This window comes from Chryseobacterium sp. SIMBA_038, from assembly GCF_046535115.1.
Taxonomy (GTDB): Bacteria; Bacteroidota; Bacteroidia; order Flavobacteriales; family Weeksellaceae; genus Chryseobacterium.
This window is the reverse complement of the sequence record NZ_JAWRXH010000005.1, coordinates 115,343-284,114: the sequence shown is the minus strand read 5'-3', so window position 1 is coordinate 284,114 and position 168,772 is coordinate 115,343. Positions and strand designations below refer to the sequence as shown.

Annotated in this window: 142 protein-coding genes, 5 tRNA genes, 1 pseudogene and 1 riboswitch (1 of these 149 only partly in view); of the genes and pseudogenes, 67 read left to right on the top strand and 81 right to left on the bottom strand. The window is 34.2% G+C overall.

What is annotated here, in order from left to right:
* The 7 genes from SB689_RS16310 (at position 1) to SB689_RS16280 (ending at position 8,825) form a co-directional block, all read left to right on the top strand.
* Positions 1-71: transfer RNA gene (locus SB689_RS16310), tRNA-Gly, on the top strand.
* A 43-nt stretch (positions 72-114) separates the two neighbouring features.
* Positions 115-186 (top strand) — tRNA-Thr (locus SB689_RS16305).
* A 551-nt stretch (positions 187-737) separates the two neighbouring features.
* The gene (locus SB689_RS16300) at positions 738-1,418 is read left to right on the top strand and encodes a response regulator transcription factor (protein ID WP_410693166.1); all 681 of its coding nucleotides are present in this window, start codon (positions 738-740) and stop codon (positions 1,416-1,418) included.
* Positions 1,419-2,783, top strand: coding sequence for an ATP-binding protein (locus SB689_RS16295; RefSeq protein ID WP_410693165.1), 1,365 nt, complete (start codon positions 1,419-1,421; stop codon positions 2,781-2,783).
* A gap of 274 nt (positions 2,784-3,057) precedes the next feature.
* Positions 3,058-4,299 carry a TolC family protein gene (locus SB689_RS16290; RefSeq protein ID WP_410693164.1) on the top strand — a complete coding sequence of 414 codons (1,242 nt, stop codon included), beginning with the start codon at positions 3,058-3,060 and terminating at the stop codon, positions 4,297-4,299.
* 1 nt (position 4,300) lies between these two features.
* On the top strand, positions 4,301-5,386 hold the full coding sequence (locus SB689_RS16285; RefSeq protein WP_410693162.1) for an efflux RND transporter periplasmic adaptor subunit: 1,086 nt from the start codon (positions 4,301-4,303) through the stop codon (positions 5,384-5,386).
* A 340-nt stretch (positions 5,387-5,726) separates the two neighbouring features.
* Positions 5,727-8,825, top strand: a complete 3,099-nt coding sequence (locus SB689_RS16280) for an efflux RND transporter permease subunit (RefSeq protein WP_410693160.1) — start codon at positions 5,727-5,729, stop codon at positions 8,823-8,825.
* Positions 8,826-8,909: 84 nt separating this feature from the next.
* Here the strand turns inward: SB689_RS16280 and SB689_RS16275 are convergent, their stop codons facing one another.
* Positions 8,910-10,412, bottom strand: coding sequence for a DUF4394 domain-containing protein (locus tag SB689_RS16275; protein WP_410693159.1), 1,503 nt, complete (start codon positions 10,410-10,412; stop codon positions 8,910-8,912).
* 331 nt (positions 10,413-10,743) lie between these two features.
* Between SB689_RS16275 and tuf the strand changes: the two genes are divergently transcribed.
* The 25 genes from tuf to SB689_RS16150 all read left to right on the top strand — a co-directional run bounded on the left by tuf (position 10,744) and on the right by SB689_RS16150 (position 40,639).
* Complete coding sequence (gene tuf / locus SB689_RS16270) at positions 10,744-11,955, top strand: elongation factor Tu (RefSeq protein WP_410693158.1); 1,212 nt, start codon at positions 10,744-10,746, stop codon at positions 11,953-11,955.
* A 54-nt stretch (positions 11,956-12,009) separates the two neighbouring features.
* Positions 12,010-12,080, top strand: a tRNA-Trp gene (locus SB689_RS16265).
* A gap of 12 nt (positions 12,081-12,092) precedes the next feature.
* Positions 12,093-12,299: a preprotein translocase subunit SecE gene (secE, locus tag SB689_RS16260; protein ID WP_072412212.1), complete on the top strand. Its 207-nt coding sequence runs from the start codon at positions 12,093-12,095 to the stop codon at positions 12,297-12,299.
* A gap of 17 nt (positions 12,300-12,316) precedes the next feature.
* Positions 12,317-12,859, top strand: coding sequence for a transcription termination/antitermination protein NusG (gene nusG, locus SB689_RS16255; protein WP_066754960.1), 543 nt, complete (start codon positions 12,317-12,319; stop codon positions 12,857-12,859).
* 592 nt (positions 12,860-13,451) lie between these two features.
* Complete coding sequence (locus SB689_RS16250) at positions 13,452-14,120, top strand: hypothetical protein (protein ID WP_410693156.1); 669 nt, start codon at positions 13,452-13,454, stop codon at positions 14,118-14,120.
* A gap of 278 nt (positions 14,121-14,398) precedes the next feature.
* Positions 14,399-14,842 (top strand): 50S ribosomal protein L11, encoded by a 444-nt coding sequence (rplK, locus tag SB689_RS16245; protein ID WP_034760648.1) that lies wholly within the window; start codon positions 14,399-14,401, stop codon positions 14,840-14,842.
* Positions 14,843-14,853: 11 nt separating this feature from the next.
* Entirely contained in the window at positions 14,854-15,546 is a 693-nt protein-coding gene (gene rplA, locus SB689_RS16240) for a 50S ribosomal protein L1 (RefSeq protein ID WP_073291433.1), read from the top strand.
* Between the two features lie 17 nt (positions 15,547-15,563).
* A complete protein-coding gene (gene rplJ, locus SB689_RS16235) occupies positions 15,564-16,160 on the top strand; it encodes a 50S ribosomal protein L10 (RefSeq protein WP_410693154.1) in 597 nt (198 codons plus the stop codon).
* 47 nt (positions 16,161-16,207) lie between these two features.
* Positions 16,208-16,573, top strand: coding sequence for a 50S ribosomal protein L7/L12 (gene rplL / locus SB689_RS16230; RefSeq protein WP_066754968.1), 366 nt, complete (start codon positions 16,208-16,210; stop codon positions 16,571-16,573).
* Between the two features lie 278 nt (positions 16,574-16,851).
* Positions 16,852-17,409 (top strand): hypothetical protein, encoded by a 558-nt coding sequence (locus tag SB689_RS16225; RefSeq protein ID WP_410693153.1) that lies wholly within the window; start codon positions 16,852-16,854, stop codon positions 17,407-17,409.
* A gap of 112 nt (positions 17,410-17,521) precedes the next feature.
* Entirely contained in the window at positions 17,522-19,045 is a 1,524-nt protein-coding gene (locus SB689_RS16220; protein ID WP_410693151.1) for a beta strand repeat-containing protein, read from the top strand.
* 37 nt (positions 19,046-19,082) lie between these two features.
* Positions 19,083-21,677 carry a T9SS type A sorting domain-containing protein gene (locus tag SB689_RS16215; RefSeq protein ID WP_410693149.1) on the top strand — a complete coding sequence of 865 codons (2,595 nt, stop codon included), beginning with the start codon at positions 19,083-19,085 and terminating at the stop codon, positions 21,675-21,677.
* 163 nt (positions 21,678-21,840) lie between these two features.
* Positions 21,841-24,474 carry a T9SS type A sorting domain-containing protein gene (locus SB689_RS16210; RefSeq protein WP_410693147.1) on the top strand — a complete coding sequence of 878 codons (2,634 nt, stop codon included), beginning with the start codon at positions 21,841-21,843 and terminating at the stop codon, positions 24,472-24,474.
* A 465-nt stretch (positions 24,475-24,939) separates the two neighbouring features.
* Entirely contained in the window at positions 24,940-28,761 is a 3,822-nt protein-coding gene (gene rpoB, locus SB689_RS16205; RefSeq protein ID WP_410693145.1) for a DNA-directed RNA polymerase subunit beta, read from the top strand.
* Positions 28,762-28,843: 82 nt separating this feature from the next.
* On the top strand, positions 28,844-33,109 hold the full coding sequence (rpoC, locus tag SB689_RS16200; RefSeq protein WP_123980849.1) for a DNA-directed RNA polymerase subunit beta': 4,266 nt from the start codon (positions 28,844-28,846) through the stop codon (positions 33,107-33,109).
* Between the two features lie 86 nt (positions 33,110-33,195).
* Positions 33,196-33,504, top strand: a complete 309-nt coding sequence (locus tag SB689_RS16195; protein ID WP_054511586.1) for a DUF3467 domain-containing protein — start codon at positions 33,196-33,198, stop codon at positions 33,502-33,504.
* Positions 33,505-33,706: 202 nt separating this feature from the next.
* Entirely contained in the window at positions 33,707-34,363 is a 657-nt protein-coding gene (locus SB689_RS16190; protein ID WP_410693143.1) for a Crp/Fnr family transcriptional regulator, read from the top strand.
* 121 nt (positions 34,364-34,484) lie between these two features.
* The gene (locus SB689_RS16185; protein ID WP_410693141.1) at positions 34,485-35,327 is read left to right on the top strand and encodes a DUF5777 family beta-barrel protein; all 843 of its coding nucleotides are present in this window, start codon (positions 34,485-34,487) and stop codon (positions 35,325-35,327) included.
* Between the two features lies 1 nt (position 35,328).
* Positions 35,329-35,679 (top strand): c-type cytochrome, encoded by a 351-nt coding sequence (locus SB689_RS16180; RefSeq protein ID WP_410693139.1) that lies wholly within the window; start codon positions 35,329-35,331, stop codon positions 35,677-35,679.
* A gap of 12 nt (positions 35,680-35,691) precedes the next feature.
* Positions 35,692-36,237, top strand: coding sequence for a YceI family protein (locus SB689_RS16175; protein WP_410693137.1), 546 nt, complete (start codon positions 35,692-35,694; stop codon positions 36,235-36,237).
* The gene (locus tag SB689_RS16170) at positions 36,234-36,761 is read left to right on the top strand and encodes an ankyrin repeat domain-containing protein (protein ID WP_410693135.1); all 528 of its coding nucleotides are present in this window, start codon (positions 36,234-36,236) and stop codon (positions 36,759-36,761) included. Before SB689_RS16175 ends, SB689_RS16170 begins: the two co-directional genes overlap by 4 nt.
* Positions 36,762-36,764: 3 nt before the next feature.
* On the top strand, positions 36,765-37,511 hold the full coding sequence (locus SB689_RS16165; protein WP_410693134.1) for a T9SS type A sorting domain-containing protein: 747 nt from the start codon (positions 36,765-36,767) through the stop codon (positions 37,509-37,511).
* 269 nt (positions 37,512-37,780) lie between these two features.
* Positions 37,781-38,635 carry a helix-turn-helix domain-containing protein gene (locus SB689_RS16160; RefSeq protein ID WP_410693133.1) on the top strand — a complete coding sequence of 285 codons (855 nt, stop codon included), beginning with the start codon at positions 37,781-37,783 and terminating at the stop codon, positions 38,633-38,635.
* Between the two features lie 102 nt (positions 38,636-38,737).
* Entirely contained in the window at positions 38,738-39,244 is a 507-nt protein-coding gene (locus tag SB689_RS16155; protein ID WP_410693132.1) for a hypothetical protein, read from the top strand.
* A 111-nt stretch (positions 39,245-39,355) separates the two neighbouring features.
* Entirely contained in the window at positions 39,356-40,639 is a 1,284-nt protein-coding gene (locus SB689_RS16150; protein WP_410693131.1) for an ectonucleotide pyrophosphatase/phosphodiesterase, read from the top strand.
* Positions 40,640-40,931: 292 nt separating this feature from the next.
* Here the strand turns inward: SB689_RS16150 and SB689_RS16145 are convergent, their stop codons facing one another.
* Entirely contained in the window at positions 40,932-41,810 is an 879-nt protein-coding gene (locus SB689_RS16145) for an NAD(P)H-binding protein (RefSeq protein ID WP_410693130.1), read from the bottom strand.
* Positions 41,811-41,892: 82 nt separating this feature from the next.
* Here SB689_RS16145 and SB689_RS16140 point away from each other — a divergent pair, with 82 nt between their 5' ends.
* Entirely contained in the window at positions 41,893-42,261 is a 369-nt protein-coding gene (locus tag SB689_RS16140) for a winged helix-turn-helix transcriptional regulator (protein ID WP_410693128.1), read from the top strand.
* A gap of 158 nt (positions 42,262-42,419) precedes the next feature.
* Here SB689_RS16140 and SB689_RS16135 read toward each other — a convergent pair whose 3' ends face one another.
* Both SB689_RS16135 and SB689_RS16130 read right to left on the bottom strand, forming a co-directional pair.
* Positions 42,420-43,472, bottom strand: a complete 1,053-nt coding sequence (locus SB689_RS16135) for an NAD(P)-dependent alcohol dehydrogenase (RefSeq protein WP_410693127.1) — start codon at positions 43,470-43,472, stop codon at positions 42,420-42,422.
* 24 nt (positions 43,473-43,496) lie between these two features.
* A complete protein-coding gene (locus SB689_RS16130; RefSeq protein ID WP_410693125.1) occupies positions 43,497-43,901 on the bottom strand; it encodes a cupin domain-containing protein in 405 nt (134 codons plus the stop codon).
* 131 nt (positions 43,902-44,032) lie between these two features.
* Between SB689_RS16130 and SB689_RS16125 the strand changes: the two genes are divergently transcribed.
* Together SB689_RS16125 and SB689_RS16120 are read left to right on the top strand one after the other, a co-directional pair.
* Positions 44,033-44,935 carry a helix-turn-helix domain-containing protein gene (locus SB689_RS16125; RefSeq protein WP_410693123.1) on the top strand — a complete coding sequence of 301 codons (903 nt, stop codon included), beginning with the start codon at positions 44,033-44,035 and terminating at the stop codon, positions 44,933-44,935.
* 172 nt (positions 44,936-45,107) lie between these two features.
* On the top strand, positions 45,108-46,448 hold the full coding sequence (locus tag SB689_RS16120) for a carboxylesterase family protein (RefSeq protein WP_410693122.1): 1,341 nt from the start codon (positions 45,108-45,110) through the stop codon (positions 46,446-46,448).
* Between the two features lie 105 nt (positions 46,449-46,553).
* On the opposite strand, the gene SB689_RS16115 is transcribed toward SB689_RS16120, so the two are convergent.
* From SB689_RS16115 to lpxK, 6 genes are all read right to left on the bottom strand, one after another.
* A complete protein-coding gene (locus tag SB689_RS16115; RefSeq protein WP_410693121.1) occupies positions 46,554-48,026 on the bottom strand; it encodes an alpha-amylase in 1,473 nt (490 codons plus the stop codon).
* A 42-nt stretch (positions 48,027-48,068) separates the two neighbouring features.
* On the bottom strand, positions 48,069-49,166 hold the full coding sequence (gene dinB / locus SB689_RS16110; RefSeq protein WP_410693170.1) for a DNA polymerase IV: 1,098 nt from the start codon (positions 49,164-49,166) through the stop codon (positions 48,069-48,071).
* 42 nt (positions 49,167-49,208) lie between these two features.
* Entirely contained in the window at positions 49,209-49,664 is a 456-nt protein-coding gene (locus SB689_RS16105; RefSeq protein ID WP_410693120.1) for a GNAT family N-acetyltransferase, read from the bottom strand.
* Positions 49,665-49,667: 3 nt separating this feature from the next.
* Complete coding sequence (locus tag SB689_RS16100; protein WP_410693118.1) at positions 49,668-50,186, bottom strand: TlpA family protein disulfide reductase; 519 nt, start codon at positions 50,184-50,186, stop codon at positions 49,668-49,670.
* A 94-nt stretch (positions 50,187-50,280) separates the two neighbouring features.
* Complete coding sequence (locus tag SB689_RS16095) at positions 50,281-51,096, bottom strand: purine-nucleoside phosphorylase (protein WP_410693117.1); 816 nt, start codon at positions 51,094-51,096, stop codon at positions 50,281-50,283.
* A complete protein-coding gene (lpxK, locus tag SB689_RS16090) occupies positions 51,083-52,105 on the bottom strand; it encodes a tetraacyldisaccharide 4'-kinase (protein ID WP_410693116.1) in 1,023 nt (340 codons plus the stop codon). The genes SB689_RS16095 and lpxK overlap by 14 nt, the downstream gene beginning before the upstream one ends.
* Positions 52,106-52,236: 131 nt before the next feature.
* Between lpxK and truA the strand changes: the two genes are divergently transcribed.
* The 5 genes from truA (at position 52,237) to SB689_RS16065 (ending at position 57,206) form a co-directional block, all read left to right on the top strand.
* Complete coding sequence (gene truA / locus SB689_RS16085; protein ID WP_410693115.1) at positions 52,237-52,971, top strand: tRNA pseudouridine(38-40) synthase TruA; 735 nt, start codon at positions 52,237-52,239, stop codon at positions 52,969-52,971.
* 21 nt (positions 52,972-52,992) lie between these two features.
* Complete coding sequence (locus tag SB689_RS16080; RefSeq protein WP_410693114.1) at positions 52,993-53,331, top strand: hypothetical protein; 339 nt, start codon at positions 52,993-52,995, stop codon at positions 53,329-53,331.
* A 66-nt stretch (positions 53,332-53,397) separates the two neighbouring features.
* A complete protein-coding gene (locus tag SB689_RS16075) occupies positions 53,398-53,985 on the top strand; it encodes a Crp/Fnr family transcriptional regulator (RefSeq protein WP_123980799.1) in 588 nt (195 codons plus the stop codon).
* Positions 53,986-54,070: 85 nt separating this feature from the next.
* Positions 54,071-54,841 carry an alpha/beta hydrolase gene (locus tag SB689_RS16070; protein ID WP_410693112.1) on the top strand — a complete coding sequence of 257 codons (771 nt, stop codon included), beginning with the start codon at positions 54,071-54,073 and terminating at the stop codon, positions 54,839-54,841.
* A 604-nt stretch (positions 54,842-55,445) separates the two neighbouring features.
* Positions 55,446-57,206 carry an ABC transporter ATP-binding protein gene (locus SB689_RS16065; RefSeq protein ID WP_410693111.1) on the top strand — a complete coding sequence of 587 codons (1,761 nt, stop codon included), beginning with the start codon at positions 55,446-55,448 and terminating at the stop codon, positions 57,204-57,206.
* 87 nt (positions 57,207-57,293) lie between these two features.
* On the opposite strand, the gene SB689_RS16060 is transcribed toward SB689_RS16065, so the two are convergent.
* From SB689_RS16060 to SB689_RS15905, 32 genes and pseudogenes are all read right to left on the bottom strand, one after another.
* Entirely contained in the window at positions 57,294-57,632 is a 339-nt protein-coding gene (locus SB689_RS16060) for a hypothetical protein (RefSeq protein ID WP_410693110.1), read from the bottom strand.
* Between the two features lie 649 nt (positions 57,633-58,281).
* Positions 58,282-59,580 carry an MFS transporter gene (locus tag SB689_RS16055; RefSeq protein WP_410693109.1) on the bottom strand — a complete coding sequence of 433 codons (1,299 nt, stop codon included), beginning with the start codon at positions 59,578-59,580 and terminating at the stop codon, positions 58,282-58,284.
* 21 nt (positions 59,581-59,601) lie between these two features.
* Entirely contained in the window at positions 59,602-61,017 is a 1,416-nt protein-coding gene (locus SB689_RS16050) for a porin (RefSeq protein ID WP_410693107.1), read from the bottom strand.
* Between the two features lie 102 nt (positions 61,018-61,119).
* A complete protein-coding gene (locus tag SB689_RS16045; RefSeq protein WP_410693105.1) occupies positions 61,120-62,388 on the bottom strand; it encodes a histidine kinase dimerization/phospho-acceptor domain-containing protein in 1,269 nt (422 codons plus the stop codon).
* Positions 62,389-62,513: 125 nt separating this feature from the next.
* On the bottom strand, positions 62,514-63,191 hold the full coding sequence (locus SB689_RS16040) for a response regulator transcription factor (protein WP_410693104.1): 678 nt from the start codon (positions 63,189-63,191) through the stop codon (positions 62,514-62,516).
* Positions 63,192-63,494: 303 nt separating this feature from the next.
* Positions 63,495-64,247 (bottom strand): DUF3575 domain-containing protein, encoded by a 753-nt coding sequence (locus SB689_RS16035; RefSeq protein ID WP_410693102.1) that lies wholly within the window; start codon positions 64,245-64,247, stop codon positions 63,495-63,497.
* Positions 64,248-64,504: 257 nt separating this feature from the next.
* Positions 64,505-65,503 (bottom strand): T9SS type A sorting domain-containing protein, encoded by a 999-nt coding sequence (locus SB689_RS16030; protein WP_410693100.1) that lies wholly within the window; start codon positions 65,501-65,503, stop codon positions 64,505-64,507.
* 145 nt (positions 65,504-65,648) lie between these two features.
* Positions 65,649-66,299, bottom strand: a complete 651-nt coding sequence (gene ribB / locus SB689_RS16025) for a 3,4-dihydroxy-2-butanone-4-phosphate synthase (protein ID WP_410693099.1) — start codon at positions 66,297-66,299, stop codon at positions 65,649-65,651.
* Between the two features lie 89 nt (positions 66,300-66,388).
* A riboswitch (FMN riboswitch) is annotated at positions 66,389-66,514 on the bottom strand.
* 129 nt (positions 66,515-66,643) lie between these two features.
* Positions 66,644-67,084, bottom strand: a complete 441-nt coding sequence (locus SB689_RS16020; RefSeq protein ID WP_410693098.1) for a DUF1801 domain-containing protein — start codon at positions 67,082-67,084, stop codon at positions 66,644-66,646.
* Positions 67,085-67,086: 2 nt separating this feature from the next.
* Positions 67,087-67,842, bottom strand: coding sequence for an SMI1/KNR4 family protein (locus SB689_RS16015; RefSeq protein ID WP_410693097.1), 756 nt, complete (start codon positions 67,840-67,842; stop codon positions 67,087-67,089).
* A gap of 67 nt (positions 67,843-67,909) precedes the next feature.
* Positions 67,910-68,404, bottom strand: a pseudogene (locus SB689_RS16010) (DUF4272 domain-containing protein); the annotation flags it as partial.
* 256 nt (positions 68,405-68,660) lie between these two features.
* Positions 68,661-69,107 carry a GNAT family N-acetyltransferase gene (locus tag SB689_RS16005; protein WP_410693096.1) on the bottom strand — a complete coding sequence of 149 codons (447 nt, stop codon included), beginning with the start codon at positions 69,105-69,107 and terminating at the stop codon, positions 68,661-68,663.
* 112 nt (positions 69,108-69,219) lie between these two features.
* A complete protein-coding gene (arr, locus tag SB689_RS16000; RefSeq protein WP_410693095.1) occupies positions 69,220-69,624 on the bottom strand; it encodes an NAD(+)--rifampin ADP-ribosyltransferase in 405 nt (134 codons plus the stop codon).
* A 2-nt stretch (positions 69,625-69,626) separates the two neighbouring features.
* Entirely contained in the window at positions 69,627-70,217 is a 591-nt protein-coding gene (locus SB689_RS15995; protein WP_410693094.1) for a hypothetical protein, read from the bottom strand.
* Positions 70,218-70,417: 200 nt separating this feature from the next.
* Positions 70,418-71,119, bottom strand: a complete 702-nt coding sequence (locus tag SB689_RS15990; RefSeq protein WP_410693092.1) for a hypothetical protein — start codon at positions 71,117-71,119, stop codon at positions 70,418-70,420.
* 39 nt (positions 71,120-71,158) lie between these two features.
* Entirely contained in the window at positions 71,159-71,710 is a 552-nt protein-coding gene (locus tag SB689_RS15985; RefSeq protein WP_410693091.1) for a bifunctional (p)ppGpp synthetase/guanosine-3',5'-bis(diphosphate) 3'-pyrophosphohydrolase, read from the bottom strand.
* A 52-nt stretch (positions 71,711-71,762) separates the two neighbouring features.
* Positions 71,763-72,110: a hypothetical protein gene (locus tag SB689_RS15980; protein WP_410693089.1), complete on the bottom strand. Its 348-nt coding sequence runs from the start codon at positions 72,108-72,110 to the stop codon at positions 71,763-71,765.
* A 20-nt stretch (positions 72,111-72,130) separates the two neighbouring features.
* A complete protein-coding gene (locus SB689_RS15975) occupies positions 72,131-72,979 on the bottom strand; it encodes a metallophosphoesterase family protein (RefSeq protein ID WP_410693087.1) in 849 nt (282 codons plus the stop codon).
* A 233-nt stretch (positions 72,980-73,212) separates the two neighbouring features.
* Positions 73,213-73,749: a hypothetical protein gene (locus SB689_RS15970; RefSeq protein WP_410693085.1), complete on the bottom strand. Its 537-nt coding sequence runs from the start codon at positions 73,747-73,749 to the stop codon at positions 73,213-73,215.
* A gap of 390 nt (positions 73,750-74,139) precedes the next feature.
* Positions 74,140-74,658, bottom strand: coding sequence for a hypothetical protein (locus tag SB689_RS15965; RefSeq protein WP_410693084.1), 519 nt, complete (start codon positions 74,656-74,658; stop codon positions 74,140-74,142).
* 39 nt (positions 74,659-74,697) lie between these two features.
* On the bottom strand, positions 74,698-75,195 hold the full coding sequence (locus SB689_RS15960) for a hypothetical protein (protein WP_410693082.1): 498 nt from the start codon (positions 75,193-75,195) through the stop codon (positions 74,698-74,700).
* A gap of 65 nt (positions 75,196-75,260) precedes the next feature.
* Complete coding sequence (locus SB689_RS15955; RefSeq protein WP_410693081.1) at positions 75,261-75,995, bottom strand: hypothetical protein; 735 nt, start codon at positions 75,993-75,995, stop codon at positions 75,261-75,263.
* Positions 75,996-76,072: 77 nt separating this feature from the next.
* On the bottom strand, positions 76,073-77,689 hold the full coding sequence (locus SB689_RS15950; RefSeq protein WP_410693080.1) for an ankyrin repeat domain-containing protein: 1,617 nt from the start codon (positions 77,687-77,689) through the stop codon (positions 76,073-76,075).
* Between the two features lie 38 nt (positions 77,690-77,727).
* Positions 77,728-78,186 carry a hypothetical protein gene (locus SB689_RS15945; RefSeq protein WP_410693079.1) on the bottom strand — a complete coding sequence of 153 codons (459 nt, stop codon included), beginning with the start codon at positions 78,184-78,186 and terminating at the stop codon, positions 77,728-77,730.
* Between the two features lie 48 nt (positions 78,187-78,234).
* The gene (locus SB689_RS15940; RefSeq protein WP_410693078.1) at positions 78,235-78,936 is read right to left on the bottom strand and encodes a TauD/TfdA family dioxygenase; all 702 of its coding nucleotides are present in this window, start codon (positions 78,934-78,936) and stop codon (positions 78,235-78,237) included.
* On the bottom strand, positions 78,920-79,243 hold the full coding sequence (locus tag SB689_RS15935) for a hypothetical protein (RefSeq protein ID WP_410693077.1): 324 nt from the start codon (positions 79,241-79,243) through the stop codon (positions 78,920-78,922). Before SB689_RS15935 ends, SB689_RS15940 begins: the two co-directional genes overlap by 17 nt.
* Positions 79,244-79,568: 325 nt before the next feature.
* The gene (locus SB689_RS15930; RefSeq protein ID WP_410693076.1) at positions 79,569-81,164 is read right to left on the bottom strand and encodes an HD domain-containing protein; all 1,596 of its coding nucleotides are present in this window, start codon (positions 81,162-81,164) and stop codon (positions 79,569-79,571) included.
* 88 nt (positions 81,165-81,252) lie between these two features.
* Positions 81,253-82,878 (bottom strand): chaperonin GroEL, encoded by a 1,626-nt coding sequence (gene groL / locus SB689_RS15925; RefSeq protein WP_072410754.1) that lies wholly within the window; start codon positions 82,876-82,878, stop codon positions 81,253-81,255.
* Positions 82,879-82,933: 55 nt separating this feature from the next.
* Positions 82,934-83,293, bottom strand: a complete 360-nt coding sequence (locus tag SB689_RS15920; RefSeq protein WP_410693075.1) for a four helix bundle protein — start codon at positions 83,291-83,293, stop codon at positions 82,934-82,936.
* A gap of 34 nt (positions 83,294-83,327) precedes the next feature.
* Positions 83,328-83,606 (bottom strand): co-chaperone GroES, encoded by a 279-nt coding sequence (gene groES, locus SB689_RS15915; protein WP_066755045.1) that lies wholly within the window; start codon positions 83,604-83,606, stop codon positions 83,328-83,330.
* A 153-nt stretch (positions 83,607-83,759) separates the two neighbouring features.
* Positions 83,760-86,138: a M1 family metallopeptidase gene (locus SB689_RS15910; RefSeq protein ID WP_410693073.1), complete on the bottom strand. Its 2,379-nt coding sequence runs from the start codon at positions 86,136-86,138 to the stop codon at positions 83,760-83,762.
* A gap of 67 nt (positions 86,139-86,205) precedes the next feature.
* Entirely contained in the window at positions 86,206-86,784 is a 579-nt protein-coding gene (locus SB689_RS15905) for a HupE/UreJ family protein (protein ID WP_410693072.1), read from the bottom strand.
* Positions 86,785-86,904: 120 nt separating this feature from the next.
* Between SB689_RS15905 and SB689_RS15900 the strand changes: the two genes are divergently transcribed.
* Positions 86,905-90,132, top strand: coding sequence for a S8/S53 family peptidase (locus SB689_RS15900; protein WP_410693070.1), 3,228 nt, complete (start codon positions 86,905-86,907; stop codon positions 90,130-90,132).
* A 148-nt stretch (positions 90,133-90,280) separates the two neighbouring features.
* A complete protein-coding gene (locus SB689_RS15895; RefSeq protein ID WP_410693068.1) occupies positions 90,281-90,739 on the top strand; it encodes a DUF6702 family protein in 459 nt (152 codons plus the stop codon).
* A gap of 588 nt (positions 90,740-91,327) precedes the next feature.
* On the opposite strand, the gene SB689_RS15890 is transcribed toward SB689_RS15895, so the two are convergent.
* The 3 genes from SB689_RS15890 to radA form a co-directional block, all read right to left on the bottom strand.
* Positions 91,328-91,927, bottom strand: coding sequence for an ACP phosphodiesterase (locus SB689_RS15890; protein ID WP_410693067.1), 600 nt, complete (start codon positions 91,925-91,927; stop codon positions 91,328-91,330).
* A gap of 84 nt (positions 91,928-92,011) precedes the next feature.
* The gene (locus SB689_RS15885) at positions 92,012-93,559 is read right to left on the bottom strand and encodes a zinc-dependent metalloprotease (protein WP_410693066.1); all 1,548 of its coding nucleotides are present in this window, start codon (positions 93,557-93,559) and stop codon (positions 92,012-92,014) included.
* An 86-nt stretch (positions 93,560-93,645) separates the two neighbouring features.
* Positions 93,646-94,995 carry a DNA repair protein RadA gene (radA, locus tag SB689_RS15880; RefSeq protein ID WP_066755071.1) on the bottom strand — a complete coding sequence of 450 codons (1,350 nt, stop codon included), beginning with the start codon at positions 94,993-94,995 and terminating at the stop codon, positions 93,646-93,648.
* Positions 94,996-95,056: 61 nt separating this feature from the next.
* On the opposite strand from radA, the gene SB689_RS15875 reads away from it, so the two are divergent.
* The gene (locus tag SB689_RS15875; protein WP_410693064.1) at positions 95,057-95,464 is read left to right on the top strand and encodes a hypothetical protein; all 408 of its coding nucleotides are present in this window, start codon (positions 95,057-95,059) and stop codon (positions 95,462-95,464) included.
* 68 nt (positions 95,465-95,532) lie between these two features.
* Positions 95,533-96,105 (top strand): YceI family protein, encoded by a 573-nt coding sequence (locus tag SB689_RS15870; protein ID WP_410693063.1) that lies wholly within the window; start codon positions 95,533-95,535, stop codon positions 96,103-96,105.
* Positions 96,106-96,244: 139 nt separating this feature from the next.
* Here SB689_RS15870 and SB689_RS15865 read toward each other — a convergent pair whose 3' ends face one another.
* The 6 genes from SB689_RS15865 to SB689_RS15840 form a co-directional block, all read right to left on the bottom strand.
* A complete protein-coding gene (locus SB689_RS15865) occupies positions 96,245-97,939 on the bottom strand; it encodes a bifunctional alpha/beta hydrolase/class I SAM-dependent methyltransferase (RefSeq protein ID WP_410693062.1) in 1,695 nt (564 codons plus the stop codon).
* Between the two features lie 2 nt (positions 97,940-97,941).
* Positions 97,942-99,312 (bottom strand): phosphatase PAP2 family protein, encoded by a 1,371-nt coding sequence (locus tag SB689_RS15860; RefSeq protein WP_410693061.1) that lies wholly within the window; start codon positions 99,310-99,312, stop codon positions 97,942-97,944.
* Positions 99,219-99,977, bottom strand: coding sequence for an SDR family NAD(P)-dependent oxidoreductase (locus SB689_RS15855; RefSeq protein WP_410693059.1), 759 nt, complete (start codon positions 99,975-99,977; stop codon positions 99,219-99,221). The genes SB689_RS15860 and SB689_RS15855 overlap by 94 nt, the downstream gene beginning before the upstream one ends.
* Before the next feature lie 77 nt (positions 99,978-100,054).
* Positions 100,055-101,092 carry a patatin-like phospholipase family protein gene (locus SB689_RS15850; RefSeq protein WP_410693058.1) on the bottom strand — a complete coding sequence of 346 codons (1,038 nt, stop codon included), beginning with the start codon at positions 101,090-101,092 and terminating at the stop codon, positions 100,055-100,057.
* A gap of 3 nt (positions 101,093-101,095) precedes the next feature.
* Positions 101,096-101,899 carry a phosphatidate cytidylyltransferase gene (locus SB689_RS15845; RefSeq protein WP_410693057.1) on the bottom strand — a complete coding sequence of 268 codons (804 nt, stop codon included), beginning with the start codon at positions 101,897-101,899 and terminating at the stop codon, positions 101,096-101,098.
* Complete coding sequence (locus SB689_RS15840) at positions 101,889-102,491, bottom strand: CDP-alcohol phosphatidyltransferase family protein (protein WP_410693056.1); 603 nt, start codon at positions 102,489-102,491, stop codon at positions 101,889-101,891. The genes SB689_RS15845 and SB689_RS15840 overlap by 11 nt, the downstream gene beginning before the upstream one ends.
* 152 nt (positions 102,492-102,643) lie before the next feature.
* On the opposite strand from SB689_RS15840, the gene SB689_RS15835 reads away from it, so the two are divergent.
* Together SB689_RS15835 and yidC are read left to right on the top strand one after the other, a co-directional pair.
* Positions 102,644-104,251, top strand: a complete 1,608-nt coding sequence (locus SB689_RS15835) for a CTP synthase (RefSeq protein WP_410693055.1) — start codon at positions 102,644-102,646, stop codon at positions 104,249-104,251.
* Positions 104,252-104,485: 234 nt separating this feature from the next.
* On the top strand, positions 104,486-106,282 hold the full coding sequence (gene yidC / locus SB689_RS15830) for a membrane protein insertase YidC (protein ID WP_410693054.1): 1,797 nt from the start codon (positions 104,486-104,488) through the stop codon (positions 106,280-106,282).
* 116 nt (positions 106,283-106,398) lie between these two features.
* On the opposite strand, the gene SB689_RS15825 is transcribed toward yidC, so the two are convergent.
* Positions 106,399-106,983, bottom strand: coding sequence for a ribonuclease HII (locus SB689_RS15825; protein ID WP_410693053.1), 585 nt, complete (start codon positions 106,981-106,983; stop codon positions 106,399-106,401).
* Positions 106,984-107,139: 156 nt separating this feature from the next.
* On the opposite strand from SB689_RS15825, the gene SB689_RS15820 reads away from it, so the two are divergent.
* From SB689_RS15820 to argS, 3 genes are all read left to right on the top strand, one after another.
* Complete coding sequence (locus SB689_RS15820) at positions 107,140-110,151, top strand: SusC/RagA family TonB-linked outer membrane protein (RefSeq protein WP_410693052.1); 3,012 nt, start codon at positions 107,140-107,142, stop codon at positions 110,149-110,151.
* Positions 110,152-110,154: 3 nt separating this feature from the next.
* Positions 110,155-111,585, top strand: a complete 1,431-nt coding sequence (locus SB689_RS15815) for a SusD/RagB family nutrient-binding outer membrane lipoprotein (protein ID WP_410693051.1) — start codon at positions 110,155-110,157, stop codon at positions 111,583-111,585.
* Positions 111,586-111,960: 375 nt separating this feature from the next.
* Positions 111,961-113,721, top strand: coding sequence for an arginine--tRNA ligase (argS, locus tag SB689_RS15810; RefSeq protein WP_410693050.1), 1,761 nt, complete (start codon positions 111,961-111,963; stop codon positions 113,719-113,721).
* A gap of 55 nt (positions 113,722-113,776) precedes the next feature.
* Here argS and SB689_RS15805 read toward each other — a convergent pair whose 3' ends face one another.
* The 7 genes from SB689_RS15805 to ccoN form a co-directional block, all read right to left on the bottom strand.
* Positions 113,777-115,381, bottom strand: a complete 1,605-nt coding sequence (locus tag SB689_RS15805; protein ID WP_410693049.1) for a discoidin domain-containing protein — start codon at positions 115,379-115,381, stop codon at positions 113,777-113,779.
* Between the two features lie 298 nt (positions 115,382-115,679).
* Positions 115,680-117,266 (bottom strand): discoidin domain-containing protein, encoded by a 1,587-nt coding sequence (locus SB689_RS15800; RefSeq protein WP_410693048.1) that lies wholly within the window; start codon positions 117,264-117,266, stop codon positions 115,680-115,682.
* Between the two features lie 312 nt (positions 117,267-117,578).
* Positions 117,579-118,508 (bottom strand): YihY/virulence factor BrkB family protein, encoded by a 930-nt coding sequence (locus SB689_RS15795; protein WP_410693047.1) that lies wholly within the window; start codon positions 118,506-118,508, stop codon positions 117,579-117,581.
* A gap of 40 nt (positions 118,509-118,548) precedes the next feature.
* Positions 118,549-120,873, bottom strand: a complete 2,325-nt coding sequence (locus tag SB689_RS15790) for a BamA/TamA family outer membrane protein (RefSeq protein ID WP_410693046.1) — start codon at positions 120,871-120,873, stop codon at positions 118,549-118,551.
* A 43-nt stretch (positions 120,874-120,916) separates the two neighbouring features.
* Entirely contained in the window at positions 120,917-125,950 is a 5,034-nt protein-coding gene (locus tag SB689_RS15785; RefSeq protein WP_410693045.1) for a translocation/assembly module TamB domain-containing protein, read from the bottom strand.
* 290 nt (positions 125,951-126,240) lie between these two features.
* Complete coding sequence (locus SB689_RS15780; RefSeq protein WP_410693044.1) at positions 126,241-127,128, bottom strand: cbb3-type cytochrome c oxidase N-terminal domain-containing protein; 888 nt, start codon at positions 127,126-127,128, stop codon at positions 126,241-126,243.
* An 18-nt stretch (positions 127,129-127,146) separates the two neighbouring features.
* Positions 127,147-129,426, bottom strand: a complete 2,280-nt coding sequence (ccoN, locus tag SB689_RS15775) for a cytochrome-c oxidase, cbb3-type subunit I (protein WP_410693043.1) — start codon at positions 129,424-129,426, stop codon at positions 127,147-127,149.
* Between the two features lie 195 nt (positions 129,427-129,621).
* Between ccoN and SB689_RS15770 the strand changes: the two genes are divergently transcribed.
* A complete protein-coding gene (locus SB689_RS15770; protein WP_410693042.1) occupies positions 129,622-129,915 on the top strand; it encodes a helix-turn-helix domain-containing protein in 294 nt (97 codons plus the stop codon).
* A gap of 327 nt (positions 129,916-130,242) precedes the next feature.
* Here the strand turns inward: SB689_RS15770 and SB689_RS15765 are convergent, their stop codons facing one another.
* Together SB689_RS15765 and SB689_RS15760 are read right to left on the bottom strand one after the other, a co-directional pair.
* Entirely contained in the window at positions 130,243-130,485 is a 243-nt protein-coding gene (locus SB689_RS15765) for a hypothetical protein (RefSeq protein WP_410693041.1), read from the bottom strand.
* 39 nt (positions 130,486-130,524) lie between these two features.
* Positions 130,525-131,586: an alkaline phosphatase family protein gene (locus SB689_RS15760; protein WP_410693040.1), complete on the bottom strand. Its 1,062-nt coding sequence runs from the start codon at positions 131,584-131,586 to the stop codon at positions 130,525-130,527.
* Positions 131,587-131,772: 186 nt separating this feature from the next.
* Between SB689_RS15760 and SB689_RS15755 the strand changes: the two genes are divergently transcribed.
* Positions 131,773-133,197, top strand: a complete 1,425-nt coding sequence (locus SB689_RS15755) for an amino acid permease (protein ID WP_410693039.1) — start codon at positions 131,773-131,775, stop codon at positions 133,195-133,197.
* Positions 133,198-133,301: 104 nt separating this feature from the next.
* On the opposite strand, the gene SB689_RS15750 is transcribed toward SB689_RS15755, so the two are convergent.
* Together SB689_RS15750 and SB689_RS15745 are read right to left on the bottom strand one after the other, a co-directional pair.
* Positions 133,302-133,372: transfer RNA gene (locus SB689_RS15750), tRNA-Gln, on the bottom strand.
* Between the two features lie 164 nt (positions 133,373-133,536).
* A tRNA-Gln gene (locus tag SB689_RS15745) sits at positions 133,537-133,607 on the bottom strand.
* 98 nt (positions 133,608-133,705) lie between these two features.
* Here SB689_RS15745 and SB689_RS15740 point away from each other — a divergent pair.
* The 5 genes from SB689_RS15740 (at position 133,706) to SB689_RS15720 (ending at position 137,664) form a co-directional block, all read left to right on the top strand.
* Positions 133,706-134,728, top strand: a complete 1,023-nt coding sequence (locus tag SB689_RS15740; RefSeq protein ID WP_410693169.1) for an AMP-binding protein — start codon at positions 133,706-133,708, stop codon at positions 134,726-134,728.
* A 39-nt stretch (positions 134,729-134,767) separates the two neighbouring features.
* Positions 134,768-135,160 carry an alternative ribosome rescue aminoacyl-tRNA hydrolase ArfB gene (gene arfB, locus SB689_RS15735; protein ID WP_410693038.1) on the top strand — a complete coding sequence of 131 codons (393 nt, stop codon included), beginning with the start codon at positions 134,768-134,770 and terminating at the stop codon, positions 135,158-135,160.
* A 344-nt stretch (positions 135,161-135,504) separates the two neighbouring features.
* Complete coding sequence (locus SB689_RS15730) at positions 135,505-135,885, top strand: GreA/GreB family elongation factor (protein WP_410693037.1); 381 nt, start codon at positions 135,505-135,507, stop codon at positions 135,883-135,885.
* A gap of 121 nt (positions 135,886-136,006) precedes the next feature.
* Complete coding sequence (locus SB689_RS15725) at positions 136,007-136,663, top strand: hypothetical protein (protein ID WP_410693036.1); 657 nt, start codon at positions 136,007-136,009, stop codon at positions 136,661-136,663.
* A 26-nt stretch (positions 136,664-136,689) separates the two neighbouring features.
* On the top strand, positions 136,690-137,664 hold the full coding sequence (locus SB689_RS15720; RefSeq protein WP_410693035.1) for a deoxyhypusine synthase family protein: 975 nt from the start codon (positions 136,690-136,692) through the stop codon (positions 137,662-137,664).
* Between the two features lie 377 nt (positions 137,665-138,041).
* On the opposite strand, the gene SB689_RS15715 is transcribed toward SB689_RS15720, so the two are convergent.
* Entirely contained in the window at positions 138,042-138,188 is a 147-nt protein-coding gene (locus SB689_RS15715; protein ID WP_410693034.1) for a hypothetical protein, read from the bottom strand.
* Positions 138,189-138,387: 199 nt separating this feature from the next.
* Between SB689_RS15715 and SB689_RS15710 the strand changes: the two genes are divergently transcribed.
* On the top strand, positions 138,388-138,684 hold the full coding sequence (locus SB689_RS15710) for an MGMT family protein (protein ID WP_410693033.1): 297 nt from the start codon (positions 138,388-138,390) through the stop codon (positions 138,682-138,684).
* Positions 138,685-138,734: 50 nt separating this feature from the next.
* On the opposite strand, the gene SB689_RS15705 is transcribed toward SB689_RS15710, so the two are convergent.
* The 5 genes from SB689_RS15705 to htpG all read right to left on the bottom strand — a co-directional run bounded on the left by SB689_RS15705 (position 138,735) and on the right by htpG (position 143,579).
* Positions 138,735-139,526 carry a hypothetical protein gene (locus SB689_RS15705; RefSeq protein WP_410693032.1) on the bottom strand — a complete coding sequence of 264 codons (792 nt, stop codon included), beginning with the start codon at positions 139,524-139,526 and terminating at the stop codon, positions 138,735-138,737.
* 2 nt (positions 139,527-139,528) lie between these two features.
* A complete protein-coding gene (locus SB689_RS15700; RefSeq protein WP_410693031.1) occupies positions 139,529-139,891 on the bottom strand; it encodes a hypothetical protein in 363 nt (120 codons plus the stop codon).
* Positions 139,892-139,903: 12 nt separating this feature from the next.
* Positions 139,904-140,458 carry a LemA family protein gene (locus tag SB689_RS15695; RefSeq protein ID WP_410693030.1) on the bottom strand — a complete coding sequence of 185 codons (555 nt, stop codon included), beginning with the start codon at positions 140,456-140,458 and terminating at the stop codon, positions 139,904-139,906.
* Between the two features lie 12 nt (positions 140,459-140,470).
* Positions 140,471-141,550: a hypothetical protein gene (locus tag SB689_RS15690; RefSeq protein WP_410693029.1), complete on the bottom strand. Its 1,080-nt coding sequence runs from the start codon at positions 141,548-141,550 to the stop codon at positions 140,471-140,473.
* 136 nt (positions 141,551-141,686) lie between these two features.
* Complete coding sequence (htpG, locus tag SB689_RS15685) at positions 141,687-143,579, bottom strand: molecular chaperone HtpG (protein WP_410693028.1); 1,893 nt, start codon at positions 143,577-143,579, stop codon at positions 141,687-141,689.
* 237 nt (positions 143,580-143,816) lie between these two features.
* On the opposite strand from htpG, the gene SB689_RS15680 reads away from it, so the two are divergent.
* Positions 143,817-146,711 carry a prolyl oligopeptidase family serine peptidase gene (locus tag SB689_RS15680; protein WP_410693027.1) on the top strand — a complete coding sequence of 965 codons (2,895 nt, stop codon included), beginning with the start codon at positions 143,817-143,819 and terminating at the stop codon, positions 146,709-146,711.
* Between the two features lie 65 nt (positions 146,712-146,776).
* On the opposite strand, the gene recA is transcribed toward SB689_RS15680, so the two are convergent.
* The 8 genes from recA to SB689_RS15640 all read right to left on the bottom strand — a co-directional run bounded on the left by recA (position 146,777) and on the right by SB689_RS15640 (position 155,690).
* On the bottom strand, positions 146,777-147,784 hold the full coding sequence (recA, locus tag SB689_RS15675) for a recombinase RecA (protein ID WP_410693026.1): 1,008 nt from the start codon (positions 147,782-147,784) through the stop codon (positions 146,777-146,779).
* A 479-nt stretch (positions 147,785-148,263) separates the two neighbouring features.
* Positions 148,264-149,460: an oxygenase MpaB family protein gene (locus tag SB689_RS15670; protein ID WP_410693025.1), complete on the bottom strand. Its 1,197-nt coding sequence runs from the start codon at positions 149,458-149,460 to the stop codon at positions 148,264-148,266.
* Between the two features lie 126 nt (positions 149,461-149,586).
* The gene (locus SB689_RS15665; RefSeq protein WP_410693024.1) at positions 149,587-150,363 is read right to left on the bottom strand and encodes a LuxR C-terminal-related transcriptional regulator; all 777 of its coding nucleotides are present in this window, start codon (positions 150,361-150,363) and stop codon (positions 149,587-149,589) included.
* Between the two features lie 319 nt (positions 150,364-150,682).
* Entirely contained in the window at positions 150,683-151,153 is a 471-nt protein-coding gene (locus SB689_RS15660; RefSeq protein WP_410693023.1) for a hypothetical protein, read from the bottom strand.
* A 93-nt stretch (positions 151,154-151,246) separates the two neighbouring features.
* Positions 151,247-152,251: a type I glyceraldehyde-3-phosphate dehydrogenase gene (gene gap / locus SB689_RS15655; protein WP_072410691.1), complete on the bottom strand. Its 1,005-nt coding sequence runs from the start codon at positions 152,249-152,251 to the stop codon at positions 151,247-151,249.
* 26 nt (positions 152,252-152,277) lie between these two features.
* The gene (gene pfkA / locus SB689_RS15650; protein WP_410693022.1) at positions 152,278-153,264 is read right to left on the bottom strand and encodes a 6-phosphofructokinase; all 987 of its coding nucleotides are present in this window, start codon (positions 153,262-153,264) and stop codon (positions 152,278-152,280) included.
* 306 nt (positions 153,265-153,570) lie between these two features.
* Positions 153,571-154,329 (bottom strand): TIGR03915 family putative DNA repair protein, encoded by a 759-nt coding sequence (locus SB689_RS15645; RefSeq protein WP_410693021.1) that lies wholly within the window; start codon positions 154,327-154,329, stop codon positions 153,571-153,573.
* A 101-nt stretch (positions 154,330-154,430) separates the two neighbouring features.
* A complete protein-coding gene (locus SB689_RS15640; RefSeq protein WP_410693020.1) occupies positions 154,431-155,690 on the bottom strand; it encodes a putative DNA modification/repair radical SAM protein in 1,260 nt (419 codons plus the stop codon).
* A 335-nt stretch (positions 155,691-156,025) separates the two neighbouring features.
* Here SB689_RS15640 and SB689_RS15635 point away from each other — a divergent pair, with 335 nt between their 5' ends.
* From SB689_RS15635 to SB689_RS15605, 7 genes are all read left to right on the top strand, one after another.
* Positions 156,026-157,354, top strand: coding sequence for a hydroxymethylglutaryl-CoA reductase, degradative (locus SB689_RS15635; RefSeq protein ID WP_410693019.1), 1,329 nt, complete (start codon positions 156,026-156,028; stop codon positions 157,352-157,354).
* Positions 157,355-157,520: 166 nt separating this feature from the next.
* The gene (locus tag SB689_RS15630; RefSeq protein WP_410693018.1) at positions 157,521-158,591 is read left to right on the top strand and encodes a hypothetical protein; all 1,071 of its coding nucleotides are present in this window, start codon (positions 157,521-157,523) and stop codon (positions 158,589-158,591) included.
* Positions 158,592-158,593: 2 nt separating this feature from the next.
* Positions 158,594-158,980, top strand: coding sequence for a DUF423 domain-containing protein (locus tag SB689_RS15625; RefSeq protein WP_410693017.1), 387 nt, complete (start codon positions 158,594-158,596; stop codon positions 158,978-158,980).
* 55 nt (positions 158,981-159,035) lie between these two features.
* Positions 159,036-159,725: a hypothetical protein gene (locus SB689_RS15620; RefSeq protein ID WP_410693016.1), complete on the top strand. Its 690-nt coding sequence runs from the start codon at positions 159,036-159,038 to the stop codon at positions 159,723-159,725.
* Between the two features lie 65 nt (positions 159,726-159,790).
* Complete coding sequence (locus tag SB689_RS15615) at positions 159,791-161,068, top strand: chloride channel protein (RefSeq protein ID WP_410693015.1); 1,278 nt, start codon at positions 159,791-159,793, stop codon at positions 161,066-161,068.
* Between the two features lie 131 nt (positions 161,069-161,199).
* Positions 161,200-162,390, top strand: coding sequence for an ADP-forming succinate--CoA ligase subunit beta (sucC, locus tag SB689_RS15610; protein ID WP_410693014.1), 1,191 nt, complete (start codon positions 161,200-161,202; stop codon positions 162,388-162,390).
* A 78-nt stretch (positions 162,391-162,468) separates the two neighbouring features.
* Entirely contained in the window at positions 162,469-162,966 is a 498-nt protein-coding gene (locus SB689_RS15605) for a hypothetical protein (RefSeq protein ID WP_410693013.1), read from the top strand.
* 52 nt (positions 162,967-163,018) lie between these two features.
* Here SB689_RS15605 and SB689_RS15600 read toward each other — a convergent pair whose 3' ends face one another.
* Entirely contained in the window at positions 163,019-163,900 is an 882-nt protein-coding gene (locus SB689_RS15600) for a mechanosensitive ion channel family protein (RefSeq protein WP_410693012.1), read from the bottom strand.
* A gap of 99 nt (positions 163,901-163,999) precedes the next feature.
* Between SB689_RS15600 and SB689_RS15595 the strand changes: the two genes are divergently transcribed.
* The gene (locus tag SB689_RS15595; RefSeq protein ID WP_410693011.1) at positions 164,000-164,635 is read left to right on the top strand and encodes a peroxiredoxin; all 636 of its coding nucleotides are present in this window, start codon (positions 164,000-164,002) and stop codon (positions 164,633-164,635) included.
* Positions 164,636-164,741: 106 nt separating this feature from the next.
* On the opposite strand, the gene SB689_RS15590 is transcribed toward SB689_RS15595, so the two are convergent.
* The 3 genes from SB689_RS15590 to SB689_RS15580 form a co-directional block, all read right to left on the bottom strand.
* The gene (locus SB689_RS15590) at positions 164,742-165,332 is read right to left on the bottom strand and encodes a hypothetical protein (protein ID WP_410693010.1); all 591 of its coding nucleotides are present in this window, start codon (positions 165,330-165,332) and stop codon (positions 164,742-164,744) included.
* A 162-nt stretch (positions 165,333-165,494) separates the two neighbouring features.
* Entirely contained in the window at positions 165,495-166,010 is a 516-nt protein-coding gene (locus SB689_RS15585) for a hypothetical protein (protein ID WP_410693009.1), read from the bottom strand.
* A 94-nt stretch (positions 166,011-166,104) separates the two neighbouring features.
* Positions 166,105-168,291, bottom strand: coding sequence for a TonB-dependent siderophore receptor (locus tag SB689_RS15580; protein WP_410693008.1), 2,187 nt, complete (start codon positions 168,289-168,291; stop codon positions 166,105-166,107).
* Between the two features lie 189 nt (positions 168,292-168,480).
* Between SB689_RS15580 and SB689_RS15575 the strand changes: the two genes are divergently transcribed.
* Positions 168,481-168,772 carry the start of a Gfo/Idh/MocA family oxidoreductase gene (locus tag SB689_RS15575; protein WP_410693007.1) on the top strand. 764 nt of this gene lie beyond the right edge of the window, so the window shows 292 of its 1,056 coding nt (coding positions 1-292); the start codon lies at positions 168,481-168,483; its stop codon lies off the right edge, out of view.

Genomic DNA, 168,772 nt, shown 5'->3' with positions numbered 1-168,772 from the left:
GAAAGTAGCTCAGTTGGTAGAGCGTCAGCCTTCCAAGCTGAATGTCGCGAGTTCGACCCTCGTCTTTCGCTCAAAAAAAATCACTCTATCTTTAGCGTGATTTTTTTGTTTAAGGCCGACTTAGCTCAGCGGTAGAGTGCTTCCTTGGTAAGGAAGAGGTCACGGGTTCAAGTCCCGTAGTTGGCTCTCGTTACATCCCGAATTCACTTCGGGATTTTTTTTGCTTAAAACTTTTCTATATCAAATAATGATTTTGAGAAAAAAAATCTAATTAAAGCATAAACTTCGCCATTCTGAAAGCATCTCTCTACAGTTTAACTTTTAAATTCCACTTAAAAAAATCAAAACGATTTTAATCTTAATTAAACTTAACTCCTTCAATATTCTTAATGGTTCAAATTATAATGAATCTATTTACACATGAAGTTCTATCAATAGGAATGGGCTTTAGCCCATTTAATAAATTAAAATCTTCCAATTTGGTTTTAACCAAAACTTATAAAAATATTTCCCTATTAAATTAGATCCATTTTACTTTGCTGAGTGAAACGCCCTTGCGAACGAAACATCAACAGTATTAAATTAAAAAAAAAAACTTAGCGAACCTTGCGTCAAAAAAATATTGAAGCTTTCAATCCAAATGCCCAACCTTAAAATTTAATTAAAGATCCCTCTACCCATTTCAATTCCTTCACAATCATAAAAATTTTCGTTAAATTCGTGTAAAATATATATTGATGAATATTCTTTTATTGGAAGACGACCTTATTCTCTCTGCAGAACTTTGTAAGTTTTTAGAATCAAACAATTTTACGTGTGATAAAATTTACGATGGCGAAACTTTTCTCCGTCAGATCAAAAACAATACATATGATCTGTATCTGTTGGATATTAATGTTCCGAAGATAAACGGACTGGATGTTTGTCAAACCATCCGTTCTTTCGATAAAAACACCCCGATTATCATCATTTCTGCTTACGGAGATCTTTCCGATAAAAAAGATGCGTTTACGAGGCTTGCAGATGATTATTTAGTAAAGCCTTTTCAGTTTGAGGAACTGCTTCTTCGTATGAATTCTTTATTGAGAAGAAAAACACCTTCAGATAATATAGATCAGGATATTATTAGAATAGATGATTTAATTATCAATAAAACCGAACAGAAAGTTTTCCGCGCCGGAAATGAAATTGCTCTTACTTTAAAAGAATTTCAATTATTAGCTTATCTGGCAGAAGCGCAGGGAAGAACAGTTTCTAAGCAACAGATCACAGAAAATGTTTGGGAACATAATTTCAATACAAATACAAACACGGTCGAGGTTTATATTAATTTTTTAAGAAAGAAAATTGATAAAGATTTTAAAGTTAAATTAATTCATACACGTTCCGGATTCGGATATTATCTAAGTTCACTGTAAATGTCTTTAAAAAGAAAGATCGCCCTCAATCTCAGCATTGCTTTTTCATTACTTTTTGGTATTGTGATGGTGGTTATTTATATGTCTTTTAATGATTTCAGGAGAGATGAATTTAAGGAAAGATTTAGGCAGAGATTAGAGTTTACTTCGCATTTTATTTCGAAGTCTAAAGATTTTGAAGAGGAAGCGCCTGTCTTTTTTAATGAAAACTCGGATAATATTCTTTTAAATGAAACAATTCTGATCTTTAACGGCAAAAAGGAACTAATTTACAGTACAATAAAAGACCGGAATGTAACTTGGGACAATGCCTTACTGAAAGAATTAGATCAAAGAAAAACCATTTACACCGAAAAAACGCAGCCTGAAATATATGCAGCGTTGAAAAGTATTAATGGTGAAAACTATTATATTCTTACAAGTGCTTTCGATACCAACGGAAAATCAAAACTAGAATATCTGAAATACCTTTTGATCGCGGCCTATGTGATGAGTACGTTGCTCATCGGCTTTTTTAGTTATTATTTTATGGGACAGTTTCTTCGCCCTTTGGAAGACCTCAATAAAGAGATTTCGGAGGTTACGGCACATAAATTAACGACACAGATTCCCGTTCAGCCTTCAAATGACGAAATAAGTATTCTTGCGAAGTCTTTTAATACGATGATTGCAAGGTTGGATGATGTTTTTCAGTCTCAGAGAGATTTTACGGCAAGTGCTTCGCATGAAATCAGAACACCGATTACAAGAATGGCTTTTCAGTTGGAAAATTTAATTAAACTACAACAGCATTCTCCCGAAACGCTGTCTTCTTTAAAACAGATTCAGAAAGATGTTTACCAGCTGTCGGATCTTACAAATTCATTGTTGATTTTAACTAAATTCGATAAAGAAAACATTCAGACTTTGTATGAAGAAGTAAGGATTGATGAAGTTATATTTGAATCCTATGAAGCGGTAGAAAAAAGCTATCCCAACCTTAAAATGGATTTTTTAATTTCTGAAAACACTTCCGAAAATGCACTTCTTACTATTCCCGGAATTCAATCTTTATTAGATATTGTATTCATCAATTTATTTAAAAATGCAGCAGTCTATTCCGACAATATGGAAGTGGATGTTTTAATAACTGAAACCAATACTGATCTTACGGTTGATGTAGTTTCGTCAGGAAATATTATCGAGGAACATGATCGTCCAAAATTATTTGAAGCTTTTATGAGAGGAAATAATTCTCAAAATATTTCCGGTTCCGGTCTCGGACTTCGTATCGTAAAAAGAATTGTTGAATACCACGGCGCCGAAATTCTTTATTCAGCACCTTCTGAAAAGACAAATCAATTCAGTGTAATCTTTAAAAAATAGTTTTTATTTAAATACTAAAAAAATGTTAGTATTAGCGATGTCATCCTGAGCCTGTCGAAGGATCTTATTTTAACATTTACTAATAACTACGTTTTTAATTTAGATGAAATAATTTTTAGTCTAAATCTTTCAAAAACAAAGAATATTTTCCATCAATTCTTTAATAATTCATTGTAAAAATCACTTCTTAAAACCAAATTTAATTTTTTTTTAAGGCTCCTTTAAGGTCGTTTTAATCGAGCAAGGGCATTTTTGTGGTATGAAAACAGAGAGAATGAACAAAATTGCAGGGCTGTTTGTGGTCATTTCTTCCCTAATGACGGCACAACAGCAAATGTCTCTTCTGGATTGTGAAAATGCTTTTCAGACGAATAATCTTCAGCTGCTAGCCGAACAATATAACATCAACATGGCCGACGCAGATATTTTGCAGGCCAAGATCTGGGAACTTCCACAACTAAGCGGATACATCAATGCTTACAATCCTGAAGATAAAAGAGCCTTTAATGTAAGCAAGGCAAAAGGCGCAGAAGTAACCCAGTTGATCTACATGGGCGGTAAAAAGAAAAACGAAATTGCTTTTGCAAAATCTAATAAAGAACTTGCTCAACTTCAGTTTTCTCAATTGTTGGTCGAGTTGAAAACGCAACTTCATACAACCTACTACAATCTCTACTATGAACAATTAAAATTAGACAACACCAATAAGCAATTAGTATACATGAATGATTTGCTGAGTGCTTACAAAGTACAGTCGGCAAAAGGAAATGTATCGCTAAAAGATGAGGTGAGATTGCAGAGCATCGTTATTCAGTTAAATAATGATAAGATCGGGATCAATAAAAATATTCTTGAATTTGAACAAAATCTAAAAGTCTTAACCGGAGTTACAGAAGATATCGAACCACAACTTTCGGAATCGGAAGCTAAAGAAGTTCTAGCTGCCCAACCATTCGGGGATGAGGTGGAATTAAAGAGAAAAGCGGTAGAAAACAATGCAGATTATCTATATAATTTAAAACTGATCGATAATAGCAAACTCTATTCTCAATGGCAAAAATCCTTGAATGTACCTGATTTAAATGTCGGAGCGCAGTGGGATCAAAACAGCGGAACTTTTAGAAATGAAGTCAATCTGATGGTGGGAATTCCTTTGCCTTTGTGGAAAAGCAATCAGGGGAACATAGAAAAAGCAAATTATGCGATCAAACAAAATCAGAAAAATGCAGAATATCAGAAATTAAATCTTGAAACTAAAGTTCAGTCTGCGTACAAAACCTGGAAAGGTCAATATGACCAATTGGCAGAAATCAAAACAACCGATCTCAATAATCTCGAGCTTGTCTACAACGGAATGCTAAAAAACTTCCGAAACGGAAATGTAAGTCTCATAGAATTTACAGATTTCATGGAAAGCTACAGACAGACCGCACTTCAGATCTACGATATGAAAAACGAGATCATACAATCCGCAGAACAATTGAATCAACTAGTACAAACGAAAATCTTCTATTAAAATGAAAAAATATATAATTGCTGTATTTGTGGCTTTGTCACTGTTATCTTGTTCTAAAAAAGAGGAAGAAAAAGCGCCACAGGCCAAAAAAGGATTTGAACTGAGCAACACCATGCTGAAATCTATTTCTTTAGCAAAAGTTGAGAAAAAATACATAGAAGATAATTACAGTTTTTACGGAAAAATATCTGCTGACAAAAATAGCTACATTGATGTTTACCCTTTGGTAGGCGGAAATGTCATGAGCGTAAATGTTGAATTGGGAGATTATGTGAGAAAAGGACAGGTGTTGGCAACCATCAGAAGTACAGAATTGGCAGATGTTCAAAAAGATGTCAGCGATGCAAAAACAGATTTGGTTGTTGCTCAAAATAACCTTCGCGTTGCAAAAGAAATGTATGAAGGAAAGCTGACGACAGAAAGAGAAGTTCTGGAAGCAAAAAGTCAGCTTCAAAAAGCGCAGGATCAAATGCAAAGATCAAACGCAGTGAGTACGGTTTATAATGTTAAAAAAGGAAATCTTTACAGTGTAACTGCGCCAATTAGCGGATATATTGTTCAAAAAAACATCAATAAAGATATGCAGTTGAGAAGCGACAGAAGCGAAAATATTTTTGATGTTGCCAATACAACCAATGTGTGGGCAATCATGAATGTTAATGAATCTGATATTGATAAAATTAACCTCGGTATGCCGGCTCAGGTTTCTACATTATCTTACCCCGATAAAATTTTTGACGGAAAAATCGATAAAATATTCAAAATTATAGATCCTCAAACCAATACAATGCAGGCAAGAGTTGTTCTGGATAACGCCAACGGATTATTGATCCCGGAAAGTAAAGCAACCATAAAAATTTCAAGTTCAGAAAACAATATGGCGCTTACAGTTCCTTCCAAAGCGGTAATTTTTGATGATAACAGAAGTTTTGTGGTGATCTATAAATCGAGAACAGATTTAAAAGTGAAAGAAGTAAAAGTTTTAAAACAGGTTGGCGACGTTACCTACATTTCCGAGGGCTTGTCCGAGGGTGAAGAAGTAATCACCAATAATCAATTATTGATTTACCGCTCTTTGAATAATTAAAATTTATTTTGAGTTTTAATTTGAAACATTAAGAATTATAATTATGTAGAGTTAAGAAGTTAAGTTTAGTTAAGAAAAACATCTAAAGATATTTTTAAACATTGAATCTTATCCAATTCGCTTGCGAATTACTTAATAACCCTTAACTCCTTAAATTATCCTTAATGGTTCAATAAATAGATATTAAAAATAAGATAATACGTCTTTGCTGAGTGAAACGTCCTTGCGAACGGAAATATGCAGAACAATTTAAAAAAAACTTTGCGAACCTTGCGTTAAAAATAAAAAAGAAGAACCAAAATTTCTTTCAACGACTTTTTTAGGTCACAATAAATCTATCATGAATAAATTCATAAAAAATATAATTGCTTTTTCATTAAAAAATAAAGCATTTACCTTTATTTGGGTTGCTATTTTAGCGATTGCGGGATTTATAAGTTTCAAAAATATGCCGATTGAAGCTTTCCCAGACGTTACCAACACCCAAATTGTAATCATCACCCAATGGAATGGCCGAAGTGCAGAAGAGGTAGAACGCTTCGTCACAACGCCTATCGAGTTGGCGATGAGCCCGGTTCAGAAAAAGACAAGTGTGAGAAGTACAACGATGTTTGGACTTTCCATTGTAAAGATTCTGTTTGATGATGGGGTGGATGACATGTTTGCCAGAAATCAGGTCAATAACCAATTAAGAAATGTCAGCCTTCCTGATGAGGTAGACCCAGAAGTTCAGCCACCCTACGGGCCAACCGGAGAGATTTTCCGATATACATTGGAGAGTAAAACGAAAGATTCCCGAGAATTATTAACCTTACAAAACTGGGTGATCGACCGTGCGTTGAGAGGCGTTCCCGGAGTTGCGGATATCAATGTTTTTGGAGGTCAGGATAAAGTTTTTGAATTAAGTATTGACCCGAGAGCGTTAGATAAGTACAATCTGACACCGTCTCAGGTTTATGATGCGGTTACCAAAAGCAATTTAAATGTCGGAGGTGATGTTATCGAAAAAAACGGACAGGCTTATGTTGTAAGAGGAATCGGATTGGTAAAATCTGTTGCCGATATTGGAAATATTACCATCCAAAATGACAGCGGAAACCCTGTTTTGGTTAAAAACGTTGCCGAAGTTCATGAAAGTTCAATGCCTAGAGTAGGGCAGGCAGGATTAAACAACCACGAAGATACCGTTGAAGGAATTGTCGTGATGAGAAAAGGCGAAAATCCGCGTGAAGTTTTGGTTGGAGTTAAAGCTAAAATTAAAGAATTAAACGAAAAGATTCTTCCAAAAGATGTCAAAATGGTCACTTTCTACGACCGTGATAACTTGATGGATTTTACCACGGAAACCGTAATGCACAACTTACTGGAAGGGATTGTACTGGTAACAGTAATCGTTTTAATTTTCATGGCAGATTGGAGAACTACTTTAATTGTTTCCATCATCATTCCTTTATCCTTATTATTTGCATTTTTATGTTTAAAACTGGCGGGAATGAGTGCCAACTTACTTTCCCTGGGAGCTGTTGACTTTGGAATCATCATTGACGGAGCCGTCGTCATGGTGGAAGGAATCTTTGTCATGCTCGATCATAAAGCAAAAAAATACGGTCCTGAAAAGTTCAATAAAATGGCAAAAGCTGGCTGGATCAAGCAAACCGGAACTGGCTTAGGAAAGGCGATTTTCTTTTCAAAATTAATTATTATCACTTCATTAATTCCCATCTTCTCATTCCAGAAAGTGGAAGGTAAAATGTTCTCACCGCTGGCCTTTACATTAGGTTTTGCATTAATTGGAGCTTTGATTTTTACACTGACTTTAGTTCCTGTGCTTTCACATATTCTATTAAATAAAAATGTTAGAGAAAAAAATAACCCTTTCGTTAATTTCTGGGACAGAATTGTTTTAAAAGGTTTCAGTTTTACATTTAAATATAAAAAAATGAGTTTAATTGTTGCTATTTCATTTTTGGCGGTGACTTTATTCTCAGGAAAATTTTTAGGGACAGAATTTTTACCTCAGTTAAATGAAGGTTCATTGTGGATCACTGCAGAAATGCCGATGAGTTCATCATTAAAAGAATCATTAAAAACAGCCGATCTTTTAAAGAAAGACATTATGAGCTTCCCGGAAGTGACGGATGTTCTGGCACAGACGGGTAGAAGTAACGACGGAACAGACCCCAACGGATTTGGTTTTGTACAATTTGCCGTCAACTTAAAACCTAAAGAAGAATGGAAACGAAACATCAGTTATGAAGAATTAATTGAAGGAATCGATAAAAAATTGAGAAATTATCAGGGAATCACTTTTAATTATTCTCAACCCATTTCTGACAACGTTGCAGAAGCAGTTGCCGGTTTTAAAGCCGAAAATGGAATTAAAATTTACGGAGATAATTTGCAGACATTGGATAGATTGGCCGACGAGGTCTTAAAGCAAATTAAAGATGTTGACGGCGTAAAAGATCCCGGAATTATTAAAAATATCGGTCAGCCCGAAGTAAGTGTTGTGCTGGATAGAGATAAAATGGCCGCTTACGGAGTAATGCCCGCCGACGCACAAGCTGTCCTGGAAATGGCTTTCGGCGGAAAAACGGCATCAGAAATGTTTGATGGCGAAAGAAAATTCCCAATCAGACTTCGTTATTCTCAGGAATACAGAAAAGATGAAAATGACATCGCTGCATTGATGGTTCCTACACAGGACGGCGCAAAAATTCCTTTAAAAGAGATCAGTAATATTGTTAAAGATAATGGAGCTGCATTTATTTACAGAGACGATATCAAACGTTACATCGGAGTGAAATTCTCGATTCGTGACCGAGATTTAGGAAGTACAATTGCCGATGCTCAGAAAAAAGTAGCTAATATTGAACTTCCGGACGGATATTCTGTAGGCTGGACAGGTCAATTTGAAAATCAACAAAGAGCTTCACACAGACTGGCGCAAGTAGTTCCTGTAAGCATTGTGATGATTTTCTTCCTTTTATTTATCCTTTTTGGAAACATGAAAGATTCTCTTTTGGTATTGGCGAATGTTCCTTTTGCATTGATTGGAGGAATTATTGCGCTTCACGTCACAAGAATGAATTTCGGAATCTCAGCCGGAGTTGGAATGATTGCTCTTTTGGGAATCTGTATTCAAAATGGGGTTATTTTGATTACGGAATTCCATCAGAACGTCAAGAACGGATTAAATTTAGATACAGCCATATTTAGTGGAGTAAAATCCAGAACAAGACCTGTAATTATGACTGCATTAATGGCTTCGATCGGACTTTTACCTGCTGCATTGTCTACAGGAATTGGTTCAGAATCTCAAAAACCTTTAGCCATCGTAATTATTGGAGGATTAATAACCGCAACAGTACTTACATTATTGATATTCCCGATTATTTTCTGGATTTTTAACAGAACGAAAAAATCGGAACAGATTTAATTTTTCTATCATTATATATATTAATTGAAGCGCGGAAAACTTTGTTTTCCGCGCTTCTTAGTATCAAAATAATTTGTTATGAATTTAAAATCCTAGCCCAACTGCAAAAGCTTTTACAGCATTTGGGTAATCAGAAACTGAAGTTGCAGCTCCTGTTGTTGTATTCACCGAATAGATTTTTGTTGATGAACCTACTGAAGCCATTAAATAAACTTTCTGACTCATACTTCCGATATCGAAACCGTTAGCACTCGTAATATTGATTCCTAAAGCTCCCGTTTCAACTAAAGTTCCGTTGTTTGGAGGGTTTTGTTGATATAATTTATCAGTATTATGATCAATAACAAATAGGGTAGTCGCAGTGGCTCCTGCAAAATTATTAGTGTAAGCAGCTGCGCCTATCATTGCTCCGACAGGATTAATTGCCGTGTCTACTGCTGTAATTCCACCGGTAACTGGATCTAAACGAAGATTTTGCCCTGTGTTGCTTACTACTCGTATCTTATCTACTAATGGATTAAAATCAAATCCAAAGTCTGTTCCTGAAAGTAAAGTAGCAAAAGGAGAACTTCCAACTGCTGTTGCGGCGCCTGTTCCTAAATTAATAGTGTAAATTCTGCTTGAGCTTCCTAATGCATATAATTGTCCGTTCAGAGGACGGAAATCAATTCCTAAAATATTTTCTCCACTTTGTAATCCAGCCACCGCTTTTGAAACCGGCATTGGACTGTTAGGATTAAATATTTGAAGATTATTAGTATTGTCAATAGCATAGGCCACTGCTTCTGTCGGAATCGCAAGGTCAATGATAGGTTGTTGTAACATTCCTATATTGGTGGTCTTACCGTTATTTAAATCTAATAAATGAAGATTGTTATTTAAAGCTAATAAAGCAACGCTGTTATCATATTTAATATCGAAAGCAGCCTGTCCTGTAAATGTAGTTCCCAAACTTCCCACTTCTACCAATGTTCCGTTGTTGGGAGGATCTTGTTTAAATAATTTCCCTGAAGTAACATCAATATCATATAAAACAGTAGAAGAAGCACCGGCTTTACTGTTGGTATAGGCAACTCCCGTAATTGATGGAGAGCCAGATCCGCTAATATTGGTATCTGAAGCTGCAAGTGCTCCTGTTTCCGGATGCAGACGCAGATTCTGTCCTGTACTGCTTACCAAACGGATACGGTCAACGGTCGGGTTAAAATCAATAGAAGCAATAGGCCCTGAAATTGCAGGACTAAATGCTGTTGAGCTCACCACTCTTGCTGATGCGTTAGAAGTATTAATAATGTATAATTTACTTGCGTTTGATAATGCATACAATTCGCCTGTTGCAGGTCTGAAATCTATACTTAACAATTTTTCTCCGGAAACAATTCCCGCCACAGCTGTTTTGGAAGTGAACATTTTAGGATTGTTAGAATTAAAAGCGACAAGTTCATTCGTACCTGTTAATCCGTAAACCATGACATCCGGTCCTTTTACATTTTCTTCGGCCATCATCATATTATCATCGGAATCGTCGCATGAAAATATTGTCGTGACAGTAAATAGAGCCAGACAAAGGTGTAATAGTTTTTTCATAATATTAATTTTTATGGGTTTAATATTATCTACGAGAAAAGGTTTAATATGGTTTTTTTACGATAAAATTTTAACGTTATGATTTTTTAACTTCTCATAAATTATTCAGAATTAGCCAGATACTTCAGATTTCTTAGAAATCGGTTGTTAGGATTTTTTCAATCGAGAAATTTGTGTAAATTTGCAGTCTCAATACATAGAAATATAGGGTTTGTAATTCTTTGAATTTGAATGTTTAAATTTTTTTAAATAAAAAGGTTTTGATATTTAAAAATTCATTATATTTGCACACCGAAAATTTGAATAAACAATAAATAAATAATTTTACATCATGGCAAAGGAAACGTTTAATCGTAACAAACCACACTTGAACATTGGTACTATTGGTCACGTTGACCATGGTAAAACTACACTTACTGCAGCAATTTCTGCTGTATTAGCGAGCAAAGGTCTTGCTGAGAAAAAAGATTTCTCTGCTATTGACTCTGCTCCAGAAGAAAAAGAAAGAGGTATTACTATCAATACGGCTCACATCGAGTACGAAACTGAAAATAGACATTACGCTCACGTTGACTGTCCAGGTCACGCGGATTATGTAAAGAACATGGTAACTGGTGCTGCTCAGATGGACGGTGCAATCGTAGTATGTGCTGCAACTGACGGACCAATGCCTCAAACTAGAGAGCACATCTTGCTTTGTCGTCAGGTAAATGTACCTAGAATCGTTGTTTTCATGAACAAAGTTGACATGGTAGATGATCCAGAATTGTTAGAGCTTGTTGAAATGGAACTTAGAGACTTATTGTCTACTTACGATTTCGACGGAGATAACTCTCCAGTAATTCAAGGTTCTGCACTAGGAGCACTTACTGCAGCTACTGCTACTCCTGTTAACACAGAAGACAAGTGGTTCAAAAGTGTTGAAGAATTAATGAATGCTGTTGATACTTGGATCGAGCAACCACCAAGAGATACTGATAAGCCATTCTTGATGCCAATTGAAGACGTATTCTCTATTACAGGTAGAGGTACTGTTGCAACTGGTAGAATCGAAGCTGGTATTATCAATACAGGTGATCCTGTTGATATCATCGGTATGGGTGAAGAAAAATTAACTTCTACTATTACAGGAGTTGAAATGTTCAGAAAAATCCTTGACAGAGGTGAAGCTGGAGATAACGTAGGTCTATTGTTGAGAGGTATTGAAAAAACTGACATCAAGAGAGGTATGGTAATCGCTAAGAAAGATTCTGTTAAACCACACAAAAAATTCAAAGCTTCTGTTTATATCCTTTCTAAGGAAGAAGGTGGACGTCACACTCCATTCCACAACAAGTACCGTCCTCAGTTCTACGTAAGAACTACTGACGTTACAGGTGAGATCTTCTTACCAGAAGGAGTAGAAATGGTAATGCCTGGTGATAACTTAGAGATCACTGTAGAATTGTTACAGCCAATCGCTCTTAACGTAGGTCTTAGATTTGCGATCAGAGAAGGAGGTAGAACAGTTGGTTCAGGTCAGGTTACTGAAATCTTAGACTAATCATCTTAAAATAAATAAAGCTTCCGAAAGGAAACTCTCGGAAGCTTTTTATCTACGGGCATCGTCCAATGGTAGGATACCGGTCTCCAAAACCGTTGATCAGGGTTCGAATCCTTGTGCCCGTGCAAATATAAATTATGAGTTCATTTATCGATTTTTTAAAAGGTTCTTATATCGAATTCAGACATAAAGTTGAATGGCCAAAATGGTCTGACTTGCAGTCGTCTACAATTGTCGTAACTATTGCAACAGTAATCTTGGCATTATTTACCTTTGGGGTTGACGAATTGTTTTCTAAATCAATTAGCAACATAATTGGAATGCTAATTAACGTGTTCAACTAAAAAAGTATTTTCCCATAATGAGCGAATTGAAATGGTATGTGCTGAAAGCAATCAGCGGACAGGAAAATAAAGTGAAAAACTATATTGAGACAGAAATCAAACGTTTAGGCTTTGAGCAGTACGTTACTCAAGTGGTTATTCCTATGGAAAAGGTTATTCAAATTAGAAACGGAAAAAAAGTTCCTAAAGAGAAACCTTACTATCCTGGGTACTTGATGGTTGAAGCTGATCTAATGGGTGAAATTCCTCATGCTATTAAGAACATTCCCGGAGTTATTTCTTTCTTAAGTTTAACGAAAGGAGGAGATCCTGTTCCAATGAGAAAATCTGAGGTAAACAGAATGTTAGGCAGAATGGATGAGCTTTCAGAATTCGCCAGTGATGTTGAAATTCCTTATATTGTAGGTGAAAACGTTAAAGTAATTGACGGACCTTTCAACGGATTCAATGGAACAGTTGAGAAAATTCTTGAAGATAAAAAGAAAATTGAAGTTTCTGTATTGATCTTCGGAAGAAAAACTCCGATGGAGTTAAGCTTTATGCAAGTAGAAAAAGTATAATTAAATAGTACTTTTTATATTATAAATTAAATACCACCTCTTGGTGGTATTTTTTTGTTTTATGCAATCCTTAATCAATTTCTACTTAATAATTAAATAATTATACTTAAGAAAATTATTAATCTCTATCCTTAATTTAAGAATTATTATTAACTTTTTAAATATCTCGTTACTTTTTATAATTTTCTATTATTTTTCTATTATTTATTTGCTTTTCACTAATATGAGAATTTAATTGTGTTTTAATTTCATTTTAAGGTGATTTATGTTATTAAATTTACTACTCAATTTTTTTGTTTGTTAGCCTTTAAATAGATTTTAGCAATGTTTACTTTGATTAAATATTTAGCATTTCTACTTTTGATTCTTTAAAATAAATCATAAGACGATGAAAAAAAAATTATCAATTATTTTGTTATGCATAAGTGGTTTTTATTATGCTTAGGTAGGTATTAATACTACAAATCCTCAAGGTATATTTCATATTGACGGAAGTAAGGATAACCCAATAACTGGTGCTCCCAGTGTTGTTCAACAATCAAACGACTTTTCAGTTCTGGCATCGTCAGGTTTAGGTACAGGTACAATAACTGTGGGAATTGGCACTACAAATCCTACGCAAAGTCTGGATATTGCCAATGGTAACTTAAGAATTAGAAATATAAATAATTCTGTAGGAATTTCCAGTGACAGATTATTAGTAGCAGACCCAAATGGCTTAATAAAAGTAGCAGGAGGAGATTCTTTTTCAGCATCAGACAGTGGAAATAGAATGTTAAACGCTGTAGGAGGAACCGACATAAATGCTGCAAATGATTGGAATGACAATGAATTTACAACATTGAAATTAGATGAATTATATGATCCTCAAAGTGCATACGATTCTACAACCGGAGTATATACTGTTCCAAAAGATGGACTCTACTTTTTATACGGTGTTTGCGGATTTACTACACCTGGAACCGGATCTGGGACTTTTGACGGAACTTCGGGCGATGCTTTTACGGCTTTGTATGTAGATACAGGACGAGTGGCAACAACAAGTACGGTAATTCATAGAGGTAATAAAAATCCTTCTATAACCATGCCTCCAAATAGTAATTTATATTTTTTAACAAGTAACGCCACGATTTGGTTAAAGGTTGGCCAAAAAGTTTCACTACAGTTTTTAACATATGGAACTAATAATATGGTGGGAAATCTTGGTGATCTAAAAATTAGTAAGGGAAGTTCCCGATTAATCATTAATAAACTTCTTTAATATATAATCAAGTTTTTCTATTTTGTGTTCCCTTCTATACTACTATATCAGTTAGGAGGGTTTTTGGTTTATTGGATCGTGTTTTATTTGACTTAATTATTAGCAAGTGTAATTTTTTTAAATAATCTTACTAAAAATCAAGTCATTCCGTTTGCTATTTCAAAAATATTTCATAATTTTGCAGTCCGAAAAGTAGGTTTACTTTATGTGAGTGCGGTAACCTACTGAATAATAAATGCTTCCAAACTCATTAATTATTCAAATTAAAAATAAGAAAAATGGCTAAAAAAGTCTTTAAAATGGTAAAACTTCAGGTGAAAGGTGGCGCTGCCAACCCTTCTCCACCAGTAGGTCCAGCATTGGGTTCTGCAGGTGTGAACATCATGGAGTTTTGTAAGCAGTTTAACGGAAGAACTCAAGATAAGCCAGGACAAGTTTTACCTGTAGTAATTACAGTATACGAAGACAAATCTTTTGAATTCGTAATTAAAACTCCTCCTGCAGCAATCCAGTTAATGGATGCGGCTAAGATCAAGGGTGGTTCTGGAGAACCAAACAGAAACAAAGTAGGTGCTGTATCTTGGGCTCAGGTTCAAAAAATTGCTGAAGATAAAATGGCAGATCTTAACTGCTTTACAATGGATTCAGCTCTTTCTATGGTTGCAGGTACTGCTAGATCTATGGGATTAAGAGTAACAGGAACTAAACCAACTAACGCTTAAAACTTAAAGAAATGGCAAAATTAACGAAGAAGCAAAAGGAAGCTTTAAGCAAAGTAGAAAAAGGAAGAATCTATAACCTTGAAGAAGGTTCAGCTCTTGTAAAAGAAGTGAACACTGCAAAGTTTGATGCTTCTGTAGATATCGCTGTAAGATTGGGTGTAGATCCAAGAAAAGCAAACCAAATGGTAAGAGGTGTTGTATCTCTTCCTCACGGAACTGGTAAAGATGTTAAAGTATTAGCTCTTGTAACTCCGGATAAAGAAGCTGAAGCTAAAGCGGCTGGTGCTGATTATGTGGGTCTTGACGAGTACTTACAAAAAATAAAAGATGGTTGGACGGATGTTGACGTTATCGTTACTATGCCAGCTGTTATGGGTAAATTAGGACCTTTAGGTAGAGTATTAGGACCAAGAGGTTTGATGCCTAACCCTAAATCAGGTACTGTAACTATGGAAATTGGTAAAGCAGTAACTGAAGTGAAAGCTGGTAAAATTGATTTCAAAGTAGATAAATATGGTATTATCCACGCTGGTATTGGTAAAGTATCTTTTGATGCTGACAAGATCAGAGAAAATGCTCAGGAATTAATTTCTACATTGATCAAAATGAAACCAACTGCTGCTAAAGGTGTATATGTAAAAAGCATTTATTTGTCTTCTACAATGAGCCCAGGTATTGCAATTGATACTAAATCTGTTAACTAATATAAATCCTTAAGACAATGACAAAAGACCAAAAAGTTGTAGCAATACAAGAGATCAAAGACTTGCTTCAGGATGCAAAAGTAGTATACGTAGCAGATCTAGACGGATTGAACGCTGCTAAGTCTTCAGAATTCAGAAGACAGGCTTTCAAACAAAATATCAAAGTAAAAGTTGTAAAAAATACACTTTTACAAAAAGCAATGGAGCAGATTGAAGGAGTAGATTACTCTGAAATGTTCCAGACTTTTAAAGGAAACTCTGCATTAATGGTTTCTGAGACTGCAAACGGTCCAGCGAAATTAATCCAAGGGTTCAGAAAGAAAGAAGAGAAGCCAGCTTTAAAATCTGCTTTTGTTCAGGAAACTTTCTACGTTGGAGACGAAAACTTAAATGCACTTGCTAACATCAAGTCTAGAGAAGAAATGATCGGTGAAATCATCGGATTACTTCAATCTCCAATTCAAAGAGTTGTTTCTGCTCTTCAAAACAAACCTGAAACTGTAGAAGCTAAAGCTGAAGAAGCTGCTGCACCTGCTGTGGAAGAAACTCCTGCTGAGGCGGCTCCAGAAGCTCCTGCTGCAGAAAGCACGGAAGAAACTCCAAGTGCTGAATAATTAGACTCAAAAAATTAAATAAAATAATCAACAAAAACATTACAACAATGTCAGATTTAAAAAATTTAGCTGAAACGCTAGTAAACTTAACAGTAAAAGACGTAAATGAATTAGCTACTATCCTTAAGGATGAGTACGGAATTGAACCAGCTGCTGCTGCTGTAGTAGTTGCTGCAGGTGGTGGAGAAGCTGCTGAAGAAAAAACTGAATTCGACGTAATTCTTAAAGCTGCTGGTGCTTCTAAATTAGCTATCGTTAAATTGGTAAAAGATTTAACTGGTGCTGGTCTTAAAGAAGCTAAAGATATCGTAGATGGAGCTCCTGCTGCAATCAAAACTGGTATCTCTAAAGACGAAGCTGAAGCTCTTAAGAAGCAATTAGAAGAAGCTGGTGCTGAAGTAGAATTGAAATAATTCAATTTACACTGAAAATAATAAGCCTGGGCAATTTGCTCAGGCTTTTTTTGTGCATTTTATTCTTTTAAAAATTATGTGGCATGTATGTAAGTAATCAAATATTGTTATTTGATGAATATTTATAATTAATTATAATTATTTATTTAATAAAAATTTAAGCTATGTTATAAATAATATAAGTTAAATTAATTGTTTTTATAATTATTTTACTAATAAAACATTGTTTAAGTTGAAAAAATACTATATTTGCATACGAAAAAAACACACGCACTAATTTGAAAAGAAACTACTTTCTTTTCCAAAGTTATTTCACTATTCTCCTTAATTGTGGGATTATTGTACTAACTGTTGGGAATCTTAAAGCTGGATCATTGTTAACGGTAATCGAACCGTGTAACGAGATCTCCGGCATCCCTCAGCAAGAATCTTTTGCTCGTGATATTTCTGTTAATAAAAATGTTTTAAATGGAAATATACTCTTTAATCACTTTAATAATAGTGTTGAGAAGATAAATGCTTCTATTGTTTATCAAGAAAAAAATAAACTTTCTGATAATTTTTTTGAAAAAATATTCACTTCTTACCATTGTAAGGACTCAAATAAAGACCTGCTGAAAATGTCTTATTCGGAATGTGATAATAATGACGTTTTAGAATATGTATTTTCATCTCAAAATCAACTGAAAGAAAGAATAAATTTAACTTATAATGTAGACTTTAAAATTTTTAAGATATCCAAAAATGGGATTGGGTATACTTTACTACTAAAGATTCCGGATAAAATATTTTCTGAAAGTTCTTCTACAAGACTTTCTTCCGGACTCTCCGTTTAATCAGACTTTTAACGATATCAAATATTGGTTTTTCTCTTTTAAATAAGGGGAAAGGTTATCGATCTGCTATTTTTTAAAGAAAACATACAAAAAACAACAAATATCATTACAAATGAAAAACAGATTATTCGTTATTTCGATGTTATCCTTTACAGGATTTCTGGCGACTGCGCAAGTTGGCATTAATACTAGTCAGGCTCAGGCAACACTAGATGTTGTGGGATCTCCTGCCAATTCAAAATTTTTAGATGGAATTATTGCTCCAAGATTAACTGGGAATCAATTAAGGGCAAAAAATTATACCTCTCTTCAAAGCGGAGCAATGGTGTATGTTACTGTTGCAGATAGTGGACCGACTGGTCAAACCATTAATGTAACAGCTGCTGGATATTACTATTTCGACGGAACAAAATGGGTAAGAACGTCAGAAGGAACCAATGTAGGTACTTTAACAGGTTTTTCATCCGGAAATTTGTCTCCATTGTTTACTACAACTGTATCAAACCCTTCTACGAATCCTTCATTGGCATTTAATCTTACTAATGCTCCTGCGAATTCTATTTTTGGAAATAATACAGGTTCAGCGGCAGCTCCGGCTTATTTTTCTGCTTCATCGTTAGCTTTAGCAGGAGATGTTACGGGAACTTTAGGTGCTACAACAGTCGTAAAAATCAACGGATCTCCGCTGGGAACTACATCAACTGCTACTACAGGACAGGTTTTAACTTTCAATGGTACAAATTGGGTTCCTGCTACTCAGACACAGTCAAATGACTGGAAAGTTTTAGGAAATGCAGGTACAACAGCTACTTCAGCTGCTTTGGGAGCTACAATTGCATCGGGTAATTTCTTAGGAACAACGGATGTTCAGAATTTAGTTTTTGCTACAGGTAATAATGTGAAAGGTATTTTGGATACTAACGGAACATTAAATGGTGGGAATTCAAATACTTCTGCTCCATATGCTTCTTTCTCTTGGGGATCAAATAATACATTTTCTAATACCTCTTCATCAAACATAGCTTTAGGTAGAGGAAATACGGTTGCTGCTCAGGCTGCTAATTTTCCTGGAGTAGCAATCGGTGCTTCAAACTCTGCTTTAAATGGTGCGAAAGTAATAGGAAATTCCAATTTTGCTACAGATTCAAATACCGTTGTTTTAGGAAATAACAATGGAACATCAAGTGCTAATGTAAGCGGAATTAACGTAGGAAATTCTAACGTAAACTCCGGTGGTTTTGCCTTTGGTACAGGAAATAGCGTAACATCAAATAACTATACTTTCGGTAATGCCAACACGGCAAGTGGTGCGGCAGGAGCTATTGGATTTGGATTTGGTGCGAATGCTGTTATTCCAAATCAGACAGTTTATGCAAATACAACTCATACTTTTTCTGGTTCAGGAGTAATCGGTACAGCAATTACTGATGTGGGAGTTAACATGACGCCGAGTGCTACTAATATTGCTGATTTGGAAGTAAGTAAAGGTGTTTTATTAAAAGGAATAACTCCGCCAGTAGCAGCTGATTGCAACGCAAGTAACGAAGGTACAATTGTATATGGGAAATCAGGAACTACCGGAAACTTTTATGGTTGCAAACAGACTGGGGGCGCTTTTGCTTGGCAGACATTATAAAAACAAACACAATAATTAACAAAAACAAACAAGAAAAATGACAAAAAAATTATTCGGGAGAATTACGGCGTTCTTAATGACGCTTGTAGTATCTGTAATGGCTTTTGGTCAGGGTTACACGCCTATACGAGGGATGGGTGTAGAAGCAAAACCTGTGAACGGAAGCGGAATTTGTTTAGCATGCTACAATGGAAGCATGAATCCTGTTATCGATTCTAATCTTGATAACAGTGTAAGTATGGGTAGCTTTGCTACTTTGGTAAGTGGAAACGGTATTTCGGTAAAAAACACAAACACAACATATCCGGCAGGTTATATTACCGGTTTTAATGTAGATTTAGGAACAAGCGTTATCACGGCAAGTTTTCTAAGCGGAATTAGAATCAGCACTTACAAAGCTGGGGTTCTTCAGGAAACTTCAACAAATACAACGTTGCTTTCTGTTCCTGCATTTGGAGGGAGTAAAACAAGAATTTTCTTACACTTTAAATCTTCAAAAGAGTTTGATGAAGTAAGATTATATCAAGTAAACGCACTTTCTGTATTCGGTGCATTGAATGTGTACTATGCTTTTGCTTTTGATCCTGCTAAAGTTCCGACCGATAATAATGGAATTTGTGATGACATCATTGCAGGAAGCGGTGTAGACGGAAATGTATCTGGAAGCAGCAGTTTCTTAGCTCCACTTTCTTATGTGAACAACAGAGAGAAAATTGGTGACGGAGACAAAAATTCTTACGGATCAATTGTTTTACCTGCAGGATTATTAGGATCTTATTCTGTTGGAGTTTTAGATAAAAATCAGGTATATCCGGCTGGTAATAAAGCAGGATTTGTAATCGAGCCTGATGATCAGGGAAAACTTTTAAGCGCAGAATTCTTAAAAAACATAACTGTTGAAACTTATTTATTCGGGCAATTGCAAGATTCTAAAAACCTTAGTGATGGAGGGGGACTTATTAACATTAAAGTATTAAGATTTGGTTCCAATAAACAAAAAATATCTCTTACTGCTACAAAACCTTTTAACGAGGTTAGACTTAAAATAACACAAACTGTCGGAGTAAACTTTGGAGCTTTAAAAGTATATTATGCTTTTGAAGAACCTCAGGGATGCGACTGTAACGAAAATATTCAGACTTCCGGAACGTCAAGACTAGGAGATATTGTTCCCGGTGCTTCTTGGACGGGCGCTTCCGGAACTCTTTTCGGATTAACAAATATTACAAACACAGGAAATGTTGTAGATACAAATACTTCAAATTTTGCGACTGTAAATTTCTCACCGATCAATCTTTTGATTCCAACGGTAAGACTTACTGTAAAAAGTAACACTGGAGATTATCCTGCAGGAACTTTTGGTGGTTTTACGTTGACAAAAAGTGCTAATTTATTTACAATTAATGCTTTAGATTATATTACAATTACTTTCTATAAAGGAACAACTGTTACAGAATCCAGAACTTCTGGAGGATTGTTCAGCGGACAGTTTTTCACTTCTGCAACCAATCAGTTTTATGTAGGATTTACTTCTACAAAAGCGTTTGACAGAATGAAAATCGAGATTAATCCGGGAATCGGAGTTACTCTAGCTCAACAATATTATATTCACAATGCATTTGTTCAGTTGGATGATGATCAGGACGGAGTTCCAAACTGTAACGACAAATGTCCGAACGGTGATGACAGTATTGACAACAACGGAAACGGTATTCCTGACTGTGCAGAAGGATGTTCTGTATTAAATGACAAATCTCCGGTTCTTGATTCAGATGGCGACGGTATTCCTGATGCTTGTGATGGTGATGCTGATAACGACGGTATTCCAGATGCTTTGGAAGATCTTAACCACAATGGGAAATTTGAAGACGATGATGTAGATGGCGATAAATTAGTGATTGCGAATTTAGGTGACGGAATTTCAAGTTATTTAGATTTAGATTCTGATAATGATGGAATTTTAGATTTATTCGAATCAGGTATTCCAACTTCTGTAATCAATCAAATCGATGCAGATCATAATGGAGTTATCGATGCTGGTGTTGCAACAGGAAGCAATGGTATTGCAGATCTTTTAGAAACTTCACCAGATTCAGGAGTAATGAAATATCCTCTAATGAACACAGACGGAGATGACAAACCTGATTTTGTAGATTTAAAATCAAACAATGCAGACTACGATCTTTATGTTATCGGAAAAGATAATTTGGATGATCTTGGTGCTGGATTTATTTCTAAAATAAATGATGCAGACTTCGATGGTATTCAGGCAGTTGTGGATAATGATTTAATTAAAAAAGGATCTCCAAATTCTCCACTTTCTCCTTACGCATCTTTTGCAAAAACCGGAGCTAAAATGTCAGCAAAAGCTACAACAGATATTTCTGCTGTCGTGAATGATATTAAAGTATATCCAAACCCAGTAAGATCTGGTGAAAATGTTTACATCAAATCTTCAGGTGCTAAAGAAGACGGAACATACACAATGTTCTCGGCTCAAGGGCAATTAATCAAATCGGGCAAATTCTCTGGAGATGCCGAAATCAATACATCTTCACTACCTACGGGTATGTATATCATTAAAGTAGAAACTAAATCAGTTGTGAAATCTTACAAGGTTATTGTGAAATAATTTTTAAAAAGTTTCTACACAAAGGCCACCCGAAAGGGTGGTTTTTTCAAATAACACCACTTAATTTCAAATTAAAACATAAATAGATATTATTCAAAATAATCGTATCAGAACTCCTTATAGTAACGATTAGTATAAAATTTAACACAAAAAATTAAAAAAAATGAAGAAAATTATCTCACTTATGGCAATGTTGCTGTTTGTCTGCAATGCATTTGCTCAGAACTACAAACCTATCCGAGGAATGGGGATTAGAGCCTATCTTGCACAAAACGGACAGTGTGTTGCGGCATCTAATCCAACCAATATTTATTCTGTAATAGATTCAGATACGGATAATGGGGCAAGCTTAGGTACTTTATTAAATAACACATCCAGTAATGGTATTTCCATTATTAATAACAATACTACGTATCCGGCAGGATCGGTTACGGGGTTTAATGTAGATATGGCGAACAGTGCTATTACTTCTACAGTACTGAATGCTCTTAGTATTGCAACTTACAAAAATGGTGTTCTTCAGGAAACATCTGCGGCGGGTTCTCTGTTGTCAGTTCCTGCATATGGCGGAAGAAAAGCCAGATCATTCTTACATTTTAAAACAACTAAAGCTTTTAATGAAGTAAGATTATTAAGATCAGGAAGCAGTACTTCTTGTAACGCATTGAATGTGTATTATGCATTTACATGTGATTCAAATAATATCAAATTAGAAAACAATGGTGTTTGTGATGATATTATTGGCGGCGGATCTTTTGTAGATTCTGATACCAATATCTCATGCAGCAGCAATATGACTTCTCCTTTATCTGTTGTAACGGATAGAGATAAGATCAGTGACGGAAGTAAAAGTTCTTTCGGAACAATTACTTTGCCTTCTGGTTTTATGGGGAATTTCAGTATTGGAGTTTTCGATAAAAGCCAATATTATCCTGCGGGAAATAAAGCCGGTTTTGTAATTGCTCCAGCAAACGCAAATTCAGTTCTAACAGAAAGAATGCTTGATAATCTTGTGATAGAAACTTACATGTTTGGTCAGTTACAGGATTCTCAATCTTATAATGACGGTGTTGGAGGTATGACTGTTTCTTCATTAAGTCTTAGTGGAAATAAACAAAAACTTTCAATCATTACAACGAAACCTTTCAATGAAGTAAGATTAAAGATTTCTCAAAATTCAGGTTGCTCTTCTATGGGAGCTTTAAAAGTGTATTATGCTTTTGAAGAACCTCAAAGTTGTGACTGTACTCAATATCTTCAATGTAACAGAACGGCTCCGTACAAAGGAAGCTTGCTTTGTGGAAATCTTCCAAATGGAGGATTGTATTGTGGAAAACGTGAGCCTTGGACAGGAACTTGGAGTACTTCAACTTCTTATTTAGGAGTTTACAATCCTGAAAATATAGTAGATTCTAATGCATCAAATTATGCTACTTTCTCAGTTCCTTCCAATAAAAATAATATCACAGGAAATTTTGCAGTAGAATCTGTTGGAACAACGTATCCGGCAGGAACATTTGCAGGTTTTACGATCTCTAAGAATATTTCTACGGATTGGAGTTCTCTTGGAGTAATTTCTGTTCAGTTATACAACGGAAATACTTTGGTTGAGCAAAAAAGTACGGTAAATAATGATTTAAAATTAATTACTGTTTCAGGAGGAAAAACAATTGTAGGATTTAAATCTACAAAACCATTCAACAGAATAAGACTTTCAATTAAGCATACAGCAAAAATCTGTCAGTGTATTAATTACTACATCTATAATGTATTTGTTGAATTGGATTCTGACGGAGACGGTGTTCCGGATTGTAGAGACATTTGCCCTGGTGGAGATGATAACATCGATACAGACGGTGACGGTATTCCGGATGCTTGTGATACAAAAAGCTGTGTTGCCGACAACGATAAGAGTTCTACAATAGATACAGATGGCGACGGTATTCAAGATGCATGTGACGGAGATTCTGATAACGATGGTATTCCTGATGCTTTGGAAGATCTTAATCACACCGGAAGATTCGAAGATGATGATGTAGATGGAGACGTTATCGTGATTCCTGTATTGGGAGACGGTATTTCAAGTTATTTGGATCTTGATTCTGATAATGATGGAATTTTAGACTTATTCGAATCAGGTATTCCAACTTCTGTAATCAATCAGATTGATGTTGATCATAATGGAGTTATTGATGCTGGTGTTGCGGTTGGAACTAATGGTATTGCCGATATTTTAGAAACTTCACCGGATTCAGGAGTGATGAAATATCCTTTAATGAACACAGACGGAGATGATAAACCGGATTTTGTTGATTTAAAATCTAACGGAATTGAATATGACCTTTACGCAATCAGCAAAAGTGTTTTTGATGACCTTGGAGCAGGATTTATTTCAAAAATAAGCGACGCTGATACAGATGGTATTCAGGCAGTTGTAGATACAGATCTTGTAAGAAGAGGCGCGCCGAATTCTCCACTTTCGCCTTACGCTGTATTGGCTAAGACTGCAAAAATGGGTATGGAAGCGAAAAAAGCTGCGGTTATGACTAACGAAGCTGCTACAGTTGCAAATGACATCAAAATATATCCTAATCCTGTAAAAGCAGGTGAGAATCTTAACGTAAAATCTTCTGAGGAAGGAGTTTTCACCATATTCTCAGCTCAGGGACAATTGGTAAAAACAGGTACTTTCAAAGGAAATGCAGAGATTTCTACCTCTTCATTACCTTCAGGAATGTACATGATCAAAATAGAGACTAAATCTACAGTAAAATCTTATAAAGTTATTGTAAAATAATTTCTTGAGATAGTTTTAGTAATAAGGTGAGGTCGTCCAATTTGGGCGGCCTTTTTTATTTGTGTGAATTTTTTAACTGCTTTAAAATGAAAGAGTTTTATTTGTGAATATAGATAAGTTTTTGTATCTTTGCCAACTCTTTTGGCGCTAATAATTGTTTGTGAATCTATAATATATTAAATATCAACTCTTTCGTAATTATGAAAGGGATTTTAATTTTGTAGATATTGCGGTAATTTCTGCCTCAAAAAGTAAAATTTAAAAATATTTTGCATTACGCTGTGAAAAGATATACCAGCGTTGCAGTTAGAATTAGAGTATAGGAATAAAGAATTAAGATTAAAGACCACTTCTGATAGCGCCAAACATCAAATGTCTTTTATCTTGCCTCTTTTATCTGACAGTCTTTTTCTGATATTTTTTGTATAAATCAAAATATTTTTTAACCCTTTCTTTAAAAGTTTTATGAGTAAAACAACATCAACAACTAGGGGGAATCAGAGAATTAATTTCTCTTCAGCGAAAGGAAAAATTATTACTCCAGACTTCTTGGATATCCAATTAGAGTCGTTTAAAGAGTTTTTCCAGCTTGATACGCTTCCTGAAGACAGAAAAAAAGAAGGTCTGCACAAGACTTTCCAAGAAAATTTCCCGATTACCGATTCTAGAAACCAATTCGTTTTGGAATTTTTAGATTATTTGGTAGATTCTCCACGTTATTCTATCAATGAGTGTGTAGAAAGAGGATTGACGTATTCAGTCCCTCTTAAAGCAAGACTTAAATTGTATTGTACAGACCCTGAGCACGAAGATTTCCAAACTGTGGTTCAGGATGTATATTTAGGCCCGGTTCCTTATATGACGGATAGTGGTTCTTTCATCATCAACGGTGCTGAAAGAGTTATTGTTACGCAGCTTCACCGTTCACCTGGTGTATTCTTCGGACAGACTTATCACGCTAACGGAACGAAGCTTTACTATTCAAGAATTATCCCTTTCAAAGGATCTTGGATGGAATTTACTACGGATATCAACAGCGTAATGTATGCGTATATTGACCGTAAGAAAAAATTACCATTAACTACTTTATTAAGAGCTATCGGATTCGAATCTGATAAAGACATTCTTCAGATCTTCGACCTTGCGGAAGAAGTGAAGGTTTCTAAAGCTGCCCTTAAAAAAGTTGAAGGAAGAACATTGGCTGCGAGAGTATTGAACACTTGGTTCGAAGATTTCGTAGACGAAGATACAGGAGAGGTTGTTTCTATCGAAAGAAACGAAATCATCCTAGACAGAGAAACTATTCTTGAAAAAGAACATTTAGATCTTATTCTTGATGCAGGTGTGAAATCTATCTTGATTCACAAAGAAAATGCAAATGAATTCTCTATCATCCAGAATACATTACAAAAAGACCCTACGAACTCTGAAAAAGAAGCAGTAGAGTATATTTACCGTCAGTTAAGAAATGCAGATCCACCCGATGAGGAAACTGCAAGAGGAATTATTGAAAAATTATTCTTCTCTGAGCAAAGATATTCACTTGGTGAAGTAGGACGTTACAGACTAAACAAAAAGTTAGGTCTTAATATCCCAACTACAACTGAGGTTCTTACAAAAGAAGATATCATTGCGATTGTAAGACACTTAATCGAGTTGGTAAACTCTAAAGCTGAGGTTGATGATATTGACCACCTTTCTAACAGAAGAATTAAAACTGTTGGAGAGCAATTAGCAGGACAGTTCGGTGTAGGTCTTTCAAGAATTGCTAGAACGATTAAGGAAAGAATGAACGTTAGAGATAACGAGATATTTACACCTTTAGATCTAGTAAATGCTAAGACATTAACATCAGTTATTAACTCATTCTTTGGTACCAACCAGCTTTCTCAGTTCATGGACCAAACCAACCCACTATCAGAGATCACGCACAAGCGTAGACTTTCTGCACTAGGGCCTGGTGGTTTATCAAGAGAAAGAGCAGGTTTCGAGGTGCGTGACGTTCACCATACTCACTACGGAAGAATTTGTCCTATTGAAACTCCGGAAGGACCAAACATTGGTTTGATCTCTTCTTTGGGTATCTATGCGAAAATTAATAACTTAGGTTTCATCGAAACTCCATATAGAAAAGTAGAAGGCAGTACAGTAGATCTTAATGCTGATCCTATTTATCTTAATGCAGAAGACGAAGAAGATAAAGTAATTGCTCAGGCAAACGTTGAGTTGAATGATCAGGGAGAATTCCAAACTGATAGAATTATTGCAAGACTAGATGGTGATTACCCTGTAGTTGAGCCTTCTCAGGTTAACCTTATCGACGTTGCACCAAACCAGATTTCTGGTATTTCAGCTTCATTGATTCCTTTCTTGGAGCATGATGATGCGAACCGTGCGTTGATGGGATCTAACATGATGCGTCAGGCAGTTCCATTATTGAAACCACAGGCACCGATCGTAGGTACAGGTCTTGAGCAGCAAGTTGCGAAAGATTCAAGAATCTTGATTAATGCTGAAGGTAACGGTACTGTTGAGTATGTAGATGCAGACAAGATTACTATTAAATATGAAAGAAGCGATGACGAAGATCTAGTATCTTTTGAATCTGCTACTAAAACATATAACTTAACTAAGTTTAGAAAAACTAACCAGAGTACAACGATTACACTAAGACCAAACGTAAGAATTGGTGAAACAGTGCAAAAAGGACAAGTACTTTGCGACGGTTATGCTACTGAAAAAGGAGAATTAGCTCTTGGTAGAAACTTAGTAGTTGCGTTCATGCCTTGGAAGGGTTACAACTTTGAGGATGCGATCGTAATTAACGAAAAAGTTGTGCGTGAAGACTGGTTTACTTCAATCCACGTGGATGAGTATTCTCTTGAAGTTCGTGATACTAAATTAGGTATGGAAGAACTTACAGCAGATATTCCAAACGTTTCTGAAGAAGCTACAAAAGATCTTGATGAGAACGGTATGATCAGAATTGGTGCTGAGGTGAAGCCTGGTGACATTATGATCGGTAAGATTACTCCAAAAGGAGAATCAGACCCAACTCCTGAAGAAAAACTTCTTAGAGCAATCTTTGGTGACAAAGCTGGTGATGTTAAGGATGCTTCATTGAAAGCAGACTCTTCACTAAGAGGTGTTGTTATCAACAAAAAATTGTTCTCTAGAAATATTAAAGACAAAAAGAAAAGAACTGAAGAAAAACTTAAACTTGAAGAGATTGAAAATACTTACAAGGCTAAGTTTGATGAGCTAAGAAATACTTTAATTGAAAAATTAAATACACTTGTAAGCGGGAAAACTTCTCAAGGGGTTCAAAATGACCTTGATGAAGAGATCATCGGTAAAGGTGTGAAATTTACTCATAGATTATTAACTTCAGTTGAAGATTACGTAAATGTAAGCGGTGCAGATTGGACTGTAGATAACGATAAGAATGAATTAATCAAACAATTAATTCACAATTATAAAATCAAATTCAACGATATCCAAGGGGTTAAAAACCGTGAGAAATTCGCAATTTCTATCGGAGATGAGCTTCCAGCAGGTATCATGAAGTTGGCTAAAGTTTATATCGCTAAGAAACGTAAGTTGAATGTAGGGGATAAAATGGCAGGACGTCACGGTAACAAAGGTATCGTTTCAAGAATCGTTCGTGAAGAAGATATGCCATTCCTAGAAGACGGAACACCAGTAGATATCGTATTGAATCCACTTGGGGTACCTTCTCGTATGAACATCGGACAGATCTATGAAACAGTTCTTGGATGGGCTGGTCAGAAATTAGGGATGACGTTCGCTACACCAATCTTTGATGGAGCTACATTAGATCAAATTACTGAGTACACAGAAAAAGCAGGTCTTCCTAAATTTGGTAACACTCACCTTTATGATGGTGGTACCGGAGAAAGATTTACACAGCCGGCTACAGTAGGTATTATTTACATGCTGAAACTGGGTCACATGGTAGATGATAAGATGCACGCACGTTCTATCGGACCATACTCATTGATTACTCAACAGCCGTTAGGAGGTAAAGCTCAGTTCGGAGGTCAGAGATTCGGAGAGATGGAGGTTTGGGCTCTTGAAGCATTTGGAGCATCAAACATCTTGAGAGAAATCTTGACTGTGAAGTCGGATGACGTGATTGGTAGAGCAAAAACTTATGAAGCTATTGCGAAAGGGGAAGCAATGCCTGAACCAGGTATTCCAGAATCTTTCAACGTATTACTTCACGAGTTACAAGGACTTGGACTTGATGTAAGACTTGAGGAATAATTTTAAATTTTGACGAATGAATTTTGAATCAGTTCAGAATTTATAACCCAAAATTTATAATCCAAAATCTAAAATCTAAAAAATGTCAAATAAAAATAAATCAAGTAGATTTAATAAAATAACCATCGGTTTAGCTTCTCCGGAATCCATTTTACAGGATTCTAGAGGGGAGGTTTTAAAACCGGAAACTATTAATTACAGAACGCATAAGCCTGAAAGAGACGGTTTGTTCTGTGAAAAAATCTTCGGTCCTGTAAAGGATTACGAATGTGCTTGTGGTAAATACAAGAGAATTCGTTACAAAGGGATCGTTTGTGACCGTTGTGGAGTAGAAGTTACGGAGAAGAAAGTTAGAAGAGAGAGAATCGGACACATCAACTTGGTGGTTCCTATCGCTCACATCTGGTATTTCCGTTCTTTACCGAACAAAATCGGTTACCTTTTAGGTATTCCATCTAAGAAATTAGATATGATCATCTATTACGAGAGATATGTTGTTATTCAGCAAGGTATCGCTAAGAAATTAGATGGTTCTGATTTTGATGATAAAGAATTCCTTACGGAAGAAGAATACCTTGATATCATGGAAACTCTTCCTGTAGAAAATCAATATCTTGATGATTCTGATCCGAACAAATTCATCGCCAAAATGGGTGCTGAAGCGGTTGAAGAATTGTTAAAAAGAATTGATCTTGATGCTTTGTCTTTCGACTTGAGACACAAAGCTCACAACGAAGGTTCTAAGCAAAGAAGAACTGAAGCTCTTAAAAGATTGAACGTTGTAGAAGCATTGAGAGGTGCTAACACTAGAATGATCAACAGACCGGAGTGGATGATTATGCGTGTACTTCCTGTTATTCCACCAGAATTAAGACCATTAGTTCCATTGGATGGAGGACGTTTCGCTACTTCTGACTTAAATGACCTTTATAGAAGAGTTATTATCAGAAATAACCGTTTGAAGAGATTATTGGAGATCAAAGCTCCTGAAGTAATCTTGAGAAACGAGAAGCGTATGCTTCAGGAATCAGTAGATTCATTATTCGATAATACAAGAAAATCTTCTGCAGTAAAATCTGAATCAAACAGACCATTGAAATCACTTTCAGATTCATTGAAAGGTAAGCAAGGTCGTTTCCGTCAGAACTTACTTGGGAAAAGGGTAGATTACTCTGCTCGTTCGGTAATTGTTGTAGGTCCAAACTTACAGCTTCACGAATGTGGTATTCCTAAAGATATGGCTGCGGAACTTTACAAACCGTTTATCATTAGAAAACTAATTGAAAGAGGAATTGTAAAAACAGTAAAATCTGCAAAGAGAATTATTGACAGAAAAGAACCAGTAGTATATGATATCTTAGAAGGTGTAATGAAAGGTCACCCTGTTTTACTAAACAGAGCACCTACTTTGCACAGACTAGGTATTCAGGCTTTCCAACCTAAGATGATCGAAGGTAAGGCAATCCAACTACACCCGTTAGTAACAACGGCCTTCAATGCCGATTTCGATGGTGACCAGATGGCGGTACATTTACCGTTAGGACCTGAAGCGATCCTTGAAGCTCAGTTATTAATGTTAGGTTCTCAAAATATCTTGAACCCTGCAAACGGTTCTCCAATTACGGTACCTTCTCAGGACATGGTTCTTGGTCTATATTTCATGACTAAAGAATTGAGCTCTACAGAAGATATGAAAGTAAAAGGTGAAGGTCTTGCATTCTATTCTCCTGAAGAAGCGGAAATCGCTTATGCAGAAGGAAAAGTTTCTCTAAACGCTAAGGTTAGATGTAGACTACCTGTTAAAGAAAACGGAGAGATTTCAACTAAATTAATTGAAACTTCTGTTGGTAGAATTTTATTCAACCAAATCGTTCCTAAACAGTCAGGATATATTAATGAACTTCTTACGAAGAAATCATTAAGAAACGTTATCGGTAGAGTCCTTGATGATACAGATTTCCCTACAACTGTGAAGTTCTTGGATGCAATGAAAGACTTAGGTTATTCAAATGCATTCAAAGGAGGTCTTTCATTCTCATTAGGTGACATCGTAGTTCCTGTTGAGAAGAAAGCAATGGTTGCTACAGCAATTTCTACTGTAGATGAAATTAGAGCCAACTATAACATGGGTCTAATTACAGATACAGAACGTTATAACCAGGTAATTGACGTTTGGACAAACACAAACGCAGGATTAACTGAAATGATCATGAGCAGAATGAAAACCGACCAAGGTGGGTTCAACTCTGTATATATGATGCTTGATTCTGGGGCGAGGGGTTCTAAGGAACAGATCCGTCAGTTATCAGGAATGAGAGGTTTGATGGCAAAACCGCAGAAAGCCGGTTCTACTGGTGCGGAGATCATTGAAAACCCGATTCTTGCAAACTTTAAGGAAGGTCTTTCGATCCTAGAATACTTTATCTCTACTCACGGTGCTCGTAAGGGTCTTGCGGATACCGCACTTAAGACTGCCGATGCGGGTTACTTAACGAGAAGATTGGTAGACGTTGCTCAGGATGTTATCATTACTGAAACAGACTGTGGTACTTTAAGAGGTACTGAAGTTACTGCTTTAAAGAAAAATGATGAGATCGTTGAAAGAATTTCTGAAAGAATCTTAGGTAGAGTTTCTCTACATAATATCTATGACCCTGAAAGTGATGAGCTTATTGCTTCAGCAGATCAGGTGATCAATGAGCCATTAGCTAAGAGAATTGAAGAAGCTGGATTAGAAGCAGTTGAAGTTCGTTCACCATTAACTTGTGAAACTAAGAAAGGTATCTGTGCGAAATGTTACGGAAGAAACTTAGCAACAGGTAAAGTAATCCATATGGGTGAAGCAGTAGGTGTAATTGGTGCACAATCTATTGGGGAACCAGGTACTCAGTTAACATTGAGAACCTTCCACCAAGGGGGTACTGCAGGTAACGTATCAGAAAACCCATCAATCGTAGCTAGAAGAGACGGTATCGTTGAAATGGACGATGTAAGAACAATTACATCTGAAGACGAAAGCGGTAACACTGCTGAAGTAGTGGTTTCTCGTTCTACGGAATTTAGATTGGTTGCTGATAACGAAACTAAAACTCCATTGATGATCGCTAACGTACCTTATGGATCTATATTAGCTGTGAAACCAGGTGATAAAGTGAAGAAAGGTGATACTATCTGTAGATGGGATCCATATAACGCGGTAATTATTGCAGAAACTGCCGGTAAGGTAGAGTATGAAGATATCATCCAGGGTATTTCATTCCAATTGGAAATTGACGAACAGACAGGATTTGAAGAGAAAGTAATCTCTGAATCTAGAAATAAGAAAGCCGTACCTACTCTTAAGGTGGTAGATTCTAAAGGTGTTGAGCAGAAAGCATACAACTTACCGGTAGGAGCCCACTTAATGGTAAACGATGGTGAAAAAATTAAGGCTGGTAAAGTTTTAATCAAGATCCCAAGAAAATCTGCAAAAGCAGGGGATATCACCGGAGGTCTTCCGAGAGTTACCGAATTATTCGAAGCTAGAAATCCTTCAAACCCAGCGGTTGTTACTGAAATCGACGGTGTAGTTTCTTACGGAAAAATCAAGAGAGGTAACCGTGAACTTATCGTTGAAGCAAAAACTGGTGAAAGAAAAATTTATTTAGTTAAATTATCTAACCAGATCTTGGTTCAGGAGAATGACTTCGTAAGAGCTGGTTCACCACTTTCTGACGGTTCAATTACTCCGGACGATATCTTAAGAATTAAAGGTCCAACGGCGGTTCAGGAATATCTGGTAAATGAAATTCAGGAAGTTTACCGTCTACAAGGGGTGAAAATTGATGATAAACACTTCGAAATTATCGTAAGACAGATGATGACGAAAGTATCTATCGTTGATGGAGGTGATACTCAATTCCTTGAAGGAGCTTTAGAGCACAAATTTGATTTCTTGGAAGAAAACAACAGAGTATTCGGTCTTAAAGTAGTAACAGAAGCTGGTGATTCTAAAGAATTCAAGCCAGGTCAGATGATTACTGCAAGAGAATTAAGAGACGAAAACTCTAAATTGAAGCGTGAAGATCAGGCTTTAGTTGAAGTAAGAGAAGCTTTACCAGCTACAGCAACGCCTGTATTGCAAGGTATTACAAGAGCGGCTCTTCAGACTAAGTCATTCATGTCTGCAGCATCATTCCAGGAAACAACTAAGGTTCTTAACGAAGCAGCAGTTGCTGGTAAGGTAGACTACTTAACAGGTCTTAAAGAGAACGTAATTGTAGGACACAGAATTCCTGCAGGTACAGGTCTTAAAGAGTATCAGAATGTTATCGTAGGTTCTAAAAAAGAATTCGAAGATATTAACTAAAAAGTAAAGAAAAGTTTCAGGATTCGAGTTTAAATTTTAAATTAGAGGCCTGAAACTTTTTAAACAAAAAAATATTTAAAGAAAACATGGACAATCAAAATCAAAATCAAGATCCAAACAACATCAACATCCAACTTAACGAAATGGTAGCTTCAGGGGTATATTGTAACCTTGCTCTAGTAAACCATTCTCCATCTGAGTTTGTTGTAGATTTTATCCAATTAATGCCGGGTGTTCAACAAGCGAACGTGCGTTCAAGAGTTATTCTTGCTCCACTTCACGCTAAGAGAGTATTAGCTGCTCTTCAACAAAACATCACTAACTACGAGCAACAATTCGGAGAGATCAAAGAAGTTGAGCCTTTCGTATTAGGTGGAAACAACGTACAAGCGTAAGATTTTTTCTTAACATACATAAGAATGCCTCAATTTATTGGGGCATTTTTTTTATTATAAACTTTAAAATTTTGATAAGGAAAATTAATTATTAAGCCTAAATAATTTAAAATATTCTAAGTTTAATAATTGTTTTAAAACTTTAATCATAACATATCATATCAATACTACAATTTTATATATTTGTTTTAAATTTGATATAATGGATATGATAGATAATCAGTTTATACTTAATAAATTTGGGTTTTTGGGTGCTGATTTTTCAACCGAACTACAAAAACACGGGATTATTACGAATGTAAAAGCAAAGACAGAAATTGTTCGGGACGGACAGAAGAATAAATATGTTCCTTTCGTAATAAAAGGTTCTGTAAAAGTTTTTTCTTTAAACGACGGTCGAGAATTAATTTACTATTACATAAGGCCGAACGACAGTTGTTTGATGACCTTTTCCTCTATTTTTACCGATTACATAAGCCGGGTTTATGCTGTTGCGGAAGAAGAATCTGAAATTCTTTTGGTTCCGGTTTCTACCGTACATGAATGGTTGATCAGGTTTCCGGAGATCAACAGAATTTTTTATCACGAATATGACAAACGCTTTTCCGATGTTATGAATATGGTGAATGAAGCCGTTTTTCATAGACTCGACAGAAGAGTGTTAAGTTATATTAAACAACAGATTTCTTTAACAGGAAATAATCCGGTAAAGTTAACGCACCGCGAAATCGCCAATAATCTTGGGACTTCCAGAGAAGTTGTAAGCCGAGTTTTGAAAAAAATTGAAAATGAAGGCGAAATTACCCAAACGAAAGAGGGTATCAAAATACCTGTAAATGAAAATGTTAGTCAGTTCTAATAAATAATGTTTAATTGTTTTAATATTACGATTGATAAAAACTATTTACTCGGTGACTTTTATCACACACTTTTGAATTCATAACTCTATAAGTTTGTCTGATTAATTCTAAAAAATTTATATGACAAAAACTTTATTATTTTTGTCGATGCTTTCATCAAGTCTTGCCTTTTCTCAGGAAGATTTGTTGAAAGATATTGACACCATCAAAACAAACACAGACACTTCACAGCCGGCTTTCAAAGGATTACAGGTTGTTACAGCACAATCTACCAAACTTACAGCAAAAAATGAATGGTATATTGTAGTTGCACACCGTTTTGGGGACATCAGTACAGGTTTCAAAAACTTCTTTGGCCTTGATGATGCTTCTACCAAGTTAGGTGCAATTTATGGCGTTACAGACAATATTTCATTAAGTCTTTCAAGAGAAACAAACGGGAAAACCTTTGAATTAGCCGCCAAATATGGTCTTGTGAAACAAAGTGACAAATTTCCTGTAGATATTGTAGGGTATAATGTTTTGGCGCTTAACACAGATCTTGATAAAGATAATTATCCGCATCTACAGTTCAGTGACAGGCTTTCTTATCTTACACAGGCTCTGATTTCAAGAAGATTTAATGAGAATTTATCTTTGCAGTTAACACCTTCCTATGTGCACAAGAATCTTTATGAACCAAATATTGAAGATAAAAACCAATTTTTAACAGGATTGGGAGGTAGATACAAAATTTCTAAAAGGATCTCTATCAACGCAGAATATTTTGTGAATTTTGACAATCACAGTGTCTATAAAAATCCTTTATCAGTAGGAATGGACATAGAAACCGGGGGACACGTTTTCCAGCTTGTATTCAGTAATTCTCAGCTTAATTCAGACATCGGATATCTTACCAATGCAGCCGGAAAATGGGAAAAAGGACAGATTTTCTTTGGGTTTAATCTTTATAGAGTTTTTTAATATGAAAAAGATACTATACATACTATCGTCAGCAGTTTTATTAATTGCTTGTGAAAGCAGAACCTATGAAGAAATCTCTGATAATACGCCGATTACAGAAACCGTAAGATATACACAAGATGTAAAACCTGTTGTTGAAGCCAATTGTATTGGTTGTCATTCTGCTACAGGCTCTGCTTCTTACAAACCTTTTACTAATTATGATCAGGTGAAAGCCAATATTGATGGTATTTTAAATAGAATACAAAGACAAAACGGGGATTCTCAAAAAATGCCTCAGGGCGGATCTTTATCACAATCACAAATCAATATTTTCATTAAATGGAAAGCCGATGGACTTATTGAAAATTAAAAAAATAGAAAAATGAAAAATCTAGTATTAATTATTGTATCGTTACTGTCTAGTAACCTTGCATTGGCTCAAAAATACAGCTCAAAAACAGGACAGGTAAGTTTTGAAGCTTCTGTTCCGTTATTTGAAGATGTAAGCGCAAAAGATAATAACAACATCGTTATTCTAAATGCCGATACCGGAGAAATTGCTTCTGTTTCTGCTGTGAAGAATTATAAATTCACAGTAAAATTAATGGAAGAGCATTTCAATGAAAATTATGCCGAATCAGCAAAATATCCGAAAGCAACTTTTACGGGAAAGCTTGTCAATTTTGATAAAACTAAACTTTCTGCATCACCACAAAAATATACTGTACAGGGAAAACTTAATTTCCATGGCGTAGATAAAGCGGTTAGTTCATCAGCAACAGTTTATGCTAAAGACGGGAAAATTTATATGCAGGGAGGTTTTGTAGCAAGACCTGCAGATCACAATGTAACAATTCCTAAAATGGTATCTAAAAAAGTTGCCGAGAACGTGAATGTTAAGTATGATTATGTATTATCAAAACAATGAAAAATTTAATAGTAATTGTAAGTATTTTTCTGAGTTTTTCATTCGTATCAGCTCAGGAAAAAGCAAAATCAATTTTTGATATTGCGAGAAGCGGTAGTGTAGCTGAGGTTAAAGATTTGATGAAAAAAAATCCTAATATCATCAATGAAACCAATGAAGGTGGCTTTTCTACTCTGATTTTAGCTTGCTACAGAGGCAATACGGAAGTGGCTAAGTTTTTGATGGATAACGTGAAAGATATCAATTATAAAAGCCAGGAAGGAACTGCTTTGGCGGGACTTTCTGTAAAATATAATAAAGATTTGGTTGAGTATTTATTAAATAAAAATGCCGATCCAAATATTGCGGATGCCACAGGATCTACACCTCTTTTCTGGGCTGTGAAATTCGGAAATAAAGAACTTATAGAATTATTGCTGAAACATAAAGCAGATAAATCTAAAAAAGATTCAATGGGAATGACTCCTTTTGAATATGCACTACAAACAAACAACAAAGAAATTATCAACCTCTTAAAGAATTAACATATGAAAAAAGTTTTACTCACATTAAGTTTAGCTCTTGCAAGCGCTGTAGGAGCACAGTTTAGCTCTGGGACGGTAAGTCTCGGATCTACAGGAATGACTGTAAAGTTGGATACTTCTTCAACTTTAGCTACCCTTACACTTACGGGTGCAGATACCTCTTATTTAGGAATAGGTTTCGGAAATTCAGGGATGGCATCAGGCGCAGATGGATTTATTTATAATTCGACTGCTAATAGAGATTATACCTTTGGCGGAATAGGTGTACCACCTACAGCGGATGCGTCGCAAGATTGGACACAAACATCTAATACTGCATCAGGAGGAATCAGAACAGTTGTTGCTACAAGATCATTATCTGGTGGATCGGGAGACACTGCAATTGCAAACTCTGCAGGTTCTGTTAATATTTTCTTTGCAAGAGGAAATTCAACTACTATATCACAGCATAGTGGAACCAATAGAGGTTATACTACATTAAACATGACTGCAACTCTGGGAACCAACGATCTGGCTCTGGAAAGCAAAAAAGTAGTTCTTTATCCAAATCCTGCAAAGGAAACTGTGAATTTCAAAAATGCTGATAAAATCAAATCTATTGATATTTACGAATCAACAGGAAGAAAATTAAAATCTGTAAAAATAGACGGAGAAAATATTAACGTAGCTGATTTAAAAACAGGAAGTTATTATTTCGAAATTAAATTGAAAGACGGCACTTTATCTTACGAGAAATTAATTAAAGAATAAATTTACAGTCAATATTATAAATTATAAATATCCTGGAAATCATACGGTTTTCAGGATTTTTAATTTATAAATGGAAAAAGGTTCAAAAAAAATTTGACTTTGACTAAAGCTTGATAAATTATTATATCAAAAATTAAGTACTTTTTAACTTCTGAAAATCATCCAGAAGTTTTTATTTTTAAAAGTATTTAAATAAATTTACTCATATTTTACAATGATAAAGCTATTGATTTTAATGAAGTTTGTAAGATGTAAATTAAAATAGGAATATGATAATCGACCATAAAAAATATGACTTATTCGGAAAACCTTTATTGCACAAATTGGTTTTAAAATCGCCTTTTACATTTGATTTTCCTATTACAGATAATGCCTGTTTTTTATACATGCTGGAAGGTGAAATGCAGTACAAACTAGATGACGAAAAAATAAATCTTCCCGGGAAACATTCATTATTCCAAAACTGCATAAACTCCGATAAACAAATTAGCAATGAAAATTTGGAAAATAATAATGAGATTTTAATTATTAATTTCCACCCGGATATACTCAAGAAAATTTATGATAAAGAATTGCCTTTATTGCTCAAATCACAAAAAAATATAGTTTCAAATAAGTCAATTGAAAAGATAAACAATGATTTTTTAATTCAAAAATACATTGAAGGATTATTATTTTATTTCGAAAATCCTTCGTTGGTAAATGAAGATATTTTAGTCCTGAAATTAAAGGAAATTATACTTTTACTTTCACAAACAAGCAATGTAGAAGCTATACAAATTATATTATCACAACTTTTTTCGCCCACCACGTATACCTTTAAACAAATAATTGAAGCTCATTTGTTTTCACAGTTAACGATTGAGGAACTGGCGCAGCATCATAATTTAAGTGTTTCTTCTTTTAAGCGTGAATTCACGAAGCTATACAATGACACACCCGCCAATTATATCAAAACCAAAAAGCTTGAAAAAGCTGCCGAGCTACTTTCTATTTCTGATGAACGTATTTCTGAAATTGCCTTTGAATGCGGATTCAATGATCTTGCAAATTTCACCAGAAGTTTTAGCGAAAAATATAATATTTCGCCTACAAAATACCGTTTGAACCAAAATGATAAATAATTGAACTGATTCGCAAAGTTCTTTTTTTGAATTTGTTACAATTTTGCTGAGTCAATAATGACATTCAGTTTTAAAACATTACAAATTCAAAAAAATACTAAAATGGGATTATCAAACTTGGGGATTTTTCATACAATAATTGGCGTTGTTGCCATTGTATCAGCATTAATATCATTTATTAGATTCGGTAAAATTAATTTGGAGCATATTACGGGCAAAATATACTTTTATTTTACCATTATCACTTCGCTTACGGCATTAGGAATTTCTAAACACGGGGGTTTTAATGCCGGACATGCATTATCATTAATAATTTTGGTTCTTGTAACAGTTGCATTTTATCTTCACAGCAAAAGAGGGGGAAATAACAAAGCTCGTTATTTCGAAAACTTTCTTATGGCGTTCAGTTTTCTTCTTTCGATGCTTCCTACGGTAAATGAAACACTTACAAGAATTCCGATTGGGCATCCTTTAGCCAAAGATATAAATGATCCTCTGATTGGGAAAACTTTGCTTGTTATTTTTGTGCTTTTCATCACAGGTTCGGTTTATCAGATTATTAAGCAGAGGAAAATTAATAGATCAAAAACTGATTCATTTGAGTTCTAGGAAGAATACATACTATTTTGTGTCTTTTTAAGCAATAAATTTAAATTTTTTTTAATCCATAAAACTTTTCTGTAAAACTTACAGGCTGTAACTTTGCCGAAAATTTTTATAATGAAGCGAGGATTACAATTTTTCATGCTTTTGATGTCATTAACAATATTTGCTCAAAAAGCACCTGTTGATACTGCTCAAATAGTTATTCCGAATCGATATAATACGGTTGAGGCGCAAACAAAACCTTATGTTATCATGATTTCTACAGACGGTTTTCGATATGACTATGCTAAAAAATATAACGCAGAAAATCTTTCAAAATATTCAAATGAAGGCGTTCAGGCAAAGGCAATGATTCCGAGTTATCCGAGTATTACTTTTCCGAATCACTGGAGTTTGATTACCGGATTATATCCTTCTCATCACGGTTTGATCGATAACTTTTTTTACGACTATAAAAGAAAAGAATCATATGCAATGAGTGATAGAAAAAATGCAGAAGACGGAAGTTGGTATGGTGGAACGCCACTTTGGGGATTAGCCGAAAAACAAGGAATGATTTCAGCTTCTTTAATGTGGGTAGGTTCAGCAAGTGATGCAGGCGGAAAAAGACCAACCTATTATTATCCGTATCACGAAAAATTTACGCCTTCTGAAAAAGTGGAAAAAGTAGTTAATTGGTTAAAATTACCGATGGATAAAAGGCCACATTTTATTTCATTATACTTTCCTGAAGTGGATGGAAGCGGACATCATTTTGGTCCAGAAGCTAAAGAAACGGAAGATGCTGTTCATTTAATTGATAAAGCGATTGGAGATTTGGTTCAAAAAGTAAATGACTTAGGATTAAAGAATGTCAATTTCATCTTTGTTTCAGATCATGGAATGATAAAAGTTGATGGTGGAACTCCTCTTGAAATTCCAGCCTTGCTTTTGGATAAAAATAGATTTGACTTTTATAATTCTCAGACATTATTGAGAGTGGTAGTGAAAAATCCGTCCGAAGTTAAAACTGTTTATAAAGAAATGAAAGCTAATAAAACGGATGATTACGAAGTTTATTTAGATAAAAAGTTACCTAAATATCTTCATTTTGGAACTAAAGATGATCAATATAACAGAATTGGACAAATTCTTCTAATTCCGAAAGCTCCGAAGATATTTTTAGAAAAAGGCAAAAAAACATCGGTTGGAAAACATGGTTATAATCCAAGACTTGTTCCTGAAATGAAAGCTACTTTCTTTGCCTGGGGATCAGAATTTAAAAGTAACGTTGTGATTGATGAGTTTTCAAACGTGAATGTTTATCCTTTAGTTGCTGAAATTTTAGGGTTAAAAATTACTCAGCCGATTGATGGGAAATTCAAAGTATTGAAAGAGACTCTGAAAGATAAAAAATAATTTTTGATTTGGTTTAATATCAAGATTAGAATAAATATAAAGTTTCGGCGAGCCAAAGGCTCGCCGAAACTTGTTTATAAAACGACATAGGAAAATGGAGCGTTAAGAAAATTAAAAATTAATCCGTTAAAAAATTCCCACTGTTTGAAGCGCGAGACAAATTTAGAATCGAAGAGTAAATATTGAATTCGCGCAAGTTTTGGGAATTTTAGGATTAGTTTTTAATTTTTAGCGGAAGTTTCCAAGTCTTGAACTTTTGCTTCTTTTGTTTCAAGACAAAAGAAAATAATTACTAAAATTTGGAAGCAAATTCTTTTGCAAATTCCTCCAATTTAATTTCTCCATCAACAAGCGAACCATGCTCAATAAAATCCTTTTGAACAATACCCGTTCTTACACCTCTTCCCATTTCAGTATATAGTTCAGCCATTTCTTGAGGAAGACCTGCCTGAAGCATTCCGTTTAGAGAATCTTCGTCTTTAAATTCAATCCAAGGCAATTCCGGTTTTCCGATGGCGGTTCCAAAAACTTTAGCAAAATCAGAGGCTGGACGAACATCACTTACAATATATCTTATATTTTTACCTTCAGAATTTTTCACTAATTCCTCTGCCGCAGCTTTTGCAATATCAATGTGATGAACTAATGGAACACGTGCGTTTTCAGGATAATTGGCACCAATAATTCCTGCGTTTTGAACTAATGGAATATCATTAAAAAAGTTAATATAAAAATATCCTGCTCTCAGGAAAGTTACGTTCGTATTTTCCAATTCATTGTAAAATTTTTCAATAAAATGAAGACCTTTGATCGGTCCGTTTTCTACAGGAGATTCAACACCGATGCTGCTCAACATAACAACTTTTTTAACGCCTGTTTTTGAAATGGCTTCAGCATAATTCTTTCCTGCATTAATGGTGTTTTCAACAATATTCGCTCCGCCCATGTTTGGAGGAGTCATTAAAAATGCTGCATCTGCATTTTCGAAAGATTCAACTAAAAAATCTAAGTCTGTAATAGAACCAATGGATGCTTTTGCTCCAAGAGATTCAATTTCGCTTTTTTTAGATTCATTACTGCTGATTACAGTGATGTCATGACCTTCTGCAATTAATTGTTGAGCTAATGGTTTTGCTACATTTCCTAATGAACCTGTGATTATAATTTTCATGTGTAAATATTTTTTTATTTCTGAGAACAAAGGTATATTTGTACTTACTTTTATACAAGTACTTACCCTAAAGTATGTAACAATGACAGCTATTAAAGAAAGCTCAACTATTCAGCAAAATAAAAAATATGCACTCGATCTTTGTCCGGTAACCTACGTTATGGAAAAAATCGGTGGATTTTGGAAACCCATTATTTTATACCATCTTTCAAATGGAGATAAAAGATACAGTGAACTGAAACGTTGCATTCCAGCAGTGACCGAAAAGATGTTGATTCAACATTTAAAACAATTGGAAGCGGACGGATTGCTTATTAGAACTGCTAAACCAGTCATTCCACCTCATGCAACTTATGAATTGAGTGAGTCCGGAAAAGGATTAATTCCTGTCATCCACCAAATGGCAGAATGGGCTTTTAAAGATATGGACGGAAAATATAAATGTGAATAATTGAGTTAAAACTTTTTTCTAAAGATCTTCAAACCATCAATAGGAATGGGCTTTAGCCCATTTGTAGAATTAAATAAATCAAGTCTGGCTTCAGCCAAAACCTAAAACAAAAAAAGACTCCCAAAATGAGAGTCTTAATTAAATTATATAAGAAGAAATTACAAAGATTTCATATCAATTACAAAACGGTATCTCACGTCGCTTTTCAACATTCTTTCGTATGCTTCGTTAATGTCTTGCATGTTGATCATTTCAATTTCAGAAACGATATTGTGTTCGCCACAGAAATCAAGCATTTCCTGAGTTTCAGCAATACCACCGATCACAGAACCAGCAACAGATTTTCTTCCCATGATCATAGGAACTGTATTTAAGAAAGGCTCTAAACCTCCTAAATATCCAACAATAACCAAAGTTCCATTAATATTTAAGGTAGAAACATAAGGATTTATATCATGTACATACGGAACCGTATCGATAATTACATCAAATTTACCTTTTACAGAATCCATTTGAGAATCATCTGTAGAAATTACAACATGATCAGCTCCTAATTGTTTTGCATCATCCGTTTTCCCAGGAGTTCTTGAGAATAAAGTAACTTCAGCACCCAAACCTTTTGCCAATTTAATAGCCATATGACCTAATCCTCCAAGACCTACAACGGCAACTTTAGAATTTGGACCAACGTTCCAGTGTTTCAAAGGTGACCAAGTAGTGATTCCTGCACAAAGAAGAGGTGCAACTGCTGCAAGATCTAAGTTTTCAGGTACTTTTAAAACGTGATCAGCATCTACAACCACTTTTTGAGAATATCCTCCGAAAGTATGACCTCCCAAATGCTTGTCTTTTCCGTTGTAAGTTCCTGTAAATCCGTTTAGACAATATTGTTCAAGATCTTGTTTACAGCTATCGCAATGTCCGCAAGAATCTACAATGCAACCAACACCTGCCAAATCTCCAACTTTAAATTTAGAAACGTCGCTTCCTACTTTTGTAATTCTCCCTACAATTTCGTGCCCCGGAACTGCCGGATACATCGTTCCGCCCCAGTCGTTTCTTGCCGTATGAAGATCAGAGTGACAAACGCCGCAATATAGAATATCAATTTCTACATCGTTGGGTGTTGTATCTCTTCTTTCAATATTCATTTCCTTTAAATCTGCCGTCGTAGACTCTGCTGCGAAAGCTTTTACTGTGAATGTGCTCATTTGATTTTTTATTTAAGTTTTAGTTTATAAATTGTTGTATTCTTCGTCAGTTACAGGCTCCATCCATTCTACAATACCATTTTGTGTATTAGGATTAATAGCAATGTGGGTGAATTCACTATCAGGATCTGCACCATGCCAATGAACTATATTGGGAGGTATATTCACAACATCTCCTACTTTTAAAACCTGAGCAGGCTTTCCTTTTTCCTGATAAAAACCTGTTCCTGAAGTTACAATTAAAATCTGTCCGCCTCTATGAGTATGCCAGTTATTTCTGCAGCGTGGCTCGAAAATTACATTCCCGATCTGGCAGTTAAGTTCGTCTGCATTTGGTTTTAAAATCTGTACCCATGCAATTCCACCTGAAAAATATTCAGAAGGCGCCTTTTCTCCTTTAGGAAAAATAGTAGTATTAAATGTTTCCATAACAATGCAAAAGTCGATACTTTTAGATGAACTACACTTATATAATTTACTGAAATACTTACCATTTTTACGGACAAGAGAAAAGGTACGAAAGAAAGTGGTAATTTTGAATAAGATTAAAAATGGAATTCATGGAAGATCAAGAGGTTGAAATCTATAACAGTGTTTCGGAATATAATAAAATGGCCAATCAGGAAACCTTGCACCCGTTGGTAAGTGTGATTGATTTTTCAAAATCTGATCCTATTAGTCAGCACAAAAGAACGTTTGGTTTTTATACCGTTTTTTTGAAGGACGTGATGTGTGGAGACATGTTTTACGGGAAAAACAGTTATGACTATCAGGAAGGAACATTAGTTTTTATTGCACCTGGGCAGACGTATGGAATTTACAATAAAGGAAAGCAGATTCAGCCCGCAGGTTTTGCATTGATATTTCATCCTGATCTGATTAAAGGAACTAATTTAGGGAAAAATATAAAAGAGTATTCGTTTTTCTCTTATGACGTTCATGAGGCATTGCATTTATCTGAAAAAGAGCGTGAGATCATTTTAGAATGTTTTAAAAATATCAAGCTCGAATTAGAACAATCAATTGATAAACACAGTAAATCATTAATTGTCAACAATATTGAATTGTTTTTAAATTACTGTATGCGTTTTTATGATCGTCAGTTTATTACGAGAGATCATGTCAATCAGGGAGTTATCGGGAAGTTTGAAAATCTTTTAGATGAATATTTAAAATCTGATAAACCTAAAAACTTCGGTTTTCCGATGGTTAATTATTTTGCGGAACAGCTTAATCTTTCAGCAAACTATTTTGGAGATATTATTAAAAAAGAATTGGGAATTTCTGCTCAGGAATTTATTCACAATAAATTGATTGATGTTGCTAAAGAACAGATTTTCAATCCTGAAAAATCCATCAGCGAAATTTCTTATGATCTTGGATTTAAATATCCACAGCACTTCACGCGATTATTCAAAACAAAAGTTGGGGTTTCTCCAAGTGAATATAAGATGTTAAACTAAGTTTTTTTTAACACTAATTTCACTAATACTTTTCACAAATAACACAAATTCTATTAGTGAAAATTCGTGCTTAAAAATTTGTGATATTTGTGTTTAAAAATATTAAACAAAAAAACAAAATTTGTAAATTGTAGTTGAAATAAGCTTAAAATCTATTTAAAGCCCAAATCAAATGACAACACAACAAAATATTGGAACCCACACTTTTCATTCCTCTTTCGGGAAAATTTTAGCTATAAAAGAAAGCGGGATTTTAAAAGCCAAAAGCATTCGTTACGCGCATTCTGAAAGGTTTCAAAAACCTATTCCTGAAAAGCCGTCGGATTTGGAAATTATCTTCCCAGAGAGAACCCCGGTTTGTCCGCAAAATATCAGTCCGTTGTTAGAAAAAATGATTGGGAAAATAGATCTCGATCTTTTTGATGTCGAAGAATCAACACAATATTTATCAATTTATCGACCAGAAAATATTGATCAGAATAAAAGATTACCTGTTGTTGTTTGGATTCATGGTGGATCTTATGAAATAGGGTGTGGTGATTTGTCAACTGCCGATCCTACCGATTGGGTAAAAGAACAAAACATTATTGTGGTCACGGTTTCTTATCGATTAGGATTTTTCGGTTTCTTAGGCGGAAGTGAAAAAAGACCTGCTAATTTAGGATTGTTTGATATTATTGAAGCGTTGAAATGGATCAAAACTTACATCAATGATTTTGGTGGAAATACTGAAAATGTTACTCTTTTGGGACAGTCTTCCGGCGGAGATGCGATTGCTCATTTGATGATTTCTGATGGTGTGGAAAATTTTTTTCAACGAGTAATTATTCAAAGTGCACCTTTGGGACTTAGAAATAATCGCCAAAAAATGCTCACCGAATTTTTAGAAAAAACAGAAAGATTTACGGCCGAAACAGATCTTTTAGAGATTGTTGAAAACTACAAAAACTTTGTGCCTTCTTTCTTTAAATATGGATTAAAAGCAGCCATGCCTTTCGGATCTCAATATGGTTTTCCGCCTTTGTGCAGGGAAGAAGAGTCTATGGAAAAATGGAAAGAAAGTGCTAAAAAATATGATGTTTTGATTGGTTTAAATGATGATGAAACTTCATTTTATATTAAAGCTTCCGACTCGATGAATAAATATCTTAATCAAGGCTTTGGAAAAAAAATTCTCAATAAAGCGATTCGGGCAACGACAGAAATTATTTATGGAAAACCCGCTCAGACTTTTGCTGAAAATTATGCTGAAGCGGGAGGAAATATCTATCTATTCAGAATTCATTCAAAATTGATTAATAATTTTTTCGGAGCTGCTCATGCATTTGACCTTCCCTTGTTATTTGGAAATGAAAATGCATGGAAATCTTCAGGATTATTAAAAGATGTTCCCTGGAAATATATTCACGAAAACGGACAGAAATTAAGAGCTCTTTGGGCAGAATTTGCCCGAAACGGAACTCTATCCGAATCCTCCGAAAAGCCTTCTATGCTGGAACTCCGAAAAGTTTAGTTTTATTTTTAAACACGAATAACACAAATTCTTTTCACAAATGACACAGATTTTATTTGTGAATATTAGTGCTTAAAATAGTAGTGTTATTCGTGTTTAATAATTTTATTCAGGAATCCAGACACTCACATTTCCCGCTGGAACAGGGAAATTTCCAAATCCTTTTTCATCGATGGTTACTTTCTCTTCAGACCTTCCAAGAAAATCGTAAAAGATTTGTCCAATATATTTTTCGCCCATTTCCATCGGTTTATTGTAAGCTTCTTTATTACTCAAAACTACTGCGCAGCCTTGATGTTCATCATCACCTTCACGAATCCAGCCCAAACAATTGGCATCTTCAAAATAATCTCTTTGAATGCCGTAAGCATGATCTTTTCTGGCTTTTAATAATTCTTCAATACCATCAATTTTATTCAAAAATATTTCCTGATCATTTCCTTCCTTATCTTTATCAACGTAATGAGCGCCAAATAAATCGGGGTAAAAAATGCATGGATAACCATTTTCTCTCAATAAAATCAAAGCATAGGCGAGAGGTTTGAACCATTCATCAACAGGAGCTTCCAAATCCTGTAAAGGTTGTGTGTCATGATTATCAACAAGACTTACCGAATGAAGCGGATCAGCCTGAGTAAGCGTTTCATCAAAAATTCTTCTCAAGTCATAATCGCCACCTTCTTTAGATGCGGTGTGGAAATTATTTTGTAACGAGCTATCAAATAAACTCATGGCACCTTCCGTAACTTCAATATATTTTTGAAGCAACGCCAAATATCCCGGAGCCCAATATTCGCCTACAGCAAAGATGTTTTTTCCGGAATTGGAGCGGAGTAGGGTGAGCCATTCTTTATAAAAATCAAAAGAGATATGTTTCAAAGCATCGAGTCTTACGCCATCGAAATCAGTTTGATCAAAATACCATTTTGCCCAATTGTTAAGCTCTTCTCTGACGTGTGGATTGCGATGTTCAACATCATTATACATCAGATAATCGTAGTTTCCTTTTTCATCATCGATCATTTCTTCCCAATCGTTTCCGTATTCAGATTGTATTTTGAAAATATGGGATTCCATACCTTCGGCATAATCAACACCGCTGAAACAGGTGAAATTCCATTCAAAATCAGAATATTTTTTCCCCCTTCCCGGAAACGTAAATTTGGTATACGATTCTATTTCAATGATATCAGAAATTACTTTTTCTCGATTATTTTCGTCAACTTTTACGGCTTTGAATTTTTCCAGTTCATCACCACCGGCTTTATGACCCAAAACAATATCGACAATAATCTGGATATTTTGTTTCTTTAAAGCTTTAATGGCTTTTGTGTAATCGTCTTTGGTTCCGTATTTTGTTTGGGTTGTTCCTTTTTGATCAAACTCTCCTAAATCGAAAAGATCATAAGCATCATATCCAATAGAGTAGCCTCCATTCGTTCCCTTATAAGCGGGAGGGAGCCAAACTGATGTAATTCCTAATTCTGATAAATAGTTGGCCTGTTTTTCGGCTTCTTTCCATAATTTTCCGTCTCCTTCCGAGTACCAATGGAAAAACTGAATCATCGTTTGGTTCATGTATTGTAGATTTGGTTAATACAAGTTAGTGAAAATTATTCACTATTGATTTTCAAATTCCTGAAACGGGATTTTTAGTTGAACGGAAACCTGTTTTTTTTCTTCTGTATTAAGATGAGAAAGAGATAATCCTAACAGTCGCACGGCTTTATCAAACGGGCGAAGTTCCCAAAGTTTTTTTGATGTTTTAAAATATTCTTCGGGTGAAGTAAAATATTCTTCTTTTGTAAAGCTTCTTGTGAATAATGAGAAATCTTTATATTTAATTTTTAAAGTTAAAGATCTTCCGAGAATATTATTTTTCTGTAATCTTTGATGAAGTTCTGCGCTTAAACTTTCCAATTTTTCATTGATCTGATGTTCATCAAAAAGATCTTCAAAAAAGGTTCTTTCCACCGCAACACTTTTCTGAATGCGATGAGGTTTTACTTCGGAAGTATGAATTCCACGGACAACATTATAGTAGTATCCGCCAGATTTACCAAACATTCTTGTAAGATCTTCGACAGATCTTTTCTTTAAATCTTTTCCTTTATAAATGCCTAAACTAAACATTTTGTTAGCTGTAACTTTCCCTACGCCGTAAAATTTTTCGACAGGCAATTCCTCAAGGAAAGCTTCAATTTTATCAGGATGAATGGTTTTTTGTCCGTTCGGTTTATTAATGTCTGAAGCAACTTTTGCTAAGAATTTATTGATGGAAATTCCGGCAGAAGCGGTGAGCCCTGTTTCTTCAAATATTTTCTGGCGAATCTCTTTCGCTATTTGATTCGCTGATTCTATTCCTTTTTTGTTTTCGGTAACGTCAAGATAGGCTTCATCCAAAGATAAAGGTTCTACCAAATCGGTATATTCATGAAAAATTTCCCGAATTTTTTTTGAAACTTCTTTATACCGCGCAAAATGGGGAGGAACAAAAATTAGATGCGGACATTTTTCTTTTGCTATTTTACTAGACATCGCAGAACGTACGCCGAATTTCCTTGCTTCATAGCTTGCCGCAGAAACGACACCACGATGTTCACCTCCTACAGCAATAGGTTTTCCTCTCAATGCAGGATTATCATACTGCTCCACGGAAGCATAGAATGCATCCATATCAACATGAATAATTTTGCGGAGGGGAAAAGGAAAATCCATATCACAAAGATATGGATTCATTTATTTTTAATGATCGAATTATTATGATTTCAATCTCATTGTAAGGAGTAGTGGTTCAAAACCTGCTTTTTCATAAGCTTTTACGGCAGATTCATTTTGATCATAAACATCCAGCCTGATTTCTGAAACTCCTTTATCTTTTACCCAAGAAATAAGTGCATCTACAATTAATTGATTGACTCCTTTACCTCGGTGCTCAGGTTTTACATACATAAAACCGAGATAACCATATTCTTTGAAGTTATTATAATTTTTTTCGGATTGCTTAATTAAAGCATATCCAGATGCGATAATCTCATTATTTTCTTCAACAACAACTAAATTAGCGTCTGGTAAAAGAATAAGAGCATGTAAATCATAGTAGTGAATTTCACCCTCCTTTAAAGTTTCATTAAAAGGTCTTTCCGAAGAAACAACACCTTGTTCAAACTCTAAAAGTATTTCTAAATCCTGTTCTGTAGCTTTTCTTACAATCATAACTTATTTTAAAAGCTTATCTATGGTTGTCTGAATTTCAGGATCTTCGGGAGAAATAGCGTAATATTTTGCAATCACAGATTTTTGATCGATCACCATATATCTTGGAATCCAGTTAAGGTCAATATAATTATTGAAATCATTTTTCCATCCGGAAGAGAACCAGTAATTTTCTTTGTCCTTCATCTCAAATCTTTCAAGGCTTTTATTAAAACCTTCTTTTGATCGGTCTAAGGAAAGGAACACAAAATCAATATTATCCTTGTTTTTTTCTTCTAATTCTTTAGCTTTTGGAAGTGCATTTAAACAATCTCTGCACCATCCAGCCCAGAAATCGATCACTAAAACTTTACCTTTATGCTGATCAAGAATTTGTTGAATCGTAACACTTTTACCTTCTTCATTTTCCAGTTTTTGACTTAAAGCTTCTTTAGAAAATTTAGTTTTAAGAACCGTTGGTATTTTTTGAGAACAACCTAATCCAAAAATACCCATCATCAATAGTAATAATAACTTTTTCATTTTTTCAATTACATTTAATGCAAATCTAAACAATGAAACTCAATTCGAGATTGGTTTCGTATTATTTAGCAAAAATTTAAGAGATTGAGAATTTCTATGAATAGTTCTTTACCAGACCTTTTACCAATGTAATAACATTCGGCATTGCTTTATTGGCAGCATTTAATACTTCTTCGTGAGAAACGGCAAAAGCAATATCGGGTCCGCCAAGATCTGTAATGATGGAAACACAGAAAACATCCATTCCCATATGTTTGGCAACGATGACTTCGGGAACGGTACTCATACCGACCATATCGCCACCGATGGCTTTGATCATTCCGTATTCGGCAGGAGTTTCAAAAGTGGGACCTTGTAAAGCAACGTAAACTCCCTGTTGAAATTTAATATTATTTTCTGATGCTATCTGTTCTGCTACAGCAATCATTTTTTTATTGTAAGGTTCACTCATATCTACGAAACGAGGACCAAAAGAATCTATATTTTTACCACGAAGCGGATGTTCGGGCATCATGTTGATGTGATCTTTTACAATCACAACATCTGCAACGCTGAAATTTGGATTTACACCGCCACAAGCGTTAGAAAGGATAAGATTTTTAATTCCTAATAAATGAAAAATTCTGATAGGAAAAGTAACTGTTTCAATAGAATGACCTTCATAATAATGAAAACGGCCGCTCATCATTAATACTTTTTTACCTTCAAGAATTCCGTAGATTAATTTTCCGCCATGACCTACAACGGTCGTTTGAGGAAAATTAGGAATGTCTTTGTATTCTAACACATGAATAGCTTCTACCTCGTCTTGAAGTTTCCCCAATCCTGATCCTAAAACAATCGCAAAATCAGGAATGTCCTGAATAATATTTTTAATGAAATCAGCGGTCTGCTTACTATTTTCTAACATAATCTAAGATGATTTGGTTGAATTCCTCTTTTTTATCGATCACTACATTAATAGGCCAGTAGTAAACGATGTCTCTAAGATAATCAAAGGATTTCAAACGAACATAATCTTTCTCAGTTGTTAAGATCAATTTGTATTCACCTAATTTTTTATAATCAGCAATGATTTTTTTTATATCATCATCCGTAAAATTATGGTGATCTCTGAATTTTAAATGTTTTACTCTTTGTGAAAATTTGGCTAAATGCGCCAACAAGGGCTTCGGATTGGCGATTCCTGTAATTAACAGAATATCATAATAATTAAGGTTGTTGTCGGGAAGCATTTTTTCTTTTCCGTACACATTTTCGTCATACCCGATGGATGAAAAGAATACTTTTTGGGTACGATCCGGTCTGATTCTGGAAATATAATATTGCTTGGTTTCTTCCGTCAGTTCATCGGGACATTTGCTGACCATAATGACGTCTGCTCTTTTGTAACCTGTTCTGGATTCTCTCAAATCTCCTGCAGGAAGCAAATGATCTTTAAAGAAAGGATCATTAAAATCGGTCATCAAAATATTAAACCCGGCCTTGATCGCTCTGTGCTGAAAAGCATCATCCAAAACAAGAACATCAAGATCCATATCTTCAATCACTTTCTTAGCTCCGGGAACTCTTTCTTCGGAAACTGCGATCACAAATCGGTTTTTGAAACGCTCAAATAACTGCATTGCTTCATCACCCACTGTTTTATAATTGCTGTCGTAATTGGTGACGTCATAACCTTTTGTCATTCTTCCATAACCGCGCGAAAGCACACCTGTTCTGTAATGTTTAGAAAGGTATTGGGCAAGATACATCACCATTGGCGATTTTCCGCTTCCGCCCACGGAGAGGTTACCGACATTGATTATCGGAGTCTTGAATTTCGTAGATTTAAAAATTCCCACATCATACATTGTGTTTCGGATACCCGTTACCATATGATAACCGAGGGAAAAAGGATATAGGTACCATCTTTTCATACGTTTGCAAAAATAGGAATTTTCGGAGGGATTTTAGCCAATATGGTATGTACTTTTTCAATATTTATTTTAAAAAATCGATTATTGATTATCATTAAATTACAGTATTTTTGTAGAGTTATTTTATTACATTGAGGTATTTTATAGAGTTTTCCTATAACGGTAAAAATTATTTCGGTTATCAGATCCAGCCGAATGCTATTTCCGTGCAGGAAGAATTGGAAAAAGCACTTTCCACGATTTTAAGAGAAAAAATTAAGACAACAGGAGCTGGACGCACAGATACAGGTGTTCACGCGAAGAAAATATTTGCTCATTTTGATACCGAACAGGTGTTGAATGATCAGTTTTCTCATCGATTAAACAGTTTTCTTCCGGCTGATATTTCCATCAAAAGAATTTTTGTGGTTAAAGATGATTTTCATGCACGTTTTGATGCAACTTTCAGAACATATGAATATTATATTTCGATGGAAAAAAATCCTTTCACGCAGGATTCTGCCTGGCAACATTGGAGAAGACCTTTAGATATTAATAAAATGAATGAAGCCTGTAAGATTTTATTTGAATATGAGGATTTTACAAGTTTTGCCAAGCTTCATACCGACAATAAAACCAATCTTTGTAAAATGTACAAAGCAGAATGGGAACAAAACGGGACAGAATTGAAATTCACTGTTTCTGCAAACCGTTTTCTGAGAAATATGGTGAGAGCAATTGTCGGAACTATGGTAGAAATTGGCTCAGGAAAGATAAAACCTGAAGAACTACGAAATGTCATTGAAAATAAGAACCGAAACTCTGCTGGAACATCTGCTCCCGCCCAAGGTTTATTTTTGGTGGATGTTGGATATGAATTTGATTAAAACTTAAAAAACATAAAACATATGATGTCAATAATTATTCTTGCAGCGGCTTACCGATATTACGCAGGACTTGCCGAAAAGTTTGGTAAAACAAAGTGGCATTTCGGTATTCTGGCTATTCTTATTTATTTGGGAGCTCAGTTTGGGTTTGGGCTTTGTTTCGGAATGTTCAAAGAAATTACAAATCCGGGTTCTTTGGATGAAACAAGCGACAATACTTTTACTTTCGTTAATCTTATTGGCTGGCTGGTGGCTATCGCAGTCGTTTTTGGAGTGTATAAACTTCTTGAGCGCAGATTTCAAAAAGAGAGTTTTGAGAAACCTTCTCTGGAAATCGAAGAAATTGGTAATAAAGAATGATAATAAATGATGGTGGCTTGATATTTTCAAAGTCACCATTTTAATTTTAAATAAAAACTAAAAACCATGGACGAAATCGAAAAACTAGCCTTTGCTCTGAATCATTTCGCAGGTCTTACGGAAGAAGAATTTAAACTTTCCGAAGAATTTTGGTTGCCAAAAACTTATCAAAAAGGAGATTTCTATAATCTTCGCGGAACGGTTTGTACGTATTTCGGGTTTATTGTTGATGGCGTTTTCCGTTCTTATACGATTGATGAAAAAACAGGAGAGGAGAAAAATGTTTTTCTCTATTCTGCTAATGGTTTTGTGGTTTCCTTTAAAAGTTTTATCAATCAGATTCCGTGTGATTATCATACTCAGGCGTTGACGGATGCTACGATTATTTATATCCGATATACAGATTTACTTTCACTTTATCAACAATCGCATCGATGGGAAAAATTCGGCAGACTTCTCGCGCAGGAAGCTTTTAACGTAACGATGAGCAGAATTGAAGGTTTTATTTTAAAATCTCCTGAAGAACGCTATTTAGATCTCATCAAACAGCATCCTGATATTTTTAATAATGTTCCGTTGTATCATATTTCCTCGTATTTGGGAATTCAGGGGCCGTCTTTAAGTAGGATAAGGAAAAGGATTTCAGGGAAGTAGTACGATTTTAACTAAGGTTAAAATTATCCTCATTTTATTCGCGGAACTTTGTCTCATAATTTAAAACCAATTAAAAATAAAAGTTATGAAAACAAAAACTATCGTATTAATTCATGGATTATTTGTGAACAATACAAGCTGGAAAGAATGGAAAACTTATTTCGAAGCACAAGGTTACACCGTGCACACTCCTGCAAATCCGGGACACAACGGAGATCCTAAAAATTTAAAAATAAACATTCCGTCAGAATTAAAAAATGTAGGTTTTGATGATGTGGTAACTCACCTATCAAGATTTATCGACACACTTCCTGAAAAACCAATCGTGATCGGGCATTCATTCGGAGGATTGATGGTTCAGAAATTAATCGATATGGGAAAAGCCGTTGCCGGAGTTAGCATTGATGGTGCACCTCCAAAAAATGTGATGGCTCCTTTTTCCACTGTGAAAGTTGTTTGGCCTGTTGTGAATTTCTTCAAAGGAAACTCTTCATTTCTTGGAACTAAAGAATGGTACCACAAAGCATTTTTTAATAATTATTCTAAAGCAGAAAGCGATAAATTATACGAAACTGTTGCCGCTCCTGAAAGCAGAAAACTGGCAAGAGATCCGTTATTCAAATCATCAGCAAAATTAGATTTAAACAAACCTCACGAACCATTATTATTCATCGCAGGTTCTAATGATAATATTTTCCCTGCAGCGTTTTCAAGAAAAATTGCTAATGCTTATAAAGATAAAAACAGTATTGTTGATTTTAAAGAATTTGAAGGTAGAAGTCATTTCATCGCTGGCGAAAGAGGTTGGGAAGAAGTTGCGGGCTATGTTTTGGACTGGTTGAAAAAGGTCAATTAATATTCTTTTGCTTAAAAATTGAAAAGAGACGGCTTCGGGAGCAGGTCTCTTTCTTTATTTGATATATCTGATGACGTTCCTCAGTCCTTCATTGAGGTTCCGAATATATCCGTTGATGTTATACAACCTAAAATTTGGGGTTCCGAACGTCAAATTTTAGGTCTGGGATGCCAAAGTTGATGATATCTAACCTCGTTATTGTAGTAAATAACGTCGTTGCATATGTTTACAACCTCAAAATAGGTGTTCCGAACGTATCCTATGGATTTCCAGACGTTAAATTTCCATTTAATTTGTCATGCTGATCGCTGGAGAAAAAGGTTGGGAAGAAGTTGCGGGTTATGTTTTGGACTGGTTGAATAAAGTTAATTAAAAAAGAAAGTCAGCTTTATTATCCTTGTCAAGGTTTTAAACCTTGACAAGGATGATTTTTTGCATAAAAAGAGATGCAAGAAATATTCAGCGTGTTAGAAAATCATCTATATCATAAATAACAGCAATCTGAATTTTTCATCAGGAATTAACCAAGTTGTAAAGGCAGACAAATTTTAAAGTCTTATTTTTGCAAAAGAATTTTATTTAATTCCTTTCTTCAATTCGTACAATGAAAAAACAAGATACCGGGGCAATTATCAAAAGATTATTCTTCATCGGGATGAAATTCCGTTCGTGGTTTATCATAACTTTGGTAATTTCTATATTTCTTTCCATCGTTTCTACTTACAGGCCGTACCTTACCATGCAGGTGGTAGATAACGATATTACCAAACTTCACGATAAAGCTTTGATGATGAAGCATATTTATCTTTTGGTAGGTTTGGTTTTTGCCGAAACAGTTTTAAACTTTTTCTTAGTGTATTTCTCCAATTATATTTCTCAGAACGTAATCAGAGATATCAGGGAGAGATTATATGCTAAACTGATTTATTTCAGAACATCATTTTTTGATAAAACACCGATCGGACAGCTCGTAACGCGCGCTGTAGGAGATGTAGAAACCATTGCAACTGTTTATACAGATGGTTTCCTTATGGTTTTTGGGGATATTTTGAGAATCGTTTTTGTGTTGATAATGATGTTCAGCACCAATGTTCATTTGAGTTACATTACGTTGGCGATTTTACCTTTAATGGTTTTAATTACAAGATTTTTTCAAAAAAGGTTGAAGAAAGCGTTTGGAGATGAAAGAAATTGGACTTCGAATCAAAACTCTTTTGTTCAGGAAAGATTGGCGGGAATGCCGATTATTCAGGTGTTCAACAGACAGAAGGCTGAATTTAAAAAGTTTGACGATATTAATATTACCTTAAAAGGAGCGTTATTGAGAACAGTTTTCATTTTCTCATTGTTCTTTCCTGTGGTTGAACTTATTTCTTCACTTTTTATAGGTTTTATCTTGTTCTATGGAGGATATATCACAATTAGTGCGGGAGTTGTTATTGCTTTTATCCAATATATTTCGATGCTGATTCGTCCTTTGAGACAGATTGCAGACCGTTTCAACAATATCCAACGCGGAATTGTTGGTGCTGAAAGAGTTCTTGGTTTGATGGATGAAGACTATGCAATGCCAAACAACGGAAAGGTAGAGAAAGATCATTTTGACGGTAAAATTGAATTCAAAGAAGTTCGTTTTGCATATGATGAGAAGCAGGAAGTTCTTAAAGGAATTGATTTTAAAGTAAATCCGGGAGAAACTGTAGCCATTGTTGGAGCAACCGGAGCCGGAAAATCTACCATTATCAGCTTGATTACAAGATTGTATGATATTAATTCCGGTGAGATTTTTATTGATGATGTTGAGCTTAAAGATTACGAGTTATATAATTTAAGAAGCCATATCGGAGTCGTATTGCAGGATGTTTTCCTGTTCCACGGAAGTATTTTTGAAAATCTTGCTTTTGGAGACGATACGATTACGTTAGAAAAAATAAAAGCCGGCGCAAAAGAAATTGAAGTTGATGATTTTATTGAAAGTCTTCCCGGAGGATATGAATATGTGGTGAGTGAAAGAGGTTCGTCGATTTCTTTAGGTCAAAGACAGCTATTATCTTTCTTAAGAGCGTATTTATCTGATCCAAAAATTTTAATTCTGGATGAAGCAACGTCGTCTATCGACCACGAAAGTGAAAAACTGATTCAGAGAGCGACGGAGAAAATCACTAAAAACAGAACATCAATTATTATCGCCCACAGACTTTCGACCATTGAAAAAGCAGATAAAATTATCGTGATGGAACATGGGAAGATCGTAGAAGAAGGCAAGCACCTGGAATTATTAGATCAAAACGGATATTATTCTACTCTTTACAAAGCTCAGTTGAGACATGAAGTAGAGGAGAGTGAAACTGTTGAAAATAATTAAGCTGAAATTATTTTTAGTTTAAAATCAAAAAGATACTTTTTAAAAGTATCTTTTTTTATGCTTGAATGTTTGATGAAAGCGAAGAATTTATAAACCGTAAGGAATAATTCCAAGATCTTTTTTCCAAACTTCACCGTATTTCTGAGTTAAATTTTTTGCTACAGCCAGGTTATTTTCTTCAGCTTGCTTTGAAATAAATGGGCTTATGACGCAGTTTTCATACACCACATCAACCTTATATTTTTTCCTGAAATCTTCATGATTTTTCGACATGATCCCGAATTGTATAAAATGAGGTAAGATTTCCACGTCTCTTTTTCCATTTTTATCTTTAATCGTTACTTTAACGTCCTTGTTTTTCTGCGCAAAACTTACGCCTGAAAAGGATAGTGCAATCAGTAAAAGAAATAATTTTGAGGTTTTCATATATAGTTTTTATGTCTTATAGATTAAAAATTAAGGTCGAGGTTAAAAATAAATCTTAATCCTGAGTTTTAAAATTTGGCTTTTGAGTGGTTAAAAATATCAATCAAGTTTAGAATCAGTAAAAATAAAAATCCTTTTATTACTAAGTGTTATGATAATTTTTGTTAAAGTTTTAGGAATTTCAAATCTGTGGATTATATAGGTGTTTTATTAAAAATGTTTAATATTTTCAAATTAATTGATAAAATGTTAATTAAATATTATGTTTATATCGAAATATTTATTAATTTTAATGTGAAATTGAACAGCTACCCTAATTATTGGTAGGGTGTTTGATATAATTGAATGATTTTTTAATTAAACCCCAAAATATAAATGAATAATATACAAGATGAATTTCAGGTCTTCAGAGACGAGTTAAGAAAATTGAATATCGAAGTACAGAAAGTAGTAAAGGTAGGTAACGGTAGCATGGACTTTCACGAGGTTTTCTACAAATCCCCAAGATATGAGGATGTAAAGACCGTCTATGTTCAACGTCACTACCTGGATGAACTTATTGTAAAATTCAGACAAGCTTATAGCTAAAAAATAAAATACGCGGCTCAGGTTTCCTGAGCCGCGTATTATTTATGATGTTTGAATAAATTTAATCCTTATCCAACGTTGAATTTTCTTTGGTATCTTTCATTCGTACATACACGAGCAATGAAAACAAAATACATGCAGTAATATACCAGTAGAAATAATGCTCGGCTCCAAATTTCTTTAGCCATAAAGCAATATATTCTGCGCTTCCCCCAAATATTGCCACAGTTAGGGCGTAGGGTAGGCCTACTCCCAACGCACGTACTTCGGACGGGAAAAGCTCAGCTTTTACGATAGCATTGATAGAAGTGTACCCGCTTACGATAATTAATGCAGCCATGATCAGGAAAAATGCTGTCCACATAGAAGTTGTATGACTTAATGCCGTCAGCAACGGAACGGTACAGAGCGTCCCCAAAATCCCGAAACCTAATAATAAAGGTCGTCTTCCGATTTTATCTGAAAGTCCTCCAAAAACAGGTTGTAAACACGCAAATATAAACAGAGAAACAAATGAAATTAAAGTAGATTGTTCTTTAGTAAGATGAACGGTATTCACTAAAAACTTCTGCATATAAGTGGTGTATGTATAGAAAGCCAATGTTCCTCCCAACGTCAATCCAATTACGGTAAGTAGAGCTTGCGGATGTTTTAAAAGTTCTTTGATTGTTCCTTTTTTCTTATCATTTACATCTTTTTTATTTTCAAAAGCTTCAGTTTCATGAAGATTTGATCTTAAATATAAAGCGATTACAGACAAAATTGCTCCAATCACAAAAGGAATTCTCCAGCCCCAATTTTCCAATTGAGTTTCTGTCAGGATTAATTTTTGTAAAACCAGCTGAATTCCCAGCGCAATTAATTGTCCGCCAATCAACGTTACGTATTGAAAACTCGAATAAAAACCTCGTCTGTCTTCTGTTGCCATTTCGCTGAGGTAGGTTGCCGAAACGCCGTATTCTCCGCCCACACTTAATCCCTGTAACAATCGTGCGATAAGAAGTAGAGCGGGAGCTAGGATTCCTATCGTGTCATACGTTGGTGTCAGTGCAATTAATAAAGATCCGAAAGACATTAATAAAACAGAAAGCGTCATTGCTTTTTTTCGTCCTATTCTATCGGCAATACTTCCGAACATCCATCCTCCGATGGGACGCATCAAAAATCCGACAAAAAATATTCCGGCAGTATTCATCAACTGTGCATTAAGATCAGATTCTGGGAAAAATGAATTGGAAAAATAGATGGCAAAGGCAGCGTAAGCATACCAGTCGTACCATTCTACCAGATTTCCTATGGAACCGCCCACAATGGCTTTTATCCTTTGGGCAGTTGTAATTTGAGTAGTATTAGCGTTCATATGGGTAAGATATTAAATTTTTTAAAGTACAATTTGAAAAGACAGTAAAAATTCTCCTTTTCTGTCAAAAATTCTTTTTGAAGCAGTATCATATAATGGTCTACTGCTGTACTGAGCAACAATTCTTGCATTTTGACCATATAAAAATAGATTAGCACCGATGTCGTAGTAGCTTCCGCTTTGGTTTAATGCTTTCATGTCTTTAAGCGCATAATTGAAAAACGGCTGAACTTTCACGATCTTGCTGAACTTAGGAAGTACAAAACCAACCTGAGAAAACCAGATATTTCCTGTTCCCATCAAGACTCTGTTGTTTCCGGCTCCTTCCAAAGCTTTTTCACCTGTAAATGTTGCATCAACAGTTCCGGGATTCATGATTCCGCTTACTCTCAGATAATTTGGGCCGTAGTTGTAATTATAGAAAACGGAGTAGAGCGTAAGTCCCATTTCTTTACTTTTATCACCTAACGGAAATTCAGAATAAACATCTGCTCCGAAAATATTGGCATCATGAGATTCAAAAACATTTTCTGTAGGCTGAGATTGCGTTGCATCTTTGTTGGTGTAAAAACCGGCTCCAATATTCAGAACTTTTTTTGCCGCTAAATTATTTCCCGCTAAAAATGATGTAGAAGTAACTTCTTTATTAAAAAACTGATAATAAGCATATCCGGCGTATGATAATTTTCCGCTTTGATTATTATCAACAGCAACTCCGCCAACAGCAGGCTTTAAATTTGTTGCAAAAGGTTTATTAACGCTGAAACGATAATTAATTCTGTCAAATTCTCCATGTACAAAAACTCCAAACTGTCTTGAAAACTGATCCGCAATTTCAATCGTCGGAAAATTAAAAACAGGAATATCTCCCGCAAGCATTTTGGTTGTACTTGCGTTGGTCATTCGGCTCACACCATTCCACGAGTGAAGTCCGGCTCCTAGATAAAGGTTGTTTTTATTAGGTTTTCCTGTCTGAAAATCATTTCTCGGGATAATGGCCACTTCATTATAGGCATCATGAAAAAAGAAAGGTGCTTTTTTTCCTGCGCCATTATTTCCTGTTCCAGTTCCTCCACCTGAAATAAAATTTTGATTATTAATTCCCATCTGTAAAAATACAGAATAGAAAGGCGTCAGCTGGCTTTGAATAATCAATCTCATTCTTCTAATTCCTGCATCATACGTGTGATCCTGCGGAACCCCATTGATGGCTGTTCCCGGATTATTATCGATACTTCGAAGCCAGATCTGGCTGGAAATTCCGAATTTTAACCATTTATCACCCTTTTGATTAAGGTTGATTTTAAGTTCTCCAATATCCAACGGATTTTTTTCAGCAGAAGGAACTTCTTCCATCTTTTTTTCGGACCTAATTGTGTCTTGGCTGTAAGCGAATTGAACTGCAGTTAAACCGAAAAGTAAGAGTAATTTTTTCATAGGCGTTTTTACTTGTGCCTAAACAAGAAATAAATTCTGAAGAAATTTTGAAGTTTTCACAGAATTTGAATTTTCATTGTTATGTTTTTGAATTTCAGTTAATTATTTTATGAAATTAATTCTAATAGTGTGTAAATCATGTTCAAAATGATAAGAAATTTCAGTATCATAAATCTCCAAAATCTTCTTCACAAGTGCCAAACCAATCCCGATGGAATTTTGATTAGGGTTTCCGCGCTTAAATCTTTTGAATAATTCTTCCGTAGAAATTGTGGGTGGATTTCCAGTATTTGAGATCTGAAAATAAGTTTCCGTAAGCTTAACGAAAATTTTTCCGTTTTCAATATTATGCCTTTTTGAATTGTTGATAAGATTGTTAATAACTATAGATGCTAAGTTTTCATCAAAATTAAGATAAACATCATCCTGAATTTCGTTAACCAAAGTAAGATTCTGAATTTCAAATAAGTCCTCAAAATAATGAAGTCTGTCTTTTAATAATTCTGAAAAATTAATCAGTTGTGAATCATTCTTTTCAAAATGTTCAAGTTTAGCAAGAAGAATCAGCGATTGGTTGATGGATGAAAGTCTGTCCAGCTCATCGTTCATCGAAGAAAGCGTGATCAACTGATTTTCTGAAAGTTCGCTATCCATTAATAACTCTATTTTCCCTTTAATAGAAGCTAGTGGAGTCTGTAATTCGTGGGATGTATTTTCTGAAAGTTCTTCCAAAAGGTTGTAGTCTTTCTTGGAGCTTTCGGACATTTTTAAGAGAAATTTATTTAATGATTTAAATTCTTCAGTCTCTGTTTCCATCAAATTCATCGGACTATTATCTCTCAATCTGAATTTTTTAATTTCATCCATCGCATGATAAAAAGGATCGAGAATTTTCTTTGAAACTAAAACACTTACAATAATCGTAAGAATGACAAGAAAAACCATTATCCATGCTACAACCATAATGATGCTCATCATAAAACGGTTTTCAATAATCGTAATATATCTTACACTCGTAATGGAATATTTTTTCTGATGAATAACAGGGTAGGTGGTGACGGAAATTCGGTTGATATAGGATTGTATGCTTTTGTTCCAGAGATATTTTTCCTCAATAATTTTTTCTTTGGCAATTTTTGTGTCAGGCGGAAGAATTTTAACCTGAGTTTGTTGATGATGAGATTTTAAATAATCATAAGCCGAATCTTTCTCTAATTTATGAGTGACGTAATCATTTAAATCTTCCAATTTCAGAATGGCAGAACGCATTGTTGCTCTTTCAAAAGCAAAATACAAAATAGCAAAGCCTGTGACGAGGACAAAAAATACCAAAAAGGTAAACGCTCTGGCAAATCGGAAGCTTAAATTCATGTAATTAGAAGTTAGAATTTAGAGATTAGAAATTAGAAATTAGTTTTATAATGATTGTGTTATTTTTTTGAAATTTCGAGGCTTGAAATTGAATCTAACCACTAACCTCTAATTTCTAATATCTTTTATTTATCAATCCACTTGTAACCTAATCCGTAAACAGTTTGTAGGTAATCTTTTCCACCTGAATCCAGAATTTTCTTTCTTAAATTTTTCAAATGCTGATAAACAAAATCTACATTATCAATACTGTACGTGTAATCTCCCCAAAGATGGCTGGCAATTGCCTGTTTGGATAACATTCTGTTTTGATTATTAATGAAATAAATCAATAAATTCAATTCTTTTTTTGTGAGATTAAGCAGCTGACCGTTAATTTTACATTCTTTGGATTCCAGATCAATAATAATTTCGTTAAAACTCAAAATACGGTTGGCTTCGGGAGTTTTTCTTCTGAGCACCGCTTTTATTCTTGAATGAAGTTCGGGCAGTGAAAACGGTTTTGTTACGTAATCATCTGCGCCATCGTCTAATCCGGTCAGTTTTGTGTCCAAAGAATTTTTTGCAGAAACAATAATCACGCTGGCTGATGGAGAATAATTTTTGATGTGTTTGAGGATTTCCAAACCATTTCCGTCAGGAAGCATAAGGTCTAAAAGGATGCAGTCGTATTCAAAAAGTTCAATTTTTTCTAACGCTTCTTTTGCACTAGAAGCCACTTCACAGACGTAATCCTCTTTTTTAAGATAGTCTATAATGTTGGTTGCAAGTTCCTTATGGTCTTCTATGATGAGGATTTTCATATAAAATTATTAAACCGAAATATCGTATTCTTCGGTTTAAAGATATAAAAAAACCGTTCAGCAATATTGAACGGAATTTGTATGGTGAAATGAATAAAAAATTTAACCACAAAAGGCAGAAAAGATTTTTAACACTTAAGTTTATTTAAGTTAATAGAATTCTGCATAGAAGAGCACTTAAGTTCTTTTGAAAATCAAAGATTTTCATCTTATGTGGACTTTTGTATTTTCAAAATAATAAACTGTTTAATAAAAGCTTTTGTGTCTTTTGTGGTAAAATAAAAATTTAAACAGGTTCAATTTTTAAAATCTATATCCGAGAGAAAGTCCGCTTCTGAAACCTGCCCACGGGCCATCGATTTTTATTCGGGCTCCTTTTTCATTGGTTTCAACGGTGTAATCTACAAAAGGAATGTCCAGATTTTCAATTTCTTTTTTTAATTGAGCCTGCATTTCGGGGGTTAAAACATAGTCGCTTGTCATGGTAAAGTCACCTTTTCCGCTTCCGTAATGTCCGCCCGCGATCCAGAAATCGAGTACAAGATTTTGACTTCTGGTTAAAAGAAACTGAACGCCGACCATTACTCCGCCACTGTTTCCGTTGGCGCTTCCTGTACCTTTTAATGGAATTTGATAGGTGTTTCCATCAATCGCATTGTAGTCATAATAGAAATCAAAAGTATTAGTAGTTACCTTTGAATATCGGTAATAAGGTGCAATGTAAAAGCCCTTTCCGTAGCCTTTTCCAAGATAAAAACGAGGTTCTACGGTGAAATTTGTTGCTTTTACTCTAAGATTTTGAAATCTTTTTTCATCTTCGTCACCTAAAAATGAGTTGATGAAAGGAACTTTACCTTCCGGCATCGTTCCGAAGCTTACATTCATTGAAAACCACTGATTTATAGATCTTTCATAAGACAAATTAATGTTTCTGAATACATATCCTGTAACATTGGTTTTAATGATGTTCATTTTCTCCAGAGGTTGGCTGCTTGTTTCCTGTGCGTTGAATTCTGAAAACAACAAGGGAAGAATTATAATGAAATATTTTTTCATGATTTTAAATTTTCATTAAACATTAAGTGATTGGTATTGATACGAAAGCAAAAAACGGGCAGGAAATCAATAAACTGTGAATTTAATTTTCAATTATGATTAAAAATAATAAATAAATGTTGATTATGAGAGTGAAATTTACCTTTTAATTGTTTTCTTTTTAATTATAATTTAAAAATCATCAATGATAAATTAAAACAAAAAAAATCCGCCCATCAAGATGAATGAACGGATTTTGTTTTATTGAGTGTTGATTTCTATTTCTTAATAAATTTCGCAGTCTCAGCTTTAGAATCTTTTCCTGAAACTTCAATAAAGTAAGCAGCAGGCGGTAATTCTGAAATCTGAACTTTTCCGGCTTTAAGATCTGCCGTTTTTACTAATTTTCCATCTAAGCTGTATACTTTAGCTGTTGAAAAATTTCCTGCTCCTTTCAATTCAATAGCATCTTGAGCCGGATTAGGATAAATTTTTAAACTTTCTTTTTTAGCAACGAAATCTCCTGTTGATAATGTTGGTAAATTAAGAGCCTGAGCAGCGTTTGACGTTTGGTTATTAATTCCCGCTACAGGAACATTAATAATAGTTTCAATGGTCGTTAACAAAGGAAATTTGTGAGTGCTGTCGTAATACGAATAAGAAGTATTGGTAATAGATCCTATCGGAAATATAAACGATGTATCATTCGGTAAATGAAGATTGAAAGTCTGAACAGATTTGGTTCTCAATACATTATTAAATGTAGCCGGTCCCAAAAGCAATGTTCCTGATCCGTCAGCAGAAATATTAATTGTTCCTTTGCATAATCCACTCGCAGAAGGCGACGTGAATGTTCCCTGTGCCTGATCTGTTTCAGAATATCCAAATGCGGCAGGATAAGAAATAAATGTTCCGTTATTGGTTCCCAGATTCAAAGTAGCATCTGTAGTTACTAATCCTGTGATTTCCAGTTTTGAAGCCGTTTGTTTGTAGTAAACTGTAGTTCCGCTTCCTACCATTTTCAAGGTAGAACCAGGGAAAGTAGTGATTTCACCAGCAGAAGGAGTCGAATAAACTGTCGAAGATGCTGCTCCAGCAGTAAGTTGAGAGTTAGTAAAAGTTGTATTTGCTCCTGTTGCAGAATTATTTGGTGTTCCGGTTACAGATAAATAACTTACCGATTCACCAGTTATTGGATCGTTAAAAGCTTTAGTGATGGTAGTTTGCGCTGTATAAAGCCCTGAAGCCATCAGCAAAAAAAGTACAGATTTTCTCATAGTTAAATTTTTCTTTAAAGATAATTAAAAACTGTGTTTCAAAATGTATTTTATTTAATCATAACGGATTTTTAATGAGAGTCTTAAAAACAAAAACCGTCCAATAAAAACTGGACGGCCATTTCTGTGCGCTAAATACGATTTTTTAATTCTGACTGATAATCATTTTTCGATACCTATAAATATCTTCGATGGTTACGACGGTCATGTCTTTTCTGATGGCAAAATCTACAATTTCGGGAAGCCTTGCCATTGTTCCGTCTTCGTTGGTGAGTTCACAAAGTACGGCATCGTCACCAAGATTGGCGAGTTTTACAAGATCTACACTTCCTTCTGTATGTCCGCGTCTTTCGAAAACACCGTCTTTTTTAGCAATTAAAGGAAAAACGTGTCCTGGACTTGCAATGTGATCGGCTTCTGCATATTCTGCAACGGCTGTTCTAATCGTTCTTACACGGTCTTTCGCCGAAACTCCCGATTCAACGCCTTCTTTGGCTTCAATGGAGATGGTAAATGCGGTTTGATTTTTTGAATTGTTGCTTTCAACCATCGGACGGAGGTTGAGGTGTTTACTTTTTTCCTCAGAAATGCATAAACAGACGATTCCGCTGCATTCGCGGATCAAAAGTGCCATGTCTTTTTCTGTAATGGTGGAGGCAGGAAAAATGATGTCGCCCTCGTTTTCACGATTTTCATCATCAACTAAAAGGATGCCTTTTCCTTGTTGTAATTTTAGAAGTGCATTTTTTACACGTTCTTGTGGAGTTACTCCGAATTTTACTAATAATTTTTCCATGTTATTTTAATTTTAAGTTAAAATACACTTCGGTACATGGAAATGAAATACAACACAATGAGTCTATAAAATAGCCTCACTGATTGCTCCATTTTCTTCTCCCATCCAGACTGTAACTGTCGGTTTTGGAATTTCACCAAATCAGTCCTTTCGTTAAAAAGGAGTCGCGGACTGTAACCGCCGGTAGGGAATTGCACCCTGCCCCGAAGAAAACTTATACTAAGTTTTACTGTATGTTTGTTGTAATTGTTCTTTAATTCATTAATTTTTTGTTTAACGCACAGATGACAAATTTCGGGAAGTTTTTTGGAATAGAGAAGAGATTTATTATTAATCAGCCTACCTTATTTTTCTCTGCAGGCGCATTCATGATTTTCATTTAAATAGGCAATTGTTGCTTTGCACATTTTTTCTAACGTATCAATATTGATATCAGACAGTTTTTTGACATAAATACAGGCTTTACCCATTTTAAATTTTCCAAAATCATCTAATAAATGCTTACTTTCTTCGGTTGGCGAAAAAACATACAGTGAGAATTCTGCTTTACGAGGGGAAAAACCGATGAGTGGCATGTCGCCTTCGTGCCCACTTGCGTATTTATAATGATAACTGCCAAATCCGATAATGGTTGGTCCCCACATTTTAGGCTCAAATCCTGACCATTTACTCATAAGCTCAATTAACTTAAAGCTATCTGCTTTCTTTTCGTCTTTTTCTACAAATGAGTTAATGAAATCTGTTACGTTGACGGTTGTTTCGTTGGTTTTGTTTGCTTTGGCCATGGTTATTCGTATTCTTTTAAATAAGTTACCATTTTTTTCTCAATAAAATCGGTGAATGAATTTGCAATTTTTATAGCTTTAGGAGGTTGGCTTTCGTGGGCAAAAATATAAATGTTGTGATTCTCTAAATTGTACAGCAATTGATCTCCATCGCCATACAGCCAAAATTCACCTAAGGCTAAATATTGTTTTTTTTGAATCGTTTCGATGATTAATTCTTTAAAATCGATATCTATCCCTTCAAGTTGTAAAGTTGATACATTTTGATACCATGTTACCAGATCTTCTGGAAGTTGTATAGAAAGTTCTTTTTCTTTATTTTGAATAGCTTCCTGTTTTTCGCCTAATTCAATAACGTCAGAATTACTGTAAGATTTAGTTAATTGTCTGAAAAATTTTGGATAAATATTCTTTAGATATCCGAATTTATTTTCGACTTCCTTTTGAAGATGTTTTTCTTTTTGTTTTTCTGCCTTACAGAAATCATCAAATTCTTTTTCCCATCCTTTTTTATAAAGGTCGGATAAAGCAACAGTTATTTCTTTTGATGTTAACCAATCAAAAGCTGCTAATTGTCCGATGTATAAATTTCGGATATCACTGAAACTTTCTTTAGGCTTTACTTTAAGAAAAGTCGTTCTCCCGCATATTTTTTCGATACTATCTTTATGTTCTGTAAACCAGCCTATCCATTCTTGGGCAATGAGTTTTCCCTGTGAAAGGCTTGTGAATTTTTCAATAATTTCTTGTTGAGTCATATTTGAAACAGATTAAGTATCACAAGAAACATCATCCCATTCCTGTCCCATATAACTAATAAGCCAATTAATTGAGTGCATAATGTCTTTCGTAGACAATTCCTGAATCTACGGTTGTCATCTCGAGATTGTTTAATCTGGCGTCAACACAAGCCCAATGATATCTGTAATAAAGATCATTAGCATCTAAAATTTCAGCTTTTGAACGGAGTTGATTGTTGGAATTGATGAAATCATTAGGGTCGTTTTCCCCGCCGATTGGATATTTTTCAAGAGGAATATCATTCAAATCACATAATTCATTCGGAAAAGGTAGTGTGTCCACAAGTTGTAATGCCCAAAGCAAAACCCAAATACATTCACACTTCCAGGTTTCCTGAAATTTTTTATCTTCTGTAGGATTTTGTAAAAAATCTTTTTCATCAGATGTTGTAGATTCCCAAAGATTACACTTTTCAAGATAGCTGATGGCTTCTTCCGAATCTATACTGTCAAAAGCAACTAAGTTGGTGATGGCAAGAATACTAACTCTTGTGGCGACCTCCATAGAAGTTCGAAGGGTTGTTTCTTCTTCCTATTCAATATGGGGGAGGTTAAAATTAATTTTTATTCTTTCTTTTTTAAGAATTTCCTGACTCTTTTCTTTTCTGGAAAGCTCTTCTTTATTCTTCAAAATATCTGTCATATAATGGATTTAAAGTGGAAGGCTAACTTACGAAAAGTATAAATTATTTGGATAATATTATATCTTAAAAACTTTCTAAAATGATGGTTGGGTTCTGTTAATAAAAGAGTGAAATAGCTTAGTTGTAAATTTTTCATATTGACCTTTGTAATGACCAATGTATCATTTCCTGATCTACTTTTGTTTCTATAAAATGTAATTTTCGTAGTAAATTAATCGAGCTGAGATTCTCTAGTGCGCAGCGGGCTGTTATTTCTTTTACAATTTCTGTTGAAAATGCCCATTTCATAAGCTCTGTTACAGCTTCCTCGGCATAGCCTTTTCTCCTTTCCTCTTTAATAATTCCATATCCGATGTCGATGTTTTGCTGATTAATATTGAATCCTTTGAATCCTGCGTCTCCAATTATTTCGAGGGTATCTTTTTTAATGATCATCCAAGATTCAAATCCTGTTGGAGATCCGATTGGCAATAGATTATTGATGATTTTAGGTAAGGTTTCCAAGACATCATGATCAGGCCAGCTTTTGCCTTTTTTTAAACCTAATGTTGATAAGTCGCTGAAATCATTATTCAACAAATTTTCACAAATCTTTATTGTAAAAGGAATTAGGATTAATCTTTCCGTGCAGAGTTGATATATTTGTAATGTCGGGACTTTCAAATTAATATTGTTTTCTGTGTAATTGTAATTAATCTTCAATTGCTTCAATTCCTTGTTCTCTTAATTTTTGAAGATGATCTTTCATTGTTTTGAGTTGCTCTGGCGAATGTCCTTGCCATTTTTCAACTTCTTCAACTACTTTGAAAGGGTATTGAGAACGGTAAGATTTTGTAGGATTTCCTGGGAATTTTTTGTCTGTCAGATTAGGATCATCTTCAATCGAGCCGGTTGGTTCTACGAGGTAAATTCTTTCTTTTCCGTCACCAAAAGCTAATTCTGCACCCCAAGTTGCTGCTTCCAACGTTGCGGAAAGATAGATGTATTTTGCTTTTCTCTGTGTTCCGTAGTTTGAAGTGAAACCGACTTCGATAAGGTCGCCAATTTCTAGATCTGCTTTTGTGCCGTGGTAATAGGTTGGGGGAGTTGTGCTCATTTTTAAATTTCTTTTTTAATAGTAAAACCTTGAGATTGCAGATATTCATCAACGTCAACATCAAAAGGAACGTCGTAGCCATTATCCAGATCAAACAATCCGCCTCCGGCGTCGGAAGATTCTAAAAATCCGATCATTTTAGACTGTGTTTTTTCTTTTGCATTTCTCCAGCAGTTCATTAAGAAATCACTTTCCAGACCAAACTGATTTTCCCAATAATTTGCGTAATCCAATTGATTATCTTCATCGAGATAGACGGAATAATCGATACTATTTTCATTCAAAACTCTTTTGCATAATTCCTGAACATCAATATAAGAATAATCCTCAAAAGAATGTTCTTTCAAATGCAGTTCTGCAATCTGAATCGTTTTATCCGGAGAATAATATTCGTAATTCGGTAAAGCAAATAAAAAGCTTAAAGGACTTGAAGCATAATAATATAAGCTGATCACTTCAATTTTTTGATCATCTTCTCTAAATTTATATTTTGAATTTAAAACATCAACCAAGAAATCTGTTAGTACTTTTTCTCTCGGAAGTAGAAAGGTATTTTTAAATGCTTCATCGATTTTTGTTTCTATTTTCTTCATGTTTTATTTTCTTTTGAGGTGTAAAAATAAAGAAAACCGTTCTGGAAATTGGAACGGTTTAATATTATTTTGAGAGTTTTTTATTAAGCATAATTAAGACTCATGCTTCAGTGTGGAGAATAGTCTTTTGCAGAAATTATAAATTGGTTTGCGTTTTAATTTGTATTAAAATTCAATATAAAGTAGTCGTAGTCTGTTATTTATTTTCCCAATATATTTTTCAAAAAAAGACTGATTTTGGATTCAGCTTTCTGTTCGCTGAAAAATGGTGCAGGAATATTAATTTCACTATTATCTTTTGTCAAATTTTTAATTGCACTATACAAAGGTTTTTCATTTTTTGTAACGGTGGAGATAGATGTTAGAGGGAAAAATTTGTCAGAAGCATTCATTCCAACCGGGAAGTTTGTTCTTTTTAGCCAAAATGGTTCTAGCAAATCACTTATAGGTTCCATGCGTATTTTATTATCAAAACTTTGTCTTGCTTTTTTTATAAAATCTTCATCCAAATTTGAGGTTACGCTCTCAAAATATTTTAAACCTTTTGAAGGGATGTGCAGCAAAAAAATCTGAGTTTTACCTTCAAGTTTATAAATATCAAGTACTTTGAAATAACTGTCAAGGTTTAAACAACAATGACCAAACCTTTCATTGTCAGGATTTACTTCATATAAATTTGCTGCTTTTGCAGATGCAATTAAAAATCGTGTATTAAATTTAATTCCACCTCCTCTAGCGCTTACATCAAGGAAAAATCCGTTTCTAATGAGTTGGCCTTCCGTGAATTTTTCGGCGATAGAAGGCTTTAAGTCACAATCTTTATAATATAGTGTTGCTCCCGGATATGTCCAATTTATTATTTCTTCAGTGTTTTCAAAAATGTCGTTTTTTATTTCTGTCATATGTTTTTTAGTTTTTTAATAATTACCAACAATATGAGATCATTTATTTTTATAAGCTTCAATTTTTTCGGATAACCTTTTTGCTAAATACTGATTCCCTTCTTTTAAATATTCGTAAATAATTTTTGCTTCCTCAACATATTTTTCTTTTTTGGATTCGTTCCAATAATAGGGTGGGGCATATAAATTACAAATTCTATCTGCCATTTTAACGGCCCAGACTTCTTTGGGTTGTGCTTTTATTCGGTTTAAGCTATCAATCATTTGATGCTTCTTTTCAAGTTCTGTGTTTTTTGTCAATGCAAGAACGCCTTCCTTAACTTCTTGTCCATATTCTTTTTCAAGATCTTCTATACTGAAATTTGTATCTTCTATGGTATCATGCAAAAACGCACATTTTACAGCTAGATCTGTATTAAAATCGGAAGTGTTTTTAGAAGCGTTTATGATTTCAAATACCACGCTGCCAATATGATTGATGTATTCAATTTTCTCGTTCTTCTTTTGTCCACCGTAGGTTTGTCCGCTATGCAAAATACTTACTTTTTGCCATATATTTTGCAGATCGTCAATTGTAATAGTATCAGTCATTTTTCTGTGATTTTATTTAATAGTAATTTTATTTAGAACATTTTTTTAGAGCTTAAATAGCTCCTTTGACAATTTTTCCGAAGAATCTTTCTCTGGCATTTATATCATCAATATTTTCATTTTTGATTGTCCAGGCGATTTCAAATAATCCAATTATATTTGACATGGCGAGAGATCGGGTAGGATCTCCGGGATAGCAGAAAAAATGAGCGTCCTCAGAAACAGCATAGCCTTTACCGTTATTTGTTAAGGTAACCCAAACAATAGACTTTGCATCCGCACCGGACATTCCGAAATCTGTGTCCCATTTCCATCTTTCATTATCGGTGGCTCCTACCAAAATAACATTAGAGTCTATGTCGATCCAATTCACTACGAGATGTGTAAGTTGTTCTTCCATTTAATTAAATGATAATTGGTTTACTGAGATTTCCAGTTAAATTTTGTCATTTTATTAGTTAAATTTTGGTCAACAATTTCTACGCTTAATTCTCCGTTTTCTTTTGTAAGGATGAGCATACAACCTTTTTCTAAAATTCCGGTTTCATTAAATTCGAGTTCCTTTATTTTGATGGATTGGGTTATTCCGTTGAAATCAGTCTCCTGTTTGAAGGGTTCTCCCGTGTGCCCGTAAAAATGGTAATGAAAAATTACATTGTCTAGCACCTCTCTGAGTTCGGTCATTCCATATCCTTGATCGCCGCTGCCGTCTTTGTCGTGAGTAATTAAGATATCAAAAGTGTCTTTTGTTTTTAGAAGTTTTTTGATTTCCTTTCTTTCGTAATCCTGAATAAACCGTTTTTCTGTTCTTCCTTTTCTGTCGCCGATTCTTCCAATACCTACAAAAGTTAATACTTCATTTTTAGTTTCTAGTTTTTGTGGTAAACCCGATTTGCAGACCAATACTCGACCATAAGTATCAATAGGAAACAGGCTGTTTTGTAAATTTTCCTTTTCCAAATTGTCTAAAAAATCGTGGTCTTCGTGATTTCCACGAACACAAATCATATTGATATTAAGCTTGTCTAAAAATGCCTTGATTTCTTGATTTGTTTTTGTAAAGTCGTCGTGAAACCCAAGTTCATCTCTGTCATATTGTGCATGTTTTATTGTTGCCTTATCTAGGTTTTCGATGATAGGGTAAGCCCCCATATCTCCGCATTGTAATATGAAATCAATTGTGTTGCCTGTTTCTTTTTGGTATAAATCAACCAGTTTGAAAGGTAATAGTATTTTGCCGTGAATGTCGGAAAAAAGGGCAATTTTCATGGTTTTATTTGTTTCAGATGGACACTAATACTTCTCGTTTTTATCGGGATAGATCGTGATTAAAAAATCAATTTCTTATTAAATTAAATTTTCGGGGTTATTCGATTTAGCAATGGCTAATCGGCTTGATAAATACAATATTTTGAAAATAATGAGTACGAATGTTTACTTACTTTCATCTATTTTGCTTATAACAAGCCGATGTTGTAAGGTATTTTTATGACTTACCAATTTTAAAAAGCTTCTCCAGAATCTTTCTTTGCAGAATTATATTCAATTAAAGTAGTAAAAGCTTTCTTTAATCTTTCAACCAAGGCTTGTTGAGTCGTAAATATGAATGGTGCTCCATAGTCATTGTAATTTGGACCGCTTATTGAGAGGTATTCTTTGTATTCAACATAACCTGGTGCCTCATTATCACAGTGTATAGATGTCATTTGTTTTCCAAAAATATAAAAATCATCAGAATACTCATTGTTCATTCCTGTTATCTTATTAAAGTCATACGTGAAATCACAATATCCTGCTCCCACATAATTCCTTCTAAGAACAAAGATTCCGTTTTTGTAAGAAATGACAACTCTGTTTTGACCCAAATTTTCTTTCCATTTCTCTGCTATCCAGTCCATAGTTTCCTGTTTGCTTGGTTTTGCAGTTTTGGTTTCAGTATCTAGTTTAGCAGCTTTTGCGGGTGCTTTCTTTTGAGCATTCATATTCATGCTTGCAACTGTTATTAATAATACAATTGCTAACTTTAATTTTTTGGTCATTGTTTTTTATTTAAAAATGTTTATTAGTATTTTAGTTTTTTTTATTCTTTCCTTATGCTGATTTTTTTGATTTTCACTTAAAGATTTCAATAATTTTTTTATAACAGTAGAGTCTTTCGAAAATGAACGAATAATTTTTATGATTATAATTTAAGAATTCTAGTGTTATTAGTTTGTTTTTTTTTAAAAATCTCCCAAATATAGGTTATAACTTATAAATTCCCAAATTTGAGTATGTATTCAAATTATTAGTAATAGTTTCTTAATAATTCAGTTTTCAATTTTTGTATTTATAAATTATTGACTTAGGTTAAATGTTTTTCTTTGTTACAGATTACAAATAGGAAGTGAGCTGATGTAATTTTTAGTATTCCAATATTGATATCATCCCTAAATATCAACGGGGAGACTATTTTTTATTATTGATATAGCTAAATTTTCTTTGTTTAAAATATTTGAACACCAAAACCCTTTTCCCCAAGTTCCTTTACCAACAAACTTCTCTGGATATTGTAAGCTTAACAGTGTTGATGTTCTACTTTTTAGTCTTGAAACTTTTTGAGTAATTGATTGTATATCGGAAAATAATAATATTTCGACTTTTGATTTATTAATATTAAGCATTTTGATTTCTAGTCCGTCAATAATTCTATCATTTTTCTCTTGGCAAAGCTTTTCAATATCAGTCTTTAATTGGTTTATCGATTTTTCATTTAATAGAAGCCATTCACTTTTTGAGTTCTTATTTACAGAGCCGATTGGTAGTTCATGTGATAAGTTATAGCTTATATTATGCTTTTGTAATTCAGTATAAATCTCAACAAGCTTTTGCCAATTGCCATTTTTATTCCATACAGGATATTCATTATAGGTTGTCCAGATAATATGAAATAATTGTTTTTTACTCATGGTTTGTAAACTTACCGCTGAAGTTTTTAAGCTACTATTTTATATTTCCAATATTTTAGTTTCAGTATTTTGATATTTTGCTTTTAAGGTTTTAATTTTCTCTGCAAAGTACTTATGATTCTCTTCAATTTCTCCGGGATAAAAATTAAGCCAACGACTATGATCTCTATAGGCTTTTTGTCCATCAGCAAGTTGTTGTTGTCTTTTAGATTCGTTGGGTACTAAAATATTGTTGATGATTAATTCGTGCGGTTTTAACATTTCTGAGATGGTATCAAAATCTTCAAGACTTGATCCAGTGTTGTAAATTACAATATTATCTTCCGAGTTAATAATCTCTTTAGAGAGGTATTCAAGTATCTTCAGCTCGGAATCTTTTGAAGGATGATAATTATTTTTTAGAAGAACGTCAGAAAAATCCACAATTTTAAAATTTGCAAATTCAGAACTTTTTATATCAGATTCATAAATCCTAAAGGTTAAAGCTACGTTTATTTTCTTTTTAGATTCTGATAAATTGTTTTTTATGAAATTCATGGTTTTGTTTTTTATTAAATTGATGTCCACATTGGGCATCTTTATTGTAAATCCGTAAGATCAGTTTATCGCTTCCATAATAATTCGGAGGAATTTTCCAAGGTCCAAGTTTCGGATTTTACGGTCTTATTATTTGGTAGTAATTCCAATATATCTTCATTCATATCGACACCTGTAATAAAGCCAAGTTGGTTACTATGTGCTACTTCAAGAAGTGAAAGAAAGACTTTTGCTCTTTCACTATCTTCATACTTCAAATTTTCCTTGTCCAGATAAAGATATTGAAGATCTTCATGAGACATCCAATTGGTAATTCCTGTTCCATAATAACAAAAAAAATCGTTCCAATTATCAAGTTCTCCAAGGATTGAATCTGACAATGCTTTTACAGAAATGTCAAAATTCCGCATTACTCCACCTTTTCCAAGTGGTAAATGGGGGAAAAAATCTGCGCAAGTCTTAAAGATATAATATTCAAAAAATTTACAAAAATCATAATATCCTTCTAGCGTATCAAAAAATGCCAACTGGGCATCGTATTTTTGTACTTTTTGGTACTCAGTATTTATTCTAAAACTTTTGTCTAATGAGTTTGATATGGAAACAATATTTTTAATAGTTTTATTAACAAGTTTTTCTAATTCCTGTTTAGACAAACGAGCTGTGCCTCCGATAACATGAGATTTTAAGAATTCCTGACAATCAGCTATTAAGTCTCCTGTTTCTCCTTTTAATGTAGGAACTATTTCCTTATGAAATTTTTTGTCGTCAAATAAATGTAGTGTGCACCAATATCCCATTTGTATTGTTATTTTTGTTTATATTATTGCTAAGGTTGTGATTGTTGGCATTTTTAGTATTCAAAAAATTGAAGCTGTTAACTCTTGAATTTGTTAATACCTTGTTGTGCCCAGTTTTTTTCTTTTAGTCGTATCACTTTGAGTTCTTTGTCTGTAGAAATAAATAGATTTTCTTTGTCTCTATCTAAATATAAGTCTTTTATTTCAGCAGATAACTCTAATTTCAGCTCATAATTTATAATTTGATGAAAGATGTCAATAATCAATAACATTTTTCCTTTTCCAACAACAATTGTATTATCGTCTATAATTGATAAACAGCTGTGATTGTGTTTCGATTGATATTTTGAGATGTCAATTTTCCACAGTTTTTTTAGTTTTCCTTTCTTAAAAAAATAATATTCTACGACATAAGGAAATGAAATAGCAAAATCATTTTGATGGAAGCAAAAACCACTTGAAGCATTATTCCAATCTTTGAAAAAACTATCAATATATGAAATGTTTAAATCATCATCAATTTTGTATAGCGTATAGAATGTTTCCTGATCATAGCTTAAAAATGAAACCATACTGTTATCCTGACTTATTTTGGCTCGAATAGTTCCGTATTCCGCTTCAGATCTCTTAATGATCTTATAATCTTCTGAAAGCAAGACCAATTCACGCTTTTGAGAACTTCCGATAAATATTTTTTTTAGCGGTAAATATTCAATCTGGTCTAAGTCTAAGCCGTTTTCAAGTTCAATTGAATATAGTAGTTGGAATGTAATTTGGTCAACTATTAGTATCTTATTGTCTGCCGTTGGGATTACTATATTACGATTTTTATCAAAGCTGAAATTCCTACTGTGTGAAATATCTATTGCTGCAATTCTGTCAATTCGAAGTTCTTCATTATCCAATACATACTTTATAAGTTTATTATTATTTGTTAAGCCAATAAAACAATTCGAGCTAATTAAACTTTGTTTAAGAAAAAACACGCTTTCGAATTCGTAATTATCTGTCGGGACGTTTATAGTCTGGTGCGATATCAAATCTGAATACTTTTCCTTAAAATGCTTCAGTATATTTTCTCTTAGCCCTTGCTTAGCTAAGTAATATGGTGTTTGACCGCCAATATCTTTTTGCCAGGGACAGCCATTATTGTAGGCAAAGTCAAAAACTTCCGGAAGGTTCAGCCAAGATAATTTATGTAACAGGTTGTTTTTGAAGTTATCACAGCCATCTATTTTTATGTTGTACTCAAGATAAATTTTTATACACTGGATGCTCTTACAGGCTAAATATTGAGGTTCAGTATTGTCAATCTTTGCTCCTTTAGATAACAGTAAGTCAACAATATCAACTTTATCCCGGCTTGTTGCTAAATAAAGTTCCTTATCATTCATTGTTGCTCCATTGTCAAGAAGATATTGGGCTATTTCCAGACTGTCTGCCCAGCATAAAGGTGTTATAAATTTCCCACTTCTTTCGGCATTTACTTTAGCCCCATTTTCGACCAAATATTTCACCATTTCAAAATTCCCGCTTATCGAAGCAATATGCAAAGGGGTATCGTCCATCCAGCCTTTAAGAAATACTTCGGATGGATTTTGCTTTAAATATCTTTTAGCATCTTCGTTTTTATTCTCTTTAATGAGAGTGAAGATTTCTGGCGTTTTTGTATGGTCTGTCTGATAAATATTCATTATTACAGTGTCATTTTGTGGGAGCGGGAGCCTGAGTTTTATTCAACACCATTTCCGGTTAGAATTGCTTCTTCCATTGAGTTCACAATTTCAGATACAGGAATTGAGAATACTCCAGCTTGCCCTTTATCAAATTCCTTTTTCCAATAAGAGTATCCTTCAATATATTTTGGTATTTTAGATTTTTCACTTTTTAATTCGGTAACACTTTCATCTAGAGCTTTTTCTGAAATTGGGATGTGTGTGAATTCTTCTGCGATCCCTTCCTTTGAGTTAGGATTTCCTACTTTCAATCCGGCAATTGAAATATGAATGACCTTTCCGTGTTGTAGGTATTCTTCTATTTTTAAAATTTTCAAGGTAGAATTTTCTTCTCCTTGACGGGTTTTGTAGTTCCATTCTTGACCAACATTATATTTAACAGCATTAGAATTATCTTTGCAATTAGTTAAAAATAAAAATAGACCTGCAGTTATTAAAACGTGAAATCTGAACATAAAATTGTTGATTATTAAGTGTTTTTGCTTTGCGAAGTGGTGAAATTTTTAATTAATATTAAATCTGATTCTTTTAATCAACCTCTTTGAATTAATATCAATTTCATCTCGCCCATGTAACATTAAATCATTTCTAAATAAGATCAAGTCTCCTTTTTTTAGTTTAATTTTAAAGGAAAGATCTTTAAAAATTTTATCAAGATTATTTAATTCTTCAATTTCATCTCTACTAAGTTCTGAAAAGGATTCCATGGTAATTCTATCATAGCAGATTTTGTAAATTCCGTTTTCTTTTTGTAAAATACTTTTTTCCTGATTTCTAAATTTCCATTTTTTATTTAAAAGTTTTTGTTTTGCATGTTCTGATAAATGGTTTAGTAAAGTATTTAGGTACACGAAGTTATTTGTACCTTGATTTTCATCTGCAGGTTCAACACATAATAAACCTATAGTATTCGGAACTGAATCAAAATCAGCACAATCAGTATGTAAAGGAAAAGCTAAATTTGAATTTGCAATTGATGTGAAAAAATTATTCTGACGCGCTATCTTTACATCAAATACCCCTTCAGCATTGTTATTTCGACTTTCTTTTAAGATGGAGCCTAAATGATTAATAAATAATTGTAATTCATTGTCATCTAGAGGGAATTCATTTATAACTATCAAAGAACTTTCTTGATGTAATTTTTTTGCTATTTCTAGGTATTTTAAATTGTGTCCCCAATTATAACTAATTGGCAAGTCCATGGTCTCCATTTATATATAACAATAATTCTCCACTAGATCCATATTTAGGAAAGCTATCTATTTGTTCATCTAAATTCATAATTATAGTATAATCATCAATTTCGATTCCAGATTTATAATAATACCTGCAAGATATTTTTTCAACATTGTTATTCCATCTTAATTCTTTATATGGAGGAATTTTTGTTATTTCATGGATTTTGGAAAAGAGTTCTCCAATTGATAAATTTTCATCGAGATCAATCTCTATAATTTCTGGAGGAGTTTCATTTTCAAATGAAAGTTCTGTTAATAATTCAATTTTCATTTTTTGGATAAATAATTTTTTTATAAAACTAAACTAAGAAAAAATTGTGAAAAAATAATATTGAATGAAGATGATGGATTATTTAATAAATAAAAACCGCTCCACAAAAAGCAGAACGGTTTATATATTAAATTGTCTTAGCGACTCGCTGGTACATCATTCTTGGCATTCCATCCCAAGTCCTGCGATTTTCATTTCAGTGATTACACAGCCGCTCTCCGAAGTCTCCGGACTTTGGAGCATATTTTAAAAGGGGAGTGTTTTTTATTTTAATCACGCAAAGTCAGGAGACTTTGCGCAGCGGGGTTATTAATATTATTTGAAACTAATCCATACCTAATTCTTGCATATAATGTTTAATTTTATCTGTAATATCAATAAATTTTTGGGCGGTATCAAATGTTCTTCTTACATATATTCTTTTAATAAAAACATTAGTTTGGCTCAAGAACTTTAATTCATCATTAACCCTATTCCAATCATTCCTTGTTTTGTTTTCATTATCTCTATCAATTAATACCATTTTAGATTTACTTATTCCTTTTAATCCAATATTTTCAGAGTAATTTTCTTGTATAAATATTCCTTCCGCCTCTAATTTCTCTTTTAGTCTCGTTAGTTTGTCGGAATCGAAATGTAATAACTTAAATTTTGCTTTTAAGTTCTTTTCATAATCTTTAATATCTTTGATATTTTTAAGTTCTAAATCTGAAAGTATCACATTTTGTCTGTGTTCTTTAGTTTTCTTCCACAAATTCCTTTCTAAAAGTTCATCTAAAACGTCATTTTCATTGCAACCTTTATTAGGAATGTCACATCCATGTTTTTGTAATTTATCTTTCATGGTGAAGTTTAAAAAATATTCATCCCCATTTATAAAATAAAAATCTTCTAAATCTTCATAAGTTAAAATTTCATCAAAAATGGCGTTCTTGGGTATTTCCCTAAAAACAAAATCTAACATGGAATTCGTAGCAGAATTTGTTTTGTGAAAATAAACTTGATTGTAGAGGTGATTTCTTGATTGAATAAATCTTATCACAGAATCTAGGCCACTACTTTTAACTCCTAAAGTTAACTTTCCTTTATGCTCGACAGGTAATAATGACATTAAAATCCTGCTTTGATCAAAAAAACCATATTTAACTCCTGAATAAAAACTATCACGATATAAATAATCCATTCTATCAGCATCGAAGGGAAAACCAGCAATAATCGAATTAAAATAATCAGTACAATTTTTTCCATTGAAACTTATATCATAATTCGGTAAGAACTCAGGATCAATCATTTTAAGAATATTTTTAACATTAATATTCTCTATAATATTTAATGAATAATCTGTAAAATATATATTATCTTTAAGTTCATGAATGATTTTAATTATGAAAATACAAGAGACTAATTCATGTGCTATTTTTTTATCGCCTAATTCTTTTTTATCTATGTAATCCTTAATATCATTAAATAAATCTGTATGATATTTTGATTCTTTTAAAAGGGCAATCAATTCATTCCCAGTAATAGTAAAGGAATCAAATTTGTGTGATGTAGGACCATGCCCAACATCATGTAGTAGCGCTGCTATTCTAAGTTCTTGAAGAGTGGTTTTAAAAATATTTTCATCGTTTATTATTTCTTTTAGCGTGTCATATTCTTTACCTTTATTATATTTTTGTCCTTTTAAATGAGTTGTTTCTACATTTTCATTAGATTTATTGAAAATGATTTCTGCTAAATGCATAACACCAATTGAATGTTCGAATCTGGTGTGATTTGCTCCTGGAAAAATATAATTTAATAGTGTATTTTGTTTGACTTTTCTTAATCTTCCAAAAATCTTTTGATTAATAATAAATTCTTCAATTTCTGTGATTTCGATTAATCCATGTATTGGATCTAAAATTTTCCCTGTTTTCATTTATGTTTATAGTTTTTAGTTTTGAAAATAAAACCGCTCCACAAAAAGCAGAGCGGATAGTATATTAAATTGTCTTAGCGACTCGCTATTACATCATTCCCGGCATTCCACCTCCCATTGGCATAGCAGGTTCAGCACTCTTAACTTCAGTGATTACACATTCAGTTGTTAACAACATTCCTGCAACAGAAGCTGCATTTTCAAGGGCAACTCTTGTTACTTTAGTTGGGTCGATGATACCTGCTTCAAGCATGTTTACATACTCGTCAGTTTTAGCGTTGTATCCGAAGTCTCCGCTGCCTTCAGCAACTTTAGCAACGATTACAGAACCTTCACCTCCCGCGTTAGCAACGATTTGTCTTAATGGCTCTTCGATCGCTCTTTTTACGATTTTAATACCTGTAGTTTCATCAGAATTGATTCCTGTAAGATCAGCTAAAGCAGAGATTGCTCTTACAAAAGCAACACCACCACCTGCAACGATACCTTCTTCAACAGCTGCTCTCGTAGCGTTCAATGCATCATCAACTCTGTCTTTTTTCTCTTTCATTTCAACTTCAGAAGCTGCACCTACGTAAAGTACGGCAACACCACCAGCTAATTTAGCCAATCTCTCCTGTAGTTTTTCTCTGTCGTAGTCAGAAGTTGTAGTTTCCATTTGAGCTTTGATCTGGCTAACTCTACCTTTGATCTTGCTTTCGTCACCACCCCCGTTTACAACCGTTGTATTGTCTTTATCGATAGATACTTTCTCAGCAGTTCCCAACATATCTAGAGATACGTTTTCCATTGTGAAACCTTGCTCTTCAGAAATAACCTGTCCACCTGTTAAGATAGCGATATCTTCCAACATTGCTTTTCTTCTGTCTCCAAATCCTGGAGCCTTTACAGCAGCAATTTTAAGAGAACCTCTTAATTTGTTTACTACTAAAGTAGCCAAAGCTTCACCTTCAACTTCTTCAGAAATAATTAATAAAGATTTTCCGCTTTGTGCGATTGGTTCAAGAACTGGAAGTAATTCTTTCATTGAAGAGATTTTTTTCTCAACTAAAAGAATGTATGGATTTTCTAGTTCAACTAACATTTTTTCAGGGTTAGTCACGAAATATGGCGACTGGTAACCTCTGTCAAACTGCATACCTTCTACAACGTCTACTGTTGTATCGATACCTTTAGCTTCTTCTACAGTGATAACTCCTTCTTTTCCAACTTTTCCGAAAGCTTCAGCGATCAAAGATCCGATTGTTTCGTCATTGTTAGCAGAAACGGAAGCTACTTGCTTCACCATTTCTGTAGAATCACCAACTTGCTTAGACTGCTCTTTAAGGTTAGCAACAACAGCAGTTACTGCTTTGTCGATACCTCTTTTTAAGTCCATTGGGTTTGCACCGGCAGCTACGTTCTTAAGACCTTCTCTTACGATAGCCTGTGCCAAAACAGTAGCGGTAGTAGTACCATCTCCTGCGATATCATTAGTTTTGGAAGCAACTTCTTTTACCATTTGCGCTCCCATATTTTCTACTCTGTCTTCAAGTTCGATCTCTTTTGCAACAGACACACCGTCTTTAGTTACGTGAGGTGCACCGAAAGATTTTTCAATAACAACGTTTCTTCCTTTTGGTCCTAACGTTACTTTTACTGCATTAGCCAATGCATCAACCCCTCTTTTTAAAGCGTCTCTTGATTCAATATCGAATTTTATTTCTTTTGCCATAATATTAAAGCTTTAAGCTTTAGGCTTTAAGCAGTAAGCTTTTGCCTCTAAGCTGTTAATTATTAATTAATAATTTTTTTCTAAGTTGTATAAGTTTTTGTCTGATTAAATTCAGTTTAGGATTAAGGCTTAATAATTTGTCTTCGGAAGTGAAACCCAAATCACAAGAAAGGAAAAGTAAATATTCAGTTTCGTTTGTTGAACCAATACTTATTTCTAAAAATCTTGCAAATTCTTTGTCTGTAGATCTTCCGCAGCCTTCTGCAATATTTGTTGGAATGGAGACCGATGATCTTCTTATTTGAGATGTCAAACCAAAAAGTTCAGATTTTGGAAAGCCTTCAGAAATGATATAAATTTCTTTTACCAACTCATGGGCAATTTTCCAAGTATCATATCTTTTGTAGTCTCTCATTGCCTATTGCTTATAGCCTAATGCCTACTGCTTTTTATCCGATTACTCCCAATAAATCTCCTTCTTTTACGATTAAGTAATCTTTTCCGTCTAATTTTAATTCAGAACCTGAATATTTTCCATAAAGAACTTTGTCACCTACTTGAACAGTTGTAGGCTCATCTTTTTTCCCTGGACCTACTGCTACTACTGTACCTTCTTGTGGTTTTTCTTTTGCTGTGTCTGGAATAATAATACCTGAAGCTGTTTTAGTTTCTGCAGCGATCGGCTCGATCAAAACTCTGTCTGCTAATGGTTTAAAGTTTACTGACATAATATATTTAATTTTTAATTATTTCTGTGTTGTAATTCTCTAAATACGTGCCAAGCATCTGAAACGAAATTTTTGGCAGACTTTTATTCCGCGATGTGAAATTTTGGCAGAAAAAAAAGTATCCAGAGTCTGAATACTTTTTAAAAATTATTGTTAGCTTTTCTTTCCGGCGGCCTGCATCGGATTTACCTTTCCATTTGAGCCTCCTCTTACCGGGCCGTCTTGTTTTTGTTTAAATAATTGGAATTTTGAGTTTGTTGCAGAACTTCCGTCATTACTCCATACATTATTTGAAGTATCAATATCCGCCGTTTCTCTCATCGGATCAAGTTGAATTGACTTTAATTTTTTATCAAAATAGAATGTCTTCGAAACTTTCTTTTCATTCTGTCTCCAAATTTGGGCAGAAGATTTATCGTACAGTTTTGTGCCGTCTTCAAACGTAAATTCAAGAATGACCGGCATTACCAATCCGCCTTTATTGACGAAATCAATCTGATAGGCTGTGATATTTTTAAATTTATCCTTGTCTTTAGAATCTAAAGCTGCATTTTCATCTTTCTTTAAAGTATACGTTTTGCTGTTGTCTACTTTTTCCTGACCTCTGTCATAACGATAATAGAAATCCTGAAGGCTTTTGTCTTTTTCTACATCAAAAGTGATGTTTTTATCTTCTTTATTTCTGATTTTCGAAATATCCTGAAATTCGTTTTGTAAAGGCTTATCAACCGTATAAGTTTCTTCTTTTGCCATTGGAATTGCATCTAAATCCGGAGTTGCAATGGTCACTTTATCAATAGCGATGTCTACAGGATCGGTTCCGTAAAACCAGCCTCTCCAGAACCAATCTAGGTCTTCACCGCTTGCATCTTCCATTGTTCTGAAAAAATCTGCAGGCTCAGGATGTTTGAAAGCCCATCTTTTAGCATAGGTTTTATACGCTTTGTCGAAAAGTTCTCTTCCCATGATGGTTTCACGAAGAATATTCAATCCGGTTGCAGGTTTAGAATAGGCATTCGGTCCAAATTGAATAATATTTTCAGAATTACTCATGATAGGTTCCAACTGATCTTTCGGAAGCTTCATGTAATCAACGATCGTCCAAGCCGGACCACGTTTTGAGGGGAATTTATTGTCCCATTTTTCTTCCGTTAAATATTCGGTAAAAGTATTTAATCCTTCATCCATCCAGCTCCATTGTCTTTCGTCTGAATTAATGATCATCGGGAAAAAATTGTGACCAACTTCGTGAATCACTACTCCGATCATTCCATTTTTTGTACCTTCTGAATACGTTCCGTCTTTTTCTGTTCTTCCGAAATTGAAACAAATCATCGGATATTCCATTCCATTCGCAGCTTCCACAGATTGTGCAACAGGATACGGATAAGGAATTGTAAATTCTGAGTATGTTTTAATCGTATGCGCAACCGCTTTCGTTGAATATTTTCTGTACAAAGCATAAGCTTCTTTTGGATAGAAACTCATGGCCATTACTTTATTATTGTTTTCAGGAATTATTACACGCATTCCGTCCCAAACAAATTTTCTGGAGGTAGTCCAAGCAAAATCTCTTACATCATTCGCCTCAAAATTCCATGTTTTTCTTTGTTTTGAATGATTTTTTTCAGCTTTTTTAGCTTCATCCAACGTAACAATTTCTATTGGCTCGTTTGCACTTTCAGCTTTTCTATATCTACCAAATTGATCTGATGTTAAAACCTGATCGTAGTTTTTACATTCTCCGGTTCCGCCTACAATGTGATCAGCAGGAACGTTCATTGAAACTTTAAAATTTCCAAAAACTAAAGCAAATTCACCTCTTCCCGTGAATTGATGGTTTTGCCATCCGTGAAAATCACTGTAAACGCACATTCTCGGATACCATTGTGTCATTGTGTAAAGATCATTTCCGTCTTCTGCGAAGTTTTCATAACCGCCACGACCGCCCATTTTTATACGGTTGGGAATATTATAATTCCAATCTACTTTAAAAATAAGTTGTTCTCCTTTTTTTAATGTTTTAGGTAAATCAATACGCATCATGGTTTGATTTACTGTATATTTTAAAGGATTTCCTGATGCATCGGTTACTTTTTCAAGGTTTACTCCATAACCGTTATCTTTTACAGGAAGTTCAGAAACTTTTAATTGCTGATCATTGGTTGATTGCGGCAGGGTAGAAGAAAACTGAAAATCTGCTTTCTTTACAGTTGATTGTTGATTTTCATCTAATTGCAACCAAATGTAATCCAGGTCATCGGGAGAATTGTTGTAATATGTGATGGTTTCGGAACCTTTTAAATTCCTTTTATCTTCATCAAGATATGCAGTGATGTTGTAATCGGCTCTGTTTTGCCAATATCCGTGTCCCGGAGCTCCGGAAGCCGTTCTGTAGATATTGGGAGTAGGAAGAATTGTTCCTAATTGCTCAAACCTGTTTCCGTGATTGCTTCCCGGATTATTTTGAATATTTTGTGCAGTTAAACCTACATATGTGAATACAGAAAGTAGCGTTACTTTTAGTTTCATGACCGAATTTGTTTAAGAATTATCAAATATAATAATAAGTAGTTGAAAACTTGAAAATGTTTCAGGCTTAAAAAGGAATTCTTTCTAAAGCCATTTTTAAAGAGAGTGCAAATACTCCGGATGAAACAAATAATATCCAGTCTTTTTTATTGATTTTGAATATTTTAAGTGAAATAAATAATATGATTAATATAGCAAAAACAATCACAATCTGTCCCAATTCCAAACCGATATTAAAGCCTAAAAGCGGGAAGAAGATGCTTTGACTTTTTGCAATCATTACTCTTGCCGTATTCGCAAAACCCATTCCGTGGATCAAACCGAAAATTAGAGCTAAATAATAGTTCATCTTCATTAAGCCGTTCTTTTTATTTTTCATTAAAATATTGCCTAATGAAGTCACAACAATCGTCACGGGAATTAAAAATTCAACCCATTTTGAAGAAACTCTTACAATATCTAAAATACTTAAAGCTAAAGTAATAGAATGTCCAATGGTAAATGCAGTTACCAAGATCAGAATTTTCTTCCAATCAGTATAAGAATAGATTGCTATTAAGGCTAAAACAAAAAGTTGATGATCGAGAGCATCTAGAGAAATAATGTGTTCCCAGCCTAATTTTAGGTAAAAGATAAAGTCCTGCATAAATTGTAATAAATTAAATAATTATTTGACGTTTAAAGTGATTTAATTATAATAATGTCTGTTAATTAGCTGTAAAATAAATAAAAATTGTATAATTGTAATGATAAAAAATTACGCAACATGGATTTAAAACTATTATTTACAAAAGTACATATTCCCTTTACAGGAAAGAATACTTTAAGAAATGTAGCTGCTGTTTTTCTTGGTCTTTCTTCTTACGGAATGTTTGGGCAGGTTCAAAAATTAGACTCTAGATTCGAAATTTTGTTGAAAAACAAAGATAAAGTATCAAAAGGAATTGAAATTAAAGATTTCGATCGTCCTGAAATGCAGCTTGATAAACACTTGGTTGTAACTTCGAAAGGAGCACAAACCATGTACTCTTGTATTATTTATACAAAAACGCCGGAAAAATTAAAAGCTGATGGATTTTTAGTCCAAAGTCAGCTTCCTAATTTCGTGACCGCACTGGTAGGCATAGACGATATTGAAAAATTGACTCAGCTTCCATACGTAACTTCTGTGATGGCTCCGACTTTTGATATTCTTCATAATGATGTAAGCAGAGCACAGTCCGGAGCAAGTCTTTTACAGGATGGAGCTTTTAATAATACTTCATATGTGGGAACTGGAGTTTTGGTTGGAGTGTATGACACGGGTATCGATTGGAAACATCCAGATTTCAGGGGAGCTACAGATCAGACGAAAAGTAGAATTTATTCAATTTGGGATCAGACATTAACACCTCAGGGATCAGAAACTTCGCCTGCCGGTTTTGCTACAGGAGTAGAATATACAAGAGCTCAGATTGAAGATGAATTGGACGGCTCACCAACCAATTTTGTCCGTGAAAATGATACCAACGGTCACGGATCTCACGTTGCCGGAACAGCTGCCGGAAACGGATCTGGTTTTGCCGATAAAAGACATAAAGGTTTTGCTCCCGGAGCAGATATTGTTTTTGTAAAAGGAGGTAACGGATCTTTTCCAACGACGAATACCATTAATGCTTTAACTTATTTTAAAAACGTAGCAACAGCTTTAAACAAGCCTATTGTTGTGAATATGAGTATCGGTGGTCAAGGTTCTGCTCACGACGGTACAGGAAGCCATGAAGTTGCAGTAAATGCTTTTACAGCTTCAGGTCCGGGTAGAGTCGTAGTGATCTCTGCGGGTAATGATTACGGTGGAAATATCCATAAAACCGTTAATATTGCACCTAATGCGACTCAGAATTATACTTTTACAGTAGCAAGTAATACTTCTGCAGCATCTATATTTTCATTTTTAATGTATGCTAATGATGATTCTCCGGTTACAGCAAAGCTTACGGCACCGGACGGTCAGCAGTATACTTCTAATATTACAACAACAAATACTTTTAATATTTTAGGAGGTGGATTAACGGCTACAATGTATAATTATTGGGGTACGGATAATAATAAAAGATATGTGCAGTTAGTTGTCAGCAGACCAAGCGGAACTACAAATGCCCAAGGTACTTATACTTTAGAAATCACCAATAACGGAACTCAGCAGATAACAACACATGGCTGGTTGTATAGCCAAGGTGTAGCAACTACGCTGACAGATGGGAATAATGAATATATTGTCGGTTCACCAGGAAATGCATCAAGCGCAATTACGGTAGCGTCTTATATGGGAAGAGCGAGTTGGTATACTTCAGCAGGAGGTTATTACACGCTTACTCCTCAGGAATCAATTTCATCATTTAGTTCACAAGGACCGAGAGTTGATGGCTTTCAAAAGCCTGAAATTACAGGATCCGGACAAAATGTGATCTCAGTAAGATCCAGCAATTCTGCACCGGGAGCTACAGATATTATTAATGGAACGACGTATTATGTGAAAAATCAAGGAACGAGTATGTCTTCACCGGGTGTTGCAGGGGCGGTTGCGTTATTGCTTCAGGCTAATCCTACGTTAACAGCGGCTGCAGTAAAAAGCAGACTGACTCTTAATGCAAGACAAGACGGTGTAACAGGTGCTGTGCCAAATCCAAGATGGGGGTTTGGTAAACTTGATATTTATAAAGCGGTTACAGATGAGCTAAACTGTGTAAAATCAAATTTTGAAACAGTTACTTATGATGAACCTTTCATTATTGCTAATACAGAAAACAATAATTTCTTTGATAATACAGCATTAGCAGTTCGTTATACACCAACATTAACCGGTAAATTGGGAGGTTTCTCATTCCTTACGGGTACTTCTGCAATTCCTGCTGATATGGCGGTTGATATTCAGGTAAGAAAAGTAGATGCCAACGGAAATCCGGGCGATATTATTGCAACTAAAACAGTTTCTTCTTGGGTAAATGATATCCAGAGATTTACTTGGAACTACGTTAATTTATCAGATTTAAATATTCAAACCGTTACGGGTAAAGATTTCTATATCGTTGTTAATGGATTGAGCGGAAGAATTGCCATGAAAAACGAATCTGTTGTAGTCAATAACAGATCAAAAACATCTACAGACGGAACGACTTGGACGGCAAGAACATTCGATCTTAAAATGAGAGCAACGGTTTATGAAAATGTAGCTGAGGTTAAAGTTTTAGCAACAGCAAATCAAACAAAACTGGCTCCGGTTGCAACGGGATACAATTATTTTGTGAATAACTGTCAATTAATTTCAAGAGTAGAAAAAGAAACGGCAAGTACCGTAACAGGAAATGTTACTTCTAAAGTTTGGGTAGATAACGCTCAGCCAAACTATGTTTCAAGAAGATTTGAAATGAATCCTGCAGCTAATGCAACAACGGCAACAGGAAAAGTGACATTATACTTCAAGCAAGCAGAATTTGATGCTTATAACCTTACAAATGCGGTTAAATTACCAACTTCAAGCACAGATAATGCAAACAAAGCTAATCTTATTGTTGAAAAATATACAGGAACAAGTGCAAGTAATACAGGAACAATCGCTTCTTTCGGAAGTGCTGCAACTCCGGTTGCTGTGAATGTTGCTGATATTGTTTGGAATGAAACCTATCAATATTGGGAAGTAAGCTTCCAGACAACAGGATTTGGAGGTTATTTTGTGAAAACAAACTCTGTAACTTTAGGAGTGAATGATATCAAAGACAACGCTGATATCAATGTATATCCTAACCCTGCGAAGAACTTCGTGAATGTAACTTTAGGTAAAGCTTCTAAAGCTGGGGTAACAATACACGATGCTTCCGGTAAGCTTGTGAGAAACGTAGATATTAGCGCTACTGCTAATAAAATCAATGTTTCTGATCTTGTAAGCGGAACATACGTATTCACAATTACGTTAGACAATAATTCTAAAGTAGTAAAAAAGATCATTAAAGAATAAGATCACAATAATTTTTACAATTAAAGAGTGGCAGCTAATAACTGTCACTTTTTTTTATATTTGTTTAAATAATTTCATATCAATGTTTTTGAAGCTTAATTTTTTGTTTGTAGCGCTTTCTCTGTTGTTTTCCGTTAAATCCCATGATTTGAAGACTAAGGGAGAATTCCATCCTTATCATGTAGGTTCTGTGGAAATCAATTACAACTCAAAATCAAAAACCTTTGAAATCACCGGACGTTTTTTTCTTGATGATCTGGAAAATGGTTTATCTAAAAAATATGGAAAACCTTTGCGTTTTAATGATGAAAAATACAAAGCTCAACTTAATGAAGCTTTAAAAAATTACAGTGCTGAATATTTTAGGTTAAAATCTGACAACAAATTCCTAAAAGTAAATTATGTCGGCTATGAAGAAGATAGCGAATCCGTAAATGTTTTCTTAGAATCCGAGACGCTTACTTCTCCTAAAAAAGTGGAAGCAGCCGTAAGTTTTCTGTATAATTTATTTGATGATCAAATCAATATCGTTCATATCATTGTCAATGGAAATCGTAAAAGCGAAAAGCTTGTTTATCCTAACAGATACCTGTTTCAACAGTTTTAAATGAATATTTACATTAAATAATTATTGTAAAAGGTTTTCATGATGTAAACGATAAGTTGGGGATTAAATTCTATAATTAATCGACTTGAAAAAGGAAATATTTTACTTTTTCTAACTTATTGCACTAAATATATGTTGATTATGAGGTTCTTATTAATTATCATTAATACTTATTATTAATCCTTGTCTTTTAAATAAAAAATATTATATTTGTCTCAACATAAAACGATTAATTTTATATATAAATTGCTATTTTATGTTAAAATATAGTTTTAGTCTCATTGTGGTCGTAGATTAATGAAGCTATTAAAAATTGTATTTTATCAATTATAAAAAGAAACTTAAATAAACTTGTCATGAAACTTAAACAATTTTATCACGTACTCATACGGCTTCGGCAAAGTAGTATAACATTTGTTCAACTAGGGATTAAAAAATCCTTTATAAAACAATTTTCAAACACCATTTTTAATTATAAGAATAAACAACTATTTTTTCAGGCACAATAATTCTACTAACACAAAACAACATAAATGTTCCCAAACATTGAAAAACACTTACCGCAGTAAGTGTTTTTTATTTTTATCATTAAAATGGATTTTCTGTTTTTAGCTGTGCATTGACAGCTTGTGCATGAGCCAGTAGATCCGGAAAAAATGCATCATAACATTCCTGAAGGATCTTTTTGTTTTGAAGAAATAATTCGAAAACAGGAAGGTCTTTATCTAAATATTTTGCTTTATTAAGAACGTTTTGAATACTGAATTTAATTCCCTGATTTTCACGATAATTATAAAGCCAGTCATCATGTTCCATTTTCACGAGCATTCTTTTGAAATTTTCGGGAAGCCATTTTTCATTTTCGTTAAGAACTCGGTATACTCGTAAAGAATGCTCTTTCCAGCCTTGAAGAGAATTTAAGCTTAAATCATTCGCTAAAAAATAATCCATCGAAACATCTACAAACGCCCCGGAATACAATCTCACCAACGGGCTGAAAACTTTTTTAGCCTCATGCAATGCGGGGTGAGCATCAGTAAAAGTATCAATAGCTCTGTGCAGGGTAATTCCGTCCTGAATATCTTTAGGAAAAGAAAAACGGTCTTTGTTTCGGATAAAATCTTCCAGAAACTGTCCGACGATTTGTCCGTCCGAAAAAGTGAGAAAAGAATGAGCCAGATAATTCATACTACAAGATAAGGCTTAAAATTGAAAATCCTCCGAGTATTTTAATTTTATTCGGAGGATTTTGATTGTTTAATTCTATAAAAATTATTTAACGATAAATTTTTTACTTCCTACAAATGATCCTTTCTCATCATAAATATTTAAAAAATATCCTCCGGAATTGAATCCTTTTAAATTAATACTTCTTTCAGCAGTTGTTTGAACAAGCTGTCCTGCATTATTAAATATTTTAAATGAATACCTTTCATTGTCTCGTAACGAAATGGTAATTACATCTTTTGCCGGATTTGGATATAATGTAAATTCTTTTACATTAGGAAGCGTTTCTGAGGTGGATAAAACATCTGGTGAAGCCGTTGGCATAAAGTTAGAAACCACACATGCAAAACGTGAAAATCCGTAAGCTTCGTTGGATGGATTTGTATTTCCAATGGCAATTCCTGTAGGTTCAGAATTATAATTGACGCTTGGATTGGCCCAGCGATTAACTCTTGTACAGTTAAATCCAGCCGCTGAGCATTCATCATTGTAAGCCATAATAGTTCTCCAACGCTGAGAAGAAGTACTCGAAGTCCCGGAATTAATTGCTGTTCTGTTTACATATCCATGATGATGACTGCATGGAGTCGTGCTTGTATTCACATACCAATCGTGCTGTAATCCCATATTATGTCCCAATTCATGCGCTAATGAATAATTGGAAACCGCACAATTATAAAGACTTACACAAAATCCGTTTGCACCGCTGTAATTGGTCGCGTTTGTATTTACATAACCCAGTCCGCAGGTATTGGTTGGCGTTCCGGTAACTAAAGCAACCAAATCGGCTCCATAAGTTGTTCTTAAGGTATGAACAGTGTCCATATACCCATCATTATTGGTTCTTAACCTCGAAAGATCTGTGCTGATATTTCCGGGTTCAGTATAAGCGATCTCCCCGGAATAGACCAGATTAATTGTCACATTAGAAACACCGGAATTCGTTAAAGAGGTATTAAAATTAGTAATGGCAGTCGCTATAAAAGAGTTACTCTGAGAAACTCCGCCCCATGCAGTTCTTGCCGCGGAAGTGTATACAACCATCACGTCAACATGTGAAGCTGCACAAACAGGAGTTGTTGAAAGGCAAACATTAGAATTTACTTTTCCGAATCCGGGAAGGGTAGAGTCTAAAATTTGGTCATCTTTAGAATCCTGATCCAGAATTTTTTGGTCACTTACCATAGATAAAGCGAAAATATCACCATTTGTTTGATGGAACATCACTTTTTCTCCGGTACTCGGAGCATACATTCCAGTTACGATATTGTCATATTTTGAGAATACTAAATCGGATTGTGGTTCGTTTTCAATTTTGTAGACGTAAGATTCACTTTTATTGCTGTAAGTTAAAGCTCTATCAAATTTTGCAGTGATCTGTTTATTATTAGGTAAATTTATTTTGAGATCAGAATCTAAATTAAATGTAGGTTGTTTATAATATTTCGTCGAAATATAACTCGAAGCAAGCTCTTTTGTAATCTTCTGGTCATCTGATAAACTTCCTTCATTAATAGGATTTTGAAAAACACCGATCTGTGCTGACAATAAATTAACGCAGCAAACAAGTAGAATAATAAAATTTGTTTTCATGTCTCTTTAAGTTTTATGATTATGGATACTTAAATATAAACATAATATTTCAACATAAAGTGAATTTATTTGATGATTATTTAAGATTAAAACAATCTTTCGTGAAAATCCTCAATTTTACTTACTTCCTCAATTTTGATACCGTGTTTTCTTTTGGCGATTTTATTAAGATTAGAAACAAAAATAACCTCGTAGCCCAACTTTTCTGCTTCGGTAATTCTCTGTTCGACCTGTGCAACGGGGCGGATTTCACCACTTAACCCAATTTCTCCAGCAAAACAAAAATGTTCTGAGATGGCAATATCTTCATTAGAAGACAAAATAGAAGCAATAACGGCAAGATCCAAAGCGGGATCGTCAGTTTTTATTCCTCCGGTAATATTTAAGAAAACGTCTTTTGAGCCCAATTGGAAACCTGCTCGTTTTTCGAGAACGGCCAACAACATATTTAGTCTTTTAGCATCAAAACCTGTACAGCTTCTTTGTGGAGTACCATAAACTGCAGTACTCACCAATGCCTGAATTTCTAAAAGCATCGGTCGGTTTCCTTCTAAAGTTACGGCAACAGAATTTCCGGAAAGCTCCTCGAATTTTTTAGTAATTAAAATTTCTGATGGATTTTTAATTTCCTTTAAACCTTGGGAAACCATTTCATAAATTCCGATTTCAGCGGTTGATCCAAAACGATTTTTATTAGCCCTCAATAATCTGAAAAGGTGATTTCTGTCTCCATCAAAATTCAACACAACATCTACCATGTGTTCCAAGACTTTTGGTCCGGCAATTTGACCGTCTTTCGTGATGTGACCGACTAAAAAAACAGGAACGTTATTTTCTTTAGCATATTTAATAATCTCGTTGGAACATTCTCTGATCTGAGAAACAGTTCCTGGCGAACTTTCAATTAATTGTGACTGTAATGTTTGAATTGAATCAATTATAACAAAATCAGGCTCTAGTTTTTTAGCTTCATGAAGGATTTTTTCCAGTGAAGTTTCTGTGTAAAGAAAACAGTTCGGATTTTGAACATCCGTTAATCTGTCGGCTCTCATTTTGATTTGAGAAGCACTTTCTTCTCCCGAAACATAGAACACTTTTTTCTTCATTTTCAGGGCAAGCTGTAAAAGCAGTGTCGATTTTCCAATTCCAGGTTCACCGCCGATTAAGGTAACGGAACCTAAGACAATTCCGCCCCCCAAAACTCGATTAAGTTCTTCGGAAGGTGTTTTTATGCGGGGTTCTTCTATTGTTTCAACTTCAACAATATTAATGACGTGTTGCTTTGTTTTAGAAAAAGGAGGTGTTTTAGATGAGGTTTTTTCTACCACTTCTTCCACCAAAGTATTCCATTCTCCACAGTTTTTGCATTGTCCCATCCACTGAGAATACTGTGTTCCGCAGCTCTGACAGAAATATGCTGTTTTTAATTTTGCCATACCGCGAAGTTCTTGATTTTTTTTTGAATTTTTCTTCCGAAATTTTAGTTAATTTTCAAACATGAAAAATATTCTGATAAGTTTGGTAATATTTATTGTAATGAGCCTTTTAAATGCTCAGTGTACAGATTGGTCGGTGAGAAGTTTAGATTTGCCCGGTGGAAGTTTCGGAATGTATTCAATATTAATTCTAATTCTCACCTCAATAATTACAGGAATAGGATTGGTAACTGTAATTATTTTTAGAAAAAGTTATCATTCAATACTAAGAATTGCGATTTTATATGAAGTTATTTACTTGTTTATGTTGATCGTGTCGGGAAATAATCCGTTCTCTTATTTTTCAAATCCAACAAATGAAAATATGTTGTGGATATTGATGTATGGGAATTCTTTAGCCATATTACTTTTAATGTATCTTATTGATTTACTCTATTCAAAAATAAATTCATCAAAAATCAAAAACTAACATAGATCAATGTCAGGTAGTTTTTTACTGCCTACATTTGCCATAAGATTAATCTAAAATAAAATATAATGAAAAAAGTATTCTTAACTTTTGTATTCGCTTTACTAAGCGTTGTAGGATTTGCACAAACAGCTTGGGCAGTAGATCCAATGCATTCTTCAGTGAATTTCAATATCAAACATATGGGAATCAGCTTTGTACAAGGTAGATTCGATAAATTTGACGGAAAAGTGGCTGCTAGTAAAGAGGGTGGTTTAGATAAAGCCGAGTTTAGCTTCTTTGTTAAAACATCTTCTGTAAACACGGGTGTAGAAATGAGAGATAAGCACTTGCAAAGCGCAGATTTCTTTGACGCTGAGAAGTTTCCTACAATGACTTTTGAAAGTACTTCTATCACAAAAGAAAAAAATAATACATACACTTTAAAAGGTAAACTGACTATTAAAGATGTTACTAAAGAAATCAGTGTTCCAGTAACTTACGGTGGAATTACTAAGAATCAACAGGGAAAAGAAGTGATGGGTTTCCAGACAAAATTCACGGTTAACCGTTTAGATTATAACATTAAATATGATCCAACGGGTGCTGGCGTAGCTAAAGACGTTGACGTTAACTTATATTTTGAGTTAGCTAAGCAATAATTTTCATATAAATTTGGTTTAAGAAAAGGCTTCTCAATATTCTTGGGAAGCCTTTTTATTTTATTCCAGTTTAAAATTTTATCATTTATTTGTCATTCCGGAGGAATCTAAATTATGTTTTTAAAGTCTTATTTTTAAGTTAAAAATTAACCTTCCCAGAAGACACCGTAAAAATTCCAAAATCATCAATCAGCATATTTTCTTTCTGAATATTGTTGAAAGTCATCATTCTGTCAAGTTCTTTTTGCGAACGTCTTCTCATGATCCAGTCTTTATTTTGATGATTATTCAGAACATAAGCGATCATTTTCAACTGCGGATGCCAAGGCTGTCCGGTATAAACGATGAATGAATTTTGTTCTGAAATAGAATTAATTCCCTGAATCGCTTTACTTGCCATTTCATTATCTCCAAAAAGCTCTAAAATTCCCGAAACGATGGTGATATTTGGTTCAAAATCTAATTTTTTATACGTTTCAGGATCAAAACAATCAAAATTAGTAAATCTGATATTTTGATATTTCTTTTCCTGAATTACTTTTTCTCCGATCTCAATATTTGCTTTTACAAATTCATTGACGACAATTTCAATTTCAGGATATTTTTCTTTAATATCAAATAAATAGTTGCCAGTTCCGCCTGCAATATCAAGAATTTTTACTTTTCTCCCTTCTTTTTTCAGACTTTGAATTTTTTGTTCTAAAAGCTTGATTAAATGTTGCTTTCTGATTCTAATTCCCGTCCAGCCGATAGCTTCAAGATAATTTTTATCCATCATTTTCCCAAAACCTAATTTCCCTTGAGGCTGATTGTGATAGACATAATCCAAAGAAGCTCCGGAATCAAAGCCATGTTTCAAACCAATCTCCATTCCTTTACTGATCTTTCCTATAGTATTAAGAGACCATTTTTGAAATTTAAAATTCAGGTTATTACCTACATTATTTTGAAGATCCTGATATTCTTTTACAGAAAATTTGTCAGGTGAAAGTGATGCTTTTTTCTGAGTTTGATTAAAACATTTTTCAGCAAAATCTTTAATTTTATCATAAACAAGCTCTTTTCCTGTATCAAATAAAATTCCATGGAAAAAGTTGGGAAGGACTTCATATTTTTTTAAATCTGTATCTAATTGATCATGAAAAATTTTCTGATCTTTATTAAAAACAACATGATCTTTTTCGGCGGATAAAATAAGGGTAGGTGTATCAATTGCTACTGCATCCTCAACCAAACGTTTTCCTGCTTTTGCGAGATCGATCAGCAGTTCTGCATCAATAGATCGTGTGATCAACGGATCTGTATCATAGGCTTTTTGTTGTTCAGGATCATGCGTCAACATGGTTGATTTTACATAACTTTTAATAATCAAACCTTTCTTTAGTTTTGTCCCTAAAGTGATCATTTCATTTGCCAAAGGAACGATAAGATTGATTCTAAAAGCGGGTGCCAAAAGAGCCATTCCTGCAATATTAGATGCGAAATCATGAGCCCAAGCTGAAGCAACAACGCCACCAATACTGTTGGCAAGTATGAAAATATCAGAGATTTTCACTTCATATTTTGACTGTAAAAATTTTGAAAAAGAATCTAAATCACGAACATAATCCATGAAAATGGAAGAGGTTGGCGTTTTTGTATGTCCATGTCCGCGAAGGTCAAATGCAAAAATATTATAGTTTGAAAATTGTTGCGATTGTGCGATATCGTTCAGTCTTTCAGAATGTTCGTGACCACGATGAATGATGATGATGCTTTTTTGTTGAGGTTGATAATTCCATTCACGATAAAAGATTTCGCTTTCATCAAAACTTTTAAAATTTCCGCTGTTCATATTTAAAATTTTTTCAGAAAATCGTAGATGTAAGAATGGATGATTGCATTCTTATTTAGGACTTTCATATTGGTTATTGCTTGGTCTAGAGGTAAAGATAGAATATTTTTCATTACTAAAATTCCGATGGCAGAACTTCTGGTGTAGCCCATCGTACAATGAATCAATATTTTCCCGTCTTTCGGTAACTGATGATAATTTTCTGTGATTTTTGTAACTAATCTTTTTGTTTGATCAATATCAAGCGTTCCAATATCTAAAAAAGGAACGGAGAAATAAGTTGATTTTTCTTTTATTTCATAATTTTCTTCTATTTCTGCTGAGAGATCGTAGACGAAAGTATTTTTATTAATTTCAAAATATTTTAAATCTTCTTTATCAGGTTTTGATGAAATATAAACATTAGGCAAAATTTCTAATGGCTTTTTATTCTTTCTTAAAAACTTCCAGAATATCCAATAAATTAATGAATAAGGAAAGTAAAACAGTTTTTTGTAAAAAGGAATATTTCCGTTAGTGTCTTTTAAAAAGTGAATATTATTTTTTTTGTATTGGTAGCCAACTATGATCATAACGAGAGCTGGCCACAACAAGATTAACCAACATTCATTTGAAAATTTATATAATAATAAAGAGACTAAAACAAAGACCCATCCAATCAAAAAATAAAAATTAGCCACTTGAAAATTCCTATATAAAAAGTTGTTTTTCTGATAAGGAAGTATGATGAAGCTAATATGTGCCAAAATAGTTCCTGTGAGAATGTCAATCAAATGATGTTGGTAAGTTGTTAAAGTAGAAATTCCTATCGCAACGAGCCAAATCATTAAAAATATTCTCCATTTTTTTAAATTTCTAAAAACGCTCCAAAAAATAAAGGCGTACACAATATGTAAAGACGGAGCCTGATTGAAAGGCGAATCAAAAGTTGTTAAAAACTGAAATGAATATCCGAAAATAAAATTATTGACTTCCGGTCTTTGCAAAGAAAATTTTAATGGAAATAATAAAAAATAAATTCCAGCAACAACAGTTACAAACAGAAATCTTTGAGTCAGAACTTTCAGTTGTTCTTTCGTATTACAAAAGAAAAAAACAGCACAGAAAAATAGTCCGCTGGTCATATAAGGAATAATCGTCCAAGGGAGAAACAGAATGTATTTCTCAAAATCAAAAACAAAAGACGAAACTTTTTCAAGCTTTGAAACATACCACGCCGAATAATTGTAAACGATCATGAATACAACGGAACACAGCAACATTGCATAGATTTTCTGCTTTAATTTTGGTCGTTTTTCATCCATTTGGCTTTTCTGAACATGATAATATTTAATAATGAAGAGGGAAGGATGGATAATGACTTCATCATCCATTTCATTTTTGCAGGGAAAATGATTAATTTTTTTCGTTTTTCAATAGCGTCTGAAATAGTTGTTGTAGCAGTTTCAAGATTAGTTAGAAACGGCTTTTTACTTAGATCATTATCATTAAGTTCTCTCAATTTCAATGTGTCAACATACCCAGGAGCAATCGTCGTTACAGAGATACCAAATGGTTTTAAAGCTCGGCGATAAGCATCAGCAATTTGAATCACTGAACGTTTAGTTTTGGTATACAAACTTGAATTTTCATAGTCCATAATCCCGGAAACGGACGCGATAACGGCAATGCTTCCTTTGTTTTGACCTTTCATAGTTTTTTTGGCTACTTCGAAACAATTTACAGTTCCTAAAATATTGGTTTGCAGCATTTCTTCGGCTTCTTCGTAAGAAATATTTCCTGCAACATCTTCTGCGTAACTTCCGGCACAATTGATGAAAATGTCAAGATTTTCATTTTGTAGAAAATCATTTACCGCTGAAAAAATTGAACTTATATCACAAACATCCGCTTGAAATATTTTTAAATTTTCTGAACTGTTTTCAGTAATTTTGGTTAAATCTCTTCCGCAAATTCCCACGCGATATCCTTTTGAAAGATAATGCTGAGCAAGAGAATAGCCGATTCCAGAAGTTCCGCCTGCGATAAAAACGTTCATGAGCGTGTTGTGATTTTCAATTTTAGGTAAAAATAAGTTTAATTTAATGATGAAAGATGTAAAAATCTTAACTGACTTTATTTTTTAATACTCTTGATCGTCTGGTCAAAACCGTATTGCCACTGCATCTCCATATCTTTTACAAATTGTTGATAACTTTTTGGTAAAGAAAGTTCAATCTCAAATTTTTTCCAATTGATACTTTTTCTGATGTAATGTCCTTTCAATTTTTGCTTAATATTATTCGTGTCAATTTGAAAATCTGGTGACTGTTTTTCGATTTCTTCTAACCTTTTATTTCCATTGTATCCTAAAACGGCACGAACAAAAGCTTCTTCAACAGGAGTGTAAGACTGTTTTTTTTCAATAATAACTTCATCAGCAAGATGCTTTGCCAATTCAATTGGGATGAGATCAATCGCTCCACCTGCAAAATATTTCCCCTGAAGTGAAGCGGGAGCAACATAGAACATATCGGAAACAGAAATTCTAGTGCTTGTTAATAAAGAAACATCTGTTCTTATGTTGGGGATTTCTTCGATGGCACTGTGTTTTAAATTTTCAGAATTAATGATGATTTGTTCCGGAATTATTTTCTTTGATGTTTCAGGATCTGTGAAAATTATTTTTTGATATAGTTTTCGGTTATTTCGTTTTTGTCCGACTTCTGATGGATTAAAATTGAGTTTTGAACCAATAATTAAAGTCGGAATTTCTTTTGAAAAGGAGGTGTTTTTCAACGAAGGAAAATCTTCTGACAAATCCTGATTCATCTCAACCAGATATCGATTAAAAACATCTTCAATATAAGGTGCGTTCCTTTTATTAAATAGTTTTTTTAAAGAGAAAAGTCCAATTTCAGAGAGCTTTTTATATTTTGTTAATGCTGTTTGAGATACAAACTGAAAATATTCTTCTGATTGTAAATACTTTTTTCGCGATAAATTATCAGGGAAAGCATTGATGACGGTTGCGGCAAAAGCTCCACCACATGAAGCGATGAGAACATCGGGTTTCATTTTTAGTTCTTCCAAGGCTGCAAACATTCCGAGGTAGATCATTAATCTTGTTCCGCCTCCTGAAAAAATCAAAGCTCTTTTAAATTTTTCGTTCATTTTTTACATCTTTAAAAGAAATGGAAGTATCCAGAAAAAAATTGGAGCATTAAAAATCAGGCTGTCCATTCTGTCTAATAAACCGCCATGTCCGGGAAGTAAATTTCCTGTATCTTTTATATTGTTTTTTCTTTTTAAAAAAGACATAAAAACATCTCCAAAGAATCCTGAAATTCCCAAAATAAAACCTAGAATGGTATTAGTGAGAATATTAGAATTCAATAAAAAGAAACCTAAAATATTACTTAATATAATCGTCAAAAATACACCGCCGAGAAACCCTTCCAAAGTTTTATTAGGACTGATTTTCGGAACAATTTTATGTTTTCCAAAGAATTTTCCCATTAAATATTGAAAAACATCATTTAATTCAGTGACTACCACGATAAAAATAATAGCATAAATTCCTGAAATATTTTCTCTGATAAAAGCTAAATGTGGAAAAGCAAAAAGACAAACTATTAAACCTATTACTATTCCTGACAATTGTTTTCCGGATGATTTTAATAGTAGAAAAGATAATAATATAATGATTGATAGAGCCAAACTGTAAAGAAAATAATTCTCAATATTCAAAAAAAACAATAAAAAGAACTGTGAAACACCAACGAAAATTGAAGAAATAATTTTGTTTATATTCACTTTAAACATTCTCAAAAATTCAAAAAAACATTGAAAACTGATCCATGAAACAAAGATCTTCATTGCTAAAGGATGAGAAATTCCGAGCGCAAAAACTAGGATAATGTAAATCCATGTTTTTACCCGTAAAGGAACGTCTGCAAATTTATTTTCTTCAGGCTTCATGGAGTGATTTTTTTAGTCGGGTATAAGTGCTGATGAGAAGTAATAAAATAATCAGTCCAAATATATATTGAGAATAATTTGAAATATTGACTCCAAAAAATATGATTAAACCATATAAACCTAGAATCAAAGCTCGGTCACTTTTTCCCATTGGTCCATCATAACGACGTTCTTTTCCTACAACTTTTCCAATCAATCCTGCAAATTCATTGATGATGCTTAAAATAATGAAGATTATAATTAAATATAAACTCTCCGGTTGAAATTTTAATAAAGGAAAAAAGATAATCACATCAGAAACAATATCGCCAACCTCATTCAAAACTTCACCTAACTTACTCGTTTGATTGAATTTTCTTGCCATCATCCCGTCCAGCGCATTCAAAGCCATTCTTATCAATAATCCAATCGGCAAGCTAAGGAAAAACCATTTTGAAACATCGGCATTCCAAAATAATACTCCAATAATGACAGATAACAAAATGGAACTGATCGTAATTTGATTGGCTGTAATTTTCTTTTTATTTAAAAATAATAAAATAGGAGTGAGCAGCTGCTGGAATTTTGGTTTGAGTTTATATACCGAAATCATTATGGTTATGGCTTTTTGTGTTTGTTGAGATCAAATATAGATAAATTTTTTCATCAGGATTTATAAATGATAGAAGCATGTTTTACAATTTCATAAAGGTAAAAAATTGCTTTGTGTTTCTTTTTCCCCTAACTTTGCACAAACCTAATCTAATGAGTAAAAAGAATACAAAGTACATCTTTGTGACAGGAGGTGTAACTTCATCTTTGGGAAAGGGAATCGTTTCTGCTTCTCTGGGACTTCTACTAAAATCACGCGGCTTTAATGTAACGATCCAAAAACTAGATCCTTATATCAATATCGACCCAGGAACATTAAACCCTTATGAGCATGGAGAATGCTATGTAACCGAAGATGGTGCGGAGACGGATCTGGATTTAGGTCACTATGAGCGTTATTTGGATGCTCCAACTTCTCAAAATAACAACGTTACGACAGGAAAAATCTACCAAACTGTAATTGATAAAGAAAGAAAAGGAGATTTCCTTGGAAAAACAGTTCAGGTAATTCCTCATATCACAAACGAAATTAAGCGTAGAATTAAAATTTTATCTAAACAAAATTACGATATCATCATTACTGAGATCGGTGGTACTGTTGGAGATATTGAATCTTTACCATACATTGAAACTGTTCGTCAGTTGAAGTGGGAATTGGGAGAGAAAAATTCTATGGTGATTCACTTGACTTTATTGCCTTATCTGGCTTCAAGTGGAGAATTAAAAACTAAGCCATCTCAGCATTCTGTTCGTCAATTGATGGAAAGCGGAATTATGGCAGATGTTTTAGTGTGTAGAACAGAACACAATATTCCAAAAGATCAGAGAGCGAAACTGGCTCAGTTCTGTAATGTTTCTTTAGATAATGTGATTGAATGTAAAGATTTGGAAACGATCTATGAAGTTCCAATGTACCTTCAGAAACAAAATTTTGATGATGTAGTTTTAAAAGAATTGGATCTGAAAAATGATAAAGAAGCTGATCTAAAAGACTGGAAAACTTTCCTTAAAAAATTCAAAAACCCTAAAAGAACGGTGGAAATTGCCTTAGTAGGTAAATATATTTCTCTACAGGATTCTTATATTTCTATTGCTGAAGCTTTCAAACATGCAGGTGCAAGTCTTGAAACTGAAGTGAAAGTAAGATGGGTTTACAGTGGAGATATTACTGCTGAAAATATCAAAGAAACTTTAAATGGTGTTGATGGAATCCTTGTTGCCCCAGGTTTTGGTGACAGAGGAATTGAAGGTAAAGTTCTTACAGCTCAGTATGCAAGAGAAAATAAAGTTCCGATGTTGGGAATTTGTTTAGGAATGCAGATCATGACGATTGAATTTGCTAGAAATGTTCTTGGTCATGCGAAAGCGAACTCAATGGAATTTGATACTTCTACACCTGATCCTGTAATTTCAATTATGGAAGAGCAGAAAAATGTTGTAGATAAAGGTGGAACAATGCGTCTTGGTGCTTGGAAATGTTCATTGAAAAATGCTTCTAAGTTATATGATATCTACGGAGCTAAAAATATTTCTGAAAGACACCGCCACCGTTATGAATTCAACAGTGATTATCTTCAGGAATTCGAAAAGAATGGTTTCTTAGCTACAGGTACAAACCCGGAAACAGGATTGGTGGAAGCATTAGAAATGCCGGATCACCCGTTCTATGTTGGGGTACAGTATCACCCGGAATACAAGAGTACGGTTGCAACACCGCATCCTTTATTCAAAGCTTTTATTAAGGCTTGTGAGAAAAAATAAAAGGATTTTAGTAATACTGAAACCTTCAAGGTTTTTAAAACCTTGAAGGTTTAGATAAAGTAATTATTAGATAACAAACGTCATAAATAAACTCAGACTGATTATTCTCAGCCTGAGTTTATTATATAGTAATATATTATAAGATAGAGTTTTGATAAAAAAACAGTATTTTTGTCGACTCGAAATGTAGCATGGCTACATATTTAAATAGGTAAAAAATTTAATTAAAATAAAATGCAACAGAACAACGGACTCGATAAAAGTCAAATGATTAGTTTTGCGGTTTTATGTTTGGTACTCTTCGGTTTTATGTTTTATTTCCAAAACAAACAATCGAAAGAGGAAGAGGTAAAAGCTCAGCAACAAAAGACTGAACAAGTTAAAAATGCTGTAAAACAAACTCAGGCAAGCAATATCAATCCAAATGTAACTCCTAATGCAATTCAGACTGCAAATTTGGCAAACAATGAATTGAAATTGGAATTTTCAAGTTTAGGAGGACAAGTTTCTAAAGTAGAACTTTTAAAATATAAAGCTTACGATCACAAAAGTGACAGAGCTGATCTTCCTCTTTATCTTATTACTAAAAACAACTCAAACTACGGTTTTCAGTTTAAAGATAAAACAGGGAAAGTAATCAATACTAAAGATTTAGTTTTCTCTCCAACAGTGAGCGGAAATGCTGTTACGTTGACGGCTAACTATAATGGAGCTGTTATCCAATTCATTTATACTTTATTAGATAAATATACAGTTGATTTCAAAGTAAGATCTCAAGGTCTTGCTAAAGTTACTTCTGATACAAAAGCAGATTTTATCTGGGATTACAGTGTAAGAAATCTTGAAAAAGGTAGAGCTCAGGAGCAGTCTCACTCAGAATTCTCTTATGCTTTCAATAATTATAAAGACTATGATTATGATGGAAGAACAACAATGGAGGAGGAAAAAGAGACTCTTAACTGGATTGGTGTAAAACAACAGTTTTTCTCTTCTGTAATTGAAGCTAAAAACGGATTTACACACAGTAAAGGAAATCAGGAAACAGTTGAAGAAGGTGAATATTTGAAAAAACTGAACTATGAAGGTTTTGTTCAAATGACGGGAAGTGAATTGAACCAAGATTTTACTTGGTACTTCTTACCTCTAGATTTACCATTATTAAAAACTTACGATAAAAACTTTGACGAAATTTTACCATTAGGATGGTCGTTTATAGGATGGCTAAACCGTGGATTCTTTATGCCGATGTATAATTTGATCGCATCTTGGGGAATTGCAGCAGGTTGGGTGATTTTTATATTGACAATTATTGTGAAGTTAATCTTGTCGCCAATTATGTACAAGCAGCATAAATTGAGTGCGATGATGAAAGTTATTCGTCCTGAAATTGATGAAGCTAACGCAAAATTCAAGGATGCAGATCCAATGAAAAAGCAACAGGCAACGATGGAAATCTATCGAAAGGCCGGAGTGAATCAGATGGCGGGATGTTTGCCGGCATTGGTACAAATCCCGATTTTCTATGCATTATTCCGTTTCTTCCCGAACTTTATTGATTTGAGAGGGCAAGGATTCTGGTTTGCAAAAGACTTAACCGCTTATGATGATTTGATTAAATTACCATTTAAAATTCCTTTCTTAGGAGATCATTTAAGTGTATTTGCATTGGCTTGTACGATTGTGATTTTAATCTATACAGTAATGACTTCAGGAAATATGCAGCAACCACAACAAGAAGGTATGCCGAACATGAAAGTGTTAATGTATATTTTCCCGGTTACATTCTTATTCTTTTTGAATACATCAGCGTCTGGTCTTTCTTGGTATTATTTTGTATCGAATGCGATCAACATCTTAATTATCTTGGTCATAAAATATGTGATTCTTGATGAAAAGAAAATTCACGCACAGATTCAGGCTAATAAAGAAAAACCGAAATCTGAGGGTAAATTCCAGAAGAGAATGCGAGAGATGATGGAAAAAGCTCAGCAACAACAAACTACAGTTGAGCAACAAAAGAAAAAGAAATAATATTTGTTAAAACATAGAAAAGGAGTAGATTTATCTACTCCTTTTTGTTTATTTAGATGTAATTTAAATTAAATTATGATTGGTTTGAAAATCCATAATTCATTCACTCAAAATTTCTAATCATATTTAAGCCTGAAAGATTGTCTGTGATATTTTGTAGGACCATGCTTTATCAGGGCTTCCTGATGCTTTTTTGTAGCATATCCGAAGTTGGTATTCCATCCGTATTCAGGATGCTCTTCATGAAGCTCAATCATCAATCTATCTCTATAATTTTTGGCTAAAATAGACGCCGCCGCAATCGATAATACCTTTGAATCTCCTTTAATAATACATTGGTGTGGTATGTAATTGTAAGGATGGAATTTATTTCCGTCTACTAAAATAAGTTCAGGTCTTATTGTAAGTTTATCCAGAGCTTTGTGCATTGCGTGAATGCTGGCATTCAATATATTATGCTGATCTATAAATTCAGGAGGAAGCTCTGCAATTGCATAACTTTTAACATTATCTTTAATGTAGTCATCAAGCTCCATTCTGGTTTTAAAATTTAACTTTTTAGAGTCATTAACTAAATTTTGCTTAAAATTATCATCCAAAATGACAGCCGCTGCCACCACCGGACCACATAAACACCCTCTACCGACTTCATCACACCCTGCTTCGATGTAAAGATTTGTCCATTTTTTTAGTAATTCCACAAAAATTAACATTTTTAATGTTGTAAAAATACGAAATTTCTAAGAACTATGATAAAAATAACAATTTTTTAAGGTTTTGCTTTGTATTCTTAAGAAAGTTTTACAAATTTGTACGGTACAAAAAAATAATTTGATATGAAGAAACTAACAGCAGGTGTGCTTGTCTTAGTGCTATCTTCGTCTTTAGCTGTTGTTAACGCTCAGCAAAAGAAGAGTGATACTGTTAAAACACAGGACATTGAGGGTGTAGTAGTAACTGCACTTGGTATTAAAAGAGAGAAAAGATCTCTCGGTTATGCGACTCAGGAGGTAAAAGGAGATGCGGTTAACAAAAATCCAACTACCAATTTTCTTAACAATTTATCGGGTAAAGTGGCTGGTTTAGAGATCAAACAAAGTTCAAACTTTGGAGGTTCTGTAAATGTTGTTACAAGAGGTTATAAATCTTTATTAGGTGATAACCAGGCTCTTTTTGTAGTTGATGGAGTACCTGTAATGAATAAAAATATCAATACAGTTAATCAGACTACTGGTAGAGGGGGGAGTGATTATGGAAGTTCTGTATCTGATATTAACCCAAATGACATTGAAACCATAAATGTTCTTAAAGGAGCTGCTGCTACAGCCTTGTACGGATCAAGAGCGCAAAATGGGGCAATTATTATTACTACGAAAAGAGGCAAAAAAAATAAAGATGAATTAGGAATAGAATTTTCTACATCTCTTACTATGTCTACAATAGATAAGGCTACTTTTCCTGAATATCAAACTCAATATGGACAGGGTTATTATGGAACCAGCTTTAGTGCAACCCCATATCTAGGAAGCCCGAGAGTTGCATTTGGGAATGATGCTTCTTACGGTTCAGCCTATGATGGTTCAATGGTATGGCAATATGGTGCATTTATTCCAGGTTCAGCTACTTTTGGGCAAAAAACACCTTGGCAAGCTGCAAAAAATGGTCCTATTACTTTTTTTGATACTGGTACTAATTATGTGAATAATATCTCTTTCAGTGGTGGAAATGATAAATCAACTTATCGTTTTGGTTATTCTAATACCAAAGCTACTGATATCATGCCAAATAGTGAGCTAATAAAAAATAACTTTAGTGGTAACGCTTCATATAAATTGACAGATAAATTAACTGCCAATCTTTATGCGAATTATGTTACTCAAAAAACGACAGGAAGAAACACTACGGGTTATAATGATAATATTATGACTAATTTCAGACAATGGTGGGCAAATAATACTGATATAAAAGAACTTCAACAGCTATACGGAATTTCTCAGCAAAATTATACCTGGAATATGGTAAGCCCGACAAACCTAACTCCTGCATTTTGGGATAATCCATATTTTCAACGATATGAGAATTATCAAAATGATTCAAGAGATAGATTTGCAGGTAACTTCAGTTTAAATTATGATGTTTCAAAGAACTTTAATCTATTATTTCGTGCAGGAACAGATGGATATACTATGATTACTGAAGAAAGAAAAGCCGTTGGTTCTTATACAGGTAATACTTTTGGACTAAATGGTAATACAAACCAACCATCTGGTTATGCTACAAGTACGTATAAATTTTCAGAAACTAATTATGATTTAATTGCTACATATAAGAAAAATATAACTGAAGATTTTAATGTAAATGCATTACTTGGAGGGAACATAAATGTTCAAAAGGCATATTCTAACCAGCAGTCAACATCAGGAGGTTTATACATTCCAGGTCTTTATACAATCGCAAATTCTAAATCATCACCAGTTAGGCCGTTGATCTCAGATTTATCAAAATATATCTATGGTGCATTTGCTCAAGTTTCATTTGGATATAAAAATACATACTTTTTAGAAGGTACATACAGAAGAGATCAATCAACTGCACTTCCTGAAACGGATGCTGTTTATTGGTATCCATCATTATCTGCAAGTGTTGTATTTTCTAATTTAATAAAAGCTAATTGGTTGAATTTTGGTAAGATACGTGCTGCATATGCAGAAGTTGGATCAGATACAAATGCAGATCAGTTATTAAACAGATATTTTGTACAACCTTCTTATGGTGATACTCCTATTTATGCCTATAATACAACTTTAAGAAATTCTGACTTGAAGTCTCAAAATCTTAAAAATATGGAATTTGGTATTGAGGCGAAAATGTTTAAGAATCGTTTTGGATTTGATATTGCTTGGTTCCAAAATAAAGCATATAATCAAATTTTAGCATTACCTATATCTTTATCATCAGGATCGGTTGCTAAAATTCAAAATACAGGAGAACTTACAACAAAAGGATTTGAAGTTTCTCTTAATGGTACACCATTTAAATCAGATAATTTTTCTTGGGATGTTAATCTTAACTGGTCAAATCCTTGGACAAAAGTTACAGCCCTTGCTCCTGGTATAGAAAACATAACAATGAGTGGTGCTACTCCTTTGCAAGGAGGGGTTAGTATTAATGCTCCTCTAAATGGTGATTATGGATCTATATGGACTACAGATTATGTATATGATGCCAATGGGAATAAAATCGTAGGAGCAAATGGTATGTATTTATCTACACCACAGGCAACTTCTAATCAAGGAAGTTTCCAGGCAAAATGGATTGCTGGGCTAAGTAACACTATTAATTATAAAAATCTATCACTAAGCTTTTTAATAGATTGGAAAGAAGGTGGTAAAGTTTATTCATTAGACCAATTTTATGGATATGGAACAGGTATTTATGCCGATTCTGTTGGATTTAATGACTTAGGAAATCCTATTAGAAATACAGTAGCAAATGGTGGAGGTCAAGTATTGCCAGGAGTAATGCTTCAAGGTGGGACATATGTTCCAAATACGATAAGATTAGATAGATCTCAATCAAGCCAGGTTCTAGGAACAGATTATCCAGGTTCAGCGTATGTTTATGATGCAAGCTTTGTTAAGCTGAGAGAGGCTTCTATTACTTATAGATTTAGCAAAGAAGTATTAAACTCTAAATATATTCAAGGTTTGTCTGTAAGTTTAATAGGTAACAACTTATGGATAATTCACAAGAATTTACCATATGCTGATCCAGAAGCAGGTTTGTCATCAGGTAATTTACAGGGATATCAATCTGGGGTTATGCCAACAACAAGAAACATTTCGTTTAATGTAAAAGTTAATTTTTAAATAATGAAAAAATATATAATAACATCAGTTTTTGTACTCTCGCTTATAGGTTGTTCTACAAGTGATGATGTAAATCTGGATCCGCATGCTACATATAATACGACTGCAGAATCATTGGTAACTTATTCTCAAAAAGAGCTTAGTGATTATCTTACTACTCTTAATGTAAATGAGAATAATTTCAGATTAACGATGCAGTATACTCAAGAAACAATTTATGTAAATGAAAGTAATTATGATTTTGCAAATAGAAATGTTTCTAATTCTGTTTGGCAGGATAATTACGTAAACGTATTAAAGAATCTTGAGCAGGCAAGACTAATTACTGAGGCTTATGCTCCTACGCCATCTGAGTTAGCAACTTGGCCAGTTGAAAAGGCAAACAAGCTTGCTGTAATAGATATTATGAAGGTATTTACTTATCAGGTATTAGTAGACACTTTTGGGGATATACCTTATACTCAATCTTTAGATATTGATAAATATCCATTACCAAAGTATGATAAAGCATCTGATATTTATGCTTCATTGATTACAAGATTAAAAGCTGACTTAGTAAATTTGAAACCGACAGGAACAGTTTTAAGAGGTGGAGATATATATTTTGATGGTAATAATGGAAGATGGGAAAAATTTGGGAATTCATTATTGTTAAAACTAGGGATAGCTTTGGCAGATATTAATCCTAGTCTTGCTCAAAGTACAGTTAATGATGCAATAACAGGAGGAGTAATGGCTTCTTCGGCAGATAATTGCGAGTTTAAATATCTTGAGGCTTCTCCTAATGAAAATCCAATTTATCAGGATATAAGCAGTAGAGATGATTTTGTTGCAGGTAAAACATTAGTAGATTTTATGAATACTACGAATGATAGTCGTATTACTAAATATTATGGAGATGTAGGTGGAGATTATATCGGTCAAACAATAGGCGCACCAGCTGAATTTGCAGAATTTTCTCCTTTAGGTGAGTTTGCTTACGAGCCTACAACACCCGGTACTGTAATGAATTATACAGAGGTATTATTTTATTTAACTGAAGCTGCTGCAAGATGGGGAATAGGAGGTAGTCCTGCTGCTTTATATAATCAAGCGGTTACATCATCTTTTACAGACTGGGGGCTTTCAAGTGATGCTGCTGCATATCTTGCTGCACATCCTTATAATGCTGCAAATTGGAAAAAATCAATAGGAGAGCAGGCATGGGTTGCAATGTTTAACCAACCAAAAGCAGCTTGGAACTTTTATAGAAGATTAGATTATCCTCAATTAATGGCGCCGCCAACTGCAATTAATAATGCAGAAGGTAAAGTGCCGGTAAGACTTACTTATCCTTCTTCAGAAGCTACAACAAATGGAACAAACTACGCAGCAGGTAGTGCTTCAATTGGTGGGGATAGATTAACCACAAAAGTATTCTGGGACGTTAATTAAGAAAATATATTTTAACATTCATATTAAAACCGCCTTCGGGCGGTTTTTTGCATGTATACCAATTGAATGTTGTATTTGTATGATGTTTTTGTTATATTTGGTTAACCAATAACAACAAAATATTTATGAAAAATCTAAAAGCACTTTCTAAAAAAGATCTTAGAAAAATTCAGGGTGGGCAAGCTCCTTTATGTTGCCTAAGTTGGAATCCTATATTGAAAGAATGTAGAAGATGGGACTATAATTGCCTTAATCCTTAACAACTTTTAAAGACTTCGTTTACGAAGTCTTTTTTATTTCACTAAATTTGTACTTCAAAATTGAGAGATGAAATAAGGCTTATTGTATATGACCTTAAAAAATGAATATAGACCCATGAATATTAAAGATATATTAGAAGAAAAACTTTCAGAGATTATTTTAAATGTATATCAGTTAAAAGAAATCGATCTGGAAGTTCAGGAAAATAAAACCGAATTTGAAGGTGACTTTACAATCGTGACTTTTCCTTTGGTAAAACAATTGAAAAAAAATCCTGAAAGTATCGGGGTGGAATTAGGTGAAGCTTTGACGGAACAAACAGAATTACTGGAAAGTTTTAATGTAGTTAAAGGCTTTCTTAATGTTAAAGTTAAAAATCAATTCTTTGTAGATCAGTTTAGATCGGTAACAGAAGGTTTTTCAAAAATAGAAAAGAAAAATTCTGCGGTGATGGTAGAATATTCTTCTCCAAATACCAATAAACCTTTGCATTTAGGGCACATCAGAAATAATTTATTAGGTTTTTCTGTTGCACAGATTCTTAAAGAAGCAGGATATGATGTGATTAAATCTCAAATCATTAATGACAGAGGGATTCATATATGTAAATCAATGTTGGCTTGGGAGAAGTTTGGAAATGGCGAAACTCCGGAAACAACTAATACAAAAGGAGATAAATTTGTAGGAAATTATTATGTAGAATTTGATAAAAACTACAAACAGGAAATTTCTGAATTGGTTGCTCAAGGTTCAACGGAAGATCAGGCTAAAAAAGATGCTCCACTAATTGTTGAAGCTCAAAAAATGCTGTTAGATTGGGAAAATGGAGATGAAACCGTAAGAAATCTTTGGAAAGAAATGAACTCTTGGGTTTATAAAGGTTTTAGTGAAACTTACAAAAGATTAGGTGTTGATTTCGATCAGGTTCAATATGAAAGTAATACTTATATTTTAGGGAAAGACCTTATTCAACAAGGTTTGGATAAAGGTGTATTGTACCAGAAAGAAGACGGTTCGGTTTGGTGTGATCTTACGGATGAAGGATTAGATCAGAAATTATTGTTGCGTTCAGACGGAACTTCTGTTTATATGACTCAGGATTTGGGTACGGCAGTTGAGCGTTTCAAAGAAAATAATATTCAGAAATTAATTTATACCGTTGGAAACGAGCAGGATTATCATTTTCAGGTTTTATTTAAGATCTTGAAAAAATTAGGATATTCTTGGGCAGATCAATTGTTCCATTTATCTTACGGAATGGTGGAGCTTCCTAATGGGAGAATGAAATCCCGTGAAGGGACTGTTGTAGATGCTGACGACTTGATGCAGGGAATGTACGAAGAAGCAAAATTGAAAGCTACAGAACAAGGAAGATTAGAAGGTCTTTCGGATGAAGAAAAAGAAGTTTCATACGAAATTATAGGTCAGGCTGCATTGAAATATTTTATGCTAAAAGTTGATCCTAAGAAAAAAATGCTGTTCAATCCAGAAGAGAGTATTGATTTTAATGGAAATACGGGACCTTTCATTTTATATACTTATGCTCGTATTCAATCTTTATTGTCTAAAGCGAATTATCAGAATAAAGAGGTTTCTGTAGTTGAGTTCGATCAACCAGAAAAGGAATTAATTATGCTTTTATCTAATTATAAAGGAATTGTTGAAAAAGCTGCAGAATCTCTGAGCCCAGCCTTAGTGGCAAATTATTTATATGACTTGGTTAAATCTTACAATTCATTCTATCAAAGTAATAAGATTTTAATATTGGAAGATGAAAATTTAAAGCAAGCTCGTTTGAATCTATCAGATTTAACTGCAAAAACAATACAAAAATCATTAGGATTACTGGGAATAGGAACAGTAAACAGAATGTAAAAATGATAAAGCCTCTTGAATTTCAGGAGGCTTTACTTTTTAATAATATTTGCTTTTAAAATAATTTATTTTCATAAGCACCTATTTCAGGCATGGCAACATATGGTAGTCCGTCAAAGCTGCTGATAAAACGGATACGGATATATCTTGCGCTCTCTTTTTGTGGAAAATCTATATATTGTTTAGGAGTCGTATTTGTTAAATTATAATTACCTTCATATTTCCATCCATCATTTACTGTAGCTCTAGTCCATACACTTAAGTTTTTAGCTGTTCTTGCAAGTCCTTGATGTTGAGTGAAATAAAGTCCGGATAATTGTTTGATAGAACCAATGTTTATGTCAAAATAATAAGGGAAATTCTGTGGTTGTCCGGCAATAGGAGCTGTTTGAACAGATCCGGAAACGTAATTACTATGCCAGTAAGTACTAATATTTCCGTCTATAGCGAGTGATGCTGGATGGATGGAATATTGCGAGCTGCTACTGGCGGCCCAACCGGTTTGGTTTATGCCGAAGTGATAAACTGGGATGTTATTTGCAAATGTGAAAGAATATATATTTGAGGTCAGTATGCTTCCATCCGTGTATACTGCTCGTAAATAAAATTGATATTTGCTGTCGGTAGAATGAAGGTCTGCAACATCTATGAAAGTACTGAAAGTGTTGCTGGTATTGCTTACTAATCCAGAAGGTGCGTAATAGTCATCGTTTGGACTGAAGTAAGAGATTATTCCATTTAGCGGTGCGCTTGAAGTGTATGTGCCGGAAATATTAATACGGCCGTTAGAGTAGCTGCTGGTGATGCTTGTAATGTTGAAATCACCATCAAATTTGTAAAAATATCCTGCAGGTTTGGTGGTTGTAGAAAATAACTGACAATTGTTAAGTACCGCACAACATGATTTGGTGAGAATAGTAGAAGAGTAGCCATAAGTATAATTGCCTATACCCATTAAAGAAGTTCCGTAACCGGCTACGTTTTCTTGGCTTTTAGGAAGGGCATCATGGTCGAGATTCATGGCGTGACCTAATTCATGAAAAAATCCTCCCAAGTATGCTTTTATTTTATCTGTGCCTGCATTGTTTAGTGTTAGATTTTTGCAGTCCCACGCTTCATTATCGCCTACAAAGCACGTGGTGCCTAATCCGTAATAAGGTATTTCAGTTTCTGGGGTAGGTACGGCTGTAAAAATAATCGTATGTTCACTTGTTCTGTCTGTTGGATGGCTTGCAAACCAAGTGCTGACTTCGGAAAGTATTCTGCCTCCTCCTGCTGAATAGGAATAGGATGTCATTGGTAAAGCTCCATGTATCACATTGATTTTAATTCTATTGGTAGCTGGATTTTTTAGAAGTCCAAAACTACGACTTCCATATCCCCAGTTATACATATTCTGGCGATAATATTCTTGTGCAGCTATCATAAACTCACTTACTCTTCTTTCGTATTCTGGACGGGCGGAGATATTAGAAGGAATGAAATATACAACGTTAATGTTGTATGGCATCTCAGATTGATACGCTCCTAAAGATACTTTGCTTGCCTTTTCGTTGGCTGTGATTGTTGGATTTTCCTGTTTGTCAAGATCTTCTTCCCTGCAGCTTACTACAAGTAAGGTAAGACAAACCATTAAAGTTTGTAAAATTTTTTTTCTCATTGTGTGTTGTTTTAAAATATTAAAATTGTTAAATTTTAATGTTGCAAAATTAATTAAATTTTAGTTTTATTTAGATTATTTAATGTTAAAAAATGTTAATTGCATGTTTTTTAAATCATATAAATGGTTTATTAGTAATTAATTTAATAGTGATCTCTAATTGTTTTAATTAATTATAGCTAGAACTTCATGTCATTATATTGAGAACTAATCTGGAAGAAATTTTGGAATTAAAACAGTGAAACCTCTTGAAATTTTTCAAGAGGTCGATTAATTACTTTTAGTATATTTCTTACTATTATTCGTAAGCGCCAATTTCGGGCATTGCTATATAAGGTTGAGCATCATGACTGCTATAGAAAACAATACGGACGTATCTGCAGTTTTCTTTTTGGGCAAATGCGGTATATTGCTTGTCTATGGTATTTGTTAGATTAAAAGTCCCTTGATGTTTCCAGCCGTCATTTGTGGTTGCTCTTGTATATATTACAGTTGTTTTTGCGGTACGAACAAGCCCTTGGTGCTGGGTGAATGATAATCCGGATATCCCTTTGATTGCCCCCATATTAATATCAAAGTAATAAGGGAAATTTTGTGGTTGCCCCGCGATAGGATCGGTTTGTACAGAGCCTGCACTGTAATTGGTATGCCAATAAGTATTAATATTGTCATCAATGGCAAGTGAAGAAGGATAAGCTGCGTATTGAGAACTGCTGCTTACCGTCCAGTTGTCTTTGTTTACCGGAAAATTAAGATCAGGTATATCGTTTTTAAAAGTAAATGGAAAGGTAACCCAATTGGAGTTTCCATTAACGAACTGTGCTTGTAATACAAGACTATAAGTTTTTTCTGTAAAATAAAGATCTGAAACATCTACATAAGTGGAAAAAGTATTTGTACCATCAGTATTGCTCGAGCCCGATACAGCGTGGTAATATGAATCTTTGGGAATGAAATAAGAATTTATTGCATTGATGGGTGCGTCTACACTGTAAGTACCCCAAATATTGATACGCCCGTTTATGTAGCTATGATTGATGCTGGTAATTTTAAATCCATTACTGCCTGTGTAAAAATAACCCGTCGGCTTGGCAATCGTTGAAAACAACTGGGTGTTGTTGAGGATGGCGCAGCTAGCCTTCGTAAGAATAGTAGAAGAGTAGCCGTAGGTTTGATTGCCCCAGCTCATAAGTGAAGTGCCGTATCCTGCAACATTGGTAAGACTTTTTGCAAGTGCATCGTGAGGTAATCCCAGGCCGTGTCCCAATTCATGAAGAAATCCACCCATATAGGCTTTAGCTTGATTTCCTCTTGCGCTGTTTTCATTGAAATATTGAACATCGCTATCTTCATTATCGCCAACAAAGAAGTTTCTGCCTAATCCATAATATGGTATTTCGGTATTTATGGATGGTGTAGCAGTTATTATTACATTATGGTCACTTGTTTTGTCGGCTGGATGGTTTGCGAACCAAGCATTTACTTCTGATAATATTTGGTTTCCGGATGAGTAAGGATAAGAAGATATAGGCAGAGCTCCGTTAATAATATTTATTTTGATCCTATTGGTTGCTGGATTTTTTAGTAATCCGAAAGTACGATTTCCATAGCCCCAATTGTACATCATTTGTCGATAATATTCCTGTGCATGGAGTAGGGTTTCGCTTACTCTTCTTTCGTAATCGGGGCGTGCGCTTACATCGGAAGGAATAAAATAAACCACATTTAGGTTATATGGCATTTCAGATTCATATATGCCGGAGGTTACTTTACTTGCTCTCTGGGTTGATGCTACTGGGTTTTCCTGTTGGCTTAAATCTTCCTCTCGGCAGTTTATCAAAAGTAAGATAAGACAAGTAGTTAAAATGTGTAATTTTTTTTTCATAAGAGGTTAGATTAAAATTATTAATTTGATATTGATGATGTTTTTGTATTGCAAACTTAATTTATTTTCTCTTTTGTTTTGATGAATATGTGTTAAATTGTATTAATTAAGTATTTTATTAATTAAAAAATTGTATTATTTGTAAATAATTAATATTTTTAACATATTGCTTTAATTATTTATAAGTAAATACAAATGTCAAGTTGTGAGAATTAAATTAATTGGAAATTTAATAATATAGTATAAAAGTAAATTGCAAAAAAAGCCTCCCAAAATTTTTCGGGAGGCTTTTATATTAATAAAAAATCAAATTCAGACTTGAGGAGTTTGACTTTTATGACTTTCTTCATAGAGCTTTGCAGCGCTCCATTTTGCGTGTTTTGATGGAACGATTTTATACCCTTTTTTATACGTGTAGACCTTGGTAAATTCGGCTCCGAAGAAGACCAGCATACAGGAATAATTAATCCACATCATGATCAAAATTACAGTTCCGGCTGTTCCAAAAGCGGAAGTAGGTTTGAAATTTCCAAAATAAAGACTTAATAAGAATTTGCCTAAAGTAAATAAAAGTGTCGTTAAAAAAGCGCCTTTCCAAACAGGTCTCCAACTGATTTGTACGTCTGGAAGGAATTTGAACATCAATGCAAACATCAACATTACCAATCCGAAACCGACTCCAAAATTGACTAATTCTACGAGTAAATAAGTTTCAAAACCGAAATATTTAGTAATAATATTATTGAAAACACTTATTAATGAAGATAAAATCATGGTAATCATTAATAAAAATCCGATCATAAGGATCATTCCTAGTGAGTTGGCTCTGTCTAAAAGAAATTTAACCAAAGCTTTTTTCGGAGCAGACTGTACGTCCCAAAGACTGTTTAGTGAATGCTGAAGCTGAAAAAATAGAGTAGTGGAACCAAAAACTAAAGAACCAATACCCACAATTTTCATGAAAATATTTTGCTTATCAATCAAAGCTCCTGCAATCATGCTTTCTACACTTTTTGAAACTTCAGCCCCCATGATTCCGCTTATCTGGTTGCTTATTTCGCCACGAATAGCTTCTTCACCGAAGAAATTACCTGCAATCCAAATAATAATAATCAACAAACCCGGAATGGAAAATATAGCATAATAGGCAAGACTCGCAGAATCTCGTGATGCGTTGGAATTATTCCATTCGTCGAAAGTTTCTTTTAAAACTTCCCAGAAAAATTTTGCGTTTTTTACCATACATTTGTGTTTAAATAGATCAATATTAAAAATCAGAACCCTAAAAAGGATATCCGATTGCGATATTCAATACAAGATTATCTTTTCTCCAACTTGGATCTCCGAAATTAATTCTGTCAAATGCCCAACGATCACCTTTTTCATAATAAGGAACTCTCAACGGCATTGCTAAGTCTAATCTTAAAACCAGAATAGAGAAATCAAGTCTTAGACCAACTCCGGCTCCGACGGCAATTTCGTTTGCAAAATCTTTTGAAAATGTAGCACCAGGTCTGGAAGAATCCTCATTTAACAGCCAAATATTTCCAGCGTCAACAAAAGCGGCAACATTTAGAAATTTATATAAATTAGCACGATATTCTGCGTTTAATTCTAATTTAATATCTCCTGACTGATCTAATAATGTTCCTTTCGGAATCGTTCTTGGATCAAAACTTCCCGGTCCTAAAGTTCTTGCACGGAAAGCACGAATACTGTTACTTCCTCCTGAGAAAAACTGTTTAGAGAAAGGGATAAATTCTGAATTTCCATATGGATAAGCGATACCGCCAATGAATCTGCTGGCAAATGAACTCTTTTCTGTAAACTTATGATAGAATCTGAAATCATTTTCAATTTTCGCATATTGACTGAACGGAATTCCGAAAATTTCTTTCTCTTTATCTTTTTTTACATTGGCTCCCGTTACCAAACCTGTAATATTTCCTGCAAGATCCAATGTCCCTTTATAATAGATCGTATTGGTTTTGGGAAGCATTGTATTGGTGTAGGTATAAGTATAAGTTGGTCCAAAAATTAACTGCTCGGCGACTACTCTTCTTGCAGCGGGAGTTGTAGCTTGATCCCAAAATGCCTGAGTTACATTCGCTGGAGATACAAGGGTGATATCAATGACTTTTAAATCATGCTCTTTTCTTGCATTTTCTTTCCAGACGTATCCGAATGATGCATTAAAATTGTTTAGTTTATAAAATTCTGTACGATTTAGTAATTCATACCCTAACGTAATATTGGTTCGCGGAACAAACGCACTCGAAGAATTAAAACGGAACGGCGCTACAATTCTTGGGATAGAAAGCTGAACATTACCTCCTGCACGGAAAATATTTTTTGCATTTTCTTGTCCTCCCATTTGTACATCAAACGCTCCATAAACGGCTGCTTTAAATTGTTCTGCTCCTTTGAAGAAGTTTCTGTGTGTCCAGTTTAGGTTTAATTCGCTACCTGCATAATTTGCGGAGTTTGTTCTTCCTAAAGCTTCCAGTCTAAGTGATTGAATTTGTCTCGGTGTTAATAAATAATACGCATCAAATTTATGATTTAAAGAATCTGAAACTACAAATTCATTTTTCACAAATTTGAAAACTCCCAAACTGATCAAACGGTTCAACGTAAGATTATGATTGGAACGATTGTAAAGATCACCTTTTTTAAAGTAAAGTGCTCTGTCGAAAATTTTCGGTTTAAATTTATGCTGAGGATCAATTACATAAATGTCATCGTAAGCATATTTTGAAAGCGAATCCGGATTCATCGGAACGCTGTATTTTCCTTTTTTTACATCCTGAATGTTGTAAGTTGGAAAGACAATCACATTATTAATGCTGAATTGCTCTGTTGCCAAATCAGGAGTGTCTTCTTTCAGTTTTACATTCAGTTCAACTTTATGGGTTTTACTCACCGTACTGTCGGCCTGAACAATAATATTGTCCCCACTGAAATAATAAAAACCTCTTTCTTTTAAACCATTATCAATTCGTTCTCTTTCATTTTTAATGACATCAAGATCAAAAGGCTGTCCGGCTTTTAAGATGGTTTTATTTGTTAAAGTCTGAATTTCTCTGTTAACAAGCGTAGAATCCTGTTGAAATTTAACGTTACTGATTAAATATCTTGCCCCAGGTCTCACGGTATAAATTACCTGTGCTTTTTTATTTTTAGAAACAGTATCGTAAGTCGCTTTTGCGTTAAAATATCCCTTATTTTCAGAATAATTCTGAATAATATCTTTGTTGAATTCACGATCTACATCTCCTAATAAAACAGGTTTTTCACCTACTTTATATTTCAGCCAATAATTAAAACCTTTGTCTTTTTTAGGTTCTTTGGCGATGTTGTAAAAGTATAATTTCGGACGTAATCCTAATATTGTTGAGTTGGGTTTCGGAACCAAATTTTCTTCCAAAGCAGACTGAAGTTCATTTTTTTCCTTCTTCGAAATGGTGTCATTTTCGATCTTTACTTCTGCGCCTGTGTACAACATTTGTCCTTCTTTCAGATATTTCGTGTTGCTGCACGAAAGACTAACCGCGGCAAATCCCGAAGCGAACAAATATTTATAATATATATTAAATTTACTTTTCATATTTACATTTTAACACTGTGATTAAGTCTAATAGTTTCTACGTCTATTTATTAAATTCTACCACCTGGTTATTTTTATTTTCTTTTTTACGTCTGTCTTTTTTAGCTTTTTGGAAAATCTCACGGAATTTGTCATAATCTAAAGTGATGATAAAACCAACTCCCGTTTCTATGATCTGCCCCTGAAGAGCCACCTGATATTCATCTTTACGATACGCGCGAAGCATATATCTTCCGTCTTTTGAAAGGCTATAATCTACGGTTACATCGCCGGCGATATTGGTTGTACTTTCATTTTGTCGGGCATCACCTTCCAGTGCAAAATTACTTCCGACAGTAACTTTTAGACGGTCGTTTAATAATTTTTTGCTTAAACCAACATTAAGATCGGTTCTTGTATTTTTTTCTCCTGAGGAATAATCTTCCGAAGAATCAAGACCTAAATCTATATCAACTCCTTTGATCAGACCTGATGCAAGATTGTTTAATTGTTGAGAAAGAATTTTACTCACACTTTGTCTTGCCATCGCTTCTGCCGACATTCCTGCACCGGATTCGAACGGATTCTCACCAATGAAACGGTTGAGTAAGAGAAGAGCAAAGACCTGTTTATTCAGTTCAGATTCTTCAGTTCTCAGCTGGGTAAGTTTTGCATCTACAATATCTGTTACTGTTGATGAAACAGCGTTATTTTTTTCGTCAGTCGTGATATCAAATGAAATTTCAGGTTTCAGTAATTCACCTTTCATCTTTAATAAGGTATTGAAAGGAATTCTTTGTTTAAACTGATTCAATATCGAAGCATCTTCTCCGCTTACCTGTTGCTCAACAAGGTCGATAGGAGGGGCTTCTGTTTTATAAACTGCCGTGATATCCATTGTTGCTGCGGTCGGCTCTCCCGTCCAGGTAATAGTGCTTCCTTTTTGGATGTCGAATTTACGTTTCAGAAGGCTTACAGAAAGTTCGTAAGAGCCTTTTTCCACTTCATAAACTCCCACAAGCGTTGTTTTTCCTGATGGATCGACACCGCCAGTCAATTCAGCTTCACCTTGAAGTTTTACAAAATCACCGTTGGCTTTGTCAATAACGATCGACATTTTAGCTTCTTTGCTTACTTCGATATTTACACTTACATCCATTCCTTTGATTCGGCTTTGAGCTTTCAGAGAATCTGCTTTGATGGTTTTGTTTAAAACTACCTGATCCTGATCGATAAACTCAACAATTCCGTCTCTTTCCTGCAATGATGGACTGGTTTGCGGAAGTACAAAAGTGAAATCCGTATCATCAGAAACCGCCAGTCTTCCGTCAACTTTTGGTAAATCTAAGTTTCCGCGAATGTGAAGTCCTGCATCAATAGCAAGAATTCCGTACATCATGGCATCATTAGATTTTTCAGAATTTACCACTTTGAAATCTTTCGCATTTACATCTAAATTGAAAGCAAAATCTCTGTAGGTTTGAGTAAGAACCTGTCCGTCCACAACTAGTGAATTTCCGTCTTTATCGTTTATTTTAAATTTATCAAATTCAATTCCTCTGTTTGTAAAATCGATCTCGTCATTCAGTTTTCTGAAATCACTTCCCGTTTTTGCAATCTCCAGACCAACATCATTGAATTTTACTTTTCCTAAAATATTAGGTTTGTCGGCACTTCCTGTAATTTTCAGATTTCCTGAAAGATAACCTTCCGTATTGGTGATCGCGTTCATCGAGAATCCTTGTGCAGACTTCATTTGAAGCTTATTGATCGCCATATTCAGGTCAAATGTGCTTGAAGAAGTATTGTAATCTCCCAAGATTTTCACATCATTATCATTTCCGGAAAGCGCAATATCAGCATTTAAAAGATTAGGTGAAGTATTGTTGACTTTCACGGCAAGATTTCCAACCGGATTTCCATAAACGAATAAATCTGAAACCGTAAGATCAGAATTGAATGTCATGTTTTTCGTTAAATCTCGAAGCTGAGCGGTTCCGTTGATGGTTCCTTTTGCTAAAACAGTATCTTTTTTAATAATTTCAGTGATGGTTTCAATTTTGAAATCTTTCAACGAAACATTTAGAGGACTGTTTGGAGATTGAGTCTCGGATTGAAGTAAAATTTCACTTCCTCCATTTGAAAGTCTGAAATTATCAGCTAAAATTCCTTTGCTGCTGATCTGGATTTTATTTCCTTCGCCAACCGTCCAATCGCTGTAATTTAATTTTAAACCATTCGGATTTAAAGATATTTCGGTAATATCGTTCAGTGATTTTGCATTTCCTGCGATCAGGAATTGAGTCACATCTTTTTCGTCTTTGGTTGTGATGTTGTAATTGATGATATTATTGGCGACATCCCCGTTGATATTCACTTTATTTAAAGCTAAACTTGAACTTTTTAAGGCTGCTACACCAAGATTATACTGTAAAGCCTGATTTTCATTCGTGACTTTTAATGAAGCATTTTCAATAGAATTTTCACCATATAACAATTGTGGAATTTGTCCGTCGATCTCAATTTTCTGAGAATCTGCGTCATAATTTCCAACTAAATTGATCGTTTCAAAACTTTTCAGATCCGGAACAAATTTTCTGATCAGATCATCATTTTTAATTTTAGCATTAAAGGTAAAATGTTGTCCAGCATCAATTTTCTGTGCCTTACCGGGCTTTTGGAATTGATAGTATTGATTAATTGTATTGGCTAAAGATCCAAAGATCTGCGTCAATTTATATTTTCCTGCGAGTTCAACATCTGCAATTTGCGAGTTAAAAATAATCTTGGTTGAATCATTGGTTGAAGAAGCTATCAGGTTAACTTCCTGAATTGGATACACTTCTTTCGTGTCAGAAAAAGCAAAATTTTGAAGATTTAAATATCCGTTAAGATTATCGGGATCAAGATTGGTGAAATCACCGTCAATTTTTCCTCCGATGATCATTTGTTTATCGTAGAAACCAAGCTTGTTTAGGTCTAACTTAATGATATCTCCGTTTACTTTTACGGTAGGATTTTTTTCGTTATAAACTCCGGAAGCGATTAATTTTAAATTAGCATTCGGATCTTTAGAGTTTAAAACAATATTATAAACGCCACGGTTGATCTTGCCTGTAAGATCCATGTTTTGATAACGGTAACCTTTATAAACTGCCGATGCAACATGACCTTTCAAGTCGGCGTTTGCATTTTTGAAATCAAAACTTTCTCCTTTTGCTGAAATTTGGGCAGTGATCGGTCCAATATCTTTATTCTGAATGAATTTTCCGATCTGTAAACCTTGAAGGTTGGCCTTCACATCATACAACTCATGGTTTTTTCTGCGCATATCTACTTGAGCAATAATCGCTGCGTTTCCAAGGGTTGAATACAGATTAAGATTGGTATCTACCACTTTCGTTGTACCTTTTGCGGTTCCTTTTATACTGAAATTTGAAGGCAGAGAAATATTTGATGGAATCGTATTTTTCGGAACTAAATTATAGATCGTTTTTGCTGATGAAGACAATTCTGCAATTCTCAGATCGTAATACAGATTATCAGGATTCATCGCATTTTTAATTCTTCCTGATGCGGCAACGCGCAATTGATCCAATCCTGAAACTTTCAGATCCTGAATCAGTAAATCATTCACAATTCCTTTTACATTCGCGTTAATACTCAATATCGCGTTTGGATATTTGTTGAATGGAACGGTATTTCTTAACGTCGGAACCAAATTTAAAATATCAGAAAAACCAATTTTAGAATCTTTGATATTCGCTGAAATTTTTACAGTTCCCGGGTTTGAACTTAACTGTTCAATCGAGCTATAATTTAAAATAACCTCATCTCTGATAAGCGTTTTCGGAGTCTGTAAATAAAGATCTTTCAGGTAAGCTTCTTTTTCACCATACACAAAATCGGTGTTGAATTTTTGAATATCCAAACCTCTCGCTTCCTGAATTTCCGCTGAATTTACAGTTCCTGCAAAAGTATTGTTCTCCATTTTAAAGCTTCGAACCTCAACATTCATTTTAGAAAAATTCATGTGGTTGAAATCCATTCCCTGTTTTGTAGGAGCGATCGCGGTGTTGTTATAAGCTACTTTTACATCATTTAAAACCAATTTTCCTAAAAGAAGTTTCATTGCTTTTTCTTTGTCGGAATTGGTTGATGGTTCAGGTTCTTTCGTATTTTTTGGATTGGCATTTTGTGCCGGAAGATATAAGTTGGCGTTGATGTCTGCTCCGGAAAGAAATACATTTCCAACATTATAAGCATTGTTTTCAAGATCAAGCTTGTTGACTTTCGTGCTTAATTCTTTAAATAAAACTTTTGCAAATGTTTTGGTATTGTCGTCTCCGTAATCGATGTCGAAATTGGTTAATTTAATTCCTCTTAATCCGATCTGCATTGGTTTTTGATTGTTTAGAGAATCCACTTTTTTCTCTACTTTTTTGGAAACTTCTTTTACAAGATCTTGTTTAAGTTTTAATTTTAATCCGTCAAGATTGATGTCATTAACGGCGTAGGTATTTTTAGTTAAATCAAACGTTTTAACTCTGGTGTCGAAAGATTTGAAATATAATTTAATGTCATTATTCGATTGTTGATCGTTGAAAGTAACGCCAATATCTTTTAAATTAATTTTATCAAGAGAAATAATGAATGGTTTTGACGGACTTTCTTCTTTATCAGTCGTCGCAAAAGCATCCATAATATAAGCGAAATTGAATTTTCCGTCCGGCTTTCTAACCACATTCGCGCGAACGCCTTCCAGATCTACAGAAGTAATATCCGCGGTGGAATTGATAAGTTTAAGCATATTTAAACCTACATCCAGTTTTTTTACGGCAAGAAGCGTATCGATATTTTGGCCTTTTAAATACAAATTTTCCATAACAAGACTGTTTGGAAACCCTATATAAACCTTTTCTAAGCTTACTTTTGTTTTGATTTTTTTCTCAAGATAGACAACCAATTTGTCTTTGATGAAGTTTTGAACCGCCGGAAGCCTTAAGCTGAATATAAGCAAAGTGAGGAAAACCAATATTGAAATAAAGGTTATTGCAATACGCTTTAGGATCTTTCTTTTATTAAATTTAAGTTTCAAATGTAAGTGGTTTGTAACAAAGATAATAAATCATTTTTCATTGAATATTAATTTTCTTTGTTGTATTAGCACTTTGCAAGTACAAAAATCCTGCCTTGGCCGACTATTATGGAATTTAGTTTAGCTAGTCAAGTGAATTAGTTGATAAGAACAGCCAAGACATGGATTTAGGGTGATATTTTAAAAGCCCTCTTTCTAATCATTTTTTTTTCGTTGAAAAGGTGTGATGCAAAAATGAAATCAAATGTTAGTTTTTAAAAGAGGGCATGGTTGATATTTAGGTGTAAATTTTATTCGTTGTTATTTTCCCATTTTACTTCTTCTCCTTGAGGCGCGGCACCTCCCTGAGCTTCCGTAATAGGCGTTGTTTCCTGATTGATGTGATAAACGTAAGCTGCAATTTTTTCGGCATCTCTTCCTGTGATCGTTCCTTCTTTGATGAAAGGTCGCATGGTTGGATTATTGGGTGAGCCGTTTTCGAGCATCCAGAAAACATTTTTAAATAAGCTTTTTTCTTTGATGTTGATCCAGTGCGTGTCGGTAAGATTCGGGCCGATTCCTCCTTTTGCTCCGTCTCCGTGGCAGGTTACGCAATTTGTTTTAAATAATTGTTCGCCTTCTGCGATGTTGTCTGCGCTGTATTTTGCAGTTTCCAGATTGATCTGTAGAGCCGTTTTTTCATATTCTGTGATGGATGCTAACATGGTTTTAGTCTCTTTGTTTAATTCGGCTTCGGGATGAGCGTAATCTGTGAATGCAAAAGCAAATAAATAGACTGCGCAGAAAACACATCCGAACCAGAATAAGCCGATCCACCATTTGGGTAAAGAATTATCAAGTTCTGTGATTCCATCGAAGCCATGATCGATCAGAATATCTTTTTCCTCGGTTGCAGATTGTTTTTTAAAGGCTGAATTCCACAGTTTTTGATAGTAAGGAACATTTTTTTCATTTAAATATTCTTTTCTCTCTTCCTCAGATAATCTGCTGAATCTTTCATTCTCAACCAGATCTCCAATGGAATTCATGATGAGAAGTAAAATAGTCGTAATCAATATCAATGCCCAGAAAAAAGGCGAATAAAAATATCCTGAATCTTGAGCAAACATTTCGAATGCCATGATCGTTAAACCAATTGTTGCAGCAATATATATTGAAATTGGGGTTCTCGTTTTCATTGTAATAAAATTTAATGATTACTTTATGCTTGCTGTTTTGATCTCTGTTGTCTTGATATCGGCTCCTAATCTTTGCAGATAGGCGATCATTGCTATAATTTCTCTCTGCTCAAGCGGAACGAATGAAGATCCTTTCGTTGATTTGTCTTTTTCAACCTGATCTCTTACATCGGTAGCTTCAGAATAAATTCTTTTAACGATGGCTTTCGATTGATTATCTGCCCATTTGCCGGCTGAATCTATTTCAGCTTTTGTGTACGGAACATCGAAACTGTTTTTCATTAATTTCATTTTATCCACCATTTGAGAGCGGTCAAGTTTATTGGTAATCAACCATGGAAAACGGGGCATAATAGAACCTGCAGAAGTAATTCTCGGGTTGTACATATGTTTAAAATGCCATGAATCCGGGTTTCTTTCTCCTTCTCGGTGTAAGTCGGGTCCGGTTCTTTTTGATCCCCATAAAAATGGTCGATCATAAACGAACTCTCCCGCTTTTGAATACTGCCCGTTTTTACCGTCAAACCTCATCACTTCATCACGGAAAGGTCTAACCATTTGTGAGTGACATGAGTTGCAACCTTCACGGATATACAAGTCTCTTCCTTCCAATTCCAATGGTGAATAAGGTTTCACGGCGGTAATTTCGGGAACGCTTTGTTTAAGAGATAGGGTAGGGACAATCTCTATCAATCCTCCAATTGAAATCACTACAAAAGCTAGTATGGATAATAATTTTGGTGTTCTTTCCAGCCAAAGGTGTGCGCCTTCGCCTTCTTTTCTGCTGCTTCCGACATTGGCCAAAGCAGGTGCTTCTGCAGGTACATTTTTTTGGAATGATCCGGCTTTGATTGTTTTAATAACATTCACAACCATTAAGATTGCCCCTGAAAGATAAAGCAATCCTCCTACAAACCTCATTTTAAAGTAAGGAATAATTGCAGTTACGGTATCTAACCAGTTTTTATAAAGTAAAGTTCCGTCCGGATTGAATTGTTTCCACATTAATCCTTGCGTAAATCCTGAAATATACATTGGTACAGCATAGAAAATAATTCCTAATGTTCCTAACCAGAAGTGCCAATTGGCTAATTTTTTAGACCAAAGTTGGGTTCTCCACATCACCGGAATCAAATAATAGATAACTCCAAAAGCCATAAAACCATTCCATCCAAGCGCACCTAAGTGTACGTGACCAATCACCCAGTCTGTATAATGACCTATTTTATTTAAAGATTTTGTTGCTAAAAGTGGGCCTTCAAAAGTTGCCATTCCATAACAGGTAACGGCTACGACGAAGAATTTAAGGATTGGATTTTCTCTTACTTTATCCCACGCACCTCTTAAAGTTAAAAGGCCGTTCAGCATTCCTCCCCAAGATGGAGCAATCAGCATGATGGAGAAACCTGTTCCCACTGCCTGAGCCCAAGCCGGTAAAGCGGTATATTGAAGGTGGTGCGGACCTGCCCACAGATAAACGAAAATCAAAGACCAAAAGTGAATAATGGAAAGTTTATATGAAAAGACAGGTCTGTCAGCAGCTTTAGGCATAAAATAATACATCAAGCCTAAAACCGGAGTCGTTAGTACGAATGCAACCGCATTGTGACCATACCACCATTGAACCAAGGCATCTTTTACTCCTGCATATATAGAATATGATTTCCAGCTTGTGAATGATAACGGAACTTCAAGATTATTAAAGATATGAAGCATCGCCACGGCAATCCAAGTTGCGATATAAAACCAAATGGCAACATACAAATGTCTTACTCTTCTTTTCGCAATCGTTCCAAACATATTGATTCCGAAGATGATCCATGAGAAAGCAATTAAAATATCGATCGGCCATTCGTGTTCTGCGTATTCTTTAGAAGTGTTGATTCCCATTAAGAAAGTGATCACAACGCTGACGATCATTATTTGCCAAGACCAGAAATGCAACCATGATAAGGTATCGCTGTACATTCTTGTTTTTAATAGTCTTTGCATGCTGTAGTAAGCTCCGCAAAAGAATGAATTACAGACAAATGCAAAGATCACGGCACTTGTATGAAGCATTCTGATTCTTCCAAATCCCATTGCACCTTGTGTGTTGATCAACCCTTGAATATTTCCGGATGCTAAACTTTTAATCGTAGTATCATCTGTTCCAAATAAAAATTCAGGTAATTCTGGGTAGAAAAGCATTAAAGCAGCCGTAAGACCGAGTAAAAATCCGACCAAACCAAATACAATAGTAGCATACAAGAATGCTCTGACAATATTATTGTCATAATTAAATCTTTGCGTCTCCATAATTCCAATTGTGTGTACCGAAGTGATAAATTTTTCTTTTAAAATGATTTAATCAGATAAATTTTTAAACCAAATTTTAGGATGAAATAAATATCATGTAACGTGTATAATGTTTTGCCAAAGGTATTTATTAACTTTGTTAGAGGCTATTAGATAAACTTCTAAAATATACCGAAAACTACTAAAACAAAAAGGATGAAGATATGTGGACAAAACATCAGAAAAATTCGAAGGAGTAAAGATTTTACCCAAGAATATATGGCTTTTGAAATGGGGATTTCACAAAAGGCCTATTCCGATATTGAAAATTCTAAAGTGAAGATCAATCTGGATATTTTAAACAAAATTTCAGGAATTTTAGATATAAAACCTTCCGACATCTGTAGTATTTCTCATAAATGCGGAACGAATGATTTTGAAGATAAGTATCACGATCTGGTAGAATATATGAAGGAAAATAATATTGCCATTCCAAAAGAGTATTTATAAACTTGTTAGATATAATATCAAAAAGGCTGCTTCAATAAGAGGCAGCCTTTAATTTTTTCAAATTATTTTAGACTTAATACTAAGAGAACTTGATAAATCTAGTTAGTTGGTCAATCGCAAAGGCGCAAATTAAGATTAAATATATTCTTCTAAGGCGCAAGGATTTTATCTTCGATAAAATTTAATAAAGCAAATTTATTACTGAATTAATTGAATATGATGTTTACTGAAAATCTCCGATTTTCTTGCGCCTTAAAAACAAGTATTATATTAAAAAATTGCGTCTTTGCGATTACCAACTGTTTAAACAGTTTTTAGTTTAAAATTTTACTTTTTCAATAGTCCCGGATATAGAATTCCATCTGTTTTCATAGTAAGATGTAATAATTGTGCAATTAATGGAGCAATATCTTCCTGTCCCATTAGAGGTAAAACCGTTCCTTGTTTGATGTTTTTACCAAAAGCAACGAATCCTGTTTGAATTTCTTTAAAATCTGTTGGTAAATAACCGTGGGTTCCTCCGTCTGCCGCTTTTAATAATTCTCCTGTAGCGGTTGCTCCAAAACTCACTCCCTGATAAGCTGCTAGTGCTAATGGTGCAGTGGGATCTCATTGAGCATCTGCGATTTGCTGTTTATCCAGAACATGGAAAAGTTTTTTGTATCCATCAGGTAAATTGTTGAGAAGTTCATTTACTTTAGTTAGCGTAGCTTTATCATTAGGATTTTTCAAATGTAAAAATGCAGAACCTCCACTTGCCTGAAAGTAAGCTTTCCAGTCTTCTTTTTTATCGTTATCATATAATCCTGCTTTTGCGAGCATAACATTGGGGTTAAACTGAGAATGGATATCCACAAATCCGTGATCTCCTGTGATGATAAACGTTGTGTTTTCATCAATTCCTGCTGCTGTTGCGGCATCAATAAGTGTTTTGATGGCTACATCCGCGCCAACAACGGCAGAGCGCACTTTGTCACCATCTCTTCCTTCTTCATGCTCAAAGTGATCGACAGCTGCAATATGAAGGGCTAAAAATGATGGCTTGTATCTCTTTAAAATATAAGCGGCCATTCTTGCTTTGTTTTGATCAGTTACAGCATGGTCTAAACTTGCTCCGTATTCCCCAAATTTCCCGACTGCATAATCCTGAACTTCCTGGAAAAGCTCTTTAGGGGTTGATTCTAAGCTCATTGCTTTTACTTCATCCTTTTTCTCACCCTTATTTTTTGGAAGATAAACGTATTCCGGTAAATTGTAAGTGATTGGAGCTCCTACGGTTACAGGCCAGCTTACCCCAGCAGTAGTAAGTCCTGCTTCTTTAGCAACACTGAAAATTGTTGGAACTTTAATATCCTTATAAAACCAAAACCATTCTCCCGTAATTCCTAAAGGCTGAACCGGAGTATTATAATAAATACCATGCTTTGCAGGCAAAACTCCGCTTACGATCGTAGTGTGAGATGGATAGGTAACGGTTGGAAATGAACCACGAACGCCATTGGCATAAGTTCCTTTTTTCATCATTTGTCTGAGGTTTACCATAGACCATTCAGGATTCAGATAAAATTCAGGTCTAAGACCATCAATACTTATTAAAACGACATGGTCTGAATTATTTTGAGCTTTCGCCAATCCCGTTGCCAGCGCAAGAAAAAGGAATATTTTTTTCATTGTAAAAATTTTTGCAAGATTAGGATATTAGTATTAATAGAATATGAATAGACTATTAAGTTTACTTTCTTTATTAAATGTTTGTTGAGGATTAAAATTATTAACGCTGTCAATTAACTTTTATAAAGTCTTCAATAAAATCAAGAGCGAAAGTTTTTATATATTTAAGCTATATTTTTTCGATCTATGAACAATGAAAATAAAGAGGAACAAAAAGGTTCTCTTGTCAGAGGGTTAACCAATCGACACATTCAATTAATTGCTCTTGGAGGCGCCATCGGAACAGGATTGTTTCTTGGAATTGGTCCCGCAGCGGTTTTGGCAGGCCCTTCAGTTATTTTAGGATATGCGTTGGCAGGAATTATTGCCTTTTTTATCATGCGTCAACTTGGTGAAATGGTTGTTCAGGAACCGGTTTCAGGAAGTTTTAGTTATTTTGCTTACAAATATTGGGGAAAATTCCCAGGTTTTGCTTCGGGTTGGAATTACTGGATTCTTTACATTCTCGTAAGTATGGCCGAACTTACGGCGATTGGTCATTACATTCATTTTTGGTGGCCTGATATTCCTCTCTGGGTTTCGAGTTTATTCTTTTTTATTTTAATTAATGCTTTAAATCTGGCTTCCGTAAAAGTTTACGGTGAAACGGAATTTTGGTTTTCAATTATAAAAGTGGTAGCGATTATTGCAATGATTATTTTCGGTATTTATTTGTTGATAAGTGGAACCGGAGGAAGTAATGCAAGTATTTCTAATCTATGGAATGACGGTGGTTTTTTTCCAAAAGGTTTATTCAATCATAGTGAAAAAGGATATTCAGGGCTTTTTGCAGCTATGGCGATGATTATGTTTTCTTTTGGTGGATTAGAATTGATCGGAATTACCGCTGCAGAAGCGAAAAGTCCCGAAAAAACAATTCCTAAAGCTACTAATCAAGTAATTTATAGGATTCTGATTTTCTATGTTGGGGCGTTGGTTATTTTATTTTCTTTGAGTCCGTGGAGAGAAATTACAGAAGGCTCAAGTCCGTTTGTAATGGTTTTTCAAAATCTGAATGGATTAGAGTTTACCATGTTTGGAAAAGTGATTCAATTCAATGTTTTGATTGCGAATGTTTTGAATTTAATTGTATTGACAGCAGCTTTATCAGTTTACAACAGCAGTGTTTACAGTAACAGCAGAATGCTTTTCGGACTGGCTCAACAGGGGAATGCTCCGAAATTTTTACAGAAATTAAATAAAAATCACGTACCAATTAATGCAATCCTTATATCTTCTTGTTTTGCAGGAATCTGTATCATTATTAATAAATTAGTTCCGGAAAAAGCTTTTGAATATTTAATGGCTTTGGTGGTTTCATCATTAATTATCAATTGGTTGATGATTTGCTACACGCATTTGAAGTTCAGAAGAAATAAAATAGTATCGGGAGAAAAAACGAAATTTCCTTCCATATTTTACCCGATATCCAATTATATCTGCATTTTGTTTTTATTAGCTATTTTGGTATTGATGAGTATTACAGGAATGGAAATTCAGGTGATTTTAATTCCGATATGGGTAGCCTTTTTATTCGTAATGTATAAATTATACAAGCCGAAACAAGGATAACTATATTTTTTAGATAAAAGATATTTTGAAAGGACGGATGTTTATCTGTCCTTTTTTGTGCTTTATAGAAATAAAAAAAACCATCCTTAAAAAAGAATGGTTTGTAGACCCACAGGGATTCGAACCCCAACTGACGGTACCAAAAACCGGAGTGCTACCGTTACACTATGGGTCTGTTTTATTTTGGTGATGCAAATTTACAGCTTTTTTCTTTATAGGCAAGAGCTTCACTGAAAAAATGCAATTTTTTTATGTAAAAAAGTATAAGTGATTGTCTTTGAACGGGATTAATTTTTGAAAATTATACACAAAAAAACCACCCTTAAAAAGGATGGTTTGTAGACCCACAGGGATTCGAACCCCAACTGACGGTACCAAAAACCGGAGTGCTACCGTTACACTATGGGTCTGTTTTATTTTGGTGATGCAAATTTACAGCTTTTTTCATTATTTGCAAGAACTTTTTAAACTTTTTTTTAAATTTACATAACTTTTTATGTTGGTAAATATGGTGATAGACTTCAATAATCTCAGAATTAACAATTTACATTCGCAGACGGAATTTGAAAAGAAGGCGACTTTTTTTTTAGAAGATTGGCTGTCGGATTCTGAAACAGTGAAAGTACAGACTTCAGGTTCTACAGGAATTCCGAAAGTTTTCGAAATTGAAAAAAAGAAGATGCTCAATTCTGCCGTGATGACCTGTAATTTTTTAGGCTTAAAAGAAGGCGATACTGCATTATTGTGTCTTCCCGTAGAATATATTTCTGGTAAAATGATGGTAGTTAGGTCTTTTGAAAGAAAAATGAAGCTGATTGTTGCCAATCCATCCGTAAAGCCACTTGAAAATTTAGAAGAAGAAATAGGTTTCTGTGCAATGACACCTTTACAGGTTGAAAATTCATTAGATAAGCTCTATTTAATTAAAAATTTAATCATTGGTGGAGCAACAGTCTCCGAAAATTTGAAGGATAAAATTTTTCAAACCCTTAAACTATCAAATTCTCAAACCCAAATATTTGAAACGTATGGAATGTCAGAAACGCTTTCTCACATTGCATTAAAACAAATTTCACCAAAAGCAGAAGATTATTTTACAGCATTTGAAAACGTTTCTATTTCTAAAGATGAAAGAGGATGCTTAAGAATTTTTGCACCGAATGTAAATGCTGAGGTCTTGCAAACTAATGATTTAGTTGAGATTAAAGATGAAAACAAATTTAAATTTTTAGGAAGAATAGATAATGTCATCAATTCCGGTGGTGCAAAAATTTTCCCTGAAGAGCTGGAAGCTTTAGTTAAAAAAGAAATTCCAAATGAAGTTGTGTTTTTAGGCCTTAATGATGAAAGTTTGGGACAGAAATTGATATTAGTTATTGAAGGAGAAGAATCGAATGATTTAGTTGAAAAAATACATCAAATTCCATTTGAGAAAAATTTTCACAAACCGAAAGAAATTATTTTCATTAATGAAATCCCAAGAACACCGAATGGAAAAGTGAACAGGACAGAATTAAAAAACATATTGTAAAGTCTTTTATCTTTACTCTTTAATCCAATGATCTTAAAAATGAAAGATTTTTCAAAAGAACTCAATTTCAAAACTTCCCGCAGCAGTGGGGCAGGAGGGCAGAACGTCAATAAAGTTGAAACGGCTGTTACCGTACTTTGGAAAGTCGACGAATCTGAATTTTTTAATGAAAGACAAAAAGCTTTAATTCAGGAAAAACTAAAAAACAGAATAAATCTAGAGGGACTTTTATTCTTAACCGTTTCTGAAAGCAGAACACAATTAATGAATAAAAACAAAGCGATTGAAAAAATTATAGATATCGTGAATAAAGCTTTAATTGTTCCAAAAACAAGAATCGCTACAAAACCTTCCCGAGCGAAAAAAGAAAAAAGACTTGATACAAAAAAGAAGATATCTGAAAAGAAAGAAAACCGAAAATTTAAATATTAATCAAAGCTTAAAAAATGTTAATTCTTTGTTTTCTAAAAACTTATTTGTTATCTTAGTCAAAATTCAAGCAGTAATAATATGACAACATGTATTTCTCTTTCTACGAAAAGCCATTTTTCTGGGCTTTTGTTGTCATTACTTTATTTACATACAGATTCATTTTTGAAAAGTTCTAAAGACTTTATCAATTAAACCCTGTCGGATCCAAGGCGGGGGAGTATTTCCAGGTTTATTTATCGTTTAATGCAATTTTTCATAGGAAAAATGGCTGAATAATTCACACAGTTTTCTATGTTGGATCACTAAAAGATGCATTGTAATTTAATCTTGTTAATAAAATAAAAATGTCAGATAATATTATTGTAACTACCGGAATATATGATGCTATAAAAGATCATTTGAGAAGAAAAAAAGTAAGTAAGAATGAGGAAAACAGATTGACGGGAGAGCTAAGAAAAGCTAAACAGGTTTTAAGAAGAGATCTGCCTTCAGATGTTGTTACGGTTGATAGAAAAGTGACAATCAAAGATCATACACAAGATTTTGAACATGAATATTTTTTTGTGTCAACAACCAAAGCTAAGCCTAAAAAGAATAAATATTCTATCCTTTCAGATATTGCATTAGCAACAGTTGGATATAAAGTAGGCGATGTAATCGAGTGGCCTTTCAAAGAAGGCGAAAGAAAAATCGAGATTTTAAAAGTAGAAACTTTCAAAGAATAATTCTCATCATTTATTGTTGGATCAAAGAAAAGTACAGCTTACAAGGCTGTACTTTTTGAAATGAAACGCTTATCATGGCGGGTTGTCAATAAAAATGTTATTTTTGCCAAAATTTTAAATAATGTTAAAAAAACTAATAGTCTTAGGAGCTTTTTCAATTTCTTTACTTTCTTTTGCCCAGCAAAATGAACCGAAAATTTCAATTATTCCTTCTGTAGGATACGCATGGAGAACAGCCAAAACGACTCCGGGATTAACAAAAGCAGAAAAAGATTATGTTAATGGCTTAAAAAGTGGAGTGAATTTCGATATTTCAGCTTATTATCATCTAAAAAACATCGTAGCAATTGGATTGAAATTTTCTAATTACAGTGCATCAAGTGACGGATTTCTTTTAGGATACGATATGAGCGGAATGCCTGTTTCTGCGGCTGTTACTACTAAAGATAATATTACTTTCTTCGGTCCGGCTTTGATGATCTCAAATTTCAGCGAAGCAACAAGACATAAAATGTATGTTGATATGGGATTAGGAGTAATTTCATATTCAACAAAAACAGGAAATGTAAAAGGAACGGGTTCTAATTTGGGTGCTGAACTTAATTTTGCGTATCAATATCAAATTTCCAAGAACTTTTTAATTGGTCCAAAAGTAGGACTAACGGCCGGAACACTGAATAAAATGAAGTTCAACGGACAGACAATTGAGTTTGGAGAAGACCAAAAAGAAGGCTTGCACAGAGTTTCTTTAAGTGCTGCCGCTACATTCCGTTTTTAAGTTTTATCTTTGCAAAAATCAAAATAATGAGCAAACCGATTACTGAATTTATAGAGAAATATTACCTGCACTTCAATGCAGCTGCATTGGTAGACGCATCTAAAGGGTATGTTGCACATCTTAAAGATGGCGGAAAAATGATGATTACTTTGGCAGGAGCGATGTCAACTGCTGAATTAGGGAAGATTCTTGCTGAAATGATCCGTCAGGATAAAGTAGATTTTATCTCTTGTACTGGGGCGAATCTTGAAGAAGATCTAATGAATTTGGTAGCGCATTCTCACTACGAAAGAGTTCCGCATTACAGAGATCTTACGGCTCAGGACGAGTGGGCTCTTTTAGAAAGAGGATTGAACAGAGTTACAGATACTTGTATCCCTGAAGAAGAGGCTTTCAGAAGATTGCAAAAACATATCGTTGAAATCTGGAAAGATGCTGAAGCGAAAGGAGAAAGATATTTCCCGCACGAATATATGTACAAAATGATCCTTTCAGGAGTGTTGGAGCAGTATTACGAAATTCCTAGAGAAAACTCTTGGATGATCGCTGCTGCAGAAGCAAATTTACCAATTGTAGTTCCGGGATGGGAAGATTCTACAATGGGTAACATCTTCACTTCTTACTGTATCAAAGGAGAATTACAGTTTTCTACAATGAAATCGGGTATCGAATATATGGCTTATTTGGCAGATTGGTACACTAAAAACTCAGGTGGAAAAGGAGTAGGATTCTTCCAGATTGGTGGAGGTATCGCAGGAGATTTCCCAATCTGTGTGGTTCCAATGTTGTATCAGGATATGGAAATGCATGACATTCCGTTCTGGTCTTATTTCTGTCAGATTTCGGATTCTACGACGTCTTACGGTTCGTATTCAGGAGCTGTTCCGAATGAGAAAATTACTTGGGGTAAATTAGATATCACAACACCTAAATATATCGTCGAAAGTGATGCAACCATCTGTGCACCATTGATGTTCTCTTACATCTTAGAAAATTCATAAAGCAGGAAGACAGAAGTCTGAAGCTTGAAGTTATATAAAACGTCCAATTTTGTTGGGCGTTTTTTTATTTTTATTAACCACAGATTTTCACAAATTTACACAGATGTTTGTGCTTATTCGTGAAAACTTATTTGTGAAATTTGTGTTTAAATAAATAGTATCAAAGAAAAATACACACAATTAACAAAGAAAATTAGAACACAAACATCTGTGTAAATTTGTGAAAATCTGTGGTCAAAATATTTATAAAAATCAGCGCGTGCCCCTCTCCAAAGCTAAACCCAAATCTCGGGTCGGGCTTCTCCGGGCTCCACTTCGTTTCGGTGCTTTGCACCGCTCGCTTCGCTCGCGCCCTCCATATCCCTCACGCAAAACTGTTAGTCTAAAGAATTAGTCAGCACGAAATATCGATAAGCCAAAATCCCTTTCTGAACTTTGGTCAATGTACTCGGATCCTTATCACTCAATTTCGGTAAAACGGCTTTATTGATTTTATTTACGAGTCTAAAAAATGATTTTTTCATAACTTTATATTTTAATGAGAAACACCATTGAAACAAGTAGAGTTCAAAAATGATGCAAAAATAAAAATAAGATGACCCCAACTTCGTTACTTTGCTGAGTAAAACACCTTTGAACGAAAAATATTTTCAAACATTTCAAAAAAAACTTTGCGATCTTTGTGTTAAAAATAGGTAAGCGTTTCAAAATAAAAACAAAAAAATGGACGAAATATTCAAACAACAAGTCTGGGAAATTACCAAACTCGTTCCCAAAGGAAGAGTAACAAGCTATGGAGCTATTGCAAAAGCAGTCGGCTACCCCAATCATTCCCGTCATGTCGGAAAAGCAATGGGAGGTTGCCCGAAAGATGTTCCGGCTCATCGTGTGATTTCAAGTTCAGGAACCTTATCCGTTCCGGAATTTCAAATAAGATTAGAAGCAGAAGGAATCGAGGTGGAGAATTTCAGAATTAAAAATTTCAAGAGACTATTTTGGAATCCTTTGGACGAATTATAAGACTTTTACAGTTTGGTAAATAAACAGTGAAGGTATGTTTGTAGAAGAAGTTATTTTGTGTTCTTCTTGCTGAGATTTATGAATCTTGTTTTGATGAGCTTCGATTTTTTGCTGCTTTGCTTAAAATTTTCTTTTTCAAAAAGCATCTTAAAATATCCGAATAAAGCAGGAATCAGAAATGTTACGAACAAACTGCAAATTCCCAAAGCCCAAATGGGCATGTCATCTCTTTTTCCTTGGAAATATTCCCAAATTACCCACGAAAGCACGATGATAAAAAACAGCATAGCGCCTGGAAAAACAATATACATCATAAAGCCCATAACAATTGTCCAGATAAATGAAATGTCGCGATTGAGAGCGTAAAGTGTAATTCCAATAATGGCGATGGTGAAGATGAAAAAGAATACAAGAACAAGAGATACAATCAATTTTTGCTCCCAGAAACTCATGTTTTTGATGTATTTATCTCCTTCTTTATAAGAGACTTTTATGGTTTTTCCAAGCTCGATAGGATGGCTTGCTCCATATCCAATTGATTTTTGAATGGTTTGATTTTTATCATTTTTAAACTCTACAATAGCAATAGGCACCGCATCTGATTCTGAATCTCCATCGGTATAATCATATTTTACCACCTTCGCATCATATTTTTTCTCAAATAAATAAGCGTAAGCTGATTGACCAACAATTCCGGCTAAGAAAAAGAACATTCCTGAAATAATAAGAGTAGCAAGAGTCGGCAAAATAAGTCCGGTTATCGAAATAATTGCTCCTGCTTTTTTCTTTTTGAGGATAAGTAAAACGACAATAATGGCGGTGAAAATTAGTGTATACCACATAGCTAAGATTTATTAGCATTAAAGTTTTTCATTTTTGAAACTTCTTTCATAAAATTAATGCATTCCCGTTGATTGAACAGTGTAAATATCGAAACAAAAAACAGGATAATAAGATAAACGAGAGCAAGTTTCAGTTTTTCGGTTTCCAAAAATGCGGAGAAAAAGATGATGGGCATAAATAGTAAAATCGACAGTCCGTAAGTCAATAAAATGTATTGCACAATGTTTTTTAAGAATGTAATTTTCCTGACAATGCTATATAAAACAAAAAGTCCGATGGTAACCACTGGGAAACCAATAGCCAATGATCCCCAAAATTTTCGTGAGTTCACGAAGTCTCCTATAATGCCTAAATCTATGACCATGTTTATTTAATTTTAAAGTTGAACACCGTTGTATTCTATTTCTTTCTCTGAAAACTCCAGCATTTTCATTTTTTGATAACTCATTATTTTTGCAAACAATACATCCGGAAAAACTTGAATTCCGGTATTGTATAAATTGATTGAATCGTTAAAATATTCGCGACGGTCGGCGATCATATTTTCCAGATCACTTAGTCTTTTTTGCAGCTCCAAATAAGATTGTGATGCTTTTATTTCAGGGTAACTTTCGATAGAAATTAGAAGAGATTTAATTCCTCCGTTAATGCCTTGTGCAATTTTTATTTTATCGTTCGTATTTTCTGATTGTAGATATTGACTTCGAAGTGCAATAAGCTCCTTCAGGGTTGTGTTTTCGTACAGTGCAGTTGCTTTTACAACACGAACCAAATTGGGAACTTCATCAGCGCGTTGCTTCAGCATAACATCAATATTGGAGAATGCTTTGTCTACGTTGTTTCTCAGTATTACAATCTGGTTATAAGATTTTACCAGAAACGAGACAACAGCAACAATTACAATGATGAAAATAAGTAATGGAATAAGCATTGTTTATTAGTTTTATTTAAAGAAATCAAAGGGATTTTTAGAAAAATTTTCTTTCCAGTTTACGGATTCGAAAATAAGTTTAGTTCCACTGGCTTTTACAGGAATCAATATAATAAAAGCTGAAAAAAGGGCAATACATAATAGAGTAGCGACGGCTTTTAATTTTAAAGGTCTCCATTTATTAGCGAAATTAACCCATTCCAAAGGAGCCATCCCGAAAAGCTTTTTATTATCGTCATATCTGAAAATCGTTTTTGCATCTTCATAGAAAGCTTGCCCGATCATCAGAATCTCTGTTTTTTCATCTAAAATATATTCGCGATACCGTAAATTTCCGGTTTCTATTTCTGTGACAGGCCAGAAACTGATCCATTCTATTTTATCAGGAACAACTTCAATACTTCCGGAATCATCCTCCAGTAAAAAATTATTAAAACCTATTTTTCGTTTAATTTCACGATAAGATTTGCTTGTTTTTCCGTCGTCATCTCTAGATTCGGTAATTTCGTCTACCGTATAAATATATCCGACACATTTTGTCGTGCTGTAAGATGAAAATACTGGTTCTATGGCTTTTGCCTTTCCACAAATTTCAGCTAAACCTATGGCGACACTTTTAATTTTAGAGGTCGGAAGGTTTCTTTGGTAAAAGAAAAATCGATTTTTATTACTGGGTAAAATAGAACCGAGAATGATAATAAAGAAAATGATGAAAATAGAGTAGATCCCAAAATAGAAGAATCCCAGATAAATAAAAAGGATTCCAAAACCACCTAAAACAATTTTCCAAATAGGCTTTTTCTCTTGTCTTGCTTTTTTGAAAGAATCATAAATGCTTTCTATTCCTTTCGTAATCATAGCGATGATTGCTAATAGAAAAACAGAAAGAAAAAGTCCGATGAATATAAATCCTGATTGGTGAGGAAAGAAATAATATCCTAAAGCAATAATCAAAGGATCAATTATAAACATGATCCATGTTGGTCTGATCTTGAGCTCTAGTAATCCTGTCAGAATAACAGTATGAAAAAGTGCAATACCCAAACTGAAAAGCATCAGAAAAGGAAGCATTTGGATCGTAATCTCAAACATTTGTAATTGGTGTGTTTTGCAAATGTAAGATATTTAAAATTACTTAATAATGCTAAAAAAGGCTCAACAATAAAGTGATATAAAAAGTTTCGGGGTCGACAAAGTCGACCCCGAAACCACAATATAATTAATTAAACTATTTTTCCAGTTGTTTATAACTTCTTTGGATGAAGTCTGTAAGATCTTTTCCTTTCAATAAATTTTGAGAAAGTTTGGCCAAATCTAAAGCATGTTTTACCAATCCTTCTTTTTCTTCTGCATTTTCAGTTTTTAAGATCTGGTTGGCAAATTCACTGTTAGAGTTTACGACAAGGTTATACATTTCAGGGAAACTCCCCATTCCAAACATTCCGCCACCGCCGGTTGCCTGCATATCTTTCATTCTTCTCATGAATTCGGGCTGAGTAATGGTGAACGGAGCATCATTGCTGTCTAAATCTTCAAGTTGAACAGTGAATTTTTTATCTTGAACAGCGTCTTCAACATTCTTTTTTAATGATTCTTTTTCAGTTTCATTTAATTTAGAAATAGTTGGCTCGTCTTTTTTAATCAGATTATTTACGTGATCAGCATCTACTCTTGCAAATGAGATTTTCTCCTTAGAAGTTTCCAATTTTTGGATCACGTGAGGAATGATATGAGAATCTAAAAGAAGAACTTCATATCCTTTATCTTTTGCAGACTGAATGTAGCTGTGTTGCTCATCAGCATTAGAAGCATAAAGAATGATTAAATTACCATCTTTATCCGTTTGTGTTGGCTTTAATTTCTCTTCTAATTCATTCCAAAGGAAATATTTTCCGTCAGTTGTTGGATATAGCGTGAATTTGTCTGCCTTTTCTGCAAATTTTTCTTCAGTAACAATTCCGTATTCGATAACGATTTTAATGTCATTCCATTTTTGTTCGTAATCTGCACGGTTTTCGTTAATTAAAGAAGCCATTTTGTCGGCAACTTTTTTAGTGATGTAAGAAGAAATTTTCTTTACAGCACCATCAGCCTGAAGGTAAGAACGAGAAACGTTCAATGGAATATCTGGAGAATCAATAACACCACGAAGAAGCATCAAGAAATCTGGAACGATACCTTTTACTTCATCTGTTACGTATACTTGGTTTTGGTATAATTGAATTTTATCTTTCTCAATATTTAAATTGTTGCTCAATTTAGGGAAGAATAAAATCCCTGTTAAGTTGAAAGGATAATCTACATTCAAGTGAATATTGAATAAAGGCTCCTCAAACTGCATTGGGTACAACTCATGATAGAATGTCATGTAATCTTCACTCGTCAAATCACTTGGAGCAACGGTCCATGCCGGAGTTGGGTTGTTGATAATATTATCTACTTCCTCAGTTTCTGCAACAGCGTCTTCCGGAGCATCCTCAGGTAAAGGTAATGTGTGGGTTTTTGTTCCGAACTTAATAGGAACAGGCATGAATTTGTTATACTTTAATAACAGTTCACGGATTTTTGCTTCTTCTAAAAATTCTAATGAATCTTCTGCAATATGAAGAATGATTTCAGTTCCTCTATCTGTTTTATCTGTTGTTTCTTCAAGAGTGAATTCCGGACTTCCGTCGCAGATCCAACGAACTGCCGATTCATCTTTGTAAGATTTAGTTAAAATTTCCACTTTCTCAGCCACCATAAATGCAGAGTAAAACCCAAGTCCGAAATGACCAATAATTCCTGAATCTTTTGCGGTGTCTTTATATTTTTCCAAGAACTCCTCAGCTCCTGAAAAAGCAACCTGATTGATGTATTTTTCAACTTCTTCTGCAGTCATCCCAATTCCTTGGTCGATGATGCGAAGTGTTTTTTGTTCTTTATCAATTTTCACTTCGAGTTTCGGATTTCCGTACTCTACTTTAGCTTCGCCAATGCCTGTTAAATGCTTTAGTTTTAAAGTCGCATCCGTTGCATTTGAGATTAATTCTCTCAGGAATATTTCGTGATCACTGTAAAGAAATTTTTTGATAAGCGGGAAAATATTTTCCACAGATACATTAATATTTCCTTTAGTCATAATAATTTAGTTTTGATTTGTGTTATTCTTCACAAAAAAAATACCACGCAACAAAAAGTGACATTTTGACATTTTTTCTCGAATATGGGAGCTGGAAATTTTGTTTCGTCATCTTATGAAGTAAAACTAAAAATATTAGCAGTCTGCTTTTAACTTCCATCCACCAACTTCCATCTTCCATCCAAATGACACTTTTCTCAATCAAATGTCTTACTTTTAATCCTTAAATTTTTTAAAATGAAGTTGAAATGTACAGTTTTTATTCTGCTCATCATGACCAGTTTTATGTATGGACAGAAAAAGCCTTTAGACCATTCTGTTTACGACAGCTGGCAAAATATTGGTGCGAGAAAAATCTCAAATGATGGAAAATGGATTGCCTATTCTGTGGATGCTCAGGAAGGAAATCCCAACCTTTTTTTATATTCGGTTAAAAATAAAAACTCGAAGCAGTTTCCTAGAGGAACGAAAGTAGAATTTACAAATGATTCAAGGTTTGGTGTTTTTCAAATCCGCCCTTTGTATAAAGATATAAAAGCGGTAAAGGATAAAAAATTAAAACAGAATAAACTAACCAAAGACAGCCTTGCTATCATTGATTTCTCAAGTGGTAAAACGGAGAAAATTTCCAATGTAAAAGGGTTTAAAATCCCTGAAAAAGGAGGTTCTTATGTTGCCTATCTTTTGGAAAATATAAAAGATAAATCTTCGGATGATGCTTCTGATAAAGAAGATGGAGATGAAAAGAAAGACGATGATAAAAATTCAAAGCCATTACAGTTAGTCGTACGAAATCTTTTAAATGGAAAAAGTACCACCTATGATAATGTTTTTCGCTATGAATTCAGTGAGAATGGGAAACAACTCGTTTTTGTAACCAAGAAACCGGAAGAGAAAACCAAAGATAAAAAGGAAAAGAAAGATTCGGCAGATTATAAATCTGTGGATAAAAAAGTTACGGACAAATCAAAGCCAAAGAAATATGCATTTCAAACCGTACAGGTAGTTAATTTGCAGACAGGAGCGGTAAATAAAATTTCTGAGATGGAAGGTGATTTTTCACAGTTATCTTTTGATGAAGAAGGAAATCAGCTGGCATTTGTAGGTACTTCTTCTGCGCAGAATGATTTGGTGAAACTGTATCAGTTGTATTATTTTAATTTTAAAAACAATAAAAAGGAAATTGTAGCCAATGATAATTCGCAAATGAAAAAGAATTGGGTAATTTCTGAAAACCGTTTACCAAAATTCAGTAAAAATGGGAAGCAGCTCTATTTTGGTGTTGCTCCAAAACCTATTGCAAAAGATACCGCGATGATTGCTAACGATCATGCTGTTGTGGATATTTGGAATTATAAAGATGATTATCTGCAAACGGTACAGCTAAAAGAGTTGAAAGATGATCTGAAAAAATCTTATGCGGCAGTAATGCAAACCGAAAAACCAAATTTCTTTAGAAATATCGATGGAGAAGATTTGGATACTTTACGATTGGTAAATGAAGGAAATGCTGAATTTACATTGGGTATTACAAGTATAAACAACCGTATTTCTTCGCAATGGGAAGGTTCAACAAAGAAAACGTATTTCCTTATCGATAATAAAACTGGGGAAAGAACAGAGATCATTCACAATCTTAATGGCTCGGTCGCTGTATCGCCGCTAGGTAAATTCGTTGTGATTTTTGACAGAGAAAAGGGAAAGTGGTTCAGCTATAATGTGAAGACAAAGCAAACGCTTCCTTTGAATAACGAATTACCAGTTTCTTTCGTAGATGAAGAGTTTGATATGCCAGATTTCCCAGACCCTTATGGGATCGCATCCTGGACGGACAATGATGAATCTGTGATTATCAGAGACCGTTACGATCTTTGGGAGTTTTTCCTGAACGGTTCAAAAAAGTCAAGAAATATCACAAATGGATTCGGACGTAAAAATAAAATAACATTTGATACTTACGATTTAGATAAAGATATTAAAAGTTTAAATCGAAAATCTTCTATTTATTTATCAGCTTTTGATAATACATCCAAAGCGAACGGAATTTTTAAAACATCTATTCATTCGAACGCAGATCCTGTAAAGATTCAAATGGAAAATGTCTGGGGACACAGAACGCTTCAAAAAGCAAAAAATGCGGAAGAATATATTTTAATTAAAGAATCATATACTGATTCTCCCAATATTTTTGCGACATCAGATTTCTCTAAGCAGGACAAGCTGAGTGATACGAATCCACAACAAAAAGTTTATAATTGGGGAACGGACGAATTGGTAAACTGGACAACCCCAAAAGGAAATTCATCTACAGGAGTTTTATACAAACCGGAAAATTTTGATCCGAATAAAAAATATCCTATGATTGTCTATTTCTATGAAAAACTTTCTGATAATCTGAATCGTTATGTAGCTCCGGCTCCAACACCTTCAAGATTAAATATTTCTTATTTTGTGAGCAACGGATATTTGGTTTTTACACCTGATATTTCATATATCGATGGTTTTCCCGGAGAATCTGCGATGGAATATATCAATTCGGGAGTTGAAAAACTGAAGCAAAATTCTTGGGTGGATGGAACTAAAATAGGAATTCAGGGGCAAAGTTGGGGAGGTTATCAGGTGGCTTATCTTATTGCTCATACTAATATGTATGCAGCCGCATGGAGTGGCGCTCCTGTTGTAAATATGACTTCTGCATACGGAGGCATCCGGTGGAGTTCTGGAATGAACCGACAGTTTCAGTATGAAAAATCACAGAGCAGATTAGGAAAAAATTTATGGGAAGCACCGGATCTTTATATTAAAAATTCACCGCTTTTTACGATTGATAAAGTGAAAACTCCGGTAGTCATTATGAGTAATGATAAAGATGGGGCAGTGCCTTGGTATCAGGGAATTGAAATGTTTACCGCATTACGTCGTCTGGGAAAACCGGTTTGGCTTCTGAATTATAATGGAGATGACCATAATCTTATAAAGCGTCAGAACAGAAAAGATATCCAAATCCGTGAACAGCAGTTTTTCGATTATTATCTTAAAGGTGCCAAGGCTCCGACTTGGATGACCAAAGGTGTTCCTGCCACACAAAAAGGAAAAGATTGGGGATTTGAGCTAACAGACGAGAAACCTTAATATTGATAAATAAGAATCGGCGGCACCTTTGGTGCCGCCGATTCTGTTAAATATATCTTTAGAAATTACTGCTTTTTAATAGCAATTTCTTCTTTGATCTTATTTTCCAATTCCTCAGAAAGTTCAGGATTGTCTTTCAATAAATCTCTTACAGCATCACGACCTTGTCCCAGTTTAGTTTCGCCGTAGCTGAACCAAGAACCGCTTTTCTTCACAATACCCATATCTACTGCAGCATCAAGGATTTCTCCTGTTTTAGAAACACCTTCACCGTACATGATGTCGAATTCTGCCATTTTGAAAGGTGGAGCTACTTTGTTTTTCACAATTTTCACTTTTACACGGCTTCCGACAGCTTCATCTCCGTTTTTGATAGGTGCACTTGCTTTTCTGATGTCTACTCTTACAGAAGCGTAGAATTTCAATGCATTACCACCGGTTGTTGTTTCAGGGTTTCCGAACATTACACCGATTTTCTCTCTCAACTGGTTGATGAAAATTACCGTACATTTTGTTCTAGAAATAGTTGCCGTCAATTTTCTCAAAGCCTGAGACATCAATCTTGCATGAAGACCCATTTTAGAATCTCCCATTTCACCTTCGATCTCTGCTTTTGGAGTCAATGCAGCAACTGAGTCAATTACCACAATGTCAATTGCTCCTGAACGGATCAGGTTGTCAGCAATTTCTAAAGCCTGTTCACCGTTGTCTGGTTGAGAAATAATTAAGTTTTCAAGATCAATTCCTAATTTCCCTGCATAACCTCTGTCGAAAGCGTGCTCTGCATCAATAAATGCAGCAATTCCGCCTGCTTTCTGAGCTTCTGCGATTGCGTGAAGCGTTAAAGTTGTTTTACCTGAAGATTCAGGTCCGTAGATCTCAATGATTCTTCCTCTAGGATATCCACCAACGCCTAAAGCGATGTCTAATCCTAAAGATCCTGAAGGAATAACTTCGATAGTAGTGTCGATTGCACTATCTCCTAACGTCATTACAGTCCCTTTTCCGTATGTTTTATCTAGCTTGTCAAGCACTAATGCAAGTGCTTTTTTCTTATCGTCTATGTTGCTCATCTGTTGTTAAAATAATTGCTCAAAAATAGTGAATTTTACCGTCAAAAACTAATATTATTTCTTCCTGAAAATTGATTTTATAGTTAAAAAATGATAAAATTTAATAGGTTATATGGTTCAGAACGAATTGAATGTAGTATGAAAATTGTTCTGCTTATTTAGTGCTGAAAGTCAAAAATATTTTTATTGCTTAAATATTTTTTATATTATTAAATTAACCACAAAGTTTATCATTCCGTAGGAATCTAAGTTTATTTTGTAGAGATAGAATCGGAAAAATCTTTGTTTAGATTCCTTTGGAATGACAAATATTATGTTTACTTAGTAGTGAAGTTATACTTAGGAAGAACGACAAAATTTCCTTGGTGGCTGAGGTTCTCGAAGCCACAATCCCTGAAATCCTAGCCCCGATTGCAGTGAAAATCCTTTTTTGAAAAAAAAGATTGTAACGAAAAGCGGGAAATAGCTCCTAAAAAAAATTAATGAAAATTAGAGTTTTTCGTAACCCTCAAATAGTCTTCCAATACTTTCAATTGAGCTTTGTTACCTCTTTTAATTCTGGTGTTGCGGTTAACCAAATTGTCATAAATTTTATTAATGATAATTTTAGTATTTGGAAATAATTTTCTGTTGGAAACATCTGGAATGTGCAATCTCCTGCAAACATCATCATCCAATAAAAACCATGTACAGCAAATGTGTAAATAGCGTAAATTTTTTCGCTGAAATTTAAATTTCAGAATAGGATTTTCCAAAGATTCATTTAAAAGAGAATGGGCTAATAAAGCAGATTCTTTATCGGCTGGCGGTTGAATGGAAGTCCATAAATAAAAATATTCCGTAGCCTGTTTTTTGTCGTCCGGTAAAAGGTTTTCGGGGATGCCTAATAGATATCCGACATATTTCCAAAGGTGAAAAAGCCCTTTTTCTTCTTCAACGGAAAATGTGTTTCCAAGTTTTTTAAGACTGTGAAGAAAAACCAAACTGAAACCTATATAAGTCGCCATCATATCCCATGAATTGATGGGTTCACCCCAATTTTCGGTATCCCATTCTTTGTAATGTTTTTTAATGGAAAGTCTTGCGTAAGAATGAATTAATCTTGTTTTGATGGCAAATTCGTAACCTTTTGCGTGAATTTCCAAAGCGTTGTATCGGGTTGCGTTTACCCAAAAATCCAATGTTTCAGAAAGTCGTTTTACAGCGCCTTTTTTCAAAGCTTCAGTTGCAATTAAAGGCTTGTTGAGATAAGCATAATCGTAACCTCCGATTAAGCAGTAATCCCTCAAGGAAATTAAAGAATCCAGATTGCTTCTCATGCAAAGTTCGGCACCGCTTTTCAGCAAGTCATAATCAAGCCACTCAGGAACATGTTGGGTTTGTGAAAACAATTTTTTTACACTTTCGGGAACGTCGTCGTTTTCTGAAACTCCATTTCGGATATAGCCTTCAATTTCTTTCGAACCTTCACTGAATTTTTTAGTGAGATAAACGTCTTTTACAACTTCATCCCCGATTTCATCGACGTGATAAAAATAAGGAGCGAATTTTTCAAAATCTTTGAAACTCACTTCTGCTCCGGTAAAATCAGTAAGTTGTTTGCCGTTGCCTTTTATCCAAAAGTCTTTGAAATGTTGAGAATCCTTGAAACGAGGTTGTAAAATTGCTTTTTCCATTGAATATAAAAATACAAGTTTTAAGCCGAAATTCCCTGGTGAGATTTATCAGAATTTAAAAGTGAATAGATAATGGTGAATTCGCTTTCCTTGTGAATTTTTGATAGGATTAATTCACAATTCACATCAAACAAGTCCCCATTCAAAAGCTTTTTTTACGAGTTCTTTGCTGTTTCTGGAGTTTGTTTTTGCTAAAATATTCCTTCGGTGTGTTCGTACGGTATGTTCAGATAAGATCAACATTTTGGATATTTCAGCTCCGGAATATCCTTTTGCAATGAGGGAAATTACTTCGGTTTCTCTTTTGGTTAAATTCATGCAGGAATGCTGAGGCAATAATTCGTTTTCAATTTTCATTTGATGAAAATCGTTTCTCGGACCTATTCCCGAAACCAAAACAGTGTACGGATTTTGGGTGGTGATATGATGAATATTTGTATGAATGTTAATGGATTGTATAAGATGTCCGTTCTCGTCTTCTAACGTGGGAATTGCCTGATGATGAAATAATTCATAACTTCCATTGGCCGTTTTCATCCTGAAACAATAGCTCGCTTTTGTGAACAGTTGATGATCCAGACCAATTTCCAGCATTTTTTCAATAACCATTTGCTCGGCTTTCATAACAAACGGAATGTCGTCAGGGTGGGTGAGGTCTATCACTTCTTTTAGATTTTCCGGATATTTTTTTAAGCCATGAAGCTGTAAAATATTTTCATGATGATGAGAAAGTGTACTGTTGGTAAGGTTTAAGACATAATAATAGAACTTTCCGATAGCGAACATTTCACCAATGATTCTTTCTATAGGAGGTCTTTGCAGGGTTTTATTATCGTTTCTCCTGATGCCGGGATAGCTATTCCATATTTCAATTAAAGGGTGTTCTTTCTCCGAGTTCTGCATGATTCAGTTTTGCTTAAAAATAGTTAAAATTTTCTTAAAAATACCTCAAAAGGGGGATTTTTTTATCGAGATAAAATTCTAAACTTTGTGTAGTTAATAACCATGAAAACTTTCTTTAAACTGTTTAGCTTTACAGTTGAATATTTCTTAACTTACTCTTGGTCTAGAAAAAATTTAATCAAACAATAAAAAATTAGAAATATGCTGTTTGCAGAGAACAGTATCCTAATGATAAAGTTTAAAATTTTCGTTAGCTGTTGAAAAGGATAAACTAAAAACCTCTCAAATTTTTTTGGGAGGTATTTTTTTTCTTTTAAAACTAATTTATTTCGTAGGGAATATTATTTTCATTGAAGAATTCAACTAGCGCTTCTTTGTTTTTTATGGAGAAGGATCTTTTCTTTCCATTTTTTAGTTTTAAAAATACGATGTCGTTACTTCCCATAATAAAGGATTTTCCATATTTTTTTGAAAGCCTGATTCCCCAACCTCCAAAATCGAAAAGAGGATTGACTTTTACAATTTGGATTTCATTAATGTCATTCCATTCTAATTTTTTTGATGTAAAGGTGAAAGGAAATAAGCTGTATTCAAAATAATTTTTATTGAGATTTAATTTTAAAATAGAAAAAGTGAAAAGTAAAACAAGAGGAACGGTGATGTAGACTATAGTCATATCAAATTCTCCATTTTTTCTAAGAATCAAGGTCGTTACAATTAACTGAAAAATAAGTAGCATTACGATAAATATCGGAAAACGAGATTTTTCCTGAAAAGTTTTTGAGCTCATTTGTGTATGTTTATTTCAAAAATACAAAATTCTGAAAACAAAAAAAGCCTTCCAATCGGAAGGCTTTATATATTGCTAATTAATTATTTCTAATTATAAAGAAGCAGCGTGTACAAGCATATCAACTAACTTGTTTGAATACCCCATTTCGTTGTCATACCAAGAAACAAGTTTTACAAAGTTAGGAGAAAGCATGATACCAGCGTCTTTGTCGAAGATTGAAGTTCTCTTGTCTCCGATGAAGTCCTGAGAAACTACAGCATCTTCAGTATATCCAAGAATACCTTTCAATTCACCTTCAGAAGCAGCTTTAATAGCAGCACAGATTTCTTCGTAAGAAGTAGCTTTTTCTAATCTTACAGTAAGGTCAACTACAGAAACGTCAACAGTTGGTACTCTAAAAGACATACCTGTTAATTTTCCGTTCAATGAAGGAATTACTTTTCCTACCGCTTTAGCAGCACCTGTAGAAGAAGGAATAATATTGTTTAGAGCAGCTCTACCACCTCTCCAGTCTTTCGCAGAAGGACCGTCAACAGTTTTTTGAGTTGCAGTTGTAGCGTGTACAGTTGTCATCAAACCTTCTACGATTCCGAAGTTATCGTGGATAACTTTAGCCAAAGGAGCTAAACAGTTAGTTGTACAAGATGCGTTTGATAAGATTTTGATATCGTCTGTAAGTTCAGTGTGGTTTACACCCATTACGAACATTGGAGTATCATCTTTAGAAGGAGCAGAAAGGATTACTTTTTTTGCACCAGCGTTGATGTGAGCCTGAGCAGAATCTTTAGACAAGAATAAACCTGTAGATTCTACAATATAATCAGCACCAATTTCATTCCATTTTAGGTTGTTCGGGTCTCTCTCAGCAGTTACTCTGATTCTTTTACCGTTTACCACAAGATCGTTACCTTCTACAGATACCTCTCCCGGGAAAATTCCGTGTACAGAATCATATTTTAACATGTAAGCCATGTATGTAGCATCGATAAGGTCATTGATTCCTACAACTTCGATGTTGCTTCTTTCAGTCATTGCTCTGAAAACAAGACGTCCAATTCTACCAAACCCGTTGATACCTACTTTAATTGTTGACATAATAGTTTGTTTTAAATTATAAAATATTAGATTGCTAAAATTTCTGAAATCAATAATAGATCTTTGTTGATTTCGTTATGTTTCTTAATGGCTTCTTCGATCGGTGTGTATACCATATCGTTGGAACGCATTCCAGCCATTACGTTTGTTTTTCCTTCCATTAATCCAACCACGGCTCCGTAACCCAATCTGCTCGCCAGCACTCTGTCTGCGCAGCTTGGTGATCCTCCTCTCTGGATGTGTCCTAAAATAGCAACACGAATGTCGTATTCCGGGAATTCCTGTTTGGTCTGCTCTGCAAGTTCGTAGATGTTGGCTAATTTTTCGCCCTCAGCTACTACAACAATGCTTGAAGCTTTTCCTGTTTTTTCAGCATTTCTGAATGTTGCAAAAAGCTCATCCATACTGTCTTTTTTCTCAGGAATTAAAATGTCCAAAGCCCCAGTTGCCAATCCACTGTTCAAAGCAATAAAACCTGCATCACGACCCATCACCTCAACAAAGAAAACTCTGTTGTGGGAAGTTGCCGTATCACGGATCTTATCAATTGCTTCCATTGCGGTATTCAAGGCAGTGTCGTAACCAATCGTGTTATCAGTCCCGAAAATATCATTGTCGATAGTTCCCGGCACACCAATTACTCTGATCCCAAATTCTTCATTGAAGATCTTTGCTCCTGTGAAAGTTCCGTCCCCACCGATACACACCAATGCATCAACACCGTATTTTACACAGTTTTCGTAGGCTTTTTGACGGCCTTCTTTGGTTCTAAATTCCTTGGATCTGGCAGATTTCAAAATAGTTCCGCCTTGGTTGATTATATTTTTTACGGAACGAGGTCCCATTTTCAGGAATTCGTCGTGAATAAGACCGTTATAGCCCTCTCTTACTCCGTAACATTCTATATTATAATAATTTGCGGTTCTTACCACCGCCCTTAATGCTGCATTCATACCCGGAGAATCACCTCCAGAAGTAAGAACTGCAATTTTTTTTACAGCACTCTCTTTCATCTAGTAAAAAATTTCGAACACAAATCTACAAAAACAAGTTCAGATTATCGTAGTAACTTCATAAGACTTTTGAATATAAATTATTAAAAATGTCTAAAATTTGTTGGTTTAAAAATATATCTCGTAGTTTTAGATTCGGAAGCATTAAATCAAACTCATATTAAGATGAAATATTTTCACTAAATAAGGATTGGATAACAGCTGAATCGATTGAGCAATAGCTGAAAGCTAGCTGATTAAAATAATATTTTCAAACATCTGTGCAAATCTGTGTAATCTGTGGGAGAAAGAATATCTGAATTTATTTTAATTCTTCTCTGTCAAATACTTCCAATACCTCCTCGGAACATGCTGAATATGCAATTTCAAATTCTTCCTTTCCACAATATTAGTCTTCGTAAAATATCGTTGCCAAAGTGTTTGATATTGTGTTTCCTCATCATGAAACTTCTGCTGGTATTTATTTAAATCTAATTTTTCGTCAGGATAAAAGAAATCACAGTTTTCCAAGTCGTAAAGAATTCCATAATTTCTTTTCAAGTCGTAAATCATCCATTTTTGATCTTGGTAACGGTCTTTAAAATGCTTTCGAATTAAAGGAAGTACATTGAAGTCAGGATCTATTTTAGCGAAAAAAACATCATCCTGCATTTTTTCAAAACGTACAAATGCGGTCATTCTATGTCTTTCTCGACTGACGGATTTGCAGATTTTAGATATTCTTAACATATCGTTGTCTGCATAATTTTGCAGAATATTCTCGGTTGGATGTTGAATCGATTGTTTGACAGCAGATAAAATAAGTTGCTCCAAATCCCACTCCTCAGATAAATAAACCTTCAACAGATCATGAATTCCAGATTTACCGATGTTTTGCTCTAATTTATTTAAAACCCTTTCTGCTTTTTCAGTCTGAGTAATAACTTCATGGATTTCCGCAAAAATATTTTCCTGATAAAACCTTTCTCGGCTTACAATTTCCACATCTTTATAACGATATTCGAAAACTTCAAATATTGCAGTGAAAAGTCCGTCGAAACTTCCGTCGTAGAGTAGGGTAGTCATGTTGAGTTGGAGTTATAGAGTTTTAGTGTGAATTTATTTGGTATTTACACAGAATTATTAGTGAAATTCGTGAAAAATATTAGTGCAATTTGTGTTAAGGTTTAAAATAAAGTCAACTGCTGAGAAAACTGATTCTGAAATTTAGAGGTACTTCCGCCAATCAACAATTTTCTAAGGTTAATATCAGTTAAATGTCTCAAATGAATATTTCCAGCAGTAAAATCAATAAAATATTTGGCACGGTTCACAGCTGCTCCCAATTTTTTCAAATGATCTATTGTCAAAACCTGAAAACGTCTTGCACTCACAATTTTCTGAGCTGTTTTCACTCCAATTCCGGGAATTCTTAAAATCATTTGATAATCCGCGGTTTGTAGATTAATAGGAAATTGATGCAAATGTCTCAACGCCCAACTCAATTTCGGATCAACTTCCAAATCAAGAAACGGCATATTCGGATCTAAAATTTCTTCAGCTTTAAAACCATAAAAACGCATCAGCCAATCCGATTGATACAAACGGTTTTCTCTAAGCATCGGAACTACTGTTGTTAAAGAAGGCAATCTTTTATCCTCCAAAACGGGAACATAACCGGAATAATAAACTCTTTTAAGATTAAAATTTTTATAAAAATGATCGGCAACTTTAATGATTTGTAAATCATTTTCATTGGTTGCGCCAACAATCATTTGAGTAGATTGTCCGGCAGGCGCAAACTTCGGAACTTTTCTGAAAATTTTCTTTTCATCCTTATATTGAGCAATCCCATTCTGAATATATTTCATCGGATTGAGCATATCCTGTCGATTTTTTTCAGGAGCCAATAATTTCAAGCCGCTTTCTGTTGGAATTTCAATATTAATAGATAATCTGTCGGCATACAAAGCGGCTTCCTGCATCAATTCGTCACTTGCACCGGGAATTGACTTTAAATGAATATATCCGTTAAAATTTTCTTCAAGACGTAATTTTTTCGCAACACGAACCAAACGTTCCATCGTCGTGTCGGCATTTTTGAAAATACCTGAGCTTAAAAATAATCCTTCAATATAATTTCTGCGGTAAAAATTTATTGTTAAATCTACCACTTCATCTACCGTAAAACCAGCTCTTTTAATATCATTCGAACTTCTGGAAACACAGTAGGCACAATCGTAAATGCAGTGATTGGTCAAAAGAATTTTGAGAAGAGAAACACATCGTCCGTCTTCCGTATAGGTATGACAAATTCCGCTTGCGGAACTGTCTCCCAAAGCGCCTTTCTTGTTCTTTCTCGACCCTCCGCTGGATGAGCATGAAACATCATATTTCGCTGCATCGGCAAGGATTTCGAGTTTTTCTTTCAGACGGTCAAAATTCATTTTTTTATTTTATTTTTACCACAAAAGCCACAAAAGATTTTAAGTTTAAATAAAAGTTCACAGAAGAAAAAATCAAAGATTTTTAAGAATCTTATGTTTACTTTTTACAAGCATGCATTTCTCTATGATGCAAAAGCTTTTGTTACTTTTGTGGTTTAAAAGTTCGGTTTTTTGTTCAAATGTAGTTCCAAAATTGATAAATGTCAATCTTTTTTCATGGAAGTTATCAACATATTACAGAGACAAAATTAGTATATTTACGGTCATCAATTTATGCGTTGAATCGTAAACTCGCGATTTTTCATCCATATAATAAGAAATAAAAATCTACCCATATGAACCATAAACCCGTTGAAGGTTTTTCCAAATTAACAAAACAAGGGAAAATCGACTGGCTTGTCACAGAATATCTTGAAGGAAACGAAGAATATCAAAATATATTAAAACAATACTGGAACGAAAATGCTGATCTTCAGAAGCTTCACGATGAGTTTTCTGAAAACACGATCTCCAATTTTTATATGCCTTACGGAATTGCACCCAATTTCTTGATCGACGGAAAATTATTTGCTCTTCCGATGGCTGTTGAAGAAAGTTCTGTGGTAGCAGCGGCTTCAAAAGCTGCAAAATTCTGGATTGATAAAGGTGGTTTTAAAACAACGATTATCAATACTGAGAAATTAGGTCACACGCACTTTATATTTAATGTTGAATCTCATAAACTGCTTAATTTTTTTAACTTCAATTTAAAGAAAAAATTGATTGAAGCGACCAATGACATTACGGCAAACATGAGAAATCGTGGTGGAGGAATTTTAGATATAAAATTGATTGACAAAACTGCTGAAATGCCCAATTATTATCAGCTTAAAGCAAGTTTTGATACGGTAGATTCAATGGGTGCGAATTTTATTAATTCTTGTCTTGAGCAGTTCGGGAAAACATTGAAACAGGAAGTGGCAACAAGCGAATCTTTCACGCAGGAAGAAAAAAATACATTACAGATTGTGATGAATATTCTTTCTAATTTTACACCTGATTGTATCGTAAGAGCTGAGGTTTCTTGTAAAATTGAAGATTTAAAAGACGATAGTGGAATTTCCAACGAAGAATTTGCAAGAAAATTCAAACAAGCAGTTATGATTGCTGAAATTGAACCTTTCCGTGCGACGACTCATAATAAAGGTGTGATGAATGGAGTAGATGCTGTGGTAATTGCGACAGGTAACGACTTTAGAGCAACAGAAGCTTGTGCGCACGCATACGCAGCGAGAGACGGACAATACAGATCATTAACGCATTGTACAACAGACAACGGAATTTTCAGATTTTGGATCGATCTTCCAATTTCTGTTGGAGTTGTGGGAGGTTTAACGAATCTTCATCCTTTGGTAAAATTCTCTTTAGCTTTGCTTGGTAAGCCTTCTGCTCAGGAATTGATGAGTATTTTGGCAGTTTCCGGTTTGGCTCAAAACTTTGGGGCATTACGTTCTTTGGTGACAACGGGGATTCAAAAAGGTCATATGAAAATGCATTTATTCAATATTTTGAATCAAATGGGAGCTACGGAAGAAGAAAAGCAGCATTTTGTGACATATTTTAAAGATAAAACGGTTACGCACCACGAAGTTATCAACGAATTTAACAGATTAAGAAACAAATAATGCTGCAAATTGCTTTACCAATCCTGTTTATCATATTCGGAATATTTTTAAAGAAAACAAACAATCCGGGTTTTAGAAGTTCAAAGAAATTCGCCATTATGTTTATTATTTTGGGGATTTCTACTTTGGTAGCCAGATTTATTACGCTCTATTTAAAATCTAAGTAATGAGAAGTAAAATTTTATTCTTTTTGCTGATTTCAGGTTTAAGTTTTTCACAACAGAAAAGTTTAAAAATAACCGATTTGAAACCGAAGACTGAGGATTCTGTTTTTCCAGTGGTTTCTTACTCTGAAAACCCTAGAGTAGAAAATAAAATCAATACTTTTTTGCAGGTTGATCAATTAGAATATATTCCGGGAGCAGAAGGAAATCCTTTTAACCTGGTTTCTGCGGGAAAGACGTCATATTCCAATTACGTTTATTTTTACAGCTGGGAAAAGCTGGAAACGCCTAAAAATATTTTAAGTATTGCATTATATGGCGAAGCCTCCGGAGCTTATCCTGAAAGTTTTTTAATCTGGAAGAATTTTGATTTGAGAACGGGGAATTTTATTAATGCTAAAGATTTATTTCAAGTCAATTCAATAAAAACAGTTGAAAATTTAATTCAAAAACAGGTAAAGAAAGAGGTTGATGATTTTCTTTCACAATTAAAATCAGAGAAAAATCTTTCAGAAGAGGTTTTGGATCAGATTGCTATGTATGAAGAATGTTTTACGGCATTTACTTTAGAAGATATCGGGTATTATTTCGGAAAGGATAAAATCAGATTTATTGCAGGCAGATGTTCTAATCATGCAATGAGAGCGTTGGATGAGCTTGACAGTCATGTCGTTGAATTCCCTTACAAAGAACTGGATAAATATTGGAGCCCTTATGCGAAAAATTTATTGTCGGGTTCGGAACAAACGGATAAAACAAGTCTTAGCAATAAACTATATAAAGGAAAAATTGATGGAAAATATCCTATTACCGTTTTAATCAAAAAGATCTATGATGACGGTGGTTTTTCTGCGGTGTATTGGTATGACAAAAATAAAAAACTAATCGAGTGGAATGGGAAGATACAAGGAAATCATATTTCACTTGTAGAAAGTGATTATTATAGTGAAGAAGCCAGACAATGGATGCTGAGAGGTTTGATAGAAGCAGATCTGAAAGGCAATAAGATCATAGGAACCTGGCAAGATCATAAAACAAAAAAATATTTAAATCTAGAATTAGAAGAATTATAAAAATGAAAACAATAACTTTAGTCTTTGGTGCTGTTTACGGCATGTTGTCAGTAATTTTAGGTGCATTCGGCGCGCACGCTTTAAAGAAAATATTATCTGTGGAAAGACTGGAAAGTTTTGAAACAGGTGTAAGATATCAAATGTATGCAGCTTTCTTTTTATTGATCGTTGGATACGTTTTAAAGTTTGAAACTTCATCGGAAAAATGGGTTTCTATTTTGATGATTGCAGGAACGATGTTGTTTTCGTTCAGTATTTATTTCTTGAGTCTACAGGATTATTTAGGAGCAAACCTGAAATTTTTAGGCCCAATCACACCGCTTGGAGGTTTATTAATGATTATAAGTTGGGGAATGCTGATTGTTTATTTTGCTAAGAATAGAATTTAATCAAAAAAGTAAATCTGCGATATTTTGTGTAGATTGTTTGCCGAAAAATAAAACCATGAATCATCGCTTTTTATTATTTTTTATTGCGTTTATGATTTCTTCTGTAAGTGTTCAGAAAATGAATGCACAGGATAAGAAAGCATTAATGAATGGAAATATTTTAACTGAAGTAAAAAATATACAAAAGCGTTTTTCTGATAGTGTTAAACACTATGATTATAAAAAAGATCAGGTTTTATATAGCCAAAAGTACAGAACTTTTTACAGTGAAAAATTAAACAATTTAAAAAATCTGTATCAAAAAATCTATGACAAAGAGGTTATGATCGGAAAAATAGATCCCAATATTTCATTTAAAACAGCGAGCGGAATTCAGACCGAAAATAATGTGCCTCCAGCAGTAGGAAATACGCCACCTGAGGAAGTGAAAAATGCTCCTATTGATATTAGTCAAGTTGAAAATTTCCAACAGCTTGGAGAGTTGAAAAAACGCTTAACAGCTGATTTTCCTGTTCGTTTAATAGAAGATCTTGACGGAGGAACCTATCGTTGTAATTTGAATTTTGTAATTGATATCGATGGAAAATTCAAAAACGTGAAATATAAAGGAGCATCTGATACAGAATTCGGTATCATCAGTGCATTATTCCTTTATGCGATTGGTGGCTTGGAAAAGCCTTTGCTGTATAATCAAAAACCAATTGTACAAAACTTTGCACAGCCAATTGTGTTAAGATTTGAATAAATAATAGCTGATTAAAGCATTAAAACAAATGATGAGATTCTTTTAATGTCTAAAAATAAATTAAAATGAAAATCAATAGAAGAAGGCGAATTATCAAAACATTTGATCTTTTGGATCAACCCATCAGATTTAATCCGTTTGTGTTTAGTCGAACCTTTTTTATGTGGGCTTTTACAGGTCTTGTCGGTGGAGTTATTGCCGGATTATATTGGATTGTTCTTGAACATTTTACTGAGTTCTTAGCAGAATTTCAAGGTTGGATGGTTATTCCGACGATGGCTATTTGTGGATTGCTGGCTGGTTTGGTCATTCATTTTATCGGCGATCCGGGAGAAATTCATTTGATTGTTAATAATATCAGATTTAATAAAGGAAAATTAGAACCGAAAAATAATCCTTCCATGATTCTGTCATCCCTTTTTTGTGTGGCATCTGGTGGAAGTTTAGGGCCGGAAGCTCCTTTGGTTCAAGTGACAGGTTCTACAGGAACTTGGCTTGGGAAAATTTTCAGATTGAAAGGTGAGGAACTTCGTTCTTTGAGTATCGCAGGAATGGCATCCGGTTTTACAGCACTGTTTGGCGCTCCGCTTGGAGGAAGTCTTTTTTCATTAGAAATTTTGCATCATAAACACGCCGTTGAATATTACAAAGCCATTATTCCTGCGTTGGTGGCGAGCTGTTTCAGTTATCTGATGTTTGCTTTGATCATCCATTTGGGAATCGGGGCGACTTGGGACTTGAAAGCCTATCATTACACAGGAGTTTACGATTTTGCCTACGCAACCGCCTTTGGAATTGTAGGAACTTTATTTGGCTGGATCTTTATTTTTGTCGTAAAATTTTTCAAGAAAGTTTTTGAATACAGAAATTTACCAATTTACATTAAAACCTTTGTAGGCGGAGTTGTTCTGGGAATTATTGCTTTCTATTTTCCGATCACGAGATATTTCGGACATAACGAGATCAATCAGATCATCAATGGAAATTTTGCATTAAACTTTTTAATTTTAATCTTAATTTTTAAAATATTAGCCATTGCAATCACCGTAACTTCAGGTTGGAGAGGTGGTTTTATCATTCCACTTTTCTTTGTGGGAACAACATTGGGGTTGATTATCCATAATTTATTTCCTACCGTCGATACAACATTAGCAATTGTAAGTTGTATGGCTGCAATTAATGCCTGTGTAACGAGAACTCCGATGAGTACAACCATTATTTTGGGAACTTTGACCGGGTTTACATACTTTGTTCCGATACTTTTTGCAAGTTTAACGGGATATTTTCTGGCTCCGAGAATTCCATTTATTGGGTCGCAGTCTGAAAAATTAACTGAAGAATAAGGCAAATTTGGTAGATATGTTAAAAATCAAGTTCATTGCGCTTTAATTTTTAAGTCAATAAACTTGAACTTCCATGTCTTTTTAGTAAATTTGTCAACCTTTAAAATTTAAAATAAAATAATAAAAATAATATGAATCTTCACGAGTATCAATCAAAAGAGATTTTATCAAAGTACGGAGTTGCTATCCAACGTGGTTTCGTAGCGAACAATGTAGAAGAAGCTGTAGCAGCTGCTGAAAAATTGACTGCTGAAACCGGAGCTCAGGCTTGGGTTGTAAAAGCACAAATTCACGCAGGTGGTCGTGGTAAAGGTGGTGGTGTAAAGTTCTCTCCAAACATGGATAAACTTAAAGAAAACGCTCAAAACATTATCGGAATGCAGTTGGTTACTCCACAAACTTCTGCTGAAGGTAAAAAAGTACACTCTGTTTTGGTTGCAGAAGATGTTTATTATCCTGGAGAATCTGAAACTAAAGAATTTTATGTTTCTATTCTTTTAGATAGAGCTGAAGGTAAAAATACAATCGTATATTCTACTGAAGGTGGGATGGACATTGAGCACGTTGCTGAAGTAACTCCTCATTTGATCCACAAAGAAATCATTGATCCTGCTTTAGGCCTTCAAGGTTTCCAGGCTAGAAAAATTGCTTTCAACTTAGGTCTTGAAGGAAATGCATTCAAAGAATTTACAAAATTCATTGCATCTCTTTACAATGCTTATACAGGAATTGATGCTTCTCTTTTCGAGATCAACCCTGTGTTGAAAACTTCTGATAACAAAATTATCGCTGTAGATGCTAAAGTAACTTTGGATGGTAACGCATTGTTCCGTCACAAAGATCTTGAAGCGTTGAGAGATACAAGAGAAGAAGATCCAATGGATGTTGAAGCTGGTGAAGCTGGTCTTAACTTCGTAAAACTAGACGGTAACGTTGCTTGTATGGTAAACGGAGCTGGTCTTGCAATGGCAACTATGGATATCATCAAATTATCTGGTGGTAGCCCTGCTAATTTCTTGGATGTTGGAGGTACTGCTGATGCTCAGAGAGTACAGACTGCTTTCGGAATCATCTTGAGAGATCCAAACGTAAAAGCAATCTTGATCAACATCTTCGGAGGTATCGTAAGATGTGACAGAGTTGCTCAAGGTGTTGTTGATGCTTACAGAGCGATGGGTAGCCTTCCGGTTCCATTGATCGTAAGATTACAAGGAACTAACGCTGTTGAAGCTAAGCAATTAATTGACGAGTCAGGTCTTCCTGTACACTCTGCAATTACTTTAGAAGAAGCTGCAAACAAAGTAAAAGAAGTTTTAGCTTAAGACTAAAATTTTTATATAAAATTAAAACCGTTTCATTTTTGGAACGGTTTTTTCTTTTTAAAAATTAAATAATAATTGATGAAAAATCTACACATTCCAAATCCGTGTTCCGAAAATTGGGAAATGATGTCTCCTCAGGAAAAAGGGAGATTTTGTTCTGTCTGCAGTAAATGTGTGATTGATTTTACACAAAAACAGCCGGAAGAAATTAAAAGTATTTTTGTTGAAAAAAAAGATGAAAGTATTTGTGGAAGGTTTTATAATCATCAATTAACCAATCCGGAAAATAATAAGTCTGAGCAGATTAAAACTCGATTTTTTAAATATATTCCTTCAAATTTTCAAAATAATAGAATAACATTAACGCTCTTTTCTTTGATTTTATTTTTGACAGGATGTTCAAAACCTAAAGAAGAAGTTTGTGTTACAACAGGTATTGTAATGGAAGATGTAGAAATGGATACTGCTAAAAATAAGCATTATGTAATGGGAGAAGCTTTAATTCCGGAAGAAAAAGAAACCGCAAAAATTCTAAAAAAGGATAGTGTTCATTTAAAGAAAATACACAAAAAATAATTTTTCAAACTTATATAAAAGAAAACCGCCCTTTCACAAAGCGGTTTTTTTATTAATCATGATTTTCGTTCAAAGTAGTTTCTCCATTCGTGATACTGATACTTGTTGGAGTTACCAATTGTATATTGTCTGAGTCGAGTCGTTGTTTAATCTTTATAAAGGCCTCACTTTTTAGTTGAACCATATTTGCGCCCACTTTCATCCAGAATTTCGCCTGTAGAGTGAATACACCTTGTTTTAGATCGGTGAAAATAACTTCTGACGTATCTAGTCTGTCAACATTTTCTAAACCTTTTATGACCTCTAAAATACCTTTCTGAACTTTATTAAGATCTTCATCTCCCGGAATTTCAAAATTTAAAATAATTCTTCGTTGAGGTGAAGCCGTAATATTGTAAAAAGGAGCATTGAAAATAACCTGATTGGGAATATAAGCTTTCTTTCCATCGTCTGTGATTAGTTTTGTGGTTAAAAAACCAATTTCCTGTACGGTTCCGGAATGAGCGCCAATTGTGATGTAATCTCCAATTTTAAAGGCTTTATCAATCCCAATAAGCATTCCTGAAAATATACTTGAAACAAGATCTTTCAAGGCAACCCCGGCAATAACCCCGGCAACTCCCAAACTTCCGATGAATTTCCAAAGGAAACCACTAAATCCCATAATTTCCAATGCGATAAAAGTTCCCATGATCATAATCAGAAATCTGAAAACTCCGATTAATGTTACTAAAGAACTTTCTTTTTTGCTTTTCGGGAATAATTTATGGAAGACTTTTACAGAACCCTGACTTAAATATTTACTTGTAATAAGAAAAAAGGTAAAAACCAGAATCCCTACAATTAATTTCGGGGTAAGCTCTGCGAACTTTAAATACCAGTTTTCCAGGACTCTATATACAACATCGAAGTAACTTAAACCATTTTTCTGCATGAAATGAAAATTTTATTAAATAAATATATAAATTCTTAACAAATATTTTGCCAGTATCAAAAAGTCTACTAAATTTGTAGACTAACAAAGCAAAATATTATGTCAATTAAATTAGGAGATACCGCGCCCAACTTTCAGGCAGAATCATCTTTGGGAGATGTAGATTTTTATAATTATTTAGGAGATTCTTGGGGAATTTTGTTTTCACATCCTGCAGATTATACGCCTGTATGCACAACGGAACTTGGATATACTTCAAAATTACAATCAGAATTTGAGAAGAGAGGTACGAAAGTAATTGCATTAAGTGTGGATGGAGTAGAAGATCATCAGAATTGGATTAAAGATATTAATGAAACTCAGAATACCGATGTACAGTTTCCTATCATTGCAGATAAAGACAGAAAAGTTTCAGAATTGTATGATTTTATTCACCCGAATGCTTCGTTAACAGCTACAGTTCGTTCTTTATTAATTATTGATCCGGATAAAAAAGTAAGATTAATTATTACTTATCCAGCTTCAACGGGAAGAAATTTTAATGAAATTCTTAGAGTTTTGGATTCTCTTCAGTTAGTTGACTCGCATAAAATTGCAACACCCGTAAATTGGAAAGATGGTGAAGATGTTATCATTCCACCGTCAATTTCAACAGAAGATGCAAGAAAAATATTTCCAAAAGGCGTTACAGAAATTAAGCCTTATCTGAGATATACACCACAACCAAATACGTGATTTATTTGATTTTTTATAGTTTAGTTTTAATTTGTACGAAAATCGCCCCGAAAAAAATTTCGAGGCGATTTCATTTGTATACTATATGTATATGTGAAGTGATTTCTTATTTTGCGTCGTTAATGATCTGCTTACCTTTTGAAGTTGGTAAGTAAATACTGAAACCTACGTTAAAAGTAATGTTAGAGTTTAATCCTTCACTACCGAATCCTGACTGACCTTGGTATTTCACTAAACCTTCAAGACCGATATTTGGTGTAATGAAGTAAGAATAACCAGGACCAACACCGAAGTCTAAACCAGTTGTAGAGTTACCTCCTTCAACAGATCTACCTCCAACACCTAAGTTACCTTCGAAGAACCAACGACCGTGGTTTAATAAGTTGTCAACACCTTTCTCACCCGGAGATAGGAAATAACGACCTAAAGCACCAACACCGTAAGTGAAGTCTGTCGGGCTTCCGTTTGTTACTTTACTGATACCTAAATTTACATATCCACCAACTGCAACATTATCTTTAATAAAATATGCACCTTTTGGCTGTAATCCAATGCTGTAACCACCACCAGTATTTAATCCAAAGTTACTTGATACAAGGCTACTACCTACCATCCAGTTACCTTCCTGAATTTGAGCATTCATTGTAGTAGTTAATCCCGCTACAGCTAATATTCCTGATAGAATTAGTTTTTTCATAATTTATAATTTTTAATAATTAATGTTTATTATTCTTAAAGTAAGGATTAAACAACAAATGTGCCAGACTGCTCAATGTCAGGTGTTTTTTTGGAACTGAAGCGTGAGTTAATGGTTTTTGGATCTTATTATTTTAACGTTTTAATGAATAATTTTATGATATTAAATAAATAAAAGAATAATAGAAACTACAAGTCCAGCAATGGTGAAAATCATTCCCCTTTTGAACGCTTTTGTCTTTGGGTTAAACATCCAGAAACTTGATATGACAAAGAAGAATAATGCTATGCCAAAAAAGGTATTTAAGGGTGATAATGTGCCTTTCGATTGCGCTTTGTGAAGTTTTGTCATCTTATCTAAAACAAAAGGAAGCTCTTTTTTTGAGTATTTCGCTTCACCTGTAACAGAATTATAAGTTCCCTGTTTGAATTTTAAAATATCACCCTCAGTTTTTTCTACTTCGAAGTTTTTCATTTTTAATTCCTTGCCTAATTCTTTTTCATTCAGATTTTTAGCAATTGTTTTTTCATACTTTTTTTCTTTTTTCAGAAAATCAGTATCTCTGTAAACTAATAAAACACCGCTTACCGCATAAACCGCCATAATTCCTGCAAGGAAATATCCTAAATAACGGTGGGTAATTCTCATGAAAGTTCTTGTGTCCTTAATCTTATCCATGTATCAATATCTTTGTTTATTAAATTTCAAAAGTGGAAACTGCAAAAATGCAACTTCCACTTTGAATGATGAAATTATTAATAATATTAAATTATTAAAGTTTATATGTTAATGTGAAATAGTAATTTCTAGGCGTAATAGGGTTTACAGAATAATTTTCGTGAACATTGTAATTGACAACATCAAATAAGTTACCCACTTTTCCTTGGATTGAGAATTTGCTCCATTCGTAACCTAAACTTAGATCAAATGTGGTAAAGCCTTTAATGTCAATCATTCTTGTAAGTTGTTTTTGACCTTTTACATCATTCCATCCAGCCTCTCTATCACCTGTGTAGAATGCTGTTGCTCCAATTCTTAAACCTTTTGCAAAGTCTTTAAATGTGTAGAAAATAGATCCACTTGCTGTGACTGCAGGTGTTCTTACTAACCTTTGGTCTTCAACAAAGCCATTATCTGGAGTTTTTGTATAGACTGTATTGTTATATGAAATTCCTCCGATTAAAGATAAATTTTTAGTTGGATTTCCGGTAATATCTAATTCAACTCCTCTACTTCTAATATTTCCGGCATAAACTCTGTAAAGAGCAACACTTCCGCTTGGCAAATAAGGCGCTGTGTATGTATCTCTGTTGTTAATTTGGTACGCTGTTAAGTTTACTGCTATAGCATTATTCCAAAGATTTTTCTTAACACCAATTTCATATTGATCTACTGTTGAAGCTTTCAATGCACTTCCTGTTTCGTCGAAACCTGTATTTGGAGCGAATGAATTGGTATAAGTTGCAAATACAGATATGTTTTCATTCGGGTTATAAATTAAACCGACTTTTGGAGAAAAAGCTGTTTCTTTAGTTCCGCTATTTGGAGTTGGTAATTCTGTATTATTTAAGAAATCTTTTACTTCAGTGTCATCATTTTGGATACTAGACCAACGAATTCCTGCTAAAACTTTGAACTCTTTTGTAAGACTGATCAAATCTTGCGCATACAAACCATATCTTTTTGTAACAATTCTGTTTCTTGTAGATCTTGTTGTATTTGGCATAGGTCCATCATTCGTCCATGTTGATGGATCATTTAAATATAATACGACAGGTGTATTAGCGTCAATCTTATAAGCATAGGTATCAGCTTGCCCATAATCTCCATCAGTACCAATTAATACTTTATGATTAATACTTCCTGTATTAAATTCTCCATTTACATTAATTTGTAATGAAGTATAGTTTTGCTCATTGTAGCTTCTTCCTAAAGGTCTAGACCAAGATGGGTTTAAATTATTTTTTGAAGAATCAAAAGCCCATTGTACTCTTTCTGTGGAGAAATAATCTTTGGTGTAATTTTGATACGCTGCAACAGCATTTAAACTCCATTTGTTGCTGAATCTATGATTTAATATTACATCAGCAGTTGCCTGTTCGTTAGTTTGATATTGCCAATTGGTACCAAAAAATTGTTTTCTGTCAACCTCAGTTGCAAGTCTTGAGATCCCTGTAGCATTGTCAGTTACACTTCCTATACCAAAATCAGGAGTGAAATTATGTTGAAGATAATCGGCCTCTACTATCAATTGTGTGTTTTCGCTTAAGTTAAAAGCAAAAGACGGATTAAAGTAATGCTTCTTAGATTCTACTAAATCTCTAAAACTTTCTGCATATTCATATGTTCCGTTAATACGGAAGGCTACATTTTTACTTAATGGGCCATAAATATCTACCGTAGGTTTGTAAGAATTCCAGCTTCCAGCACTAAAACCTAACATACCTCCAAACTCAAATCTTGGTTTTTTGGTGATAAGATTTATTATTCCTCCGGGCCCTACGTTTCCATAAAGCATTGCGTTGGAACCTTTTAAAACTTCAACTCTTTCTAAACCTGTTACTTCAGGAAAAACTCCACTGTTAACTTTTGCACCATTTTTGAAAATATTATCATTTCCAAAGGTAAAACCACGTCCTCCAAAACTGTCCTGAGAACCACCTCTCGCTGAAGTAAGATAAATTCCATTTACATTTTTAATAACATCCCCCAATTGTTTTGCCTGTTGCTGCTCAATAATATCGTGACTGATGATAGCAATTGGCTGTGGCGTTTCCATTACCGTAAGGTTTGACTTGGTAGATAATGGTTTTGCTTTATTTGGATTTCCAGTTTTATAAAGATTTACATCTTCAATGGTCTGGATTCTAATTGTATCATTTTCAGGGGTAAACTTCATTTGTGCACTGGCTGTGGCTGCCAATACAATGAAGCCTAAGGTAGTAATTTGTCTTTTCATTTTTACTTAATTTAGAGTGGTTTTAAATAAGGTGCAAATGTAGGTATTCAGATAATGTTATTTAGACTAATTCAAAATAAATGTTGTGATTTTTGTCATGTTTTTAATGAGTAATGAATTGTCTCTATGAATATTGTAGACTATTCATCGGGAATTTAATTATGAATATATTTGTTTAAAATTAAAATTATGCAATTGGTAAAAGTTGGACTTTGTGCTTTTGGAATGAGTGGAAAAATTTTTCATGCACCATTTTTAAAAGAGCATCCGGGATTTTTTATGTTGGCTGTTGTGGAAAGAAGTAAAGAAGAGTCAAAAGAAAAATATCCTGATGCGACAATCTATAAATCGGTAGAAGAAATGTTGACTAATGCTGATATTGAATTAGTTGTAGTAAATACGCCTGTTCAGACCCATTTTGAATATGTTAAAATGGCTCTTGAAGCAGGAAAAAATGTAATTGTTGAAAAACCTTTCACGG

What these genes read in the sequence shown, in the direction of transcription:
- SB689_RS15645 (WP_410693021.1), bottom strand. Translation starts at nt 154,329, where the DNA reads ATGACTACCCTACTCTACGACGGAAGTTTCGACGGACTTTTCACTGCA.
- SB689_RS16165 (WP_410693134.1), top strand. Translation starts at nt 36,765, where the DNA reads ATGAAAAAAGTTTTACTCACATTAAGTTTAGCTCTTGCAAGCGCTGTA.
- SB689_RS15585 (WP_410693009.1), bottom strand. Translation starts at nt 166,010, where the DNA reads ATGGATAAGATTAAGGACACAAGAACTTTCATGAGAATTACCCACCGT.
- SB689_RS16095 (WP_410693117.1), bottom strand. Translation starts at nt 51,096, where the DNA reads ATGTTAGAAAATAGTAAGCAGACCGCTGATTTCATTAAAAATATTATT.
- ccoN (WP_410693043.1), bottom strand. Translation starts at nt 129,426, where the DNA reads ATGGAGACGCAAAGATTTAATTATGACAATAATATTGTCAGAGCATTC.
- SB689_RS16065 (WP_410693111.1), top strand. Translation starts at nt 55,446, where the DNA reads ATGAAAAAACAAGATACCGGGGCAATTATCAAAAGATTATTCTTCATC.
- SB689_RS15845 (WP_410693057.1), bottom strand. Translation starts at nt 101,899, where the DNA reads ATGAAGCCTGAAGAAAATAAATTTGCAGACGTTCCTTTACGGGTAAAA.
- SB689_RS15630 (WP_410693018.1), top strand. Translation starts at nt 157,521, where the DNA reads ATGAGAAGTAAAATTTTATTCTTTTTGCTGATTTCAGGTTTAAGTTTT.
- htpG (WP_410693028.1), bottom strand. Translation starts at nt 143,579, where the DNA reads ATGACTAAAGGAAATATTAATGTATCTGTGGAAAATATTTTCCCGCTT.
- SB689_RS16055 (WP_410693109.1), bottom strand. Translation starts at nt 59,580, where the DNA reads ATGAACGCTAATACTACTCAAATTACAACTGCCCAAAGGATAAAAGCC.
- SB689_RS16080 (WP_410693114.1), top strand. Translation starts at nt 52,993, where the DNA reads ATGATGTCAATAATTATTCTTGCAGCGGCTTACCGATATTACGCAGGA.
- SB689_RS16215 (WP_410693149.1), top strand. Translation starts at nt 19,083, where the DNA reads ATGACAAAAAAATTATTCGGGAGAATTACGGCGTTCTTAATGACGCTT.
- SB689_RS16020 (WP_410693098.1), bottom strand. Translation starts at nt 67,084, where the DNA reads ATGGCCAAAGCAAACAAAACCAACGAAACAACCGTCAACGTAACAGAT.
- SB689_RS15800 (WP_410693048.1), bottom strand. Translation starts at nt 117,266, where the DNA reads ATGAAAAAAAAATTACACATTTTAACTACTTGTCTTATCTTACTTTTG.
- rpoC (WP_123980849.1), top strand. Translation starts at nt 28,844, where the DNA reads ATGTCAAATAAAAATAAATCAAGTAGATTTAATAAAATAACCATCGGT.
- arfB (WP_410693038.1), top strand. Translation starts at nt 134,768, where the DNA reads ATGAAAGATTTTTCAAAAGAACTCAATTTCAAAACTTCCCGCAGCAGT.
- SB689_RS15930 (WP_410693076.1), bottom strand. Translation starts at nt 81,164, where the DNA reads ATGAAAACAGGGAAAATTTTAGATCCAATACATGGATTAATCGAAATC.
- SB689_RS15805 (WP_410693049.1), bottom strand. Translation starts at nt 115,381, where the DNA reads ATGAGAAAAAAAATTTTACAAACTTTAATGGTTTGTCTTACCTTACTT.
- nusG (WP_066754960.1), top strand. Translation starts at nt 12,317, where the DNA reads ATGAGCGAATTGAAATGGTATGTGCTGAAAGCAATCAGCGGACAGGAA.
- argS (WP_410693050.1), top strand. Translation starts at nt 111,961, where the DNA reads ATGAATATTAAAGATATATTAGAAGAAAAACTTTCAGAGATTATTTTA.
- SB689_RS16035 (WP_410693102.1), bottom strand. Translation starts at nt 64,247, where the DNA reads ATGAAAAAATATTTCATTATAATTCTTCCCTTGTTGTTTTCAGAATTC.
- SB689_RS16135 (WP_410693127.1), bottom strand. Translation starts at nt 43,472, where the DNA reads ATGAGCACATTCACAGTAAAAGCTTTCGCAGCAGAGTCTACGACGGCA.
- gap (WP_072410691.1), bottom strand. Translation starts at nt 152,251, where the DNA reads ATGTCAACAATTAAAGTAGGTATCAACGGGTTTGGTAGAATTGGACGT.
- SB689_RS15715 (WP_410693034.1), bottom strand. Translation starts at nt 138,188, where the DNA reads ATGAAAAAATCATTTTTTAGACTCGTAAATAAAATCAATAAAGCCGTT.
- SB689_RS15795 (WP_410693047.1), bottom strand. Translation starts at nt 118,508, where the DNA reads ATGGTAAAAAACGCAAAATTTTTCTGGGAAGTTTTAAAAGAAACTTTC.
- SB689_RS16075 (WP_123980799.1), top strand. Translation starts at nt 53,398, where the DNA reads ATGGACGAAATCGAAAAACTAGCCTTTGCTCTGAATCATTTCGCAGGT.
- ribB (WP_410693099.1), bottom strand. Translation starts at nt 66,299, where the DNA reads ATGGAAAAATTATTAGTAAAATTCGGAGTAACTCCACAAGAACGTGTA.
- SB689_RS16210 (WP_410693147.1), top strand. Translation starts at nt 21,841, where the DNA reads ATGAAGAAAATTATCTCACTTATGGCAATGTTGCTGTTTGTCTGCAAT.
- lpxK (WP_410693116.1), bottom strand. Translation starts at nt 52,105, where the DNA reads ATGAAAAGATGGTACCTATATCCTTTTTCCCTCGGTTATCATATGGTA.
- rplA (WP_073291433.1), top strand. Translation starts at nt 14,854, where the DNA reads ATGGCAAAATTAACGAAGAAGCAAAAGGAAGCTTTAAGCAAAGTAGAA.
- SB689_RS15855 (WP_410693059.1), bottom strand. Translation starts at nt 99,977, where the DNA reads ATGAACGTTTTTATCGCAGGCGGAACTTCTGGAATCGGCTATTCTCTT.
- SB689_RS16145 (WP_410693130.1), bottom strand. Translation starts at nt 41,810, where the DNA reads ATGAAAATTATAATCACAGGTTCATTAGGAAATGTAGCAAAACCATTA.
- SB689_RS15990 (WP_410693092.1), bottom strand. Translation starts at nt 71,119, where the DNA reads ATGACAGAAATAAAAAACGACATTTTTGAAAACACTGAAGAAATAATA.
- SB689_RS15965 (WP_410693084.1), bottom strand. Translation starts at nt 74,658, where the DNA reads ATGAGTAAAAAACAATTATTTCATATTATCTGGACAACCTATAATGAA.
- SB689_RS16040 (WP_410693104.1), bottom strand. Translation starts at nt 63,191, where the DNA reads ATGAAAATCCTCATCATAGAAGACCATAAGGAACTTGCAACCAACATT.
- SB689_RS15660 (WP_410693023.1), bottom strand. Translation starts at nt 151,153, where the DNA reads ATGAGCTCAAAAACTTTTCAGGAAAAATCTCGTTTTCCGATATTTATC.
- SB689_RS15780 (WP_410693044.1), bottom strand. Translation starts at nt 127,128, where the DNA reads ATGAAAACGAGAACCCCAATTTCAATATATATTGCTGCAACAATTGGT.
- SB689_RS15625 (WP_410693017.1), top strand. Translation starts at nt 158,594, where the DNA reads ATGAAAACAATAACTTTAGTCTTTGGTGCTGTTTACGGCATGTTGTCA.
- SB689_RS15740 (WP_410693169.1), top strand. Translation starts at nt 133,706, where the DNA reads ATGGTGATAGACTTCAATAATCTCAGAATTAACAATTTACATTCGCAG.
- SB689_RS16030 (WP_410693100.1), bottom strand. Translation starts at nt 65,503, where the DNA reads ATGAGAAAATCTGTACTTTTTTTGCTGATGGCTTCAGGGCTTTATACA.
- SB689_RS15720 (WP_410693035.1), top strand. Translation starts at nt 136,690, where the DNA reads ATGAGCAAACCGATTACTGAATTTATAGAGAAATATTACCTGCACTTC.
- SB689_RS15595 (WP_410693011.1), top strand. Translation starts at nt 164,000, where the DNA reads ATGTCAATTAAATTAGGAGATACCGCGCCCAACTTTCAGGCAGAATCA.
- arr (WP_410693095.1), bottom strand. Translation starts at nt 69,624, where the DNA reads ATGAGCACAACTCCCCCAACCTATTACCACGGCACAAAAGCAGATCTA.
- groL (WP_072410754.1), bottom strand. Translation starts at nt 82,878, where the DNA reads ATGGCAAAAGAAATAAAATTCGATATTGAATCAAGAGACGCTTTAAAA.
- SB689_RS15635 (WP_410693019.1), top strand. Translation starts at nt 156,026, where the DNA reads ATGAACCATAAACCCGTTGAAGGTTTTTCCAAATTAACAAAACAAGGG.
- SB689_RS15985 (WP_410693091.1), bottom strand. Translation starts at nt 71,710, where the DNA reads ATGACTGATACTATTACAATTGACGATCTGCAAAATATATGGCAAAAA.
- SB689_RS16295 (WP_410693165.1), top strand. Translation starts at nt 1,419, where the DNA reads ATGTCTTTAAAAAGAAAGATCGCCCTCAATCTCAGCATTGCTTTTTCA.
- SB689_RS15950 (WP_410693080.1), bottom strand. Translation starts at nt 77,689, where the DNA reads ATGAATATTTATCAGACAGACCATACAAAAACGCCAGAAATCTTCACT.
- SB689_RS15670 (WP_410693025.1), bottom strand. Translation starts at nt 149,460, where the DNA reads ATGGAAAAAGCAATTTTACAACCTCGTTTCAAGGATTCTCAACATTTC.
- SB689_RS15955 (WP_410693081.1), bottom strand. Translation starts at nt 75,995, where the DNA reads ATGGGATATTGGTGCACACTACATTTATTTGACGACAAAAAATTTCAT.
- pfkA (WP_410693022.1), bottom strand. Translation starts at nt 153,264, where the DNA reads ATGAAAGAGAGTGCTGTAAAAAAAATTGCAGTTCTTACTTCTGGAGGT.
- SB689_RS15605 (WP_410693013.1), top strand. Translation starts at nt 162,469, where the DNA reads ATGAAAAATCTACACATTCCAAATCCGTGTTCCGAAAATTGGGAAATG.
- SB689_RS16160 (WP_410693133.1), top strand. Translation starts at nt 37,781, where the DNA reads ATGATAATCGACCATAAAAAATATGACTTATTCGGAAAACCTTTATTG.
- SB689_RS16140 (WP_410693128.1), top strand. Translation starts at nt 41,893, where the DNA reads ATGACAGCTATTAAAGAAAGCTCAACTATTCAGCAAAATAAAAAATAT.
- SB689_RS16190 (WP_410693143.1), top strand. Translation starts at nt 33,707, where the DNA reads ATGGATATGATAGATAATCAGTTTATACTTAATAAATTTGGGTTTTTG.
- SB689_RS15615 (WP_410693015.1), top strand. Translation starts at nt 159,791, where the DNA reads ATGAAAATCAATAGAAGAAGGCGAATTATCAAAACATTTGATCTTTTG.
- SB689_RS15600 (WP_410693012.1), bottom strand. Translation starts at nt 163,900, where the DNA reads ATGCAGAAAAATGGTTTAAGTTACTTCGATGTTGTATATAGAGTCCTG.
- SB689_RS15705 (WP_410693032.1), bottom strand. Translation starts at nt 139,526, where the DNA reads ATGTGGTATACACTAATTTTCACCGCCATTATTGTCGTTTTACTTATC.
- SB689_RS15970 (WP_410693085.1), bottom strand. Translation starts at nt 73,749, where the DNA reads ATGACCAAAAAATTAAAGTTAGCAATTGTATTATTAATAACAGTTGCA.
- SB689_RS15900 (WP_410693070.1), top strand. Translation starts at nt 86,905, where the DNA reads ATGGATTTAAAACTATTATTTACAAAAGTACATATTCCCTTTACAGGA.
- SB689_RS15620 (WP_410693016.1), top strand. Translation starts at nt 159,036, where the DNA reads ATGAATCATCGCTTTTTATTATTTTTTATTGCGTTTATGATTTCTTCT.
- radA (WP_066755071.1), bottom strand. Translation starts at nt 94,995, where the DNA reads ATGGCAAAATTAAAAACAGCATATTTCTGTCAGAGCTGCGGAACACAG.
- SB689_RS15590 (WP_410693010.1), bottom strand. Translation starts at nt 165,332, where the DNA reads ATGAAAAAACTAATTCTATCAGGAATATTAGCTGTAGCGGGATTAACT.
- SB689_RS16015 (WP_410693097.1), bottom strand. Translation starts at nt 67,842, where the DNA reads ATGACTCAACAAGAAATTATTGAAAAATTCACAAGCCTTTCACAGGGA.
- SB689_RS15920 (WP_410693075.1), bottom strand. Translation starts at nt 83,293, where the DNA reads ATGAGAGACTACAAAAGATATGATACTTGGAAAATTGCCCATGAGTTG.
- rpoB (WP_410693145.1), top strand. Translation starts at nt 24,940, where the DNA reads ATGAGTAAAACAACATCAACAACTAGGGGGAATCAGAGAATTAATTTC.
- SB689_RS16070 (WP_410693112.1), top strand. Translation starts at nt 54,071, where the DNA reads ATGAAAACAAAAACTATCGTATTAATTCATGGATTATTTGTGAACAAT.
- SB689_RS15690 (WP_410693029.1), bottom strand. Translation starts at nt 141,550, where the DNA reads ATGTTTGAGATTACGATCCAAATGCTTCCTTTTCTGATGCTTTTCAGT.
- SB689_RS15940 (WP_410693078.1), bottom strand. Translation starts at nt 78,936, where the DNA reads ATGGACTTGCCAATTAGTTATAATTGGGGACACAATTTAAAATACCTA.
- SB689_RS15835 (WP_410693055.1), top strand. Translation starts at nt 102,644, where the DNA reads ATGAGTAAAAAGAATACAAAGTACATCTTTGTGACAGGAGGTGTAACT.
- SB689_RS15945 (WP_410693079.1), bottom strand. Translation starts at nt 78,186, where the DNA reads ATGTTCAGATTTCACGTTTTAATAACTGCAGGTCTATTTTTATTTTTA.
- groES (WP_066755045.1), bottom strand. Translation starts at nt 83,606, where the DNA reads ATGTCAGTAAACTTTAAACCATTAGCAGACAGAGTTTTGATCGAGCCG.
- SB689_RS15700 (WP_410693031.1), bottom strand. Translation starts at nt 139,891, where the DNA reads ATGGTCATAGATTTAGGCATTATAGGAGACTTCGTGAACTCACGAAAA.
- SB689_RS16120 (WP_410693122.1), top strand. Translation starts at nt 45,108, where the DNA reads ATGACAACACAACAAAATATTGGAACCCACACTTTTCATTCCTCTTTC.
- SB689_RS16130 (WP_410693125.1), bottom strand. Translation starts at nt 43,901, where the DNA reads ATGGAAACATTTAATACTACTATTTTTCCTAAAGGAGAAAAGGCGCCT.
- SB689_RS16280 (WP_410693160.1), top strand. Translation starts at nt 5,727, where the DNA reads ATGAATAAATTCATAAAAAATATAATTGCTTTTTCATTAAAAAATAAA.
- SB689_RS16185 (WP_410693141.1), top strand. Translation starts at nt 34,485, where the DNA reads ATGACAAAAACTTTATTATTTTTGTCGATGCTTTCATCAAGTCTTGCC.
- SB689_RS16195 (WP_054511586.1), top strand. Translation starts at nt 33,196, where the DNA reads ATGGACAATCAAAATCAAAATCAAGATCCAAACAACATCAACATCCAA.
- SB689_RS15815 (WP_410693051.1), top strand. Translation starts at nt 110,155, where the DNA reads ATGAAAAAATATATAATAACATCAGTTTTTGTACTCTCGCTTATAGGT.
- SB689_RS16150 (WP_410693131.1), top strand. Translation starts at nt 39,356, where the DNA reads ATGAAGCGAGGATTACAATTTTTCATGCTTTTGATGTCATTAACAATA.
- SB689_RS15725 (WP_410693036.1), top strand. Translation starts at nt 136,007, where the DNA reads ATGTTAAAAAAACTAATAGTCTTAGGAGCTTTTTCAATTTCTTTACTT.
- SB689_RS16060 (WP_410693110.1), bottom strand. Translation starts at nt 57,632, where the DNA reads ATGAAAACCTCAAAATTATTTCTTTTACTGATTGCACTATCCTTTTCA.
- SB689_RS16220 (WP_410693151.1), top strand. Translation starts at nt 17,522, where the DNA reads ATGAAAAACAGATTATTCGTTATTTCGATGTTATCCTTTACAGGATTT.
- SB689_RS15730 (WP_410693037.1), top strand. Translation starts at nt 135,505, where the DNA reads ATGTCAGATAATATTATTGTAACTACCGGAATATATGATGCTATAAAA.
- SB689_RS15860 (WP_410693061.1), bottom strand. Translation starts at nt 99,312, where the DNA reads ATGGATGATGAAGTCATTATCCATCCTTCCCTCTTCATTATTAAATAT.
- tuf (WP_410693158.1), top strand. Translation starts at nt 10,744, where the DNA reads ATGGCAAAGGAAACGTTTAATCGTAACAAACCACACTTGAACATTGGT.
- SB689_RS15875 (WP_410693064.1), top strand. Translation starts at nt 95,057, where the DNA reads ATGAAAAATATTCTGATAAGTTTGGTAATATTTATTGTAATGAGCCTT.
- SB689_RS15840 (WP_410693056.1), bottom strand. Translation starts at nt 102,491, where the DNA reads ATGATTTCGGTATATAAACTCAAACCAAAATTCCAGCAGCTGCTCACT.
- SB689_RS15640 (WP_410693020.1), bottom strand. Translation starts at nt 155,690, where the DNA reads ATGAATTTTGACCGTCTGAAAGAAAAACTCGAAATCCTTGCCGATGCA.
- SB689_RS16300 (WP_410693166.1), top strand. Translation starts at nt 738, where the DNA reads ATGAATATTCTTTTATTGGAAGACGACCTTATTCTCTCTGCAGAACTT.
- SB689_RS16275 (WP_410693159.1), bottom strand. Translation starts at nt 10,412, where the DNA reads ATGAAAAAACTATTACACCTTTGTCTGGCTCTATTTACTGTCACGACA.
- SB689_RS15960 (WP_410693082.1), bottom strand. Translation starts at nt 75,195, where the DNA reads ATGAATTTCATAAAAAACAATTTATCAGAATCTAAAAAGAAAATAAAC.
- SB689_RS16125 (WP_410693123.1), top strand. Translation starts at nt 44,033, where the DNA reads ATGGAAGATCAAGAGGTTGAAATCTATAACAGTGTTTCGGAATATAAT.
- SB689_RS15760 (WP_410693040.1), bottom strand. Translation starts at nt 131,586, where the DNA reads ATGAAAAAAATATTCCTTTTTCTTGCGCTGGCAACGGGATTGGCGAAA.
- SB689_RS15755 (WP_410693039.1), top strand. Translation starts at nt 131,773, where the DNA reads ATGAACAATGAAAATAAAGAGGAACAAAAAGGTTCTCTTGTCAGAGGG.
- SB689_RS16285 (WP_410693162.1), top strand. Translation starts at nt 4,301, where the DNA reads ATGAAAAAATATATAATTGCTGTATTTGTGGCTTTGTCACTGTTATCT.
- yidC (WP_410693054.1), top strand. Translation starts at nt 104,486, where the DNA reads ATGCAACAGAACAACGGACTCGATAAAAGTCAAATGATTAGTTTTGCG.
- SB689_RS15665 (WP_410693024.1), bottom strand. Translation starts at nt 150,363, where the DNA reads ATGCAGAACTCGGAGAAAGAACACCCTTTAATTGAAATATGGAATAGC.
- SB689_RS15680 (WP_410693027.1), top strand. Translation starts at nt 143,817, where the DNA reads ATGAAGTTGAAATGTACAGTTTTTATTCTGCTCATCATGACCAGTTTT.
- SB689_RS15980 (WP_410693089.1), bottom strand. Translation starts at nt 72,110, where the DNA reads ATGGAAGAACAACTTACACATCTCGTAGTGAATTGGATCGACATAGAC.
- SB689_RS16105 (WP_410693120.1), bottom strand. Translation starts at nt 49,664, where the DNA reads ATGATTGTAAGAAAAGCTACAGAACAGGATTTAGAAATACTTTTAGAG.
- SB689_RS15710 (WP_410693033.1), top strand. Translation starts at nt 138,388, where the DNA reads ATGGACGAAATATTCAAACAACAAGTCTGGGAAATTACCAAACTCGTT.
- rplK (WP_034760648.1), top strand. Translation starts at nt 14,399, where the DNA reads ATGGCTAAAAAAGTCTTTAAAATGGTAAAACTTCAGGTGAAAGGTGGC.
- rplJ (WP_410693154.1), top strand. Translation starts at nt 15,564, where the DNA reads ATGACAAAAGACCAAAAAGTTGTAGCAATACAAGAGATCAAAGACTTG.
- SB689_RS15790 (WP_410693046.1), bottom strand. Translation starts at nt 120,873, where the DNA reads ATGAAAAGTAAATTTAATATATATTATAAATATTTGTTCGCTTCGGGA.
- recA (WP_410693026.1), bottom strand. Translation starts at nt 147,784, where the DNA reads ATGAGCAACATAGACGATAAGAAAAAAGCACTTGCATTAGTGCTTGAC.
- SB689_RS15935 (WP_410693077.1), bottom strand. Translation starts at nt 79,243, where the DNA reads ATGAAAATTGAATTATTAACAGAACTTTCATTTGAAAATGAAACTCCT.
- SB689_RS15770 (WP_410693042.1), top strand. Translation starts at nt 129,622, where the DNA reads ATGAAGATATGTGGACAAAACATCAGAAAAATTCGAAGGAGTAAAGAT.
- SB689_RS15870 (WP_410693063.1), top strand. Translation starts at nt 95,533, where the DNA reads ATGAAAAAAGTATTCTTAACTTTTGTATTCGCTTTACTAAGCGTTGTA.
- SB689_RS15865 (WP_410693062.1), bottom strand. Translation starts at nt 97,939, where the DNA reads ATGAACAGCGGAAATTTTAAAAGTTTTGATGAAAGCGAAATCTTTTAT.
- secE (WP_072412212.1), top strand. Translation starts at nt 12,093, where the DNA reads ATGAGTTCATTTATCGATTTTTTAAAAGGTTCTTATATCGAATTCAGA.
- SB689_RS16115 (WP_410693121.1), bottom strand. Translation starts at nt 48,026, where the DNA reads ATGAACCAAACGATGATTCAGTTTTTCCATTGGTACTCGGAAGGAGAC.
- SB689_RS15890 (WP_410693067.1), bottom strand. Translation starts at nt 91,927, where the DNA reads ATGAATTATCTGGCTCATTCTTTTCTCACTTTTTCGGACGGACAAATC.
- SB689_RS15695 (WP_410693030.1), bottom strand. Translation starts at nt 140,458, where the DNA reads ATGCTTATTCCATTACTTATTTTCATCATTGTAATTGTTGCTGTTGTC.
- SB689_RS16100 (WP_410693118.1), bottom strand. Translation starts at nt 50,186, where the DNA reads ATGAAAAAGTTATTATTACTATTGATGATGGGTATTTTTGGATTAGGT.
- SB689_RS16170 (WP_410693135.1), top strand. Translation starts at nt 36,234, where the DNA reads ATGAAAAATTTAATAGTAATTGTAAGTATTTTTCTGAGTTTTTCATTC.
- dinB (WP_410693170.1), bottom strand. Translation starts at nt 49,166, where the DNA reads ATGGATTTTCCTTTTCCCCTCCGCAAAATTATTCATGTTGATATGGAT.
- SB689_RS15905 (WP_410693072.1), bottom strand. Translation starts at nt 86,784, where the DNA reads ATGCAGGACTTTATCTTTTACCTAAAATTAGGCTGGGAACACATTATT.
- SB689_RS15850 (WP_410693058.1), bottom strand. Translation starts at nt 101,092, where the DNA reads ATGAACGAAAAATTTAAAAGAGCTTTGATTTTTTCAGGAGGCGGAACA.
- SB689_RS16180 (WP_410693139.1), top strand. Translation starts at nt 35,329, where the DNA reads ATGAAAAAGATACTATACATACTATCGTCAGCAGTTTTATTAATTGCT.
- rplL (WP_066754968.1), top strand. Translation starts at nt 16,208, where the DNA reads ATGTCAGATTTAAAAAATTTAGCTGAAACGCTAGTAAACTTAACAGTA.
- SB689_RS16050 (WP_410693107.1), bottom strand. Translation starts at nt 61,017, where the DNA reads ATGAAAAAATTACTCTTACTTTTCGGTTTAACTGCAGTTCAATTCGCT.
- SB689_RS15580 (WP_410693008.1), bottom strand. Translation starts at nt 168,291, where the DNA reads ATGAAAAGACAAATTACTACCTTAGGCTTCATTGTATTGGCAGCCACA.
- SB689_RS15975 (WP_410693087.1), bottom strand. Translation starts at nt 72,979, where the DNA reads ATGAAAATTGCCCTTTTTTCCGACATTCACGGCAAAATACTATTACCT.
- SB689_RS16175 (WP_410693137.1), top strand. Translation starts at nt 35,692, where the DNA reads ATGAAAAATCTAGTATTAATTATTGTATCGTTACTGTCTAGTAACCTT.
- SB689_RS15995 (WP_410693094.1), bottom strand. Translation starts at nt 70,217, where the DNA reads ATGAAGAAAATAGAAACAAAAATCGATGAAGCATTTAAAAATACCTTT.
- SB689_RS15910 (WP_410693073.1), bottom strand. Translation starts at nt 86,138, where the DNA reads ATGAAACTAAAAGTAACGCTACTTTCTGTATTCACATATGTAGGTTTA.
- SB689_RS16045 (WP_410693105.1), bottom strand. Translation starts at nt 62,388, where the DNA reads ATGAATTTAAGCTTCCGATTTGCCAGAGCGTTTACCTTTTTGGTATTT.
- SB689_RS16290 (WP_410693164.1), top strand. Translation starts at nt 3,058, where the DNA reads ATGAACAAAATTGCAGGGCTGTTTGTGGTCATTTCTTCCCTAATGACG.
- SB689_RS16155 (WP_410693132.1), top strand. Translation starts at nt 38,738, where the DNA reads ATGGGATTATCAAACTTGGGGATTTTTCATACAATAATTGGCGTTGTT.
- sucC (WP_410693014.1), top strand. Translation starts at nt 161,200, where the DNA reads ATGAATCTTCACGAGTATCAATCAAAAGAGATTTTATCAAAGTACGGA.
- SB689_RS15885 (WP_410693066.1), bottom strand. Translation starts at nt 93,559, where the DNA reads ATGAAAACAAATTTTATTATTCTACTTGTTTGCTGCGTTAATTTATTG.